The following is a 225494-nucleotide window of genomic DNA, read 5'->3' as shown; positions in this document are numbered from 1 at the left end:
CGCGGGCGAGCTGGGCACGTCCAAGGGCAAGGACGGTGACGTCACGGTCAAGGGCACCGCGGTCGACGGCCAGTACGTCATCGTCTGGTTCACCTCGGTGTCGCAGGTCGGTGACGGCCGGTTCCGCGCGACCCTCGCCGAGGTCACGGTCCGCTGAGCCGCGTGCGGCGGACCACCACCTCCCATGGCCACCACCTCGCTGCGCGACCTGGACGACCGGGAGCTGCTGCGCCGGCACGTCGACGGGGACCCCGACGCGTTCGGTGAGCTGTTCCGACGGCACCGCGACCGCATGTGGGCGGTGGCCCTGCGCACGACCCGCAACCCCGAGCTCGCCGCCGACTGCGTCCAGGACGCCTTCATCTCGGCGTTCCGCCGCGCCGGGTCCTACCGCGGTGACGCCGCGGTGACCACCTGGCTCCACCGCATCGTCGTCAACGCGTGCCTCGACCGCCTGCGCCGCGACAAGCCCACGTCACCGCTGCCCGAGCACGACCTCGCCGACAAGCGTGACGCCCAAGCCTCGGTCGACACCCGGCTCGACGTCCGCGAGGCCCTCGAACGCCTGCCCGAGGGCCAACGGCTGGCCCTGGTCCTCGTCGACATGCACGGCTTGTCGGTGCTCGAGGCGGCCGCCGTCCTCGAGGTCGCCGAGGGCACCGTGAAGTCCCGCTGCAGCCGTGGCCGGGAGGCCATGGCGGCCATGCTGCGGGAACGATCGGGGCAGCCGTGACGTCGTACCCATGGAGCCGTCGTGCCTGCATCGCGGGCGCCGCCCCACCCCGCCGACCTTCACACCCCCTACGCCGCGTCGTCGCGGCCCGACCCGACCGGAGGAGATCGTGGTGACCACCCCGCCCGTGCCCCCGGGACGACCGGAGGACCACGACGACCCGACCGGCGTCCGCGCGCTGCTGGCCGGGCTGGGCGACCCGGGGCCGATGCCCGCCGACCTCGTGGACCGCATCAACGCCTCGATCGCCGCCGAGCAGCTGTCCCGCTCGGAGGCCGCGTCCGGGCCGGGCTCCGAGGGCGACCGCGACGGTGCGGGCCGGGTCGTCCCGCTCCGTCGTCAGCGGTCGTGGCCATCCGGGCCGTCGTGGCCCAAGATCGGCCTGGCTGCCGCCGCCGTGGCTGCCGTGGCCCTCGGGGTCCCCGCCGTGCTCGGCACCGGCCCGGGTGGCGTGGTCGCCTCCCTGAGCAGCAGCGACAACAACGCATCCAATGCCGACACCGCCGCAGGATCCAAGGCCGAGGTGGCCCCGGACAGCGGCAACCGGGCGGCCAGCGGCACCGGCCGTGTCCAGGTCGCCCACAGCGGCACCGCCTACACCTCTACGAAGCTCACCACGCAGGCTCGCGGCACCCTCGACCGGGCGTACGGCGCCGGCGCAGGCACCGACAGCTCGGCCGGTCCAGCCGCGACCACCGAGAAGGGGCTGCGCGAGTGCCTCACCGCGCTGGGCGTGGCCACGTGGATGCCCGTCACCGGTGACGTCGGCACCTACGACGGAACCCCCGCGGTGGTCGCCGTGGTGAGCAGCGACACGGGCCAGAGCGTGTATGCCGTGGCACCCGACTGCGACGCCACCCACGCCGCGATCATGGCCGGCCCCCTCCCGCTGGGCTGAGCAGCGCCTCCATGGCCCGAATCCCCTCGCCCGCGCGGCCTGCCGCGTCCCGGTGCGGAACATTCAGGCCCTACGATCGGTTGCAGACATCAGCACCGTATGTAGCGGTGAACCTCCTTCCCGACCACAAGGGGCTGTACTCGCGTGAGCACGACCGCACCTGACGCCATCCGTAGTCTGATCATCATCGGCTCCGGCCCGGCGGGCTACACCGCCGCCGTCTACGCCGCCCGCGCCAACCTCGCCCCGCTGCTCTTCGAGGGCGCCGTCACCGCAGGTGGCGCGCTGATGAACACCACCGAGGTGGAGAACTTCCCCGGGTTCCGCGACGGCATCATGGGCCCCGACCTCATGGAGAACATGCGGGCCCAGGCCGAGCGCTTCGGTGCCGAGATCATCACCGACGACGTCGAGTCCCTGGACCTCGAGGGTGAGGTCAAGACCGTCGTCGACGCCGAGGGCAACACCTACCGAGCGCACGCGGTGATCCTCGCCATGGGCTCCGCCTACCGCGAGCTCGGCCTGCCCGACGAGAAGCGCCTGTCCGGCCACGGCGTCTCGTGGTGCGCGACCTGCGACGGGTTCTTCTTCCGCGACCAGGACATCGCCGTCGTCGGCGGTGGCGACTCCGCCGTCGAGGAGGCCACCTTCCTCACCAAGTTCGCCAGGTCGGTGACGATCGTGCACCGTCGCGACGAGCTTCGCGCCTCCAAGATCATGGCCGAGCGCGCGCTGTCCAACGACAAGATCAAGTTCGCCTGGAACTCCGCGGTCGACGCGATCCACGGTGACGCCAAGCTCACCGGCGTCACCCTGCGCGACACCGAGACCGGGGAGACCCGTGAGCTGCCCGTGACCGGGCTGTTCGTCGCCATCGGCCACGACCCGCGCAACGAGCTGGTCAAGGACGTCGTCGAGCTCGACGACGAGGGCTACGTGCTGGTCCAGGGCCGTACCACCCTCACCAACCTGCCCGGTGTCTTCGCTGCCGGCGACCTCGTCGACCACACCTACCGCCAGGCCATCACCGCAGCCGGCTCCGGCTGTGCCGCGGCGCTGGACGCCGAGCGCTTCCTGGCCGACCGCGACCACGCCGGCGCCCCTGACGCGGACGCGGCCCTCATCGAGCAGCCCGCGCTCACCCACTGACCGACCGCACGACCCCTCCCCCAACCGCAGCACCACCGAAAGGAGCCCCCGAGTGGGAGCCATCAAGGACACCACGGACGCCACCTTCGAGGCAGACGTCCTCCAGAACGACAAGCCGGTCCTGGTGGACTTCTGGGCGCCCTGGTGCGGCCCGTGCCGCGCCGTCGCCCCGGTCCTCGAGGAGCTGGCCGTCGCGCACGCCGACAAGATCGACATCGTCAAGCTCAACACCGACGAGAACCTCGCGGTGAGCAGCCGCTACGGCATCACCGGCATCCCGACGCTCAACGTCTACGTCAACGGTGAGGTCGTCAAGACCCTCGTCGGCGCCATGCCCAAGCCCAAGCTCGTCCGCGAGCTCGCCGACTACCTCGGCTGAGTCGACCACCTGAGTCGTCATGGTGTCGGCCTGCCCCTGACGGGGCCGGCCGGCACCGGCGTTCCCGGCGGCAGTTCCGGCCGTTTCGGTTGGATCGAGCCCCCCGGCTCACCTAGAGTCGGTCCCTGCACCACCGACCCAGGGTCCTGGCCCCCAAGCGCCACGAGCGCCCCGGTCACCAACGCTCCACCCCGTCCCGCCGGCTGCGGCAGGACATCGCGCCTGCCTCGGCAGACCACTCCTGACCTGCACCGATGCTGACCTCGTCGAGGTCCTGAACCCCTCTGCGAGGAGGCTGCGTGTCCGACAGCAAGTACGGCCTGCTGGGCCTCGGGAGCCGCGGTCCCGCGGTGCTCGACGTGCGCACCCGGCTCGCCTCCCTCGCCTCGGACGACCTCCCCGAGCTCACCTCACTCCTCGCGGACGCCGCCGACCCCGAGGTGTATGACGAGGGGCTGCTCCGCGCCGTGCGCGCCTTCCAGCAGCACAAGGGCCTCATCGTCGACGGTGTCGTCGGCGTGGAGACGTTCGGCGCCATCGACGGGGCTCGCTGGTCCCTCGGGGACCGCATCCTCGTCCACACGCCCGGCCACCTGCAGCGCGGCGAGGACGTCGTCGCCCTCCAGGAGCGCCTCAACACCCTCGGCTTCGCCTCCGGACGCGTCGACGGCCGCTTCGGGCCCGAGACGGAGCGTGCCGTGCGCAGCTTCCAGCGGGCCTACGGCCTGCCGGGGGACGGATCGGTGGGTCCGGAGACGCTGCGGGCGTTCGACGACCTGCGCCGATCGGTCTCCGGCGGCTCGGCCAACGTGCTGCGCGAGCGTGAGCGCGTCCGTCGCTCCGGGCACAACCTCAGCGGCCGTACCGTGGTCCTCGACCCCGGTCATGGCGGTGACAACACCGGTGCCGCGGCCAACGGGCTCGTCGAGTCCGACCTCGTCATGGACCTGGCCCGACGCATCGAGGGTCGCCTGACCGCGATCGGTGTGTCCGTCGTCTACACGCGCACCGAGCACACCTGCCCCACCGAGGAGGAGCGGGCCGCCATCGCCAACACCGCCGGCGCCGACCTGCTGCTCTCGCTGCACGCCGACTCCCACGATGCTGCCGACGCCAGCGGGGTGGCCACCTTCTTCTTCGGCCGTGACCGCACGACCTCGTGGTCCGCGATCGGTGAGCACCTCGCCGATCTCGTGCTGCGCGAGATCGTCGCACGCACGGGTCTGGCCAACTGCCGTTCGCACGGTCGCTCGTGGAGCCTGCTCCAGCAGACCACCATGCCCGCGGTCCGCATCGAGGCCGGGTACCTTTCGCACCCGGACGACGCGGCCCGGCTCGCCGACCCTGCCTTCCGCGACACCCTCGCCGAGGCCGTGCTCGTCAGCCTGCAGCGCCTCTACCTGGGCGACGACGACACCGCCAAGACCGGCGTGCTGCACCTCGGGGACCTGCGGGCCTACCTCGCCGCGCACCGCTGAGACGGCTCGTCCCAGCAACTCCGAGAACGACGAATCCCCTTGCAGAGCAAGGGGATTCGTCGTTTCATGTCTGGTCTGTGCACAGCGCGGTCGACGGGATGTTTCCCGTGAAACCACGCGAGACGCCCCTCAGGCGCGGCGGTCGACGCCCAACATGTCGACGATGCGGTTGAGGTCCTCGACCGACGCGAACTCCACCGTGAGCTTGCCCTTGCGCTGACCCAGCGCGATGTTGACCCGCGTGTCGAACCGGTCGGACAGTCGAGCCGCCAGGTCGTCGAGCTGGGGGTGGCGGGCACCGGCGCGGGGACGGCGCGGCTTGGTCCGCTCCTGGTCCCCGCCGAGCGCGACGATCTCCTCGACGCTGCGGACGGAGAGCCCCTCGGCCACGATGCGCTGGGCGAGGCGCTCCATGCTGGCGCCGTCGTCGAGCGAGAGCAGCGCCCGGGCGTGGCCGGCCGACAGCACGCCGGCGGCGACGCGGCGAGCGACCAGCGGCGGGAGCTTGAGCAGCCGCAGGGTGTTGGAGATCTGGGGGCGGGAGCGGCCGATCCGCCCGGCGAGCTCGTCGTGGGTGCACCCGAAGTCCTCAAGGAGCTGCTGGTAGGCCGCCGCCTCCTCCAGGGCGTTGAGCTGACTTCGGTGCAGGTTCTCCAGCAGGGCGTCGCGCAGCAGGTCGTCGTCGTCGGTCTCCTTGACGATGGCCGGCACGGTGGCCTTGCCTGCCTCCTGCGACGCCCTCCAGCGACGCTCACCCATGATGAGCTCGTAGATGACGCCCTCTGGAGCGTTGTCGAGGTCGTCAGGCCCCTGACCTGCGGGAATGGGCCGCACGACGATGGGCTGGAGCACGCCGATCTCGCTGATCGAGTGGACCAGCTCGGCCATGTCGTCCTCGTCGAACACCGAGCGGGGCTGCTTGGGGTTCGGGCGGATCGAGCCCACCGGCAGGTCGCCGTAGGACGCCCCCGGCACCGGAGCCAGGCCACGGCCGTCTTTGACCTCGGCGGGGACCGCGGCGGCCACGGGCTCTGCCGTTGCGTCCGTTGCGTTCGCGTCCGTCGCGTTCGAGTCCGTCGCAGCAGAGTCGCTCCCGGTGGCATCATGCTCACCGGTGGCGTCCCGACCCTCCTGGCCGCCCTGCTGGTCGCCGACCCGGTCGGAACCCGACCCGTGGTCATCGGTGCCTACGTTGTCCTGCTGCTCCCCAGAGGCCGGCTCCCCACCGGTGCCGGGGGCGGCCTCCTCCTGGGTGCGGTCCTGGGCGCGGTCCAGCACCTGGGTCGGCCGCTGGTCCTGGAAGAACACATCGACCGGGCGGCTCGAGGCCGGCGACGTCGGGGCGTTGGGGATGAGGGCACCCAGGCCCCGGCCGAGGGCGCGACGCTTCTCGCTCATGTGGAGGTTCCTTGTCAGTTCTGCGCAGGGGTGGACGGGGAGTCGGGGCCGGCAGCCCCGCGGTCGGCGAGCTCGGCTGCCGCACCGAGGTAGGACAGCGCCCCGCTGGAGTTGGGGTCGTAGGTCATCACGGTCTGCCCGTGGCTCGGGGCCTCGGAGATCCGGACCGACCGTGGCACGGTGTTGCGCAGGACCTGCTCGGGGAAGTGGCTGCGCACCTCTTCGGCCACCTGCGCCGACAAGCGGGTGCGTCCGTCATACATGGTGAGCAAGATGGTCGACACGTGCAGGGTGGGGTTGAGGTGGTTCCGGATGAGCTCGATGTTCTTGAGCAGCTGCGACAACCCCTCGAGCGCGTAGTACTCGCACTGGATCGGGATGAAGACTTCTTGGGCAGCCACGAACGCGTTGACGGTGAGGAGCCCCAGGCTCGGGGGGCAGTCGATGAGCACGTAGTCCGGGGCGGGGCGGTCCTGCGTGCTCACCGTCGTCAGGTAGGCGGCGATCGCGCGCTGCAGCCGCGTCTCGCGTGCCACCAGCGACACCAGCTCGATCTCGGCACCGGCGAGGTCGATGGTCGCAGGGGCGCACCAGAGGCCCGGGATGTCCGGGCACTCCTGGACGACGTCAGCCATCGGCGTCCCCTCGACGAGCACGTCGTAGATGCTCGGCACCTCGGCGTGGTGGTCGATCCCCAGCGCAGTGCTCGCATTGCCCTGCGGGTCGATGTCGATGACGAGGACAGTGAGACCAGCCTGCGCCAGGGCGGCGGCGATGTTCACGGTCGTCGTGGTCTTGCCGACACCACCCTTCTGGTTCGCCACGGTGAGCACCCGGGTTGCGGTCGGCTTGGGGAACACCCGACCAGTCAGCGCGATCCGCTTGCGGGCGTCGTCCGCGACGGCGCGGGCCAAGGGCGTGTCGTGATCCGCCTGCGGCAAGGACGACGCGATCTCTTCCCGCTGCTCAGTTTCACGTGAAACGACGGCCGCCAACGCTTCCTCGGCAGCAGCAGCATCGCCCACGTGACCCGTGGCGGCTTCAGGCTCCTCATCGGAGGGGACGTCATCTGGCACCGAGGTTTCCCGTGAAACATCGTGCTCAAACGCACTCGCACCACCTTGAGTGCCCGGCGCCGCAATCACCGAAGCCTCAGCGCCCGAGGTCTGCGTTTCACGTGAAACAGCTGCCTCGTCTTCGTCGCGGGGGGCGTCGAGAGCTTGAGCTCCCGCGTCGGCCTCGGCCGTGAAGGGCCATCCCACCGCGCCCGTGGGTCCCGCCTGACGTTGGGGCCACCCCAGTCCCCGGTTCAGCTGCAACGCTGCTGTGGTCACGCGGTCACCTCATTGGCCATGGGCATCATCCAACCCTACGCGGGGCCACCGTCACAAACGCGTGCCGCACGACTGCCGACAGCACGGGGCCGACTCACGTTGCCGGGTGGCGTGACCGTCACGAGCGTGCGCTGCCACCACTCCCTGTGCCCTTCGTGCGCGCCTTGGCCGCGCGCTTCGCCTTCGCCTTCGCCGGCACCGGACGCGGGCGGATGGTCAGCTGCATCGTCACGGTCGGGACCTCGAGGATCTCCGCACCGTAGGTCACCACCTCGGAGGCGGTCATCCCGAGCTTGCGCAGTGTGGGGGCAGTCGCATCAAGCTCGTCCTGGGCGCTGCGGCCCTTGAGGGCGACCAGGGTCCCGCCCTCGGCCAGCAGGGGGAAGGTCCACCGCGCCAGCTTGTCGATCCGGGCCACCGCACGGGCCGTGGCCCACTCCACGCTGAGCACGCCGTCGAACTCCTCGGCCCTGCCGCGGTGGACCGTGGCGTTGGTCAGCCCCAGGACGCCGATCGTGTCGGTCAACCAGGTCGTGCGTCGCAGCATCGGTTCGACGAGGTGCAGGTGCAGGTCGGGTCGCGCGATCGCCAGGGCAAGGCCGGGGAGGCCGGCGCCCGAGCCGACGTCGACGATCTCGGCGTCCTCGGGGAACGCCTCGTGCGCCACCGCACAGTTGAGGATGTGGCGCTCCCAGAGGATCGGCACCTCCCGTGGGCCGATCAGGCCGTGCGAGACCCCGGTGTCCGCCAGCACCGTGGCGAACGTGGTCGCCATCGACATCCGCTCACCGAACACCGCAGCGGCCGTCTCCGGCGCCGCGGGAGGCAGCAGGGGCGCCTCGGATCCTGGGGTCGGGCTCTGGTCGGACATCATCACCTCGAGTCGGGTCGACCGCACCGCGCAGCCGCTCGCGGACCAGCGTAGATGGACCGCTGTGCCCGCGGGAAATGCACGACGGGCGCAGGTCCGGTGTCCCGGTCCTGCGCCCGTCGGGGTGGCACCTCACGGTGCCGTTTCACGTGAAACGCGACTGCTCTCAGCCGGGGAGCACCACGACGAACCGTCGCGGCTCCACGCCGTCGGACTCGGAGACGAGTCCGGCAGCAAGCACCTCGTCGTGGACGACCTTGCGCTCGAAGGCGCTCATGGGGTCCAGCGACGCCTGCTGCCCGCTCGCCCTGACCTCGGCGATGGCCTGCTGGGCGATGGTCACGAGCGCGGCGCGGCGCTCGGCCCGGTGGCCGGCCACGTCGAGCATCAGTCGGCTGCGCTCACCCGTGGCGGACTGCACAGCGAGGCGGGTGAGCTCTTGGAGGGCGTCGAGCACCTTGCCGTCCGTCCCCACCAGGCGACGCGGCACCCGACCCTCGTCCGAGTCGACGATGCTCACGGCGGCGCGGTCTCCGTCGACGTCCACGTCGATGTCCCCGTCGAGGTCGGCGATGTCGAGCAGCGTCTCGAGGAAGTCCGCGGCCACCTCGCCCTCACGCTCGAGGTCGGCGGTCTTCGCCGGACGGCGACGGGCGCCTGCGCCTGCGGCACCGGCGGCGTCAGCGTCGCTGCTGCCCTCGGCGTCGGTCTCCGACGCTGCCTCCACGGCGCCGTCGGTGGCGGCGTCGGACGCCGGTGCCTGGGTGGTGGCCTCGGCCTCGCCACCACCTGTGACCTGCGGCGATGCCGGGTCGGCGGCGGTCTGGGCGGTCTCGTCGGCGACGGTGTCGTGCTGCTCAGTCATGGTCATCGCTCTCAGTTGTCGGTCTGGGGCTTGGTTTCCTGCACGGGCGAGCTCGCGGCAGCCGGCTTGGCCGTGCCTGCGGCGCTCGTCTTCTTCTTCTTCTTGTTCCGGGACGGCTGCTGGCGCTGCCCACCGGTGGGCTTGGGAGCCTCCTCGGGCTTGTCCAAGCCCTTGACCGTGAACTCCTCGACGGGCTTTCCACGCTTGGCGCGACGCTCCTGCATGGCCTTCTCCGCCGGCGATCCGGGGGCGGGCATCTTGCGGATGACGTAGAACTGCTGGCACATCGACCAGACGTTGGTGGTGAGCCAGTAGAGCAGCACACCGATCGGGAAGTTCACACCGGAGATGGCGAAGAAGATCGGCATCAGGTAGAGCAGCATCTTCTGCTGCTTCGCGAAGGGGTTGTCCAGCGCCGAGGCCGGCATGTTCTTCATCATCAGCTGACGCTGGGTGGTGAACGTCGAGGCCGACATGAGGATGATCAGGATGATCGTGACGATCTGGACGGTCAGGTCACCCGAGCCGAGGAACTTGTCGGAGAGCTGGGCGCCGAAGAGCGTCGACTGCTCGGCCTGCGAGGCGAGCTGCTGCGAGATCGGGCCGATCGGCTTGGTGCGACCCTCGGCAATTCCCTCGAGGCCGTTGAGGACACGGAACAACCCGAAGAAGAACGGCGACTGGAGCAGGATCGGCAGGCACGAGCTGAACGGGTTGGTCCCGGTCCGCTTGTACAGGTCCATCGTCTCCTGCGTCATGGCCTGACGGGAGTCGGGGTCGGTCTTGCCCTTGTACTTGGCCTGGATCTTCTGCATCTCGGGCTGGATGAGCTGCATCCGGCGCGAGGCGTGGATCTGCTTGACGAACAGCGGGATCATCGCTGCACGCATGACCACGACGAGGCCGATGATCGACATCACCCAGGCGAAGCCGGAGTCCGGCGGGATGCCGATGGCGTCGAAGAGGGAGTGCCACCCGTAGAGGATCCACGCCACGATCCATTCGAACGGGTAGATCAGATCACTGAAGCTCATGGTGTCCTCAATCTGGTGGTAGCCCGTCGGGATGACGTGCCACCGGTGGAACCGGTCGTGCGTTGCGTATGCCGCGCGGCCGGCAGGTCTGGTGCCCTACCGCTGGGGTGCGGGCTGGGCGGGTCGTGCAGGCTGCTCGGACCGTTCGGGCACGTGGTCGACACCCCCGGCCGACCAGGGGTGACACCTGCCCAACCGCTTCAGCGCGAGCCAGGTTCCCTTCAGGGGTCCGTGTCGCTGGAGGGCGGTGACGGCATAGGCCGAGCAGGAGGGGTAGTACCGGCAGGTCTGCGGTCGCATCGGGGAGACGAACCGCTGGTAGAGGACGATGAGTCCGACCAGCGGTGCGGTGACGAGTCTGCCGACGGTCCTCACCGGCGCCTCGCCCCCACCCGAGCGAGGACCTTCGGCAGGACCCGATCGAGCTCGGCGCCCAGTTGAGCCGAATCAGCCTGCGCTGCAACGGGATTCGCGCGGACGACGAGGTCGGTGCCGTTCGGGATGGTGCCGACCCGGGCTGCCATGAGGGCACGGAGGCGTCGCTTGGTCCGGTTGCGGACGACGGCGCCACCGACGGCCTTGGAGACGACAAAACCGACCCGCGGCGGTTGTCCCGCTCGCGTGTCGGTCTGTCCTGCGTGGACCACGATCAGCGTGGAGCCGACTCGGGCTCCCCTGGGGCCCCTGAGTGCTGCCGTGAAGTCCGAGCTCGTGCGGAGCCGGTGCCCCGCGGGCAGCACAGGGACCGCCTCAGGCGGAGAGCTCGGTGCGGCCCTTGGCGCGGCGGGCCGACAGGATGGCGCGACCCGCACGGGTGCGCATCCGGAGGCGGAAGCCGTGGGTCTTGGCCCGGCGACGGTTGTTCGGCTGGAAAGTACGCTTGCTCACGAGGTTCTCCGTTACTGGTCAGGCCCGGTTGGCCTGCTGAGTGCTGGTGGGCGGCAGGACGGCCGCAATCGGAAACCCGCGCCGCCACCAGCTCCTGGAGGGAGCAGCGACGGGGTGTCACGGGCATGCGAAAACGGCCGACAGGCCTGCTCCAAGGTACGCGAGCGCCAACCGCAGGGTCAAACCAGCCCGGCCCCGGCGGCACACGGGATGAACCACCCCGCTCTAGCACCGCTGGGCAGACCCCGCCATGTGGACACGCCGCGCGATTGACTGATTTTGTCTGGGATCGGCAAAATTTCCGGAGAGCGGCTTGCTCCGCGGGCCTTGACCTTGTTAGCGTCCGTCCTCGTCCCACCGCCATACCCACAGGTTGTGGATATCTCTGTGGACGAGGCACCATGACCCTGCGACAGGGCAGCGACCGCGGACACCGTCGAAAGGGATGTGGGATCAGTGAGTGACGCCGATCTGGACTTTGCTCAGATCTGGCAGAACACCATCGCCACCCTCGACGCCGACGGGCTCCCCGCCCGTGAACGTGCCTTCCTGACCCTGGCCCGGCTCTCGGGCCTGCTGGACGGGACCGCCCTGGTCAAGGTGCCGAACGACTACACCAAGGACGTCGTCGAGCAGCGGGTCCGAGACGCGGTGACCCGCGCGCTGTCCTCCCAGCTCGGCACCCAGGTGCACCTGGCCGTGACGGTCGACCCGTCCCTGGACGAGGACCACTACGTCGAGGACACCGTTGGCCTGCCCGAGCAGCACGGTGACCAGCACCGTGATGGTCGTGACGGCCGGGGCGACCACCGCGGCGACGCGCGGGGGACGACCTACGGCGGCGGCTACGGCGAGGCACCGGCCAACTTCCGCGACCCCGGCTTCGGGGAGTCGACCGCCCCCGCGAACTTCCGTGACCCGGGGTACCTCGAGAGCAACGGGTGGGCCCCGAGCCAGCGCGAGCCGCAGCACCAGCCGGCGCACCGGGTCGACCCCGACGAGCGCCCCGACCCCTCGGGCGAGCAGGCGGCCCAGGCTCCGGCCGCCGCCCAGCGCCGTCCCCGCGACGAGGTCCCGAGCATCACCGACGAGTCGGCGACCCGGCTCAACCCGAAGTACACCTTCGACACCTTCGTCATCGGCGCGAGCAACCGGTTCGCCCACGCGGCAGCGGTCGCGGTCGCCGAGGCGCCGGCCAAGGCGTACAACCCGCTGTTCGTCTACGGCGAGTCCGGGCTGGGCAAGACCCACCTGCTGCACGCGATCGGGCACTACGCGCGCAACCTCTACCCGCACGTCAAGGTGCGCTACGTGAACTCCGAGGAGTTCACCAACGACTTCATCAACAGCATCCGCGACGACAAGGCGAGCAACTTCCAGCGCCGGTACCGCGACGTCGACGTGCTGCTCATCGACGACATCCAGTTCCTGCAGGGCAAGGTGCAGACGCAGGAGGAGTTCTTCCACACGTTCAACACCCTGCACAACGCGAACAAGCAGGTCGTCATCACCAGTGACCTGCCTCCCAAGCTGCTGAGCGGCTTCGAGGAGCGGATGCGCAGCAGATTCGAGTGGGGTCTGCTCACCGACGTCCAGCCGCCCGACCTCGAGACCCGCATCGCCATCCTGCGCAAGAAGGCCATCCAGGAACGGATGAGCGCCCCCGACGAGGTGCTCGAGTTCATCGCCAGCCGGATCTCGACCAACATCCGCGAGCTCGAGGGCGCCCTCATCCGCGTCACCGCGTTCGCCAGCCTCAACCGGCAGAGCGTCGACATGGGCCTGGCCGAGATCGTCCTCAAGGACCTCATCCCCAACGAGCAGGGCTCCCAGATCACGAGCGCGACGATCATGGCGCAGACGGCTGCCTACTTCGGCCTGACCATCGAGGACCTGTGCGGCACCTCCCGCTCCCGGGTCCTGGTGACGGCCCGCCAGATCGCGATGTACCTGTGCCGCGAGCTGACGGACCTCTCCCTGCCCAAGATCGGCCAGCAGTTCGGCGGCCGCGACCACACCACGGTCATGCACGCCGACAAGAAGATCCGCCAGCTCATGGCCGAGCGCCGGGCGATCTACAACCAGGTCACCGAGCTCACCAACCGCATCAAGCAGCAGTCGCGCTGATCCCGCTCCCGGCGGCGCCGGGGACGGCAGCCGGGTCCTGCACGGAGGCCACGGTGTCGGCGAGGGTCTGCTCCCACGGGGTGGGCGCCATGCCGAACACCCGCTCGGTCTCGCTCGAGTCGAGCACGAACGGCCGGTCGAACTGGTGCCGAGTCTCGGCCAGCTCCCGCAGGAACGGCACGGCCAGGCCCATCGCCGTCACGACCGGAGCCGGTATGGCGCGGACGGCGGGCGCGCCGCGCCCCACCAGGGCCGCGACCTCGGCGGCCACCTGCCGCATCGACCGCGCCGGGGCGCTCGGCACGTGCCACGCCCGTCCCCAGGACCGCTCGTCCTGGGCGAGGACGGCCGCGAGTCGGCCGGTGTCGCGGACGTCGGTCCAGCTGTGGGGGGCGTCCGGGTCCCCGACGAGCAGCCACACCGGGCGGCGCTTGACCACGGGGGTGACGACGAGCTCCTGGAGCATGCTCGTGCGGCCACCGATGCCCGGACCGGTGTAGTCGGAGGCGCGCAGCTCGGTCACGCGGACGCGTCCGGCGTCCTGTGCCGCGAGGGCCTCCTGCCACATCCGCACCCGCAGGGCTCCCTTGTGCCCGTTCGGGTGCAGCGCGGTCTGCTCGGTCATCGGGCCGTCGACCCGTCCGTACCCGTAGAGGTTGCCCACGACGACCAGTCCGGCGCCGGTGCGCTCGGCCGCCCCGAGCAGCGCCGCGGCGAGCGGGGGCCAGTCGCGCTCCCACGCGGAGTAGTCCGGCGGGTTGAGCGCATTCACCAGGGCCTGCGCCCCGCGGGTCAGCTCGGTCACGCGGTCCACGTCGGTCGCGTCGGCAGCGACCGCCTCGACCCCCGGGAGGTGACCGCCCCGTCCGGAGCGGGACACCAGCCGCACCTCGTGGCCGACTGCGACCAGCTCCTTCGCGGTGTTCTGCCCGACCGCCCCTGCTCCCATGACCACGTACCTCGCCACGACCACCAACTCCTTCGACTCAAGTGTGAGCACTGCTCTCTGTTCCACCAGTAGACCTCGCAGTGGGCAGTGAAGTCAAGAGCACTGCTCACATTCGTGACAACTGCTCGCAGATTTGAGAGGATGGGTCTGTGACCAGCGACGACGCCACCGCCACCGCGGCACCGCAGGGGATCCGCGCACGCAACCGGGCCGCCCTGGAGGAGGAGATCCTCGAGGCAGGACGCCGCCACCTGGCCCGCGACGGCGCCGCAGCGCTGTCCCTGCGGGCCATCGCCCGCGACCTGGGGATGGTCTCCTCGGCGCTCTACCGCTACGTCGCCAACCGCGACGACCTGCTCACCCTGCTCATCGTTGCCGCGTACACCTCCCTCGGTGACGCGGTCGAGCAGGCCCACGGCGCCATACCGAAGGACGACCTGGTGGGGCGCTGGGACGCCATCGCGCACGGGATGCGGGCCTGGGCGCTGGCCCACCCGCACGAGTACGCCCTCGTCTACGGGTCCCCGGTCCCGGACTACGCGGCGCCGGCCGAGCGCACCACCGAGCCGGGCACGCGGGTGCAGGTGCTCCTGGTCCGGCTGCTCGCCGATGCGACCCGCACGGGGCGGCTCGCACCCGCGGACCCGGACGGTCGGGACACCGCCCTGGCCGAGCAGGCGGTGGGACCGATGGTCCGTGGAGAGTTCTTCGACGGCAGCGGGGTCGACGCGCGCACCCTGATGGCTGGGTTGGGGGCGTGGTCGCTCGTGATGGGAGCCCTGTCCACCGAGCTGTTCGAGCAGCTCGGGCCCGATGCGGTGTCCGATCGCGAGGCGTGGTTCACGTCGATGGTGACCATGGCCAGAGGGCTCGTCCTTGCCCCCTGACGGACGTCGTCCACGGGCCGTCCTCAGGTTGTCCCCAGTTGTCCACAGGGCCCTCCACAGCTGTGCGTGCCCGTTCACGCGCTGGACACGTACGCCGCCACCGGCGCTCCTGAGCACGGTTGAGTCCGGTCGCCCGCACGGGAAAGCCGACAATCGGGTCGCAGACCCCGTGGTCCACACCTGTGGACAAGTCTGTGGGTATGTGTGGCGAGCGCCCGTGCCTCATCTGTTCGGATGAGCCTTCTGCACACCGGTGGACAACCTGTGGACAACCGGTGCACGACACTCCGACGAGCTGGGGACAGCCCGGGAGTGTCGTGTGGACGCCGTGTGAACGACAGATCGGCCTCCACAACCGGACGGTGTCGGTCCGGTGCTGCGTCCACCCGCCGTGCACAGCCCGATCAGCCTTGTGACCTGCGGCGATGGCGTCCGTCCACAGAGTGCACACCCCCTACAACGATGACGAGATCCCTCAACTTGGAGATCCAGCCCCGAGGACCAACCTTGCCCCGACCACCCTCAGGGAGGGACGACAACCAGGCATCGAATGACAACCTCGCGAATGTCCGATCCGGGTTGGCCCACCGCAGCGCGAGCACTAGGGTCAGTCCGCAATCACATTCTTGGTGTTTAGGCGGCGGGGCCGCACGTGAAGGGCAGGTAGCGACGGTGAAGTTCCGGGTCGAACGTGAGGTCCTCGCCGACGCCGTGACCTGGGTGGCCCGAGGGCTGCCCGCTCGTCCCCCGGTGCCGGTCCTGGCTGGAGTGCTCATCGAGGCCAACGACGAGGGCACCCTGACGCTGTCGGCCTTCGACTACGAGGTCTCCGCGAAGATCACCGTCGCGGCCGACGTCGCCGAGAGCGGCACGGTCCTGGTCCTCGGCCGTCTGCTCGCCGACATCTCGCGCAACCTGCCGTCCAAGCCGGTCGATGTCGCCACCGACGGCAACAAGGTCGCCGTGACCTGCGGATCCTCCCGGTTCAGCCTCATGCAGATGCCGGCCGATGACTACCCGACGCTGCCCATCTCACCCACCGCCAGCGGTCACATCGACGGCAGCGTCTTCACGCAGGCCGTGGCCCAGGTCGCCATCGCGGCCGACCGCGGTGACACCCTGCCGATCCTCACCGGGGTCCGGGTGGAGATCGACGGCGACAAGATGACGCTGCTCGCCACCGACCGCTACCGCCTCGCGATGCGTGAGCTCACCTGGAACCCCGAGGCCACCGACGCCCAGCACCTGGCGCTGGTCCCGGCCCGCACGCTGTCCGAGACGGCCAAGGCGCTCGGTGCCTCCGGGTCGATCGAGGTGGCGCTCGGCTCCTCCGCCGGTGGCGACGGACTCGTCGGCTTCGAGGCCGGCCAGCGCCGCACGACCACCCGGCTGCTCGACGGCGAGTACCCCAAGGTCACCTCGATCTTCCCCTCGAGCGTCGACACCGAGGCGGTCATCAAGACCTCGGAGCTCGTCGAGGCGGTCAAGCGCGTGGCCCTGGTCGCCGAGCGCAACACCCCCGTGCGCCTGCGCTTCACCGACGGGCAGGTCGCGATCGAGGCCGGCACCGGCGACGACGCCCAGGCGTCCGAAGCGGTCGAGTCGACGCTGACCGGTCCCGAGATCGAGATCGCGTTCAACCCGCAGTTCCTGCTCGACGGCCTCGGCGCGGTGGGCACGGACTACTCCCGCTTGTCGTTCACCCAGCCCTCGCGGCCCGCGGTGCTCTCGGGCCAGGACGAGGTCGACGGCGAGGCCGACACGTCCTACCGCTACGTCCTCATGCCCGTCCGCTTCGCGAGCTGACCTCGCCCGGGCGTAGCCTGACGTCCGCACTCGGGATCCACTGATGAAAGGCGTCGTCACATGCAGCTCGGTCTGATCGGCCTCGGCAAGATGGGCGGCAACATGCGCGAGCGCATCCGCCGCGCGGGCCACGAGGTGGTCGGCTTCGACCACAACCCGGCTGTCTCCGACGTCAAGACGCTGGCGGCCCTGGTCAAGAAGCTCGAGGCCCCCCGCACGGTGTGGGTCATGGTGCCTGCCGGTGCGCCCACTCGGGAGACGATCGCCAAGCTCGGCGACCTGCTCGACAAGGGCGACATGGTCATCGACGGTGGCAACAGCCGCTTCACCGACGACTTCGAGAACGAGAAGCTGCTCAAGGCCAAGGGCATCGGGTACGTCGACTGTGGCGTCAGCGGCGGCATCTGGGGCCTGGACAACGGGTACGGCCTCATGGTCGGTGGCACCGCGGCCAACGTGAAGAAGGCCATGCCGATCTTCGACGCGCTCCGTCCGGAGGGCCCCCGCGAGGAGGGCTTCGTCCACGCCGGCAAGGTCGGCGCCGGTCACTACACGAAGATGGTCCACAACGGCATCGAGTACGGCCTGATGGCCGCGTATGCCGAGGGCTACGAGCTGCTCGAGGCCAAGGACATCGTCACCGACGTCCCCGGCGCCTTCAAGGCGTGGACCCGCGGCACCGTCGTACGGTCCTGGCTGCTCGACCTGCTCGTCGACGCCCTGGAGAAGAACCCGCACCTCGACGACGTCTCCGGTTACACCGCCGACTCGGGTGAGGGCCGCTGGACCGTCGAGGAGGCCATCGCCAACTCGGTGCCCATGCCCGTCATCTCGGCCTCGCTGTTCTCCCGGTTCGCCTCGCGCCAGCAGGAGTCCCCCACGATGCAGGCGGTCGCCGCGCTGCGCGGTGGCTTCGGAGGGCACCAGGTGATGACGGTCGCCGAGGGCGAGAAGCTGCGCGCCGACGGTGCTCCCAAGCACGAGAAGGCAGTGGCGGCGAAGGTCGCTCCCAAGGAGAAGCCGTCGGCGAGCGCGGCCAAGGCCGCTGCCAAGGGGCGCAAGGCCGCTGCGGCCGGACCCTCCTCCGGCACCGGCTCGACCCGCACCGGTGCGGCCGGTTCGACCCGCAAGCGCGCGGCGAAGAAGTCGAGCTGACCCACCCCGAGCACCTGATCGGCCGATCGTGCACGTCCGGCACCTGACCGTCTCCGACTTCCGCAGCTACGCGACCGCCGAGCTGCCGCTCGAGCCGGGAGTGACGACGCTGGTCGGGCTGAACGGCCAGGGCAAGACCAACCTCGTCGAGGCGGTCGGCTACCTCGCGACGCTGTCGAGCCACCGGGTCGCCACCGACCAGCCGCTGGTGCGGTTCGGGGCCGAGCAGGCGGTCATCCGAGGTGCGGTGGTCCGCGACGGGCGCGAGACCATGGTCGAGCTCGAGCTCAACCCGGGTCGCGCCAACCGGGCGCGGCTCGGTCGTTCCCCGGCCGGCCGGCCGCGCGACGTGCTGGGCACCCTGCGCACGGTGCTCTTCGCGCCCGAGGACCTCGCCCTGGTCAAGGGCGACCCGTCCGAGCGCCGCAAGTTCCTCGACGACCTGCTCGTGGCCCGGCAACCGCGGTGGGCCAGCGTCCGGGGCGACTACGACAAGATCCTCAAGCAGCGCAACGCCCTGCTGAAGTCTGCCGCGCCGGTGCTGCGTCGTGGACAGCGCCGGCCGCCGCCCCGGCCCACGGACGAGCCGGTCGAGGACGCCCGCGCCTCGGCGCTGCACACCCTCGACATCTGGAACGACCACCTGGCCACTGTCGGGTCCCAGCTCCTCTACGCCCGGCTTCGCCTGCTGCGTGACCTCGGGCCCTACCTCACCAAGGCCTACGACGAGGTGAGCGCGGGCCAGTCCGACGCCCGGGTCTCCTACAAGAGCTCGCTGCGCGACGCCGCCTCGGCATCGCTCGCCGCGGGCGAGGTCCCCGAGATCGACCAGCTCCGCACCGAGATCCTCGAGACCCTGACCGAGCTGCGCGACCGCGAGATCGAACGCGGGATGTCACTGGCCGGCCCCCACCGCGACGACCTCGTCCTGTCGCTCGGCGAGCTCCCCGCGAAGGGGTACGCCAGCCACGGCGAGAGCTGGTCGTTCGCGCTGGGACTGAAGCTGGCGGCATACCAGCTGCTGCGGCACGACCTCGGCGACGACCCGGTGCTCATCCTCGACGACGTCTTCGCCGAGCTGGACTCGGGCCGCCGTGAGCGGCTGGCCGCGATGGTGGCCGACTGCGAGCAGGTGCTCATCACCGCGGCGGTGGACGCCGACGTGCCGAGCACGTTGACCGGGCGGACGTATGCCGTGAGCCTGGGTGAGGTGAGCCTGCGTGAGTGAGGACCCGGGCCGGGACATCCCCGACGGCCTCCCTGAGGGCGCCACCGTCGAGGCGGCACCGGGGGACGCGCTCCCCCTGGGTGGTCCCGAGGGTGAGGCGACCGAGTCCGGCGAGGCGGCGGGCTCGGTGGAGGACGCTGCGGCCGCGGCCCTGCAGCGAGCGCGGGCGTCGGCGCGGGACAAGGGACTTCGCCCGGGGCTCAAACCGATGCGCCGGCGTCAGGTCGGGGTGCCGAACAAGACGCCGCGGGACGGCCGCGACCCCCTGCTGCTCGGTGACCAGATGGACCGGTTGCTGTCCGACCGGGGCTGGAAGGTCGATGTGGCGGTGGGTTCGGTGATGGGGCGCTGGCCGCAGATCGTCGGTGAGGAGGTGGCCCAGCACTGCATCCCGGTGACGTTCGAGCTCGGCGTCCTGACCGTGCGGGCCGACTCGACCGCGTGGACCACGCAGCTGAAGCTGCTCGAGTCCGCGATCATGGGCCGGCTGGAGGGTGAGGTGGGCAAGGGCACGGTCGCCGCGCTGAAGATCGTCGGACCGAGCGCACCGTCCTGGTCGAAGGGTCCCCGCCGCAGCACCGGACCGGGGCCACGCGACACCTACGGCTGAGCCACCCGGGGCCGACCGGGGCCGGTCAGGTGGGGTCGGCCGGTATCGGTCGACGGCGGTCGCCCGGCGGTCGCCCGGTGGTCGCCCGGTGGTCGCCCGGTGGTCGCCCGGTGGTCGCCCGGTGGTCGCCCGGCGGCCACCCGGACCGCTGCCTAGGATCGGGGCATGACGGCCGACGCTGACCGCCCTGCCACCGAGGGCTCCGCCCCGGGGCAGGACCCGCGCACGTTGACCCGGGCGCACTTCGACCACGTGGTCGCTGCGACGACCCGGTGGTCCGACAACGACATGTACGGCCACCTCAACAACGCGGTCTACTACGAGCTGTTCGACTCGGCGATCAACGGCTGGCTCATCACCGGTGCCGGGATCGACGTCATGGCGCTGCCCGAGCTCGGGGTCGTCGCCGAGTCGGGATGCCGCTACTTCCGCGAGCTGGAGTACCCGCGTCCCCTCGAGGTCGGCGTGCGCGTCGAGCGGGTGGGGCGCAGCAGCATCACCTACGCCCTGGGGTTGTTCGACGCCGAGGCCACCGAACCCGCGGCGCTGGGTCACTGGGTCCACGTCTACATCGACCGGTCCTCCCGCACCAGCGTGCCCATCCCCGCCGTGGTCCGCGACCTGCTCGACGACGCGGTCCTGGCGCGCGCATGAGTGGGTTCCCCGACCTGACGCGAGCAGCATGAGGATCACCGGTGCCGTGCTCGAGGAGGTCGGGCGGCCCGGGCCGTGGGCGCAGACCAGGCCGTTGACGGTCGGGGACCTCGAGCTCGACTCCCCCGGTGCCGGCGAGGTGCTCGTCGAGATGGAGGCCGCGGGGGTCTGCCACTCCGACCTGTCCGTCGTCGAAGGCAACCGCAGCCGCCCCGTCCCGATGCTGCTCGGCCACGAGGGTGCGGGTCGGGTGCGTGCGCTCGGGGCGAAGGTCACGGACCTGGCGGTGGGCCAGCGCGTGGTCATGACCTTCCTGCCCCGGTGCGGCGAGTGCCCCGGCTGCGCCACTGATGGTCGGATGCCGTGCGGTCCGGGTTCGGTGAGCAACGGCGCCGGCGAGCTGCTCGGTGGTGGCCGCCGGCTGTCGCGCGACGGCTCCCCCGTCCACCACCACCTCGGCGTCTCTGCCTTCGCGACCCACGCCGTGGTCGACACCCGCTCGGTGGTCGCCGTCGAGGACGACGTGCCACCCGACGTCGCCGCCGTGCTCGGCTGCGCCGTGCTCACCGGCGGTGGGGCCCTGCTCAACGCCGCACCTCCCGAGCCCGGCCAGTCCGTGCTCGTGGTCGGCCTCGGCGGAGTCGGTATGGCGTCGCTGCTCACCGCGGTCGCGCTGGGCACCGAAGAGGTCATCGCCGTCGACGGGGTGGCGGCCAAGCGCGAGCAGGCCCTCGAGCTCGGGGCCTCCCGGGTGCTGGACCCGGCCGAGCTGGCGTCCAGCGGGGTCCGCGCCGACGTCGTGGTGGAGGCGGCCGGCAACGCCAGGGCGTTCGAAGCTGCCCTCGCCGCCACGGCTCCCGGTGGTCGCACCGTCACCGTCGGCCTCCCGCACCCCGAGGCCCGGGCCAGCGTCTCGCCGCTCCAGCTCGTGGCCGAGGCGAGGACCGTCATCGGCAGCTACCTCGGGTCGGCCGTGCCCAGCCGCGACATCCCGGTGTTCGCCCGGTGGTGGCGGGAGGGACGGCTCCCGGTGGAGGCGCTGGTCTCGTCGACGATCGCCCTGGACCAGGTGAACGAGGCGATGGACGAGCTCGCGGCAGCACGCGCCATACGGCAGGTCATCCGCTTCTGACGTCGATCCTCGTCCCTCTGGCGGATGTCGGTGAGTCCGAGCACCATGGGTCCATGAGCGAAATGTCCGGATCAGCGCGCTGCGGCATCGTCCCGCCCTACCTCCTGCAGGCCCTCGCCGGCGCCGACGGCCACGCGGCCGCCTGCGCCGAGCGCACCCTGCGCCGCGACGTCGAGCACCGCGCCCGACGACAGGGACGGGCCTCGGCTACGCCCCCCGTGGGCACAGGGGCCTCCCCGGCAGAGGCCCCGCCGGCTCCGGACGACGGCACCGGTCCGCAGCGGGTCATCGGCGACGCCGGTGGACAGGAGACGCTGCCGGGCGCGACGGTCCGCCACGAGGGTAAGCCGGCCACCGGCGACGCCGCCGCCGACGAGGCGTACGACGGCCTGGGCCAGACCTGGTCGCTGTACTCCGAGGCCTACGGCCGCGACTCGCTCGACGGTCGGGGGCTCCCCCTGCTCGCGACGGTGCACTACGGCAAGGACTACGACAACGCCTTCTGGGACGGCACCCAGATGGTCTTCGGCGACGGCGACGGGGAGGTGTTCAACCGGTTCACCCTCAGCGTCGACGTCATCGGCCACGAGCTGACCCACGGCGTCACCGAGCTCACCGCGGGCCTGACCTACCAGGGCCAGTCCGGTGCGCTGAACGAGAGCGTGTCCGACGTGTTCGGGTCGTTGGTGCGGCAGCGGGCGGCCGGCCAGACCGCCGACCAGGCGGACTGGCTCATCGGGGCCGGCTTGTTCACCGAGGCGGTCAACGGCGTGGCGCTGCGCTCGATGAAGGCGCCGGGCACCGCGTACGACGACCCGAAGCTGGGCAAGGACCCCCAGCCCGCGACGATGGCCGACTACGTCGACACCACCGACGACAACGGCGGGGTCCACATCAACTCCGGCATCCCCAACCACGCCTTCTACCTCGCGGCCACCGCGATCGGTGGCAACGCCTGGGAGGCACCGGGCCAGATCTGGTTCGACACCCTCACCGGCGACGGCATCGCCGCCGACTGCGACTTCGCGACCTTCGCCGGCCTCACGGTCGCCGCAGCCACGGCCCGGTATGGCGCCGACTCCAGCGAGGTGGCCGCCGTCCAGCAGGCCTGGGCGCAGGTGGGCGTGCAGGTTTCTGGCGCGCCCACGACACCGACGCCGCCGCCCGAGGACGGGTCACCGGTGCCTGCACCTGCTCCGGCACCTGCCCCCCAACCCGACCCGGCACCGACCCCTTCACCCGCTCCGTCGGGGGGTGACGAGCTCGTCCAGGTGCGCCGCACGGGTGGCCTCGCCGGGATGCGGCAGGCGCGCACCGTCGCGCTCTCCGAGCTGCCCGAGCCGGATGCCACCGAGTGGCGTGGGCTGCTGGCCGACGACGGGTTGCACGCCCTCGCCGCGGGCCCGACCGGACGCACCATCCCCGACGCGTTCACCTACCACGTGGCGTGCCCACCGGATGGTGAGGAGGTCGCGTTGCCCGAGCACGGCATACCGGATCCGGTCCGGGAGCTGTTCCGGCGGACCCTCGGCGAGTAGGAGGCGGACGGGTGTCGGGAAACGGCGAAATCCGGCTCTCAGGGACCGGGTGACGTACCGGGACTCCAACACAGCCTCTTTTTTTGGTCAGATCACGGCTCACGGGCCTCCTGACGCCCTGCGTGACCCTGCCGACAGGTAGACTGACGGGTGAAATCGCGGCCAGCTGGTCCTCCAGACTGGTCGCGTGTCATGAGCAGGGCGCAGCGACGTGCCGGGGCGACCCCCGAGCGAGCTGGCCCACCGGAGAAGGAGCACCGTGTCCGAGTCTGACCAGACGCCGCACGAGAGCACGCCGAACGACATCCCCGCCACCTCCCCCAACTCGGAGCCGACCGAGAGCCTCACCGCCGCCGAGGCGGAGGCAGCCCGCCTCGAGGCCGAGGCCGAGCTCGCAGGGGTGCCGGCCGGAGCGGACTACGACGCCAGCGCGATCACCGTCCTCGAGGGCCTCGAGGCGGTGCGCAAGCGCCCCGGCATGTACATCGGCTCGACCGGGGAGCGAGGACTGCACCACCTGGTCTGGGAGATCGTCGACAACGCGGTGGACGAGGCGCTCGCCGGGTACGCCGACACCATCGACGTCACCCTGCTGGCCGACGGCGGGGTCCGCGTCGCCGACAACGGCCGTGGCATCCCCACCGGCAACAACGACCAGTACGGCATGTCGACGGTCGAGCTGGTCCTGACCCAGCTGCACGCCGGCGGCAAGTTCGGCGGCGGCGGCTACAAGGTGTCCGGTGGCCTGCACGGCGTCGGCTCCTCCGTGGTCAACGCCCTGTCGACCCGCCTCGACGCCGAGGTCCACCAGCTCGGCCACGTCTTCCGGGTCTCCTTCGACCACGGTGAGGCGACCGCGCCCCTGGAGAAGATGGAGGCCTCGGACCGCACGGGCACGACCATCACCTACTGGGCCGACGGCGACATCTTCGAGACGACGACCTACGACTTCGAGACGATCCGCGCCCGCTTCCAGCAGATGGCCTTCCTCAACAAGGGTCTGACCATCAACCTCACCGACGAGCGCGTGCCCGAGTCGGCCGAGGACGTCGAGGACGCCGATGTGGTCGACGCCGTGGAGAAGAAGCCGCGCAAGATCAGCTACAAGTACGACAACGGGCTGGTCGACTACGTCACCCACCTCGTCTCGTCCAAGAAGTCCGAGCCGGTCCACAACGAGATCATCTCGATCGAGTCCGAGGACAAGGACCGGCAGCTCTCGCTCGAGCTGGCGATGCAGTGGACGACCGCGTACTCCGAGTCGGTCCACACCTACGCCAACACGATCAACACCCACGAGGGCGGCACCCACGAGGAGGGCTTCCGCGCGGCGATGACCAAGCTCATCAACGACTTCGCGCGCAAGCAGAACCTCCTCAAGGACAAGGACGAGAACCTCACCGGCGACGACATCCGCGAGGGCCTGACCGCCGTCGTGTCGGTCAAGCTCGGCGAACCGCAGTTCGAGGGCCAGACCAAGACCAAGCTCGGCAACTCCGAGGTCAAGGGGTTCGTCCAGCGGGCCATGACCGACGAGTTCGGCCACTGGCTCGGCGCCCACCCGAACGAGGGCAAGGACATCGTCCGCAAGTCGATCCAGGCCGCGGCCGCCCGCATGGCGGCGCGCAAGGCCCGCGAGGCGACCCGGCGCAAGGGCCTGCTCGAGTCCGGCGGCCTGCCCGGCAAGCTGCGTGACTGCCAGAGCAAGGACCCCTCGATCTCCGAGGTCTTCATCGTCGAGGGTGACTCGGCCGGTGGCTCGGCGGTGCGTGGTCGCAACCCGCACAACCAGGCGATCCTGCCGATCCGAGGCAAGATCCTCAACGTCGAGAAGGCCCGCATCGACAAGGTGCTCGCCAACAACGAGGTCCAGGCGCTGATCTCGGCGTTCGGCACCGGCATCGGCGAGGACTTCGACAAGACCAAGGCTCGGTACCACAAGATCGTGCTGATGGCCGACGCCGATGTCGACGGCCTGCACATCCGGACCCTGCTGCTGACGTTGCTCTTCCGGTTCATGCGCCCGCTGATCGAGGAGGGCTACGTCTACCTCGCGCAGCCGCCGCTCTACCGCCTCAAGTGGAGCAACCACGCCCACGAGTTCGCCTACTCCGACCGTGAGCGCGACGCCATGGTCAAGGCTGGGCTCTCCCAGGGCTGGCGCCTGCCGAAGGACGCGGGCATCCAGCGCTACAAGGGTCTGGGCGAGATGGACTACCAGGAGCTGTGGGAGACCACGATGGATCCCGACCACCGCGTGCTGCTCCAGGTGACGCTCGACGACGCGGCCGCGGCCGACGAGATCTTCGCGATCCTCATGGGTGAGGACGTCGAGAGCCGCCGCGGCTTCATCCAGCGCAACGCCCGCGACGTCCGGTTCCTGGACATCTGATGGGTATGGCGCCTGCTCACCTCCGCGGTTCCCGGCTGGGAATCCATGGCCGGCGCGATCCATCCGCAGCTCGCGCGCTGCGCGCACTCCCTGCTCCTGCCAGACCCAGCCAGCGCCGGCCACGGACCCAGCCGCTCGCCGCTTCCCTCTGAACGTCACCTGTTCTCGTTGATACGCAAGGATCTTCATGACTGACGGCACGCCCCCGATCGAGTACGACCGCACCGAGGCCGTTGACCTCAACGCCGAGATGCAGCGCAGCTACATCGACTACGCGATGACGGTTATCGTCAGCCGCGCGCTGCCCGACGTGCGTGACGGGCTCAAGCCCGTGCACCGTCGCGTGGTCTACGCCATGTACGACGGTGGCTACCGGCCCGACCGCGGCTACAACAAGTGCAGCCGCGTCGTCGGTGAGGTTATGGGTCAGTACCACCCGCACGGTGACTCCTCGATCTACGACGCCCTCGTGCGTCTCGTGCAGGACTGGTCGCTGCGCTACCCGCTCGTCGACGGCCAGGGCAACTTCGGCTCGCCGGGTGACGACCCGGCCGCTGCTCCGCGGTACACCGAGTGCCGGATGGCGCCGCTGGCCCTGGAGATGGTCCGCGACATCCACGAGGAGACCGTCGACTTCCGCGACAACTACGACGGCAAGACGCAGGAGCCGACCGTCCTGCCGAGCCGGTTCCCCAACCTGCTCGTCAACGGCAGCTCCGGCATCGCCGTCGGCATGGCCACGAACATCCCGCCGCACAACCTGCGCGAGGTGGCCGACGCCGCCCAGTGGATCCTGGCCAACCCCGAGGCCGACCGTGAGGCCGTGCAGGCGGCCGTCGTCTCGAAGATCAGTGGTCCCGACTTCCCCACGGGCGCGCTGATCCTGGGCCGCAAGGGGATCGAGGAGGCCTACCGCACGGGCCGTGGCTCGATCATCATGCGCGCCGTCGTCGAGGTCGAGGAGATCCAGGGCCGCCAGTGCCTCGTGGTCACCGAGCTGCCCTACCAGGTGAACCCCGACACGCTCGCGCAGAAGATCGCCGAGCTCACCAAGGAGGGCCGACTCTCCGGCATCGCGGACATCCGCGACGAGACCTCCGGCCGCACCGGACAGCGCCTGGTCGTCGTGCTCAAACGCGACGCCGTCGCCAAGGTCGTGCTCAACAACCTCTACAAGCACACCCAGCTCCAGACGAACTTCGGCGCCAACATGCTCGCGCTCGTCGACGGGGTGCCGCGCACGCTGCCGATCGACGCGTTCATCCGGCACTGGGTCGACCACCAGATCGAGGTCATCCAGCGGCGGACGGCGTTCCGCCTGCGCAAGGCCGAGAACGAGATCCACATCCTGCGGGGTCTGCTCAAGGCGCTCGACGCCCTCGACGAGGTCATCGCCCTCATCCGGCGCTCGCAGACCGTCGAGGCGGCCCGCGACGGCCTGATCGCGCTGCTCGAGATCGACGAGATCCAGGCTCGCGCCATCCTCGAGATGCAGCTGCGCCGCCTGGCCGCCCTCGAGCGCCAGAAGATCATCGACGAGCACGACCGTCTCGAGGCCCTCATCCTCGACTTCCAGGACATCCTCGCCAAGCCCGAGCGCCAGCGGACGATCGTGTCCGAGGAGCTCGCCGAGATCGTCGACAAGTACGGCGACGACCGCCGCACCCGGATCGAGTTCTTCGACGGCGACATGTCGATGGAGGACCTCATCCCCGAGGAGGACGTGGTCGTCACCATCACGCGCGGCGGCTACGCCAAGCGGACCCGCGTCGACGCCTACCGCTCGCAGGGTCGCGGCGGCAAGGGAGTCCGCGGTGCCTCGCTGCGCGGCGACGACATGGTGCAGCACTTCTTCACCACCACCTCGCACCACTGGCTCTTGTTCTTCACCAACCTCGGCCGGGTCTACCGCGTCAAGGCCTACGAGCTGCCCGACTCCGGTCGGGACGCCAAGGGCCAGCACGTGGCGAACCTGCTGGCGTTCCAGCCGGACGAGAAGATCGCGCAGGTCCTCGACGTGCGCGACTACGCCCAGCAGCCCTACCTCGTGCTCGCCACGAAGAACGGCCTGGTCAAGAAGACCCGCCTCGGCGACTACGACTCCCCCCGCAGCGGTGGCCTCATCGCCATCAACCTCAAGGACGGCGACGAGCTGGTCGCGGCCGACCTCGCCTCGCAGACCGACGACCTGCTCCTCGTGTCGCGCAAGGCCCAGTCGGTGCGGTTCCACGCCACCGACGAGAACCTGCGCCCGATGGGTCGCGCGACCAGCGGTGTGACCGGTATGCGGTTCCGTGGCGACGACTCGCTGCTGTCCCTCAGCGTCATCCACGAGGGCGAGGACCCCGATGTGTTCGTGGTGTTCGAGAACGGCATGGCCAAGCGCAGCCCGTCCTCGGACTGGAACGCCAAGGGTCGCGGCGGCCTCGGTGTCGCCGTCGCCAAGATCACCGAGCGCAACGGCGACCTCGTCGGCGCGCTCACGGTGAGCGAGGAGGACGAGGTCCTGGTCATCATGGGCAAGGGCAACATCGTGCGTATGCCGGTGGGCCCGGTCACGCGGCGTGGCCGCAACACCCAGGGCATGACCTTCGCCCGCCCGGGCAACGGTGACTCCGTCGTGGCCGTGGCGCGCAACCCCGAGCGGACGGCTGACGAGGTCGAGGCCGAGCTGGGTGCCGAGCAAGGCGTCGAGCAGGGTGCCGATCTGGTCACGCCTGGCGCGGAAGGCGACTCGCCGGCCACCGATGCCGTACCGTCGTCGGAGAACGAGACGGACGCCAGCGGAGGTAACGAGTGAGCACGGCAGGTCAGACGAGCACCTCCCGCCCCGGTGGGCAGGAGTCCGGTCCGATGAGTCGCAGCGCGGACGCCCCGTCCTCACGGACCGGGGCACCCACGCGGTCCGGGGCGACGACGGCAGCCACGGCAGCCCGCGCCCGCCGGGTCAAGCTCACCGTCTCGCGCGTCGACCCGTGGTCGGCGATGAAGATGTCGTTCCTCATCTCGGTCGCCCTCGGCATCGCCGGCGTCGTCATGGTGGCCGTGCTGTGGATGATCCTCTCGGGCATGGGCGTCTTCTCCGAGGTCAACCGCCTGGTCGGGACGATCTTCAACGACACCGAGAACCCGTTCGACATCATGGACTTCCTCGGCTTCGGCCGGGTGCTGTCCCTGTCGATCGTCGTCGGGGTCATCGACGTCATCCTGCTGACCGCGCTGAGCACCCTCGGGGCGTTCCTGTACAACATCTGCTCGGCCCTCGTGGGTGGCCTCCAGCTCACCCTCACCGACGACTGAGAGCCGGCCCCGCGCCATACGAAAACCGCCCATCCTCCGGTCCCGGAGGGTGGGCGGTATCCGTTTTGGTGGGCGGGTCACCTGTCATGTAACCTCGTGCCTCGCGCCACCCTCCGTGGCGCAGCGGAGATTGGGCTCACGGGCCTATAGCTCAGACGGTTAGAGCGCTTCCCTGATAAGGAAGAGGCCACAGGTTCAAGTCCTGTTAGGCCCACCAATCCCGATCCCCGCGGGTTCCTCTGCGAGGGAAGGCGGACCGCCGATGAAGAAGATCCTGCTCCTCATTGCGACCGCCGTCGGGGCTGCCGCGGTGCAGAAGAAGCTCAAGGACCAGCAGGCCGAGAAGGACCTCTGGGCCGAGGCGACCGACTCACCCTCGTAGTCGCAGCCCGCACGTCGGGGCCATGGCGCAATTGGTAGCGCACCTGCTTTGCAAGCAGGGGGTTAGGGGTTCGAGTCCCCTTGGCTCCACCACAGGTCAGAGGCGCTTTTCGCTCAGCGGGGAGCGCCTCTTTCGTGCCCGTACTGCTGAGAAGTACTGCAGTGGTGGTGACCCGCGTGCCTCCCTCGAACCGCCCGATGCCTCCCTTGCGACGGTGGAGGAGTGAGGGCGCAACTGTCATGCATGACGGCGACGCAGTGGGGTCGGACGATCACGCTCCATGAACCGGCGCGTTTGGGGTGTGCCAATCTGCCCGAGGCTTGGGCCGGGGCGCACACTGGCCAGTCGAGACCCCTACGAGAACTCGAGAATGTCGATCGTGTAGGTCTTGTCGTGGCGCTGCGTGACTGAGTGAACGACCGCATGGCCGCGATACGTGACCCACCGGAGCCACACGAAGACGACGCACGACCAGACGCCAGCGACTATCCAGAGCCACGCGAGAGGCGTGCACTTCAGGCCAAATACGAAGCCCGCTGCTGCTGCCAACGAGACGACTCCGGTGAATGCCACCACCAGCCGAGGAACTCGGAGGAGGTCTCCCAAGATCTGATGGTCTCCCTCACGTGAGATATAGGCCAGGAGCAAAGTTGGTATGACAAGTAGCAGCGCCACTGTTGGCTCCGTCGCGTTCGAACTCGCACTCAACGTCCGCCACCGCTCCTCCGCTAGTCCGCCCGCAACCAGGACGATCGCGGTCAGGAAGATCAGGTACTGCGACCGACGGATGAAGCCGGCTGGGTTAACGCGCATGCTCACGGCGGCGTAGTAGCTGCCGCGAGGTGGCTTCGACGTGTAGATGACAGCACGATCCAGCGATACGCGGCGTTCGAACGTTCGCTTACCTTGCGCGGCGACAGGAGCTTGGCGAACGTCGGGGTCGTCCCTCATGTCGAAGAGGTCGACGTCTTCGATCAGCATTCCGGCCGGCCCTTCGACCCGCAAATGCTCCCGCGATGCCGCGCCAACGCCCGGAGCTGCCAAGAGAGTGCCGTACGAGACCAGGTTGAGCCGCTCCCGAAGGAGCATGTTGGCCGGCTCTTGCGTCTCGACGTACCTGAACTTCAGCATCCAAGGCGCACTCTTCAGTGATACCTCCGTCATGAGCATGAAATCGAGAGTGAAAGCCGTGAGCCACTCGGTGAACTCCCCTCCGGCCCCAATGAGTTCGTCCCACGGGCGAGTCCCACCGTCTTCGGGTGCGAGATTCTGCTGGAGTCGCCAGAGCTCCACCTCGTTCGGCTCGTTGAGCACCAGAGTCTCGACATCCTCCTGTGAGGGCATCCCACGCGCCGCGGACAGGATCGTCTCGGCCACGGCTCGGCTCACGGACGCGCTCGGCACGCCATCGCGTACGAGAGCATCCAAGACGACCCCTTGCGCGGCCACGGAGTCCTGGTCGCTTCTGGCAACTTGGGCCGGGGTCCCATCACCGTAGTGGAGGTCCAGATCGAGTAACAGGTTCTTGCGCAGCTTCACGAGCGGCAGAAGCAGGGGTGCGTCAACCGGATGCCCGGCTTGGTGGGCGAGACGCGCCAATCTAAGAGTGTCCAAGTCGAAAGAAACGTTTCGCTCGATAGTGCTCGCCGTCAGGTACCGAACCGTCTCCACTCGACGGGACACCCAACTGCGATCTGAGAGCAACGCTCTCGTGACAGCACCTACTCGGCGGAGCTCGTCGGCTTCCGCGGACTCCCCCCAGGCCACGTATCGCTCAGGATGCTCGGCGCTCGCCGGATGGCGGCCGGGCATCCCCGGTCTTGTATGGCGCGAGGCTTGTCTCAGCGGAGCGAAGTCGCCGGAAGCCCTTGCCGCCTCGCGTGCTCATGATCCTGATCATGTGCTTCTGAGCCTTGGTACGGTTGGCTGTGAGGTCTGGCGCCGGCTCTTTGCCTTGACGCTTGGCTGCTGCGGTGTCACTGGGCGCCACGTTTTGCCTCTTCTTGGGACCAGGGGAAGACGCGAACGGTAACACTTCGGACCCCTCTCTAGGAATGACACGTTTGTCATTACCTGGATGGCGATATTCTTACTTCTCTCTTGCTTCCCAAGGGTTCGACACGCTGTAAGAGAAAGAGAAAGTTTCTTCGTTGGGAGGTGTGATGCCCAAGTCCGTCCTGGACTCGGATGTGGTTGAGGTGCGACTGGCTGCCCACGCTCTGGGCGTCACTTCGGTCCGTGTTCGCCAGAGGCTGGACGACCCTGAAGATGTTCTGTGCGGGCCGGCCTCACGTGGTCGAGGACACCCCAGGTGGGTGTACAGCTCAGCGCTGGAGGCGGCGCTCGCCCTGCAGATAGGTCGGCGAACGCGAAGGCGCCCTGTTCGATCAACCCCATGGAGGTACGACGTCGACCGGCGGCTCGTCAATGTGGAGCGAACGCTTACGGCTCGCCCAGAGCCCGCGGCGCAGGACGAGGGATCCACGCTGCGGCAAGAGCTCTTAGACGTCCGCCATGCGCTGCTGAGAGTTAACATGGCGGCGGAGGCTCTGCGAGAGGCCTTCAAACAGGAGCAACTTGCGCAGGACTTTCTCTTGAAGGCTTTCGAATCGCAACGGGCTGCAAACGCCTCTCTACGCAGGGCCGAATCTCTGCGAGAGGAAGCGATGGGCCCGTTCATCGTCGACCCTGAGGCCGGCTTGGCACACTGAGGAGTTTCGGCCGCGGTGTGGCCGCCGACCCTGTGGGTGGAGAACCCCAAGGCAAACGCGTACCGGAGCGACATGGGCGCGGCCGGTGCTGCACGGTTGCGTCCAACGCCGACCGCCGGTTGACCCCGAGGGTATGGCCATAGCGGTCATGCGGTGTCGGCTCTGAGCAGGCACTCGTGAGAATTGCGATCCCCTGGCATAGGACGCTCGCGGTGGTCATCCGAAGGCTTCTCCCAACCGCTTGAGGGCCTCCCTGGTCGTGGCGGACGAGACCTGGGAGTAGATGTCCATCGTCACCGCGATCTTGCTGTGACGGAGGATGGCCATGGCCACCCGCGGGTGAACGTCGAGCGCGACCAGCAGGCTCGCGCAGGTGTGGCGGGTGGCGTGGACGGGCATGACGGGAACGCCGGCCTTGGCGGCCCGTGTCTTGAAGGCGCGGTGGAAGTTCCGAGGATCCAGGGCATCGCCCAAGCGCGTAGTGAGGACGAGGCCGGTGCCCGCCCATGCCCCACCCGCGGCGAGCCGCAGCCGCGCCTCGGTCCGACGGCGGTCCTCGAGCGCGCGGACGCAGAGGTCCGGGGCGGACAAGCAGGCCACCTTCACCCGGGCCAACCTGCTCGCCGAGACCAGTCGGCAGCTGGCCGGAGTCCGGTTCGCCACCGCCCCCGACCGGGTCTCCGTGACCGAGCACGTGGCCACTCTCGCGACGGAGAGGTCGGTGATGCTCACGCCGGCTGTGCCGGACCTGTTGCCCGAGCATCTGCGGCGCCAGGACGGCACCTCACCTTTGCGGGCCCGCAACAGCGAGCGCGATGGCTATGGTCCGGGCCGCGTGGGACGCCCACTACGGACGCGGGTCTGTGGTCGGGCTCGCACCGTCCGCAGCGGCGGCGGCGGTGCTCGCCGATGCGGTCGAGGTACGCTCGCCAGGTCGGGGCGAAGGTGCTGCTCGTCGGCGACTGGGCCCAGCTGTCGCCGGTGCAGGCCGGAGGCGCGTTCAAGCTCCTGGCCGACGACCGCAGCCCCGACGCCCCGACCTTGCACGAGGTGCACCGGTTCACCCACGACTGGGAACGCGACGCTTCCTTGCAGCTGCGCCTCGGGAACGCCGACGTGGCCGACACCTACCTGGTCCACGGCAGGGTGGAGTCCGGTGACCGGGAGGACCTACTCGACCTTCTCTTCGACGCCTGGCGAACCGATACCGAAGGCGGCCGGGCCTCGCTCATGCTTTCCGCCGACGCCCAAACCGTTAGCGACCTCAACGGCCGAGCTCAGGCCCACCGCATCCGCAGCGGCGAGGTGACCCCAGACGGAGTGCGTCTTGAGAACGGAACCATTGTCGGAGTCGGCGACCGGATCGTGACGAGGCAGAACCTGCGCGCCCTTGCCACCGGCCGCGGTTGGGTGCAGAACGGTGACGACTGGATCGTCACCGACACCAACCCCGACGGTTCCCTGACGGTGACCCGGCTAGGTGGGGGCGTGGGTCTGGTGCTGCCAGCCGAGTACGTGCTTGAGCATGTCGAGCTGGGATACGCCTCCACCGCCTACCGCGCCCAAGGGCGCACAGTGGACACCGCCCACGCGTACGTCACCGCCAGCACCCAGCGGGAGCCGCTGTACGTCATGGCCACCCGTGGGCGCGACTCCAACCGGCTCTACGTCGATACAGCCTACGACCGCGACCAGCGCACCGACCACCAAGCAGTCACCTCTTCAGACCCAACCGAAGTCCTCGCCACCGTCATCGCCACCACCGGCGCAGACCTCGCCGCCCATGAGACTCGTCGCCAGGAACAAACGCGTGCGCTCCAACGCGCTGTGGGTGAGCCTCGACCGTCACACCTTGTTGCATCAGAGAAGACGTTCGGACCGAGACTTGACCTTTGGACCCTGTGAGGCTGAGGCATCGTGTCATTCCCAGCGCGACTCGGTCGCACGGCGCATGGTGCGCCACCGGACATGTGGTCAGCCGTTGGACGGCAACTGGTAGGAGCGTCCCAAAGTCCAGTTGTGCCATCGGATGTCCTTGGGTCGCCGTCTTCCAGCAACGCCTGAAGTGGTGTCCGAGCTACTCAGGAGCCCTGGACCGATCGCCGCCGGTTGAGCGACTGGCCTAGCGCGCTCCGCGTGCCGAGCCCAGCGCCGGCAAGGCGAGCCGCAGGTTGGAGTCGGAGCGGGGTCGACTACTGCCGCCAGCGCGAGAGCCGGCTCCGCTTAGGCCGGCTGCCTCGGGAGTCGGCACTCGGAGGATGAAGCGCGACGATCGACCTGCCGGCTTGGCACGATCGACGTTATCCCGGTCACTTCTTGCGGTCATTGGTCCGCCTCCCTTCTTGCGTTTGCTCATAATGCCACCCTCCACCGACAAACGCGTCACCATGCGAAGATTCCGCACGCCAGCAATACTGCCGCGACAACGGCGCTCGCGCGGAGGGCCGGGGTCCGTGCACGGCCCAGTAGTCCCTCGAGTTCGGCCGAGCACAAGGCTGCGGTTGCAAAGCCCGATGCCACGGCGCCAACGCTCCACAGGATCGTCCGCCACGGCTCATGTAGCACCCCGACGATGCTGCCCGCGCAGGCCAGCAACATCAACGCACATGACATGACGACCAGGCGTAGGGGGCCGAGTAGGACTGACTCAATGGCGCTCTCCGGTCTCCCGGCCGCGAAGGCCACGGCGACCGCAGGTATGGCGAGCAGCAGGGCGGCAGCGCCGTCTGCGGCGTCAATCAGCGCCTCCTGACCCCCTGGGAGCACCAGACCGAGAAACGTGATTGCGAAGGTCACCATGGTCACGAGCCAGGTAGTGGCGCGCATACCTGACCACGGCACGACGAACTCCGCCTCGGCCGGCTCGCCCGGGTCCTGCACGTAGGGAGCCGCGACGTGGACGACTCCTGCGCCCGCAGCATCGCTTGTGTTTCTGTCTTGGCGATCCCCAGGCAGCGTCAGGGAGGCGCACCGTAGGGCGTTGGGTACGGTCACTTGGAGGTGGTGAGAGGCCGACCCGACTGGGTGACTCAACCCGAAGCCCACGCGGAGGGGCTCCAATCCCGCTGCGCCCCGCCACCGCTTTTTCCAGCCCAACGGCTCGACCTCTTGTGGATCAAGGTGCGCGTACTTGATGACGACGCGTCTCCGCGCGTACTCAGCGGGTAAGAGAGCGATGAGAACGTACGCCGATGAAAGGCTGGAAAGGAGGGCGGCCGCGAATGGGCTGATGCGGCTCGCGTCGAGGACACGGACCCCACCCATGCCAATGCCCTTGTCAACGAGCAGTGCACAAGTTTTTGCCGCCGCACCTGGGTCCTCGTCCAACACCACATTAAGGGCATCCTTGAGCGCCGCGGGGTCGCTACCGGGCACGATGGCGTTCTCGATCTGGTAAGACAGAACGCCGATCATGAGGTCGGAGTACTCCGAGCGACCGATCACCGGTAGGGGCTCATCGGCCGGTCCGCGCATATCGAACTGTCGTAGCGCACCCTTCTGCATGAAGGTCACCGGGACAAGAATTGGTTCGTCCACGGTGTGCTCAGAACTCTCAAAGGAGTATCTGAGCCCAGGAAGGTCTTGCGCCACGCAGTCGATGGAGACCCTCGCAACGGTGTAGCCGCCCTCCTTGAACTCGTGACTTTGCACCTTCCGTAGCTGCCAGTCCTGTTGCGCGTACAACAGCAGGGCGAATGCCTCAGATCGCGCTGCCGTCGCCTCCCGATCCCGGTGCTGGGCAGCCGTGTTCGTGCCGGGGGAAACCGAGCCATTGAGAGTTGGTGGGACAGAACAGCCAGCGCGCCTGCTTGCAAGCGCGCGCAGCCACCTCACGTCCAGTGCCCGGCGTCGGAGAGGCCGGCGAGCTCAGGCACCCACGCGCGACCCCTGTCATGCGCGCGCGCCGCACATCGGTGTGTCCGGGTCATGGACCCTTCCTCCATATAAGTGACTGGGGACCGAAGGGCATGGCTGGAGGCTACCGATGTACGACGCCGGAACGTCCGCATCAGACGGAATTTGCTCGGTCCGGCTCCGACAGCACCTGTCGGGCCAGCGAAGTCTGACTTCTGACAGTCAGGGTCGGGCCCTCCACCAGTCTGCAGCCTGAAGCTTCCCGACACGCTGGCAGCTCGAATGTTAGTTCGAACTGAAGTTGCTAAGCTTCTGGCATGACCCCACCAGCCTTCCGGTTCATCGACCTGTTCGCCGGCGTAGGTGGATTCCACGCGGCGCTCAAGGCTTATGGCGGAGAGTGCGTCTACGCCGTGGAGATTGACCATGCGGCCGCCGCAAGCTATCGCCGCAACTGGGCCCACGACCCGCTCGGCGACATCACCGAGGACGCCAACGATGAGCGCGTGGTCGTGCCTGCGCACGAGATCCTTGCGGCTGGCTTTCCCTGCCAGCCGTTCTCCAAGTCCGGCTATCAGCAAGGCATGGACGAGACGCGGGGCACTCTCTACTGGAACATCCTGAAGATCATCGAGAGGCGCAAGCCAAAGGTCGTGCTGCTCGAGAACGTCAGGAATCTAGCCGGACCCCGTCACCTGCACGAGTGGCAGGTGATCATCGAGACGCTCCAGGAGCAGGGCTACCGGGTCGCTGAGCAGCCTGCGATTTTTTCCCCGCATCTGCTGCCACCCGAGCGAGGCGGCCGCCCCCAGGTCCGCGAGCGGGTCTTCATCACAGCCACGCACAACCCCAGCGGTATCGGCGACGACCTCGAGGTGGAACCGGTGGCTCTGCCCAGCGACCGGATCGACGGGTTCGACCCCAAGGCCGAGTGGCACCTCGAGGACCTACTGGACGACACGCACAACATCCCGGGCTGCAACCTCACCGACTCTGAGCGCGCATGGATCGAGGCCTGGGACGAGTGGGTCCAGACCTGGTACGAGATGACCGATGGCCGCAAGCCTCCAGGATTCCCGATCTGGGCCGACTCCTGGCTCGACTTCAAGCAGGTTGTGGGCGACTTCAAGGCTGTGCCGGTCTACCGCGACCTCATGGATGCCGACCCAGCGCTGCCGAAGTGGAAGGCCGGACACTTGGCCAAGAACTATGCGCTCTACGCCGAGCACAGAACGTGGATCGACCGCTGGGCCCAGAAGCACAAGGTGTACACCGCTCTTTTCCCGGCCTCGCGCCGCAAGCTCGAGTGGCAGGCCCAGGACACCCCGCGGCTGTGGGATACGGTCATGCACTTCCGCCCGTCCGGCATCCGGGCCAAACGGCCCACGTACCTCCCCGCGCTGGTGGCGATCACGCAGACGTCGATCGTTGGGTCGCGTGAGCGCCGGCTGTCTCCCCGGGAGACAGCTCGCTTGCAGGGCCTTCCGGACTGGTTCAACTTCGACCATCAGCCTCCAGCAGCTACCTACAGACAGATGGGCAACGGCGTTAACGTCGGCGCGGTCTGGCACGTTCTCCGCGAGCATGTGAGGCGCGACGAGGACATCCTCAAGCGCACCAAAGCCGGGCAGTCGATCCTCGACGCGGTGCTGACCGCCCCGCTGTCTCCGGACGAGACGCTCGCGCAGATTGGTCCGGAGAAGGGCTAATCGACGCTCGCCGAGAAGATTAGGAAGTTGTCTATGTTCCGCTTGGTGATCATGACCTTCAGTGCCCTGGCGGCCCCGTCGGGCTGTCTGCCCTGATTAAAGTCCCCGAGAACCACATGAAAGTTAGCCTCGTTGACCTCGAGAATCATCATTCTCTCAAACCGAACGGCCGACTTGAAGCGCCTGGCATACGAGAGAGGGTCATAGGCCTTCCGCCCCACATGCCCGACCGAACGCCGCCACTCATTCCAGTCGATTACTGGCAGATCACCATCGTCGCGGCTGTGCCACGTCTCGTGCTCGTAGATGATGTACCAAAACCGCCCGTACTCAGCGACGCAGCGCCTAATGTCATCGGCCGCGTTACCGGGTGACTCGTGCTCGGCCATGTTCGACGCCTTCAGATCGCCGTAGTGGGCCACCTTCAGGCGGTCATTGAACACCAAGTCATAGTCGAGCTGGCCACGGCGCTTTGCCTTCTGGAACGCGACCAACTGGTGCGCACCGCTGCGCCTCAGGAACTCGTCAAGTCGGTACTCGAGGTAGAAGCCCGCCCACTCCCCTTGCATAGTGTCCGGCCACGCGGCGGCATGCATCTCACGGACAGCGTCCAGCGCCTCGAGTCGCCCGTCGGTGAGGAACTCGGCGTTGAAGTCCGCCAACACGTCGAGATACGGGTTCGCCTCCCGAACCCTGTCGAGCAGGTAGTCAGCCAGCAGGTCGAACCGGACGCTCGTGAGCGCGTTGCCTCTCCCGTCGACGCGAGAGAACAACCCAGACGTCTGGGCCTGGTAGAGGTCGTTCGTCGACACGTGTGCGGCCGAGTTGTTCGCTTTGCGTAGGACGTATGTGCTCGGGTCAAAGTCCACGAAGATCGTGACGTCGCGGTAGTGGTAGATCCCTACGAACCGTGGCGTAAGGCCGTCCTCGAGCGCCTGACGATGCACCTCCAGCCACTTCTTCGGAATCTGGATACGCTTCTTGAACGGCTCCCACGGAATGCCGAGGTAGGTGACCTGCTTCCTCATGATCACCTGGTCGTGGAAGAGCACCACCTGTTCGCCCCCGTAAATCCCGACCGTGGCTCCGGGCAGGGCTGCGAGCAGCAAATCGTTCTTTTGGCGGCTCGTGAGGGTGGTGTCGAAGTCTTCCAGCAGGGTGCCCTCGGACCCGATCTGATCTACGACCACGCTGCCCACATGGAGTTCTTACCAGTTTGGCCGAGGACTCGTGTCTGTTTCGGTCGGGATCCTGACATCTTGACCGTAATCTGCAGCCATGGTTTCTACGAACGCGGCGACGCACATCACGCTGACGGTGGGCCAGTTGGTCAACGCCACTCAGGAGAACCCGCCGGGGTCAAGCAGCATCCGCATCGAGATCCCTCGGTTCCAGCGGTCGCTCGTGTGGAGCGACGAGCAGCGCAGCAATCTCATCGAGTCGATCCATCGCGGGTATCCCATTGGATCGCTCCTGCTCTACAAGCGTGCGAATCCGAAAGGAGATGAGGAGCTCTTCCAAGTCGTGGATGGTCTGCAGCGAACGAGCACCCTCGTCGCCTATGCCAAGAAGCCTCTGGTGTTCGCTCCCATCACGCTCTTCCCGAGCGACGTAATCGAGTCAGTCTCAAGCACATTGCACACTGACGAGTCGCACGTTCAGCGAGTTGTTGCCGACTGGATGAAGGCGACCGCGGAACTCACAAGCGTCGCTGGCTTCACCTCGAAGCGGCTCGCGACGCGCCTGCTCGCGCAATTTGAGAAGGATGATGACTCCGAGCTTCAGGATCAGATCGAGGAACTTCTCGACCATGGTCTCGACGCCCTGCGCTCCGAAGTAGACATCACTGGCGTCCCAGTCGCCGTCGTCACGTATACCGGCGATGAGTCCGACCTGCCCGACATCTTCGAGCGCATCAATCAGCGTGGCACAAAGTTGAACAAGTACGAGGTCTTCGCTGCAACTTGGCTGAACAGTGAGACGAATATCAACTCGTCCGAGATTCGCGCGGCGATTAACAGCAAGTACAACTCGCTCTTGAGCGAGGGCTACTCGATCAACGGTCTCGAGCGTGACAAGACCATCCAGGACTTCAACTTGTTCGAGTACCTCTTCGGGTTCGGCAAGGTCCTGGTGAAGTCACATCCGCTGCTCTTCAGGGAACCCGCCAATCCCGACCCAACCACGACTGAACCTGCGGCCTTCTCCCTAAGCTGTGTTGTGCGCGGTCAGCAGCTCAGCGAGATGAAACGGCTTCACAAGTTCATGCCGAAGGACGCCGATGACCTCATCGACCCGGCCAAGATGGAAGCGGCGCTACTCAAGGCAGCGGCAGCCGTGCAGTCCTGGCTTCGACCCTTCACTGGGCTCAAGCTGAACAGTCAGAGCTCGTCGGTGGATCTAGCGCACGGAGAACTTCAGATTGTGTCGATGATCGCGCGTGCCGCAGTTGGGCGATGGGACACCCGAGGTGACTGGTCCGAACTGCCAGACTGGGAGAAGGACTGGGACGACCTCAAGACCGCCCTGCGTCAGCACTACCTCATGGACTTGCTTGAGGAGACCTGGCGCGGGCCGATCTACAGCACCGTGTTCAACCGCGTCTGGGACTCCATCGAGGAGTCGTCCGAGATCGCTGGCCCTTCACCGCACTACGCGCGCTCGATCGCCCACGCAACGTGGGATAACGCACTCAACGCCTGGTTCGACAAGCAGGTCGCTCGCGAGCAGCGCACGCGGCAGTACGTCCGGGCGCTGGATCGGGTGTTCCTTCGGTACGTGTACACGGGCACTGTGACGCACCTGGACGATGAGGACGTCACATTCGAGCTCGAGCACCTCTTCCCGGTGTCCCGCCTGAAGGACGAGATCCCGGCGGACTCTCCTGGATGGCCGATCAGTTGCGTGGCGAACCTAGCGCTCTTCACCAAGGCACTGAACCGCGAGAAGACGAGCCAGACTATCTCGGAGTACCTGAAGGAGAACACGCTCTCCGAAGCCGAGAAGAAGAGGCTGGACAAATACCTGTTATGCGAGGTGGACGCGGTTGACATTCGATCCTCAGGTCTCTCTCGTGACGAGTACGTCGAGTTCCTTCGCACTCGCTGGGCGACCATGAAGAACGACCTCTACGCGAACCTCGGGGTTAGCGTCGAGCCCTAGCTCCACGTCTCCACAGGCGAGCAGCGGCCACGAGGTCGGCTGGCAGGGCTTCGATCACGCAGGTCTGCCCGGTACTGGCGTGTCCATGGACCACGACCGGGCGTGCGGATTGTTGGGCGTTGCGCGAGTTCCTGATGTACTAGATGCACCGAAATCGGACCGGTCAGCAGTTGCTGGGCCCCTCTAGCACGCGAGCGGCCATCAGGTTTGGGTTGCGGAGCACCTGGCATTCCCAGACTCGAACAACGATCCATCCGAGTTCTTCGGCGAGGCGCGTCGATCGAAGGTCGCTCTCCGCGTTGCGGCGCATCTTCTCCTCCCACAGCTGAGCGTTCGGGCCGGTCCACGGCGTCCTCCGCCCGTGCTCGGGGCAGTTGTGCCAAAAGCATCCGTCCACGAACACCGCGATCCTGCGTCGCGGAAGGACGAAGTCAGGGGTGCACCCTTTGGCCAGCCGACGTGTAACCGAAAGCGTGCTCCAGTGGCGTGTACGGCCCGACGGAGAAGCAGTTCGGGAGCCGTGCTCTCCTTTCGGCGACCCGACAGGTGGCCGCCAGCCGCGGTCCGCACCCACCTCTGCGACATGGCTAACAAGGTATCTCGGCAAATAGGGGATCGGACGAGTGACATGGTCGTACGGTGGCACCGCAAGAGATCCGGTACGTACGACGAGGGGGGCCGGGACCGATGATTCCCGTGTTCGATGTAGGCGAGTTTCCTCCCTTCGAGTTGGAGGGCAATGGCTCAGTGCCTGAAGAGGCATGGATCGACGACGGATCCCCGGATCCGGCGAATGAAGAGTACTTCGGGTGGGTAGATGTCAGCGGATCCGAGTTTGATCAGCTGCTCGCATGGGAGGCCCAGGAGCTTCAACGGCTCGACTTCGAGGAGTCAACGGCGGAAGGTTTCGAGCGGGCCGCCGCGGCGATGAATGAGGGCCGGGATGACGGTGACTTTGACTGGGACGTGACGGAGTTGTCCGCGATTCTGGACTTCGGAATCGTGAGTTGCGTAGCGGCGCTGCACCACCTCGGAGTTCCGACCACGTCCTCGTGCCGCGGCCACTTCGGCAGGCGCGATGGGCGCGACGTGCCATACGTACGCTTCGTCGGTGACCAGATCGACGCGGACACCTGGGCGCTCATCCAATCGTGCGCCAAGACGAGCAACTGTCATCTGTTCGCCTGCGGGAGCGGGCTCGTCGAGTTGATCGGAAGTAGTTGTGCTGACATGGTCGGCTTCGCTCGTGGTGTACGAGAAACTCGACTGTCGTGATGGAACCAGTACTGCAGCGAGGTACTGCAATGGGTGGTCGAACGGGCACCTGCAACTGGCGGTTCCCGTCTCGCGCCACGCAGGAACGGCCAGCCCCGACGACGTCGCGCCCACTTTGCAAGCAGGGGGTTAGGGGTTCGAGTCCCCTCGGCTCCACCAGAGTTGAGAGGCCTTTCCCGTATGGCGGGGAGGGCCTCTTCCCGTTCCCGGGTCTTGGAGCGTGAGCCGTTGCCGGGGTGGTGGTGCGGGGTTACGTTGGCACGGGCGCCGCCGACGTCGCCCACCGTGCTGGCGCGACCCGCCGACCCGGACGTTGACGAACATCGGAGTTCTTGATGCGCCGCACCACGAGTGTCCTCGCCACCACGTTGCTGGCCGCCGCTGCCGGCCTCGGCGCCGCAGTGCCGGCCGTCGCGAAGGTCAGCCCACCGTCGGCGAACCCGCACTCGATCAAGACCTCTCCGTATGTCGCCCTGGGCGACAGCTATGCGTCGGCGGCCGGAGTGGCACCGTTCGTCGTCGGGTCACCGCCTGCCTGCAGCCGCTCGACGCTGAACTTCGCGCACGACCTGGCCGCAGAGCTCGAGCCGACCTCCTTCACCGATGTCACGTGCAGCGGTGCCGACACGTCCGACTTCTACGCGTCGCAGAGCCCCGGGGTGGCCCCGCAGCTCGACGCGGTCACGTCGAAGACCCGCCTCGTGACGATGACCATCGGCGGCAACGACGAGGGGGTCTTCACCAACTCGTTCTTCGGCTGCGCGACCATCTCGGCGACCGACGTCCTGGGCAACCCGTGCGAGCGGAAGTACGGCACGACCTTCACCGACGCCATCAGGACCAAGACCTACCCGAACGTCGTGAAGGCGCTCAAGGCCGTCAAGGCCAAGGCGCCCGCGGCCACCGTGGTCATCGTCGGCTACCCCGAGATCCTTCCCGAGGTCGGCCGGCTCTCGTGCTACGCCTCGATGCCGATCAGCATGGGTGACGTGCCGTGGCTGAACCACGAGCAGGACGTGCTCAACGAGGTCATCGCCAAGGCGGCGAAGCAGACCGGCGCACGGTTCATCGACATGGCGCCCAGCTCGGCGGGCCACGACGCCTGTGCACCGGTGGGCACGCGGTGGATCGAGCCGGCCCTGGGTCCGATCAACGCTTTCCCCGTCCATCCCAACGCGACGGGTGAGGCAGCGATGGCCGAGCAGACCCTGCTGCAGCTCGGCCTCTGACGCGAGCCAGCCACCTGCAACCGTGAGTCTTTGAGGGATCCGACGTGTCCTGGCACGTCGGATCCCTCAAAGACCCCGGTCGCGGCAGGGTGCTCGGGCTGTGGCGGGGCGCTCGGGCGGCGGCGGGCTGGGCTGTCAGGGGGCGAGCAGGACCACGGGCACCCGGCAGTTGACGCCGACGTCGTTCAACCGCTCGACGAGCGGGCGGCCGTCGACGACCGGCAGCTTCAGCGGCTTGGGCTTCCCGGTGGCCAGCGACCGGGCGTAGGCGTCCCGGGCCGCCACCAGCCGCTCCCAGTCCTCGATCCACTGCGCGGCGGGTTGGTCCTCGTCCAACACCGTCGGCCCCAGGGACCGGAGCCGGGTCAGCATGTCGACGACGGCGTCGTTCTGGGCCTTGACCGCACCGACGCGCTGCGCCAGGGGTGCCGACGTGGGGAGGGCTTCCGAGGTGACGACTCCGCGCATCGTCGCGCAGGCGACCCCGGCGGTGCGCGAGATCGCCGAGCTCTCGATGAGTTCGGGGTCGTCGGTGTTCGCGAAGTCCCAAAGCTCCATGAGGGCGACCGCCACTACGACACCGGCCACCACCACGGCGATCCGAGCCGCCCAGGCACGCCAACGCGCGTCCTCCGCCATCAACCCTCCCCCTTGACCACGCCGATGTCACCGCGTGGCGCGGGCCTCGGCCATCGTCTTGAGCTTGGTCATCGCATCCATCGTCTGCTTCGGCAGGTCACGCTTGATCAACGGCGTGAACACCTTGCCGAACCCCTTGGTGCCGATGTCGATCGAGTGCGTCAGCGTCGTCCCCACGCCGTCGGACGCGGCCACGAAGTCCACCGTCACGTCCATCATCTTGTCGGTGAACTTCATCGCGAAGTGCCGGTCGGGCTCACGGGCGATGACCTCGCCGTCCATCGAGCCGGTGCGGCGTCCGTCGGCGTAGTGGTACTTCAGCTGGGTGCCCACGTCATTGACGCCGGCATCGAGCTTCTCGATCCCGGTGCAGCGTGAGAGCCACTGCGGCGTCAGGGTGAAGTCGTCGACGATCGCGAAGATGACGGACGGCGGCGCGCTGACGGACAGGGTGTGCGCGAAGCGGGGCATGGGGGATCTCCGGACACGTCGAAGGGGGTCGTGCGGGTGCCGTCACCGTACTGCTCCGAGGAGGTCCCCGGGTCCGTCGCGCGGATGAGTTTCCACCGCCGCCGAAGCGTCAGGTGATGCGCAGCCGTGGGGCTCCGGCGACGGTGTGGCCGATCACCGGCGCACCGGGGACCTCGCCGACCACGAGCAGGCCGCCGCTGGTCTGCGCGTCGGCGAGCATGAGCAGCACCTCCTCTGAGACGTCCGCCTCCAGGTGGGGACGCACCCAGTCGAGGTTGCGCCGGGTGCCGCCGCTGACGAACCCGTCCCGCAGCGACTCCCACGCACCGTCGAGCACCGGCACCGCGGTCGAGTCGAGCACCGCCCCCACCCCGGAGGCCCGCAGCAGCTTCCACAGGTGCCCGAGCAGTCCGAACCCTGTCACGTCCGTCGCCGCCTTCGCCCCGGCCGCGACAGCCGCGGCCGAGGCGACGTCGTTGAGCGCGACCATCGACGCCACTGCGTGGGGGAACACCTCACCGGTGGACTTGTGGCGGTTGTTCAGGACCCCGACCCCGATCGGCTTGGTCAGGCTGATCGGGAGCCCGGCAACCGCAGCGTCGTTGCGCAGCAACAGGGCCGGGTCGGCCAGGCCGGTGACGGCCATCCCGTACTTCGGCTCGGGGTCGTCGATGCTGTGCCCCCCGGCGACGGCGCACCCGGCGGCGCCGGCGACGTCGAGCCCACCCCGCAGCACCTCGCGGAGCAGCTCCAGCGGGAGGACGGACCGGGGCCAGCCGACGAGGTTCACCGCCAGCACGGGTCGCCCACCCATGGCGTAGACGTCGGAGAGCGCGTTCGCCGCGACGATGCGGCCGAAGTCGTAGGCGTCGTCGACGACCGGCGTGAAGAAGTCGGCCGTGCTGATGACGGCGGTGCGGCCGTCGACCCGCAGCACCGCCGCGTCGTCACCGTCGTCGAGCCCCACGAGCAGGTCGCCGTGGTCGGAGGGCGCGGAACCCACCAGCCCACGTACCACCTCCTCGAGCTCGCCCGGCGGGATCTTGCAGGCGCAGCCCCCACCGGAGGCATGCTGCGTCAGCCGGACGGGAGTCCCCGCGGTCGCGTCGATGGTGCTCACCGCTCCTACGCTAGCCTCGCCAGCGGAGGCGTACAGGTGCCTGGTGGCCCTCCCGGTCTTCAAAACCGGTGAAGCCGAGCAGCTCGGCTTGGCGGGTTCGATTCCCGTCCGCCTCCGCCATGACGGGCGCCTGACAGGAGGACGTATGCCGCAGCCGCACCCGGGCGACGTGCGTCGCCTCGTGCCACGCACCGATGCCGTTCTCGCGGATCCCGCTGTGGCGCAGGCCATCTCACGGCTCGGTCGTGACCGTGTCCGGGCCGCCGTGCACGTCGCCCAGGAGCAGGTGCGCGACGGTGACCTGCGCCCCGACGAGGTGGTCAGGTCGGTCCTGGTCTCCCTGCCGACCCGGGCGACCACCCTCACCCCGGTGCTCAACGCCACCGGGGTCGTCGTCCACACCAACCTCGGCCGGGCGCCGCTGTCCACCGCCGCCGTCGAGGCCATCGCCGCCGCCGCAGGCGCCGTCGACGTCGAGCTCGACCTGGCCACCGGGGCCCGCTCCACGAGGGGCCGGGGCACCCTGGCCGCGCTGCTCGAGGCCGTGCCCGAGGCAGGGGCCGCCCTGGTCGTCAACAACGGTGCAGCGGCGCTCGTCCTGGCGACCACGGCGCTCGCGGCCGGGCGTGAGGTCGTCGTCAGCCGGGGGCAGATGGTCGAGATCGGCGACGGGTTCCGGCTGCCCGACCTCATCGAGAGCACCGGCGCCAGGCTGCGCGAGGTCGGCACGACCAACCGCACGACCCTGGCCGACTACGAGGGCGCCGTGGGCCCGGACACCGGGTGCATCCTCATCGTGCACCCGAGCAACTTCCGGGTCGAGGGGTTCACGGCCTCGGTCCCCGTGCGCGAGCTCGCCGCCCTCGGCGTCCCGGTCGTCCACGACACGGGCAGCGGGCTGCTCCGCCCCCACCCCCTCCTGCCCGACGAGCCCGACGCCGCCACCTCGCTGGCCGACGGTGCCGCGGTCGTCACCTGCAGCGGCGACAAGCTCCTCGGCGGCCCCCAGTCCGGGCTGGTGCTCGGCCGGGCGGAGGTCGTCGAACACCTGCGCCGCCACCCCCTCGCCCGCGCCGTCCGCGCCGACAAGACCACCCTCGCCGGACTGGAGGCCACCCTGCGCGGACCCCGCACCCCCGTCCGGGAGGCCCTCGAGGCCGACCCCGTCGAGCTGCGCGCCCGCAGCGAACGCCTCGCCGACGCCATACGCCACGGGGTGGTCGAGCACGGCGCAGGGCATGTGGTCGAGGTCGTGCCCGCGGACGGGGTCGTGGGTGGCGGGGGAGCTCCCGGTCGGCCCCTGCCCGGCTGGGCCGTCACCCTTCCCGAGGCGTATGCCGCCGCGCTGCGCGGGCTGGCCCGTCCGCTCCTCGCCCGCCTGGACCACGGACGCTGCCTGGTCGACCTGAGGTGCATCGCCGCGGACCGCGACGACGACGTGGCCGAGGCGATCGACCTCGCCGGAGCGCAGCTGGCGGCTGCGCAGCCGACCGCGTAGATGGCGGTCGTCGCCACCGCCGGCCACGTGGACCACGGCAAGTCCACCCTCGTCCGGCTGCTCACCGGCACCGAGCCGGACCGGTGGGCGCAGGAGCGCGAGCGTGGGCTGACGATCGACCTCGGGTATGCGTGGACCGATCTCGACGGGGTGCACCTGTCCCTCGTCGACGTGCCCGGACACGAGCGGTTCGCGGCCAACATGCTGGCCGGGCTGGGGCCGGTGGCAGGGGTGATGTTCGTCGTTGCGGCTGACGCCGGCTGGGCGCGGCAGTCCGAGGAGCATGCGCGAGCCATCGCCGCCCTGGGGCTCGGCGAGGTCCTGCTCGTCGTCACCCGGAGCGACCTCGTCGACGGTGCCGCCGCAGCCGATGTCGCCCGTGATGCCGAGGCGCACCTGGCGGAGCTGGGCGAGCCTCCTCGGGAGACCGTCCTCGTCTCGGGGCGGACCGGCGCCGGGGTGGACGACCTGCGCCGGGCCCTGCGTCGGCTGGCGGTCGCGGTCGGCACCCCAGCCCCGACGGTGCCGGTGCGACTGTGGATCGACCGGGCTTTCACGGTCCGTGGCGCCGGCACCGTCGTCACGGGCACGTTGGGCGCGGGGACGATGCGCCTCGAGGACGAGCTGGTGCTGCGGGGTGCCGCTGTCCGGGTCCGCGGTCTGCACACCAGCGACGCCCCGGTCGCCGAGGTGGTCGGCCCGGCCCGGGTCGCCGTGAACCTGCGAGGAGTCGACCTCGACGAGGTGGCCCGCGGCGACGTCCTGCTCGATCCTCGGCTGCCGGACGCCGCGGCCGTGGTCGACGTGACCACCCACGCGCCCTGGCTGGTCGTCGGCCCGCGTACGCCGTTGCCGCGACAGCTGGTGCTGCACCTCGGTACCGCGGCGGTCGGGGTGCACGTCCACGAGCTGTCCGACGGTCGGGTCCGGCTCCGCGCGAAGCGCCCGCTCCACATCGCCGTCGGGGACCGCGGGGTGCTGCGTGACCCCGGGCTGCACGAGGTGCGCGCCGGCGTCGAGGTGGTCGCGGTCGATCCACCCCGCAGGCACGGGCCGCGTCGTGCGGTTACAGGAGGAGGGTCAGCGCGAACCCGGCCCTCGGCGGATGCGCGCCCAGCCGGTGCGGCTGCGGCGGGAGATGCCGAGAAGTCCTTGGCGCCGCTGCTCGGGCACCTTGCCACAGTGCCGCTGACCCCACCCACCCGCGCGCAGCTCGAGGAGTGGGGCGTCACGCCGCACCTGCTCGCAGGCGCTGAGCGAGCTGGTCAGGTCACCCGAGTCGGTGGCCTCGTCCTCGAAGGTGACGCGCTCGCCCGCGCAGCGGACGCAGCCGCGGGGCTGGTCCAGCCGTTCGGCCCACGCGAATTGGCCGTCGCCCTCGACACGTCACGGCGCGTCGTCATCGCACTGCTCGAGCGACTCGACACGACCATGGTCACCCGCCGGCTGCCCGACGGCACCCGGGTGCTGCGGGAGGACGGCGGTCCCCACACACGCAGGGGTCGTCCCTAGGCCGTGATCGTCCCGCCCTCGAAGGTGCAGGTGAGTCGCCCGTCGGCGAGCTGTCGGGTGTCGGACAGCGGGTAGCCCCACTGGCCGGTCGCCCCGCCGTCCGCCTTCCAGCGAGCAAGCACCGAGCCGAGCACGCGACGGCCCGGACCGCTCCCGAGCGCCCAGACCTCGCCGCCCTGGAAGGCCTGGTAGATCCCGCGGGCAGCGTTGCTCCTCGGCCCGGTCGGGTAGTGCAGCCAACCGGTCTCACGTCCACCTGCGACCCAGGCGGCGTGGATGACCCCGCTGATGGCCTGGGTGGTCGTCCTCGCCGAGTCGATGACGACGCCGCGCTGGAACTCCTGGCGCCAGCCGCTGTCGGTCATGCCGGAGTAGCGGTTGCTCAGCGGGTAGCCGAGCTGACCGGTCTCGCGCCCGGTGGCCTTCCACGCGGTGTAGGCCGTGCCGTAGATGATCTTGGTCGGCGTGGAGGCGGAGTCGATGATGACCCCGCGCTGGAACTCCTGGCGCCAGCCGCTGTCGGTCATGCCGGAGTAACGGTTGCTGATCGGGTACCCGAGGACGCCTGCCTCGCGACCGGTGCCCTTCCAGGCGGTGTCGGCCTCGCCGTAGACGATCTTGGTCGGGGTGCTCGGGGAGTCGGCGATGGCGCCGCGCTCGAACGTCTGCAGCCACCCACCCTGCGTCTTGTTCGTCAGCCAGTCGCTCGTGGGGTACCCGAGCAGGCCGTTGATGCCCTCGACCTGGGTCCAGACGTTCTTCACGACGTTGGGGACGGCCCGGGTGCCGGTCGAGGAGGTCGTGTAGATCGAGCCGCCCTGGAAGTCGATGCGGGTGCCACGGTTGTCGCCGTTGGCCTTGATCGGCCCCAGGGACGCCTTGAGGTAGGACCCCTGGGCACCCATCGCCTTGTCCTTGGCGGCGAGGACGCCCCACTTCGGCAGGCAGGGGGCGCTGTGCTCGCTCGTGCGGTTGTCCTGCAGCGACGTCGTCGTGCAGTTGGCCCACTGGTAGGGCGCCACGCAGCTCACGACGCGGCAGTGCACGCCTCCGCTGCACTTCACCTGGGTGTTGCACTGGCCGTAGCGGAAGGCGTTGCAGCAGACCCTGCGCTGGTCGCAGGACGCGCTCGAGCCGGTGCCGCAGGAGCAGCTCCAGCACTTGTTGTCACAGATGCCGTCGGTGCAGCCGGTCGAGCACTTCGAGCAGGACGCGTTGCAGTCGACGATGTAGCGGTAGCCGGAGCCGCACCAGGACGAGTCGGCGGCCTTCCACCAGCCGGCGGCGAAGCTGCCGGGCGGACAGGCGTTGACACCCTTGTTGATGGTGCAGCAGAACACCGTCCAGCCGCTGCTGGCGGTGTTGCCGGGCCCGCAGATCGTGGCGTAGGCCGGCTGCGGGCGCAGGACGTAGTCCTTGGGGCGGGTCGCCAGCGCCGAACCGGCGACGGCGGCACCGATGAACACGTCGCGCCGCGACACCGGACGCATTCGCCGGGACAGCGAGCTGACGAACCCGGCGATGCCGCCGGGTCCTGCGTTGAGGTCGTCGAGCGTGCTCACGGGTGGCCTCCCTGGCGGGCCAGCGTGGCCCGGTCGGTGATCTGCACGGAGTTGACGAGGGCGACGGCTCGCGGCACCGACGCCATCCGGCGGGCGTGGCTGCCGATCACGGTGAACAGGCAGAAGGCCCGACCGCCGGAGCTGAAGAAGTGCTGCGAGGCGCTCAGCCCGGGCAGCGGCCGCTGGAGGCGGTTGGGGGCGAACTGCGAGGGCGCGAGGCGCGGCATCCCCTGCTTCTCGAAGAGGCCCTGGTCGGCGACCTCGGTGCCGTAGTCGACGAGGGCGACGAAGATGTCGTCCGGACCGAGCAGGTCGACGACCCCGGTCCCGAAGTCACCGCGGGCCGTCGGCATCGCGCGGGTGCAGGCGTGCAGCACCGGGCGCGTGACGTCCTGCGGCTCGAAGGCTGCCCGCGCGCCGGGGGTCGCTGCCGTGTCGGTCGCGCCCGGCCTGCGGGTCACGGCGACGTGCCACCCCCGCGGCGCGTCTGCGGCCAGTCCGTATGCGTCTGCCATCGTTCAGCTCCCTACTGCGGCGACCAGCAGTGCGGCGGCCGCTCCTCCCAGCGCCACCCTAGCCATGATTCGTGCCGGTTTGGCGCCTCGCTCGACACGGGTGAAGACGAGGTGCAGGGCCGACCGGTCCCGGACCCGACCCATGAGCAGCGACGGCAGGGCGCGGACCAGCCCGAACACCGCACCGATCGCCAGCCCCGCGCCGAGGTCGCCGGACAGCGCGGCCAGCAGCACGACGCCATACGTCGTCGCGCTCGTGATGATCGTGACCAGGCCGAAGCCGAGCTGGACCCCGAAGCCCAGACCCATCACCCAGCCGCGGTACTCGTCGAGCCAGTTGACGTCCACCTGCCGCTTCCACGAGGGGACCATCTGGCTGCCCGGCGCGCTGTCGTACGCCAGGCCGACGAGCAGCAGCAGGGCGACGGCTCCGAGGACCCAGGACGAGGCACGGACGTCCTCGGGCAGGGCGGAGCCGAGCAGCGCCGCAAGCCCGCCGAGAGCGAGACCGCCGACCAACGACCCGACGAGGTATGCCGCGGTGGTCAACCACCAGCGGGAGTTCCTGGCCCGCTCACCGAGCGGGCTGATGCTCGAGAGCATCGACTCACCTCAAGGGGACCACGTGGCGCGCACCGCGGCGACCGCGGCCATGGGCAGGCCCAGCGCGAGGGCCAGGACGGTGACGGACACGGGTCAGTGCTCGTGCCGGCCGGTCGCCGCGTGCTCGTGCGAGTGGTGGTCGTGCGCGTGCCCGCTGTGGTCGTGGGTGTGGTCATGCTCGTGGTGGTCGTGCCCGGCGTGGTCACCGTGGTCGTGCCCGCCGTGGTCGTGCGAGTGGTCGTGCCCCGCGTGCTCGTGCCCCACGTGCTCGTGCCCCACGTGCTCGTCGAGGGTGATCTCGTCGGGGTCGGGTGACTCGTAGAGGCTGGGGTGGCCCGGCGCGATACCGGCTGCGCGGAGCTCGCCGTCCATCCGGGGCAGGCTGTCGCGCTCGCCACGCCCGAGCCCCTCGCCCACGAGGGCGCCGGGGCCGGTGCGGCCGGCGGCCGCTCGCGCGTCCTTGCTGTCGGCGACCCCCTGCGCCATCAGGTCGCGGACCTGCGGCCAGGTCGTCGCCGAGCCCTCGCCGGTGACACGACCACCCTCGACGTAGACGAAGTAAGGCGAGCCGGGGATGTCGTAGTCGACCCAGGCCGACGTCGACTGGATGACCGGGAGCTCGCCCGCCAGCGAGCGCAGGCTGGGGATCGACTCCTCCTCCGGCCCCTTGGCGATGACCCGCAGGTCACCGTCACCGGGGACGTCGACCTCGTGCTGGAACTCGTCCCAGAAGGTCTGGCACACGCTGCACCCGCTGGTGAGGAACGCCAGCAGGGTGCGCTGCCCCGGGGTGGTGACGGCGAGGTCGACCGAGGCCCGCTCGAGGTCGGTGCCGACGATGTCGTGGGCCGTGGTCGAGTCCTGCCGGGTGGCGGGCACGACCCCGGTCTCCAGCTCGACCGGCACCGGACCGGGCTTGCCGCCCGTGGTGGCGGTGGTGACCCCGGTGCCGGCGTCCTTCTCCAGCTCGAGGCCGGCGCCGAGCTCGTGCAGCGCCTTGAGGATGAGCGCATGGCTGCGCAGGAGACCGAGGACGAGGATGCCGAGCAGGACGACGGCGACCCCTTCGGCGATGACGACGGCAAGCATGGGTCAGCCCTTCGTGCGGGTCGGGTTGGCGCTGCGGACGGCGGCGGCGGTGGTCGTCGGCAGGACGGCCATGACCATCCAGGCCAGACCGGCGATGAGGACGGCGAGGCCCACGGTGGTGACGAGGGCGGGGCCCGTGGGACCGCCGGATGTCGCGACAGAACCGGCGGCCGACCAGACCGCGGAGGGCGGGTCCGTGGCGAGGGCGGCGGCGACGAGCGCCGCCACCGCGGTGAGGCCGAGGTGGGTGCGGGTGGCCGGGGTGTCGGGCTTGCCGAAGCAGCCGCACGACCCCAGCACCCCGCCGCGCGTCAGCACGCGCGCGACGAACAGGGTGAAGACGAGGTATGCCGCGGCGACCAGGGCCGCGTTCAGGCGGCCGGGGGCGATGATCGCCCAGGTCCCGATGGCGACCTCGGCGACGGCGAAGGCGCGCACGAGGGCCGACCCGAGGGCCGGACGCAGCGGGAACCCGGCCGAGCGCAGGGCGCGGACGAGGGGCAGCGGGTCGACCACCTTGGGCAGGCCGGCCACCACGAGCAGCCCCGCCACGGCGAGGAACGGTCCGGCCAGTGCGTCCCACATGACGCCCACGCTACCCGGCGGGTCCGACGGAGCCGGCCGCGCGACATACCGAACCGTCGCTCGAGGGGGCGGTGGCAAACCGGGACAAACACCGCGGGGTGCCACCCCGTCGAGTCGACGGTGCGGCACCCCGGACGGTGCACCCTGCGGGCAGGGCGGTGGAGCTGAGGTCAGTCGACCTTGTTCTTGGCCTCATCGGCCTTGTCGGCGACGGTCTCGGCGGCGTCCTTCGTGGCGTCGGCAGCCGAACCGGCGGCGTGCTTGCCCTGGGAGGTCACCTTGTCCTTGGCGTCGGCGGCGGCACCGGCAGCCTTGTCCTTGGCCTCGCTGGCCTTGTCCTTGACGGTGTCGGCGGCAGCGCCGGCCTTCTCCTTGGCCGCGTCGGCGAGGTTCGAGACCTTCTCCGACGTGGAGGCGCGACCGCTGGTGGGCGCGGTGTACGGGTCGTCGAGCGGCGTGGCCCACGGGTCCTCGCGGGGCGCGGACTTGCGGAAGGCGGCGAACGCGGCACCCGCGGCGGCGAGCAGGCCCAAGGCGATGAACACCTTGCCCTTGCGGCCGCTGCGCTTGGCGACGGCGTCACCCTTGAGCACGTGGAAGGCGCCGCTGGAGCGGTCGGCGGTCTCGCCGGCCACGTCGGTCGCGGTGTTCTTGGCGGCAGCCGAGGCGGCGGCGACGGCCGCGATGGCCTCGGCGACCTTCGGGAGCAGGCTGTCGACGATGGTGTCGCGCGCGGTGTCCACCTTGGGCGCGAGGCCCTCGACGGCACCCTGGAGCTTGGGGGCGGCGACCTCGATGCCGTGGTCCACGTGCGGCTTGGCCCAGTCACGGGCGGCCTCGACGTGCGGCTTGCTCCAGTCCTTGGCCTGGCCGGCGCGGTCCTTGGCGACCTCGGCAGCCGGGGCCACGCGGTCCTTGAGGGTCGATGCGTAGTCCGCCGCGGTGTGGGCCGTGGAGCTCACTGCGTCTGCGGCCTGCTCGGTCTTGCTCTTGGTGCGGAACACCTGTGCCTCCCTGGTGGTGCGGACATGGACGGCTCCCCGGAGGAGGGCCTCTCCCGTCCCATCCTGCCTTGTTTCGGCTGGTGGGCAACCCAGCGGGTGTCCCGCGGACGGCGTGCTGACGTGCTCCGTGGAAGGATGAGCGGCATGGACGTCACCCTCAAGACCAACCACGGCGACATCAACGTCACCCTCTTCCCCGACCACGCTCCCAAGACGGTCGCGAACTTCGTCGGCCTCGCCAAGGGCGAGCAGGAGTACCGCGACGACGCGGGCCGCACCAACCCCACGCCGTTCTACGACGGACTGGTCTTCCACCGCATCATCCCCGGCTTCATGATCCAGGGCGGTTGCCCGGTCGGCCAGGGCTTCGGTGGCCCCGGCTACACCTTCGACGACGAAATCAGCCCGGACAAGAACTTCAACCAGCCCTACATGCTCGCCATGGCCAACGCCGGCAAGCGGATGGGCAAGGGCACCAACGGTTCGCAGTTCTTCATCACCGTCGGTGACACCTCGTGGCTGCAGGGCAAGCACACCATCTTCGGCGAGGTCGCCGACGGCCCGAGCCGCGAGGTCGTGGACAAGATCGCCAATGTCCGCACCGGCGCGAACGACAAGCCCGTCGAGGACGTTGTCATCGAGTCGGTCGTCGTCAACGACTGACCTGTTGTCCCCGGCCGAGGTATTCGCCTACCCCGATCCGGTAGGCGAATACCTCGAACCGCAAAGGTGTCACCCATGAGCGATCCCACCGCACCCCCGCAGCAGCAGGCGTCCCCGGTCTGCCCCCGGCACCCCGACCGGGTGTCGTACGTGCGGTGCCAGCGCTGCAGCCGTCCGGTGTGCCCGGACTGCCAGCGGCCGGCGGCCGTGGGGGTCCAGTGCGTCGACTGCGTGCGCGAGCAGGCCAAGACGATGCGCTCGGCCACGACCATCTTCGGCGGACGCGTCACCGACACCCCCACGGTGTCCTACGTGATCATCGGGATCTGCGTGCTGGTCTACGTGCTGCAGACCATGTCGCCGCGGCTGACGAGCGAGATCTCGTTCGTGCCCGTGCTGGGGGAGTCCGAGCCGTGGCGCTTCCTCACGTCGGCGTTCGCCCACGGGAACGTCACCCACATCTTGTTCAACATGCTCGCCCTGTGGATGGTCGGGGCGCAGTACCTCGAGCGACTGCTCGGTGCGGCCCGGTATGCAGCGGTGTACCTCATCAGCGCCATCGGCGGCTCTGTCGTGTACCTGCTCATGTCCAGCCCGCCCACCGACGTCGCCACCCGGAGCATGTGGCTCACCCCGGCTGTCGGTGCCTCGGGTGCCGTCTTCGGGTTGTTCGGGGCGCTGCTCGTCCTCAACCGCCACCTCGGCCGGTCCTCGGGCGGCATGTACGCGACCATCGCGATCAACGCGGTCCTCGGGTTCGTCCTGCCCAACGTCGCCTGGCAGGCCCACCTCGGTGGCCTCCTCACCGGAGCTGCGCTCGCCGCGGTCATCTCGTGGACGACGCCGCGTGAACGCCGTCGCTGGCAGTGGCCCGGTGTCGTGGCGGTGCTGGCCGTCCTCGTCGTGCTGGCCGTGGTGAAGTACGCGGTCTCGGCCGACCTCGTCCTCCTCGGCTGAGCCGGGCGGATTACACGGCTGTCATTTGTCCCCAGCTGTGCACAAACCTGTGGACAACTTCCTGTGGACAACCATGGGGACGAGCGGGACAGGTGTGTGGACAACGGTGGGGACACCGGGGAACCGACCACCGGCCCGACCTGCCGCACGGTTCGCCGGTCCCTCCTCGTCCTGATGGTGGAGGACGCCGACCCACATCAGGCCGATCCTGCGCGGGGCCGGCCCTGCCACTCTCCTCGTAGGGCGCTCCAGCCCTGGTCCACCGCCCCTGAGGGAGTCCCCATGACCACGCTTCTCACCAAGATCCAGCACCTCACACGCCCGGAGCGTGGCGCCACGGCCGTCGAGTACGGCTTGATGGTCGGGCTCATCGCCATCGTCATCATCGTGGCGGTGGCCCTGCTCGGGACCAACCTCCGCGACATCTTCAACACGTCGGCCACGAGCATCTGACCCCTGCTCCCCGGGTGTCCCCCACCGGCTGAGACGAGAGCGCACCCCGGCCGGGCCGGGGTGCGCTCTCGTGTGCTGCGTGGACGGAGGCGGGAGGACCTCGTCGTCCGGGGACGGGGCTTGCTCGGTCAGCGCCAGCGGGTCGTCATCGCGAAGCCGGTCAGCATGAGCCCGAACCCGACACCGAGGTTCCAGCGGCCGATCGACTCGATCGGGAAGCGCTGGCTGGTGATGTAGAAGACGACGATCCACAGCAGGCCCAGCACCATGAGGGTGAGCATGACCGGGACGAACCACGGCGGGTTGCCGACCTTGGCCTTCGCGGGCTTGCTGGGCGGGGTGTAGGCGCGCTTGGCGCGACCCTTGGACTCCGGCACGGGAAAACTCTCCTCGCAGGTCGGACGGCATCGAGCCGCCGGGACGTTTGGCATAGCGTAGTGCCATGGCGGACCAGCGACTGACGTGGCTGACGCGTCGGCCCACGCTGTGGTCGGCCGTCGTCCCCCTCGTCGCGCTCGGTGCCGGGGTGATGTTCGCGCTCAGTGCCGCGACCGCCAAGGGCACCGATCTGCGCTCCTCCGGGGGCGACGTCCCGGGCCTCATCCGCGAGCAGACCCGCCAGAACGCCATCGCCGCGCAACAGGTCGGTTCGCTGCGCGCCGAGGTCGACCGGCTCTCCGCCCAGCAGGCCCCGGGCGACCTCAGGGTCACCCAGCTGACCGACGCCGCCGACGCCCTGCGCCTGGCTGCAGGTACCGAGCCGGTCGCCGGGCCCGCGGTCCGGGTCACCATGACCGACGCCGAGTCCGTCCCGGACGTCCTGCCCGAGGGCTTCTCGGTCGACGACTACGTCGTGCACCAGCAGGACGTCCAGGCGGTGGTCAACGCCCTATGGCAGGGCGGGGCCGAGGCGATGACGCTGATGGACCAGCGGGTCATCTCCACCAGCGCTGTCCGCTGCGTCGGCAACACGCTCATCCTCCAGGGCCGGGTCTACTCCCCTCCCTACGTCATCACCGCGATCGGCGACCAGGACCGGCTCCAGGCCGCGCTCGAGTCCAGCCCGACGATCGGCATCTACCGCCAGTGGGTCGACGCGGCGGGCCTGGGCTACGACGTGAGGACCCTGCGGGAGGCGACCTTCCCTGCCTACGCCGGCTCCCTCAACCTGCGGGACGCCCAGGCGGCTCGATGACCTCCGGTGCTGCCCGGGCCGGTCGCTGGGTCCTCGGGCTGACCGGCGACCTCTTCGTCACCGCGGGCCTGGTCCTGCTCCTGTTCGTCGGGTGGCAGCTGTGGTGGACCGACGTCACGGCCAACCGTGCGCAGGACGACACGGTCAACTCCCTCAGCCGGGAGTTCGCCGCGGGGCCCGGACCGGTGTCCGCCGCCAACCAGCGACCTGCCGCCGTGCCGTTCGGTGAGGCGTTCGCCATCGTCCGCATCCCCCGCCTCGGCGCCGACTACGCCAGACCGGTGCTCGAGGGGACCAGCCGCGACATCCTGATGGACGGTGTGGGTCACTACACCGGGACGGCCGGGCCCGGCGCGGTCGGCAACTTCGCGATCGCCGGTCACCGCACCACCTACGGCCGCCCGTTCCACGACATCGACCGGTTGCGTTCGGGGGACCGCATCGTCATCGAGACCAGGACGCAGTTCCACGTGTATGCCGTGCGGCGGCACGTCATCGTCGCGCCCAGCGAGGTGGACGTCATCGCCCCGGTGCCGGAGAAGGTCGGGGTGAAGCCGACCGGGCGCTGGCTGACCATGACGGCCTGCCACCCGAAGTACAGCGCGGCGCAGCGCTACGTCGTGTTCGCCGAGCTGGAGAAGTCCTACCCGCGCGCGAAGGGTCTGCCCGCAGACGTGCTCGCCGCGCCGAAGGGAGGCTGAGCGATGATCTACGCAGCGATCTGGCGGGCCCTGCCCGGACCCTTCCCGGTGCGGGTGCTGCTCGCGGTGGTGCTGGCCCTTGCCGTGGTGGCGTTCTGCTTCCTGTGGCTCTTCCCCCGCATCGCCCCGCTCATGCCGTTCAACGACAACACGGTCGACCCGTCCGCCGGCCGTCCCCCCGCGATCCACGCCCCCCAGCCCGAGGCCCACTCATGACCCGCATCCTCGTCGTCGACAACTACGACAGCTTCGTCTTCACCATCGTCGGCTACCTCCAGCAGCTCGGTGCCGACTGCGAGGTCGTGCGCAACGATGCCGTCAGCGCGGCCGACGGCGCCGACTTCGACGGTGTGCTCGTCTCGCCCGGCCCCGGTACGCCGGAGCAGGCCGGCGTGTCGATGGCGATGATCGAGGCCTGCGCGGAGCGCGCCCAGCCGATGCTCGGGGTGTGCCTGGGCCACCAGGCCCTCGGGGTGGTCAGCGGGGCGACCGTGGGGCGGGCCCCCGAGCTGCTCCACGGCAAGACCTCCCGCGTGCTGCACGACGACACCGGTGTCCTCGAAGGGCTCGGCAGCCCCTTCACGGCCACGCGCTACCACTCGCTGACGATCGACCCCCCGACCCTGCCGGGCTCCTTGCTGGCGAACGGCCACACCGAGTCGGGCATCATCATGGCCGTCCGTCACAGGGACCTGCCGCTGCACGGGGTGCAGTTCCACCCCGAGAGCGTGCTCACCGAGGGTGGGCACCGGATCCTGGCCAACTGGCTGAGCGTCTGCGGACTCGCCGATGCGGTGGAGCGCTCGGCCGGGCTCAGCCCGCTGGTGCGGGACGCCGAGGGCGTGGCCCGGGCGGTCGCCGCCTCCTGACGAGGCGCCTGCGGCCCAGCAGGTCAGGGGGTCTGGACCGGTGCCGGCGGGGTCGCCGTCGCCGTGGCGGTCTCGCTCGGCGGGGTGGTCGGGGCCGTGGTGCCCGTCGTGGTGGTCGGCGGAGCCGTGGTCGTCGTGGTGGTGGGAGGGGCGGTCGTGGTCTGGGTGGGCCGCGGCGGCTGGGCGACGGTGAGGACGATCTGGGTGCCGTCGTCGACCTTCTGCCCCTCCTTGATGCTCTGCTTGGTGACCGAGTCCTCGGTCTCCGAGCTCTCGACGTACTCGGTCTTGATGCGGAAGCCCAGGTCTCCGAGGATCTGGGCCGCCTCGCTGCGCGACTTGCCGACGACGTCGGGCGCGGTGATCTTCCCGGAGGAGACGGTCAGGCTGACCTCGCTGCCGACCGGCACGGACTCCCCGGCCCCGGGGGTGGTGGAGACGACCTGGCCCTTGTCGAGGCCCGAGTCGTCCACGGGCGTGATCGGCCCGACCTTGAGGTTGAGATTGCCCAGGGCGGTGCGCGCCTCGTCCTGGCTGTAGTCCTTGAGGTCGGGCAGGTCGACGGTGTCCGGACCGGCCGAGATGCTGAGCTGGACGCGCGAGTTGCGCTCGGCCATCTCGCCTCCGCCCGGGCTCTGCTCGACGACGTCGCCGACCTCCTTGGTGCTGGCCACCTGGGTCGACTCCGGGACCAGGCCCGCAGCCCTGATCTCGGCCTCGGCGGTCTCGACCGGCTTGTCGACCACCGACGGGACGGCGACCTGGGCCGGGGTCTCCGGTGGGCGGTCGAGGTAGGACTTGCCGGCCAGCGCGAGCAGCACGAGGGCGCCCACGACAGCCAGCACGAGCAGCGCGTAGGCCAGCCCCCGGCGTCGTCGGGGTTCGTCGTCCGGGTCGTGCCCGATCGCGGGCAGGCTCGCGGTGTTGCCGGCGCGGGGGTCTCCCGGGCCACCGGCGACGGACGCACCGGAGGGGAGCACGGTCGTCGCGGCGGCGGCCGCCCCGAGGGCGCCGATCGCCACGGTGGCCTCCGGCGCCGTACCGGCCGTGCCCCGGGCCGCGTCGCTGATGGGACGACCGAGGCGGGCGGCCTGGAGGTCGATGCGGAAGGCGGTGGCGTCCTGGTAGCGGGCCTCACGGTCCTTGGCCAGGGAGTGCAGGACCACGGCGTCCAGGGCCGGGCTGACCGAGGGGTTGAGCGTGGACGGTCGCGGCGGCGGCTGCCCCACGTGCTGGTAGGCGATCGCGACGGGCGAGTCGGCCTGGAACGGGGGCCGGCCGGTGAGCAGCTCGAAGAGCAGGCAACCGGTGGAGTAGAGGTCGGAGCGCGCGTCGACGTGGTGGCCCTGGGCCTGCTCGGGCGAGAGGTACTGCGCCGTGCCGATGACGGCCTGGGTCTGGGTCATCGTGGCGTTGGCGTCGGCGACGGCGCGGGCGATGCCGAAGTCCATGACCTTGATGTCGCCCCGGGCGCCGATCATCACGTTGGCGGGCTTGATGTCGCGGTGCACGATGCCCATGCGGTGGCTGTAGGCCAGCGCGTCGAGGACGCCCTCGGTGATCCGGGCCGCCTCGGCGGGTTCGAGCCGGGTGCGGTCGTTCAGCAGCTCGCGCAGCGTCTGGCCCTCGACGTACTCCATGACGATGTACGGCACGGGGACGGTGGCGCCACCGGACTCGACGAGGCGGTCCTCGCCGGAGTCGTAGACCGCGACGATGCTCGCGTGGTTGAGCCCCGCGGCCGACTGGGCCTCGCGGCGGAACCGGTTGAGGAACGAGGTGTCGCGCGCGAGGTCGGACCTCAGCAGCTTGATGGCCACCGGCCGCGACAGGCGGGCGTCGTGGCCGAGGTGGACCTCCGCCATACCTCCGCGCCCGAGCAGCTCGCCCACCTCGTAGCGGCCCCCGAGGAGCTGTGGTGCGCTCACGGCTTCTTGCCCCCCTTGCCCTTGCCGTCACCCTTGGCCTTGCCCGGGTGAGCCGGACCGGCGGCGGGCTGGGCCGGGGCGGCGGGGGCGGGGGCGCTGGACGCGACCTTGGGACTGCTCGACGCGGGAGCCGAGGACGAACTCGTGGACCGCGTGGCCGTGGACGAGGTGGCGGGCGTCGTGGAAGGGCTGGTCGTGGTCTTCGGGGTGGTCGTCACGGCGGCCGGCGGCGTCACCGACGGGGCGGGGCTGGTGCTGGCCGGGCTTCGGGTCGTCATCGACACGATCAGGGCGACGGCGAGCAGCACGGCGGCACCGGCTGCGACGGGGAGGGCCCACGCGGGACGACGCGTGTCGTGGACGGCTGCGTCGTCACCCCCGGAGTCCGGGGAGGACGAGGCGTCCACCGGGCCGGGGGCGAGGAAGACCGAGGTCGGGAGGGTGTCGTCGCCACTGAGGCCCTCCGGGGCCCCGGCGATGACGGGGGTGACTGCTGAGGCGGCACCGGCCCGCAGGTGCTCGGGCACCTCGCCGGAGGGGAGCTGCAGGGCTGCCGCGAACTCGGCCGCGCTCGACGGACGGTGCGAGGGGTCCTTGGCCAGCGCGGCCATGACCGTGGTGCGCAGCGGCTCCTCGACCTCGTCGGAGAGCTGGGGCGCGGGCTGGCTGAGGTGGGCCAGCGCGGTGGTGACCATGGACTCGCCGTTGAACGGGCGTCGCCCCGTGAGCATCTCGTAGCCGACGACCGCGAGGGCGTAGACGTCGCTCAGCGGGCCGGCGGGCTTGCCGGCAGCCTGCTCGGGCGCGAGGTAGTGGGGGGTGCCGAGCACCTCGCCGGTCTGGGTCATCGGCGCCTCGCTGAGCGCCCGGGCGATCCCGAAGTCGGTGAGCTTGGCGTACCCGTCTGGGTCGACGACGATGTTGGCCGGCTTCACGTCACGGTGGACCACCCCGGCGTCGTGGGCGGCCTGGAGCGCCAGCGCCGCCTGGACCAGGATGTCGCGGACCTCCGGCTGGGGCATCGGGGCGCGGTCCTTGATCAGGGCCGAGAGGGGTTCGCCGACGAGCAGCTCCATGACGAGGTAGGCCGTGCCGTGGTCCTCGCCGAAGTCATGGACCGTGCCGATGTTGGGGTGGCTCAGGCCGCCGGAGTGGCGGGCCTCGGCCCGGAAGCGCTCCGCGAACGCGTCGTCCTGGGCGCTGTCGGTGCGCAGCACCTTGACGGCGACGTCACGGTCGAGGGTCACGTCGTGGGCGCGCCAGACCTCGCCCATGCCGCCCATGGCGATGGACTCCTCGAGGCGGTACCGGTCGGCGAGCACGTCGCCCTGGGTCGGGGTCACTTGCCGAGCACCGCCTGCATGACGGCCTTGGCGATGGGGGCCGCGACCCGGCCACCGGCGGCCTCGTTGCCCGCGTTGCCGCCGTCCTCGACGACGACCGCCACCGCGACCTTGGAGTCGACGGCGGGGGCGAACCCGGTGAACCACGCGTGCGGCGGCTTGCCGATCTCGTGCTGGGCGGTGCCGGTCTTGCCGGCCACGTCGACGCCGTCGATCTGCGCGGCGGTGCCGGTGCCGTCCTCGACGACGCCCTGCATCATCCGGGTCAGGGCGCTCGCGGTGTCGGGGGTGACCGCCTGCGAGAGCTGCTCCGGCGGCGGCTCGTCGAGGACCTCGAGGTCGGAGGACGTCACCTTCTTGACGAGGTGCGGCTTCATGACGATGCCGCGGTTGGCCACGGCGGCGGAGATCATCGCGACCTGGAGTGGGGTGACCCGAACGTCGTACTGGCCGATCGCCGACTGCGCCAGCTGCGGCTCGTTGAGCTCGGCCGGGACGCTGCTGGGAGTGACCGTCATCGGGATGGTCAACCGGTCGCCGATGCCGAACTTGGCCGCCTGCGAACGGAAGTCGTCGGCGCCGAGCTCCATGCCGAGCCAGCCGAACGCCGTGTTGCACGAGATCTCGAGAGCGCGCTTGAGGGTGACCTTGTTGTCCGGCCCGCACGGCTGGCGGTCGTCGTTGGGCAGCGGGTCCGACGTCTGCGGCAGGTCCAGGGTGGCTGGGCCGGGGATCTGCGACTCCTCGGTGAACTTGCCGGACTCCAGGGCCGCGGCCGACGTGACGATCTTGAACGTCGAGCCCGGCGGGTAGAGGTTGCCGGCGATGGCGCGGTCGACCATCGGCCGGGTCGGGTCGGCGTTGAGGTCCTTCCACGCCTTGACGACGGCGTCGGTGTCGTGGCTGCTCAGGACCGAGGGGTCGTATGACGGGTGGCTGACCAGCGCGAGCACCTCACCGGTGCTGGGGTCCAGGGCGACCACCGCTCCGCGCTGGTCGCCGAGCGCCTTCTCCGCCGCGGCCTGCGCCTTGGCGTTGATGGTCAGCTCGAGGCTCGCCCCGGTCTGGTCCTTGCCGGTCAGGATGTCGCTGACGCGACGGTAGAACAGCTTGTCGGAGGAGCCGGAGAGCAGTGCGTTCTCCGCGCCCTCGATGCCGCCCCCCGCGCCATACGTGAAGGAGTAGTAGCCGGTGAGGTGGGCGTAGAGCTCGCCCTTGGGGTAGGTGCGCAACCACTTCAGCTCGTCGTCGGAGGCGACGGACTTGGCGACGGGGGTGCCCCCGACGAGGATCTGGCCGCGCTCGCGGGCGTAGTTGGCCAGCAGCGTGCGGCGGTTCTCGGGCCGCTCCTGCAGCGACTTCGCCTGCACGAACTGGATGAACGTCGATGAGACCAGCAGGGCGCTGAACAGCAGCGCCACCACCATGGAGAGTCGACGGAGGGGGGCGTTCATCGGACGGCCACCACCTCGGTCTTGGCCTCACCGGCGGGGGACGGCCCGATGGGGATCTCGGTGATCGGCCGGCGGGCCTGGTCGCTGATGCGCAGGAGGAGGGCCACCAGGGACCAGTTGGCCAGCAGGGACGAGCCTCCGTAGGACAGGAACGGCATCGTCAGGCCGGTGAGCGGGATGACGCGGGTGACGCCACCGACGACGACGAAGCACTGCAGGGCCACCGAGAACGCCAGGCCCCCGGCGAGCAGCTTGCCGAACCCGTCGCGCACGCCGAGCGCCGTGCGCAGGCCACGCTCGACGAGCAGGACGTAGAGCATGAGGAGGGCGAACAGGCCGATCAGCCCGATCTCCTCGCCGAAGCTGGGGATGATGAAGTCGGACTCGGCGAAGTAGGTCAGGTCGGGGCGACCGCGACCCAGGCCGGTGCCGAGGAGGCCACCGGCCGCCATACCCATGAGCCCCTTGGCGACCTGGTCGGACTGGCCGCTCGCGAACGGGTCGAGCCAGAGGTTGACGCGGGCCTGGACGTGGGAGAAGAGCAGGAAGGCGAGGTAGGCGCCACCGCAGAACAGGGCCAGGCCGATGGCGATCCAGGACACCCGCTCGGTGGCGACGTAGAGCATCGCGACGAACAGGCCGAACAGCAGCAGCGACGAGCCGAGGTCTTTCTCGAAGACGAGGACGAGCAGGCTGAGGATCCAGGCGACGAGGATCGGGCCGAGGTCGCGACCGCGCGGGAAGGTGAACCCGAGGACCTTGCGGCCGGCCAGCGACAGGGCGTCACGGGTCTGCACGAGGTAGCCCGCGAAGAAGATCGCGAGCACGATCTTGGCGATCTCACCGGGCTGGAACGTGAACGGCCCCAGGCCGATCCAGATCCGCGAGCCGTTGACGGTGCGGCCGATGCCGGGCAGCAGCGGCAGGACCAGCAGCCCGAACCCGACCACGGCCGCGGTGAACGTGTAGCGGCGCAGCGTGCGGTGGTCGCGCAGGAACCACAGCACCACGGCGGCGATCGCGACGGCCAGGGCGCTCCACGTGAGCTGGCGCAGCGCCAGGCCCTCGCTGATGTCACGGCCCTCGGCGATGTCGAGGCGGTGGATCATCACCAGGCCCAGGCCGTTGAGCAGGGTGACGATCGGCAGCAGCAGCGGGTCGGCGTAGGACGCCTTCCAGCGCAGCAGCAGGTGGAAGGCCAGCGAGATGACGAGCAGCCCGGTGCCGTGGGTGATCAGCCCGGGCGGGAACTCGCCGGCGACGGACAGGCCGACGTTGACGTAGGCCAGCACGACGATGCCGACGGCGAGCAGCAGCAACGCCAGCTCGACGTTGCGGCGGGTGCGTGGAGCGAAGCTCGAGACGGTCGTCATGGCGCGCTCAACGGGTGGTCGTCGACGGGGTACCGGTCGTCGTCGACGAGGTCGTCGTGGTGGACGGGGTGGTGGTCGTGCTGCTGGGGCTCGTGGTCGAGCCCGGGGTCGGCGTGAGCTCGTCGGTGGAGCAGGCGCCACCGGTAGCACGGCTCACCGCGCACTTGGACGCCTCGATGCGCAGCTCCTCGACGAGGGCCTCGGCGTCCTCGAGGGTGTCCTTGGAGATGGAGGCCTGCACCTTGGCACGGTAGAAGTCGGGCAGGTTGCTCACCAGCACGTCGGACGGCTCCTCGACGTGGGACAGCGCGATCGGCCCGAGGTCCTGGGAGACACCCTGGAAGATGGCGACCTTCCCGTCGTGCGCTCCCACGAAGTACTGGCCCTGCGACCAGTCGTACGCGGCATACGCGCCTCCCCCGAGGACCACGAGGATGACGGCGAGGACCGCGGCGCGGCGGAACCACCGCCCTGGGCCGACCGGCCCCTCCTCGGCGAGGGTCACCTCGTCGTCGTCCCCGCCTGTGGCCTCGCGGGTGAGCGCTGCGGCCTTGGCCGCCGGCGTGACGGGTATGGCGCGGGTGCTCTTGGTGCGGGTGGAGGCGGCGCCGACGATCTGCGGCTGCGTGGGCGGGGCGTCGACCTTGGTCAGGTCGACGACGTCCCCGATGACGATGGTGACGTTGTCCGGGGCACCTGCCTTGAGGGCGAGGTCGACGAGCCGGTCGGCGGTGGGCCCCGGGGCCTCGCCGGCGGTGACGATGTCGGCGATGGTGTCGCCGGCGACGTAGTCGGTGAGCCCGTCGGAGGCGATGAGGTAGCGGTCGCCCATCCGGGCCTCGCGCACCGTCATGTCCGGTTCGTCGTCGACCTGGCCGGTGAGGACGCGGGTGACGAGCGACCGCTGCGGGTGGCCGATCGCCTCGTCCGCGGTGATCCGGCCCTCGTCGACGAGCGACTGGACGAAGGAGTGGTCCTTGGTGATCTGGGTGAGCTGCCCGTCACGGGCGAGGAACGCCCGCGAGTCGCCGATGTGCGCCAGCACGAGCTTGTTGTTCGAGCGCAGGATCGCGATGAGGGTGGTGCCCATGCCGTGCAGGCTCGGGTCGGACTTCACCATCTCGGCGAGCTCGTCGTTGGCCGACGTGATCCGCTGGAGCAGGGCCTTGCTGGCCTCCGCGCTCCCCAGCGCCTCGTCGTCCAGGTCGGCGAGCGCGCCGATGACGACGGACGAGGCGATGTCACCGCCGGCGTGGCCACCCATGCCGTCGGCCATCGCCAGCAGGCGCGGGCCGGCGTAGCCGGAATCCTGGTTCTCCGAACGCACCATCCCGACGTCGGAACGTGCGGCGTAGCTGAACGCGAAGGGCATCTGGTCGCGTCCTACTTCCGCAGCTCGATGACGGTCTTGCCGATGCGCAGGGTCGTGCCGACCTCGACCCGGACGGGACCGGTGAGGCGCTCGGCGCCGAGGAAGGTGCCGTTGGTGGAGCCGAGGTCCTCGACGAACCACGCACCGTCGCGGTGGAAGATCTTGGCGTGCCGGCCGCTGGCGAAGTCGTCGTCGAGCACGAGGGCGCACTCAGGGTTGCGGCCGATGACCGTTCCGGACTCGCGCAGCGGGAGGCTCGTCCCCGTGAGGGCGCCCTGGGTCACGACGAGGGTGCGCGGGGTCGACGACTGCTGGCGGCGCGGGGTCTTCGACTTCGCTGCCGGTTCCGCCTCTGGGGCCGGCGTGGCGCGGGCCGCGGGCTGGCGCTTGGCCGGTGCAGGCTTGCGCGGGGTGCGGCTGACGACGCGGGTGCCGTAGATGTCGCCGCGCAGGACGCCGACCACGCTGAACACGAAGATCCACAGGAGGACGAGCAGACCGAGGCGGATGATCGTCAGGGTGAGTTCACTCATGCGTCCACGTCACCGCCGCCCGGCGCGGTAGACGACGGAGGTGCGGCCCACCGTGATCCGGTCCCCGTCGGACAGGCGCTGGCTGGAGATGCGCTCGCTGTTGACGAACGTGCCGTTCGTCGAGCCGAGGTCACGGATGCTGGCGACGAGGTGCGGTCCGTCGTTGGTCACGCGGATCTCGCTGTGCCGCCGGGAGATGCCGGGGTCGTCGAGGATGATGTCGGCGGCGTCGTCACGGCCGAGCACGGTGATCGCCCCCATCAGCGGGTAGCGCTCGCCGTCGACATCGAGCCACGGTCGGTCGGCCGGGTTGACCCGACGCGGGGGTGCCGGCGGAGCGACCGGCACCTGGGCCTGGGTGGCCTCGAGCCCGTCGTCGGCGACCTGCCGCTCGGGGCGGTCAGCGGGGCGGGCGGCGTGCGCAGGCGGGTTGGCTGCTGCTGCGGCACCGGCCGCGGCTCCTGCGCCTGTGGCTCCCACTCCGCCGGAACGGGGGGAGGGGCTGGGAGCCGGCTCGGCGCCATACCCGCTCCTGCGGCGGCCGGGGGCGTCACCGGGGCGGCGGGCGGTGGAGGTGCGCAGGCGGAAGACGCCCGTCTCGAGGTCGTTCGAGCTGGCGAAGCTCACCTGGAGCGGGCCGCCGGGCTGGTAGCGCTGGGACTCCGCGTGCTCCTGGGCGGCGGCGATCAGCTCGTTCTCGAGCTCCTCGTCGTACCCGCCGAGGCGGTCGTAGTCGGTGTCGGAGAGCTCGACGGTGTAGAGGTTCGGCACGATCGTGCGGCCGGGGCCGAGGATCGCGGCGCGGTCGTCCATGGCCCGGCGGATCGCGCTGGCGATCTCGACAGGCTGCACCTCCGACTTGAAGGCGCGCGCAAAGGCACCGTTGACGGCACGCTCGAGGCGTTGCTCGACCCGGTCGAACAGTCCCACCGCTCGGCCTCCTTCGCTGACTGGCCCTTGATCGTAACCGGCTCGGCTGGCCCCGGCTCCCACCGCGCCGCGCCGCGCCGTGCCACGTCGCGCTGGTGGGCGCGTGGGGCGGTAGCCACCCGACCGCCACCCCACGCAAAACGCCGGTTGCACGGCAAAACGACGGTTGGCGACTCGAGTTCTGCCGTGCACCCCTCGTTTTGTCGTGTCGGAGTGTCGCCGGGTCGGGCGTGGGTGGTGCTGGGCGAGCGGCCGGTTTGGAGTTCCGGGTGCCGATACAGCACACTGTTCACCGCGCGCGAGTGGCGGAACGGCAGACGCGCTGCGTTCAGGTCGCAGTGTCCGAAAGGGCGTGGGGGTTCAAATCCCCCCTCGCGCACACAAACAACGAAGGACCCCCATGCTTTTCGGGGGTCCTTCGTTGTTTGTGTTGGACCAGCAGGTGGATTTGGGAGGAGCCGGAGCGAAGCGGAGGCGACGGTGTCCCCCCTCGCGCACAGAAACAACGAAGGACCCCATGCTTTTCGGGGGTCCTTCGTTGTTTATATGGGGGTCGGTCGGCTGCGCGGGGTCGGTATGGGGTGCGCGGAGTGCGCGGAGTGCTGTCAGACGCGGCGGGGAGGGGTGCCGCCGTCGGTCCCTGCCGGCGTGTGCGGCGTCTTGAACCCGACCCACAGGTAGGTCGGGACGATCGGCATCAGCACGCGGAAGGACGCCTGCGGCAGACGGGCGGCGATCCCGGGGACGATGTCACCGCCGCTGTACCTCTGGGGATCGGCGAGCACCGGCACCGTGTAGTCCCAGAGGTCGAAGGCGCGCAGCAGCTTCTTCAGGGACGGGCGGGTGCGCAGCCGCTCGTAGTAGTGGTCGCCCTTGCGGGTCAGGCGGACGTACGCGTCGCCGCCCCTCGGCGGGAGCCAGGACAGGAACGGCAGCCTGTGGTGCGGCTCGATGACACCGAGGCGGTTGGCCAGCCCGAAGTAGGCGACGCCGTCGGGTGAGAGCACCCGGTGGATCTCGGCGACCACGGCGGCCGGGTCGACGACGTGCTCGTAGATGTGGTTGAGCACGACGACATCGATGCTGCCGTCCTCGAAGGGCAGGTGCTCCCCGTCGCCGAGGTGGAACGTGACGTTGGCACCGAACCGTTCCTTCGCGCGAGCCACGCCGCCTTCGTCGATGTCGATCCCGTGGGTCGTGGCCCCGGCCCCGGCGAGCTCGTCCGCGATGTACCCGGCCGAGCACCCGACGTCGAGCGCGGTCAGGCCGCGCAGGTCCGGGCGCCCGAGCGCGTGGCGCAGCACCGCGAGGATCTTGGCCGCCTTCTGGCGTCGCTTCTCCTCGTCGAGCATCGCCGCCATCTGAGCGGAGTAGTCGAGCTGGGGCTTGCGCTCCGCCATGGCGGTGTCTCCCGTCGTGGGCCGGATGTCGCCGGCCAACCTACCGTCGCCCGATTGGGTACGTATCTGGCAAAGAGCCTTGACACGTCAGAATTCGCACCTCTAAGTTCCCCACTAAATTTAGTACCAAACTAAGTGCAGGGACGACGATGTCCCGGATCCGGCCTCCCCCCGGCCAGAAGGAGCTCGACGATGAGTCCCACCCACTCCCGCCGGCGGTTGCGCTGGTCCCTGCCGATCGCGGCGATCCTCGCGATGGTCGGCGCGCTGGTGATCCCGCAGCAGGCCGCCTTCGCCGGCACCCTCTCCGGGGTGTTTCACAGCCCCTACGGCGCGGACGAGCTGTATGGCGCGCAGCCCACCGAGCGCGCGCCCCGCGACCCCATGGCCGGGGAGTCCGTCGTGGTCAAGGCGACGACCTGGCCGGTCTCCCCCGGCCAGACCGTGTGGGTGACGTGGAAGAAGAACGGCGTCGACCAGACCCCCATCGGCGCGGCCTTCGACTACAACAACGGAAACAACTCCTACTGGAAGATCGCCCTCGGCTCCTTCGCCCGAGGTGACCAGATCCAGTACTGGGTCAACGCCGACGTCGACGGAGCCGGCGCCAGGCAGGTCGGCCCCTACAGCTTCACCGCGACGTCGTGGAGCGGGACCGGCAACGTCACCGGCTACGTGAACAACAGCTCGTCGGTCGACGTCACGACGACCGACACCGGGGGTGGCTCGTTCACCCCCAAGGTGCGCTTCACCTTCCCGGCCGCCGACCGGTTCCACGTACAGATCGCCCCGAAGGGCACCGGGCTCAACATCACCGGAACGACCGGGTACACCGTCACCGACAGCGCCGGCACCCTCACCCTGGCGACGTCGAAGATGCAGGTGAAGATCCAGAAGACGCCCTACCGTGTCTCGGTCTACAAGGCGGACGGCACGACGCTGATCTCCCGCCAGTACGACCCCGCGACCTTCCGCAACCTCGGCTGGGCCAGTGACGGCTCGACCACCGTCTCCAAGATCGAGGACCACTGGCTGACCCCCGCCGGTGAGCGGATCGAGGGTCTCGGCGAGCGCTACGACCAGACCAACCAGCGTGGCAACGACGTCCACAACTACGTCTACAACCAGTACCAGGACCAGGGGCCGACCAAGCGCACCTACCTGTCGGTGCCGTTCTTCACCAACTCCGCCGGCTACGGCATCTACGTCCCCAGCACCCGCTACTCCCAGTTCAACCTCGGCACGACCCGCAGCGACATGGCCGGCTTCACCGTCGACACCGGCGGGGCCGCGGCGTCGACGATGGACTACTACTTCTTCACCGGCACCCCGGCCGAGATCCTCGACGCCTACACCGCGACGACCGCCCGCCCGAAGCTGCCGCCGAAGTGGGCGTTCGGCCTGTGGATGTCGGCCAACGAGTGGAACACCCAGGCCGAGGTCAACGCCGAGCTCGCCAACGTCACCAGCTCCGGCATACCGCACAGCGCGATGGTGCTCGAGCAGTGGAGCGACGAGGCCACCTTCTACCTGTGGCACGGCGCGACGTACACGCCCAAGCCGGGCAGCGGCGCCCTCACCTACGCGGACCTGACCTTCCCTCCGGGCAGCGCGTGGAGCGACCCGAAGGCGATGGTCACCGCCGCCCACAACCAGGGCATCAAGATGGTGCTCTGGCAGATCCCGGTGCTCAAGGAGAACTTCGACACCAACCCCGCCACCGCGCCGCAGCAGCACCTCAACGACCGTTCGTATGCCGCCGCGCAGGGTTATCTCGTCGGCGACGGTTCGGGGGCGCCGTACCGGATCCCCACGGGCCAGTGGTTCGGGGACAGCACGGTCCCCGACTTCACGAACACCGCCGCAACGAACTGGTGGATGAGCAAGCGGTCCTACCTGTTCGACGACATCGGCATCGACGGCCTCAAGACCGATGGCAGCGAGGCGCTCTTCGGGCGCAACCTCACCGTCAGCGACGGCCGCAAGGGCGACGAGATGCACAACGCCTACCCGAACGAGTACACCCGGGCCTACTCGAACTTCGTCCAGACGAAGACCGGTGGCACGGGCGCGCTGTTCAGCCGCGCCGGCACCTCGGGCGCCCAGGCGAACTCGATCTTCTGGGCCGGCGACCAGGCGTCGACGTTCTCGGCGTTCCAGCAGGCCGTCAAGGCCGGCATCTCCTCGGGCCAGTCGGGCATCCCGTTCTGGGCGTGGGACATGGCCGGGTTCACCGGCACGTTCCCGTCGAGCGAGCTGTACCTGCGCTCCGCGGCCCAGGCGACGTTCTCGCCGATCATGCAGTACCACTCGGAGAAGTCGAACCCCTCGACGTCCGAGGCGCGCACCCCGTGGAACGTCCAGGCGCGCACCGGTGACACCTCGGTGCTCCCGACCTTCAAGAAGTTCGCCAACGTCCGCATGAACCTCGTGCCGTACCTCTACACCGAGGCCAAGCAGGCCGCGGACACTGGGCTGCCGATGATGCAGGCCATGGGCATCCAGTACCCGGCGGACGCCACGGCCGGGGCACAGGACCAGCAGTACATGTTCGGCCGGCAGCTCCTCGTCGCGCCGATCACCACGCAGGGTGCGACGTCCAAGAGCGTCTACCTCCCGGCAGGCGAGTGGTACGACTTCTGGAACGGTGGCCGCGCCATCGGTGCCGGGACGAAGACCTACAACGCTGGCACGGACTCGATCCCGGTGTTCGCCAAGGCGGGCGCGATCATCCCGCTCAACCTCAACGCGAACTACGAGCTCGGCGGCACGATCGGCAACAGCGTCTCGTCGTACTCGAACCTCGTGTTCCGGGTCTACCCGTCCGGCACGTCGTCCTACGACTACTCCGACGACGCCGCCGGCCTGAAGCGGACCATCACGTCGACCGAGAACTGGGCAGCGCACCAGGCCACCGTCAGCGTCCCGGCGCTGACGACCAAGAGCACGCTTCAGGTCTCGAGCACCGCCCCCACCGGGGTGACCGCGGCCGGAACCGCACTGACGGCGTACTCCAGCATCAGCGCCCTCGCGGCAGCCACCACCGGCTACTACTGGGACCCGGTGCAGCAGCTGACCCACGTCAAGCTCGCCAGCAGCGCCAGCGCCCGCTCGGTCGTCCTCAGCGGCGTCGACAAGGCGGGGTACGAGGCCGAGTTCGGCACGGCGACCGGCACGACGACGAACACCGACCACACCGGGTACACCGGCACCGGTTTCGTCGACGGCTTCGAGACGGTCGGTGACTCGGTGACGTCAGACGTGTCCGTCGCGGTCGCCGGCACGCACGCCCTGAAGTTCCGCTACTCCAACGGGTCCGGCACGTCCGCGACCCGCACGGTCCAGGTCGACGGGGTCACGGTGGGCACGCTCACGCTGCCGCCGACGGCCAACTGGGACACCTGGGGCACGGCCACGCTCAGCACCAGCCTCACGGCCGGCAAGCGCACGGTGAAGCTCTCCTACGCCAGCGGCAACGCCACCGGCATCAACTACGACAACCTGGTGGTGGCGCGGCCGTGACGATCTCGACAACCCTCAAGCGGCGGCTCGGCCTCGGTGTCGCCGCCCTCGTCGCCACGAGCGGCATGGTGCTGGCTGGTTCGCCGGCGGCCCAGGCCGCGGTCCAGCGGGTGCAGTTCCAGGCGGGGGGCAACTACCTCGTGGTGGAGTTCCTCGACAACGACCTGGTCCACTTCGAGCTCGGTGCCGGCTCAGGTCCGGGCACGGGGTCGGACCTGTTCGCCACCGAGCAGGTGTCCAAGCGCAACTACCCCGGGCCGACCAGCCTGAGCCAGAACGGCGGCACCCTGACGACGCCCGGCCTCCAGGTCGTCGTCAACACGTCCACCCTCTGCGCAACGACGTACGACACGACGCGCTCGCCGTCGCTCCTGCTCAACACGACCTGCCCGCGCAACCTGGCCCAGGCGTGGAAGGGCCTGTCGATCACGAAGTCGTCGATGCAGAACGCCTACGGCCTGGGCGAGCAGTTCTACCTCGGCGGCAGCGCCGACGGCGACCTCGTCGGCCGGACCCGCACCCCGGGCGGCAACTACGGCAACGCGATGGTCTACGACACCGACAACGGCCCGGTGGGCAACACCCAGATCCCGGTGCTCTTCGCGGTCGGTGCCAACTACGCCAACTACGGGATGCTCCTGGACCAGGTCTACAAGCAGCAGTGGGACCTGACGGGTGACCCGTGGACCGTGGACACGTTCGGCGACCAGCTGCGCTGGTACGTCATGAGTGGTCCTGACCTGCCCGACCTGCGGCAGGACTACATGGAGCTCACCGGTCGGCCGCCGGTGCCGCCGAAAAAGGTCTTCGGCCTGTGGAACTCCGAGTTCGGGTACGACAACTGGGCCGAGCTCGACAGCACCCTCGCGAGCCTGCGGGCGTCGAAGTTCCCGCTCGACGGGATGATGCTCGACGTCAACTGGTTCGGCGGGGTGACCGCCGGGTCGGACAACACCAAGATGGGCACGCTCGCCTTCGACGGCACCAACTTCCCGAACGCCACGAGCAAGATCGCCAGCCTCGCCTCGACCGACGGCGTCGGCGTCATCCCGATCGAGGAGTCCTACGTCGGGAAGGGCCTGGCCGAGCACACCGACCTCGCGGGCCGCGGCTACCTCGTGCGGTCCGGCTGCTCCACGTGCGCGCCCGTCTACCTCACGAGCAACGACTGGTGGGGTCGCGGCGGGATGATCGACTGGACCCAGCCGGCCGCCGGCTCCTACTGGCACACCCAGAAGCGCCAGCCGCTCGTCAACGCTGGCGTGACCGGCCACTGGCTGGACCTCGGCGAGCCCGAGATGTACGACGCCAACGACTGGGTCGCCGGCGTGCTGCCGGGCAAGAACGCCCACGCGGACTACCACAACATGTACAACCTGCGGTGGGCCGCCAGTGTCGCCAAGGGGTATGCCGACGCAGGCAGCACCCAGCGCCCGTTCATGCTCGCGCGCTCCGGCGCCGCAGGCATCCAGCGCACCGGCACCGCGATGTGGTCCGGTGACATCGGCAGCAAGCTCACCGCCCTCGCGCAGCAGCAGAACGTGCAGATGCACATGTCGATGTCGGGCATCGACTACTTCGGCTCGGACATCGGCGGCTTCCGCCGGGAGATGCTCAACTCCGACCTGAACGAGCTCTACACGCAGTGGTTCGCCAACTCCTCGTGGTTCGACGTGCCGGTGCGCCCGCACACCGAGAACCTCTGCAACTGCGCCAAGACGGCGCCGAACCAGATCGGCGACGTCGCCAGCAACCTGGCCAACATCCGCCAGCGCTACGAGCTCACGCCCTACTACTACTCGCTCGCGCACCGGGCCAACACCACGGGCGAGCCGCTCGTCCCGCCGTTGGTCTACTACTTCCAGAACGACCCCAACGTCCGCGAGATGGCGCACCAGAAGATGATCGGCAAGGACCTGCTCGTCGGGGTCGTCGCCGGTGCCGGTGAGCGCAAGCGCAACATGTACCTGCCGGCCGGTACGTGGTTCGACTACCGGACCAACCAGAAGACGGTCAGCACCGGCCAATGGGTCAACGACGTGCCGCTGTGGGTCAACGGGGCCTTCCAGCTCCCTGCCTACGCCAGGGCCGGGGCGATCCTGCCCAAGATGTTCGTCGACGACAAGACGATGAACGCGGTCGGCAAGCGGACCGACGGCTCGACCCGGGGTGAGCTCATGGCACGGGTCTACTCCGACCCCACGGCCAGCTCGTTCAACCTGGCGGAGGACGACGGCACCTCGACGGGGTACCAGACCGGCGCCAAGCGGACCACGCTGCTCAGCCAGAGCCGCAGCGGCAACACCGCAACGGTCACGGTCGCCGCGTCCTCGGGCACCTACCCGGGCGCCCCGACCAGCCGGGCCAACGTCGTCGAGCTGGTCACCGACACGCAGGCCTCGGGCGTCACGCTCAACGGCAGCGCCCTGCCGCAGCTGGCGAACAAGGCGGCGTTCGACGCGGCCGGCAGTGGTTGGTACAACGCCGGTGGCAACCTCGTCGTGGCGAAGTCCGCGTCCCTCGCGGTCACCTCCGCGAAGACGTTCGCCTTCACCCTCGGGCAGGCCGTGGTCACCCAGACGTTCACCTGCACCAACGGGACCACCACCGCTGGGCAGTCCGTGTATGCCGTCGGCAGCGCACCGCAGCTCGGTGCCTGGTCCGTGGCCAGCGCGGTCAAGCTCACCGCGTCGAGCTACCCGACGTGGACCGGCACGGTCTCCGGACTGCCGCCGGCCACGGCGATCGAGTGGAAGTGCATCAAGCGCCAGGAGGCCAACTTCCCGGACACCGCCGACGCCTGGCAACCCGGGGCGAACTCGGCGTTCACCACGCCGGCGACCGGTCCGGGGTCAGGGACGAGCGGCGCGTTCTGAGACCCCACGGCTGCCGCGCCGTGACGTGACCGAGGCCCCCCGGCTCCTGACGGGGGGCCTCTCGCGTGCCCGGATCGTTCCTCTGTGGACCGCTGAAAGCAGTTGCAGCACAGCATGATTCGCCGCGTCTGCTGCTGATCAACTACGACGTCATCCCACCGCTGACGGCGAAGGTCACGGTCCGGGATCGGTCTCGAGGCAATTCACCGAAAGTCCTTGACGCGGCTCTAGAGGGGGCTTATGTTCCTCCTAAATTTAGTACCAAACAAAGGGATGAGTCGACGATGTCTCAGAACGGGCAGGTGACCACACGTGGCGACCTCGTGCGCGCCGCGGTGCTGGGCCTCCTGGGCACCCGGGGGCCGAGCTCCCGGGCCGAGATCGCCCGCTCGCTCGGCGTCAGCCCGGCCACGGTGACGCAGACGACCAAGGAGCTGCTGGCCCGCGAGCTCGTCACCGAGCTCGAGTCGGTGCCCAGCCAGGGCGGCCGCCCGGCACGGCTGCTCGGCCTGGTCCGCACCGCCGGCGGCGCCATCGGTGCCAAGGTCACCGCTGACCACGTCGCCCTCGTCTCGGTCGACCTCGACGGCACTGTCCGCTCGTCGCGCACGGTGCCCTTCGACCCCGCCCACCCTTCGGCGCTCGACGCGCTGTGCGACATCCTCCGCGCCGCGGTCGACGCCCACGACGGCCACCTGCTCGGGGTCGGCGTCGGCCTCCCGGGTGCCGTCGACTCCCAGGCGTCCGGCGTCGTCGACGCCCCGACCCTCGGTTGGGACCGGGCCCCCGTGGGCCCCCGCCTGCGGGACGCCCTCGGCGTGCCGGTGCTGGTCGACAACGACGTCAACACCCTCGCCGCCGCCGAGAGCGTCTACGGCATCGGCCGGCGCCACTCGTCCTACCTCGTGGTCACCATCGGCCGCGGCATCGGCTGCGGCATCGTCACCCAGGGCTCGGTCAGCCGCGGTGCACACGGTGGCGCCGGCGAGATCGGGCACATCCCGGTCACCGTCGACGGACCCGTCTGCGGCTGCGGCAACACCGGCTGCCTCGAGGCGCACATCGGCGAGAGCGGACTGCTGGCCGCCGCTCGCGCCACCGGTGTCGTCGGCCCGGACGCCGGCATGACCGAGCTCGCCGCCGCCGCCCACGCGGGTGAGGAGCGTGCTCAGGCCGTGTATGCCGAGGCCGGCCGCCTGCTCGGCCGCGGACTCTCCGGCGTGGTCCACATCCTCGACCCCGAGCTGATCGTCCTCATGGGCGAGGGCATGACGGAGTGGACCTTCTGGCAGGGCGGGTTCGAGGAGTCGTTCCGCCGTCACCTCATGCCGGCCCGGCGCGGCGTCCCCTACGTCACCGAGTCCTGGACCGAGAGCCAGTGGGCCGTCGGCGCCGCGTGCCTCGTGCTCGCCTCGTCGTTCGACGCCGACACCGCCGGGGAGCAGGGTGAGCTCGTCCGCGCCCGTCTCCAGGACGTCGCCACGGCAGGTGCCCGATGACCGCCGCGCAGCTCACCGGCCGGGCCAAGCCCGCGACCTCGGCGTCGAGCAGCCCGCGGCCCCGGCGCTCCGGGCTGCGCAAGCTCGGCTGGGTGCTGTTCTTCCTCGCCCCCAGCGCCGTGCCGCTCGTGCTGTTCACGGCCGTGCCGATGATCTCCTCGGTCTGGGTGAGCCTGCACTCGTGGAACCTCATCTCCCCGATGGAGTGGGTGGGCCTGGACAACTACCGCACCCTGCTCACCGACCCCAGCACCCGCACGGTCTTCCTGCACACGCTCATCTACTGCGCCGGATACCTGCCCCTCGTCTTCGCCGGTGGGCTCGGGCTGGCGATGGCGCTCAACCAGAAGCTCGCCGGACGCTCCTTCTTCCGGGCCGCCTACTTCCTCCCGGTCGTCACGAGCTGGGTCGTCGTGGCGCTGGTGTGGAAGTGGCTGCTCAACCCCACCAACGGCCTGGTCAACACCCTCCTCGGTGCGGTGGGGCTGCCCCAGCCGGGCTGGTGGACCGACCCCAACTGGGCCCTGCCCGCCGTCATCCTCTCCTCGGCGTGGAAGGACCTGGGCTTCGTCATGGTCATCATGCTCGCCGGGCTCCAGGCCATCCCGCAGGACGTCCTCGAGGCCGCGTGGGCCGACGGCGCGAACGGCTGGCAGCGGTTCTGGCGGATCACGCTCCCGCTGCTGTCGCCCTCGACGTTCTTCGTCATCGTCATCTCGCTGATCAACGGCTTCCAGGTCTTCGACCAGGTCTACGTCATGACCGGCGGCGGGCCGTCCGGCTCCAGCCAGGTCGTGGTCGGCCAGATCTACGACCTCACCTTCCGCTACGGCCGCGCCGGCGAGGCCAGCGCCCTCTCGTGGATCCTCTTCGCCGTCATCCTGCTCATCACCGCGGTGCAGATCCGCGGCCAACGCCGGTGGGTGCACTATGCCTGAGCTGCTGACTCCCGAAGCCCCGATCGCCGTCGGATCGCCCACTGCGGCAACGGTTCCTGCCACCGGTGGGGCGCCCGAACCCGTGGAACGCAACCGCCGCCCGCTGCGCCCCCTGGGCCTGCTCCGGTATGCCGCGGTGCTCGCCGGTGCGGTCGTGATGCTCTTCCCGTTCCTCTGGACGGTCATCACGTCGATCACCCCCGAGGGAAGCCTCGCCGGCGGACCGACGCTCATCGTCGAGAACCCGACCCTGGCTGCATACCGGACGCTGCTCGAAACGCTCCCGATGTGGCGGATCGTCGTGAACTCCCTGTGGGTCGCGGTCGCGTCCACCCTCCTGCAGCTCGTCACGGGGTCGATGGCGGCGTACGGGTTCGCCCGGCTGCCGTTCAAGGGCAAGAACGTCGTGTTCGCGCTGTACCTCGCGACGCTGATGGTGCCGATGCAGGTGCTGGTCGTCCCGCTGTTCATCGAGATGAAGGCGCTGAACCTCCAGGACACCTACATGGCACTGCTGGCCCCGTCGATCGCCTCGGCGTTCGGGGTGTTCCTGCTGCGCCAGGCGGTCGAGTCGGTGCCCAAGGAGCTCGACGAGGCCGCGACCATCGACGGCGCCGGCCACCTGCGGATCTTCGCGACCATCATCCTGCCGCTGATCAAGCCGGCCCTGGCCACCGTCGCGGTGTTCGCGTTCATGGGCAGCTGGAACAGCTTCCTGTGGCCGCTGGTCGTCATCCGCTCCCCCGAGTTCATGACCCTGCCGCTGGGGCTCGCCACGCTCCAGGGCCAGTTCACCACCGAGTGGGACGTCGTCATGGCCGGGTCGGTGTTCTCGATCCTGCCGATCGCGATCGTCTACCTCCTCGCGCAGCGACACATCATCGCCGGCGTCGCCCACACCGGCATCAAGTAGCCGGCACCCGAACCCCAGTCCACTCCATACACAGCACCACCACCCGACCGTGCGCCACCCGGAACGCGGCAGGCCCCTGAAAGGAACACCATGATCAACCTCGCCAGGCGCAGCGTCGCGCCTGCCCTCGTCGCCGGTCTGGCGCTGGCGCTCGGCGCCTGCGCGCAGGGGTCCGCGACCAAGTCCGTCGACGCTGCGTCGTCGGGTGGCAAGACCACGATCCGCTACATGAACTTCTCCGCCAACGGTGGCCACGAGCAGGACCTCGACGCGATCAAGTCGGCGTTCGAGAAGGCCAACCCGGACGTCACGGTCCAGATCGAGACCACGCCGTACGACGACTACTTCACCAAGCTCCAGACGGCCGTCGCCGGTGGCACCGCGGGTGACGCGTTCGAGCTCAACTACGAGAACTTCGTGACCTACGCCTCCAACGGCTCGCTCGCCGAGCTCAAGGACGTCGAGGGCTCGAAGTACAAGCCGTCGCTGCTCGAGGCGTTCTCCGCCGACGGCAAGCAGTACGGCCTGCCCGAGTCGTTCTCCAACGTCGTCCTGTTCTACAACAAGGACCTCTTCAAGGCCGCCGGCGTCGCCGAGCCCACCGCCGACTGGACCTGGAAGGACGAGCAGGCCGCCGCGGCCAAGCTGACCGACAAGTCGAAGAAGGTCTGGGGCGACTACCAGCCCATCTCGTTCTTCGAGTTCTACAAGGCCCTGGGCCAGTCCGGCGGCGAGTTCCTCAGCGCCGACAAGAAGACCGCGACGTTCAACTCCGACGCCGGTCGTGCCGCCGCCGAGTTCCTCGTCTCCAAGGCCGGCAAGACCATGCCGACCGAGGCCGATGGTGCGGGCACGCCCGACTTCGACAGCAAGCTGTTCAAGAGCGGCAAGCTCGCCATGTGGCACACCGGCATCTGGATGTTCTCGGGCATGGCCGACGCCAAGTTCGACTGGGACATCGCCGTCGAGCCGGGCAACACCAAGAAGGCCTCGGCGATGTTCACCAACGGTGCCGTCGTCTCCGCGCAGAGCAAGAACCAGGCCGCCGCGCAGAAGTGGATCACCTTCCTGACGTCCTCGGACGAGATGGCCCAGAAGCGTCTCGAGACCAGCTGGGAGCTGCCGCCGGTCGCCGACGAGGCCAAGCTCGCCTCCTACCTCGACGCGGGCAAGCCGGCCAACCGCCAGGCCGTGTTCGACTCGCTCGACGCCACCGTGCTCCCGCCGGTGATCGAGCGCCAGCAGGAGATGCAGGACGCCGTGGGCAAGGAGCTCAGCGCCGCCGCTGCCGGTCGCAAGACCGTCGCCGCCGCCATGGCCGATGCAGAGAAGGCGGTCAACGCGCTCCTCAAGTAGCGCGCACCGCTGACCCCTGAGGCGGTCCGGTCGCCCCCCGGCGACCGAACCACCCCGGGTGGTCGCCGGCCACCGCCGGTCGCACCACCCACCCCCGCGGCGGCTGCCGGGTCGAACCCCTGGTCGATCCGGCAGCCGCTCTCCACCCGCCACCCCACCGGACTGGACGACATGACCTCCCTCCCCGAGACCGCACCGGCGGTCCCCCTCAACGATGCGCTGCTGGAGCTCGCCCACCGCAGTCACGCGGTGATCACCGAGCACCAGCACGAGGGTGGGGCGTACCCCGCCTCCCCGACGTTCTCGGCGTACCGCGGGTACGCGTGGCTGCGCGACGGGTCGTTCACCGCCGAGGGGATCTCGCGGTACGGCGACACCGCGTCCGCCGATCGCTACCACGACTGGGTGAGCCGGGTCCTGGGCGCACGACGCGAGCAGGTCGACGGCCTCGTGGCCGACGCTGCCCGTGGTGTCGAGGTGCCGCTGGCCCGCATGCTCCCCACCCGCTTCACCTTCGATGGCCTCGACGGCTCCGACCCGTGGTGGGACTTCCAGACCGACGGCTACGGCACCTGGCTGTGGTCGCTCGTCGCCCACGCTCAGCGCCACGGCGGCGACCTCACCCGGTGGCTGCCGGGCATCGAGGTCGCGGTCGACTTCCTCTCCGCGTTCTGGGACCTCGCCTGCTACGACTGGTGGGAGGAGCACGTGGAGCACCGTCACGTGTCGACCCTGGGCGCCGTCGCCGGCGGGCTGCGTGACATCGCCGACTCCGGCGTCCTCGACGAAGGACGCTCCAACCGTGCCAGGGCGGCGTCGCAGGGTGCCGCCGCCTTGGCGCTCAGCCAGGGTGTGACCTCCGGCCACGATCCGGCCGCTGGGACGGGCCCCGCGGACGCCCACTTCGTGAAGTGGCTCGGGACCACCGCGGTCGACGGCTCGCTGCCGTCCTGCGTCGTGCCGTTCCGCCTCGCCGAGCCCGGCAGCCCGCTGGCCGCGGGCACGCTCGCCAAGGTCGCCGCCGACCTCGACGTGGACGGCGGCGTGCACCGCTTCCGCGCCGACGTCTTCTACGGCGGTGGTCAGTGGCTGCTCCTGTCGGCGCTCCTGGGCTGGAACCTCGCCGTCGCCGGTGACCGGGACGGGGCCCTGCGGCACCTGCACTGGATCGCCGCCCACGCGACCGTGGCCGGCGAGATGCCGGAGCAGGTGCCCGACCACCTCCTGCACCCCGAGTCCCGCGCCGAGTGGATCGAGCGCTGGGGTGAGGTTGCGACACCGCTGCTGTGGTCGCACGGCATGTACCTGATCCTCGCCGACGAGCTCGGCCTGCTCGACCCCTCCCGCACCACCGAAGGACCTCCGCTGTGATCTCCCCCGCGCTGCTCGTCCACCGTCCCCACGGCATCGAGCACCCGTACGCCACCTCCCTCGACCAGCGGATCCCCGTGCAGCCGCTGACCGGCGAGTCCGTCCACCTCGGCGTCCAGGCGCTGGCCGACCTCGAGTCGGTCACCTGCGAGTGGGTGCCCGCGACCGGTGCTGCGACGACGTTCGCGCTCGCTCCCCACGAGGCGGACGCGGCCGATGCTGCGGCGCTCGCCGGTGGGGAGGGCCACCTCGCTGCTGCGCAGGCCGCCTCGCTCGGCGGCGACGGCGGGTGGGCCGGGCAGTCCCCGTCCGTGGAGGACGGCGCCGGCTACCGCTACCGCTTCCACGCGACCGCTCGCGACGGGGCGACGCAGACCACCGACTGGTATGCCGTGGCCCCGGCCCGGTGGGTCGCCGACCTCCCTGCCGGGCTGGCGGCGACCCTCACCGGCGCGGACGCGCGGTTGGTCGCTGGCTCGGTCGAGTGGCTCGTGACGGACACGTCCGTGCAGCGGGTGCGGTTCGCCCTGGCGCTCTCCGAGGGCGACCACGTCGTCGGGTTCGGCGAGCGGTTCGACCACCTCGACCAGGCCGGGCGCCGCCTCGACGTGGTGGTCTTCGAGCAGTACAAGTCGCAGGGCGCCCACGGCCGTACCTACCTGCCCATGCCGTTCGCCCACGTGGTCGGTGCCGACGGCTCGACCTGGGGGTTCCACCTCCGCACGACTCGACGTTCCTGGTACGACGTCGGTGTCTCGACGCCGGACCGCCTCGTCGTCGAGGTCGCCCTCGGCGGCAGCGCGTCCGAGTCGCTGGACGTCGGCCTCTACGACGGCGACCCCACCGCCGTCCTGCGGTCGTTCCTCGACGAAGCGGGGCGTGCCGAGGAGCTGCCGTCGTGGGTGTTCCGGCTCTGGGCCTCCGGCAACGAGTGGAACACCCAGGACCTCGTCACCGCGCGGATGGACACCCACCGCGAGCTCGACATCCCCGTCGGCGCCATCGTCATCGAGGCGTGGAGCGACGAGGAGGGCATCATGCTCTTCCGCGACGCGTCCTACACCTCTCGTCCTGACGGATCTCCTTTCTCCGCAGACGATTTCACGTTCGCTTCCGACGGTGCGTGGCCCGATCCCAAGGCCATGGTCGACGACCTGCACTCCCGCGGGATCAAGGTGATCCTCTGGCAGATCCCGCTGCTGAAGACCGCGCAGTCCGAGGACGGGTTGCACGAGCAGGTCCTGGCCGAGGGGGAGGCGATGGTCCGCGAGGACCACGCGGTCCGCGAAGCCGACGGCGCGGCATACCTCAACCGCGGGTGGTGGTTCCCGAAGTCCCTCATGCCAGACCTCTCGGTGCAGCGGACCCGTGACTGGTGGACCGCGAAGCGCGACTACCTCGTGCGGGACCTCGGCATCGACGGGTTCAAGACCGACGGCGGCGAGCACGCGTGGGGCCACGACCTCCGGTACGCCGACGGCCGCAAGGGCGACGAGGGCAACAACCTCTACCCCGTGCACTACGCGCGGGCGTTCGGCGACCTGCTCAAGAAGCACGGCAAGGCGCCGATCACGTTCTCCCGCAGCGGTTTCACCGGCTCGCAGGCGCACGGCGTCTTCTGGGCCGGCGACGAGGACTCGACGTGGGAGGCCTACCGCAACAGCGTCACGGCCGGGCTCACGGCGGCGTCGTGCGGCATCGTCTACTGGGGCTGGGACATCGCCGGGTTCTCCGGTCCGGTGCCCGACCCCGAGCTCTACCTGCGTGCCGTCGGGGCATCGGCCTTCATGCCGGTCATGCAGTACCACTCGGAGTTCAACCACCACCAGCTCCCGCTGCGCGACCGCACGCCGTGGCACGTGGCCGAGCAGACCGGCGACGAGCGCGTCGTACCGGTGTTCCGCGAGTTCGCCCACCTGCGTGAGCGGCTCGTCGACTACCTCACCGAGCAGGCCGCGGTGACGGTCAGCACCGACCGACCGCTCATGCGCGCGCTGTTCTTCGACCACCCGGGCGACGCCGCGGTGTGGGAGCACCCGCGCCAGTGGATGCTCGGGGCCGACCTGCTGGTCAACCCCGTGACGTCCGAGGGCGCTGTCGAGTGGGCGACCTACCTCCCGGCCGGCCAGTGGGTCGACGTCTGGACCGGCGAGGTGCACGAGGGTGGCCGGGTCGTCGAGCGCAAGGTCCCGATCGACGAGGTGCCCGTCTACTGCCGCGCCGAGGCCTGGGACTCCCGCGCCGCGATCTTCGCGGGCCGGTGACCCGCCCCCGCGGCCGGGTGTGGCGCCCGCCCACCCCGGGCGAGCGCCATACCCACGCGTGACTCCCGCGGGTGCCCACCCCGCGCCCTGACTCTCGAGTCTTTGAGCGCCTGACCACGCCTGGACGTGGTCAGGCGCTCAAAGTCTCCGGGGAGGAGAGGGTTGCGAGGGGTCGACCAGGTCAGGTGGTCGCGTCGGCGTTGAGCGCCTTGAGCTCGTCGTCGCTCAGCTCCAGGTCGGCAGCCTTGACCGAGTCGGTGATCGACTCGGGGCGGGAGGCGCCGGGGATCGGGATGACGACGTCGGCCAGGGAGAGCTCCCACGCGAGGGCGACCTGCTGCGGGCTCACGTCGTGGGCCTTGGCGACCTCGGCGAACGCGGAGTGGTTGGACCCGAGCTCGGAGGCGTCCGAGATGCCGCCGAGCGGGCTCCACGGCAGGAACGCGATCCCGAGCTTCGCGCAGTGGTCGAGCTCGCCACGGCTGGACAGGAACTTCGGCGAGAACTGGTTCTGCACCGACACGAGCCGTCCGCCGAGGATGTCCTGGCTGAGGTCGATCTGCTCGATGTTCGCGTTGGAGATGCCGGCCTGCTGGATCACGCCCTCGTCGAGCAGGTCGCGGATCGCGCCGACCGACTCGGCGTAGTCGACCTCGGGGTCGGGACGGTGGAACTGGTACAGCCCGATCGCGTCGACACCGAGCCGCCGCGCAGACTCCTTGACCGCCTTCTTGAGGTAGTCCGGGCGACCGTTCAGCGTCCACGAGCCGTCGCCGGGGCGCAGGTGTCCGCCCTTGGTGGCGACGAGGACCGACGAGCTGTCGCCGCCCCACGACTTCAGGGCCTTGGCGATGAGCGACTCGTTGTGGCCGACCTCGTCGGCGTCGCGGTGGTACGCGTCCGCGGTGTCGATCAGGGTCACGCCGGCGTCGAGCGCGGCGTGGATGGTGCGGATCGAGCGCTCCTCGTCGGGGCGGCCCTCGATCGACATGGGCATCCCGCCGAGACCGATGGCGCTGACCTGGGTGTCGCCGATGGTGCGCTGCTGCATGGGGGTCCTTCCGTGGGGTTCTGGGGGGCCTGTCCACGCTAGGTCGGTATGCCGCGCGGTGCCCACTCGAGCGCCGTTCCGGACCGTCGGGTGCGCTCGGAGTGCGAGCGACCAGCGGTGAACGTATGTTCGAACCATGAGCGACCACGACACGCAGCCCACCACCGACGAGCCGGAGATGCTCGGAGCGACCGAACCCGTCGACGACCCGGCCCTCGAGAAGGACCCGTCCGACTGGGTCAGCGGCGACGACCCCATCACCGAGAGCCAGAAGAGCTACCTCGACACCTTGGCCCGCCAGGCCGGCGAGGAGATCCCCGCGTCGATCACCAAGGCCGAGGCGTCCGAGCACATCGACCGGTTGCGCACCAACCTCGACCGCAAGGGCGGTGACGGCGCGTAGGTCGCGCCGCGCGGTCGCCGGGCAGGGTCGACCGCGTGAGCGCGGGACGCCGGTGCCCGGCACCACCGACCGGTCAGCCGGGCCGGACGCCCGGGATGCCGCGCCCGGCGGCGAGGTCGTGGCGAGCCCCCGCGCTGAGCCGGTCGAACGGCATACAGTCACGTCCATGGTCGATGCGCAGCGGACGACGTACGTGCTGGTGGACGGCGAGAACATCGACGCCACCCTCGGCACCTCGATCTTGTCGCGCCGCCCCCAGCCCGACGAGCGCCCCCGCTGGGACCGGCTGAAGAACTTCGCCGAGGAGGAGTGGGACCAGCCCGTCAAGGGCCTGTTCTTCCTCGCGGCCAACGGTGACCTGCCGATGGGCTTCATCCAGGCGCTGCTGGCGATGGAGTACCGCCCGGTCCCGCTGTCGGGTCGACCGCACGAGAAGGTCGTCGACATCGCCATCCAGCGGACCATCGACGCGCTCGCCGACCGCGCCGCCGACGTGATGCTCGTCAGCCACGACAGCGACTTCGTGCCCCAGCTCGGCAAGCTCTGCGACGGCCGCAAGGTCGGCCTCGTCGGCTTCCTCGAGTTCCGCAGCAAGGCGTTCGTCGAGCTCGAGTCACGCGGCCTGGAGTTCTTCGACCTCGAGTACGACGTCGACGCCTTCACCGCGCGACTGCCCCGCGTCCGCGTCATCCCGATCGACGAGTTCGACCCCTTCGAGTTCCTCTGAGGGCTCCTGCTCAGGAGGTATGCCGCGCGGCCGCCTCGTGCAGCGCGCGCACCTCGTCCTCGAGCGAGGGAGCGGGCCCGGCGACGACGACGCCGGGCGCGACGTCCTGCACGGCCAACGGGCTCACCGGGGCCGCCGGCAGGCCCCACCCGCGGTGCCAGCCCACGAGCTGGGCGGTCGACGCGGCATACGCGATGCGCCCGAGGCCGACCCACGCGTGGGCGGCCGAGCACATCGGGCAGTGCTCGCCGGAGGTGTAGACGGTGGCGGTGGCGCGCTCGTCCGGGGTGAGCGCGGTCGCGGCGAGGCGGGCCAGCTCGAACTCCGGGTGGCGCGTGTCGTCGCCCGTGGAGTGCTCACGGTTGCGGTCCTCACCGACGACGCGGCCCTCGGCGGTGACCAGGACGGAGCCGAACGGCCCGTCCCCGGCGTCGAGGGCCTCGCGGGCCAGCTCCACGCAGCGACGCAGGTGGCGCAGGTCGTCCTCGGTCAGGTCGGTGCCCAGCGTGCCGTCGGTCGTGGTCATGAGACCACTGTGGCCGACGGCCGCGCCCCCGACAACGGTCAGGGGGCGGTCAACGAGGGTCAGATGCGGCCGGTCATGATCCAGGCGCAGGCGCGGTGCACGGCATCCCACGGGTCGGTGCCGAGCTCGACGCTGAAGCGCTGGACGTGGGACTGGGGGTCGGAGAAGACCGCGGTCCAGGCGTGGCCCCGGGAGCCGATGCTGATGGTGGCGCGACGCAGGAGGGTGCAGGAGGTGATGTCGACCGTCATGGCGCCACCGTTGCCGAGCTCGCGGCGGATGGAGAACGCGTGGCCGTCGACGATGTCGGTGCAGCGGGCGGCCTCGGCGGCGCGGGAGCGGGCGCGGTCGTACTCGGCCTGGGTGACGTTGCCCAAGGACAGGGCGAGGGCGGAGCGGGCGGCGGTCGGGCCGGAGACGGTGCGGGCGCGGCCGGCGTCCTCCCGGGCGGCCTCGCAGGCCATCCAGGTGCGGGTCACGTCGGCGGCGAGGGCCTCGCGCATCCCGGGGGTTGCATGGGCGACGTACCAGGCGTTGTCGTAGATGCGTTCGATGACCGTCATGACGAGTCCTCCTCCACCGAGACGATGGCTTGTGCGGGTGCCGGCGGTGGTGCCTGGGGGGAGCGTTCCGGCAAGGACAATCGTCGTCGCACGACCTCGTCCACACATCCGTCGCGGGGTGGCGGACGTTCTCCACCGCACGTCGTAGCCGAGAACCGGGTTGTCCTCGGTTTGCTCGTGATCGCTTTCGTACGATGCGAATTCGCCCTCATCCAAAAGACGTCCCGGCCAGCTGCACGTCCAGTTCCGGGTGCCCGAAGGTGGACGACGTCCTCCGGCGGTCGGTCGAGATATCCAACCGAACGGACGAGACGTCCCGCGAAGCGGTCTGCATCTGGCGCCCGGCGGCACAGGGAGCGCATAGTGAGGGGCACCCGCGGGGCAGGCCCGCCGGGCAGCCGCCAGTCTTCCGCCACGGAGGCGCCATGAAGGCCACCACGCCAGCCGTCTTCCTCCCCGACGTCGTCCCGGTGCTGTCCTCCGGGAAGCACCGGAACCCGCGCAAGGGCGCGTGCTTCATGGAGATGGCGTCCTACCTCGCAGGCGAACGCTGGAGCGACCACCCCTCCTGCACCCACCCGCTGCTGGCCTCGCTCGCCCGGCTGGTCAACGACTCGCTGCCCGACGCCGACCGACCCCGCATCGTCGGGCTCATCCCGGACGTCGTCGGCATCACGGGCACCGACCTCGAGCTCGACGTGGCGATCGCCGCCCGGGCCGGCGCTGCCGCCCTGCCGATCGCGCCGCTCATCCGCCAGAACGCCTTGGCGGTCGGCCTGCTCACCTGCCGCCGGTTGGCGTCCGAGCTGCCGACCGACCGCGGTGCCGACCTGGTCGCGCTCTGCGACGCGGCCCTGGAGGCCACCCCCGACGCCCACGCATGGGCGTTGCGGTTCGGCAAGGACGGCCAGGTCAGTGAGCGCACCTTCCGCCGCCAGACCGCGCCGCACCTCGTCGCCTACGCCGTGGAGGGCATCGCCGTCGCGTGCGTCGACGACGTCCCGGCCCGGCTCGTCGCCCTCCTCTCGGCGACCATCCACGACACGGCCCGCCGCGCCGACCGCCCGGTCGCCGGTGCCCCGATCGCCGGGAAGGCCACGGCTCCCCGGGTCGCAGCTCCCCGAGGCTTCGAGCGGGTCCGCTCGCTGGTGAGGTGACCCGGGGGCCGGGCGACCCCTAGTCGTCCCCAAGTGGTGCTCAAGTGCTCCGTCGCACGCTTCTCCGCACAAGCCACAGCGGAACCAGGAGCCAAGCACCATGACCATCGAGACCATCGACACCACCCTCAGCGACCTGCGCGCAGCCTCCCTGCGAGGCGCGTGCGGCAGCACGATCCACCTGCCCGGCGACGCCGCCTACGACGCGGCGCGCGTCCCGTGGAACGTCGCCATCGACCAGCGCCCTGCTGCCGTCGCCGTGCCGCGCGACGTCGCCGAGGTGCAGCGGGTCGTCCGCGCAGCCGTCGCGGCGGACCTGCGCATCGCGCCGCAGAGCACCGGCCACAACGCCGGTCCGCTGGTGGCTCAGGGACTCGACGACGTCGTCGTCCTGCGCACCTCGGCCATGACCGACGTCCAGGTCGACCCCGTTCGCCGGGTGGCCCGGGTCGAGGGAGGGGCACTGTGGGTGCACGCCACCGAGGCCGCCGGCGACCACGGTCTCGCGGCGCTGCACGGCAGCTCGCCCGACGTCGGCATCGCCGGCTACTCCCTCGGGGGTGGCATCGGCTGGTACGCCCGCAAGCTCGGCCTGGCCACCAACAGCCTGCTGGCGGTCGAGCTCGTGACCGCGGACGGTGAGCACGTCCGCGCCGACGACACCAGGAACCGCGAGCTCTTCTGGGCCCTGCGCGGGGGTGGTGGCAGCTTCGGCGTCGTCACGGCCCTGGAGTTCCGGCTCTACGACATCCCGACCGCCCACGCAGGGATGCTCGTCTGGGACCTCGCCCTGGCCGAACCGGTGCTGCGGCGTTGGGTCGACTGGACGGCAGGTGCACCCGACGAGGTCACGACGTCCTTCCGCGTGCTCAACCTGCCGCCCCTGCCGGACATCCCGGCCCCGTTGCGCGGCCGGTCCGTGGTCGTCGTCGACGGCGCGGTCCTCGACACCGACTCGCGCGCCGAGGAGGTCTTGGCCGACCTGCGGTCCGTGACGCCCGAGATCGACACCTTCGCCCGCGTGCCGGCACGGTCACTGGTGCGGCTGCACATGGACCCCGAGGGCCCGACCCCGACGGTGTCCGACTCGACCGTGCTGACCGAGCTGCCGGACGACGGGATCGAGGCGTTCCTCTCGGAGGTCGGTCCGGGCTCGTCGTCGTCGCTGCTCCTGGCCGAGCTGCGCCAGCTCGGCGGGGCGCTCGGGCGCGACCACGAGGGGGGTGGGGCGCTGAAGCGACTCGACGGCGCCTTCGTCGCCTTCGGTGCCGCCATCGCCGCCGGTCCGGAGCTGGCGGCCCAGGGCCAGCACGACGCCCACCGCCTCACCAAGGTGCTGTCGCCGTGGCGGAACGGCCGCAGCTACCTCAACTTCGCCGAGACCGTGGTGGACCCGAGGTCGGGGTACGACGAGCGGGCCTGGTTGCAGCTGAAGGGGATCCGTTCGGCCGTCGACCCGCACGGCACCTTCGTCGGCAACCACCGGATCCCGCGCCTCGTGGAGAACCTCAGGGTCACCGACTGAGCCGGGAACGGCCGGTATGGCGCCTGCCCGGGCGGGCGGGCGCCATACCGCTGCCCGGCCCGGGCCGGCAGGCCCGTGACCTGCGCAAAAAAGCCGAGTGTCCCTGCCGGGTCGGCCCCTATCCTCGGTCGCGTGAGAGTGGGTGTCCTCGGCACTGCGGAAGCTCGGCTCGATGGCGTGCCCGTGGACCTCGGGACGCGCAAGCAGCGAGCCCTCGTCGCGGCGCTCGCCCTGAACCACGGCCGGCCGGTGTCCGTGGACGCCCTCGTCGACCTCCTCTGGCCGGCGGGCGCACCCCCGGGGGTCAACGGCACCCTGCAGGCGTACGTCGCAGGGCTGCGCCGCTCGCTGGAGCCGGACCGGGCAGCCCGGGCACCGTCCACGGTGCTGGTCACGGTCGCCCCCGGGTACGCGTTGCGCGTCGGGGACGACGACCTCGACGCGGCGCGGTTCGACACGGCCGTGGGGCGGGCGCACCGGCGCCTCGGGCACGCCGGACGCGTGCAGGACCGGCGCGGCCTGACCGCCGAGGAGCTGGCAGGGATCGTCGCGGACCTCGACTCGGCGCTCGCGCAGTGGCGGGGGCAGCCCTACGTCGACCTCGAGGACGCGCCCTCCGCCGTCGCCGAGCGGGCCCGCCTCGAGGAGCTGCGGCTCGCCGCCCTCGAGGACCGTGCCGTCGCCTCGCTGGAGCTCGGCCAGCACGCGACCGTCGCCGGCGAGCTGGAGGCGCTGACCTCCGCGCACCCGCTGCGTGAACGGCTCTGGGGGTTGCGGGCGCTCGCCCTGACGCGTTCGGGTCGTCAGGCCGAGGCACTGGACGCCCTGCGCGAGGTCAGGGAGGTCCTGGCCGACGAGCTCGGTCTCGAGCCGGGCCCGGACCTGCGCGACCTGCAGGCGGCGATCCTGCGGCAGGACCCGAGCCTGCAGTGGCGGCCCCCCTCGGCTCCGTCCGACGCCCAGGCTCTGACCCGGACCGGTCGGCAGGCCGGTGCCGGGGCCGGGCGGTCGTCGGTGAGACTGGGCGAGATCGAGTCCGTCGTCCCCACCCTGCCGCCGTGGCCCATGGTGGGTCGCGAGGCGCAGCTCGCCGCCGTCGTCGAGCAGCTCGAGCGTGCTGACGCCGGTACGTCGTCCTTCGTGGCGCTGGTGGGTGAGCCGGGCATCGGCAAGAGCCGGTTGGCGGCTGAGCTGGCCTCGGCCGCGGGCGCTCGCGGGGCAGCGGTGCTCCTCGGCCGTTGCTCGCAGGACGACGGCGCACCACCGCTGTGGTCCTGGCAGCAGGTCCTGCGGGGGATGGGGCGCGACCTGCCCGAGCTGCCCGACGACGGCAGCGCGCCCTTCCGGGTGTGGGAGGAGATCGTCGCGGATGTCGTCGAGGCCGCCCGGGGGCGCACGGTCGTCATCATCCTGGACGACCTGCACTGGGCCGACGTCGCCTCGCTGCGGGTGCTGCGCCTGCTCGTCGAGAGCGTTGCCGCGGCGCGGCTGCTCGTCGTCGGCACGTGGCGCAGCCGACCCGAACCCGACGGAGCCCTCGCCGACGTCGCCGAGGCGCTGGCCCGGCGGCACGCCCTGCGCGTCGACCTGCACGGGCTCGCGCCCGGAGAGGTCAGCCGCGTGGTCGAGACGATCGCCGGCTCGCTGCCCACGTCCGCGCAGGCGCAGGAGCTCGCGCACCGCACCGACGGCAACCCGTTCTTCCTCGTCGAGTACGCCCGCCTCGCGCGCGACGGCGGTGGCCTGGTCGCCCTCGAGGGCGAGGCAAACCCGCCCTCGGCCGTCAACGACGTGCTGACCCGCCGGCTCCAGCGGCTCCCGGAGGCGGCGCTGGCCGCCCTGCGCTGGGCGGCGGTGCTGGGCCGGCAGTTCGACCTGGCCACGCTCGCCGAGGTGGCGCAGACCGACGAGGACGACCTGCTGGACAGCCTCGACCCGGCCCTCGAGGCGGGCCTGCTGCGGGAGGACGGGATCGGCCTGTACCTGTTCGGCCACGCCCTCGTCCGGGACACCATCTACAACTCCCTGTCGGCGACCCGTCGTGCCCGGGCGCACGCCCGCGTCGCGTCGACGCTGCAAGGTCGTGCGGGCCGCGAGACCGAGCTGGCGCGGCACTGGCTCGGAGCCGGTCCCGCATATGCCGCCCGCGCCTGGCTCGCAGCGGTGTCGGCGGCGGCGGTGGCCAGGCGCCTGCACGCCTACGACGAGGCGGTGCAGCTGCTCGTGTCCGCCCTGGACACCCTTCCGCAGGACCAGGACGGCACGCTGCACGAGCGCTTCGACCTGCTCTGCGACCTGGCCGACGCCCGGCGTTGGGCGGGTGACTGGTCAGGGCTCGTCGCGGCCGTCGAGGAAGCCATCGGTGTCGCGGACCAGATCGGGGACATCGAGCTCCTGGCTCGGGCGGCCACGATGACGGCGGTGGGGGCGCTGTGGCAGTCCGGTCCCCACGGCAGCGTCAACGAGGTCGTCGTCACCGCCCTGCGTCGCGCGCTGGCCGCGCTCCCCGCCGAGGACGGCGCGCTGCGCTGCCGGGTCATGCTCAGCCTGGCCCTCGAGACCTACTACGGAACAGGCTTCGAGGAGCGCAGCGCCCTCGTCGACGAGGGGCTGGCCATGGCCGAGCGCATCGGCGACCCCGCGCTGAGCCTGGACGGCTACCAGCTGGCGTTCGTCGCCCTCTGGTGCCCTCGCACGGCCGTCCAGCGCCGGCTCTGGGTCAGCGAAGCCATGCGTCTGGCCCACCAGCTCGGGGACGACAGGGCCTACGTCGTCACGACCACCTTGCGGGCGGTGGTGTCCGGCGAGCTCGGCCTCCCCGCAGAGATGTGGGAGCACGCCGCCGTGGCGCGGGACGCCGCAGAGCGCCAGCGGCTGCCCTACGGGATCATCGTGCTCGACAGCACCGAGCTCCCGTGGCTGGCCATGGCGGGCAGGTTCGAGGAGTGCGAGCAGAAGATGGCGAACATCCAGCTGCTCGACCAGCGGATGTCGCTGCACCAGACCGATGACGCGACCCTCGGTGCGCTGATGGCCCTGCGCGTCTGGCAGGGCCGGTCCGCCGAGGTGACGGATGGACTCATGGCTGCCGACGCGCACAGCGTCCTGCCACTGTCCGCCGTCACGGCCATGTTCCTCCTGCGCGCCGGTCAGGAGCAGATGGCGCGGGAGTACGTCGCGACCCACACCCTCGACCTCGAGCCGGACGACTGGTTCTCCATGCTCACCTGGTGCTCGTGCGCCCACGTGGCCCTCGAGCTCGAGGACCGGGAGCTGGCCGCACGCTCCTACGAACGCCTCGCTCCGTACGAGGGGTTCTCGTGCTGTGCAGGATCCGGTGTGGCGCTCGGTCCGGTGGATGCGTTCCTGGCCTTCGCGGCAGCGGCGGCCGGTGAGGTCGCCGTCGCGGGCCGGCACGCCGATCGTGCGCTCGATCTCTGTGAGGACTGGCAGGTCCCGCTGGCCGCGCAGTGGGTGCGCGACCAGCGGGACCGCTTCGGCTTCTGAGCCCCGGGAGCACCCGGGCGTCGCCGTCCGCCGCTCCGTCGCCGTCAGGAACGGTCGACGTAGGCGAAGGCGACCGCCTCGCGCCGGGCGAAACCGCGGCGGGTGAGCAGCCACATGACGTGGTAGGCCCGGCCGGTCACGCCGAAGACGCTGCGGCGCAACGGTGCCGGCACGCCGTGCATCGCCCACGGCACGACGGCCAGGACCTCGCCCAGGGACAGCCCGGCCCGGAAGTGCTCCTCCTCGAGCTGCTCCCAGTCCTGCGCCGTCAGCACGTGCTGGATGATGGCGATCGCCTCGGTCTCCTCGTGCTCGAGGTGTCGCCCGAGGTTGACCCGGGCAGCGGTCAGCCGGATGGTGAGGGCGGCCCTGGCGTCTCTGTCCGCGTGCTGCGCGAGCCGCGCGAACCCCGCCGCGCACGCCGTGAGCACCGGGTCGATGTCCGCGTGCTCGGCCTCCATCGCCTCCAGGGTGACCCTGCCCTGGTCATCGGTCCGGTCCAGCAGGATGGGCCACAGGCCGGCGTCCTCACCCGAGTGGTGGTGGTGCAGCGCCGCGGCGAAGACCTCCCAGCGGGCGGCGAGGGCTCGCCAGGTCGTGCGAGCCTCCACGGGCGTCGCCGCGGCGGCGGCGGCAAAAGCCGCCAGGTCGCGTCGGAACGCGTGGTGCATCACGTACATCATCGTCATGTCGACGGGTCCCGGGTGCGCTGCCGCCTGTCCGGGGAAGCGCAATTGCTCGGGCCAGCTCGGTGCGGTGGTGGTGGTCATGGTCGTGCCTCTCAACGGGCGCCGACGGGCTGGCGCTCGCCGTCGCGATCGGTGGTGTGGTGGATGGTGCGATCGGTGGTGTGCTGGGCGGCCAGGGCGCCGGCCGGGAGGGAGGGGCGTGCCGAGGAGACCGGTGTGGCCGACAGGTCCGGGTCGTGGTCCTCGACGCGGACGGTGGGCAGCACCCGGTCGAGCCAGCGCGGCACCCACCAGTTGAGGTCGCCGAGCAGCGACATGGTGGCCGGGACGAGCACCATCCGGATGACGGTGGCGTCGAGCAGGATCGCCGAGGCCATGCCGACGCCGAGCATCTTGACGACGGCATCCACCTCGGTGGCGAAGCCCAGGAAGACGGCGACCATGATCGCGGCGGCGCTGGAGATGACCCGCCCGGTGGCGGACAGGCCGCGGACGACCGCGCCGTGGGAGTCGCCGGTGCGCAACCAGTCCTCGCGGACCCGCGACAGCAGGAACACCTCGTAGTCCATCGAGAGCCCGAAAAGGATGGCGAACATCAGGATCGGGACCCAGCTGGAGACGGCCATGGGGTGGTCCAGCCCGAGGAGGGAGGCACCCCAGCCCCACTGGAAGACCGCGGTCAGCACGCCGTACGCGGCCCCGATGCTCAGCAGGTTCATGACGGCCGCCTTGAGCGGCACCACGACCGAGCGGAACACCATGGCGAGCAGCAGCACGGACACCAGCACCACGAAGGCGATGACGACCCAGAGCCGGTCGGCCAGCATCTCGGCGATGTCCGAGAAGAACGCGGTCGTGCCGGTGAGCTCGACCCCGGCCGGCAGCTCGTCCCGCAGCCCGGTGACGAGGTCGCCGGTGCGCTCGTCGGTGGGGGCGAAGGTGGGGATCGCGTCGAACACCGCGATCGCCCCGTCGGGCGAGATGGTCGTGGGCAGGACGCGGGCGATGTCCTCGTGACCCCGCACCGTCGCGGTGAGCTCGGCGAGCTGGGCGGAGCCCACCACCGAGCGGTCGACGACGAACGTGAGGGGCCCGTTGGCCCCGGCGCCGTACTCGGCGGTGACGAGGTCGTACGCGCGGCGGGTGGTCAGGTCGGTGGCCCCGCTGCTCGCGTCCTGCGGCCACGTCCGCATGTCCAGCGCAGGGATGGCCAGCGTGAGCATGAGCACGGTGGCGGCAGCCGCCCACGGGAGCGGGTGACGTCCGACGCGAGCAGCCCAGCGAGCCGTGAGCGGTGTCCGTGCGGGCTGGATGGCCGACGGCGCCGGCGAGCCGGTGGTCAGTGACTTGCGGGCCCGACGCGTCCTGCGGGGCAGGAGTCGCAGCCCGGCGAACCGCGCCAGCACCGGCACCAGGGTCAGCGAGGCGAGGGCAACGGCCACGACGGCGATCGCGGTCGCGAAGCCGAAGGAGCTGTAGACCGGCAGGCCTGCGAGCCGAAGGCCCATGAGGGAGACGAGGACGGTGCTGGCTGCGAAGACGATCGACCGTCCGGCGGTGGCGCACGCCCGGCCCGCGGCCTCGGCGACAGGCAGTCCCTGCTCGAGGTACTCGACGTGTCGGGTGACGAGCAGCAGTGCGTAGTCGATGCCGACGCCGAGGCCGACCATGGTGGCGACCATCGGGGCGGCCGTGCTGACGTCGGTGGCCGCCGCGAGGAGCGTGATGCCGGCACTGCCGACGCCCAGGCCCACCAGCGCGGTGCCGATCGGCAGCCCCGCACCGGTGACCGACCCGAACGCGAAGACCAGGATGACGAGCGCGGCGACGATGCCGATGATCTCGCCGCGGCCCTCCATCGGCGCCACCGCGCTCTCGGGCAGCTCGCCCCCCAGCTCGACCTGCAGACCGGTGGCGCGGGTCGGCGCAACGGCCTGCTCGAGGGGCTCGAGCTTGCCCATGAGGTCGGTGTCGGTGACCGGGGCGTCGTACCCGACCGTGAGCACGGCGGTGTCGCCGTCGGCGGAGACCTCCGGCGGCAGCACGGCGACGACGTGGGGCATCGCCTGCAGCCGGCCGGTCAGGGCGGTGATGGCGGTCGCGTCGGGCGCGCCGCCGGTCCGGTCGTGCACGACGACGCGGGCCGAGGTGTTCCCGGCTCCCGGCAGGTGCGCCCGGAGCTGTTCGATGCCGGCCTGGGCGCGGGCACCGGGGACGTTGTAGTCGTCGTGCGGTGTGCCGCCGAACGTGGCGGCGAGGCCGGCGACGGCCGCGGCCACGACGAGCCAGACGGAGAGCGTCCGCCAGGGGTGGAGCGCAGCGCCTCTGCCGAGACGGTGGAGCAAGCGAGACATGGTGTTCGTCCTTCGAGTGGGGTGGTGCTCGGTCGACAGACAGCCTGCGACCGGGCACTTGCACCCCACTTGGGACGGACTTGGGGTCCCCCCTAGGGCACGTCGACCTCCACGAGCAGCGCGGCGTGATCGGACGCCGGCGACGCGATGACGCGCGCCCCGAGTGCACGGACCCCGCCGCCGACCCAGACGTAGTCGATCCGCCGCGGCGGCAGCTCGGCGTCGAACGTGATCCCCTCGCCCTCCCCGACCGTTGCCCAGGCGTCGTCGAGCCGGGTCGTGAGGTGGGTGTGGGTCGGCGACCCCGGCGTGGTGTTCAGGTCACCGAGCAGCAGGGTGGGCCGGTCGTCCAGCACCGCCGTGATGGCCCGGGCCTGGACGAGCCGCTCGTCCTCGCTGTCCCACTGGAGGTGGGTGCCGAGCACCCGCAGGACCGTGCCGCCCACCTCGACGGTGGCCTCGAGCAGGCCGCGCTGCTCGCTGCCGGGGAAGCACGGCAACAAGCTGGTGGCGATGTCCCGCAGCGGGCGGGTGCTGAGCAACGCCGTCCCGTACTGCGCCCTCGGCGCACCCGGGTGGGCCGGCTCCTCGTCCAGGCACGCTGCATACGCGAGATGCATCCCGAGCCTCTGCGCGAGGTGACCCGGCTGGTCGGCGAACGTGCTCTGCTCGCGGCGGTGCCGGTCCACCTCCTGGAGGGCGACGAGCTCGGCGCCGCTGGCCGCGATGACGTCCGCCAGACGGTCGAGGTCGAGGACGCCGTCGATGCCGACGCCGCTGTGGATGTTGTAGGTCAGGACGGGGAGCTGCACGGTCCCAGCCTGCCGGATCAGCGAGGCGCGCGGCGCAGGAGTGGCGGGAGGTATGCCGCGCCGGGAGCGTCCTCGGTGGCCGCCGCCTTGTCGGCGGGGTTGGAGATGCCGCACTGCTTGAGCGACAGGCAGCCGCAGCCGATGCAGGAGTCGAGCTTGTCGCGCAGGGCCTCGAGCGCCTCGAGCTGCTCGTCGAGGCGGGTGCGCCAGTGGCCGGAGATGCGGTGCCAGTCGGACTTGGTGGGGGTGCGGCCCTTCGGGAGGCCAGCGAGCTCGGTGCGGATCTCCTCCAGCGACAGGCCGACGTTGCTCGCGGCGCGGATGAAGGCGAGGCGGCGCAGGACGCTGCGCTCGTACCGGCGCTGCCCACCCGAGGTGCGCGACGCGTCGATCAGCCCCTGCTTCTCGTAGTACCGCAGCGCCGACGCCGCGAACCCGCTGCGCTCGGCCACCTCCGACACCGTGAGCACGTCCGTCGGCTCCATACCGCCCCATCCCTCAAGTGCGCTTCAGGTTCGAAGTCTCGCCGCCCAGCCGGCTGGAGGCAAGCGACGGAATAGGGGACCGTCGGGGCGGGGTTGTCCCTGTTCGTGACGCAAACCACGGAGACCCCGGAGACCAGGAGCGGTGTCGGCCTGCGCAGCGAGCGTGGTCCTGTGCTGCTCGCGGTGATGATGTGCACCGCGCTGGTGGCGATCGACTCGACCATCCTCGCGGCCGCGGTCCCGGCGGTGGTCAGCGACCTCGGCGGGTTCTCGCAGTTCCCGTGGCTGTTCTCGATCTACCTGCTGGCCCAGGCCGTCTCGGTCCCGATCTACGGCAAGCTCGCCGACGGCATCGGCCGCAAGCCGGTCATGCTCATCGGCATCGCGCTCTTCCTCATCGGGTCCATCCTCTGCGGAGCCGCGTGGTCGATGCCGCTGCTCATCGCCGCCCGCGTCATCCAGGGCCTCGGTGCCGGCTCGGTGCTCCCGATGTCCATCACGATCATCGGCGACATCTACTCCGTCGAGGAGCGGGCCCGGGTCCAGGGCTTCATCGCGAGCGTATGGGGCGTGGCCGCCCTCGTCGGTCCGACCCTGGGCGGCGTCTTCTCCGAGTACGTCTCGTGGCGCTGGATCTTCTTCGTCAACCTGCCGATCGGGGCGCTGGCCACCGTGCTGCTGCTGCGCGGGTTCCACGAGAACATCGAGCGCGTCCGGCACCGCATCGACTGGGCCGGCGCGATCCTGCTCACGACGGGGGTCTCGCTGCTCATCCTCGCGCTGCTCGAGGGCGGGCACTCGTGGGAGTGGCTGTCGCCGGCGGGGATCGGCATCGTGGTGGCTTCGGTCGTGCTGCTCGTGGCATTCGTGTTCGTCGAGCGCCGGGCGGCCGAACCGATCCTGCCGCTGTGGGTGTTCACCCGTCGCGTGCTCATCGGCGCCAACCTCGCCTCGCTCGTCATCGGTGCCGTGCTCATCGGCCTGACGTCCTACGTCCCGACCTTCGCCCAGGGTGTCCTCGGCTACGGCGCGCTGCTCTCGGGTCTGGCCCTCGGGGCGATGACCATCGGCTGGCCGATCGCGGCGGCCAGCGCCGGGAAGATCTACATGCGGTTCGGGTTCCGCAACACCTCGATCCTCGGTGTCGTGTTCGTCGTCCTCGGCAGCGCGCTGCTGCTGCTCGTCGACGAGCGGACCAGCCTGTGGGCGATCGCCGCGTACACGTTCGTCGTCGGCGTGGGCCTCGGGTACGCCTCGGTCCCCACCCTCGTGGCCGTCCAGTCGTCGGTCGACTGGGACCGCCGGGGCGTCGTCACCGCCACCAACCTGTTCTTCCGCTCGCTCGGCAGCGCGGTCGGTGTCGCCGTGTTCGGGGCGATCGCCAACGCAACGCTGGCGCGGGACTTCCAGACCCCGCCGGCCGGGGCGACCGGCACCCTGCCGAAGACCGCGGACGACGCCGCCGTGGTGCTCGGCGACCAGTCCGGCGTCACGGCTGTGGTCCGCGACTTCGTGCGTGAGTCGTTGACCAGTGCGACCCACCAGGTGTTCATCGGCGTGCTGGTGCTGGCAGCGACGATGATCATCGCCGTCCTCGTCATGCCCCGCCGCAGCGAACCCCTCGTCTTCGACTGACCCACGGTCCGAGCAGTGTCGGGACGCCAGACGTAGGGTCGAAACCATGACTCCTGCCGAGCTGCTCGTCGACGGTTTCACCCGGATCCAGGAGGGCGTGCACAGCGCGGTCGAGGGCCTCACGCCCGACCAGCTGGCGCACCAGCCCGGCGAGGGCGCCAACTCGATCGGCTGGCTCGTCTGGCACCTCACCCGCGTGCAGGACGACCACGTCGCCGACGCCGCCGGGCTCGACCAGGTGTGGACCAGCCAGGGTTTCGAGCGCGACTTCGGCCTCCCCTTCGAGGAGACCGAGACCGGGTATGGCGCGTCGCCCGAGGAGGTCGCGCAGGTCAAGGACCTGACGGCGGACCAGCTCACCGGCTACCTCGACGCGGTCCACGCGCAGACCGTCCGCTGGGTGAAGGGGCTCGCCCCCGACGAGCTCGACCGCGTGGTCGATGAGCGCTGGGACCCGCCGGTGACGCTCGGCGTGCGGCTGGTCAGCGTGGTCAACGACGACCAGCAGCACGTGGGCCAGGCCGCCTACGTCCGTGGACTGCTCCCCTGACAAGCGGGGGGAGGCGGTGGCGGTGACGCGTCAGCGGTAGCGCTTGGCGAGGTCGATGGTGCGCTGGGCGTAGTCGCCGCCGAAGAGGACGGCGTGCACCATCAGCGGGTGCAGCTGGTGCAGGGCCACGCGCGCCTGCCATTGGGCGTCGAGCCGATGCTGGTCGAGGTACCCGCCGACGACGAAGTCCCAGTGCGGGCAGCCGAACAGCGCCAGCATCGCCAGGTCCGTCTCCCGGTGGCCGCCGTGCGCAGCGGGGTCGATCAGCACCCCACCGGACGCCGTCCAGGCGATGTTGCCTGACCACAGGTCGCCGTGGATCCGGGCCGGGGCCGACCCGTCGTCGAACTCGCCGCGCGCCACGCGACGGGCCACCGCCTCGAGCACGGCCACGTCACCCCGGTGCCAGAGCCCGCGGTCCCGCCCGAGCGGCAACATGGCGAGGATGCGCTGCTCGGCCCAGAACTCGCCCCACGAGGAGGTCGGCCGCAGCGGCAGCGGCAGCAGCTCGGTCGCCGGACCGAGGAACCCGTCCCCCGACCACCCGGGCGGCGCGCTGCCGAACGCAGGTGCCCCCGCGTCGTGGGTCCGCGCCAGCCGCGCCCCGAACTGCTCGGCCATCGCCGGGTCGGGGTTGACGAACGACAGCCGCCGCAGGTCCAGGTGGTCGTCGCCGACCTCGACGACCTCGACCACCGGCACCCCGCGGGGGGCGTCCGCCAGCCACGCCAGACCCGCGGCCTCCCACCGGAAGTAGCCGTCGGGAGCCGAGGTGCTGCCCTTGCGGAAGACCGGATCGGCACTCACCCGGCCATCTTCGCCCACGTGCACCGGGAAGGGGCACACGCGGCATACCGGAAATTTGCCAAGCCCGTCCCGCTCCCATAACCGGCGTTCGCCCGCTGTATGCCGTGCTGCTGGCAGGTTGCGTCCATGCCACAGCAGCTCACCATCCGAGTGCGCCCACGCCTTGCACTCGTCGCCGTCCTCCTCCTCGTCGCGTTCGTCGCGACCACGGCGCGCACCGCCACCGCGGCCGCGCCCCTCACCGTCAGCCAGGCGATCGCCACCCAGAACAACTCGGTGCAGACGGTCCGCGGCTACATCGTCGGGGAGCCGGTGGCGACGACCACCGTCAACCGCAGCGGGTTCACCGACGACCTGGCCATCGCGCTCGCGGACACGGCGGGTGAGACCAGCACCTCGAAGATGGTCTACGTCCAGCTGACGTCCCAGTGGCGCTCGACCTGGGGGCTGAGGACGAACCCGTCCAAGATGGGCACGCAGGTCGACGTCACCGGCACGCTGACCGCCTACTTCTCGCACGCCGGCCTGAAGTCGCCGACGGCCATCAGCGCGGTCGGCTCGACGCCGAACCCGACGACGACCACGACGACCCCCACCTCGACGACCTCGACCACCAGCCCGAACCCCACCGGCACCACCGGCCCGTACGACGGCACCTACTACGCCCCGGCGATCGGCAAGACCGGCAGCGCCCTCCGCAGCAGTCTGCACACCATCATCAAGAGCCAGACCGTGCTGACCTACGACCAGGTCTGGAACGCCCTCAAGGACTCCGACCAGGACCCGAACAACACGAACAACGTCATCGAGATCTACTCGGGGCGCTCGATCTCCAAGGCCGACAACGGTGGCGGCGTCGACCAGTGGAACCGCGAGCACGTCTGGGCCAAGAGCCACGGCGACTTCGGCACGGTGAACGGCCCCGGCACCGACGTCCACCACCTGCGCCCCGAGGACGTCACGGTCAACAGCGACCGCGGCAACCTCGACTTCGACAACGGTGGCACGGCGGTCAGCCAGTGCTCGGACTGCTGGCGCGACGCCGACTCCTTCGAGCCCCGCGACTCGGTCAAGGGCGACGTCGCCCGGATGATCTTCTACATGGCCGTCCGCTACGAGGGCGACGACGGCTGGCCCAACCTCGAGCCCAACGAGTCGGTCAACAACGGCACAGCGCCGTACATCGGCAAGCTCTCGGTCCTCAAGGCGTGGAGCGCGGGCGACCCGCCGGACGCGTTCGAGAAGCGCCGCAACCAGGTCATCTACGACACCTGGCAGCACAACAGGAACCCGTTCATCGACCACCCCGAGTGGGTCTCCTCGATCTGGCCCTGAGCGGATCGGTGCCGGTCCGGCGTCCCACCAGGCGCCGGCCCGACGCACCACCGGAGCCGGTCCGGTGGGCAGGAACCCGAACGCGCAGGTCAGGCCATGGATAGAGCCTGACCTGCGCGTTCGGTGCGGGTATCTTGTGGTTGACCCCGCAGGACCGTCCCGCCCAGGAGCACGCATGGCCGACCAGGTCACCGACCAGAACATCCCCACGGCACCCCTCGTGGCGACCCGCCCGTCCGAGGTCGCCGAGGCGCAGGAGCTGGTCGACCAGGCGGGCGAGCGCAGCCTCGATCAGGCCGAGCAGATCATGACCGAGCTGGCCGGCAACCTCGACGGCGTCGACGACCTCACGCCCTACCTCGAGCGCCTCGTCCAGGCGGTCAACGCCAACATCGACGGGTGCGACGCGGTGGGCGTCACGGTGGTCATGGAGGACCGGCCGCGCACCGCGGCATACACGACCGCGGGCACGCTCGAGATCGACGCGGTGCAGTACGCCGTCGGCGACGGCCCGTGCCTCGACGCCTTCCGCAACGGGCGCGAGAACCTCGTCGACTTCACCGGCGGCGAGGAGCGCTGGCCGGCCTTCATGCAGGGATGCCAGCCGGGGGCGGTGCAGACGTTGCTGGCGCTTCCGCTCGTCTCGGGCGGCCGCCGGTACGGCGCGCTCAACCTCTATGGCAACGAGCGGCACGCGTTCGACCACACCGAGCTGCGGCTCGCCCGCCTGGCAGCCAGCCGCGCGGCCGATGCGCTGGCGGCCGCCGTGATGCTCGCCGGTGCGCGTGAGGTCGCGGGTCAGATGGAGCAGGCGATGGCGAGTCGCGCCGTGATCGAGCAGGCCAAGGGGGTCCTCATGGGTCGGCACAGCATCGACGAGATGGTCGCGTTCGAGCTCATGCGGCGCCAGTCCCAGGAGCAGAACCTCAAGCTGCGGACCCTGGCCGCACAGATCGTCGGAGAGGTCCGTTCTTCCCGTTCCGAGGCGATGTGAGCTAGTCTGCACAACACCTGAAGCAACCGGGTTTGGCCGATCGGCCATCCGGTTGCTTTTTTTGTTGCCCTGGAAGGGGTGCAGATGAGAGGTCCACACCGCGCCTGCAGTCACGGCGCCACCGGTCGTAGGTCACGTACGGCCCACCCGACCAACCTCGCGTCGTGGTGCAGCCCCCAGGTCCCGGGCAGCGCACGGTCGATGCACGTCGTCGGTCCCCGCACCGGGCGCATCGGCACCAGCTTCGTCCGTCCCTCGCGGCCGGCCACGTCCGACGCGAGCACCCTGCTGCTCTACGTCATGGACGTCTACGACCCGTGGTCGTACGCCTACCTCCCGTCCGTGAGCGCGGTGCTCAGTGCCGCCTGCTCGCTCGTCGACGTGGAGATCGTGCACGCGGGCCGGTATTCAGCCCAGCCCACCTCTGCGCTCGCGGCCAGCGTCGCCGAGGTCCGGGCCCGCACCGATGCCCACTTCGGGGCGGCGTTCCTCACGTCACTGCGGTCCGGGACGCTGGAGCTCGACGCCGAGGGCGCCGCGGCAGGCATGATCGCGCTGCTCGCCAGCGGTGAGATGCCGGTGTCGACGGTGCTCGGCGCGGTCCAGCACGAGTTCTTCGTGGGCGGCAGCCCGCTCGAGGCGCCGGGAGTGCTGACTCGCGTGGCGACCCGGCTCGGGCTCGACGCCCCCGCCATCGAGGTGTTCGCGGCGTCGGCGCGGGCTCGTGAGCTCGCTGTCGAGGACTTCGCCGTGGCCAAGGAGCTCGACATCGACGGTGGGCCGCTGCTGCTGGCCAGCCACGGCGACCGGTTGTTCGAGTTCGACGGCCTCGGCGCGACGGGTGAGCGGCTGGTCGACCAGTTCCGCACCGTCCTCGCCAAGCCGTAGGTCCCGCTCAGGGCAAGTCAGTACCAGGGCGAGGCAGTACCAGGGCTCCGGGCCGGGTCGCGAGGCTGAGCGACCCGACCCGGCTGGTCCCGTCGAGGATGTCGGGTTCCGGCTCCCTCAGGCGCCGGGCTCCCAGTCGACCAGCCGGTCGAGCACCTTTGCGTCCCCGTCGAGGGTGAGGCGGTCGAGAGGCACCCGGGCGTAGAACGACAGCACGAGGTCGCTGGCGGTCGCGCGGCCGACGAGGTCGGCGCCGGTGTGCTCGTCGGGCCACCGGTCCACGTCGGCGCCGGCGCCGTCGAAGCGCATCCGCCAGCTCGGACCCTCGGTCACGACGTAGTCGAGGACGGCCGGTTCGTGCGGCCAGGCGTAGGTCGTGGCAACGCAGGTGAAGAGGAACTCCTCGACGCCGTCGACGGCCACCTCCGACGGGAGCGGCTCGGGTGCGCCGATGGTGAGCTGGGCGTCGTAGGTGTGGACGGCGATCTCCTGCACCTGGTGGCGGGCGACGGCGCGACAGGTCGACGGCGACTGCGAGTCGGTCCACGGGGCCCAGCAGCCCCGCTCGGGGTCGACGCCCTCGAGCGCGTCGAGCAGCGACTGCGCCGCGGCAGCCAGCCAGGCGACCAGCTCCTCGCGGTCCCGCGGCATCTCGGGGACGTCGTCGGGGACGACCTTCCCCGTGGCCCCGGGACCGGCGGCGACGGTCGCGCCCCAGGCGAAGCGCCCCATACCGATGTGCTGCGCGAGGTCGCGCAACGTCCAGTCCGGGCAGGTGGGGACCTGGGCGTCCAGGTCGGGGGCGGCGGCGATCGCCGCCCGGAAGGCCACCGACCGCTCATCGATGAGACGGAGCAGGTCGGGGAATTCCAGAGTGGTCACCCGCGCTGTCTACCAGTGCAGGCGGCTCGTCCGACAGCGATTTACCCAGCTGACGGCGCCCCGGTGGGTCACCCCACCCCGCCCACCACGACCTCACCCCCGACCCCGAGGAGCTCTCGATGACGTCCACCGACCACGCAGCAGGCAGCGCCAACATCGGGGTCGTCGGGCTCGCCGTCATGGGCTCGAACCTCGCCCGCAACCTCGCCAGCCGCGAGGGCAACACGGTCGCGGTCTTCAACCGCTCGCCCGAGAAGACGGACACGCTGCTCGAGGAGCACGGCGACCTCGGCTTCGTGGCGAGCAAGAGCATCGAGGACTTCGTGGCGTCGTTGGCCACGCCCCGTACAGCCATCGTCATGGTGCAGGCGGGCAAGGGCACCGACGCGGTCATCGACCAGCTCGCCGACCTGTTCGAGGAGGGCGACATCATCCTCGACGGCGGCAACGCCAACTTCCAGGACACCCGCCGCCGGGAGCGCGACCTCGCCGAGAAGGGCATCAACTTCGTCGGCGTCGGCATCTCCGGTGGTGAGGAGGGCGCCCTCAAGGGTCCGTCGATCATGCCGGGTGGCTCGGCCAAGGCCTACGAGACGATCGGGCCCATCCTCGCGTCGATCGCCGCGGTCGCCGAGGGCGAGCCGTGCGTGACGCACGTCGGTGAGGACGGCGCCGGGCACTTCGTGAAGATGATCCACAACGGCATCGAGTACGCCGACATGCAGCTCATCGCCGAGTCCTATGACCTGCTGCGCCGCATCGGTGGCCACGAGCCGGCCCAGATCGCCGACGTCTTCGCCGAGTGGAACTCCGGCGAGCTCGAGTCGTACCTCATCGAGATCACCGCAGAGGTGTTGCGCCAGGTCGACGCCAAGACCGGCGGGCCCCTCGTCGACTCGATCCTCGACCAGGCCGGGTCCAAGGGCACCGGCGTCTGGACCGTGCAGAACGCCGTCGGCCTGGGGGTGCCGGTCAGCGGCATCGCCGAGGCGGTCTTCGCCCGCGCGGTCTCCTCCAAGCCCGACCAGCGGGCAGCGGTCCGCGCGACCCTCCAGGGACGGCCCGAGGTGCAGGAGCGCACCGACTCCTTCGAGGACGACGTGCGCAAGGCGCTTTACGCGTCCAAGGTCGTCGCCTACGCGCAGGGGTTCGACGCGATCGTCGCCGGTGCGGCCGAGTACGACTGGGACATCGACAAGAGCGCGATCGCCAAGATCTGGCGCGGCGGCTGCATCATCCGCGCACAGTTCCTCAACCGCATCGTCGACGCGTACGCCAAGGACGCCGGGATCACCACGCTGCTCGAGGACGACTTCTTCGCCGCGGCCATCCGTGACGGCGAGGACGCGTGGCGTCGGATCGTGGCCACGGCCGCCCTGTCGGGCATCCCGGTGCCGGGGTTCGCGTCGGCGCTGAGCTACTACGACTCGCTCGCCTCGGAGCGGCTGCCGGCCGCCCTGGTGCAGGGTCAGCGCGACTTCTTCGGCGCCCACACCTACCAGCGCGTCGACGGCGAGGGCACCTTCCACACGCTGTGGTCGGGCGACCGTTCCGAGGTCACCACCGACTGACCTGCTCGGCTCGGTGCTGGTGTCCGGCAGGCCATAGGGTCGTCGCATGGCTCGCCCCCACGCTGCATCCATCGTCGAGGACGCCTGGCACCGCCGGGTGGACTCCTTCCTGCGCGGGCGCGGGTGGGGCACCCGGGTGCTCGGGCACACGGGGTACGGGTCGCAGGAGTTCGTGCGCGTGCTGGGTCGGGTGCTGCTCACCCGTCGTCCGGAGGACCACCCCCGCGCCGACGCCGGTGCCGGTGGCTCGGAGCTGCGGCGGGCCGACGACGAGCGCCGTGGATGGCGGGCGTTCATCACCGCCCCCGCGATGAACGTGCCGGTCACGGTCACCATCGGGGACCGTGTCGTGGAGACCTCGAGCGACCGCAGCGGGTACATCGACGTCCGGATCCCCGACCCGGGCCTGCCCGCCGGCTGGCACGAGGTCACCCTCGCGGCCGTGGGTGCGGAGAGCATCGAGGCGTCGGTGGTCATCGTCGGTGCCGACGAGAAGATCGGCCTCATCTCCGACATCGACGACACGGTGATCTCGACGTCGCTGCCGCGACCGATGATCGCCGCGTGGAACACCTTCGTGAAGAGCGAGAACGCCCGTCACGTCGTGCCCGGGATGGCGACGATGTACCGCGCGCTGCTCGAGGAGCACCCCGGTGCCCCGATGGTCTACGTCTCCACGGGCGCCTGGAACACGGCGCCGACGCTGACCCGCTTCCTGCGCCGGCACGGCTACCCCGCCGGTCCCCTGCTGCTCACCGACTGGGGCCCGACGAACACGGGGTGGTTCCGCTCCGGCCAGGACCACAAGATGTCCTGCCTGCACCGGCTGGCCAACGAGTTCCCCGACATCCGCTGGGTGCTCATCGGCGACGACGGCCAGCACGACCCGAAGATCTACGGTGAGTTCTCCGACCAGCGCCCGGACCGTGTTGCAGCAGTGGCGATCCGCGAGCTCACCCCTCAGGAGCAGGTGCTCTCGCACGGCATCCCGGTGTCGCTGGAGGAGTTCGAGCCGCTGCGCAAGCGCCAGGAGGTGCCGGTCTGCCGTGCCGGCGACGGCTACGGCCTGCGCCCCCAGGTGGAGCACGTGCTCGAGGTGCTCGCCGAGGCCGACGACCAGCTCGCGAACGACGGGACCGGCGAAGCCGTCATCGAGCCGTGAGGTCGAGGTGCGGCTGGGCGGCGCACGGCGCCTCCCGCTTCGCCAGGCCCACCGCGGTGACCACCGCTCCCAGCGCGACGAGCCCGGCGCTGACGAGCATCGCCGCCCGGTACGCGGGGGCCAGCAGGGCCGGATCGGCGTATGCCGCGCCGCCCAGTCCCACGAGCGGCGGCAGGGCAGCGACGGCGATGAGTCCGGCGGTGCGGGACACCGCGTTGTTGACGCCGCTGGCGGTCCCCGCGAGCTCGTCTGGGGCGGCGGCGAGGACGGTGCCGGTCAGCGGTGCGACGGTCATGGACAGCCCGAGGCCGACCAGCGTCATGCCGGGCAGGACGTGGAGCACGAAGGATGGGTCGCGCGGGGCGAACCCGAGCAGCACGAATCCCGTTGCGGCGACGAGCGTTCCGCCGACCATGTAGCGGCGCGGGCCGTGGGCGGTCGCGAGGGCGCCGAACCGGCTGGCCAGCAGCAGCATCGCCACCGACAGCGGGAGCGTCGCCGCCCCGGCGGCCAGGGCCGACCAGCCGGCGACGACCTGGAGGAACAGCACGACGAAGAGCAGCGCCGACGACAGGCCGGCGTAGACGAGCAGCGTGACGATGTTGATCGCGGTGAAGACGCGGTCGGCGAAGAGGCGGGGCGGCACGAGCGGGTGGGTGGAGCCGCGCTCGGCCAGGGCGAAGACGACCAGCGCCAGGACCCCGACGACGCCGGCGCCGAGCGAGACCGCCCCGGGATTCTCGGGGGCGACGGTCAGGGCGTAGGTGATCCCCGCCAGCCCGACGACGGCCAGGACCACGCCGCGCACGTCGAACTGGTGGCTCGCGTGCTCGTTGCGCGACTCCGGCACGAACCGCCACGTGAAGAAGACGACGAGGGCGCACAGCGGCACGTTGAGCCAGAACGCCCAGCGCCAGTCGAGGTCGACGAGGTAGCCGCCGACGATCGGTCCCGAGGCCGAGGCGACGCCGAGCAGCCCGGTCCACGAGCCGATCGCCGCCATCCGGTCCTCCCGGCGGAACGACGCCTGCAGGATCGCCAGGCTGCCGGGCACCAGGAGCGCCGCACCGATGCCCTGGATGCCGCGGGCGAGGATGAGCAGCTCGACGGTCGGGGCGAGGGCGCACGCGATCGACGCGGCACCGAAGGCGGCCACGCCGACGGCATACACGCGCCGCCGACCGAACCGGTCGCCCAGGGAACCGCCGAGCAGGATCAGGGCGGCGAGGCTGAGGGCGTAGGCGTTGACGACCCACTGGAGGCCAGCGAGGTCGGCGTCGAGCTCGCGGCCGATGGTCGGGAGGGCAACGTTGACGACGGTGCCGTCGAGCAGGGCGATGCCGCTGCCGAGGATGGTCGTGGCGAGCACGAGCCGGCCGCGGTGGGTGCCCATGTGCAGCAGGTCGTCGGTCTTCTCGCTGGTCATCGCGCTGTCACCGGGACATCGTCGCACCGCTGGGACACAATGGGCGCGTGCCGGAGCTGCCCGAGGTCCAGGCGCTCGTCGACTTCCTCGCCGAGCGGACCGCCGGGCTGGCCGTGACCAGCATGGAGCTGGGGTCGTTCTCGGTGCTCAAGACGTTCGACCCGCCGCCTCAAGCGCTGTCGGGAGTGCCGGTGGACGCGGTGTCGCGGCACGGGAAGTTCACCGACCTCGACTGCGACGGCGTGCACCTGGTCTTCCACCTCGCCAGGGCGGGGTGGCTGCGCTGGTACGACGCCGTGCCGAACACCGTCCTGAGGCCCGGCAAGTCGCCGATCGCGGTGCGGGTGAAGTTCTCCGACGACTCCGGCTTCGACCTGACCGAGGCGGGGACGAAGAAACGGCTCGCGGCGTACCTCGTGCGCGACCCCGCGGACGTACCGGGGATCGCGTCGCTCGGACCGGACCCGTTGGCCGACGAGTTCACGAGAGAGGCCTTCGGCGAGCTGCTGGACGGACGGCGCTCGCAGATCAAGGGGCTGCTGCGCGACCAGGGCTTCATCGCCGGCATCGGCAACGCCTACTCCGACGAGATCCTGCACGTCGCGAAGATGTCGCCGTTCGCGATGGCCGCCAAGCTCTCACCGAAGGACGTGGACCACCTGTATGCCGCGTTGCGCGACACGCTCGCCGGTGCCGTCGCCGCCGCGTCGGGCAAGCCCGCGAAGGACCTCAAGGACGCCAAGCGGGCGGGGATGCGGGTCCACGGCCGGACGGGGCTCGAGTGCCCCGTGTGCGGTGACGAGGTGCGCGAGGTGTCGTTCGCGGACTCGTCGCTGCAGTACTGCGCCACCTGCCAGACCGGCGGCAAGCCCCTGGCCGACCGCCGCATGTCCCGCCTGCTGAAGTGAGCCGTCCCGTCGGACGCTGACCGATGCACGTGACGACCCTTCCGCGGGCGAAGGGCTCGCCCGGGTCAGGTCCGGGCCGCCGTGACCGTGCCGGTCTCGAAAAGGCTGGTCAGTCCCGCCACCGCCGCTGGCCTGGCCCGGTAGTAGACCCAGGTTCCGCGCTTCTCCCTGTCGAGCAGTCCTGCCTGGAACAGGGTCTTGAGGTGGTGGCTGATCGTGGGCTGGGACAGGTCGAAGGCGTCGTTGAGGTCGCAGACGCAGGCCTCACCACCTTCGTGGGACAAGATCATCGACATCAGACGCAGGCGCACCGGGTCGGCGATGGCCTTGAGCAGACCGGAGACCTGCTCGGCCTGCGCGGCGGTGAGGGGTTCGCGCGCGAGTGGGGCACAGCAGACCAGTGGGCTGTCGCGCTCGAGCAGCGGCAGCTCGCGAGAAGAATTAGACACTCATCTATATTGACAGACGCCGATGGCGAGGACAAGGATCCACCACATAGACATTCATCTATCTAGTGGAGGCATCATGTCCCGCATCCAGCTGGCGCTTCGCGTCGCCGACCTCGACGGCTCGATCGAGTTCTACTCCCGCCTGTTCGACACCACGCCGGCCAAGCGTCGCCCCGGGTACGCGAACTTCGCCATCACCGAGCCCCCGCTCAAGCTGGTCCTGCTCGAGGGCCGGCCCGGCGAGGACACCCGGATGGACCACCTCGGGGTCGAGGTCGAGTCCACCGACCTAGTCGCGTCCGCGACCAACCGGCTCGCCGACGCCGGGTTGGCCACCAGGACCGAGGACGAGACCACCTGTTGCTACGCAGTCCAGGACAAGGTGTGGGTCACCGGGCCCGGCAGCGAGCCCTGGGAGGTCTACACCGTCAAGCGTGATGCCCGACCCGACCTCGAGGGCAGGACCAGCCTCGACCTGTCCGAGGTGTCGGGCGGCGGCGCCTGCTGCCAGGCCTGATCGACCGCACGGAGGGCGCGCACCACCTCGGGTGGTTCGCGCCCGTCGGTGCTCGCAGCGACTCCCGCCGGGTGAATGGCTAGCATTCGTTGCTCGCACCGACTGGGCGACCAGTGCTCACCGGTGGACGCACTTCGCCCAGAAGGATCAGCTCTGTGCCCACTCGACGTGGACGGTCACCCGTGATCCCTTCAACCGTGGGTCGTCCCTCGACATGACGACCCGGCTGTTGTTGATCGCAGACACGCACCTGCCCAAGCGGGCCAAGGACCTTCCCGCTGTCGTGTGGGCTGCCGTCGATGACGCCTACCTCGTCCTGCACGCCGGGGACTGGGTCGATGTCGCTGCACTGGACGCGTTGGAGGCCCGGGCGACGAGGCTGGTCGCGGTCGTCGGCAACAACGACCACGGGATGCTGCGGGAGCGGCTGCCGGAGTTCGCGACCATGACCGTGGAAGGGCTGCGCCTCGGCGTCGTGCACGAGACCGGACAAGCGACCGGCCGCGAGAGCCGCTGCGACGCGGCATACCCCGACCTCGACGTGCTCGTCTTCGGCCACAGCCACATCCCGTGGGACACCACCACTCCCCGCGGTCTGCGCCTGCTCAACCCGGGGTCGCCGACCGACCGCCGCCGCCAGCCGTTCTGCACGTACATGACCGCCGTGGTCGAGGACGGCGAGCTCGCCTCGGTGGACCTGCACCAGATCGCGCGCCCGACCGGAGGCCAGGCATGACCGCCACGAAGCCACTCCCCCTCTACCGCCGACCGGAGGAGCTTGGCCGACGTGCCGTCGGCGTCGTGGTCGAGTTCGGGGCCAAGGCGTATGCCGCCGCGGCCGCCCTGAGCGTCGCCCTCAGCGACTCCGAGACGGTGGGCGGCAAGGTCAACGACGCCGTCCACGCCGTACCCAACCTCCAGGAGCGGTACCGCGAGGCGATGTACGTCGTGGACCACCGCGAGCAGATCCAGACGACGCTCGACTACGTCAACGCCAACGCGCTGAGCGCCGCCGAGCTCGAGACGGCCGCGAGGGAGAGCTCCCAAACCGTCGGGCGCATCAGCACGACGTACGGCGAGGTCAACCAGGCGTGGGACTCGTTCAAGAGCATCAGGCCGACCAACATCCTCGACACCGTGCCCGAGGCCAAGGGCCACCTCGAGACGGCGTGGTCGCAGAAGCCTCCGCTCGACTCGATCCAACGGCTCGCCGACGAGGCCGACAAGGTCGCGCCGCTGCTTCGCCAGCTCGATGGCCTCGACGTCGACTTCGCGCGGTTTTACACCGGCCTGCTCAGCGTGCTGGACAACTTCGCCAGCGACGAGATCGTGGGGACGCTGTCGGTGATGGCGCTGGCGTTCGGGGTGGCGTGGGTCGTTGGTCTGGCCGCTGGCTTCTGGGGTCGACGCGGTCGGCCCGGCATCGTCAGCGGGACGCTGCTGCGGTTGGGGACTCTCCGATATGGACGGTGGTACGCCCGCAACCTCGAGTACGCGCTCGGCTCCCCCGTGTACGCCGTCGCTCGCCGACGTATCCAGGCCGACATCGTCGCGGACCCGGCGAAAGCCCTGGACCCCGACGCGCTCCGCGAGCTCGAGAGCTGGTTCGCGCGTCGGGGCCCAGGGCCGGACAAGGCCAAAGGCCCCGGATCAGGCAGGGCCGAAGGTCTGGCCAAGGGCGTCAGCCGACCCTGACGTCCGCTCGGGCGATGAGCAGCTCGTGGTCGGAGTCGGTGGAGATGGTCTGGATCCCCTTCGCGTCCCCGAAGCCGGTGCGGTTCCGCGAGAAGAACACGTAGTCGATCTTGCGGTGGTTGCCATCCTTGCTGGTGGCGGTCCAGTCGCCGGCGCGCGCGGTCGCAGTCTGGTCGCCCTCGGTGAACCGACCTCGACCGTTGAGGGCGTACATCGAGTCCATCTCGGGCTTGCCCGGGCTGGCGTTGAAGTCACCGGCGACGACCACGGCGTGGTTGTTGGTGATCCAGCCCGAGGTGATGCTGGCGATGCGGGCGGTCTGCTTCGCGCGGACGTTCTCGGTGTCCTTGGACACCAGGTGGGCCGAGCAGATGTGGCGGACCGGGCTGGAGCCGTACTTCACACAGGTGAGCCGCGGGTTGCGGGTGCCGTCCTTCGGCAGGTCGTAGCTCTCCTTGGCGCCGTTCGCGCCGCCGGTCCAGATGGCCACGGTGCCGACGTCGTTGTTGGTCCCGCAGCCGTCGGCCTTGCTGAGCTTGTAGTTGATCGTCCACGCAGGGTTCTGCGCGATCAGGGTGTTCTTGTCCGACTGGCACACCTCCCGCAGCGTGATGCCCTGGGCGCCGATCGTCTTCGCCTGCTGGACGGCCAGGGCGATGGGGGCCCACTTCTTCTCGACGTTGTGCTGGACGATCTTGACCCGCTGCTCGGCTGCCTGGGCTGGCGCAGCGACCGAGGCGGTGAGGCCTGCGGCGGCGATCAGGCCGGCAGCGAGACCGGCGGCGGTGCGGCGTGCGGACATGGCTGTGCTCATGGAAAAGACTTCCCCTCGGTGGTTTCCCCTCGCCGCAGCAGAACGCCACGGCGAACCTGTCGACGACATGTCGTCGGACAGCGAGCTCGCCACGTTAACGACGCTTCGCGCCGTGCACAGTCCGTGCAGATGCTTAGTTCTGCGTGTGGTTGGGGTCCTCTTGGGAGTCCGTGAGCGAGCCCACGCCCTCGTCGGCGGGCTCGGTCGCCTCGTCGGTCTGCTGCGACTCGAGCGCGGCCTTCTCCTGCTCGGGAGTCATCTTGATGCTGTCCTGGCCGGGGGTGGTGTCGCTCATCGGTGCTCCAGTGTCGGGTGGTCTCGTGGCGTGCGGGGTATGGCGCCTGCGAAGGTCTGGCGTCCGTCCACCAGTCTGGGCGGGCATGGCCGGCGGCGCCCGTCAGGGAGCGTTCGTGGACGTCCGGGAAGTTTTCGTGACCCCGTGTCGAAGAACTGGTTCGCTGTTCGACGTATGCGTGACAGAGCAGTGACCCACACATCGGAAGGACCAGTGACATGCCGCGCTTCATGGGATTCGTCAGGATGGAAGAAGGCATCGGGCAGCCGCCGCAGGCGTTGTTCGACGCGATGGACCGCTACATCGGCGAGCAGGCCGGGAAGGGCGTCTTCCTCGACGGGGGTGGCCTGTACGGCACCGAGGACGCCGTGAACTTCGTCGTCCGCCAGGGCGAGACCTCCCGCGTCGACGGGCCCTACGCCGAGTCCAAGGAGGTCGTCGGAGGCTGGTCGATCCTGCAGTACGACAGCCTCGAGGAGGCCGTCGCCGGCCAGCAGGAGTTCGCCGAGCTGCACGCGAAGTACTGGCCTGAGTGCTCGATGGTCGCGACGCTGCGGCAGATCTCCGACGCCCCGCCGGAGGCGGCCGACGCCTGACCCGCCTGGTGGGACCGGGTGCCGCGGCCTTCGCGGCGTCCGGTACCGCCAGTGCCACATGCATGTGGCAGGCGGACCGTAGTCTCGGCACGTGCCAGTCGAGACGGCGACCACCGAGGCCATCACCACCGCGTGGCGGGCGGAGTCGGCGCGGCTCGTCGGAGCCCTCACCCGGATGACGCGCGACGTCGAGCTCGCCGAGGACCTCGCGCAGGACGCCCTCGTCGCTGCCCTCGAGCAGTGGCCCGCGAGCGGGGTGCCGGACAACCCGGCCGCCTGGCTGATGACGACGGCCAAGCGCCGCGGTGTCGACCACTTCCGCCGCGCCGACACCTTGCGCCGCAAGACCGAGGAACTCGGCCACGCCCGTGGAGAGGAGGAGCAGGTGCCCGACCTCGACGCGCAGGTCGACCACATCGAGGACGACGTCCTGCGCCTGATCTTCCTGTCCTGCCACCCGGCCCTCACGCCGGAGTCGCGCGCCGCGCTCACCCTGCGCCTCGTCGGCGGCCTCACCACGACAGAGATCGCCCGTGGCTTCCTCGTCGCCGAGACGACGATGGGGCAACGGATCTCGCGGGCGAAGAAGACGCTGTCCGAGGCGCGCGCTGAGTTCGACCTACCCACCGGCGCGGAGCGGGTGGAGCGCCTCGACGACGTGATGGCCGTGATCTACCTGATCTTCAACGAGGGGTATGCCGCCGCGGCCGGCGAGCACTGGATGCGCCCGGCGCTGGCGGACGAGGGCATCCGGCTGGCCAGGATGCTCGCGGCGCTCGCCCCCACCGAGCCCGAGACCCTGGGGCTGCAGTCGTTGTTGGAGATCCAGGGCTCCCGGTCGTTGGCTCGCGTGGACGACGCCGGGGTGCCGGTGCTGCTCGAGGCCCAGGACCGCACCCGGTGGGACCAAGAGCTGATCCGCCGTGGGCTGGCCGCCCTCGCCGGGGCCCGGGCGCTCGCTGCCCGTGGGAGACCGGTCGGCAAGTACTTCCTCCAGGCCTCGATCGCCGCGCAGCACGCCCGTGCCCGGCGTGCCGAGGACACCGACTGGCGCCAGATCGCGCGGCTCTACGACGTGCTCGCGCAGGCTGCGCCGGGCCCGGTCGTCGAGGTGAACCGGGCCGTGGCCCACGGCCGGGCGTTCGGTGCACCGGCGGGGCTGGCCGTCCTCGACGCCATACCGGCCGATGCGCTGGGCGAATCCCCGCTCGTCCCGAGCGTGCGCGGTGACCTGCTGGAGCGGCACGGTCAGCACGCCCTCGCGGCGCTCGCGTTCGACGAGGCAGCGGCGCGGTCGCGCAACGATGCCGAGCGCACGGTGCTGGAGCGACGCGCCGAGGAGAACCGGTCGCAGATGTCGAGATCCGGCTGACCCGTTCGACGTACGGTCACAGCCCTCAGTCAGGAGAGATCATGAGCACCGTGACAGCCACCACGAGCACCCGCTTCGTCACGTCCGCGGACGGGACCCGCATCGCCTACGACGTGACCGGCACCGGGCCGGTCGTCGTCATCGTCGAGGGTGCCCTCTGCCAGCGGTCCATGGGCACCGCGAAAGCCCTGATCCCGTCGCTGTCGCAGGACCACGCGGTCGTCGCCTACGACCGACGGGGCCGAGGCGAGAGTGGACCCGGCTCCGCGCCATACGAGGTGGAGCGGGAGGTGGAGGACCTGCGGGCGGTGCTGTCGGCGGTTGGTGACGATGCCCTGGTCGTTGGTGCGTCGTCCGGCGCCGTGCTGGTGCTCGAGGCTCTGCGGGCGGGCGTGCCGACGGGGAAGGTGGCGCTGTACGAGGCGCCGCTGATCGTCGACGGCAGCCACGCCCCGAACGACCCCGCTCTCGGTGACCGGACCCAGGCGCTGGTCGCCGCGGGAAAGCGCGGCGACGCCGTCTCGTTGTTCATGCGGACGGTCGGCGTGCCGGCGTTCGGGCTGATGATGATGCGCCTGATGCCGGTGTGGAAGAAGCTCTGCGGGGTCGCGCACACGCTCCCCCACGACTACGCGCTCGTGCTGAAGCACCAGCAGGGCGAGCCGCTGCCGGCGGACTGGTTGTCAGGCGTGACCGTCCCGGTCCTGGTGATCGTGGGCGGGAAGAGCCCGACGTACATGAAGAACGGGCAGGCGGCGCTCGCGACCGCGCTGCCGAATGCGACCCTGCGCGAGCTGCCCGGTGAGCAGCACATGGTGCGAGGCAAGGCGACCGTGCCGGCCTTGCGGGAGTTCTGGGCGAGCTGACTCCCGACCATGGCGCAGGGTGACGGTCTGTCACCCGTCATTGACAGGACCAGGCGGGCGCCCAGACCCTGAACGGTGGGGCACGCGGGGTCAGGAGGTGCTCCTCGTCTGGAGAGGAATGCCATGCCAGCCTTTTCGGGGATCAACCACGTCGCCTTCAGCGTCACCGACCTCGACGTGAGCGAACGGTTCTACACCGACGTGCTCGGCTTCCTCACCGTCCTGGACACCGGGCCGGCCAGGGTCTGCATGGACACGGGCACCGGCTTCACGATCGCGCTGATCAAGCAGCCGCAAGGCCGCTCGGGCGGCTTCGACGCGGCGAACACCGGGTTGGACCACCTCGGGCTGGCGGCCGACAGTCGCGAGGAGCTGGTCGAGTGGCAGCAACGGTTCGAGGAGCTCGGCGTGCAGCACAGCCCGATCCAGGACATGCCGCTGGGCCACCACCTGAACTTCCGCGACCCCGACGGGATCGCCCTCGAGCTCCAGGCACCGAGCGAGATGTATGCCGCGGCGCTGGATCGGATGCGCACCCAGCGACTGTCCAAAGAAGAGGTCCTGGCGGCGGCCGAGCAGATGCTGGGCTCGGAGATGGTCGCTCGCGGGCGCGGCTGAGGTCGTCCGAAGTCGCCTTCCCGCCATGGCGTTGAGGCCGACGAAAGATTTCTTGTGGCAGGTTGTCGTATCGACGTGTGCCCGTTCGTGGTGAGGGTGAGAGGCGGCCACAGGGACCGCCCCGAAACGAGGAGATCGACATGACGCACTACCTGCTTTCAGTCCACGGCCCGGCCGAGCGCAACGAGTTCGGCGAGTACGGCTCCAAGGAGGCCATGGAGGAGGCGTTCGCCGCGACCGGCGCCTTCAACGACAAGCTCCAGGCCGACGGCTACTGGGTGTTCGCCGGTGGGCTCAAGGAGGCGACGACGGCGACCGTCGTCGACGGCACGGGCGAGGCCCCGGTCATCACCGACGGGCCGTACCTCGAGTCCAAGGAGTACATCGGCGGGTTCTGGGTGATCGACGCCCCCGACCTCGACGTGGCGCTCAAGCTCGCGGCCGACGGTTCCAAGGCCTGCCGCGGCAAGGTCGAGGTCCGTCCGTTCGAGGGCATGGCCTGAGCTAGTCCTGACGTGACGGATCCGGGTATGACGCAGGACGGCACGGTTGACCACGGAGGCTCTGGCCACGTGGCCGACCGGCCGTCCGGGGGCGACGGGGCGGCTGTCGAGCGGGTCTTCCGCGAGGAGTACGGCCGCCTCATCGCCTCGCTCGTCCGCCGGTTCGGGGACATCGACCTCGCCGAGGACGCAGCGGGCGAGGCCCTCGTGGTGGCGTTGGAGAAGTGGCCGTCGGACGGCGTGCCACCCAACCCCGGCGGCTGGCTCACCACCACCGCCGCGAACCGCGCGATCGACCGGATCCGCCGCGAAGGCCAGCGCGACGCCAAGCACCAGGCGGCCCTGATGACGTACGACGACACCTCGCACTCACCCGTTGGAGTGGTCGAGGACGACCGGCTCCGGCTGCTCTTCACCTGCTGCCACCCGGCGCTCGCGCCGGAGGCCCGGATCGCCCTGACCCTGCGACTGCTCGGTGGCCTGACCGTCGCCGAGATCGGGCAGGCGTTCCTCGTCCCCGAGACGACGATGGCGCAGCGGATCACCCGCGCCAAGAAGAAGATCGCGGCGGCGAACGTGCCCTACCGCGTGCCCTCGGCCTCGGATCTGCCCACGCGGTTGGGTGGAGTGCTGACCGTGCTGTTCCTCGTGTTCAACGAGGGGTACCTCGCCAGCGGTGACGGCTCACCCGTGCGTTCGGAGCTGACGTCTGAGGCCATCCGGCTGACGCGGGTGCTCCAGGTGTTGCTGCCCTCCGAGCCCGAGGTGACCGGGCTGCTGGCGCTGATGCTGCTCACCGAAGCCCGGCACTCGGCCCGCGTGCGCTCCGGCGTGCTGGTGCCGCTGGACGAGCAGGACCGCTCTGGCTGGGACCGGTCGTTGATCGCGGAGGGGCACGCGCTGGTGCGCTCGTGCCTGGCGATCAACCGGCCGGGTCGGTACCAGCTGCTCGCCGCGATCAACGCCGTCCACACGTCTGCTGTCTCTGCCTCGGACACCGACTGGTCCCAGGTGGTCGCTCTCTATGACCAGTTGCTTCTTGTGGATCCGTCGCCGATCGTCGCCCTCAACCGGGCCGTCGCCGTCGCCGAGCTGGACGGACCCTCGGTCGCTCTGGCGCTGGTGGACCGGCTGCCGCTCGAGGGCTACCACCCGTGGCACGCCGTGCGCGCCGACCTCCTGCGCCGCCTCGGCCGCAGCACCGAAGCCAAGGACGCGTATGGCGCCGCCATCAACTCCACGGCGAACGTCGCCGAGCGCGCCTACCTCGCGAGAAAGTCCGGCGAACTGGTCTGACTCGCGCGTATCGCCACCACAGCGCGATCACCGGCTGCATACTGCGGGGCATGGCATGGGTACCTGCCGAGGATGACGGCACGACATGGGGATACAGCCTTCTGAATCGGCAGGACTGGGTCTATCCGGAGGAAGGCGCGACGCAGGGCGAATGCCAGATGGTCGCCGCCGACGGAAGGGTGTTCGAGGTCCACTACTTCAGCGGCGACGATGTCAAGATCGAGCTGTCCGAGGAGGCGTTCGCTGCACTCGGCCAGTTCCCGCGGTACCTGCGCTCCTTGGGCTTGGGGCGGCTCCGCAAGGACCACAGCCTGGGTTTGATGCCTCCGGCAGACCGCATCTGGATCCAGTCGGTCCACGACAACGCGACCCTGGTGGTCCGTCCGGCCGGGGCCGAGCCTGGCTTCTTCATCCTCGGTCCCTTGGGGCTTGGAGCCCTGCGCATGGCTCGTGCCGGAATGGTCTCTGTCCTGTTCTTTGTCGGCACGGACGTCCTGCCCGCCCCCAGCATGAGGAAGGAGGCGCGGGCTGCTACGAAGGGTCGAGCCTGGGGTGGCGTCGTTGCCTGCACGGACGCGGCTCCGGATGCATCGCCTACCAGGGGAACGGCGTGGGACCACCACGGGGCCGGCGGCCCCAGGGTCCTGCTCGAGGGCGTTGACGCCGCACGGGTTGCGCTCGAGCAGTCTCGCCAACAGCGGTCACCCGACTGATCCGCCGCAGCGCGGCCGCCGGTGATGGGTACCGTCCTGCGTGACGACCACGGCGGCATGCAGATTGATAGACGGGCGCCCAATCGCGGCGGAATGCAGCAGGTCCACGACCTGCGGGCCGCGGTCCCGTCCACATAGGTGTGATCATTGGCGGGTGGTGCATGTGACGCGCTTGGTGACGTCGGTAGAGGTCGACGACGCGGTCGCTGACCCTCGCCGGCTGTCCGTGTCAGCGATTCATGAGGCCGTCCTTTCGAACGGCGACCGAGTGCTCCTCCTGAATGATCGCGGCTGGAGTATCTCCGGACCTCCAGATGTCTGGTCCTCCATGTCTGTCGCGGAGATCGCGAACACAGCACGAATGGTCGTCGGGCCCGACGAGGCGTTCGACGGGTACTCGCAGGAAGACATGAAGGCGAGTCACTGGGCCTTCCTCGCCGCTGTCCTTCGACGCCAGAGTGCCGCCGATATCGAAGGGCCAGCGCTCAGGGAACTTCCGCACGACGTGGTGCTGGGGAAACGGCTACTTGCCCGCTTGAGCGCCAGCGCAGGATGATTCCGGAGGACGGTTCGCAGCGGTGTGACGCAGACACACCAGCTAGTGCGCCTGCAGGTGACCCTCAAGGCTTCTCGAGTGTCACGTCATCCGCAATGTCCTCCACTGAGATCTCCACGTTGACCATGACTTGTCGTGCTTGGGCAGCCTTGATCTCGTCACGCAAGACGTCGGGGATGTCGACGACTACCAGCTCGATGTCGAACTGCTCGGCCGCCGAACGGATCCAGCCGGTGATGGAATCGCGTGCCTCTTCGCTGGCGAAGACGGCTATGGCTCGTGAATCACGCATTCGCGGGTCACGCTTCAAGAGAGCCAATTTGAGGATGTCCTGGCTGATCTTCTTGATTTGTGCACCTTTGAGTTTGCCCTGCCTTGCATAGGCTTCGACAAGGATGCTGTCGTCATCTGAGCAAGCATCCAGTTGGACGAAACCGCCACCGAGCACAGCCACTCGCTTTGGCTTCAATGCCCCCTCGAACCCGATTTGTGTTGAGAGGGCTTCGACGATCGCGCCCTCTGCGTTCCTCTGAACTGCCGAATCACTCAGATGCTCACTCGTCATCAGCCGACCCTACGACGAGCTGCTCATCCGGTGCTCGAACTGCCGACTGCGACAGCGATGAGTCGCGACCTCGTCACCGATTTGTGGCGCCGCTTCGCGGCGGAATGATGCGGCCTCCTGCCGAACGATCAGGGCGGTGGAATCGCTACCGGGCATTGGACTCACCGAGGCGGATCTCCCCCTTGATGTCACGGGATGCCGACGCGTGAACTTCAATTCTACCGAGTCGGTCGTGTACTGACTCCTGGCGCGCGTGAGGTCCAAGTCACGCACGAGTGCTGCCACTAGGTCTCGTAAGTTCGGCGGACCTATGTCAGCTCCGAGGCGGGAATCAGCCAAATGGCCCGATAACCCGAATGTCCACCCGCGATTGCAACCATGCGCGCACCCGATCACGCTCCGGTCCAACCCAAGTTCGCGACCTGGCACCGCTGATCAAGAAGCGGCTGATGGCAGTCGCCTCCTCATCTGCCGCTTGCAGTTCCCGATGCTGCGCTGAGGCGACTCTAGGCTTAATGAAGTTGGCGCGATCCCCATCCGGGGACGAGTAGAACATACTAGAGGTTTGAATGTACCCGTCAGGGATTGACTCAAATCCAGCGGAGCTCGCCAGCATAAACTCAGGCAGAACATGTGCGCCAACTTGGCTCTTGTCCCAATACTCAATTGGGTCGTAGAGGCTCGACGGATTCTCGGCGAACCTAGCAGCCACGCTTTTTCGTGTTTCAAGGTGCGCAATCAAGCCGAGCATGAAGGGATTCAATGATTCAATGTCTTGTAGGCCATGCATAAGCCGCTTCTCCCAGAATTCGATGTCTGCGGATAACGACTCGAGGACGCTCTCCCCATAGAGGTCGAGGCAAGCATCATTTACGATATCCCATGCTAAATCAGGATCATCGAGGTCGCGCACTCGCTTTTGATGCGCATAGTTGAGAATCGCGTGAAGGCGACCGGCAGGCATAATTTCCCCGAACAACTTTGGTTCCGCGTTAAGTTCCTTTGCGAACAGGCGGGAAAACTTTCCCATCATAGCTGCCAAGAGGAAAGGCCCCCAGATGCGCGTGCTCACCGCTTGGTGATCTTCGCCAATTTTGATTACATCGCGGATTCCGAGAGCCGCAAGTACGTCACCGAACCAGGTATATTGACGCTGCCATGTAGCTTGATCCCTTGGCATTGTCATGAGCGCATTTGCCACCAAGGGGCCACGCGCGAAGTGTTCCGCAGGGCCAACTTCGAAGACCGTGGCCAGGGCCTCCATTTGAGAAGGGCCGTTGAAGGCACGGGCCCAAGACTCCGAAATCAAGTAATCCCGTTCGACTCGTAGGGCATGGTTGCTTGCAATTCGAACGGCCATTCCTGCCGGCGTGGTCAGGTCTGGCCGGTCCAAGCCGAGCGCCCGAACGATGGTGTCGTCGTCAAAGTATGTGACGGGAACCGGTATTCTTCCGCCGCGTACCAGGAGGTCTGGAACGCCTTGCTTGAACTGGTCCCAGAAACGTGACAACCAGCTCCCGTAATTGGTGAGGTGATAGTCAATGTAGTGGCGATGCTCATGCGCAATGACGACCTCGCCCTGAAGTTCCCTCACGTCGCGCTTATTCTTGATGTATCGTGAATCGGAAAAGCTTCCATTTAGGTTGTGGTGTACGAGCGCCCCGTTGTCCTGGAGAATATCGGCTGGAAAGAGAGGCGACTCGGGCACCACGATCCTCATCAAGCTAGGATCGAATCGAGACATGGTACGCCTACCGCGTCTGTCGCCCATTCAGACGTTCACGAATCTCTTGGATGGCCGCATCGTCGAGGAGTCTGCCGACGTATAGCGTCTCGCCGGTACTGATGTCAGTAACCATAATTGGTTCCGGCAGCATCTTGTCGTCGCTGTCTTGCTTCCTACGCTTAGCCCATGTGGCAAGTAGGTCAAGAGCGACCTTGGCGCTGGCAAAAGTTGCAGCGAGCACCTTTAGAGATTCGGCTACCATCTCCGCGTCTAAAGGGAAGGCCAAGCCGTCGCCGGCATTGTCAACTCCGCGTTCCTGACCGAGCGAGGAGCCTTCCACCTCCCGACTAAGTTTAGAAAGATGCTGCAGGTCGGCCCCGTTGGCCGTAATGCTTAGGTAGACCGCTGTCATTGTTACCTCTTCGTTAACGACGTGCCTGACGCGGCACGAGACCACAATAGGGGTTGCCTCAGCGTCGAACCCGCCTCTGCAGTCAAAGTGTCTCGTGCAGGACCCATGTTGAGGTCTCATCTCCGCAGAGAAACTTGCCAGCGACGGTTGCGGTGCGCAGCGTCGGACGTCTTTGCGTTATGAACCGGCGCCACGTAGTGCCCCGCATCTGGGCGGCCAGGCTGCCCTGCTCGCGGCGGATGGACGCACGCTGGATCCGCGGAGGACGCGTGACCTCAGAAGGCGGCTTTCCACAGGGCGCCGACGCCACCGACAACAGCGGCAACGGTCACACCCACCAGCACCCCCGCAAGTACTTGACCAAGGACGCCCGCGCCAAAGGCGAGCTTTCTAAGCTCGGGGTGCTCAAGAGCAACCGCAGCACGCACGCGAGCGGGGAAACCAACGAAGGCCGCGATCCTTCCCGCTAGCGTTCCTTCGATGGCTGTTGCCTCGGCTGCCTTGGCTTCGAGCGAACCGATGATTGCCTCTCAGCAATCCAAGACCATCTTCACAGGCAAAGTCTGTGGGTCATCTAACGAGTGCTGCCATGCGGGGATAGGAGCGAACTCTCGTGTCTGACCGAACTGCGTGACGGAGATCCGACGCGATTGGTCGCCCGCGGCAGTGCCGGCCTTTCCGGCCGCGCGAGCAACACGGGGAAACAGATCCGAGACCGCGAGTTCTTTGCCGGCCTTCGGCTGCAACTCCGTCATCGTCAGGGTGCCGGGTCTTGCTGCCAACTCCATAAGCCCCACGAGTTCGACGTACACGTCGCGGAACTCAGCAACTAGAAGCGCCCTTTGACGCAACCGCACACTCGCACGCACTTCGCCCTCCCCTTGTCGGTCCGTGGAACGAACGGTAGGTGAAGGTGGCGACATTTCCGTTGCACCGTGAGTCTTGGACATCAACCCAGCCGGCGGCACATGCAGGTCGCGCGCCACCGCCGGCTACTCAGGCTGTGTGTGCTTGCGACTCACCGCGTCCGGTCACTTGTGGGCCCATCATTCAAGCTCGACGACGGACTCGGTTGGGCTGCACCTCGGACGCTAGAAGGAGAATCAATACGACGGCCGCGATACCCATTCGTGCACCGATGTGCTCAAGCTGCAGCCACAGCCACGAGAGGAGGCCGCCGCCACCAACGGCATTGACACCTGCCCACACCAGGCTCCATGGACCCGCCTCAGGCCATCCTTCCCAATGACTTCGCGCAAACCGCTTCAGAAGTCGCCAGGCGTTCAGAATGAGCATGCTGCCAATCAACAACAAGCCTGCCATTCCGCCAAGTTCGGCCAAGGATGGGGCACCCTCCATCCATCGAAGCGGTCCCTGGTAAAGCGGATTCGGAGGTTGGTTCATGGCTGGACGCTAGCCAGGGGGACTGACATGGCATCCACAGGAGGCTTACGAGAACTCGCGGCGGAAGGACGCCAGCTGGAACGGTTTGGCAACTGCGGCGCCGCCTCGCCTCGGCCCGGTCCAGACGCGCCTGGGCCGCAACTGACGGAGACACCTCCCGCTAGAGAAGATGTGAGGCCCACGGGCGCGCCCCCACCGATTGCCACAACGTCGTAGCCTCGGGACCATGCGCGAGGTTGTGGATGAGGCCAACGTCGGACGATGGAAGGAGATCGCCACAAGCACGCGCTGGACCTTGCGGGTCTTGTCACAAGTCGGCGATCCAGTCGACAGCTCCCCATTTACAACGCTCAACGCGGTGTACCCAGAGAAGGCATCAGACTGGTGTCGTGGATTTCTCGAGGCGTCCGCCGAACATATGCGTCACTGGGCGGACTTCGCAGCACCCTTGAAATGGCACCCCGACCACGTCGTCACTCATACCTTTAGACCCGCGCAGACCTTGGCCCGGGCCGCAATGGAATCTGCATCGCAGGCGGTTTGGATCATGTCCCCCAACGAGGCAGAGGAGTGCGCCCGGAGACACCTCTGTTTGGTCCGTTGGGACTACGCCGAATACCGAAAGAGCTTGGCCCAGGACGAGAAACACCTAGCGCGAGAGCTAGACCAACGCCTGCTGGCGGCCGTCCAAGAACACTTCCCAGAAGAGGCCTTGCGCATGCCCAACTACCTGACCGTGCTACGAGAAACAGCCGGCGTGGTTGGTCGCGACCCCAACGAGGTCGAATCGATCTGGCGCGCCTCGAGTGGATCAGCTCACGGAAAGAGGTGGCCCGCACTAACGCTTCAGCGATCGACTCCGGGGCGAGAGTACGAGCCAGGACAGTTCCGAACTACGATCATGCCCGACCCGGATGCCATGACCCGCGCTCTCGAGCTCGCCGACGCTCTATTGAGCTATGGCGCCATGAGGTTCCTTCAACTGTCCGGCATCGACTTCATGTCCGCTCACCAAGACGCCATCACCTGGGTTGAGTCCCTCTTGCCGAGGGTCGATGGCGTCGACTAGTCCTCGGGCCTTGCGCCGGGCGGTTACGTGCGCGGAATCACCGACTCCAAGAGCTCACGCGAGCGCCCCCGAAGGACCGCCATCGGCACAAGGCTGACGTCGACGCCATCTCCAAGCCCCTGGGTGTTCCACGCCTCCTCAATCCCCAAGTCCTTCGCGGCCAGTTCTGCTCGGAGAGCGTCAAGCGAGCTTGCCTGCCGCATCTCACGCCATTGCAGCGCTTCGACGGTGTCGAGGACCACGAGGTTCGCCAACCTCGTCACAACCGTCGAACTCTTATCGCCATCAGCGCGGAGTTCCTCCTGCGAGAAGAGTGCACCGTGGACCCAGCCACCGAAGTCGATTGCTTTGCCAGAGATCAGCGAGTGCGCTTGACGCCTCCGAAGCAGCAAATCGAACCCAACTGTGACCGCGGACCCGGAACGGCGGGCACGCAGTGCAAACACATCAGGATCAACTGGTTTCCGTACTTCGAATGCTGAGTCAATATCGCCGTCCCGGACCAGGGCAAGAAGGCGATTCGTGTACGACTCCGGCTTTCCTTGATGTTCTTCAGAGAACGTTGTCCGCCAGAACCAGTCGTCAATCCGCGACAAGTCAGTGGCCGGATGATGCAAGAGCATGGCAAAGATGAACAGGCGCTGAATTTCATAAGGTACGTCGCGGAAGCGCGCCGCACCCAACCGCCGCAAATAATCCGCCACGAGGTCAAGGACAGCCTCCATCCTGTCAACCTCGCCTGCGAGACCGCCCTTTCGGCTTGAGAGTTCCTTCAGCTGCACAACCTCGCGGCTCCCGACCGGAACGTTCGCCGTGATCGCGAGGCATCGAATCACATAGTCTTCGGTGATGCCTTCGAGCGGAGTGCCCTGATAGCGCGCGACGAAACGGTCGAACGTCTCCTCCAAATCAAACTCGGACTGCCACGTAAGCGCGCGCACGAAGTCGACAGATGACAGCGGGGTGCCGCTGCTGTTGATTCGCCTGAACACTTCGACGACGTCTTCAAGTACAGCGTTGGACAGTCCAATAATCGGGATCTGATAGTCCTGGAAGGTCGAATAGAGATCGAGTGCGCTCGGAAGGAGTTCGGCGGAATCTTCCAATTCCTCAATCGACGCTTGCGAAGCCAAGAAGGCCCGGCTATCGAAGAGCGCGTCCATCTTAATACGCCACGGCTCGATGTCCTTTGAGAAGTCAGCGTGCGCGAATTCGGCTTTGCGGAGATCGTAGACGACCTGGTATACCGGGCTCGCCTGCGAGTGCCGCAGGCACCCGTACAGCGTTGAGAGACGTTGAGCGCCATCAAGGACGACTTCGAAGTTCGATACGGCAGGGTCCGCGTTCGGAAAGGTCTCGGTTCGATAACCCGCGAAGTAGTTGTCCGAAGCCTCCACCTTCCATGTAAGGACACTCCCGATTGGATAGCCCTTCTGGATGCTCCCTAACAGCTCGAGGACGTCGCGCTCATCCCAGACGAAGTGACGTTGAAACCTAGGGATCCTAAACGCAGTTCGCGCAATCTGACGGAGAACGACGTTTAGGTACTGCGAGCGCGGCTCTGGGTTATCCATACTATTCCGCCTCCATTTCCATCAGTTCACTCTTCAAAATTACCAATTGCGCTTCGATAAAGTGCGCACTGTGGCCAACGTATGAGGCCAAGAAGTCGGGGGAATCGATCATCCATGCCAGTTTTCGCTTCTTCTCGGAAGGAATTCGGCCAGTGCGTTTCGCCTCGTACAGGAGGTGCGTGAGTTCTCCAAGAGTGTCCTGTAGTTTGGTCAACACCTTAATTTCCAGCGCCACCGTACGCGACCCGCCTCCCGCGGCAGGTACTTCTAGAAGACAGTAAAGATGTCTTGCGTGATAGCCGGAGTCCTTCGCGTGGTATTTCACGTATCGGGGAAGGGATTCAGCGTAGATCAACTCCTTGATCTTGTCGCTTACTTGGATCACGCCGTCTACGAACGGAACAACAAACTTGGTTCGCACCAGATCATCTGCGAATTCGCTGACGTTGGACGGAGTGATCCATTGTTGGCTTTTTGAGTACGACGCGCCTGCAACTCGCTCATGCAAGTTGGGAAGGAACGGCGGGTTGGGGGCCAGTTCGTTCTCTTCGATGTTCAGGCGATAGAGCTTGTCTACGACCGAGGGCCACGACTTTGAAACAATGCGGAAATTGGTACTTCCGTCCGCCCACGAATCGATCGATCCAATTGTCCCAAGAATTCGCGAGCTGCGAAGCCCTTCGTGCAACTCGAATAGCGCGTCCGCGAGACGGGTCTCTAAAATCGACGACTCTGCGGCGGCAGCGAAACTGCTGTACTCAGCCTGTTGAGCCGCGAAGTCGACGCCGGTCAGATCGCGCAGCTCCCTGAGCATTCCTGGCAGATTCGTCGAATCCGTCGCGCCACCCAATTCGCCCGTGTCGCCCCCGCCACCCGTCACACGCTTAGCCTTGCACAAGTCCGCGCTAATTCGCTGCGAGTCCGTCAAACGGCGGCGGGCGGCGAACGCGTTTCTTGGAGGACGGTGGTCACGACAGCCGCGCCGCTGCCGGCCAAGGAGTCGCGCAATCTCGGCGGTGCCTACGCCCACAGTGGGCGGTGTGGGGAACCTGCTGATCGGCGGGCTTTCGGGCTGACGGCTAGCGTCGAGGCATGCGCGTAGTCGTCATCGGCGGGACTGGACACATCGGCACCTACTTGGCTCCCAGCCTGGTCGAGGCGGGTCATGAGACCGTGGTGATTAGCCGGGGAACGCAGAAGGCGTACCGCGACGACGACCGTTGGCAGGACGTCGAGATGGTCGTCTGCGACCGCGAGGCCTCCGAGCGTGACGGCACCTTTGGAACGACCGTCGCTGGCCTGAAGCCCGACGCCGTCATGGACCTCACCTGTTTCACCCCCGATCAGGCCCGCCAACTAGTCGAAGCCTTGGACGGCCAGCACCTCATTCACACCGGCACCGTCTGGTCGTACGGCGCGAGCGCCCTGGTCCCGACGAGGGAAGACGCCCCCAAGCACCCCTACGGCGAGTACGGCGTCAACAAGCTCGCCGTCGAGCAGTACCTCATGACCCAGGACCGGGTCCGCGCCAGCGTCGTGCACCCCGGCCACATCTCCGGCCCGGGCTGGATGGCGATCAACCCGCAGGGCAACCTCGACCCCGGCGTCATCGACCGCCTGCGCGAGGACGGCTCCTGCCTGCTGCCCGACCGTGGCGGCGAGACGATCCACCACGTCCACGCCGAGGACGTCGCAGGCCTGCACCAGGCCTGCCTCGACAACTCGGACCAGGCCGTGGGCGAGAGCTTCAACAGCGTCTGCACCGAGGCGCTCACCCTGCGCGGGTACGCCGAGCTCGTCGCCCGGCACTTCGGCCACGAGCCCAAGCTCGAGTTCGCGCCGTGGGCCGAGTTCGAGCAGCGCGTCGACCCCGAGGCAGCCCAGGCCACGATGGAGCACATCGGCCGAGCGCCCATGTTCTCGATGGCCAAGGCCAAGGACCTCCTCGGCTTCGAGCCGAAGCACAGCGTCGTTGACACGGTGCTGGAGTCGCTCGATGCGTGGGTCGCCACCAACCGCCCCTGACAGGCTGGTCAACCGCTGAAGCGACCACAGAGACCAAGGACTTCCCCGACGGCTCGCCCCTCCTCGCCGCGGCACTTACCCGCGGCGACGGAGCCAGGCGTGGCTCTTGGGCGTGGGCGAGGGCGACGACGCGACGCTCTTCGGGGGGCCCTCAGAGTTGCAGGATCCTCAGGACATTCTCGTAGGCCAGGGCGGCGCCTGCGGGGTCGTGAAGGCCGTCGGGCTCGTCGGTGGCGGCGTAGAACAGGGTCAACAGGGCGGTCGTCACGTCCGCATCGCTGAGCGCGATGCACAGCCCGGCGATGACGATGTCGGCGTCATGGTCGTCGAGGTGGTCGAGAGCGATCCCGTTGTGCAGCAGAGTCGCCGCTTCCTCGAAGATCTCCTTGATCATCGTCGGATCCGCCTCAGGCCGTGCCTGCACCACCGCGACGGCGGTCTGGTCGAACCGGTCGAAGAGCGTCCGGGCGGTGCTGCTGGCCATTGAGCGAGGGTGTCAGTGCCGTCGGTGGGTGGGCAACCGAATTGTGGTCGCGGCTCTGTCCAGGGTCCCTCCGGGACTGCGCCCCTGGCCGGATGCCCGCTCTTCTTGCTGTCCTCGGGCTGGGTAGGGCGGTGTGCGTCACCCTCCTCGCCCTCTCTCACCGGCGCGACCTACGGGGCTCGTGCCCCGGCGGGACGCTCGTCCCCACCATCCAGCCGCCGCCTCAACATCTGAGGAGCGCAAAAGCGGTAGCTCTCGGTCACGAGCTCGGCGACCTCGTCCCAGTCGGAGTCCTCGTCGAGCACCATGCCGATGACGGTGGGTGACCACGGGGGCTTGTAGAACGGCGGTCCGGCGTGGGCCAGGGCTGACAGCTCGTCACCGGACGACTGGAAGGTCAGCACGGTGGTCGGCGCGGTCACTCCCGTTAGATCGCGGTAGGCCGAGGTGTAGCCCTCCTGGGCGACGAGGATGTGCGCGAAGGTCTTGCTCCGGACGCGCCACCTCACGCCGGTCCAGGCGTCCTCCTCGTAGGCCTCGGGCAGCGCCAGCGCCGTGGCGGCCACGCGGGCGACCAAGTCACCGGAAGGCTCGATGCGCGGCGAGCGGGGCATGCCCCGAGTCTGTCAGCGACCGCCGACTGCCGAGCCGACTGCGGACCTGGTCGTCCCGCCTAGCCGTCGAGGTGCAGGACGAAGTGCGCGAAGACGTGGCGGCCGCGACGATCGCCGGCCTCCGCCAGCGCCCGAGCCACGTCACGGAGCTGGTCGACGGTCATCTCCAGCGGCGGCTCGTCCGGCTGGAAGGTGGTGCGGATCGGGTAGTCCACGCCCGGGGTGGTGCTCATCTCGATGTGGCAGCCGAGCACGTGGGTCACTGGGTGGGTGTCCGCGAACGCCACGAGCCGGTCGATGGTCTGCGCGAAGGCGACCCGGTCCTCGACGTAGAGCCGCCCCGGGTAGACCGTGTCGCCGGCGAGGAGGAACCCGGTCCGGTCGTCGAAGTACGTCACCGCCGCCGCGTCGTGGCCCGGGCTCGCGATGCAGTCCACCACTCGCCCACCGAGGTCGAGCCGGGCCGGGCGGTCCAGGTCCGATGTGAGCCCGAGGAAGCCGTGGATCGACTTGTGGCCGGCGTCGACCACCGTGGTGTCGGGGCGGTCGGCGAACTGTCCGTCCCTGGCGACGTGGTCACCGTGCGAGTGGGTGTGCAGGACCAGCAGCTCGTACCCGGGACGCGGATGGCGTTGCAACCACTGGTCGACGAGCGCGTCGACGGTGTCGCGCAGCGGAAGCAGCGCAGGATCCGCCATTGCCCCCGTGTCCAGCAGCAGGGCGCGCTCGTCACCGAACAGCAGGAAAAGGAACGGCGCCTCGTAGTTGATGGCCTTGTTCTGCCGCAGGATCACCGTGGCGTCGTCGTGCCAGTGGACCTGCAGGTCCGGGTCGGTGTTCTGCCTGGCCGACTCCGACCCGTGGATCCACCGGACCTGCAACGGCTGCGGGTGACCCACGGGTGGAACAGTCAGGAGTACGTCGGGCGGTTGTCCGAGTCGGGGTCGGCGGCGTCGGGGACGGCCGGGCGGTGAGCCGCGGCGGTCGCGTCCTCCTCGCCATACAGGAGCTGGTCCTTGTCGGTGATGATCGACAGCGGGGCGCCGCTGGACTCGGTGAGCTGCTCGCCGAGGCGGTCGTACGACGTGGGCGGGAGCTGCACGCCACCACTTTCGAGGGCGTCCTTGAGGCGCTCGGCGAGGTCCGACGGGGAGGTGCCGTCGTTGGCCGACTCGCCCATCGCGACGACCGTGCGGACGTAGTGGTCGAGCTGCTCGGGGCTCAGCGACTCCACGAACGGCGTGCTCAGGGTGATCGTGAGACCGCGGTCCGGGGTGTGGCCGACAGGCACCTGTTCAGTCATGGGTTCGACCCTAGTCGCGGGCGGGGTGACATGCCTCGGCGAGCGGCACCCCGCGGTGGCAGGATGGCGGCCATGAACATCCCCCAGGTGTCCGTGTCCGAAGTCGCCGACGACGCCGTCATGCTCGACGTGCGCGAACAGGACGAGTGGGATGCCGGCCACGCCCCCGGCGCGGTGCACATCCCGTTGGGTGATCTGCCCGCGCGCCTCGACGAGCTCCCTGACACCGACTCCGGCACGCTCGCGGTCACCTGCCGCGCCGGTGGCCGTTCGGCCCGCGCGGTGGCGTGGCTGTCGCAGCAGGGCTTCGACGTGGCGAACGTCGACGGCGGCATGAAGGCCTGGGAGGCCGCGGGCAAGCCGCTGGCCGCCGACTCCGGCACCGCGTCGGTCAAGTAGCCGACGATGGCCTGGTTCGGTCGCCGCAAGGACTCGGACACCGAGCCGGAGCCCGTCGAGGAGCTCGAGCTCGCGTCGGCCGGTGACCAGCTCGTCGACGACGGCGAGTCGCTGCGCCCGATCGTCAAGGGCCTTGGCGCCGACGAGAAGGCGCGCATCGACGCCGCCCTGAGAGCCCTCGAGGCGGAGGGTGTGGACGTCGACGACCTCGCCTCCCTGAGTGAGGGCCTCGACAAGGCTTATGCCGCGTGGGCGGCGGGCGACGAGGACAGTCGGCCCGACCACGCAGCGATCGTCGAGCGGTACGCCATCGGCATCGGCACCCACCTCGACCGCACCACCGACCTCGACTGGCAGGTGGTGACCGATGTGTTCGGCACCGACCTGTCGCTGACCGAGGGCTTCAAGGGCTCGTTCGTCGTCGTGCCGCACAACCTCGTCGCCGGACGGTGGATGCGCGGCGAGACCGGCTGGATCCCCGCGGTGGTCGGCCACATCGTCCGCCGCCGCACCCGCCGCTGATCACAGCGGAAGGTACGTCAGTCCTCGTCAGACCCGGCTTCGTCCCTGCCGCGTCGACGCAGTGAGCGCTCGCCGATGCGACCGGACAACTTGCCGGACGCAGACTTGGCGCGGCCGAGTGATTCGGTGCCAACGCGTAGCGAGTCCGTGCCGAGTCGGCGGGCGACGTCGGCACCGCCAGCACCTCGTTCGATGGCGCGGTCCTTCGCGTCGGCTGCCGCATGAGTCCACCGCCGGGCCTCGAGAGACTGCCGTCCACCTTCCAGTCCGAGCCTGCTCTGCAGATCAGTGACGGCGGTCGCGACGTGGTTGCTCGCGCGTACGACATCACGCGAACCCGTCGGGTGCAGTAGCACCTTGTCGTTCGCAGTACTGGCTGCCGCCTCCAAGCGCGACATGAGGTTCTCGGTCGTCTGCCCGATCGCGTCGAGCCGGTTCGCCCGGGCGATGCGGAGACCCACACGGTGCTGCTCGAGCTCGTCAGGTGCCGCGTCAAGCATCCGGTCCAGCTCGAGCACCGCGATGGCGTCTTGGAGCTGGAAGCACCGGGCCAGGACAGCGAGCCACTCACGACTCTTGGTGTCAGCCTCCTTGGACTTGTCCACCAAGTCGCTGATCTTGCGCTGGCTTTCGACGTTCTTGGCGAGGGCATCGAGCTCACCCAAGGCGTACGCCTGGGTGCGCGCGACAGTCCAGGTCGTGCCCTGAACCTTGGACCAGGTGATGTCCGAGACTCGTCCGACCGTGTCCCGGATGGTCATGGCCTCCTCGATGACGAGCTGAACACCGATCATGTCGGCGATCACGGAGTCCTTCTGGGTGCGGAGGATGTCGTCGACCTTGGCGTCGATGACCTCGAGGTACTGCGTGATCTCGTCCATGGCCTGCTGCATGGCCAGTTGGGCCATGAGTCCGGCTGCTCCGGCCAAGAGAGCTGGATTCGTCAGCCCCTTCGCCCCGGTGCCTTTGGCGAAGGTGAGGATGCCCTTGATCTGCCCCTTGTCGTTCCTGACGACCCCGGAGTGGACATTCTTCGCGGTCTCGCTCAACCCGTACTTGTTCACCAGCTCGGCTGACTGCTTGGTCAGCTTCACCCACTGCCCGGAGTTCGCAGCGACTTCGGACCCAGCCGTGGCAACAGACGACCCAGCTCGCAGGGCCTTGCTCAACCGGGGGAGCCCGAGATCCTTCGACTCCAGACCCTCCGACGCGAGGAACCGCTCGACTGCACCGCGTTCTCCGATGACGGCCAGCCCTTCGCCATCGCTGATCAGCTGGATCTCATCGTCCATGGGGCTTCTCCTGGGTCGGCTGGGTGCGCGGCCGACGCTACCTGCGAACCGGACCGTGTGACCCCATACCGGACAAAGTCCCGAACCCACCGCTGATCACAGTGGCAGGCGCGGGCTGACGCGGGCGGCATACCGATCACTGTGATGCCGTCGCGCTGTCCGAACCCGTATGGGACGACAGCAACGCATCACAGTGACCGGTGAGCGACCGCCGGCTCAGGCCTTGAAGCGGGAGAACACGCGGTACATGAACTCCGTGCCCTTCTCCAGGGACTCGGTGAAGATGCGCTCGTCGTTGCCGTGCATGCCGATCAGCTGCTCGTTGCTGATGACGTAGGGGTAGACGCCGTAGCCGGGGATCCCCTTCTTGCGCCACGGCCCCAGGCTCGTGCCCGCCTCGAACAGCGCCGGCGAGAAGCGCGCCCCCGGGTACGTCTGTACCGACGACTGCTTGATCGCCTTGTAGAGCGGGGTGTTGAGGTCCGCGGGCTTGCCGGCCCACGTCTCGTCGAGCATCGCGAGCTGCTCCTCCTCCGAAACCCCTTCTGGCGCAACGACTCTCACCTCGATGTCACGGCCCTTGAGCCGCTTGCGCAGGTCCGCGACGAAGTCACGCGGCTTCTGCCCACCGGGGATCCCGCGACAGTTGACGCGCACGTGCGCCTCGGACGGGATGACGTTCTCCTTGTACCCGGCGTCCTCGATGACGTACGCCGCGGTCGTCCTCAGCAGGGCACTGTGCAGGTAGGGGTAGTCCGACCCCTTCACCACGAGCGCCGCGGCACGCTCCAGCGACCGCTGGCTGCGCGCCTTGAGCATCATCCCCGTATGGCGCGCTCCCACCGGCGGTCGTCGGTCGCGTCCGCGAGGGCCTCGAAGTACTCCCGGGTCACCTTCGTCAGGTGGACGGGCGCGAGGTCGTCGCCGATCGCGGCCACGGCCCTCGACAGGCTGACGATCGCGTTGTCGGGGATGGGCTTGGAGGAGTGGGTCGCGGTGCCGTCGGCGTAGAGGTCGAGGTTGAAGTAGACCTTGTCCTGCCGGGTGACGCTGATGAGCATCGGCGTGGTCTTGTCGGACTGCGCGATGAACCAGCCGCCCTCGGTGAGCACCATCCCGGCATCGAGCTTGTCCCAGTGGTTCTCGGCGAGCCAGCCGGAGCCGTAGCTGCCGGCCTCCTCGTCGCAGTCGGTGAGGATGATGATGTCGCGCTCGAACTTGGCGCCCTCGGCTACGTGGCGCAGCAGCGCGCTGATCGAGGCAGCGTTCGCCCCCTTCATGTCGAGGGCGCCGCGGCCGTAGATCTCGCCCTTCTTCACGGTCCCCGCGAACGGGTCGACGCTCCAGTTCTCGCGCTCCACCGGCACGACGTCGGAGTGCCCGAGCAGCAGCAGCGGCTTGGCGGTTGTCGACGTGCCCTTGATGCGGGCGATGAGGTGGACGTTGTCCGGCTGCGGGGTCGGGATGATCTCGGCCGGGACGCCCGCGGCGTCCCAGACGCTCTTGAGCCACTCGGCGTGGGCGCGCGTCTTGCCGCCTTGGCCGAAGTTCTGGGTGTCGAACGACAGCATCTTCTTCAGCATGCCGACGGGATCGTCGCCGGCGTTCGCGGCCGCGGTGCGGCGGGCTGCCGCCGGAGCGCCGGCCGGTGAGGCGGTCGCCGGGGCGCTGCTGCGGGCCAGGGCGGTCGTGCCGACGCCTGCCGCGGTGAGCGCGGCGACGCCGGTCACGAACGTGCGGCGGTTGACGGCGGGGGCGGGGTCGGTGGTCGGAGCAGGGGTGTGGTCTTGCGTCATGGGGGAGTTCCTCGATTCACGACGGTGTGATGCGTGGACATTTGCCACCTTTCTCCCGTATGTCGTGAATTTCCTCCCCTGCGCTACGTCCGGTCGGTGAGCGGTAGGGCAGGCGGTGCGAACGGCGCTTCTGTCCCGGCGCTCGGATACCCTGACCAGCACGATCGCGGGGTATCGGTGAGTATCGGGATGAGGCTAGACAGCGCCATACGAGGCCATCGACCGCGACACGATCGGTGCGTATCCGCGCCTCTCGGGATATCGCTAGACAGACCCATACCCTGCGATCGTGGACCCGATCCGTAACCCCTATGCCCCCGGCGCAGGCCAGCGCCCACCCGAGCTGGCGGGGCGCGACGAGCAGCTCCAGGCGTTCGACATCGTGCTCGAGCGCATCGCCCGCGGTCGCCCCGAACGCTCCATCGTGCTCACCGGGCTGCGCGGGGTCGGCAAGACCGTGCTGCTCAACGCGCTGCGCTCGGCCGCGGTCCGCGCGCACTGGGGGACCGGCAAGCTCGAGGCGCGCCCCGACCAGGGCCTGCGCCGCCCGCTGTCGGCCGCGCTGCACGTAGCGGTCCGCGAGCTCGGCCACCCGCAGGGCGACGACGTCGACCACGTGCTCGGCGTGATCAAGGCGTTCGCCCAGCGCGACTCCGCCCCCGGCGCCAAGCTGCGCGAGAAGTGGAACCCCGGCATCGACGCCCCCGCCGTCACCGGCCGCGCCGACTCCGGCGACATCGAGATCGACCTCGTCGAGCTGCTCACCGACGTGGGCGGTCTTGCGGCCGACGTCGGCAAGGGCGTGGCGATCTTCGTCGACGAGATGCAGGACCTCACCGCCGAGGACGTCTCCGCGGTGTGCGCCGCCTGCCACGAGATCTCGCAGTCGGGACTGCCCGTCATCGTCGTCGGTGCCGGCCTGCCGCACCTGCCCGCGGTGCTGTCCGCGTCGAAGTCCTACTCCGAGCGCCTCTTCCGGTACCAGCGCATCGACCGGCTCGACCGCAGTGCCGCCGACCTCGCGCTCGTCGCCCCCGCCGAGGACGAGGGTGCCGAGTTCACGTCCGAGGCCCTCGAGGCGATGTATGCCGCGACCGCCGGCTACCCGTACTTCGTCCAGGCCTACGGCAAGGTCGCCTGGGACGTCGCCCCGCGGACACCCATCACCGCCGAGGACATCACCGTCGCGGCACCGGAGGCCGAGGCCGAGCTGGCCGTCGGGTTCTTCGGGTCGCGGTTCGAGCGGGCGACGCCGGCCGAGCGCGAGTACCTGCGGGCCATGGCCGACGCGGCGCTCGCGATGGTCGAGGCCGGCGAGGATGTCGACGAGACCGAGTCGGTGCCGACGTCGGCGGTGGCCACGCTGCTCGACCGCAAGCCGCAGTCGCTGTCACCGGCGCGTGACGCCCTGCTGAAGAAGGGGCTCATCTACTCGGGGGAGCGCGGGCGGATCGCGTTCACGGTCCCGCACTTCGGCCGCTACCTGCGCGCCACCGGCTGACGTGCTGCAGACGGCGCGCCTGCGTTTGCGGCCTCTGCTGCCGGCCGAGGCCGACGTGCTCCATGCCCTGTGGTCCGAGCGCGACGACCCCCGGCTGCCGCCGCACCGTCGCCTGGACGCGTCGGGTCGTCCTACGGCGGCGGAGCTCGCCGAGTCGATCCGTACCGACTCGGTGTGGTCAGCCGGCCCTGATGGCGTCGGCCTGCTTGCGGTCGAGCGACGGGCCGAGGGCGACGTCATCGGCTACTGCGGACTCGTCGCCAGCGGTCGAGGCGAGGAGGGCGAGCCGGAGATCGCGTTCGAGCTGCTGCGTCGGGTCCACGGCCAGGGGTACGCGACCGAGGCGGCACTCGCCGTGGTCGAGCATGCCCGCGCCAGCGGCCACGGACGGCTCTGGGCCACGGTCTGGGACTGGAATGCGCCGTCCCGACGGGTGCTGGCCAAGCTCGGCTTCACCGAGACCGACCGGACCGAGACTGTCCCGGGACGCGGCACCACGATCTGGACCGTCCTCGACCTGTGAGAGGTCGCCCGGCGCTCGGTGACGACGCCTCAGGGACGGGAGGTGCGGGCCAGGTCGGCGACGCCGGGGCCGTGAAGCCGCTCCGCAGCTGCTGCGGTCCGACCGGTGACGAGCAGCAGCAGGTCCTGGACGCGGCCCTCGACCGCGACGCCCTCGCCGACGTCGACCGGGCCGTCTGTCGCGACGAGCCGGAAGCCGCGCAGGCGACGACGGGCATGGAAGGGCCAGCCCATGCGCCATACCCGCTCGAAGCCGGCGAGCGCGGCGGGAACCGGCATCGTGCGCTCGATCCCGAGCGGCACGGCGATGTCCTGGCCGTGGACGAGGGCGTCCATGAGGATGTTGCGGGCGTTGGTGAGGAAGGGCATCGTGCGGGCGGCGGCGTCGCGGTCGAGCTCGGCGACGATCTGAGCGACCGGGCGGCGCGCGTGCTCCCGCGCGACGTCGCGGCCGAAGCCCCACAGGTCACCGCGGGCCTTCGCCAGGCCGACCACGATGGTGCCCGCGGTCGGACCGTTCGGGGTCATCGCGACGTGGGCGGCGACGTCGCGGACCCGCCACTCCGAGCAGAGTGACGGGGCGTCCCACTGCTGGGGTGTCAGTTCGGAGAGGAGCTCGGCCAGGCTCCGCCGCTCGGCCTCGATGGCCGCCCACCGCTCCTCGACCTCCATGGCGACCTCCGCGTCGTACAAGCCATTTGGTCAGATAACTTGACTATAGTGCTCCCGTGACCACGACAGCGCAAGACCCGAGCGCGCCCCGAGCGAAGACGTGAGCCGAGACGTCGGTCGAGACGTGAGCCGATCCCGGGCGCCCCGACGGGCGCGGCCGCTCCTGCCGCAGGACCCGAACCTCGGCGTCCTGCTGTTCATCCCCTCCCGCTCCATGGAGGTGCGGATCCTGGCCGCCGTGAACGAGGCGGGCCACGACGTGACGATGGCGCAGAGCAAGGTGTTCCAGCGGATCGGCCCCGACGGGTCGCGGCTGACGGACCTCGCCGCGGCGGCCGAGGTGACCAAGCAGAGTGCCGCGTTCATCGTCGACCAGCTGGTGGCCAAGGGGTACGTCGAGCGGGTGCCCGACCCGTCCGACGCCCGCGCGCGGCTCATCCGCCTCACCGCTCTCGGCCATGAGGTGGTGGAGGTCGCCCGTCCCGTGCAGCAGCAGATCGAGGCGGAGTGGGTCGAGCACCTCGGGGCGCAGCGGGCGCGGGAGCTCTACGAGACGCTGGTGGAGCTGAGGAAGATCACCGACCCGTTCGCGTGAGCACCCGGTGCTCGGCGACGACGTCGCGCAGGATGCGCAGGTTGGTCACCTCACGTCCCTCGAGGTCCACCGCCGACTTCCACACGGCCCAGCCGCGTGCCCGCGCCCACGTGTCGACATCGAGTCCCACCGCGGAACGGAAGACCTCCCGTGCCGCTCCCTCGAGGAACGTCCACGCGAAGACGAGGTCGCAGGCCGGGTCGCCGATCCCGCACGTCCCGAAGTCGATGACCGCCGCGAGACGTCCGTCGCGCACGAGCAGGTTGCCGGTGGCGACGTCGCCGTGGAACCACACCGGCTCACCACCCCACTGCGAGGTCAGGGCGGTCTCGAACACGTCGAGCGCCCCCGCGCCCAGGTCCGGCTCGAGGGAGCCGAAGGCCTCGCGGGCCTCCTCGCCGTACACCCCGAGGTCGCCCCCGCGGTGGAAACAGTGCTCTCCCGCGACCGGACCGCCGTTCGCCGGGGCCGCGCGCAGCGCGCCGAGGAAGTCGGCCAGGTCGAGGGCGAGCTGCTGCGCTTCGTCGTCGCCCACCGTCGCCGCCGACACGGTCGCGCCCCCGACCCAGCGGCGCACCGACCACGGGTGCGGGTATCCCTCGCCCGGCTTGCCGCTCGCCACCACCTCCGGCACCGGAACGGGCAGGTATGGCGCGAGCACGGGGAGCCAGCGGGCCTCCTTCTCGACGGCCGCGACATACCGGTCGTGGGTGGGGAGACGGACGGACAGGTCGTCGCCGAGCCGGTAGGTGCGGTTGTCCCAGCCGTCGACGGCGACGGGCCGCACGGGCAGCCCCGCCCACTGAGGGAACTCGTCGGCGACCAGTCGGCGGACCAGGGCCGTGTCGATGCCGGCGCGGCCGTCGGGGCCCGGCTGGGCCTCGTGGCCCGGTGGGTCGGTGGGGGAGGGCGTCACGCGGTCGATCCTCAGGCACGCGACGGCAGCCACTCAAGTGGGTTTCGTCCCGATTGGTCACTGTTTCTTCACCGAGCCGTCCGGTCCGCGTCGGCCGGAGTCCGCCGGCGGTGGGCGAGGTTGGGACCCATGGAGACCACCACCCGCCGCACCGTGATCAAGGCCGGGCTGTTCACCGGCGCCGTCGCCCTCACCCCGGCCGCCGTCGTCCTCGACAGCCGCCCCAGCGCCGCGGCGGTCCCGCCGCGCACCGACCCCTTCACCCTCGGCGTCGCCAGCGGCGACCCGTGGCCGGACGGGTTCGTGATCTGGACCCGCCTCGCGACCGACCCCGTCGCCGCCGACGGACGCGGCGGCATACCGGCCTCGACGTATGCCGTGAACTGGCAGGTCGCGACCGACGACCGGTTCGCGAACGTGGTCAAGGCGGGGAGCGCCAAGGCGACCCCGGACGGCGGGCACTCGGTGCACGTCGAGGTGCGGGGTCTGGAGGCAGGTCGCGAGTACTGGTACCGGTTCCGGCTCGGGCGCCACGTGTCGCGGGCGGGTCGGGCCCTGACCACCCCGGCCCTCGGGTCGAACCCCGCGTCACTGGCGATGGCGTTCACGTCGTGCGCGAACTTCCCCGCGGGGTACTTCACCGCCTACCGCCACCTGGCCGACGAGCAGCCCGACCTCGTCCTGCACCTCGGGGACTACCTCTACGAGGGTGCCGGCACCGGGGTCGGCCGCCAGCACGCAGGTCTGCAGACGACGACGCTGGCGGGCTACCGGCAGCGGCACGCGCAGTACAAGACCGACCTCGACCTGCAGGAGGCGCACGCCGCCGCGCCGTGGCTCGTCGTCTGGGACGACCACGAGGTCGACAACAACTACGCCGACGACATCGCCGAGAACGCCTCGGAGCAGCCGGGATTCCTCACCCGCCGGGCTGCCGCCTACCAGGCGTACTACGAGAACATGCCGCTGCGCCGCTCGTCCGTGCCTGCTGGACCCGACATGCAGCTCTACCGCCGCGTGCCGTGGGGCAACCTCGCGAACTTCCACATGCTCGACACCCGGCAGTACCGCTCCGACCAGGCCTGCGGCGACGGCTACAAGGACTGCGCCGACGCCGACGATCCGCAGCGCTCGCTGCCCGGCACCGAGCAGGAAGCATGGCTGCTCGACGGGTTCCGGCGTTCGACCGCCCGCTGGGACGTCCTGGGCCAGCAGGTGTTCTTCGGCCGCCGCGACAACGACCCCACCGCGAAGACGACCGTCTCGATGGACGCCTGGGACGGCTACCGCGCCTCCCGCGAACGGGTCACCCGTGGCTGGATCGATGCCGGGGTGCGCAACCCGGTCGTCCTCACCGGTGACGTGCACGCGCACTGGGCCAGCGACCTGTACCTCGACTACGACGAGCCGACCACGCCCGTCGGCAGCGAGCTCATCACGTCGTCGATCACCAGTGGTGGCAACGGCTACGACGACCCGGACGGCCGTCACCCGTGGGCCGACTGGAACCCGAACCTGCAATTCTGGACCAACCTGCGCGGCTACGTCAGCACCCGCATCACGCCGACCGAGATGACGGCCGACTTCCGGTGCGTTCCGTTCGTGACGACCCCGGGTGCCGAGGTGTTCACGCGAGCCACGCTCGTCATCGAGGACGGCCGACCCGGCATCGCCGAGGTGAACGCTCCGTCCGCAGCGGCCCTGCGCAGGCAGTCGAGCGAGGGCGGTGCCGGCGCCCCCGCGGCTGCACCCAGCGACGCCCAGGTCATCGCCGACACCATCGCCCAGGAGACGCACGACGCGTCGACGGTGCCCGTCGGGTGAGCCGTCCGGCGAGGTGAGGTCGCGGGGCTCCTCGACGCGGTTACGTTGAGCGTGACCGACTCGAGGAGCCCTGATGATCCAGCACGTGTCCGCAGTCCTGACCGACACCCTGGCCGCCGCGCCTGCGGGGATCGGTGGTGACCTGTTCGACCTGCAGATGCCGGTGCTGGAGAAGGTGATCCGCACCGTCGTCATCTACCTCGGCATCGCCCTGGTGATCCGCGTCGCGGGCAAACGCCTGATGGCACAGATGAACTCGCTCGACCTCGTCGTCGTCCTGCTCCTGAGCAACGTCGTCCAGAACGCCATCATCGGCGAGGACAACTCCCTGCTCGGCGGTCTCATCGGTGCTGCCGTCCTCGTCTCGTTCAACGCCGTGCTCGACCACTGGTCGATGCGGAGCCCTCGCCTCGCGTGGCTGCTCAGCGGCAGGTCGACCGAGGTGCTCACCGACGGGGTGCTCGACCGTAAGGCGCTGCACCACCTAGGCATGACCGAGGAAGAGCTCACCAACGCCGTCCAGCAGCAGGGCGCGACCACGCTGTCCCAGGTGCGGCGGGTGGCCCTCGAGCCCGGCGGGTCCGTCACCGTCGAGCTGCGGCCCGACGCCCATGCGGCCACCATCGCCGACCTGCGCCGGGCCGTGGACGCCTTGACCGAGCAGCTCCGGCAGACCCCGCCGGCAGCCACCGGATCCTGAGCCAGATCGCCTGGAACGACACGCTTTTCCCTGTTTGCGTGCGCCTGGGGCTTCTCACGGCCACCTGGCGCTGAATGACCGCATCGACGTATCACCGGGCGCTCACCATCGCTCCTTCTCCTGTCGGCCGTCCGGTCGGCACGGGGGAAGGAACACACATGACTGACATCAGGTTCGACGGGGACTGGATCCTGCTGGAGGGGGCCGTCACCAAGTCGGCGACCAGCGACTTCATGCTCGACACCGCCGGCCGTCGTGCGACCAACACGCCGTACCGGCGCGCACTGGTCCACGACTTCACCGACGGGCTGACGCTCAACTGGGACCGGGACTACCCGGGTGGGGTCACCATCAACGACACCAAGACGCTCAAGGGCGCCTCGAACGGTGACTGGCTGGTCGTGGCCTCGCGGGTCACCCAGCACCTGGGCACCGACATCATGCTCGACGGGGGAGCCGAGCGTCGGCGCACGACGACGATCTTCCGGCCGCGCGGCACGCCGAGCAGCCCGTACCGGCGGGCCCTCGTGCACGCGTGGGAGGACACGCTCGTCCTCAACTTCAACCGCGACTACCGCGGCGGCGTGCTCATCGACGGCTCCGTCTCGATGCCGGGATCGCTCGCGGTGGCGGGCCAGGACGTCGCGACCGTGTTCGCCTCGCTCCAGAGCCAGGTCACGGCGATGACCGCGCAGGTCACGGCGCTCACCGCCCAGGTCGCCGCGTTGACGGACCGCGTCACCGCGCTCGAGACGCCGGTCGTGCCATGACCGTCCTCTCGGTCCGCCAGGCGATGGCCGCGATGGGTCTCGGGGGCACCGGCAACCTGTCGGTGATGCGCGAGGTGCTCGGGTTCTGGCAGGGAAAGGCGCCGACCGACCCGAGCACGAACACGCCCGTGGTGGTCAGCCTCGGGCAGGCCTTCACCGGCCTGAGCGGCAAGCACATCAACGTCAACATCATCAAGGTCGGCTTCGACGTGCTGTCCGCGGGAGCGCTCACCGTGGAGGAGGCGGCTGTCGACTACGGCATCCACCGGACCCGCCAGATCTACAGCGGCATCGGCCTGGGAGTCGGTCGCGTCGGCTACTACTGGATCACCGCCGCCGCCTCCAACGGCCGCGACGACCTCGGCAGCGACTCCGAGTCGGACACCCTGTCCGACGAGTGGAGCGTGCCGAACGACGGTCTCGACGTCTTCTGCGTCCGCTCCATCACCTACGACAACGTCCTGGGCGTCTCGCCGAGACCCGGCGACTGCAGCAAGGGCGGCAAGAGCGACGGCATGATCGGCGGCGAGACCGGCCGGGGCGACCCGGACGGCTGGTCGCGCACCCTGGCCCACGAGATGGGGCACTACCTCGACCTGCCGCACAACCACGGCGACACCTGCCCGACGGCGACCACCGCCCGGGAGAACCTGATGGCCCAGACCCGCTGCTGCGTCTCGACCCGTTCCTCGGTGCTGCTCACCAGCGGCCAGGGATCGACGATGCGCGGCCGTTGCCAGGTCCGAGCCGGGAGCTAGGAGCACACCATGCCCACCTACACACCCGTCGACCAACGCACCGACGCCGAGCTCGGCCGGCTGGCTCGCGCCACGCGGCCCGATCTCGCCAAGCAGAGCCTCGCGGTCCTCGCGCTGCGCGAGTCCTCGACCCTGCCCGGCCTGTCCCGGGACCTCGTGCTCGAGTCCCCGGACGACCGCGTCCGCGCACTCTCGGCCGTCATCCTCGGCAGGCTTCCCGGGGCCGGCACCCAGGAGGCCCTCCTGACCGCACTGCGGGACCCGACGCCCACCGTCCAGCGCCGCGTCGCCCAGGCACTCGGCCGGGTCGGCCACGCCGCGGCCCTCGAGGCCCTCGCCGGCATCCAGCCGGCCGAGGACACCCCGGTCGGGAGGGACGTCCGTATGGCGCGTGTCCTCCTGAGCCACCGGCTCGGGATCGCGGACAGCCTCGTCCAACCCGTGGAGATGAGCACCTTCACCCGGGCCCGCGGCGTGCCGATCGCGTGGTCCACGCGAGCCCGGATGGGCAAGGCCGCCGTGGTGGCCTCCGCCCAGCTCGAGCTCCCGGGCACGACCCTGACGACCAGGAGCGTGCAGACGTTCACGTGCGGGGAGACCCCCGGCGCGTTGGCCGTCGACGCGGGGCTGCGAGGTGCCGGGCCGGAGGCACTGGCGACACCACGGCTCGTCGGGGCGCTGCTGCGCGAGCGGGCCTGCTCCGAGCGCTACACGCTCGACGGCTACCTGCTCACCGACGACCGCGACGGGACCGGCGGCACCGACGTGCGCGTCTGGGTCGTCCGGCCGGACGGAACCGTCGTCCACGAGGGCAGGGCCACCGTCGACGGCACCTCGGTGCGGTTCGCGGTCAACCAGTCGCAGGCGCCGTACGGGAGCCCGGTCCGCGTCAGTGGGACGTACGACCTGGCGACCGGGGCGCTCTCGGTCGACGAGGCGATCGTCGGGGTGCCGAACGTGCGGGCAGCCCAGGCCGCGGCACCACCGACGCAGCCGCTGCCGAACTGACCGCTCCCGACCGCCGGCCACCCCGTCGCCCTACGCGGCGGGGTGGCCGGCCTCGAGGTCGAGGAGGAAGCGCTTGGCAGCCAGCCCACCGGCATACCCGGTCAGCGCGCCGGACGACGCGACCACCCGGTGGCACGGCAGGACGACGCACAACGGGTTCGCGCCCAGCGCGGCGCCGACGGCACGGGCAGCCTTGGGGCGGTCTACGCGGGCTGCCAGCTCGCCATACGTCGCACGGGTGCCGTAGCCGACCGAGGAGGCGAGGCGCGGCAGCACGACCCGCTGGAAGTCCGAGGCCAGGGCGAGGTCGGTATGCAGCGTGAAGCCCTTCGTGCGCCCGGTCAGGAAGTCCTCGAGCTGGCGCCGCGCCTCGTCGAGCTCACGCGGCTGGCGCAGCACCCGCGGCGAGACCTTGGCGGCAATCCGCGTCAGGGCGACGTCCTCATCCTCTGGGGCGACGAGGAACGTGGAGGCGATGAGGGCGCCGGAGGCGTTGCGGGCCAACAGCATGCGGCCGATGGCGGTGTCCTCGATGACGTACGACACGTCGCTGGGGGCGAGCACCGGTGGGCGGATCGACGGCGACCAGGCGGCGAGCGCGTCCGCAGCCGGGTCCGGCTGACCGGTCGACGACGGCGTGGGGGTGGTGTTCACGGCAGGTCCTTTCGCAGGGTCGCGAGTGCGTCGCTGACGAGGCGGCGGCTCATCGCGGGCGAACAGCCCAGCGCGGTCGCGATCGTGGGGTGGTCGAGGTCGGCGACGTACTTGAGGACGACGGCCTCGCGCTGCCGGACCGGCAGGGCGTCGACCGCCGACCACAGCGGGCCGTCGGGGAGGTGGGCGTCGGCAGCCGGGCCCGCAGGCTCGCGAAGGACCAGCGACGCGGGGTCGTCGTGCGGGACGGCACGGCGACCGCGCCCGCGGTGGGTGTCCATCGCGCAGTGGTGGGTGATGGTCAGCAGCCAGCTGCGCAGGTTGGTGGCCGAGCGCAGCGACGGGTAGGCGGCCAATGCCTGGGTCCACGCCTGCTGGGCCACGTCGTCACCGTCGACCGGGCCGGCGAGGGCGTGGGCGAGGCGGGCGACGTCACGCCAGTGCGCATCGACGAGGGCCTGGAAGGCGGGGAGGTTCACAGCCATGGAACGCAGCACCCTCCCTCCGTGTGAGCCGACCACCCGGACGGTGTCCGATATGGAACCATGGTGACGTGCTCGACGACGCCGTCACCGCGCGGCCTGAAGCCCTGTCCCGGCCCGGTCCGCTGGTGATCGCCCACCGTGGGTCCAGCCTCGCGGAGCCGGAGCACACCCTCTCGGCGTACCGCCGCGCGATCGAGGAGGGCGCCGATGCCCTCGAGTGCGACGTCAGGCTCACGGCCGACTCCCACCTCGTCTGCGTCCACGACCGGCGGGTCAACCGCACCTCGAACGGTCGGGGCAGCGTCTCCACGCTGGAGCTGGCCGAGCTCGAAGGGCTCGACTGGGGCTCGTGGAAGGAGGAGCACGGTGGCGACCTCGAGCTCCCCGACCGCGACCGCAACGTGCTGCTCACCCTGCGCGCCCTCCTGACGATGGTGACCGCCAGCGACCGGCCGATCGGCCTGGTCATCGAGACCAAGCACCCGACGCGGTACGCCGGGCTCGTCGAGCGCCAGCTGGCGAAGGTCCTCAAGGAGTTCGGGCTGGACGGGCCTCGGCGGCCGGGCGAGCACTGGGTGCGCGTGATGTCGTTCTCCCAGCTCGCGGTGCAGCGGATGCGCCAGCTGTGCCCCGACGTCCCCGCGGTGCTCCTCGTCGAGGAGTCGGTCCCGCTGCGCTTCCGCGACGGCTCCCTCCCGCGGGGGGTCCACACGGTCGGCCTCGACATCAAGATCGTCCGTCGCTGGCCCCGCACCGTCCTGCGCCAGCAGCGCCACGGGCACGAGGTCTACGTCTGGACGGTCGACGACCCCGCCGACGTGCAGCTCTGCCTCGACCTCGGGGTGGACGCGATCATCAGCAACCACCCCGCTGCGGTGCTCGACGCTGTGCGTGCGACTCGATAGTCTCCGTCCACAATCGCCCGCAAACGATGGGATCTGGGCACCTCATGAGCGCAGCACCCCACCCCGACCGCCCCGTGCGGGCCGTGCCCGCGCGCAAGAACGCGGCCACCGACTCCTCACGGACCGTGCGCGTCGCCTGGCGGGCCACGAGCGTCTCCCAGGTGCGGCGGACGCTGGTCGAGGACCTCGCGTCGCGCGACGTCGAGCCGGCCGTGGTGGACGAGGCCGAGATCGTCATCTCCGAGCTGCTCTCCAACGCCGTGCGGCACGCCCGCCCGCTGTCCGACGGCAACCTCCGGGTGCACTGGAAGGTCAAGGCCGGCGTGGTCGAGGTCGAGGTCACCGACGGTGGTGGCGACAGCACTCCCCGCCCGGCGCCGCGCACCATCTGGGCGCCGTCCGGCCGCGGGCTGCGCATCGTGCGTTCGCTCGCCCACGAGTGGGGCGTCACCGAGGACCGCAACGGGTGCACCGTCTGGGCCTCGGTCGGCGGGCCCTCGCGCCGCCGCAGCCGCTGACGCGGCACCCCCGGTCGAGGACCCGCGGCTCCCACTAGGGTTTGCGCCATGGGTAAGGCATCGCGGCGCCGCAAGCACGGCGCAGACCAGGGTTCCGCCGAGGCAGCACGCACGAAGGTCGCTCCGGCACCGTTCGTCTCGCGGCCCTTCGAGGGCCTGCCGAACGAGACCGACTGGGTCGCCATGCGCGAGATCCTGCCCGCCGCGACGGCCACCGTGACCTTCGCGAAGGGACAGGCGCCGGAGGGTTCGCCGTCCGACGTGACCGTGGCGACCGTGCTGCCGATGGCGTGGCCGGGCCTGCACCGCGCCGACGGCACCGTCTTCTTCGGCACGCAGTCCGGCTCGGTCTCCGGTGACGCCTCCCGCGACCTGGCCCTGTGCCTGCTCGCCGCCGGGGCCGCCGAGAAGGGCACCCCGATCACCAGCACGCCGGCCGCCACGGCCGAGAGCCCGCGCCTGCAGGACCTGATCGACACCACGGCGCCCTTCGAGGTCACCGTCCACGAGGGCTTCGACTTCTGGGTCGGCGACAGCGAGCTCGACGACGACGCCAAGTCCTCCCTCGAGCGCGCCAACGAGTCGGTCATCCCCACCGTCAAGATGGACGCCGCTGCGTCGGCCTACTGGTGCCGCATCGGCGAGCGCACCCACATCCGCCTGGTCCTGCCCGAGGACGAGGACACCGCGACGGACGCCCTGGCCCGCCTCCACGCGGCCGGCGAGAGCGGCCTCGGTGGACCCACCCGACTGCTGGGCGCCTTCCGCGCCTGCGGCCTGCTCGTGCCGGTCTGGGACCTCGAGCCCGAGAAGACCTCGGCCGACTACGAGGGCCCGCTGGGCGAGTTCATGACCCGCTACGCCGAGGCCGTCGCGTCGACCGACTCCCTCACCGCGGACGAGCGTCGGGCCAAGTCCGGCCTGCTCAGCCGCCAGGTCACCCTCCGCTGACGGGACGGCACCCTGACATGACGACCCCCGACCCGGCGCCCGCTGCGACGGGTGTCGCCGCCATCGTCCCGGCCAAGGACGAGGCGGACCGGATCGCGGCCACGGTCGCCGCAGTCCGCGCCATACCGGGGGTCGACCTCGTCGTGGTCGTCGACGACGGCAGCAGCGACGCCACGGCCGAGCTGGCCCGCGAGGCCGGCGCCGAGGTGGCGCGGCACGCGCGCAACCGCGGCAAGGCTGCCGCCATGACGACCGGTGCGGCATACGTCGCCCGCCACGAGGGGGTCGAGGGGGGCTCGCCGCGCCCGCTGCTCTTCGTCGACGGCGACCTCGAGGCCTCGGCCGCGAACCTCGGCGTGCTCGTCCCGCCCGTCCTCGAGGGCCGGGCCGACATGACCATCGCCACCCTGCCGCCGCAGAAGACCGCCGGCGGCGGGCGAGGGTTCGTGGTCCGCCTGGCACGCAAGGGGATCGAGGACCTCACCGGCTTCTCCGCGGTCCAGCCGCTGTCGGGTATGCGGTGCATCTCCCGTCCCGCGTTCGACGCGGCCACCCCGCTCGCACGCGGGTGGGGCGTCGAGGTCGGGCTGACCGTCGACGTCCTGCTCGCGGGGCTGCGGGTCGAGGAGGTGCCCTGTGAGCTGCACCACCGGGTCAGCGGCAAGGACTGGCGCGGTCAGGTGCACCGCGCCAGGCAGTACCGCGACGTGGCGCTCGCGCTGGCGCGTCGTCGGGCTCGGCGCGGGCTGCGCTGAACCACACTGCACCTCATGGTGAACTCGGGGCGCGCGCGGGTCGGCACGGCTGCCGTCGTCCTGTCCTTGGCCCTGCTGCTCCTCGTCGGTGTCGCCGGACCCAGTGCCGCGAAGCCGGGGCTCGGTCCGCGCGGGTGGGCCCCGGGCGACCTGCCGTGGGCGCCGTCCTCGGCGCTGGTCACCGCCCTGCTGTGGGCGGCATACCTGCTCGGCGCGGGCGGGGTCCTGCTGCGGCTCCTCGCGGCGGGACGGGACGCGGTTGCCTCCGCGGATCGCGCGCGCACGGCGGCCGCGCGGCTCGCCACGCGCTGGTCGACGTGGCGCTGGCCGCTCCTGCTGGGGGTCGGCGCGCTGCTCACCGGGCCGTTCGGGTCGGCCGACCACACCAACTACGCGGCTTACGGGCGCATCGCCTCCCTGGGCGGCGACCCCTACCTCACCGCCCCTGACGCCTGGCCGGCCTCCGACCCGGTGACCAGCGCGGTCGAGCCGCCGTGGACGGGGACGGTGAGCATCTACGGCCCGTTCGCCACCGCGATGCAGGCGGTCACGTCCCTCGTCGGGGGCGACAACCTGCGCCAGACCGTCTGGGTGTGGCAGCTGCTGGTCGTCCTCGCCTGGCTGCTCGTGCGCTGGCTGCTGCTGAGAGCCGGGTCCGACCGGCGCCGGACCGACACGCTCTGGACCCTCAACCCGCTCGTCTTCGGCATCGGTGTCCTCGGGGTCCACGTCGACCTGCTCGCCGCGGCGCTAGCCCTGGCGGCGCTCCTGCTCGCCTCGCGGCGCCCGTGGCTCGGCGGACTCGTCGGCGGCCTGGCCGTCTCGACCAAGGTCACCTTCGGGATCGCCGGCGTCGCCCTGCTGCTCGCGTGGTGGGTGCACGAGCGGAGCGGGTTCACCCGTCGTACGGGCGCCCTCGTGGTCGGCGCCCTGGTCGTCGTCGTGCCGCTGCACCTGTGGGCCGGCCCGCACGTCTTCGACCAGCTCGACCGGGCGCGTCGCTCGATCTCGCTGGCCACCCCGTGGCGGCTGCTGTTCGAGCTGCTGGCCGGGGGACCGATGGCCGCGAGCACCGCCCGCAACGTCATCTCCGTCGCCTCGGTCGTCCTGGCCGTGGTTTTCGTGGTCCTCCTCGCGCGCCTGACCCGGGGCCTGGCCCCGGCGACGGTGGTGGGCACCGCCGCCCGCTGGGTCGTCGTCCTCAGCGCCGCCTACACGCTCGCCGCCCCCTACTCCCTGCCGTGGTACGACCTGCTCGTCTGGGTCGCGCTGCCGCTGCTCGCCCCCAGCGTCCTCGACCTGGTGCTGCTGGGGCGACTGACCGCGATGGCCGTGGCCTACGTCCCCGGCCGCGTCGTGGGCATGAGCGAGACCGTCGAACGCGTCAGCCTCGCGGTGCGCCGCCGCGTGGTCCCGTATGCCGTGCTGGCCGTGTGGGGGTGGCTCATCCTCGCCGCTGGGCGCGGGTCGTCGCGAGCGAACGCGCCTCGTCCTCCAGCACCCTGACGCTCACCGCGATGATGAGCGGCACGGCGATGAACGCGCCGTTGGCCGGGATGGCCACGCCGGAGTCGTTGATCGCGAACCCGATGGTCAGCATGACGAGCAGCGCGATGAGCCCCGGCCGCAGCGTCGGACAGGCCTCGTAGGAGCGCTGCAGCGCCCGAGACCCCCAGGACGTCGGGCGGGCCAGGATGTAGATGACGAAGACGAGCGCGATGGGGACGAGCAGCGCGAGCCGGTAGTTGCCGAAGAGGATCGCGAGGTTCTGGTCGAGCTTGCGGCTGACGATGTCCCACGCCCCGCCGGTGAACAGCGAGTCGAAGAACCGGCCGAGGTGTGACTGGTTGTCGGGCGCCCTCAGGGAGTCGAGGAAGCCGACGAGCAGGAACAGGCCGGCCGTGACGCCCGCGATGATCGCGCCGCGCTTCCACGTCATCCGGATGCCCAGGATGGCCAGCACGAGGTAGGCCAGGCCCGGCAGCAGCGCGGGTGGGCCACCACCGTCGGCGCCCCACCCGGGGTAGCCGTCGACGACCACGGCGGCGAGGCCGATCGCCAGCGTCGCCAGGGCCGCCCGTCGCCGCTGGCCGCGCTTGACGAAGTAGCTCGAGACGGCGATGCAGAGCAGGAGGGCCGAGGTGGCGAAGAGGGCGAAGGTGACGTTGCCCATCCCGTAGAAGCGGCCGCCGACGACCGGCTGCAGGCCCATCAGCGAGGAGATCTGCAGGCGTCCGCCCAGCATGACGTCACCACCGAGGACGAGCAGCGTCACGAGGGAGACGACCGCCAGCGGACCGGTGAGCCGTCGCCCCCACGGTCCGAGGAACGCGATCGCCGAGATGATCGTGACGAACAGGCCGACCGAGGCCACGATGGCCAGCAGCGGCACCGGGAACCGCCACCACGGGATGAGGTTCGCGAGGAACGTCGACGCAGGGATGGTCGACGCCACGATGGCGACGCGACGCGTGATCCGCAGCAGCCGCAGGCGCAGGGCGGTCGAGCCGAAGTCGCGGCGCCACACCACCGCGGTGAGGAGGTAGATCGCGAGCTGGGTGTAGACGACCCCGTTGAAGAACGTCGGTACGAGCGGGTGCACCTCGTGGCTGGCCTGGTCGAAGTCGATCAGGCCCCGCAGCCGGTCCCGGGCCGCGGACTCGGAGTTCGCGTCGGCGGTGCCGCGGGTGAGTGACTTGCCGCCTAGGCTCGACGGCACCGGGACGCCGGCGGACTCGAGCAGCGTGACCGTGAGGTCGGCGGACTGCACGAGGCCGGTCTGCCGGGTGGACTTCGAGGTGAGCGTGCCCGGGCCGTAGTGCGGGCCCTTGGCCGCCACGAGCCGCAGCCGTTCGCTCTGGCCGGCATCGGAGAGGCTGGCGACGACGACGTCCGAGCCGCTCGGAGCGGCGGCGAGGACCTCGCCGATCCGCTTGTCGATGGCGGCGGCCTGTGCCGCGCGGTCACCGGCGCCCTCGGGAGCGGCTTCACCCCGGGGGAGGTCGTCCGGGTCACGCAGCGAGCCGACGTCGACCAGGGTCACCCGGCAGGCGGAGAGCAGCCCGGTCAGCTTCGTCGCGTCGTACGGCGCGTAGCGCGGCACCGCGCCCGAGGAGTATGCAGCGCCGACACCGGCGCCCGGACCGACGGCCTGGATGCACTGGTTGTTGGAGGCGAGCGTCTCGCCGAGGGTGCCGAGGGTGGAGTCGAACTTCTTCGCGTCGGCCGACCTCACGTAGTCGTTCCACCCCGGGACGACGCCCGAGTCGACCACCGGAACGGGGTCGCAGGGATCGGTGGTGCGGCGGGCGCCGCTGCGCCCGGGCCCGTCGGCGCCGGCGCGGTTGCCGGCCGACAGGCTGAGCCAGCCGTCGATGGGGCACGTGTTGGTGAAGACCGAACGCACCGACAGGGCCGCGGTCGAGCCGTCGCGCAGCAGCGACCACAGGGCCGGGGTGCCCTTCTCGTCGACGTCGCTCCACGTCAGCCCACCGGTGCCGACGAAGATGACCGGGTTGGTCGCCGCGGCGGCGGGGACGGCGGCATACCCACCGCTCGGGGGGCTGGCCGGGCTCGCGGCACTGCTGGCGGCGACGGGGACGAGCACCGCCGCCACGGTCGCGAGCAGGCCGGCGAGGCAGAGCAGGGCGCGGCGGGTCACCGGTACAGGCTACGGGTCCGGACACGCGCAAGAATGGGGGCGTGACCACCACGACCCGCCCTGCGGCACCCCCCGGCAGCCGCACGGCACGGTGGTGGTCGGCGGCCGCGCGGGTCGGGCGCCGGTACGGCTCAGGCTTCGCGGCGCGGTTCGGGCGGCTGCCGTCACCGGCACGCTGGTCGGTCGCCGTCCTCGTCATCGCGCTCGCCGCGTCATTGCCGGTGCTGCGCTACCTCGTGTTCTGGCCGATGGACCAGTGGCAGGTCGACGTCGAGGTCTACCGCGAGGCGGGCGTGTCGATCCTCACCGGGCGACCGATCTACTCGGCGATGACCGAGGCGCCGCAGCTGTTGCCGTTCACCTACCCGCCGTTCGCGGCGATCCTCGCGATCCCGTTGGCTTTCCTGCCGTTCGGCGTCATCGGGTGGCTGTGGACGCTCGCGCAGGTCGCGGCCACGACGGCGATCGTCTGGTACGCCGGGTGGCGGCTGATCCACCGCACCGGGACCCTCGCGCCCCTGACCCTGGCCCTGCTCACCGCTCCCATGCTGTGGCTGCACCCGGTGTCCGACGGCCTGCGGTTCGGCCAGGTCAACGCCTTCATGGTGCTGGCCTGCCTCATGGACCTGCGCCGTCCGCGCCCGGGAGTGCTGCGCCGCATACCTCCCGGCGTCCTCGTCGGGATCGCGATGTCGATCAAGCTCACCCCCGGCGTCTTCGTCATCCACTACCTCGTGAACCGGCGGTGGAAGGAGGCGGCGACCGCGGTCGGCACGGCCGTCGGCGTCACGGTCGGCTCCTGGCTGCTGCTGCCGGAGGCGTCGTTCGCGTTCTGGGGCGGGGCGCTGCAGGACCCGGCGCGGCTCGGGCCGAACGCGGGCACGTCCAACCAGAGCATCCGCGGGTTCCTGCTGCGCGTCGGGCCCGACGGCCTCGCCGGCAACATCCTGTGGCTCGTCCTCGTCGTGGTCGTCGGCGTCATCGGGTACTCCCTGGCCCGTCGGGCGTTCCGCGCCGGCGACTCGATCAGCGAGGTCGCCGCCGTCGGGCTCATGGCCGTGCTGCTGTCGCCGGTCGCATGGATCCACCACCTGCACTGGATGGTCGTCGTCGTGTTCGCCGTCCTCGGGGCTGCGCCGTGGCAGGACCGGCGCAGGCTGTGGGCCGCGGGGGCGATCACCGTCTTCTTCCTCTGCCGGATGCCGTGGTGGGGCATCTCGTGGCTCAACCAGCCGTCCTGGCCGGAGTTCCCGGGGCGGGTGCTGCAGAACGCCGACACCTTCGGCTCGCTGCTCGCCCTCGGCCTGCTCTGGTGGGCGCTGCACCGGCCCGACCCGGTACGGCGCGAGGTCACCGACCGCACGACCGTGGAGGCCAGATGAGGATCGCCGTGCTCGACGACTACCAGTCCGCCTTCGACCAGCTCGCGGCCGCGCGCCGGCTGAGGGGGGACGACGCGGTGGCGGGCCACGAGGTGGTGACCTTCACCGACTCGGTCACGGGCTCTGCGCTCGTGGAGCGGTTGAGCGGGTTCGACGCGGTGGTCCTGCTCCAGCAGCGGACCCCCTTCCCGCGGTCGGTGGTCGAAGGGCTCGACACCCTGCGCCTGGTCAGCCAGACCGGCCGCAACACCGGCCACCTCGACCTCGAGGCGTTCGCCGAGTGCGGCATCACCGTCTGTGCGGGCGGCGCCGGCTCGGCCGCGACGACGGCCGAGCTCACGTGGGGGCTGGTCCTCGCGTCGTTGCGCCACCTCCCGGAGGAGGTCGCCCGGCTGCGCGCCGGCCAGTGGCAGGGGTCTGTCGGCACCTCGGTTGAGGGCAAGACCCTCGGCGTCTGGGCCTACGGCCGGATCGGCAGCCGGGTCGCCGAGGTCGGGAGGGCGTTCGGCATGGACGTCGTCTGCTGGGGGCGAGCTGGTTCGCTGGCCCGGGCTGCAGACGCGGGGTTCGCCGTCGCCGGGAGCAAGGAGGAGTTCTTCTCCTCCGCGGACGTGCTGACGCTGCACCTGCCGCTGAACGACGGGACGAGCGGCATCGTCACCGCAGGCGACCTCGCCCTGATGAAGCCCAGCGCCCTGCTCGTGAACACCTCCCGCGCCGGCATCGTCGAGCCCGGAGCACTCGCCGCAGCCGTGTCGGCCGGTCGCCCGGGTCGGGCGGCAGTCGACGTGTTCGAGGACGAGCCGGTCCTGGGTGCCGCCGACCCGCTCATCGGCCTGCCCGGAATCACCGCCACCCCGCACCTGGGCTACGTCGAGTGGGACGTCCTCGAGAGCCTGTACTCCGCCGCCGTCGACCAGGTCCTCGCCTTCGCCGCCGGCACCCCGATCAACCTCGCCACCCCCTGACCGGACCGGCGCAGCTCGTGGCCGGGTCAGCCGCCGAAGACCCCGGCGATCTCGAGGACCGTGACAGCGGCGAGCAGCAGGCAGACGCCACCACCGATGCGGCGGATCGTCGCGAGCTTCACGCGGGCCAGCAGCACCCGGCCGAGGATCGTGGCGAGGCCGGAGATGGTGACGAGCGCGAGGAACGCACCGACGAACACCGAGAGCGGCTCGTGGTACCGCAGCACCAGGGTCGCCGTGAGGATCTGCGAAAGGTCGCCCCACTCGGCGAGGAACAGCACGCCGAACGACACCCCGATGGCCCGGAGCCCGACCGCGGTGGCCGCCCCCTTGTGCGAGAACTCCTCCTCGGCCTCCTTCTCCTCCTCGTCGGCCTTGGACGCCCCCCGCAGCAGCAGCACCCCGCCGATGAGGAACATCGCCGCCGCGAAGATCTCCACCGGCGTGCGCGGCAGCTGGGCCAGCAGCCCACCCACCGAGACGGCGACGAGGGTCTGGACGAGGAACGCCAGCGACACCCCGATCCACACGAACAGCGGCCGGAACCGCGTGGCCAGCACCAACGTGGCGATGAAGGTCTTGTCCGGGAGCTCCACGAGGAAGATCGCGCCGAAGACGATGGCAGCGGTGACGAGGGTGAATTCCATATCGCGTCGACTGTATCCGCGCGACGCCAATACGCTTCCGGGGTGTCCGACTCCGCCCTGACCCTCACCGCGCTCGTCGTCGCCGTGCTCGCCCTGGCGGTGGCCGCGCTCGCGGTCGTGCAGGCCGGCCGTGCCCGCGCGCAGGTCCGTGCCCTGGAGTCCCAGCGCCCGGTGGGGTCCGGTGACCTGGCCGCCCTGCGAGCGGACATCGCCCAGGCCCTGCGCCACGTGGCGGTCGTCCGGTACGACGCGTTCGGCGACATGGGTGGGCGGCTGTCGTTCAGCGCCGCCGTGGTCGACGACCGCGGCGACGGCCTGGTCTTCTCGGCCATCCACGCCCGCGGCGAGTCCCGCACCTACGCCAAGGGGGTCGTCGGCGGTGGCTCCGACGCGACCCTCACCCCCGAGGAGCAGCAGGCGCTCGCCGCTGCCCGCACCGGATCGCAGAAGGCCTGACGCATGACGAGCACCAGCGACCGCGCCCCACGCACCTACGCCTACCTCGGCCCCGAGGGCACCTTCACCCAGATGGCGCTCGACGCCTGGGCCCCGTCCGCGGGGGCGACCCACCGCCCGTGCGGCTCGGTCGACGCAGCCCTCGCGCTGCTGCGGGCCGGCGAGGTCGACGGCGCCATGGTGCCGATCGAGAACTCCGTCGAGGGCGGCGTCAGCGCCACCCTCGACGCCCTCGCCAGCGGCGACCCGCTCGTCGTGGTCGCCGAGGTCCTCGTCCCCATCACCTTCGTCCTCGCCGCCCGACCCGGTATGGCGCGTGCCGACGTCCGCGCGGTCGGCACACACTCCCATGCCTGGGCGCAGGTCCGCGGCTGGATGGACGCCAACCTCCCCGAGGCGACCTACGTCCCGACGCTCTCGACCGCCGCCGCGGCGGCGGGGCTGGCCGGTGGCGACGGTGAGCAGGCGGCATACCAGGCAGCTGTTTGCGCACCTGTGGCCGCGAGCAACCACGGGCTCGAGGTGCTCGCCGAGGACATCGGTGACAACGCCGCGGCGGTGACGCGGTTCGTCCTCGTCGCGCGCCCGGGCGACCTCCCGGAACGCACCGGGGCCGACAAGACGACGCTGGTGCTGTTCCAGCGCGACGACCACGCGGGTGGCCTGCTCGAGCTGCTGGAGCAGTTCGCCGTGCGCGGGATCAACATGTCGCGGCTGGAGTCACGCCCGACCAAGGCGTCGATGGGCAGCTACTGCTTCTCGATCGACATCGAGGGCCACGTCCTCGACGAGCGCGTCGGCGAGGCGCTGCTCGGGCTCAAGCGGGTGTGCGCGGAGGTGCGCTTCCTCGGCAGCTACCCCGCTGCGCACGGCACTGCGGTGCGGGTGACGCCCCACACGACCGACGAGGCGTTCGGCGAGGCACGGGCCTGGCTCCACTCCCTGCGCGCCTGAGGGCTACTTCTCGCGCCAGGCGCGTTCGAAGGGCAGCCGCCATGCGTGCGGGGCGATGAGCTGGTGGATGGCGTTCGGGCCCCAGGTGCCGGGCGGGTAGGACTTCACCTCGGGCGGGTTCTCCAGCAGCGGCGCCGACCGCTCCCACAGCGACTCGATGCCCTCGGCCGTCGTGAAGAGGGTGTGGTCACCCCGCATGGCGTCGAGGATGAGCCGCTCGTACGCCTCGAGGACGTCGCCGGCGCGCTCGGTCTCCTGGGTGGAGAACTGCATCGACAGCTTCTCCAGGCGCATGCCCGGTCCGGGACGCTTGCCGTAGAACGACAGCGACACCTTGGACTCGTCGGCGAGGTCGAAGGTCAGGTGGTCCGGTCCGGCGTTCCCGACCCCGGAGTGCGCGGGGAACATCGACCGCGGCGCCTCCTTGAACGCGATCGAGATGATGCGCGCGCCCTCGGCCATCTTCTTGCCGGTGCGCAGGTAGAACGGCACGCCGGCCCAGCGCCAGTTGTCCAGGCCGCACTTGAGGGCGATGAACGTCTCGGTGTCGGAGTCGCGAGGAACCCCGTCGAGGGCGGTGTACCCGGCGAACTGGCCACGCACGACGTCGGACGGCTCGATCGGCAGCAACGACCGGAAGACCTTGTTCTTCTCCTCGGAAATGGCCCGCGGTTCGAGCGCGGTCGGCGGCTCCATCGCGACGAACGCCATGACCTGGAACAGGTGCGTGACGACCATGTCCTTGTAGGCGCCGGTCGCCTCGTAGAAGTTGGCGCGCTGGTCCAGGCCGAGCGTCTCGGGGATGTCGATCTGGATGTGGTCGATGAAGTTGCGGTTCCAGATCGGCTCGAACAGGCCGTTGGCGAACCGGAAGGCGAGGATGTTCTGGGCCGCCTCCTTGCCGAGGAAGTGGTCGATCCGGAAGACCTGGCGCTCGTCGAACGTCTCGTGCACCTGGTCGTTGAGGGCGATGGCGCTCGCGAGGTCGGTGCCGAACGGCTTCTCCATCACCACGCGTGACCGGTCGACGAGGTCGGCCTCGCGCAGCATCTTGATGACGGCGATCGCTGCCTTGGGCGGCACCGACAGGTAGTGCAGCCGCAGGGCGTCCGGCCCGAGGCTCTCCTCCGCCGCGGCGACGGCAGCGGCGAGGGGCTCGGGACCGGCGGACTGCGGGACGTAGACGAGGAAGTCGTCGAACTTGTCCCACTGCTCGGGCGTGAGCCGGTGGCTGCCGAACTCCTCGACCGCCTTCCGCGCGAACTCTCGGAACTCCGCGTCGCTCATCTCCTCCAGCGAGGTGCCCACGACCCGGATCGCCGGGGCCAGCTCCGAGGCCGCCAGGTGGGCCAGGCCGGGCAGCAGCTTGCGCCGGGCCAGGTCGCCGGTCGCCCCGAAGAGGACGACGACGTGCGGGTCGGCCTTCTCCAGCGCCCCACGCGAGGACCGCGCGTCGGAGGCGGGGTAGGAGATCGTCTGCGCGCTGCGGGGCGTGGGCTCGGACACCCGCCGATACTCCCACCGCAGGTGGGGCTGTGCACAACGTGACCGCGTGGGGCCACCGCACGGACTGGCACTCGACGCCTCACGACGCCCGGCCACCGGTCACGACTTGACGGGGAGTCTTAGGGAAGGCTTACCTTAGTCCTAATACGCAACATTGCCGTGTCGAAATCAGGTCGCCGTGCTCATCAGCAACGCCCTCATCGGACTCAGGGAGGGCCTCGAGGCCGCCCTCGTCGTCGTCATCCTCGTGGCGTTCCTCGTCAAGACCGATCGCCGCTGGGCCCTCAAGCACGTCTGGGCCGGGGTCGCGGTCGCCGTCGCCCTGTCGATCGGGCTGGGAGCCCTGCTCACGTATGGCACGCGCCAGCTCTCGTTCGAGGCCCAGGAGCTCATCGGCGGCACCGCGTCGATCATCGCGGTCGGCTTCGTGACGGCCATGGTGTTCTGGATGCGGACCGCGGCCCGCACGATCTCCGGTGAGCTCAAGGGCCGCCTCGACCAGGCGCTGTCGGTCGGCGGCTGGGCGGTCGCGCTCGTCGGCTTCCTCGGGGTCGGGCGCGAGGGGCTGGAGACCGCGCTGTTCTTCTACGCCAGCGTGCAGACCGCCGGCGCCAGCACGACGCAGCCGCTGGTCGGGTTCGTCGTCGGCCTGGCCGTCGCGGTCGCCCTCGGGGTGCTGATCTACCGCGGGGCGGTGCGGATCAACCTGTCGGTGTTCTTCCGGTGGACCGGGATCGCGCTCGTCGTCGTGGCCGCCGGGATCTTGTCCTACGGCATCCACGACCTCCAGGAAGCCGCCTTCCTGCCCGGCCTGAACAGCCTCGCCTTCGACGTCAGCGGCGCAGTCCCCCCGGACTCCTGGTACGGCGTCCTGCTCAAGGGCACCGTCAACTTCACCCCCGACACCACGTGGCTGCAGGCCGTGGCCTGGACCGTCTACACGGTCACGGTCCTCACGCTGTTCCTGCGCCCGCAGCGACCGGCTGCCGGGGCTCGTCCCCGGCCGGCCGTCGCCACGCCCGTCGCCACCGGCTGAGCCGGCCCGCACCCGAACCCGGCCACGCGCCATACCCACTCCCCACCGCAGACCAGGAGCACCATCCACCATGCGCACCCACACCCTTGCCGTCGCACTGACGGCTGCAGTCCTCGCCACGACGGTCGCCTGCAGCTCGGGCGACGCCTCGAGCACGAGTGCTGACGGCACGGGCCCGATCACGGTCGACGCCACCGACACCACCTGCACCGTCGCCCGCACCGAAGCTGCCGCGGGGACCATCGAGTTCACGGTCCGCAACACGGGGTCCAAGGTCAACGAGTTCTACGTCTACGGCGAGGGTGACCAGATCATCGGCGAGGTCGAGAACATCACCCCCGGCCTGACCCGTACCTTCCACGTCGAGGTGGCCAACCCCGGCACCTACGAGACCGCGTGCAAGCCCGGGATGAAGGGCACCGGCATCCGCGGCGACTTCACCGTCACGGGGGCGACGTCGAGCCAGGCGCCTGATGCCGCGATGACCGCCGCGGTGGCGGACTACCGGACGTTCGTGTCCGCACAGGCCGACGAGCTGCTCGTGCGGACCACGGAGTTCGTCGACCTGGTGAAGGCGGGCAAGGTCGAGGAGGCCAAGAAGGCGTTCCCGGTCGCCCGCGGCCCCTGGGAGCGCATCGAGCCCGTCGCGGAGTCCTTCGGCGACCTCGACCCGATGATCGACGGGCGCGAGGACGTCGTCGAGGAGGGCATGGAGTTCACCGGCTTCCACCGCCTCGAGAAGGACCTGTGGGTCAGCGGCCTGCAGCCCGACACCTCCGCCATCGCCGACAAGCTGCTCGTCGACGTCAAGGAGATCGTCGCGAAGGCCAAGGCCGTCGAGCTCAACCCGCTCCAGCTCGCCAACGGCTCCAAGGCCCTGCTCGACGAGGTCGCCACCGGCAAGATCACCGGCGAGGAGGACCGCTACAGCCACACCGACCTCTACGACTTCGACGAGAACGTCAAGGGCTCCAAGGCGGCCATCGACGCGCTCCGACCTGTGCTCAAGGCCCGTGACGCGGCCCTGCTGACGACGATCGACGCGCGGTTCGCCAGCCTCGACACCGCCCTCGACGCGCACCGCACCGACGCAGGGTTCGAGTCCTACACCGCGCTCACCCAGGCCGAGGTCAAGGCGCTCGCCGTGGCCCTCGATGCGGTGAGCGAGCCGATCTCCAAGGTCTCCGGCGTGGTGGCCGGGAAGTGACCCAGCCCCCCACACCTCCTGCGCCGCCCACTCCCGGCGCGGGTTCCCCGCCCGTCACGGCCCCGTCAGGGGGCGGGGCCGTGACGCGGCGCAGGCTGCTCGGCGTGGGTGCCGGAGCCGCCGCCCTCGGTGCGGTCGCCGGCGTCGGCGGGGCGTATGCAGCCCAGCGCGGTCCTGCCGCCCTTGCCGCGGGCGTCGTGCCCGACGACCAGGTGGTGGCCTTCCGGGGTGAGCACCAGGCCGGGATCACCACCCCTGCCCAGGACCGGATGCACTTCGTCGCCCTCGACGTGACGACCAAGGACCCGGCCGAGCTCCGCGACCTCCTGAAGGCCTGGACCCGGGCGGCGGAGCGGATGACCGCCGGCGCCGAGGCCGCCCCGGGTGGGGTCGTCGGCGGTGGCCCGTACGGCGTGCCCGAGGACACCGGCGAGGCCTACGACCTCGACGCCGCCGACCTCACGATCACCATCGGCTACGGCCCCTCGCTCTTCGACGACCGCTTCGGCCTCGCGGACAAGCGACCCGAGGGCCTGCGAGACCTCCCGGCGTTCGTCGGCGACGACCTCGACCCCGCCCGCAGCGGCGGCGACCTGTGCATCCAGGCCTGCGCGAACGACCCGCAGGTCGCGGTGCACGCGGTGCGGAACCTCGTCCGCCTCGGGTTCGGGGTGGTGTCGGTGCGCTGGAGCCAGCTGGGCTTCGGCCGGACGTCGTCGACCTCGCGGAGCCAGACCACCCCGCGCAACCTGTTCGGGTTCAAGGACGGCACCAACAACGTGAAGTCCGAGGACGGCGCCGCCCTCGACGAGCACGTCTGGGTGCAGCCCTCCGACGTGACCGGTGGGGCCTCGTGGCTTGCCGGCGGTTCGTACCTCGTGGCCCGGCGGATCCGGATGCACATCGAGGTCTGGGACCGGACGACCCTCCAGGAGCAGGAGCAGGTCATCGGGCGCACCAAGGGCGAGGGCGCCCCGCTGGGGCAGAAGGCAGAGTTCGACACCCTCGACCTCGACAAGCCCGGCGCCGACGGCAAGCCCGCGATCCCGGTCGACGCCCACGTGGCGCTCGCGCACGAGAGCCGGCTGAACGGCATACGCCTCCTGCGCCGTGGGTACAACTTCACCGATGGTTCCGACGGGCTCGGGCACCTCGACGCCGGCCTGTTCTTCATCGCGTTCATGCGTGACGCGCAGCGGCAGTTCGTCCCGATGCAGAAGGCGTTGGCGGCCGAGGACACCCTCAACGAGTACATCGAGCACACCGGGTCCGCGGTGTTCGCGTGCCCGCCGGGAATCGGGCCCGACGAGCACTGGGGTCAGGCGCTGTTCAGCTGACCGCAGCCTCGGCCCGCTGGTCGACCGAGCTCCTGCGGCGGGCGCTCCAGCGCCACCACCCCCAGGCGAGCAGGGCGCACGCGATGCCGTTGAGCAGGCCGACCGTCACGTCGGTGACGTGGTGCATGCCGCGGTAGAGCCGGGCATAGGTCACCAGCAGCGGCAGGGCCAGGCACACGACCGTCGTCAGCACCCGCAGCCAGGTCCGCTCGATGCGCGCCGCGAGCAGCGCGAAGGTGAGGTAGAGCGCAGTCGAGGCGCCGACGTGCCCGCTCGGGTAGCTCGAGGTCGGTGGGGCCGGGTCGAGGTGCGGCACGGTCGGGCGCTGCCGTCCGACGACGAGGGTCGCGAGCACGAAGATGGTGGACTGCAACGAGATCGCGACGACCGGCACGATGCTGAAGACCCAGTCGCGGGTGCGCCACAGCAGGACCAGGCTGACCAGGACGCACACGGCGATGACGTACTCGGTGTTGCCGATGAGCGACCACACCATGGTGACGGTGTTCCAGGTCGGTGTGCGGCCGGCGGCGAGGCTCTCGTTGACCGCCTCCTCGTCCTTGGCCAGGCCGCCGAGCGGTCCGGAGATGAGCAGGCCGATGCCCACGATCGCGGCCCAGACGACGACACCCGGCGCGATGGCACGGGCGACGAGACCGGTGAGGTCCTCGCGGTGGGGGCGCGCCATCAGGCGACGGCGGCCGTCGCGCGTGCCCCCGCGGTGTCCTTCCGGGTGGCCTTCCACCAGTGGTAGGCCAACAGGGCGCAGACGATGCCGTTGAGGAGGCCGGCGACCACGTCGGAGATGTGGTGGGCGCCGCGGTAGAGGCGGGCGAGCCCCACGAGCAGCGGCAGGACGGCGCAGACCCCGACGACGAGGCGGCGCAGGCCGTCCCGTTCGATCCCGGTCGCGGCGAGCAGCAGCAGCGAGACGTAGAGGGCGGTCGAGGCACCCGTGTGGCCGCTCGGGAAGCTCGACGTGGGCGGCGAGGCGTCCATGGGGATCGCCGGGGGCCGCTGGCGGCCGACGGCCATGGTGGCGAACAGGAAGATCGTGGCCTGGAGCGAGATCGAGACCAGCGGGACGACCGACCAGCGCAGGTCACGGGTGCGCCAGTAGAGCAGGCCCACGACGAGCAGGCAGACCCCGATGACGTACTCGGTGTTGCCGACGTGCGAGAAGACCGCGCTGAACGGGTCGAGGAGGTCGTTGCGGAACCGGTTGAAGTCCGCCGAGATCCGGTCCTCCTCGTGGTCGATCACCGCCAGTGGCCCGGTGACGAGCAGGCCGATGCCGACGATCACCCCGAAGAGGACTACGCCGGGGACGACGGTCCGGGTGAGGAGGTCGCGGCCTTCTTGCCAATGAATCCGAGCCATGAGGAGAAGGTAGTGCCCACGCCGAGGACATACCCCGCAATGACGTCGGACGGGAAGTGCGCGCCGAGCATCATCCGGTCCAGACCCACGACGAGCGCCACGACCACCGCCACGACGACCGACGCCTTGCGCGCCACGGGGGTCAGCAGCGGCCAGAGCAGGAAGACCAGCACGGTGACGACGACCGCGATGTTGAACGCGTGGCCCGAGGGGAACGAGTACCCGGGGGAGTGGGAGATCGGGTCGTCGACGACGGGCCGGGCCCGCTGGACGACCGTCTTGGCGAGCAGCCCGATGTTCCAGGCGACCATCATCGTGACGAAGGCCCACAGCGCCCGGCTCCGCAGGCCCTTGCGCAGCCACACCCAGAGGGCGACCAGCGTCGCGACGATGTAGACGAGGAACGGCTGGCTGATCGTCTGGATGACGATGAACAGGTCGGCCAGGCCGTGGTCGCGGGTGAAGCCGGTGGTGGCGTCGATGACGGTCTTGTCGGCGCGGATCAGCGGGTCGAACTGCTGGCGGACGGCGAACCCCAGGAACAGCACGGGCAGGGTGAACAGCACCATCGCGGTGATCCCCCGGACCAGCCGACGGGTGCGGCTCATCCCGTGGGACGTCTCGTCACGGTGCGAGCGCTCGCCTGCCCCGGCCGGCTGGGGTCCTCCGTCACGCACGGTCATCAGTCGGGGGACCCCACGCGGACGACGAGCGCGCCGGGCACGATCTCGGCGTTGATGGCCCGGGCCTTGCCGAGGGTGTCGCCGTCGATCTGGACCTCCTGCGGGCGGTCGGCGCGGATGCGGATCGCCTCGTGGGTGTAGTGGTCGACGCGCCGGTGGCCCTTGCGCCGCTTGGTGGCGATGCGCGCGGCGACCGCAGCCCACCCCGCGACACCCTGCGGCGACAGGATCACGGTGTCGAGCAGGCCGTCGTCGAGCTCGGCCTCCGGCATGAGCACGAGACCGCCGAGCAGCTTGCCGCAGTTGCCGATGACGACGGTGCGGGCGCGGCGGGAGAACTCCTCCTGGTCGTCGATCTTCACCCTGACCTTGAACTGCGGGCCGCGCAGGTTGCGGGCGCCGGAGACGACGTAGGCCGCCGGGCCCACCTTGGCCTTGAGGCCCTCGGGGGCGTCGGCCATGATCGCGGCGTCGAAGCCGAGGCCGGCCATGACGAGGAAGACGTGGGTGGCGGGGCGCTCGTGCTCGCCGGACTGGTCGATGGTGAGGCGGCCGACGTCGACGCGCTTGTTCTGGCCGGTGAGTGCGACCCGCAGGGCGTCGCTCAGGTCGTCGACGGGCAGGTCGAGGTTGCGGGCCAGCAGGTTGCCGGTACCGCCGGGGAGCAGGCCCATCGGGGTGTCGCTGCCGGCGAGGATCTCGGCGACGGCGCGGACCGTGCCGTCACCGCCGAGCGGGCAGACCACATCGACCTGGCGCTCGAGGGCCTCGCGGGCCTGTCCCTGGCCGGTGTCCTCCGCGGTCGTCTCGATGAACAGGGGCTCGGACCAGCCGAGGGCCTTGGACTCCTCGCTGATCTGCTTCTTCACCGAGTCGAGGTCGTCGAACTTGGTGGGGTTGATGATGATCGCTGCGCGACGCGTGGGTGTCTCGGACACGGTGCCCTCCGGGCGGAACTCGTTGCGGTGCGGGCGACGCCCCCACCGGCGTCCTCGGTGGGCACCTCCGGAGCTGCCTCCGCGCATGCCTGCCCACCCGGCGATGCCGAGGGCGAGGAGGATGACGAGGACGATCGCCGCGAAGGCGATCCAGCCGGAGTGTTCGCGGAGCACGGGGCGACGCTACCGCACGGTAGCGCCCGGCTCCCTGCCCGTCCGGGAGGCCGCGACGAGGTCGTCACGAGTTGTCCCGGAAAGGACGTCTGCACTGGTCAGAGGGTCAGGCGGTAGGTCATCAGGTCGACCTCGGGGACAGGCTTCCAGTCGAGCTCCGGGGCGCGCGTGAAGCCCAGCCGCTCGTACAGGCGGTGGGCCGCTGACATGGTCGGCTGGGTCGAGATGGCGAGGGCCGACAGGCCCAGCTCGCGGGCCCGCTCGACGCACCGACGGACCAGCGCCTCACCGACCCCGCGACCCCGGGCCTGCTCGCCGACCGCGAGCATCCGGAACTCCCCCTCTCCCTCGACCGACACCTCGGCATACGAGGAGCCACCGACGGCGAACGTCACCGAGCCCAGGACCGTGCCGTCGGGATCCACGGCCAGCCAGAGCTCGGCCTCCCGGGCGCGGGACGCAGCGTCGGCGAGCCGGCCGGCGTACTCGGCACGGCCGGGGATGTGGCCGCCGTCGACGTACGCGGTGCGGGAGACCACCCCGGCCGCCTCGATCGCGGGACCGTCCGCGGGATCGGCAGGATCTGCTCGGCGGATGGCGAAGGACATGCTGCCCATCGTGTCATCGCGTCCCTACCGTGGCGCCATGGCAGCCACCGGGCGGGAGGGGCACGACACGGTCGACCAGGGCGCGGTCACGCCCGACACCAAGGACTGGACCTGGACGCTCGACCGCCCGTGTCCCGACTGCGGGTTCGAGGCTGCTGCGGTCGCGACGGGCTCCATCGCGGCCCGCACCCTCGAGCTCACCGCACCCTGGCAGGGCGTGCTGGGCCGTGGCGACGCCACCACCCGCCCGCGGCCGGGTGTGTGGTCACCGCTGGAGTACGCCTGCCACGTCCGCGACGTCTGCCGCGTCTTCGGTGGCCGGGTGCGCCTCATGCTCGACGAGGACGACCCGACGTTCCCCGACTGGGACCAGGACGCGACGGCCGTGCAGGACGGGTATGGCGCGCAGCACCCGTCCGTCGTCGGTCCCGAGCTCGCAGCGGCGGCCGGGACGGTGGCTGCGGCGTTCGACGGGGTCCGCGACGACCAGTGGCAGCGAGCGGGGTTGCGCAGCAACGGGTCCGCCTTCACGGTCGAGTCGCTCGGCCGCTATTTCCTGCACGACCTCGCCCACCACCTCGTCGACGTCGGAGCGAGGGACAGCAGCAACCTCTGCTAGCAGAAGTTGCTGCCCGAGGGGCAAGTTGCTCCCTGGGTCCTGGGCAGCAACGTGTGCTGAGTGAACCGGTCAGGCCTTGCTCGGGTGGCCGGTGAGGGCACTCGCCCCGCCCATGACGAGGAAGATCGAGCCCGAGACGTACTTCTGTCGCTCGACGGCCTTGGGGTGACGTCCCAGCCAGCGGCCGATCGAGCCGGCGCTCAGCGCGTAGACGCTGTCGAAGACGGCGCCGATGACGACGAACACCGCCCCGAGCACCAGCACCTGCGACCAGACCGGTCCGGCCTCGCGGTGCAGGAACTGCGGGAAGAACGCGACGAAGAAGACAGCCGTCTTGGGGTTGGAGATGCCGACGAGGAACGCGTCGGCGAACGCCCGCCGGGGGTCGATGACCGGTGCCCGGTCGAGGGCGAAGTGCCCCTTGCTCCGGAACTCCCGCACCGCCAGCCAGACGAGGTAGGCCGCACCGGCGTACTTCACGACGGAGAACGCCAGGACCGAGGAGCTGATGACCGCCGACAACCCGAACGCCGTCGCGACGACCATGAGGGCCGTCGCCGTCTCGATGCCCGCCATGGACGCGACGGCCAGTCGTCGGCTGCCGTGCCCGATGCCCCGCGAGATGAGGAACAGCATCGCCGGACCGGGCAGCAGGATCAGCGCGGTAGCGGCGAGGGCGAAGGCACCCAGGGTGGCGGCGGACGGCATACGGCAAGGATCGAGCCGGGCCGCCCCGGGAGGCAACGGGAAATCGGATGGCGGACGCTCGGTAGGCTGGCGCCGTGATCGACATCAAGCTCCTGCGCGAGGACCCGGACCGCGTCCGCGCCTCGCAGCGCGCCCGTGGTGAGGACGAGGGGATCGTCGACGCGATCCTCGCTGCCGAGCAGACGCACCGCTCCTCCCTGACGGAGTTCGAGCAGCTGCGCGCCCAGCAGAAGTCGATGGGCAAGCAGGTCGCCCAGGCCCAGGGTGAGGAGAAGCAGGCGCTGCTCGCGCAGACCAAGGAGATCTCGGCGCGCGTCAAGCAGCTGCAGACCGACGCGGACACCGCGCAGGCCACCCTCGGCGACCTCATCCGCCAGATCGGCAACATCGTCGAGGACGGCGTCCCCGTCGGCGGGGAGGACGACTACACGCTGCTCGAGACCGTGGGCGAGATCCCGGAGTTCGACTTCGAGCCCAAGGACCACCTCGCCCTCGGGGAGTCGCTCGCGGCCATCGACATGGAGCGCGGCGCCAAGGTCGGCGGCTCGCGGTTCTACTTCCTCACCGGGGTCGGCGCCCGGCTCGAGCTCGCCCTGCTCAACATGGGCATCGCCCAGGCAGTCGAGCACGGCTTCACCCCCATGATCACGCCGACGCTGGTCAAGGCCGACGTCATGGCCGGCGCCGGGTTCATCGACAAGCACGGCGACGAGGTCTACCGCCTCGAGGCCGACGACCTCTACCTCACGGGCACCTCCGAGGTCGCGCTCGCCGGCTACCACGCCGACGAGATCCTCGACCTGTCCGGTGGCCCGAAGCGGTATGCCGGCTGGTCGGCCTGCTACCGCCGCGAGGCCGGGTCGCACGGCAAGGACACCCGCGGCATCATCCGCGTGCACCAGTTCCACAAGGTCGAGATGTTCACCTACTGCCGCGTCGAGGACGCCGCCGCGGAGCACCAGCGGCTGCTCGCGTGGGAGAAGGAGATGCTCGCCAAGATCGAGGTGCCCTACCGCATCATCGACACGGCGGCCGGCGACCTCGGTGGGCCCGCGGCCCGCAAGTTCGACTGCGAGGCCTGGGTCCCGACGCAGGGGCGCTACCGCGAGCTCACCTCGACCTCGAACTGCACGACCTACCAGGCCCGTCGCCTCAACACCCGTGAGCGCGACCCGAACGGCCAGGGCACCCGTGCCGTCGCCACCCTCAACGGCACGCTCGCCACGACCCGCTGGATGGTCGCCATCCTGGAGAACCACCAGCAGGCCGACGGCTCGGTCGTCGTCCCCAAGGCGCTCCAGCCCTTCCTCGGCCTCGAGGTCCTCAAGCCCGTCTGAAACCGGCGTTTTGCGCAGGGGCCGGGTAGCGTCGAGTGATGAGTGATCGACAGCTGCCCAAGTGGTCCGAGCTCAAACCACTCCTTCGACCCAAGCCGATCGAGCTCGACGCGAGGAAGCGCCGGCTCGACGCAGCGCTGACGATCGCCGACCTGCGCCGGGTGGCCAAGCGCCGCACGCCGACGTCGGTGTTCGACTACACCGACGGCGCGGCCGAGGGCGAGATCAGCCTGCGGCGGGCCCGGCAGACCTTCGCGGGGCTGGAGTTCCACCCGGCCATCCTGCAGGACGTCTCCGAGATCGACCTGTCGACGAACTTCCTCGGCGCCCCGTCGAAGCTCCCGTTCTCCTTCGCCCCCACCGGGTTCACCCGGATGATGCAGCACGAGGGCGAGCGCGCGGTGGTCCGCGTGGCCGACCGCATCGGCATCCCCTACGCCCTCTCCACGATGGGCACGACGTCGATCGAGGACGTGGCTGCCGCGGCGCCCAGTGCCCGGAAGTGGTTCCAGCTCTACGTGTGGAAGGACCGCAGCGCCGGCGAGGACCTCATGCGCCGCGCGCAGGAGGCCGGGTATGAAGCGCTCATCCTCACCGTCGACGTCCCCGTCGCGGGTGCGCGGCTCCGTGACGTCCGCAACGGGTTCTCGATCCCGCCGGCCCTGACGGTCAAGACGGTCGCCGACGCCGCACTGCACCCGAGCTGGTGGGGCAACCTGCTCACCACCGAGCCGCTGACCTTCGCGTCGCTGGCGTCCTGGGACGGCACGGTCGCCGAGCTGCTCAACACGTTGTTCGACCCGACGATGACCCTGGCCGACCTCGAGTGGGTGCGCTCGTTCTGGAAGGGCCCGCTCATCATCAAGGGGATCCAGACGGTCCACGACGCGCAGATGGTGGTCGACGCCGGCGTCGACGCGATCGTGCTGTCCAACCACGGTGGCCGCCAGCTCGACCGCGCGCCGGTACCGCTGCGACTCCTGCCCGCCGTGAGGGAAGCGCTGGGTGAGGACGCCGAAATCATGCTCGACACCGGCGTCATGTCCGGCGCCGACGTCGTCGCGGCAGTAGCCCTCGGCGCCAGCAGCGTCATGGTCGGCCGTGCCTACCTCTACGGGCTCATGGCCGGTGGCGAGGCCGGGGTCCAGCGCGCCGCCGACATCCTGGCGACCGAGGCGCGGCGCACCATGGCCCTGCTCGGCGCGCGCCAGATCTCGGACCTCGGGCCGCAGCACGTGCGCCTTCCGTAGGCTCGGACCCATGGTCCACCCCCACCTCGTCGCCCTCGACGTCGACGGCACGACGATCAACCACGCCGGAGTGCTGTCCCCCGAGGTGCGCGACGCCGTGCACGCGGTGGTCGCCGCCGGGCACCACGTGATCATCTCGACGGGCCGCTCCATCCCCGCGACGACGTACATCCTCGAGGAGCTGGGCATCCTGACCGGGCATGCCGTGTGCTCCAACGGCGCGGTGACGCTCGAGCTGGATCCCTCGCACGACAAGGGATTCCAGATCATCGAGGCGGTCACGTTCGACCCGGCGCCGGCGCTGAACCTGCTGCGTCACGAGTGGCCCGATGCCGTGATCGCGGTCGAGGACCTCGGCGTCGGGTTCAAGCTGAGTGCGCCGTTCCCCGACGGCGAGCTCCAGGGCGAGCTCACCGTGGTGCCGTGGGAGGAGCTCGTCGCCGAGCCCGTGACGCGCGTGACCTTCCGGTCGCCGACCGGCACCGCCGAGGACTTCATGGCCCTCACCGAGCGGATCGGCCTGCACGGCGTCAACTACGCGGTCGGCTTCAGCGCGTGGCTCGACCTCAACCCCGAGGGTGTCTCCAAGGGGTCCGCGCTGGAGATCCTGCGCCGCCAGCTCGGGATCGATCCGCAGTTCACGGTCGCCGTCGGTGACCAGCGCAACGACCTGGAGATGCTCCAGTGGGCGGCACGCGGCGTCGCGATGGGCAACGCCCCCGACGAGGTCAAGGCCGCGGCCAACGAGGTCACCGGCCACGTCGACGAGGACGGCCTCGTGCCGATCCTGCGCTCCCTGCTCTGATCCCACCGCGAACGCGCCCACCGCCAACGCGCGCTCCGCGAAGGGGCCCGGTCCCACCGGGGGAGCGGGCTCCCTACGGGACCTCCGACTCGAGGGGGAGGACCGGCGCGCGGCCTCCGACCTAGGGTGGACCGGTGACCGTGCAGACCGCTGCCCCCGCCACCGTGCGATCGCGGTTGGCCGCGTTCTTCGCGGTCGACGACCCGTGGTTCCGCAGCGCCGAGGTGTCGCGCTGGGACCTCGTCGTCGGGGGCGGGACGTTCGCGCTGTCGGCCGTGACGCTGGAGATGTCGCGCAGCTTCGGGGCGCTCGACAGCGTCAGCGCCCCGGTCTGGGTGCAGTACCTCGCCGTCGCGCTCGGCACGCTCCTGCTCGTCGGCCGCCGCCGCTGGCCGTTGTCCGTCGCAGCCCTCGCGGCGCTGCACATGTTCGTGGTCGGCGTGACGATGGCGCCGGTCATGGGCGGGCTGGCCCTGCAGATCGTCTACTTCGTCGCCATCTTCAGCGGGGTCGCGTGGGCCCGCAGCCGTCGCGACATGCTCGTCGTGATGGGCGGCGTCGTGCTGTTCATGTTCGTGTGGCTGGCCTGGACGTTCGCCATCGGCAGCGGCATCGACAGCATCCGCGACAGCCTCGGCGAGGACGCCTCGCGCCGCCCCGGCCTGATCAGCCCGGTCGCCGCGAGCGTCGTCATCACCGGGATCGTCAACGCCCTCTACTTCGGTGGCGCCATCATCGGCGGACAGGTGGCCTGGCGTGGGGCGCGGCAACGGGCGCGGCTCGCCGACCAGGCCCGCACCATCGCCCATCAGAGCGCCGACCGCCAGCAGCGCGCGGTGCTGGGCGAGCGGTTGCGTATCGCGCGTGAGCTGCACGACGTCGTGGCCCACCACGTGTCCGTGATCGGGATCCAGGCAGCGGGCGCGCGGCGCCTGCTCACCCGCGACCCCGACGCCGCGGGCCGCGCGCTGGCTTCCGTCGAGGGGTCGTCGCGCGAGGCCGTGCACCAGATGCGCTCGCTGGTCGGGGCGCTGCGCGAGCCCACCGAGGCAGACGCGACAGGGCCGGGCGACCCGACCCACCGTGCTCCGGAGCCCGGGCTCGCCGACCTCGCCGGCCTGGTCGACGAGGTCGAGACCCCGGGGCTGCGCGTGACGTACCAGCTCGTCGAGTCGCCCGCCGGTGCCGCGGCAGACCTCCCCGCCGCGCTCGGCCTCTCGGTCTTCCGCATCGCCCAGGAGGCGCTGACCAACGTGCGCCGGCACTCCACCGCCACCAACGCCTCGGTCGTGCTGCGGGTCGAGCGCACGGTCGGGTCGCCGTTCGTCGAGGTCGAGGTCACCGACGACGGACGTCCCGTACCGGGCTCGTCGGGGTCCGGCCTGGGACTGCTCGGCGTCCGCGAACGCGCTGCGTCCCGCCGGGCGCAGGTGGACATCGGCCCACGCATCGGTGGGGGCTTCCGCGTGCGGGTGCGCTTCCCGCTGCAGGACCTCGTGGTCGCCGACCCGGGCCTCGACGTGGATGGCGTCGCGGCCGAGCGGGCCAGCGACGCAGAGGCAGGTGCCCGGCGGTGAGCGATCGGTTGCGCGTGCTCATCGTCGACGACCACCAGCTCGTCCGGTCGGGCTTCGCCATGATCTTGTCCGTCGAGGACGACCTCGAGGTCGTCGGTGAGGCGGCCGACGGCGCGGAGGCGGTCGCGCAGGCTCGTGCGCTGCGTCCGGATGTCGTGCTCATGGACGTGCAGATGCCCGGCACCGACGGGATCGAGGCGACCCGCCAGGTCGTCGCCGAGGACCTCGGGCGGGTCATCATCCTCACGACGTTCGACCGCGACGACTACCTCTTCGACGCCCTCGAGGCAGGTGCGAGCGGCTTCCTGCTCAAGAACTCCGACGCCGACACCCTCGTCGAGGCCGTCCGCGCCGCAGCGGGTGGCCACGCGCTGCTCGCCCCTGAGGTCACCCGGCGCGTCATCGAGCGGATGACCGCTGCCTCCACGCCGGCCCCCGTCGCACCGTCAGAGCCGGCTGCCCCTCTACTCGACCCCGGGTACGCGCTGCTCACCGAGCGGGAGCGGGAGGTCGTCGTCCTCGTCGGTGAGGGACTGAGCAACGCCGAGATCGCGACGAGGTTGTTCGTCGGCGAGGCCACCGTGAAGACGCACGTGTCGAACTGCCTGGCCAAGCTGCACCTGCGTGACCGGGTCCAGGCCGTCGTCTGGGCACATCGGGCCGGTCTCATCCCCCAGGGGGAGTGACCCGAGGTCGTCGCCCCGCGGCCGGTGGGCGGCGCGCGGTGGCGGGCCCGCGGCATACCCCGCGCATTTTCCTCCCTCAGAGGGAGGTCCGGCGGGCCGGTCCTGCCTAGCGTGGAGGCATGACAGCACCAGGGGACACGATGCTCGAGACACGGGGACTGACGCGACGGTTCGGGGAGAACACCGCGGTCGACGGGGTGGGTTTCCCGGTGCCGGGCGGCGCGATGACGGGTTTCGTCGGTGGCAACGGCGCAGGGAAGACCACGACCATGCGGATGGTGATGGGGGTCCTCGGCATCCACGAGGGCGAGGTGCGCTGGCAGGGGCGGGCGATCACCGCGGCCGACCGGCGACAGTTCGGCTACATGCCGGAGGAGCGCGGGCTCTACCCGAAGCAGCCGATCGCCGACCAGCTCGTCTACCTCGCCCAGCTGCGGGGGATGAGCGGGCCGGCCGCCCGTGCCGCCGTGGTCGAGCACCTCGAACGGTTCGGGCTCGGCGACCGCCAGGGCGACCCGGTCGAGAAGCTCTCGCTCGGCAACCAGCAGCGCGTGCAGATCATCGCCGCGCTCGTGCCGACGCCGATCGCCCTCGTTCTCGACGAGCCGTTCTCCGGTCTCGACCCGGCCGCGGTCGACTCGATGGCCGACCTGCTGCGCGAGCACACCCGACGGGGGACGCCGGTGCTCTTCTCCTCCCACCAGCTCGACCTCGTCGACCGCCTCTGCGACCGGCTCGTCGTCATGGCGCGGGGCAAGGTCGTGGCCCAGGGCTCGGCCGACGAGCTGCGCTCCGGCGGCCCGGTCCGCTACCGGCTCGTCCTCGGTGGCGACGCCGGGTGGACCCGCGACCAGCGCGGGGTGCACGTCGCCGACGTCGACGGCGGCACGGCCCTGATCGAGGTGCTCGAGCCCGGCGCCGAGCAGCACGTGCTCGGCGAGGCGGCGGCCCGCGGACCGGTCCACGAGTTCCGGCGCGTCGTCCCGAGACTCAGCGAGATCTACCAGGAGGTGACGGCATGAGCACCCGGACCCCCGTCCCGCACCAGGACACAGACCTTGCCCACGACCGCGACCCGTCGCAGCGCGGGCTCGGCGACCGGCACGAGGCTCCCGTGCGCGCCGCCGGGGGGAGTGCCTGGACGCTCGTCGCCCGCCGCGAGGTGATGGTCAAGCTCACCGACAAGTCGTTCCTCATCGGGACCGCAGTGACCCTGGCCCTGATCGTCGGAGCGCTCGCGCTCCAGGTCGTCCTGAGCGGGCACACCAGCACCTCGAAGATCGCCGCCTCCTCCCCGGCCGCGGTGACCATGGTCGAGAAGCTCGCCGACCAGGCACCCGTCCTCGACGACTCGGTCAAGGTGGAGCTCGTCCGCTCGTCCTCGGACACGGCGGCGAAGTCCGCAGTCGAGGACGAGGACGCCGACGCGTGGCTGCGCCAGACGGCGTCCGGCTGGGAGCTGACCACCAGGGAGAGCGCCGACTCCTCCTTGCTCACCGTCGTCCAGCAGGTGGTGCGGGCCGACACGATCGACCGCAACGCCGATGCCGCCGGCACGACGCTGACCGCCCTCGAGCAGGGCAGCCAGGTCGCCACCACGCAGCTGGTCGGCGACGCGAAGAAGTCGCAGCTGAGCGACCTGATGGGCTTCGCCTTCGCCTTCCTCTTCTACATCGCCGCGCTGACCTTCGGCATCGCTCTGGCCAGCAGCGTCGTCGAGGAGAAGCAGTCGCGGATCGTCGAGATCATCGCCGGGGCGATCCCGTTGCGGCAGCTGCTCGCCGGCAAGATCGCGGGAAACACGGTGCTGGCCGTCGGGCAGATGGCGATCTACGTCGGGGTGGCCCTCGTCGGCCTCGCGTTCACCGACTACAGCGGCCTCATCGCCGGGGTGTCGGGGACGGTCGGCTGGTTCCTGGCGTTCTTCCTCGCCGGGTTCGTGGCGCTCTCGTGCCTGTGGGCCGTCGCCGGCGCCCTCGCCTCGCGCACCGAGGACCTGCAGTCCACCCAGACGCCGGTGACGATGCTCGTCATGCTGATGTTCTTCGGCGGCCTGTTCCTCGACGGGACGGTGCGCACCGTGGCGTCGTTCTTCCCACCGGTCTCCGCACTGCTCATGCCGATCCGCATGCTCGACGGCGGTGTCGCGTGGTGGGAGCCGCTGGTGGCGATGGTGCTGCTTGTCGGGTTCGCGGCGGTGCTGGTGCTGGCCGGGGAGCGGATCTACCGCCGGGCGCTGATGCAGACCGGCGGCAAGCTCAGCCTCAAGGAGGCCTGGCGCCTCGAGGAGTGAGCCGAACGACTGTGGCCGCTGGTCCCGGGGGGCGGGACCAGCGGCCGCCGCACGCTCAGCGGGACTGCAGCGCGTCGAGCGCGACCGCCATCGCGAGGCCGACGCGCCAGTCCAGCTGCCAGCCGTTGCTCGCCTGGGGCAGGTGGATGTCGTACCGGTCTCGCAGCGAGCGCCTGCGCTGCGAGGACAGCACGATGCTGCCGTCGGGCGCGGTGAAGTCGAAATGGAACAGGAACGGCAGCGGGATCTCGCCGACGAACGGCACGAACTCCCAGACCCGGCGCACGATGGCGACGTTCTTGTTGCGCTCGGTGCCGAACGCCTCGAGTCCGTCCGGGGTGCCGAGGTGCCACGACGAGCGCAGCAGCGACTTGGCGAAGTCCTTGCGGAACCAGCCGATCGGCGCGCCGCTCGCGTCGAACACGTCATACGTCGCGCCGAGGTCCATCCGCTGACGGGCCTTGAACGAGAACACCGGCTGCTTGCGGTCCTCGTCGGCGTAGAAGGTGACCTGCTCCTTGAACGCCATCCGCTTCTGCTGGGCGACGGCGATGACGCCACCCTCGGTGCCGGAGGCGTCCACCGTCCGGATCTCGTAGCGGTTCACCATCATGGTGATCTTCTGTCGCAGGGCGTAGTGCTCGGTCACGGCAGGCTGGCTCATGGCCGACAGTCTGCCCGACCACCGCGTGCCATCATGGCGCGATGTCCGAACTGCCGGACCCGGAGTACCTCGCCTTCGCGCGCGGACAGGCGGCTGGGTCGTCGCCGACCTACGAGCGGTTGGCGTATGGCGTGGCCTCCGACCCGTGGGCGCAGCAGGCCCTGTCGTCGGTGCCCGCCGCGAAACGGCAGCCCAACCTCCTGTTCGGGGTCGGCCGGCTGCTCGGCGCACCGGTCGGGGACCCGGAGGCCTTCCTGCGCTGGCTGCCCGAGCACTGGGACCGGGTCCGATCCGAGCTGCTGACCCGCTCCACCCAGACGAACGAGGCGGGCCGGTGCGCGACGCTGGTCCCGGCCCTGGCCACGCTGCCGCGACCGCTGGCCCTGCTGGAGGTCGGCGCCAGCGCCGGGTTGTGCCTCTACCCCGACCGCTACCGGTACGACTGGGGTCGCGGCGTGGTCGGCGACGGACCCGGCCCGGTCCTCTCCTGCGCGTGGTCCGGCGAGGCCGCACCCCCGACGACCCTCCCCGAGGTGGTCTGGCGGGCAGGGCTGGACCTGAACCCGCTCGACCTCACCGACCGCGACGACCGGCGCTGGCTGGAGTGCCTCGTCTGGCCTGAGCACGACGAACGTCGTCGCCGGCTGCGGGCTGCGGCCGACGTCGTCGCCGCCGATCCGCCGCTGCTCGTCACCGGCGACCTGGTGACCGACCTGCCGGCGCTGGCGGCCAGGGCACCGGCAGGGGCGACACTCGTGGTCCTGCACTCGGCCGTCCTGGCCTACGTCGGCGCGGCGACGCGACGGGAGTTCGTCGAGGTGGTCAGGTCGATCGGGGCGCACTGGCTCGCCAACGAGCACCCGAGCCTCCTCACTGGACTTGTGGCGGGACTCGGCACAGGACTCGGCGACGCCGTCGTGCCGCCCCGGGTCGAGGGGCCGGAGCCGTTCGCCACCGCCCTCGACGGCAGGCCCGTCGGCTGGTCCGGGCCGCACGGGCAGTCCTACCGAGCGCTCACCCGACCCGGGCCCGACCTGACACACTGAGCGCGCCATGGCTGACCTGAACATCACCTCGCCGTCCAACCCGAGGCTCAAGGCGCTCGCGTCCCTGCGCCGCCGCCGCACCCGTGAGGAGACCGGCCAGACACTCATCGAGGGGTACGAGGAGCTCACGCTGGCGCTGGACGCCGGGGTGCTCCCCGAGGCGCTCTACTACTGCCCCGAGCTCATGCTCGACGCGGCGACGCAGACACGCGTGGTCGACGAGGTGCGCCGCTCCGGCGTGGACACGGTGCTCGTCTCGCGGGCGGCGTTCGAGAAGGCGGCCTACCGCGAGGGCCCCGACGGATTCATCGCCGTCGTGCCCGCCGTCGTCCGCAGCTGCGCCGACCTCGACGTGGGCCCGAAGGCCCTGACGGTCCTGTGCGAGGGCGTCGAGAAGCCCGGCAACCTCGGCGCCATGCTCCGGACCGCCGACGCCGCCGGGGTCGAGGCCGTCATCGCCGCCGATCCCGTCACGGACTGGGGCAACCCCAACCTCGTGCGCGCGTCCAAGGGCACCGTCTTCTCGGTGCGGGTGGCCAGCGACTCGACCGCCGCGACCCTGGCCTGGCTCGACTCCAGGGGCATCGCGCTGGTGGCCACGACCCCCGACACGGACCTCGACTACACCGACGTCGACTACACCGGCCCGGTGGCCGTCGCGGTGGGTGCGGAGAAGTACGGACTCACGGACGAGGTCCTCGCCCACGCGGCCTACAAGGTCCGAATCCCCATGGTGGGCAAGGCAAACTCACTCAACGTGGCGACGTCGGCGGCAATCGTGATCTACGAGGCGGTTCGGCAGCGCGGGGCACTGGAAGCACCGCTGTCCCACTGACCACACCCGTGTCAAGAGCACTCTCCGGGGTGTGTCACGATGTCGGGTATGCGAGTTGACCATGTTTCGTATGCAGCTGAGCACGACGGCCTGCAAGCCACCGCTGCTCGCTTGGCGAAGGTCATCGGGGTGGACGCAGTCGACGGGGGCATCCACCCCCGCTTCGGCACTCGCAACGTGATCCTCCCGCTGGCCCATGACCGGTACGTCGAGGTCGTCGAGGTGCTCGACCACCCCGCCTCTGACAAGGCCCCCTTCGGGCAGGCCGTCCGCGCGCGCTCCGAGGCCGGCGGTGGCTGGCTGGGCTGGGTCGTCGCGGTCGACGACCTCGCGCCGTTCGAGCAGCGCATCGGCCGCGAGGCCGTCGTCGGCAACCGGCACCGCCCCGATGGCGTGGAGCTGCGCTGGCGCCAGCTCGGCGTCAAGGGCCTCATGTCCGACCCGCAGCTGCCGTTCTTCATCAAGTGGGACGACCCCGCGCTGCACCCCTCGACCGCGGCCAACACGCAGGTCACGATCGACGGCTTGCAGATCGCCGGCGACCCGGCCCGTGTCCGCGACTGGCTCGACATGAAGGCCGACGAGACGTCCTCGGTCATCGACTTCACCTTCGTCGCACCGCACGGCACCCCCGGGCTGCTGTCGGTCACCTTCGACACCCCCGAGGGCAAGGTCACCGTCTGACGCTGCCCCTCCTGACGCGGTCCCGTCCCGCGTCGCCGCTCACGCCTCGTCGAAGAACTTCGCGACGAGGCGTTTCGGTGCCCGGGCGGCCCACGCGTCGGTGATGACCTCCTCGAGCTCGCGACGGGTCAGCTTCCCGAGGTCGCGCTCGCGGACCAGGACCGCGTTGTAGCCGTCGAAGTGCGGGGTGGTGAACCACGGCCCGTCCGAGGCGACCAGCGCCTCCTTGTCGTCCTGGTCGGCGACCGTGACGATGATGACGTCGTCCATCCGCTCCCCGGTGTCGGGGTCGACGGCATCGGGGCGAGGCTCGCGGAAGTGCACGAACGACTTCTTCCGCACGACGTAGGCCGGGCGACCCCACGAGGTGCCCTCCTCGACCTCGGGCAGCCCGAGAGCGATGTCACCGATGTCCGCCAGCTTCGCCTTGCGTGCCGTCATGGGACGTCACGCTAGCCCCGCCCACCGACAGGGGGCGGGCCGTCGGGCAGCCCGGGGTCCTCCGACGAGCAGGTCAGTCGAGGTGGTCGACGAGCTCCGGGGCGGCACCGATGTACGTCGCCGGGGTCATCGCCGCGAGCCGGTTGGCGACGTCCTCGGGCAGGCCGAGGCCGTGGACGAACTCGCGCAGGTCGTCACCGGTGATCCGGCGACCGCGGGTGAGCTCCTTGAGCCGCTCGTACGGGTTCTCCATGCCGGCCACGCCCTGGGCGCCGAGCGCACGCATCGCGGACTGCACCGCCTCGCCGAGGACCTCCCAGTTGGCGTCGAGGTCTGCCGCCATCGCCGCGGGGACCGCGTCGAGCCCGGAGAGGCCACGCTCGGCGTTGTCGATGGCGAGCAGCGAGTGGCCGAACGCCGACCCGATGTTGCGCTGCATCGAGGAGTCGGTGAGGTCGCGCTGCAGTCGGCTGTTGACCAGCGTCGAGCCGAGCACGTCGAGGAGGGCGTTGCTCACCTCGAGGTTGGCCTCGGCGTTCTCGAAGCGGATCGGGTTGACCTTGTGCGGCATCGTCGACGAGCCGACGGTGCCCTGGCCGCGGACCTGGGCGAAGTAGCCCATCGAGATGTAGGTCCACACGTCGGTGCAGAGGTTGTGCAGGATCCGGTTGAACCGGGCGACGTCGGCGTAGAGCTCGGCCTGCCAGTCGTGGCTCTCGATCTGGGTGGTGAGCGGGTTCCACTCCAGGCCCAGGGACTCGACGAACCCGCGGCTCAGCGTCGGCCAGTCGGCCTCGGGGACGGCGGCCAGGTGCGCGCCATACGTGCCGGTGGCTCCGTTGAGCTTGCCGAGGTAGTCGGCGCCCTCGATGCGGCGCAGCTGGCGACCGAGGCGGTGGGCGAGGACCGCGAGCTCCTTGCCCATGGTCGTCGGCGTCGCCGGCTGGCCGTGGGTGTGGGCGAGCAGCGGCACGTCACGCAGGTCGGAGGCCATCGTCGCGACGGCCTCGACGAGACGGGTCGCGCGGGGGAGCCATACCTGCTGGACAGCGCCCTGCACCATGAGCGCGTAGGAGAGGTTGTTGATGTCCTCGCTCGTGCAGCAGAAGTGGATCAGCTCGGCGAGGCCGGCGTCCTCCTCGGCGGGGGCGATGGCGGTGAGGCGGCGCTTGAGGAAGTACTCGACCGCCTTGACGTCGTGGAGGGTCTCGCGCTCGATCGTCGCGAGCTCCTCGATCTCGTCGGAGCCGAAGTCCTCGACGACCTGGCGCAGCTGGACCTGCTCGGCCTCGGTGAGGGCCCGCACACCCGGGACGACCTGGTGGGTGGTCAGCCAGATCAGCCACTCGACCTCGACCCGGACCCGGGCCCGGTTGAGGGCCGGCTCGGACAGGTGGTCGACGAGCGGCGCGACGACGCCGCGGTAGCGGCCGTCGAGCGAGCCGAGGGCGATGGACGGGGTCGCGTCAGCAAGCGAAGCCATGGCCTCAGTCTCCCAGAGGATCGGACCCCTCCTGCACACCCGTCCGGGAGCACCGCAGCGAGGGCCGACCTCGACTCGAGCTGGCTGGTTCAGGTGCCGTCGGGCTCGAACTGGCTCGCCGTGAACCGCGCTCCGACGGGGTCGGCGATGAGGGCCTCGAGCGTCCAGTCCGTGTCGCGGGTGCCGATCACGGTGCCGCCGAGCCGCTCGGCCGTCTCGGCCACCGCGTCACGGTCGGCGACGGTGAAGCTCACGTGCCAGTGCGGCGTCTCGTCCGCGTCGAGCTGGACGACCCAGCCGATCGCGTCGGCGAACCCGGGCGGGGCGGAGATCTCGGCCTGTCGCTCGCGGATGGTGGGGTCCGTCGTCGACGCGAGGTGGTCGCCGTACCCGGGTCGGCGGATCAGTCTCGCGAACCCGAGGTCGGCCACCTCCCAGCCGAACACGGCGGAGTAGAACGCTGGAGCACCCTCGGGGTCCGCGGAGTGCAGGTCGCTGAAGTTCCACGCGCCGGGCACGTTGGTCACCTGCGAGCCCAACCGCCGCCTGGCCTGCCACAACCCGAAGCGCACCCCCTCGGGGTCGGCGCACAGGGCGGAGCGCCCGCCCTCGCCCGCGTCGCCGGGGGCGTCGACCACCGAGCCTCCCCTGCTCTCCACGAGGGCGACGGTGGCGTCGGCGTCGTCCACGGCGACATACGTCGTCCACTGCGGCGGACCCTCACGCTCCTTGAGCGGGGTGCCGAGGCCGGCCACGTCCTGCCCGTCGAGCTGGGCGACGAGGTAGCGGAACGGTGCGCTGTCGGGAGTGGCCTGGGTGAAGGTCCAACCGAACAGGCCGCCGTAGAAGTCGCGGGCCGTGTCGAGCTCGGCCACCTCGAGGTCGACCCAGGAGGTGACTCCTGCGGGATAGGTGCGCGGTGCGGGCATGGCATCTCTCCTTCCGGTCCTCCCACCGTACGACGACGGCCCGACACCGCATCCCGGCCGTGACGCTGCTCGGTACCCACCCCCGGTTCCCCACTGCCGAGCGGGCCGGAGCCACGCGACATACGGTGGAACCCATGCGCTACACCACACTCGGATCCAGCGGCACCGTCGTCTCCACCCAGTGCCTCGGCACGATGACCTTCGGGGCGGAGGCCGACGAAGCCACCTCCGGCGACATCATCACGGCCTACGTCGAGGCGGGCGGCACGTTCCTCGACACCGCCGACGTCTACTCGACCGGCGTCTCGGAGGAGATCATCGGGCGCTGGCTCAAGGCCCACCCCGACGACGCCAAGAACCTCGTCATCACCACCAAGGGCCGCTTCGCCATGGGCCAGGGCAACAACGACCAGGGCCTGTCCCGTCGCCACCTGCGCCAGGCCCTCGACGCGTCCCTGACCCGGCTCGACGTCGACCACATCGACCTCTACCAGATGCACGCCTGGGACGCAGTGACCCCGCTCGAGGAGACGCTGCGCTTCCTCGACGACGCCGTGAGCGCAGGCAAGATCTCCTACTACGGCTTCTCGAACTACCTCGGCTACCAGGTCACCAAGGCCGTCCACACCGCGCGCGAGCACGGCTGGACCCCACCGGTCACGCTGCAGCCGCAGTACAACCTGCTGGTCCGCGACATCGAGCACGAGGTCGTCCCGGCGTGCCTCGACGGTGGCCTCGGGATGCTGCCGTGGTCGCCGCTGGCCGGTGGCTGGCTGACCGGCAAGTATCAGCGCGACACCACCCCGACCGGTGAGTCCCGTCTCGGGGAGGACCCGGAGCGCGGCATGGAGGCGTACGGCCCGCGGAACGAGCAGGAGCGCACCTGGGCGGTCATCGACGCCGTCGGCGAGGTCGCGAAGGAGGCCGGGGTCAGCTCGGCGCAGGTCGCGCTGGCGTGGGTCGCCGCGCAGCCCGCGGTCACCTCGGTCATCCTCGGTGCCCGCAACGTCACCCAGCTCACCGACAACCTCGCGGCCGCCGACCTCGACCTGACCACCGAGCAGCTCGACAGGCTCAGCACGGTCAGCGCCCCGCAGGCGGACGACTACCCGTACGGCACCGCCGGCGTCGGCCAGCGCCACCGCTCGATCACCGTCTGATCTTCTCCACGCGACGCGAGACTCCGCGCCATACCTCCCAGGAGGGGTATGGCGCGGAGCCGTGTTCGCGGGGCCCGCTCAGCTGAAGCCGTGGCGGGAGAGGGCGGGGATGAGCTCGCGCTCCTCGTAGGACAGGTGTGAGAGCAGCGTCGCGCTGAGCAGGTCGACGGCCTCGCGCACCACCGAGGTGCCCCGCTCGCCGGAGACCATCTGCACGAGGGCGTGGTCGACCTTCTCCAGGACGTCGTGGATGACGTGGTGCTCCGCCTCGAGCCGGTCGATCACCGGGGCGAGCTGCGGGTCGCTGTGGCGCAGGTGCGGGAACACCGAACGGTCCTCGAGCGTGTGGTGGCCGGTGACGACGCGGCAGTAGGAGGCGCAGTACGCCCCGAGAGTCCAGTTGTTCTGGCGCATCGTGAGCTCGTTGATGATGTTGCGAGCGCGCCCGGCGTCCGTCTCTCCCTGGGCCACCTGCTCGACGACGTCGCGGAGGCGTTCGAGCTCGCCGCGCAGGTGGTCGTGGACGTCGACGAGGTGCTGGCCGGTCGCCTGCTGGCTGGCCGTGAACCGCTCGTCCGGGTCGACGGGCGCACTCGGCCGGGTGGACTCGTCCCAGACGTCGGCGGGCACCTGCGTGCCGGGCGCCGTCGTGGCGCGGACCTCGAGCGGCCGTCCCTGCGAGGACGGCTCCTCGGCGAATCCCCCTGCGGTGCTGGTCGGTTCGGTTCCGGTGAGGCTCTCGTCGGTCGAGCCGTCCTCGTCCGGACGGGTGGCGGCGCGTGCTCGCTCGGCGTCGACGAGCTCTCGGGTCAGCGGCGCCACCTCGGTGGCGAACCGCTCGACGTCGTCGAGGCTGCTCACCGCGAGGATGTACGTGCTCATGCCCTGGTCGAGCGTGATCTCGGCGAGCTGCTCGGCCCAGTCGCGCGGCTGGCCCTCGAGCAGTCCGGCGCCCGACCCGAACCGGCCGTGGATGTTGTAGAGCCGGCGGATGTCGACCGGTGAGCGCCCGGCCTTGACGGCCGCCTCGTCGAGGGTGGCGTTCATCGCCGACAGGGCCTCCGGCGCGGCGTACCCCATGCTCGGGAGCCAGCCGTCGGCGAGCCGACCGGTGACGCGGAGCATCCGCGGCTTGTAGGCACCGAGCCAGATGGCCACGTCGTGGGCCGGGGCCGGACCGGCGTGCAGGCCCTTGACGGGGTAGTGGTCGCCGTCGACGGTGACCGAGCCCCGACCGGACCAGAGGCCGCGGATCACGGCGATCGCCTCCTCGAGGGCTTCGACCGCCTCGCCGGGGGTGCGGCGCGGGCCGCCGGCGGCGACGATCGCGTCCCAGAACGCCCCGGTCCCGAGGCCCAGCTCCACCCGACCGCCGCTCAGCTGGTCCAGCGTCGCGACGCTGCGGGCCAGGACGACCGGCGGGCGCAGCGGCAGGTTGGCGACGTTCGGGGCCACCCGGACCGACGTCGTGCGGGCGGCGATGACCGACAGCAGGGTCCAGGCGTCGAGGTGCTTCGCCTGGTACGGGTGGTCCTGGATCGTCACCAGGTCGAGGCCGCCGACGTCCGCCGCCTCGGCCATCGCGAGGGTCTCGGGGAAGCGGTCGGCATCCGGGCTCGGGAAGATCCCGAACTCCAGCTCGTGTCCGTAGTCGGTCATCGTCGTCCTCTCAGGCGGGGTGGTCCCGGCCGGGGCTCAGGAGACCCGAGCCTCACCGTAGGCGGTGGGGCGCTCGTGGTCACCGAGGACGGCAGCCAGGGTCAGGTGGCGGCGGGCGTCGTCGTGGCGACGCTGGCGCTGCAGGGTGCGGCCGAGCAGCAGGTGCAGGTACCCGTCGTCCGGCGACTCGTCGACCAGCTCGCGCAGCACCGATTCGGCGCGGCCGAGCTGGGCGGAGCCGAAGTAGGCGCGGGCCAACGAGGTGCGCAGCGCGGTGGTGCCGTGCCCGACGTCCTCGCGGGTGGCCTCGTCGACGAGCTCCGCGAAGGCGGCAGCCGCGGACGCGTGGTCACCGCGGTCGGCGAGTCCCTCGGCGAGGGCCAGGCGGAGGCTGAACGGCGTCGTCATGCTGCTCATCGTGGTCATGCCACCGCAACATCGTTTCGTTTTCAACTATTCCGGTCTGCGGCGTAGGGACCCGCGGCGGGCGAAGGTCAGGCGCGGCGGGCGGAGGTCAGGCGCGGCGGGAGGTGAGCTCGCGCCGTACGTGCTCCACGACGCCGTCCGCCGCGGCGGTGATCTCGGCGTAGGTCTGGTCGAAGGAGCTGTCGTCGCCGTACCAGGGGTCGTCCATGTCGAGGTCGTCATCGCCGACCGAGACGGGGTCGAACGAGCGGAACATCCGGATCTTGGCGCGCTGCTCGTCGGTGCGGGCGAGCTTGGTCAGCTCACGGTGGTGGCCGGCGTCGGCCGCGAGGACGAGGTCGACCTCGTCGAACCACGACCGCTCGAACTTGCGCGCCACGTGGTCGCGGCCGCCGAGGTCCTCGTGCCCGTTGCGGGCCAGGACCGCGAGGGTGCGGGGGTCGGCGGGGTTGCCGACCTCCCAGGAGTGGGTGCCGGCCGAGTCGACGACGACCTCGTCCTGCAGCCCGGCGTCGGCGAACCGCTCGCGCAGCAGGAACTCCCCCATGGGGGAGCGGCAGATGTTGCCGGTGCAGACGACGGTCACGCGGTAGGGCTTGGCACTCATGGCGCCATTCAACCCTGCCGCGATTCAGCCCACCGCGACGGCCAGCAGTGTGACGGGGGTTGCCAGCACGACGAGGGCGAACACCAGCATGACGCCCCGCAGGGCCAGCGGGGCGTCGGGCTCGGTGAGGAGCAGCATCCGGTCCCGGGTCGCCGAGCGTGTCCCCGAGCGTGTCCCCGAGCGTGTCCCTGGGGCCGTAGGAAGAGAACGCCCGTCCACGGGATCGTCATCGACCGGGTCGGCGTCGGTCGCGCCCAGCGCCGTGTCCGGGTGCGCACCGCCGGCGAGCGAGACGAGCGCGCGGGCGAGCGGCAGCGGTCCGGCTGCCCGGCGGGCAGCCCGGTCGGCCAGCACCTCGACGAGCAGCCGGACCTCGCGCAGCGCCTCGACCGCCCGGAGCCGGGACGGCACCGCTTCGTGGAGCACGGCGAAGAACTCGAGGACGAGGTCGTGCCGGGCGCGCAGGTGCTCGCGCTCGTGGGCGAGCACGGCAGCGAGTTCCTCGGCCGGCAGTGCCAGCAGGGTGCCCTCGGTGAGGACCACGCGTTGGCGCCGACCGGGCAGGCAGTATGCCGTGGGCGTGGGGTGGGCGAGGACGCGGACCTCGCGGCCGGCCAGGGCTGCCGTCCGGGAGTCGTGGGTGCCGAGCGCGTCGACGAGCTCCCGGTGCCGCCGCCGCTCGCTGCGCAGCCGGGTGCCGACGCGGTGGCCGGACCACAGCACCCGGGCGAGCATCGCGGCACTGAACGCGAGGGCCGCCAGCGTGGCCCACGCCGGGAGGCGAGCGCCGGCGACCGCCGCCGGGGCGACGGCCAGCGCCGACAGGACCCCCGCGAGCGAGACGCACTGCCAGACGACGAGCGCCTCGAACGGCGCCCGCCTGAACCGGGTCAGCCCGGCCATCACCCGTGGCCCGGGCCCGGCGAACAGCCCGGCGGCCACGGCCAGGGCGACCGTGGCAGCGGCAGGAGCGGCGCTGCCGGCCAGGTCAGGACTCCCGGGCCGCGTGCCGCTGCTCGACCTCGGCGAGGGCCGCCTTGAGGTCGGCGATCTCGTCCGGGGAGGCGTCGCCCAGGAAGTGCAGCATCGCCGTCCGGCGGTCCCGGGCGGCCATCCCGCTGAGCTGGTCCCGCATCGAGGTGGCGGTGAGCTCCTCGCGGGAGTCGGCCGCGGCATACAGGTAGGCCCGCCCGCTGCGCTCCTGCGTGAGCAGGCCGGCTTCCGCCAGGCGACCCATCACGGTCATCACGGTCGTGTACGCGAGGTCCCGGCTGCGGCTGAGCTCGTCGTGGACGGCGCGGACCGACAGCGGCGACCGACCCTCGGCACCGGCCTGCCAGACGGCGTCCATGACGGCGCGCTCGAGCTCACCGAGCTTGTTGATCGCCTTGTGCGGCATCCTCATCCCACCTGTCCGACGAGCCCGACCTCCGGGCGCGTCAGGTCCATGATGCCGTCCGCGTCGGTGAGCCCCTCCGGGCGGTGGCTGACCACCACCACGGTCCGCCCTCCGCGGCAGCGCAGGAGGTCGCGCAGGACGGCGACCGCTGTGGGGTGGTCGAGGTGCGCGACGGGTTCGTCGAGGAGCAGCACCGGACGGCCGGACAGCAGGGCGCGGGCGATCGACAGCCGGGCGCGCTCCCCACCGCTGACGCCCTGCCCACCGCTGCCGAGGGCGGTCTGGAGCCCGTCCGACAGGGCGTCGAACCACCCACCGAGACCGGCATCGCGCAGGGCTCGCACGATGGCGGCGTCGTCGGCGTCGGGGCGGGCCAGTCGCAGGTTCTCCCTGAGGCTGGTCGCGAAGACGTGAGGCTCGTCGTCGACGACCGCGACGAGGTCGCGCACTGTCGCAGCCGGCAGGTCACGGACGTCTGTCCCGTCGACGAGGTACCGGCCGTCCGACGGGTCGAGCTGCCGGGCGAGGACGGCCAACAGGGTCGACTTGCCGCAGCCACTGGGACCGACCACGGCCTGGACCGAGCCGGGGTACACGTCGAGGTCGGTCGTGGGGAGGTGGTCGCGCGTGCCGTCCCACGTGGCGCTGACGCCCCGCAGCTCCAGGCGTGGGACGCCCCCGGGCAACAGCCTGCGCCCTTGGGACGTCGCGCTCGGGACGCCGTCAGGAGGGAGGCCGTCAGGAGGGAGGCTGTCGACGACGGCGGGGGAGGCGTCGAGCAGCGACTCGAGGCGGGCGGCGCTGGAGCGGGCGCGGGCCCACGACCGGGCGACGTCCGGCAGCGGCCCGAACACCTCGGCCAGCGCGAACGGTGCCAGCACGAGCAGGGCGAGCACCGGGTCGGAGTGCCCACTCCCGCGGGCCGCGAGGGCACACCCGAGGGTCGCCAGGGCCGTGGCCAGCGGGAGGACCCCTGCGGCGACGGCGCGCCCCCAGGCCTGCCGCCGGGTGCACCGCGCCACGGACCGGTGCGCCACGTCGAGCCGGCCGAGTGCGCTGCCGGTGGCCCCGATGGCGCGCAGCTCGTCGGCCTGTGCGGCGACGAGCTCGCTGACCTGCGTCAGCTCTGCCCGCGCCTCGCCGAGCTCGACCTGGCTGCGCGTCTCGACCCGCCAGGCGAGGGCGGTGACGAGCAGGACCACGCCCAGGAGCGCTGCGACGACAGCACCCGCCCGGGGCTCGACGACCGAGCACAGCGCCACGGTGCCCAGCCCCGTGACGCCGACCGCGACCACCGGCACGGTGACGCGGACCTGGGCCTCGACCCGGTCGGTGACGTCGTCCACCACCCCGTGGAGCACCGCTGCCCGACCGTGGCGCGGCAGGCGCGCCGGGGTCAGCGGCACCAGGGCCGCATACACGTCGGTGCGGGCGTGGGCGAGGTCGTCCAGGGCTGCGTCGTGCGAGCGCAGGCGCTCCCAGTGGCGCAGGAGGGGACGCGCCATGCCGAACGCCCGGACGGCGACGATCGCGGTGAGCAGGGTGAGGATGACGGGACGCTCGGCCGCCCGGACGATCAACCACCCCGAGGTCGCGGTGAGGGCGACGCCCGAGCCGAGGGCCCCGGCGCCGATGACACCGGCGAGGACGGTGCGGGGGGAGGCCAGCCGCAGCCCCGGTCGGCGGCCGGTCATGCCGGCACCCCGACCGGCTGGAGGTGGACGTGCCGGTCGGCGAGGGCCACGAGCTCGGGGCGGTGGGTCACGGCGATCACGCAGCGACGTTCGGCGAGGGCGGCGATGACCTCGTGCGCCAGGGCGGCGCTGGTCGGGTCGAGGTGGGCCGTGGGCTCGTCGAGCAGCAGGACGGTGGCTTCGCTCAACGTGGCACGGGCGAGCACCAGCCGGGCCCGCTGCCCGGCGGACAGACCTCGCCCGTCATCGCCGAGGGGCGAGTCGAGTCCGTCGGGCAGCGCGGCGACGGGGCCGTCGAGCCCGACCTGGCGCAGCGCCGCCCACAGGGCCTCGTTGCCCGTGGCCGGATCGCCCCCGAGGGTGAGGTTGGTGCGGATGCTGTCGGGGGTGAGGAAGGGTCGCTGCGTCACGAGGTGGGCGGCCGGGCTGGTGATGGTCCCGTGGGTCGGGGTGCGCAGTCCGGCGACGAGGGCCAGGAGGGTCGACTTCCCGACCCCCGACGGCCCGGTGACCACGGTCAGGCCGACGCCGGCGGTGAGCTCCAACCCGTGCAGCACCGGGTGGGTCGCCCCGGGGTGGGTGTGACCGAGGCCGTGGACCTCGACCCGAGCGGCCGTGGGGACGGTCTCGAGGAGGGTGCTGGCGGGGACGGCCCGTGCCGAGGCCAGATCGGGGTCGGCCAGGTGCCGGGTGACCTCGAGGAGGGCGGTGGCGCCGTCGGCGGCGCTGTGGAACTCCGCGCCCACCCGCCGCACCGGCCAGTACGCCTCCGGCGCCAGGAGGATCGCCACGAGAGCGGTCCCGAGCTCCATGCCGCCGTGCGACAGCCGCAGCCCCACGATGACCGCGACGATCGCGACGCAGATCGTCGCGAGCAGCTCCAGGGCCGCAGAGCTGAGGAACGCCAGCCGCAGGGTCGCCATGGTCGCGCGACGGTGGCGCTGGCTCACCTCGCCGATGACCGCGGTCTGGCGCTCGGCGCGGCCGTACGCCGCCAGCGTCGGCAGTCCACGCACCACGTCGAGGAAGTGCCCGGAGAGCCCGGCCAGGGCTTGCCAGCGGCGTTGCGTCGCATCCCGCGTCGTCGCACCGATGAGCGCGGCGAAGAGGGGGAGCAGCGGCAGCGTGAGGACGACGACCAGTGCACTCGGCCAGTCGACGAATGCGAGGACCACGACCGCCAGCCCCGGGACGACGGCGGCCGAGACCAGGGCGGGCAGGAAGCGGGCGACGTAGGGCTCGATGCTCGTCGCCCCCTGGTCGGCCAGCACGAGGGCCTGCGCAGGGTCCGGCCGACGCCCGGCAGGCGCTTCGGCCCAGTGCCGCAGCAACCGGGTGCGTGCACCCGCGCTCACCGCCGCGCCGGCCGAGGCAGCCACCCGCTCGCCCGTGAGGGCGAGCACGCCCCGGACCACGAACAGGCCGACGAGGTATGCCGCGGGCTCACCGAGCGGTGTCCCCCTCACCACCGCGACCACGACGGAGGACAGGGCGAAGGCGGTCGCGACGGTCGCGACGCCCTGCGCCACGCCCACGGCCGCCAGGACGGCCAGCGGACGTCGGGCCTCGGGCAGGGCCCGCAGCACCTGGGGGTCGAACGGGCGCATCAGCGGACGCTGGGCTCGGGGGAGGGAGCCGACGGCCCAGTCGACGGGGTGGTCGACGGGGTGGTCGTCGGTGTGGTCGTCGGGGCGTCCGGCGTCGTCGGGGTGGGGCCGGCCGCCGGGATGTGCTGGGTCCCGATGCGCTTGCGGAAGACCCAGTACGTCCACGACTGGTAGAGCAGGACGATCGGGGTGAACACGACGGCCACCCAGGTCATGATCTCCAACGTGTAGGGCGTGCTCGAGGCGTTCGCGGTCGTCAGGGACCAGGCGGTGTCGAGGGTGCTGGGCATGACGTCGGGGAACAGGAGCAGGAAGTAGGTCGCCACCGCCATCGCGATGGTGACGAAGGTGCCGACGAAGGCCCACCCCTCCCGGCCCCGCAGGTTGGCGGTCAGCGCGGCGACGAGGGCCCCGGCAGCGACCACCGTCGTCACCCACGAGCCGGGGTTCCCGTCGGCCGCCCCCAGGATCGCGAGCAGGCCGACGGCGAGCACCGCCGTCACGGCTCCGGTCCTCGTGGCGATGCCGCGCGCATCCGCGCGGATGGGGCCGGTCGTCTTGAGGGCCACGAACAACGCGCCGTGGGTGAGGAACAGCCCCACGGTCACGAGGCCGCCGAGCAGCGACACCGGGTTGAGCAGGGTGAAGAGGTTGCCCGTGAACTCCTTGCTCGCGTCGATCGGCAGTCCACGCACCACGTTGGTCAGGGCGACGCCCCACAAGAGGGCAGAGACCGCCGAGCCGACGATGATCGCCGCGTCCCACCGGGCCCGCCACTGCGCGTCGTCACGCTTGCCGCGGTAGTCGAACCCGAGGTTGCGCACGATGAGGGCGACGAGGATGAGCAGCAGCGGGAGGTAGAAGGCGCTGAACATCGTGGCGTACCAGTGCGGGAACGCCGCGAACGTCGCGCCTCCGGCGGTGAGCACCCACACCTCGTTGCCGTCCCAGACGGGGCCGATGGTGTTGATCATGACCCGGCGGCGCTTCTCGGTCGTCTCGGCGTCCTTGCCCCGCCCGAGGACGGGCAGCAGCATCCCGACACCGAAGTCGAAGCCCTCGAGGACGAAGTAGCCGGTCCACAGGACGGCGATGATGATGAACCACACGGTGCTGAGTTCCATTGCGGTGCAATCCTTTTCAGTCAGTCAGTCAGTCAGTCAGTCAGTCAGTCAGTCAGCAGGTCGGTCGGCGGGGGTGGTCAGTAGGCGAAGGCGAGGGGCGCGTCGTCGTCCTGGTCGGCGGCGACCACGGGCTCCTCGAACGGTGGGGCCCCGGCGCGCAGGTACGTCAGGAAGAGCTTCACCTCGATGACCGCGAGCACGCCGTAGAGCAGCGTGTAGACGACCATCGACGTCACGACCTCGCCGGCCGAGACGGACGGGGAGACACCGGTGCTCGTGGACATCACGCCGAAGACGAGCCATGGCTGGCGGCCGGCCTCGGTGAAGATCCACCCGAAGCTGTTGCCGAGGATGGGCAGCAGCGGTGTCGCGAGGATGACCCACTGCCACCAGCGAGCCCGTGGGATGCGGTCGCCGCGCGTCGTCCACAGGACCATGAGGGCGATGAGGCAGGCGGCCATCCCGACGCCGATCATCAGCCGGAAGCTCCAGTAGGACAGCGGGATGTTGGGCGTGTAGGTCGCGTCCACGGTGAGCGGGTTGCCGGTGCCGTACTTCTGGGCGTACTCCGCCTTGAGCTCGTTGATGCCCTGGACGCTGCCGTCGAAGTGGCCGGTCGCGAGGAAGCTCAGCAGCCCGGGGACGGTGACGGCGAACTTCTCCTCGCTGCCGTCGAGCGAGCCGACCGTCAACAGCGAGAGCGGTGCGTTGCCGTCCGAGCTCTCGTACAACGCCTCGGCCGCAGCCATCTTCATGGGCTGGACGTCGGTCATGATCTTGCCCTGGATGTCGCCCGTCACGGCCAGGCCGAGCCCGGCGACGAGGGTGACCACGGCGCCCAGCCGGGTGGCCCGGCGGTACATGCCCTCGTCGCGACCGACGTCCACGCGACGCAGGTGCCACAGCGCGACCGCCATGACGACCGCACCACCGACCAGGTAGGCCGCGGCGACGACGTGGGGGAACGTCACCAGCTGGACCTTGTTGGTGAGGACCGCGACGAAGTCGGTGAGCTCGGCCCGCTGGGTCTCGGGGTTGAGGCGGTACCCCACGGGGTTCTGCATGAACGAGTTGGCGCTGAGGATGAAGTAGGCGGAGAGCAGCGTGCCGACGTGCACGATCCACATGCAGGCGGCGTGCAGCTTCTCCGGGATGCGCCCCCAGCCGAAGATCCACAGGCCGAGGAAGGTCGACTCGAGGAAGAACGCCAGGAGCGCCTCGATCGCCAGCGGCGCCCCGAAGATGTCGCCGACGAAACGGCTGTAGTCGGACCAGTTCATCCCGAACTGGAACTCCTGCACGATCCCGGTGACCAGCCCGAGGGCGAAGTTGATCGTGAAGAGCTTGCCGAAGAACTTGGCGAGCCGCAGGTCGTCCTGGCGGCGGCGCCGTACCCACGACGAGTGGTACCAGGCGACGAGGGCCGACAGGCCGATCGTCACCGGCACGAACAGGAAGTGGTAGACGGTGGTGATGGCGAACTGCCACCTGGCCAGGTCGAGGTTGTCCATCGGGGCTCCGGGGTTCTCTGCACGACTACGGGGCACTACTACGGTACGTAGTACATACTACGCCCCGTCGTAGGCAACTCGGCAGGGGCGAAGGTCCCGACCCGCTGTGAGCCGCATCCCACCCCGGCGGGCCGCTCGTTAGGGTCGTCGGTATGCCGCGTCCGCTCGTCCTCGTGCCCGCTCGCTGGGCGGGGGTGATCGAGGGACGGGAGCGTCCGGGCGTCTTCGCACCGCGCACCCTGGTCGACGCGATCACCCGCGCCGGGGGAGAGCCGCTGCTCGCGTGGCCCGACACCCTCGAGCGAGCCCGGGACCTCGTGGCCCGCGCCGACGCCGTGGTGCTCCAGGGCGGCGACGACCTGGACCTGCGGCCGTTCGGGGTGCCCGACGTCCATCCGCAGGAGTCCCACCCGCCGGCCGAGCAGGACGCCGCCGACGTCGCGGTGACCCGGGCAGCCGTGGAGGCCGGGCTGCCGGTGCTCGCCATCTGCCGCGGCATGCAGGTGCTCAACATCGTGCTCGGCGGGACGATCCACCAGCACTACGACGAGACCACGGTCCCCCACGCGAACAACCCCCACGACGTGGACGTCGTCCCCGGCACCCTGCTCGAGCGCGTCATGGCCACCGATGGTGGGGGGCTACGGCGTGGTGGCTGGTCCAACCACCACCAGGCCTGCGACCGGCTTGCCGAGGGCTACCTGCTGTCGGCCACGACCGAGGACGGCTGTGTCGAGGCGATGGAGTCGGCCGACGGACGGGTGGTCGCCGTGCAGTGGCACCCCGAGGTCGACGCCGCGACCGTGTCCCACCAGCAGGCCCTCTTCGACTGGGTCGTGCGGGCGGCTCAGTCGGGGTAGCCCACCGGGTTGTCGCGCTGCCAGCGCCACTGGTCGGCGCACATGTCCTCGATGGTGCGGGTCGCCTTCCAGCCCAGCTCGTTCTCGGCGCGGGTCGGGTCGGCGTAGGACGCGGCGATGTCGCCGGCCCGACGGCCGACGACCTCGTGCGGGAGCTCGTGGCCGCAGGCCTTCTCGAACGCGTGCAGCACCTCCAGGACGCTCGTCCCGTGGCCGGTGCCGAGGTTCCACGTCGAGACGACCTCGTCGGTGGTGCCGAGCCGGGTGAGTGCGGCGAGGTGCCCCGCGGCGAGGTCCTCGACGTGGATGTAGTCGCGCAGGGCCGTGCCGTCCGGCGTCGGGTAGTCGTCGCCGAACACGTTGAGCTTCTCGCGCGTCCCGACCGCGACCTGGGCGATGAACGGCATGAGGTTGTTGGGGATGCCCTGCGGGTCCTCGCCGATCGTGCCGGAGGAGTGCGCGCCGACGGGGTTGAAGTAGCGCAGCAGCGCGATCCGCCAACGGTCGTCGGTGCGGGCGACGTCGCGCAGCACCTGCTCGATCATCACCTTGGTCCAGCCGTACGGATTGGTGGCCGACGTGGGCAGGTCCTCGGTGAACGGCGGCTCGGCGCTGTCGCCGTACACGGTCGCCGACGAGGAGAAGACGAGCTTGTGGCAGCCGTGGCGCTGCATCGCGCGCACCAGCGCGAAGGTCGAGTCGAGGTTGTTCTGGTAGTACTCCAGCGGGACCTCGACGCTCTCGCCGACGGCCTTGAGCCCGGCGAAGTGGATCACCGCGTCGAACTTGCGCTCGGCGAACAGGTTCTCGGTCTTGTCGCGGTCGGTCAGGTCGAACGCGTGGACCTCGAGCGGTCCACCGATGAGCGACTCGAGCCGCGGCACGACCGTGGGCTTGGAGTTGGCGAAGCTGTCGATGACGACGACCTCGTGCCCGGCCGCCGCCAGCTGGACGACGGTGTGGGACCCGATGAACCCGGCACCGCCGGTGACCAAGACGCGCATGACCTCACCGTATTGCGTGCCACCGGCTCCCAGCCACGCCCACCCGAGGGGCGGGCCGCGTGGCCCCCGGGGCGAGGACGCGAGGCGTGGCTGGGGAACCGGCGGCGGACGTCGGGCTCACCGACCGTGCGGACCACCGTGGCCGCTGAACCGGGCGCGCTCGATCTCGGTGCGCAGGGCCGGGATCCCGTCCTCCGGTGTGCCCTCGGTGCCGGGGTCGATGCCACCGGCGGCGATCCGGTCGAGGACCTTCATCCCCTCCTCACTGACGTGGCCGAACACCGTGTAGTCGGGGCGCAGCCGGGAGTCGCGGTAGACGAGGAAGAACTGGCTGCCGTTGGTGTCTGGCCCGGCGTTGGCCATGGCGAGGGTGCCCCGCGGGTAGACCTTGCGGCTGCCGTCGGGGAAGCCGGGCCAGTTCTCCAGCGCTCGGGCGGAGTCGAGCTCGTCCTTGAAGGAGTAGCCCGGGTCGCCCCAGCCGGTGCCGAGCGGGTCGCCGCACTGCAGGACCGACAGGGCTGCGGGCGGGGTCGTGTAGGAGGTCAGCCGGTGGCAGATGGTGTCGTCGAAGTACTTCGCCCGGGTGAGGAACGCGAAGCTCTGCACGGTGCAGGGCGCCGCGGCCTTGTCGAGCACGAGGGGGATGTCGCCCCGGTTGGTCCGCAGGGTGACGCCCGTGGTGCCGCGGTCCGGCGTGTGGCGCGGGTCCTGCGGCAGGCCGACGAAGGTCGAGTACGTCGTGTCCTCCATCGGCGTGTACGCGCACGGCCCCTTGGTGGGCGCGGTCGGCGCGGTCGGTGCGGTCGGTGCGGTCGGGGCAGCGGTGGGCGCCTGCGCGCTGGCCGAGGTGGACGGCACGAGGGCGACGGCTGCGGTGACCGCCACGGCGGCGGCGAGGGTTCTCAGTGGGCGCATGGATCCTCCGGTGGTCGGGGCGCGGCACGGTCGGTGTCGGCCTGCCCGGACCCTAGGGACAAATCGGACGCCACGCTCGTCGAGATCTGCCAGCCGCTACGACCTCGCCGGTACCAGGTCCACTCGGGGCTCGGCAGGTCGTAGCCGTACCTCGCGGTGACCACGTCGTCGAGCTTGAGACGCCCCGGGTCCGACTCGAGCCGGGCGACGGTGCTCTTGCTCAGGCCCGTCGCCTCGGCGCGGTCGCGCTGGCTTGCCCCGGACGTCGCCCGCCCGTCGCGCAACGCCATCACGATGGACTCGCCGAGAGTGAGGGCGGCGCGCGCCTCCCCGAGCTCACGGTCCCACCGGGCGAGCTTGTCCTCGCGACTCTCGTACGCCATCACGACACCCTGGCCCGCGGTCACGACGTCGTGGTGAGGCGTCCAACCGGCCTGGGGACAACGTTCGCGGACGAGAGGCGCTGTGGACGAGCCGCTACGCAATCGGGCCGGCCAGGTCGATGTGGGGGAGTCGCGACGCTATGTACTGCCCCATCCTCAGGGGCACTGCATAGCGTCGCGCACACCTCACTGCCGCTCCCGCTCTGGGCGCCCCACCACCGGGTCAGCAGGTCAGAGTCGGCGGGCGGTTCGAGGTCACCGGGGCGGCAGGCTCCTCGAGCGGCCGCGGAATTCGGCCACCACCGCGCCGTCAGACTCGCGCGTCACCGTCACATCGGTCAGCCCGCTGCGACCGAACGTCCGACGCTGGTGCGCCTCGGCGACGAGCACGTCCCCGAGACGACCTGCCGTGACGAACGTGATGTCGGCCCCGGCGGCCACTGTCAGCGTCCCGCCGCTGTTGCACGCGAGGGCGAACGCCGAGTCGGCCAGCGTGAAGACGAACCCGCCGTGGGCGATCGCGTGGCCGTTCACCATGGCCGGCGTGACCTCCATCCGGACGACGGCGTGGTCGAGCTCCACGACGACCGCCTCCATGCCGAGTCCGCGGGAGGCCTCGTCGTCCGCCCACATCCGCCGTACGTGCGCCAAGTCAATCTCGTCGTCCACCTCGTCGTCGCCCATCGCCCCATCATCGCTGGTCGGTCGCCGAGGGAGCCGCGCCTACGATGACGCCATGACCCAGGCAACGGCGCCCACGCAGTCCACCGAGTCCCACGAAGGCTCCGGCAGCACCCACCCCCTCGTCGCGAAGCACGCGGACGTCCTCGAGCAGGCCACCGCCGCGCTCGCCGCCCGCTCGTACTTCTCCCGCTACCCCGAGTCCCCCTCGCCCCGTGTCTACGGTGAGTCGGCCGCAGCCGACGGCCAGGCGGCATACGAGTCCTTGCTGGACAAGGCGTTCGGCGCCCTCGGCACGGTGGCCACGGACGGTGCGTGGGTCGGCGAGGAGACCTCGCCCTACGGCCCCGCGCTGGGGATCACCTATCCCCACCTCGACCTCGACGCCGCGGTGGCGGCAGCCGAGGAGGCGATGCCGGTATGGCGCGACGCCGGCGCCCGCACGCGGGCGGCGGTCTGCGTGGAGATCATCGAGGGGATCAACCGCCGCTCGTTCGAGATCGCGCACTCGGTCATGCACACGACCGGGCAGCCGTTCGTCATGGCGTTCCAGGCAGCCGGGCCGCACGCCCAGGACCGCGCCCTCGAGGCGGTCGTCGCCGGCCTCGTCGAGCAGGAGCGCGTCCCGGCCTCCGTCGTCTGGGAGAAGCCGGGCAAGGACCGCCAGGGCAACCCGGCGCTCCTGCGGATGCAGAAGGACTACCGGATCGTGCCGCGCGGGCTCGCGCTCGTCATCGGCTGCAACACCTTCCCGACGTGGAACGCCTACCCCGGGATCTTCGCCTCGCTGGTCACCGGCAACCCCGTCATCGTCAAGCCGCACCCGCACGCGATCCTGCCGCTGGCGATCTCGGTCGCCGTGGCCCGTGAGGTGCTGGCCGCCGCAGGCTTCAGCCCCGACCTCGTGCAGCTCGCCCCCGAGGCCGACGGCGAGGGCCTGGCCAAGGTGCTCGCGGAGCGGGACGAGGTGCGGATCATCGACTACACCGGTGGCCCGGCGTTCGGCGCGTGGCTCGAGGAGGCCGGTGCGGCCAGCGGCAAGCTCGTCTACACCGAGAAGGCCGGCGTGAACTCGATCGTCGTCGACTCGACCGACAACCTGCGCGGCGTCCTGGGCAACCTCGCGTTCTCGCTGACGCTCTACTCCGGCCAGATGTGCACCACCCCGCAGAACATCTACGTCCCGCGCGAGGGCATCAGCACCGACGAGGGACCGGTGTCCTTCGAGGAGTTCGGCGAGAAGCTCGCGGCTGCGGTCGGCAAGCTCACCGGCGACGACGCCAAGGCCGTCGAGCTCCTCGGTGCGACGGTCAACGACGGCGTGCGTGCCAACGCCGGTGGCCTCGCCGACCTCGCCGAGGAGGCGGACGGCACGGTCGTCCTCGACTCCCGGGCGGTCGCCCACCCGACCTGGCCTGATGCCGTGGTCCGTGCCCCGGGGCTGGTCAGCCTCGACGCGAGCCGCGAGGACATCTACACGCAGGAGTGCTTCGGTCCGGTCACCTTCCTCATCGCCACCTCGGGGACCGACCAGTCGCTGGCGCAGTTCCGCGACACCGTCCGCGAGCACGGCGCAATGACAGCAGCGGTCTACTCGACCGACGAGGACGTCCTCGACGCGGCCCGTGACGCCGCTGCCGACGCCGGGGTCGCGCTGTCGGAGAACCTCACCGGCCAGGTCTTCGTCAACCAGACCGCAGCCTTCTCCGACTTCCACGGGACCGGCGCCAACCCGGCCGCCAACGCCGCATACACGGACGCCGCGTTCGTGGCCAGCCGCTTCCGGGTCGTCACGTCCCGGCGCCACGTGGAGTGATCTGGGAGGATCGAGCCATGAACTTCCTCATCAAGGTCGCGGTCAACGCGGTCGCCCTCTGGGTGGCGGCGTGGCTGCTCCCCGGCATCGGCTTCGGCGACGGCAAGTTCGGGTCGAAGTTCGCGACGGTGCTGCTCGTGGCCGTCGTCTTCGGCATCGTCAACGCCGTCGTCAAGCCCATCGCCAAGCTCCTGAGCTTCCCGTTCATCATCCTGACGCTCGGGCTGTTCACCTTCATCGTCAACGCGTTCATGCTCCAGCTCACCGAGTGGATCTCCGAGCCGCTCGGCCTGAGCTTCACCATCGACGAGTTCTTCTGGGACGCCGTCCTCGGTGCCCTGGTCGTCACCATCGTCTCGATGGTCCTCAACTGGGTCCTGCCCGACGGGGACGACGACTGACACACCCCCGCTCGCACGACGAGGCCGCACCCCGGTGGGGGGTGCGGCCTCGCGGCGTTTGCGGACCCGCCACCTGCCCCTGCACGAAGTGGTCTGCGGGTCCTGCGGCGACATCCGTCCCCCCGGTGGAAGTCGCCGACGGATACTGTGACAGCACGAAGGCCCCGAGGTCGAGGGAACGCACCCGGGTTGCGTGAACACGCAAGTCCGGGGTCGCGCCGGACCTCAGACCCGCCCGCGGCCCCGTCGGAGGGCCAGAACGGCGTCGACCCGACTGGTGGCACCGAGCTTGGAGACGAGCTGGGCCACGTCGGACACGACCGTGCGGACCGACACCCCCAGCTCGCGGGCCATGCTGGCGTCCTTGGCCCCGCGGGCCATGAGGATGGCGACCCGGACCTGGCGTGGGGTGAACGGGGCTTGTTCGTCCTCGGCGAGGACGGGCGCGGACGACGCGAAGATGAGGTCCCACAGCTCCAGGGACGGCTCGAGCACAGAGGGGTTCACGGCGGTGAAGAGCGTGGGGGCGCCGTCCGCGGTGAGGGGGCCGGGGAGCACGACGCGGGCCCGGTCGACCACCCACATGGTGATGACGGCGTGGCCGATCCGGACGCTGGGGTCCATCGAGGACAGGAGCGGGTTCACCGTGAGGCTGCGCCGGCTGTAGACCGACAGGATCTCGATGCCCCGGCGTCGGGAGCGCTCGTCGAGGGTGGGGCCGGGCCCCCACGGGTCGAACGGCAGGACCGGCATCACGCTGGCGAGCTGACGCGTGCAGGACGCCTCGAGGGCGATGAAGCCGGCGTCGGTCTGCTCCAGGCCGGCTCCGAGGAGCCGGAAACCGTCAGTCGTCCGGCCCTGGAGGTGGTCCAGCGCGAGGGCGTTGACGTCTGCGGTCAGCTGGGTGGCGCGACGCAGGAGGTCGAACAGCTCGGCCTCGCCCGGTCGCCCGTCCCCCATGGTCCACCTCCCCCGATACCGCTGACACCACTGGCGCACCCTCCTGCGCGCCCCGAATCCTCACACAACTGCGGCACCCCCGCGCCCGGTGGGGTGCGGGGTCGGTCGTCCGGATGACCCGTTCGGAGGCGGCCACCTAGGGTGGTGACCATGAGTGACACGGCCCGCGACTCCGACGTCCAGCTGCGCAGCGCCCTCGACCAGGTGCCCGCCTACGTGCCGGGGAAGCCGGCCTCGGCACCCGAGGGTGTCGCGGCATACAAGGTCTCCTCCAACGAGAACCCGTTCCCCCCGCTGCCCTCGGTCCTCGAGGTGATCCGCGAGGCGGCCGGCAGCGTCAACCGCTACCCCGACATGGCGGTCACCGCGCTCACGGACGCGCTCGCGCAGAGCCTGGGCGTCCCGGCCGAGCACATCGCGACGGGCACCGGCTCGGTCGGCGTCCTCGGACAGGTCATCGCGGCCACGTGCGACGCGGGTGACGAGGTCGTCCACGCCTGGCGGTCCTTCGAGGCCTACCCCATCGTCACCGCGCTGGCGGGGGCGACCTCGGTCAAGGTCGGTCTCGACGACCACGAGCGCCACCGCCTCGACGCCATGCGCGCGGCGATCACCGACCGCACCAAGGTCGTCATCGTCTGCACCCCCAACAACCCCACCGGTCCGATGGTCACCCACACCGAGCTCGAGCGGTTCCTCGAGCAGGTGCCCTCGCGCGTGCTCGTGGTGATCGACGAGGCGTACGTCGAGTTCGTCACCGGCGAGGACGCCCCCCGGTCCCTGGAGCTCTACCGCGACCGCCCGAACGTCATGGTGCTGCGCACCTTCTCCAAGGCCTACGGCCTGGCCGGCCTGCGGGTCGGGTATGCCGTGGCGCACCCCGAGGTCGCCGGTGCCCTCCGCAAGACGGCCACGCCGTTCGGGGTGAACTCGATCGCGCAGGCTGCCGCGATCGCCTCGCTCGAGGCCTTCGACGAGCTCAAGGAGCGGGTCGACCAGCTCGTCGCCGAGCGCGCCCGCGTCGTCGAGGCGCTGCGCGGCCAGGGCTGGTTCATCGCCGACACCGAGGCCAACTTCGTGTGGTTCGGCCTCGGGGACCGCTCGGGCGCGTTCGCCGCCGCCGCCCAGGAAGCCGGTCTGACGCTGCGCCAGTACGGCGACGACGGTGTCCGCGCGACGATCGGCGAGACCGAGGCGAACGACGTCCTCATCAAGGTCGCGGGCGACTTCCTGACCGAGCACCCGGCCACCGTCCCCGCCGTCTGAGCCGGCGTCCACAGGTCAACTTGTCAGCAAACGCCCGCAAACGTCCGTTCGTGGGCTCCTGACCGGCAGACTTGGGAGAACCTTTACCTTTCGGCCGGGCCCAACCCTGTGCGTCTCGGGTGAGACTGACCCGGATCGCCCGCCACAAGGGGGCATCGGAGACAAGGGGATATCCACGTGACCGCACGACGCACGACGCGCCGCGGACTCACGATGGTTGCCGGGATGGCTGTGGCGGGGGTGGTCGCAGCAACAGTTGCGCCCGTCGCGTCGGCCGAACCCGGTGGCACCGTGAGCAAGGCGCCCTCGGCGAAGGCCGAGAAGGACCAGGTCAAGAAGGCCCAGAAGAAGGACAAGCTGGGCCAGCACGACCGCGAGCTGCTCAACACGGCGCAGCAGAAGGGGACCAAGCGTGTCACCCTGATGCTCGCGACCGAGAAGGGCGCCACCAAGGACGTCGTCAAGGCCGTCAAGGCCCAGGGCGGCTGGACGAGCACCGTCAACGACCGGATCGGCTACGTCCGCGCCAGCGTCCCGACCACGAAGGTCGACAAGGTCGCCGGCATCCTCAAGGTGATCGCCGTCGACCTCGACGAGTCGATCCCGCTGCCCAACCCGGCTGTCGAGCGCGGCTCCAAGGCTGCGGCTGCAACGGTCAGCGCACCCGGCAAGAGCACCCCCGACTCCAACCCCTACATGCCGACGCGTGACCAGGGCTCGGTCGACTTCAAGAAGAAGAACCCCGCCTGGGACGGTCGCGGCGTGACCATCGGTGTCATCGACTCCGGTGTCGACCTGGACCACCCGGCCCTCAAGACCACCTCGACGGGTGAGCGCAAGATCGTCGACTGGGTCACGGCCACGGACCCGATCTTCGACGCGGACGCCAGCTGGCGCGCCATGCTCACCGACGCCACCGGTCCGCGGGCTGCCTACCTGGGGAGCACCTACACGCTGCCGACCAGCGGCACCTACAAGATCAGCCGCTTCAGCGAGGCCATCACGGCGGCGAGCGAGCCCGGCGGCGACGTCAACCGCGACGGTGACACCACCGACCGGTTCGGCGTGCTGTACGACACGGCGACCAACGACATCTGGGTCGACGCGAACCAGAACCTCACCTTCGAGGCGTCCGAGAAGATGCGCCCCTACAAGGAGAAGTACGACGTCCGGTACTTCGGCACCGACAACCCCAAGACCTCGATCGTCGAGCGCATGCCGTTCACGGTCGAGTTCCGCCAGGACGTCAGCCTCGCGCCCTACCAGGACCCGACGCTCCCGGCCACGGCCGACTTCGTCAACATCGGCATCGTCGAGGACGCCCACGGCTCCCACGTCGCCGGCATCGCGGCAGGCCACAGCCTGTTCGGTGGGCAGATGGACGGCGAGGCCCCCGGCGCCAAGATCGTCTCCTCGCGCGCCTGCACCTGGGGCGGTGGCTGCACCGCGGCCGCGCTGACCGACGGCATGGTCGACCTCGTCGCCAACCGTGGCGTCGACGTCGTCAACATGTCGATCGGTGGCCTCCCGGCCCTCAACGACGGCAACAACGCCCGCGCAGCCCTCTACGACCGGCTCATCGACGAGTACGGCGTGCAGCTGTTCATCTCGGCCGGCAACAGCGGCCCGGGCATCAACACGATCGGTGACCCGTCCGTGGCCACCGACGTCGTGAGCGTGGCCTCCTCGATCACCAAGGAGACCTGGCTGTCCAACTACGGCTCGGTCGTCTCGACCCCGCTGACCCTGCACAACTACTCCTCGCGCGGTCCGCGTGAGGACGGCGGGTTCAAGCCGAACATCATGGCTGCGGGCTCGGCGATCTCCACGGTGCCGCAGTGGCTCAAGCAGCCCGACGTCGCCGAGACCGGCTACACGCTGCCTGTCGGCTACGCCATGTTCAACGGCACGTCGATGGCCTCCCCGCAGGCCGCCGGTGGCGCTGCGCTGCTGCTCTCCGCCGCCTTCGCGACGGGCACCGACACCACGCCGGCGCAGCTGCGCAACTCGATCTACTCCTCGGCGAAGTTCGTCAAGGGACTCGAGGCCATCGGTCAGGGCACCGGGCAGATGAACGTGCCCGGCGCCTGGACGCTGCTCAGGAAGCGCCCCGCCACGCAGGCCTACACGGTCTCCGCCCCGGTCTGCACCCCGATCTCGGACTTCCTCGCGACGCCCGACAAGGGCACCGGCGTCTACAACCGGTGTGGCAGCAAGGAGGGTGGCCAGGTCTCCGGCGTCGCCAAGACCTACACCGTCTCGGCGACCCGCACGACCGGTCGCTCCGGCCCGGCGCTGCACCAGCTCCGCCTGGTCGGCAACGACGGCACCTTCAAGCTGGGCGTGACCAAGGCGCAGATGCGCAAGGGCACCATGGTCAACATCCCGGTCACGGCGAAGACGACTGCACAGGGCGCCCACTCGGCGATCCTCGAGATCGACGACCCGATGACCTCCGTGGTCGACCACCGCGTGCTCCTCACGGTCGTCCTGGCCAAGGAGCTCACCAAGCCGTCCTACTCGGCGACGCTGAGCGACTCGGTGGGGCGCAACCTCACCAAGAAGCTCTTCGTCAACGTCCCGGCGGGCACCAAGGCGCTCCAGGTCAACCTCGGTGGCATCGCCACCAAGAGCCAGGTCCGCTTCATCGGGATCAACCCGTACGGCGTCCCGGTCGAGTCGACGTCCTCGCTCGCCTGCTTCACGAACTTCAGTGACGTGAACGCCTGCAAGCCGACCTCGCGCAACTACGCCAACCCGCTGCCCGGCATCTGGGAGTTCGAGGTCGAGGCCCGGCGCACGTCGCCGTTCCTGGACAACCCGTTCCGCCTGACCGCCGCTGCACAGGGTGTCGTCGTGGACCCGGAGACGCAGACCCTCCCGTCGGTGACGGCAGGTGAGCCGACCCCGGTCAGCTGGAAGGTGACCAACACCTTCGGTGCGGTCACGGTCACGCCGAAGGGTGGCTCGCTGGGCAGCTCCTCGTCCGACCGCAAGACCATCGCCAACGGCGCGGTCCAGACGTTCGACGTGGTGGTGCCCACGGGCGCCGAGCGCCTCGACGTCGCGATCGGCAACACGTCCGACCTGGGCGCCGACCTCGACCTGTACGTCTACGACGAGGACGGCAACGAGGTGGGTTCGTCGGCTGACGGCGACTCCGAGGAGTCGACCAGCATCCCGAACCCGGAGGCCGGCACGTACACGGTCGAGGTCGACGGCTACGCGGTGCCGGCCGGCACCACGCAGTACGACTACCTCGACGTGTTCTTCGCCTCGGGCCTCGGCTCGCTCGACGTGCCCAGCACGTCGATCACCCTCCCGGCCGGTGGGTCGGCGACGGTGACCTGCTCGGTCACCGCCGAGGAGGCCCCGGCCGAGGGCCGCAAGCTGTTCGGCGAGATGAACGTCGTCTCCTCCGAGGGCGCGGTGCTCGGCACCGGGTCCGTGGTGATCGGCGCCGTCACGCAGTAACCAGCACCAGCAGTGGACAGGACCCCGCAGGCTTCGTGCCTGCGGGGTCCTGTGCGTGCTGCCCGTCAGCTCTTGACGACGGCCTGCACGTCGAAGGGCAGGCCCTGCTGGCACGTCGTGGCGACGGTGTCGACGCGGGCGCCGCGGACCGTGACCTTCTGGCCCGCCTTGATGCCGGCGGTGTTCCCGATGAGCTGCCACGGCCCGTCGGGGCTGGCCGGGTCGGTGGTCAGCATCAGGCAGCCGTTCTCGACGCCGTCGGTGACCGTGCCGGTGACCGTGACGAGCTTGCCGCGGCCGTCGGACGGCAGCGTCGGGTCAGCCGGGTCACCCGTGCCGGTCGTCGCCGGCGGGGTGGCGCTCGCCCCCGGCGTGGCGCCGGTGGTGGCGCCGGTCGTGGCCCCCGCCGTGGCACCGCCCGTGCTGGTCCCGCCGCCATCGGTGCCTGTCCCGCAGGCCGCCACGAGGGCGACGGCGGACAGGGCCAGAACGGGGCGAAGGGGTCTCATCCACCCATCCTCACCCCGCCGGGGTGGGAGGGCAACGGGCGATGGTCCCGCGCCGTACCCCGCTGGTCGTCGGGGGCGGCCCACGACAGACTGGGGGCATGGTCGACACCTGGCTCCCCGCCTACCTCCCCAGCCCTGACCGCTACGGCCCCATGCCCTACCGCAAGGTGGGCCAGAGCGGCCTGCACCTGCCCGCCGTCTCCCTCGGGATGTGGCACAACTTCGGCGACGACAAGCCGTTCGACGTGCAGCGCAAGATCCTGCGCCGCGCCTTCGACATCGGCATCACCCACTTCGACCTCGCCAACAACTACGGCCCGCCCTACGGCTCCGCCGAGAAGAACTTCGGCCGTCACTTCGCCGCCGACTTCAAGCCCTACCGCGACGAGCTCGTCATCAGCTCCAAGGCCGGCTACGACATGTGGCCCGGGCCGTACGGCATCGGCGGCTCGCGCAAGTACCTGCTGGCCAGCCTCGACCAGAGCCTGGAGCGGATGGGCCTGGACTACGTCGACATCTTCTACAGCCACTGCCCCGACGAGGACACCCCGCTCGAGGAGACCATGGGCGCGCTCGCGACCGCGGTCAAGCAGGGCAAGGCGCTGTATGCCGGCATCTCCAGCTACTCCCCGGAGCGCACCGAGCGTGCGGCCGAGGTCCTCGCCGACATGGGCGTCCCGCTGCTCATCCACCAGCCGAGCTACTCGATGCTCAACCGCTGGGTCGAGGGTGGCCTGCTCGACACCCTCGGCGAGAAGGGGATCGGCTGCATCGCCTTCAGCCCGCTGGCCCAGGGGATGCTCACCAACAAGTACCTCGGTGGTGTCCCGGAGGGCTCGCGGGCCTCGCAGGGCAAGTCCCTGTCGCCCGACCTGCTCACCGACGAGTCGCTGACGCACATCCGCAAGCTCAACGACCTGGCCTCCGAGCGCGGCCAGTCGCTGGCCCAGATGGCGCTCGCCTGGGCGCTGCGCGACGAGCGGGTCACCTCGGTGCTCATCGGGGCGTCCTCGGTCGAGCAACTCGAGGACTCCGCCGCCGCCGTGGCCAACCTGCGGTTCAGCGACAAGGAGCTCGCCGAGATCGACGCCGACGCCGTCGAGGCCGGGATCGACCTCTGGCGCGGCAAGTCCGAGATCTCCTGACCCCACCCCGACCCCACCCCTCGACTTCGTACCCGCCAACCCGCCCACGCGGCACCCCAACCGCCTGTTGAGCGGAACTGCGGGCACGAAGTCGAGGGGTGGCGGGGGGCTGCTGCGGGGGTGGGGAAGTCCGGATTCTGAGATTTCCCGGGGTCCGGTTATCTTTGGCGTCAGCAAGGCCCTATGTGAGCGCCGCCACAACCGGTGCAACCAGCCTGCCGCGCAACGCCAGCAGCGGTGACCCCGCGGGGGTTGCCGTGGCCCGAGCCGAAGGTCCCGCCAACCGCGGTCCCGAGGAAGAAGGAGTGCCTGTGAGCGACAACGCTGTCGCCAGTACCGGTGAGAAGGCCGGCGCCACCCCCCACGAGGAGGAGGTGCTCGCCGAGCTGACCGCCCCCGTCCCGGAGGTGGGTGACGGTGGACCCGAGATGGTCCAGCTGCTCACCCCCGAGGGGCAGCGCATCGAGAACGTCGAGTACGACGAGTACGTCAAGGACCTGAGCGACGAGGACCTGCGCGGCTTCTACCGCGACCTGGTGCTCATCCGCCGGGTCGATGCCGAGGCCACCGCCCTCCAGCGCCAGGGTGAGCTCGGCATCTGGGCCAGCCTGCTCGGCCAGGAGGCGGCGCAGGTCGGTTCCGGTCGCGCGATGCGCCCGCAGGACTACGCCTTCCCGACCTACCGCGAGCACGGAGTCGCCTGGTGCCGCGGGGTCGACCCGCTCAACCTGCTGGGCCTGTTCCGTGGGGTCAACCACGGTGGCTGGGACCCGAACGAGAAGAACTTCCACCTCTACACGATCGTCATCGGCGCCCAGACGCTGCACGCGACCGGGTACGCCATGGGCATCCAGCGCGACGGCGACGTGGGCACCGGTGACGAGGACCGCGACGCGGCCGTCATCGCCTACTTCGGCGACGGCGCGACCGCCCAGGGTGACGTCAACGAGTCCTTCGTCTACGCCGCGGTCAACAACGCCCCGGTGGTGTTCTTCTGCCAGAACAACCAGTGGGCGATCTCCGAGCCCAACGAGCGCCAGACCCGTATCCCGCTCTACCAGCGGGCGCGCGGCTTCGGCTTCCCCGGTGTGCGCGTCGACGGCAACGACGTCCTCGCGGTCTACGCCGTGACGCAGCAGGCCCTCAACGCGGCCCGCAGCGGCAACGGCCCGACCTTCATCGAGGCCTACACGTACCGCATGGGCGCGCACACGACCTCGGACGACCCCACCAAGTACCGCGTCTCCGCCGAGGTCGAGGTGTGGAAGCACCGCGACCCGATCGAGCGCCTCAAGTCCTACCTCGTGCACACGCAGAAGGCCGACCAGGACTTCTTCGACGCTGTCGAGGCCGAGGGCGACGAGCTCGCCGTCACCGTCCGTGAGGGCTGCCTGAACATGCCCGACCCGACCCCGGACTCGATGTTCGACCACATCTACGTCGAGGAGCACCCGGTCGTCGAGGCCGAGCGCAAGGAGTTCGCCGCCTACCACGCCGGCTTCACCACGGAGGGTGGTCACTGATGGGCACCATGACGATCGCCAAGGGCATCAACAACGGCCTGCGCGCCGCCATGGAGCGCGACCCGAAGGTCGTCCTCATGGGTGAGGACATCGGCAAGCTCGGTGGCGTCTTCCGCGTCACCGACGGCCTCCAGAAGGACTTCGGCGAGGACCGCGTCATCGACACCCCGCTCGCCGAGGCCGGCATCGTCGGCACCGCGATCGGTATGGCGCTGCGCGGCTACCGCCCGGTCGTCGAGATCCAGTTCGACGGCTTCATCTACCCGGCGTTCGACCACATCGTCAGCCAGGTCGCCAAGATGCGGGCCCGCTCGCTGGGCAAGATCAAGCTGCCCATGGTCATCCGCATCCCCGTCGGCGGTGGTATCGGCGCGGTCGAGCACCACTCGGAGTCCAACGAGGCCTACTTCGCGCACACCGCGGGGCTCAAGGTCGTCTGCTGCTCCAACGCCGAGGACGCCTACTGGATGATCCAGCAGGCCATCGAGTCCGACGACCCGGTGCTGTTCTACGAACCCAAGCGCCGCTACTGGGACAAGGGCGAGGTGGACGAGACCGCTGCGTCCCGCCCGCTGCTCGAGGCCCAGGTTGTCCGCGAGGGCACCGACGCGACGCTGGTCGCTTACGGCCCCATGGTCAAGACCTGCCTGCAGGCCGCCGAGGCTGCAGCAGCCGAGGGCAAGAACCTCGAGGTCATCGACCTGCGCACGCTGAGCCCGCTCGACCTCGACACCGTCGCGGCGTCGGTCGAGAAGACCGGCCGCACCGTCGTGGTCCACGAGGCGTCGACGTTCCTCGGCATGGGTGCCGAGATCGCCGCCGCCCTGCAGCAGCGGTGCTTCTACCACCTCGAGGCCCCCGTGCTCCGGGTCGGTGGCTACAACCTGCCCTACCCGCCGAGCAAGCTCGAGGAAGAGTTCCTTCCCGACCTGGACCGCGTCCTCGACGCCGTCGACCGCTCGCTGGCCTTCTGAGAGGGGCGCGAAACACCATGGCAGTCAAGGAGTTCAAGCTTCCCGACCCCGGTGAGGGTCTGACCGAGGCCGACATCGTCACCTGGAACGTCAAGGTCGGCGACACGGTCAAGGTCAACGACATCGTCGTCGAGATCGAGACGGCGAAGTCGCTCGTCGAGCTGCCCGTGCCGTTCGCCGGCACGGTCACCGCGCTGCACGTCGCCGAGGGTGACACGGTCGAGGTCGGCACGCCGATCATCTCCGTCGACACCGTCGGCGGGGCCGCGCCCGTGCAGGACGCCCCGACGGCGGGTGCCGTCGAGCCCGGCATCGAGGGGTCACCGGCACCGAAGATGGCCGCCGCGGCGGCTGCCGCCGAGGCGGACGAGGAGGTCATCGAGGAGGGCAAGATCGGTGGCACCACGTCCACCGGTCGCACCGCCGTCCTCGTCGGCTACGGCGTCAAGCAGACCGAGGCGGTCCGTCGCCCCCGCAAGGGCGGTGCGACTGCGGTCGCCCCGGCCGTGCAGGCCAAGTTCACCCCGGCCGCCCAGGAGTCACGGGTGGCCCCGGCCGCACCGTCCTGCGCCCCGGCCCCCGCTGCACCGGTCCGTGAGGGTGGCGCCCGGGCGCTGGCCAAGCCGCCGGTGCGCAAGTACGCCAAGGACCTCGGGGTCGACCTCAACGCCGTCTCGGGCTCGGGCGAGGGCGGCATCATCAGCCGCGCCGATGTCGACGCCCACGCCGCGAACGGGTCGGCGCCCACCGAGGCAGCCGCCCCGGCGACGGCCCAGCCGTCCGCCGCCATGGGTGCCCCCGCGGCATACCAGGCACCCGTCTTCACGCGCGGCGAGCGCGAGACGCGCGTCCCCATCAAGGGCGTCCGCAAGATGACGGCCCAGGCGATGGTCGGCAGTGCGTTCACCGCGCCGCACGTCACCGAGTGGGTCACCATCGACGCGACCGCCACCATGGAGCTCGTCGACCGGCTGAAGAAGGACCGTGAGTTCAAGGACGTCAAGGTCACGCCGCTGCTCGTGCTGGCCAAGGCGATGGCGGTCGCGATCCGGCGCCACCCCGAGATCAACGCGACGTGGGACGAGGCCGCCCAGGAGATCGTGGTCAAGCACTACGTCAACCTCGGCATCGCCGCCGCCACCCCGCGTGGCCTGATCGTCCCGAACATCAAGGACGCCGACCAGATGTCGATGCTCCAGCTCGCCGAGGCCATCGGCGCGCTGACGGCCACGGCCCGCGAGGGTCGCACGCAGCCGGCCGACATGTCCGGCGGCACGATCACCATCACCAACGTCGGCGTCTTCGGCGTCGACACCGGCACCCCGATCATCAACCCCGGCGAGTCGGCGATCATGGCGTTCGGTGCGATCCGCCGCCAACCGTGGGTGGTCACCGCCGCCGACGGCACCGAGACGATCGAGCCGCGCTGGGTCACCCAGCTCGCGTTGTCGTTCGACCACCGCCTGGTCGACGGCGAGCTCGGTAGCAAGTTCATCGCCGACGTCGGTGCGATCCTCGCCGACCCGGCGCGCGGCCTCGTCTGGGGCTGACGACCGACCGGCTGACGGCGCGCACCTCGCGCCCACCACGACGACTCCGCGCACCTCTCGGGTGCGCGGAGTCGTCGTATGGCGTGGGAGGTGCGGCTACTCGTCGCCGCGGAGCGTGAACGACCGCAGCCGGTCCCCGGTGAACCACACCGATCCCGCGGTGACGAGCACGGCGGCCACCACGGCATACGTGAGACCGACCTCTGGTGAGGGCACCCGGTCGCTGACCGCGGCGGCGACCTCCCTGCCCCACGGGCCGATCGCGAGCCAGCGGATGCCGTCGAGGAGGTTGCCTAGCACCCCCTCCCAGAGCAGCGCGAAGAGCAGCCCGACCACGACCGCGTGCCGGGTGAACGCCGCGAGGGCGAGGAACAAGGCGGTGTATGCCGTGCCGGCCACCGCTGCCCCGACGCCCCAGGCGAGCGCCTGGCGCAGGTCGCCCACGTCGAGGACCAGCCCCGCCACCAGGACGGGCAGCGCCCCGAGCACCATCGTCGCGGCCCAGGCGATGACGAACTTGCTCACGGCGACGACGTGGCGGCTCACCGGCTTGGACAACAGGTAGACGATCGACCCGTCGTCGACCTCGGGGCCGAGGACCGCGGTCGCGGCGAGCAGCGCCACGAGCGGCAGGGCCAGGGTGAAGCCGAGGCTGGTCACCGCGTCGTACCCCACGGCGACGTCGTCGGTGAGCAGCCCCACGATGACGGCCAGCAGGAGGAGCACGGCCGGGATCAGGACCAGGACGACACCGCGTCGGCGGCCGAGCAGGGCCTGGGAGGAGAGGCGGGCGATCGTGGGGTTCATCGGTCTGCTCCGACCAGGTAGGCGAAGACGCTCTCGAGCGACTCGTCGGACGGGGTGAGCTCGAGGACCCTGATGCCACGCTGTCGGGCGACCAGGGGCAGCCGGAGCGTGAAGGAGCCGAAGTCCGACACCGACACGTCCAGGCCGCCGGCTCGCCGCAGAGCCACGGAGACGACGGAGGGTTCGGCGATCAGGGCGCTGGCGAGGCCGCGGTCGTCGTCGGCGACCACGACGTACTGGACGGGGCGGTCGGTCATCAGCCGCCGGATCTGCCCGAAGTCGCCCGACGCCGCGTGCCGGCCGGAGACGACGACCTCGATCTGCCGCGCCACCTGCTCGACCTCCTCGAGGATGTGTGAGCTGAACAGCACCGTCCGACCCTCGGCGCCCATCCGCCGCAGCAGGCTCATGAGGTGCAGCCGTTGGCGTGGGTCCACCCCGTTGAAGGGCTCGTCGAGCAGCAGGACCGACGGGTCGTGGACGAGGGCGGAGGCGAGCTTGACCCGCTGCCGCATGCCCTTGGAGTACGTGCCGATCCGGCGGGCGGCCGGCTCGGTCATCTCGACGACCTCGAGGGCCCGCTCCGCGGCGGCGCCGGGGTCGGCGAGCCCGTGCAGCTCGGCGTTGGCGAGGACGAACTGGCGGCCCGTCAGGTAGCCGAAGCTCAGCTCCCGCTCCGGCACCAGGCCGATGGTCCGGTAGGCGTCGGTGTGCCGCCAGATCGGCTCGCCGTCGAGGGTGACGGTGCCGGCCGACGGGGCGAGGAACCCCGACATCAGGGCGATGAGCGTGGTCTTGCCTGCTCCGTTCGGGCCGAGCAGGCCGGTGACGCCGGGCCGGACGGTCATGGAGATGCCGTTGACGGCCACGACGTTGCCGTACCAGCGCGAGGTCTTGTCGAGGGTCAGGACGCTCATGCCGTGGCCACCTTCTGGTAGCGGCGGACCAGCGCGACGACGCACACGACGGACACCCCGATCAGGACGGCGAGGTAGGCGAGCTGCATCGGGGTTCCCGTCGGTGGGGTCGGGGCGGACTCGTCGGCCCAGGTGGCCATCAGCCCCCGGTAGAGCGAGTACGGCGAAAAGAGTCCGGCGACCTCGCCCACGCGGGGCTGGTCCTCCTCGAGCGCGATCGCCTGGATGGCGGTGACGATCCCGTTGCCGATGAGCAGCAGGGCGATGGTGGCCACGACGGCGAACCCGCGCCGTGTCGACCAGGACGCGATCAGCCCGGCCAGCCCGGTCAGGGCGAGGGCGAGCAGCAGGGCCAGGCCCACGGCGACGGCGGCGTCGGCCGTCTGGTCGGACACGTCCAGCTCACCGAGCAGCGCCACGGCATACAGGAGCAGGATCGGCAGGAGGAGGAACACCAAGGTGGCCGCGAGCAGCGAGGCCCAGCGGGCGACGGCATAGGTGGACGACGGCAGCGGGCGGGCGAGGTAGAGCGAGATGGTGCCGTGCCGCAGGTCGCGGGAGAACAGCACGGGCGCCTGCGAGGCGACGAAGATGCCGAGCAGCACCTGCGTCTGCGAGGCGTACTCCGCGTAGCCGATCGGCAGCTCCTTGAGCCCGATGAAGACCATCACCCCGCCGACGATCAGCGCCGGCAGCAGGTTGAGGGCGAGCAGGACGAAGGGCAGCACCTTCGAGCGCCCGGACCGGCCGAGCCCGAAGGCGTTGCGGAACCCGGTGACGACCAGGGCCCGCGCGATCGCCCCGGAGCCGAGGCGTGGCCCGGTGTACGGGCGGTAGCCCAGGTCGTGGATGACGCTGCCGCCTGCCGGGGTCGCGGCGGTGGGGTCGGTCGACGGCTGCTCAGCCACGGGACACCTCCTCGGTGGACGCGCGGTCGTCGGCGAAGACGTCCTCGATGCGGCGGTGGTCGACCTGGAGCCGGACCAGGCCGAGCCCGAGGTCGCCGGCGGTGTCGCGGATCAGGTCGTGCACGTCGGGTGAGCCCGCTGGGCCAGCAGCGGCGTCGACGGTCAGCAGGGCTCCGCGGGACGTCGTGGCGACCCCGGCTCGGCCGAGCGCCTCGGCCATCCGGGCCTGCCCGTCCTCGCCGAGCACCTCGACGAGCAGGACGCCGGTGGCGTCGAGGAACTCGTCGGTCCGCGACGCGCGCAGCAGCCGCCCTCCGTCGAGGACGACCACGTGGTCGCTGACCCGCTCCAGCTCCCCGAGCAGGTGCGAGGTCACGATCACGGCGATCCCGAAGTCGCGCCCGATCCGCTGGACCAGGCCCAGCATCTCCTCGCGAGCGGCCGGGTCGAGGCCGTTGGTCGGCTCGTCGAGCAGGACGAGCCGGGGGTCGTGGGCCAGCGCCTGCGCGAGCTTGGCCTTCTGCTTCATGCCGGTCGAGTAGCCACCCATCGGGCGGTACCGCTCCTCGGCGAGCCCGACGTGCCGCAGCACCTCGGCCGCGCGCTCGCGGGCCGCGACCCGGGGCAGCCCCGACATCATCGCCAGGTGCACGACGAAGTCGCTGGCGCTCACGTCGGGTGGCAGGCAGTCGTGCTCCGGCAGGTAGCCGACCAAGGAACGGATCGCCGGTCCCTCCGTGGCGATGTCGTGGCCGAGGACCTGCGCCACACCGCCGGTGGCCGGCACCAGCCCGAGGAGGATCTTGAGGAGCGTCGACTTGCCGGCGCCGTTCGCGCCGACGAGGCCCGTGATCCCGGGCCCGATGCCGAGGTCGAGGGAGTCGAGGGCGAGGACCGGACCGTAGTCCTTGGTCAGCCCTTGGGTCTGCACGACGGTGTCCACGCTCTGCACAGTAACCACGAACCCCGGGCGAGCCGAGGGGCTCACCCGGGGTTCAGGGGTGCGTTCAGGGGCGACTCAGGGTCGACCCCCACGTTCCCCCACATGGGGCGAGGTATGCCGCGTGGCCGGGCCACGCGCCATACCTCGCCGCGCTCAGTGGCTGACCGCGGGCGGGGCCGCGGCTGCCTCTTCGTCCGCCTTCTCGGCAGCGCCGCGCTCGGAGTAGGCGGAGCCGCCACGGAGCTCGACGTGCGGCAGGAACAGCATGACGAGGAAGCCGATCACCATGACCGCGCCACCGACGAGGAACACGGTGTCCATCGCCTCGGAGAAGCCCTCGAGCAGCGGCCTGGCCAGGCGGGGGTCGAGCTTCTCGATGATGGAGCTGTCCTTGAGGACGTTGCCGATCGGTCCGGGGTCGCCGCCCTGCGCGGCGGACTGCAGACCCTTGGCGAAGTCGGCGTTGGCGGGGTTCGCCAGCACGGCCGGGTCCTTGAGCGCCGTCTGGAACTCGGTGCTGCCCTGCGCCTTGGCCAGCGAGGAGGTGATCTTGTCCGGGACGGTCGAGAAGAGGATGGACAGGAACACCGCGGTGCCGAGCGTTCCACCGATCTGGCGGGTGAAGGTCGCCGACGAGGTCGCGACCCCGATGAGCTTGGGCGACACGGCGTTCTGCACCGCGAGGGTCAGCGGCTGGAAGTTGAAGCCCAGGCCGAGGCCGAAGAAGACCATGACGACCATCGTCTGCCACAGCGGCGTCTCGGCACCGACGAAGTGGAAGACGAACAACGACACCGCGAGCAGCGCCGAGCCGACGATGGGGAACAGGCGGTACCTCCCCGTGCGGCTGATGATCTGGCCGGAGACGATCGAGCCGGTCATGATGCCGAGCGTCAGGGGCAGAAGCTGCAGGCCGGCCTCGGTGGGCGAGGCGCCCTTGACGATCTGGAGGTAGAGCGGCAGCGACGCGAGCCCACCGAACATCGCCATGCCGATGAGGACGGACGCGCCCGAGGCGACGCCGACCGTGCGGTTCTGGAACAGCGTGAGGGGGAGCAGGGCCTCCTCCTTCATGGCGCGCTCGACGAGCAGGAAGGCGACGACCCCGATCCCGCCGATGACGAAGCAGGCGAGCGAACGGCCTGAGCCCCAGCCCCACTCACGACCCTGCTCGGCGACGAGCAGCAGCGGCACGAGGCCGAGGGTCAGGGTGGCGGCGCCCCACCAGTCGATGCGGTGGTCGAGGCGGGTGTGGTGCAGGTGCAGCGTGCGCGAGACCACGAGCAGCGCGGCGAAGCCGATCGGCACGTTGACGAGGAACACCCAGCGCCAGCCGTCGATGCCGAGCAGCGTGCTCTGGCCGGCGAAGAAGCCGCCGATGACCGGGCCGAGGACGCTCGAGGTGCCGAACACCGCGAGGAAGTAGCCCTGGTACTTGGCGCGCTCCCGCGGGGGCACGATGTCACCGATGATGGCCAGCGCCAACGAGAACAGGCCACCGGCGCCGAGGCCCTGGACGGCGCGGTAGAACGCGAGCTGGAGCATCGACTCCGAGAAGGTGCACAGGACCGAGCCGATGATGAAGATCGTGATCGCGGTCGAGAAGAACCGCTTGCGGCCGTAGATGTCCGAGAGCTTGCCGTAGAGCGGCGTGACGATCGTCGAGGTGATGAGGTAGGCCGTCGTCGCCCAGGCCTGCTGGTCCAGGCCCTTGAGGTCGTCGGCGATGGTGCGGATCGAGGTGGCCACGATCGTCTGGTCGAGGGCGGCGAGGAACATCCCCATCATCAGGCCGATCAGGATCGTGACGATCTGTCGGTGGGTGAGGGGGCCGTCGGGCCGCGCGGGTGCGGTGGCTGCCATGTCAGTTCTCCGGGGTGTTCGGTGGGGTGAGGGGTGCGCGGCGGCGCAGGAGCCTCTCGCGGTTGGTCTCCAGGGCGGAGCCGAAGCGTTCGAGGTGGGCGGCGAAGTCACTCGCCTGGTCGGGGGTCCAGTCGTCCATCAGCTCGCGGAACCACTCGTTGCGCTGCTGCTGGATCGCCGACAGCAGGGCGTGCCCCTCGTCGCTGAGGCGGACCAGCTGGGCCCGGCCGTCCTCCGGGTCGCTGATCTTCTCCAGGAGGCCGTGGCCGACCAGGGTGCTGACCTGGCGGCTGACCGTGGAGATGTCGGAGTGGATGACCTCCGCGAGGACCGAGACCCGGCGGGGTTCGGCGAGGAGGGTGAACAGGAGGGGGTACGCCGTGGCGTCGACCGCGGGGTGCAGCCGGGGGGCGTGGAGCTTCATCGACTGGAGGAGCTTCATGAGCCGGACGAGGCCCAGGCTCACCCGGTCGGCGGTCTCCCGGTCGAGGTGGGAGTGGTCAGGCATGGAGGACCTAGGGGCTGGAAGGTTGCTTGCGGCATACAAGTATCACGAGATAGTTGTACCGCGCAATCAGTTCTGACGCCACGAAGAGTGGCCCGGGCTCGCGTGAGCACGAACCGAGCCCGAGCAGGCCCGTGAAATGGCCCGTTCGGGCCAGGTGGAGGGCGCCGCGCCTACGGCACGAGGACGAGGTGCTCCAGCACGCGGTGGGCGACGGACTCGTCGCCGACCACGGTGAAGTGGATGTCCTCGATCCCGCCGCGACCGGCGGCGCGACGGGTCAGGCAGTCCGTCGAGAGCGTGATCGTGGTGAAGACGTCGTCCGGGTCACCGTCATGGGCGATGCCCGAGAACAGCGGTATGCCGCGGGCCTTGCCCTCGTCGCCGGGCTCCACCCAGACCCCCGCGCGCCCCATCACGGGCCCGGTGGAGTCGATGATCACGACGTTGCCGGGCTCGATACCAGCCTCACGGGCGACCAGCCGCGGCAGCGCCGCGAACAAGACGTCCATGAACACGGCAGCGCCGCCGGAGTCGAGGTTGCCGGGACGGCCGAGCGCGTGGCGCAGGTCCTGCTCGTGGGTCCAGATGTCGAGGATCCGGCGCTGGAGCGTCTCGCCGACGGGAGCCGGGCCCCACGGTCCGCGGACCACCGTCTCGAGGGTCACCCCGGGGGCGGAGAACTCCGCGATGCGCCGGGCCGCCACCGTCTCGAGCTCGTCGACGATCTTCTGGCCGACCATGCGGCGGCGCAGCTCGACAGACTTCTCGATGAACTGCCCGGCCTCGTTGCGGATGTGGCCGTACGCCGGGACGTCGACACGGGGGACCTCGCCGGTGTGCAGCCAGGACTCCAGGCCGACGACGTGGGAGATCTGGTCCTTGACGGTCCAGCCGGGGCAGGCGGTCTCCTTGGCGAAGTCCGCGTCGCTGCACGAGCGGCCGAGGTCGACGATCGCCTGGGTCGTCGCCTGGTAGGCCGAGACGAGTCCGGCCAGGTCTTCGGGTGCTGCCGGATGCAGGGGCATGGCCCCACCCTACTTAGGCTGGGGCCATGACCTCACCTGCTGCGGTGTCCGTGAGACCGCAGGCGGCTGCCCCGGCAAGGCTCCCGGGGGTCGCCCTCGTCGTGGCGGTCCTGCTCGCCCTGCCGCTCGCGGCCCTGGTCGGCAAGGCCGCCACCGCTCCCGTCGTCGGTGACCCCGGCTCGGTCGTCCGCTGGGGCGTCCTCTACGCCCGCGTGCTGCACGACGCGGCCGCCTCGGTCACCGTCGGCCTGCTCGTGCTCGCCGCCTTCCTCGTCCCGGAGACCACCCGCACCCGTCGCCGGATCACCGCGACCCGGCTGGCCGGTGTCGCCGCCGGGGTCTGGACCGTGGCCGGAGCGGTCGGTGCCGTCTTCGGCATGGCCGCACTGATCGGCATACCCGTCTCGGACCCGGGCTTCGCCCAGCAGTTCACGACGTTCGCGTGGGAGGTGCTGCCGATCCGCGAGGTGCTCATCACCACCGCGGTGGCGGCGCTCGTCTGCGTCGGCGCCCTGGTCGCCACGACTCGGGCGGCGATGGCCTGGCTCGCCGCCCTGTCCGTCGTCGCGCTGCTCCCGCTCGCGCTCGCCGGCCACGCCGCCGGGGCGACCGACCACGGCACCGCCGTCAACGCGCTCGCGCTGCACCTCGTCGCCGTGACCGTCTGGGTCGGCGGCCTGCTGGCGCTCGCGGCACTGCGCCCGATGCTGACCGGCGGCGACCTCGCCGCCACCGCTGCCCGCTTCTCGACGCTGGCCCTCTGGTGCTTCGTCGGGGTCGCGGTGTCGGGTGTGCAGAGCGCGTTCCTGCGGGTCGGCACCTGGTCCAACCTCGGCACGAGCTACGGCGCGCTCGTCATCGTCAAGACCCTGGCCCTGGTGCTGCTCGGCGTCGCCGGCTACCTGCACCGGCGTAGCCTGCTCGCCCGCCTGCGCGGCGACACCCCGGGGTCCGCCTTCACCCGTCTCGTCGTCGCCGAGCTCGTCATCATGGGCATCGCGATGGGCACCGCCGTCGCGATGGCCCGCAGCGCCCCGCCGATCTCCGACGCCCCCGTCGCCGACGCGACACCGGCCTACAACCTCACCGGCTACCCCGAGCCCCCGCCGCTGACGAGCGGCGGCTGGTTCACGACGTGGACCACGGACTGGTTCTGGGTCGCGACCGCGCTGGTCGCCATCGGCCTCTACGTCGCCGGCGTCGTGCGGCTGCGCCGCCGTGGCGACAGCTGGCCGGTCCACCGCACCATCGTGTGGGTGCTCGGCTGGGCGGTCCTGCTGTATGCCGTGTGCGGCGCCCCCGGCGTGTACGGCCGCGTGCTGTTCTCGATGCACATGGTCATGCACATGGCCGTCGCGATGCTCGTCCCGCTGCTGCTCGTCCCGGCCGCGCCGATCCTGCTGGCCCTGCGGACGCTGCCGTCGCGCCCCGACAAGACGTGGGGGCCGCGCGAGGTCATCCTCCAGGTCGTGCACTCGCGGGTGTTCCAGGCCTTCGCCAACCCCGTGGTCGCCGCGGCGCTGTTCTTCTTCAGCCTCGCCGCGTTCTACTACTCGCCGTTGTTCGAGCTGGCGCTGCGCACCCACACCGGGCACATGCTGATGATGTTCCACTTCCTGCTCAGCGGGTACCTCTTCGTCTGGGTGCTCGTCGGCATCGACCCCGGCCCGAAGAAGTGGCCGCCACTGATGCTGCTCGTCATCCTCTTCGCGACGATGAGCTTCCACGCGTTCTTCGGCGTCGTCATGACGGGCAGCACGACGCTGCTGGCCCCCGACTTCTTCGAGGTCGTGAAGCTGCCGTGGATGACCGACCCGCTCCAGGACCAGAAGGAGGCCGGGGCCTTCGCCTGGGGCATCGGTGAGGCGCCCACCGTGGCGCTGACGCTGATGGTCGCGATCGCCTGGGTCCGCTCGGACCGTATCGAGACCAGGCGCAAGGACCGGCAGGCCGACCGCGACGGCGATGCCGAGCTCGCCGCCTACAACGAGCACCTGAAGAACCTCCGCGAACGAGGAGACCGACGATGAAGCTCGCCGTGCTGCAGGTCGCCTACGGCGACGACGAACCCATGGACGAGCGGGTCGAGCGGGTCGCCGCCCTCGTCCGGGAGCAGCGCGGCCACGACCTCGTCGTGCTCCCGGAGCTGTGGGCACCGGGCGGGTTCGCCTACCGCGAGTGGGTCGACCGGGCCCAGCCCGTCGACGGGGCGATCGGCACGGCCATGTCCGCCGCCGCGCGCGACGCCGGGGTGATGCTCCACGCCGGCTCGATCGTCGAACGGCCTGCCGACGGCGAGACCGGCCCCGAGGGTCGCGGCCTCTGGAACACCTCCCTGGTCTACGGCCCCGACGGCAGCCTCGTCGCGACCTACCGCAAGATCCACCGGTTCGGCTTCGGGGCCGGCGAGCCGAAGCTCATGGACGCGGGTGAGGACGTGGTCCTCGTCGACCTCCCCGGCGGCGAGGGACGCGCAGGGCTGTCCACCTGCTACGACCTGCGCTTCCCCGAGCTCTACCGCCGCCAGCTCGACGCCGGCGCCACCGCGTTCCTCGTCCCTGCCGCGTGGCCGGCCGCCCGCGTGCGGCACTGGACGCTGCTCGCGCACGCCCGGGCGATCGAGGACCAGTGCGTCGTCATCGCCTGCAACACCGCCGGCACCCACGCCCGCACCGAGATGGGCGGGCACTCCCAGGTCATCTCCGCCTCCGGCGAGGCGCTCGCCATGGCCGGGACTAGCGAGGAGGTGCTCAGTGTTGAGGTCGACATGGATGCCGTGACGACCTGGCGTGAGCAGTTCCCCGTGCTCCGGGACCGCCGGCTGTGAAAGGCGTTTCGCGACTCCGCGCCCCTGAGCTCAGGGGCCGCGGCTGGCTCAACACCGGCGGCGTCGACCTCTCGCTCGCCGAGTTGCGCGGCCGGATCGTCGTCCTCGACTTCTGGACGTTCTGCTGCGTCAACTGCCTGCACGTCCTCGATGAGCTGCGCCCGCTGGAGGAGAGGTACGCCGACTCCCTCGTCCTCATCGGGGTGCACTCCCCGAAGTTCGAGCACGAGGCCGACCCTGATGCCCTCGCCGCCGCCGTGGAGCGGTACGCAGTGCACCACCCCGTCCTCGACGACCCCGACCTCATCACCTGGCAGGCCTACACGGCCCGCGCCTGGCCGACCCTGGTCGTCATCGACCCCGAGGGCTACATCGTCGCCTCGATGTCGGGCGAGGGTCACGCCCACGGGCTGTCCGTCCTCGTCGAAGAGCTCATCGCCGAGCACACCGCCAAGGGCACGCTGCGCCAAGGAGACTCACCGTATGCAGCGCCGGAGCCTGCCGAGACCGCGCTGCGGTTCCCCGGCAAGGTCACCGCACTGCCGGACGGCTCGTTCGTCGTCTCCGACACCACGCACCACGAGATCGTGTGGCTCGAGCCTGATCTGGTGACCGAGCGCGGCCGCTTCGGGGCGGACCACCTCGCAGAACCCCAAGGTGTGCTCGCCCTCCCCGCGTCGGCGGCCGAGCGCGTGGGCTACGACGTGGTCGTGGCCGACTCGGTCCACCACCAGGTCAAGGGGCTGCGTCTCGCCGACGGCACCTGGACCGTCCTCGCCGGCACCGGTGAGCAGCTGCGCGAACGCTCCGGCAGCGGCCCCGCCCTCAAGCAGGCCTTGTCGACCCCGTGGGACGTCGCGTGGTTCATCGACCGGGTCGTCATCGCGATGGCCGGCGTCCACCAGCTCTGGGCCCTGCACCTGGCCACCGACCCCGCCGACAACACCGTCGCCGTCCTCGGCGGGACCTCGGCGGAAGGCCTGCGCGACGGCGCGGCCGACGAGGCGTGGTTCGCCCAGCCGTCCGGTCTGGCCGTCTCCGCGGACGGGACTCGCTTGTGGGTCGCCGACTCCGAGACCTCTGCCCTACGCTCGCTCGACGTCACCGACGAGGGCTTCGTCGTCACGACCCACGTCGGCCAGGGCCTGTTCGACTTCGGTCACCGCGACGGTGCCGCCGACCAAGCGCTGCTCCAGCACCCGATCGGTGTCACGGTGCTGCCCGACGGCTCGGTGGCGATCTCCGACACCTACAACGGTGCCATCCGCCGGTTCGACCCGGTCACGCGTGAGGTCAGCACCCTCGCCAGCGGCCTGCGCGAGCCGTCCGACGCCGTGGTCGAGACCTCCGGTCCCTCTGGAGAGGACCGCACCGGATCGTCGTCGACCCAGCTCGTCGTCGTGGAGTCCGCGGCCCACCAGCTCGTGCGGGTGCCCCTGCCCGACCGGGCGACCCGGGTCGACGGGCTCGCCCGCCAGACGCAGCGGCCCCGGACCAGCATCGCGGCGGGCGAGGTACGGCTCGAGGTCACCTTCTTCCCGCCGACGGGCCAGAAGCTCGACCACCGCTGGGGCGACCCGACACGGCTCATGGTCTCGGCGACTCCTGAGCACCTGCTGCGCTCCGGCGGCGGCAGTGCCCAAGGCCTGACCCGCATCCTGGACCTCGACCCCTCGGTCGGCGACGGCGTCCTGCACATCTCGGTGCAGGCAGCCTCCTGCGACGGCGACCCCGTCACCGGCGAGGTGCCCGAGCATGCTGCCTGCCACCTCTACCAGCAGGACTGGGGCATCCCTGTCGTCCTCGTCGACGACGCCCCCGCCGAGCTCACCCTCGACCTCCGCGGCACCTGAACACCGCCCAGCTACGTGCGCCGGGTGTAGGTGACGGTCTTCTTCCCGGTCGGTGTGGTGTCGATGTGGTGGGTGAAGGTCGGGTCGTGGGCTCGTCGGTGGTGGTATACGCACAACGGGACCGCGTCGGCCAGGTCGGTGCGCCCTCCCTTGGACCACGGGTCCTGGTGGTGCGCTCGGACCAGGCATAGGGCCGGTCGCACCCGGTCGCGGCGCAGGTGTCGTAGGTCGTGGCCAGGGCGGTGCGTTGGGCCCCGGTGAAGAACCGTTCCTGTCGTCCGAGGTCCAACGGCACCGACCGGCCGCCCAGGACGGCGGGCACGATCCCGGCGTTGCACGCCAACCTGCGCGCTTGTCCGGCGGACAGGTCGTGGCCGGTGTCGAGGTGGGCTGCGCCGACCCCGGCCCGGAGCTGGTCCAGGTCCATCGTGACGACCACGGTCGCGGCGACCTTGCCGGACAGGGTGTCGGTGGGCAGGTGCTCGAGCAGCTCGACGAACGCGGCACCGTACCGGTGGGCCCAGTCCCCGTCCGCGGCCCGGAACGCCTCCCACGTCGCCTCTCGAACACCACAAGCCGCGGCACCCGAGGCGCTGCTGCCGCCGACCGGTCCCGCCACGCCAACCGAGGTCGCGGCGCCCATGGCGCCGCCCGCGGTCTTGGCGGCGGTGGCTGCTCGGTGGGCGAACCGTCGGGGTGGGGCGATCTGCTGCACGGCCTTGGCCAGGATTGAGGCCGCCAACGTCAGGACCGTGAAGTGACCCGTCGTGGTGCCATCACCGTTGTGGTGCCACGTCAACCGCGTCCTGGCCAACGCGGCGTCCTCCTCGGACCGCAGCACCGTGTCCTCGTGCGCGTCGACCTCGGCGCGGGTCCGCTGCGCGATGGCCAGCGCCCGGCGTCCTTCGCGGCGCAATGTCCCGGGGTCGACCAGCCGGGCTCGGCGCACCAACTGTGTCTCGATGAGCGCACGGTCGGACCAGGACACATCCGCCGGCAATGCCGCAGTGGCCGTGGCGATGACCTGCGCGTGCTCGGTCGAGAGGTCACCGGCTGCCAACGCCTCCCGTGTCGCGGGCAACCCGTCGTCCAGGGCCGTGGCCAACCGCACGTCCCGCGCCGCCTGGCCACCCTCACGCCTGGTCCTGGCCGCCAACCACGCCGACGTCCCCGTCAACCCCGCGCCCACCGCAACCTGGGACCGGTCCGCCTCGGCCAGCAACGCCAACCGCACCGCCTGCAACCGCGCGATCACCCGGTCCACTTCACCCAGCGCCACGCCCGCCGCGGCACCACCGACCACGTCCCCGGTCTGCACTCGATCCACCAGTGCGCCGATCTCACGCAGCACCTGAACCGTCCCCACCGGGACGATCCCAAGAGCAGCGTCTGCGACCATGCCCTATTCTATTCGAACGGGTGTTCGAACGACAAGGGTTGAACAGGGGGAATCCGATTGGCCTGACTGCGGCGGGAGAGGCCTACTCTCGAGGTGGAGGCCCCGGTCGGTGCCTGCGCCCAAGCTGGAGAGAGGTGTAGCGATGCTGAAGCTCATCGTGCTGCTGGTGATCGTGATCGCGGTGCTCGCGTACCTGATGAACCGCCGGGGAGCGTCGTTCGGGAAGAAGGGCGGCAACACCTACGAGGGGCGTTCTGCTGAGGAGCACCGGATCCCCGGCGGTGGCGGTGGCACATCCGGAGGCTTCGGCGGCTCTTGACGGGATCGGGCGTTCGGCTGTTCCTGCGCGCCATTCCTGCAGGTCAACTGCACCGGGTCTACAGTCGTGCCACCGGGTCAGCCTGCACCCGCGACCTCTCCAGGAGTGAGCATGTACATCGGACTGGGCATCTTCCTCATCGTCGTCGGCGCCGTCCTGACGTTCGCCCTCAATGCCTCCGTCGACGCCGTCAACCTCGGCATGATCGGGTGGATCTGCATGGCTGCCGGCGTTCTCGCCATCCTGCTGTCCCTCGTCGTCACGCGCCGCACCACGACTGGTGGCGGCTACTCCGCCCGTCGCGTCAGCCACACCGACCCCGCCACGGGAACCCGCGTCGACGAGGTGGATGTCGACCGCGACCGCTGAGAGCGCGGCGCCACCACAGCGCCACTGCAGCACCACTACGACGACTGAGGGCGGCCCGACGCGGGCCGCCCTCAGTCGTGTCCGCCCCGGCCCCTCATCACCGGCCCTCAGAAAGTGTGCGCACCGACCAATCCGGTCCGCCTCGGGCGCCGAATCCATGTTCAGAGGCTGTGGTTGCCTGCACATGGGGGTCGCAACCACGGTCGTGGGGACGACGAAGGGCTGGCATCCGCAGGGGGAGGCCAGCCCTTCGTGCGCGCCGGGAGCGGGCGGCATACCCGTCCGCTCCCGGTGGGGCCCTCTCGGGGCCCGTCGGTCAGAAGGCCGACTCGGGCACGTCCATGAGGGCGTTGTCGGTCGCCTCGGCGATCGCCCGCTCGGCGGCGATCTTCGGCAGGATCGTGCGGGCGAAGAAGGAGGCCGCCGCGATCTTGCCCTGGTAGAAGTCGACGTCCTTGGCCGACGCGGTCCCGGACTCGAGCGCCTTCTGCGCGACCTCGGCCTGGCGGAGGAGGAGCCAGCCGATGACTAGGTCGCCGGCGGCGAGGAGCAGGCGCGAGGTGTTCTGGCCCACCTTGTAGAGGTTGGTGAGCTCACCGCCGTCCTGGCGCGGGTCGGACTTCATCAGCTCGCCGACCATGAACCCGAGGATGCCCTGGACGTCCTCGAGGCCCTTGCCCAGCAGCTCACGCTCGCGGTCGAGGGTGCCGCCGGTGCTCCCGAGGTCCTTGGCGAACTCCTGGATCTGCATCGACAGGTGCGTCAGGGCCTGCGCCTTGTCCTTGATGATCTTGCGGAAGAAGAAGTCGAGGCCCTGGATCGCCGTCGTGCCCTCGTAGAGGGTGTCGATCTTCGCGTCCCGGATGTACTGCTCGATCGGGTAGTCCTGGAGGAAGCCGGACCCGCCGAGGGTCTGCAGCGACTCGGTGCCGAGCAGCACCCAGGCGCGCTCCGACCCGACGCCCTTGACGATCGGCAGCAGCAGGTCGTTCACCCGGCTCGCGAGATCCGCCGGCGAACCGGGGGTGATCTCCTCCGAACCACTCTCGAGGAACGCCTGGTCGACGATGTCCTGCTGGGTGGAGGTGTAGACGACCAGCGCGCGCAGGCCCTCGGCATACGCCTTCTGCGTCATGAGCGAGCGGCGCACGTCCGGGTGGTGGGTGATCGTCACGCGCGGCGCGGTCTTGTCGGCCTGCTGGGTGAGGTCAGCGCCCTGGACGCGCTGCTTGGCGTAGTCGAGGGCGTTGAGGTAGGCCGTCGAGAGCGTGGAGATCGCCTTGGTGCCGACCATCATCCGGGCGTGCTCGATGACGCGGAACATCTGGGCGATGCCGTCGTGGATGTCGCCGGTGAGGGTGCCGACCGCCGGCTCCTTCTCGCCGAAGGTGACCTCGCACGTGGTGGAGACCTTGAGGCCCATCTTGTGCTCGAGGTTGGTGACGTAGGCGCCGTTGCGCTCGCCGAGCTCGCCGGTCTCGAGGTCGACGTGGAACTTGGGGACGATGAACAGGCTCAGGCCCTTGGTGCCGGGGCCGGCGCCCTCGGGGCGGGCGAGGACGAAGTGGATGACGTTGTCGACCATGTCGGACTCGGCCGAAGTGATGAAGCGCTTGACGCCGGTGACGTTCCACGTGCCGTCGCCGTTGTCGGTGGCCTTGGTGCGACCGGCGCCCACGTCGGAGCCGGCGTCGGGCTCGGTCAGCACCATCGTGCAGTGCCAGCCCTTCTCGACGATCCACTTCGCGAGCTTCTTCTGCTCGTCGTTGCCGAGGATGTAGAGGAGCTTGGCGAAGGAGTACGAGGCGGCGAACATCGCGATCGCCGGGTTGGCGCCGAGCACCATCTCGTTCATCGCCCACTTGAGCGACGGCGGGGCGACGGTGCCGTCGAGCTCGCCGGGCACGTCGACGGCCCAGAAGCCGGACTCGGTGTATGCGGCGTAGGACTTCTTGAAGCTCTCGGGCATGGTCACCGAGAAGGTCTTCGGGTCGTAGACCGGCGGGGTGCGGTCCGCGTCGGCGAAGGAGGCGGCGAGCTCGTTCTCCGACAGGCGGGAGACCTCCTTGAGCATCTCGCGCGCGGTGTCCTCGTCGACCTCGGCGTACGGACCGTGGCCCAGCACGTCCTGACGGCCGAAGACCTCGAAGAGGTTGAACTCCAGGTCTCGCAGGTTGCTCTTGTAGTGGCCCATCGCGGGCACCTCCGCACG

Annotated in this window: 214 protein-coding genes and 4 tRNA genes (1 of these 218 running past the window's edge); 120 read left to right on the top strand and 98 right to left on the bottom strand. The window is 70.4% G+C overall.

Annotated features, from left to right (window positions below; genetic code table 11):
- From ABD286_RS11040 to ABD286_RS11015, 6 genes are all read left to right on the top strand, one after another.
- Positions 1-157, top strand: partial view of a hypothetical protein gene (locus ABD286_RS11040; RefSeq protein ID WP_344193121.1) — the end only. Its footprint begins 1853 nt before the window's first position; only the last 157 of its 2010 coding nucleotides appear in the window; the start codon falls outside the window, past its left edge; its stop codon occupies positions 155-157.
- A 27-nt stretch (positions 158-184) separates the two neighbouring features.
- Positions 185-733 carry an RNA polymerase sigma factor SigM gene (gene sigM / locus ABD286_RS11035; protein WP_344193119.1) on the top strand — a complete coding sequence of 183 codons (549 nt, stop codon included), beginning with the start codon at positions 185-187 and terminating at the stop codon, positions 731-733.
- A gap of 112 nt (positions 734-845) precedes the next feature.
- The gene (locus tag ABD286_RS11030; RefSeq protein ID WP_344193117.1) at positions 846-1631 is read left to right on the top strand and encodes a hypothetical protein; all 786 of its coding nucleotides are present in this window, start codon (positions 846-848) and stop codon (positions 1629-1631) included.
- Positions 1632-1775: 144 nt separating this feature from the next.
- Complete coding sequence (gene trxB, locus ABD286_RS11025; protein WP_344193115.1) at positions 1776-2780, top strand: thioredoxin-disulfide reductase; 1005 nt, start codon at positions 1776-1778, stop codon at positions 2778-2780.
- Positions 2781-2832: 52 nt separating this feature from the next.
- Entirely contained in the window at positions 2833-3159 is a 327-nt protein-coding gene (gene trxA, locus ABD286_RS11020) for a thioredoxin (RefSeq protein WP_344193113.1), read from the top strand.
- Between the two features lie 299 nt (positions 3160-3458).
- Positions 3459-4637: an N-acetylmuramoyl-L-alanine amidase gene (locus tag ABD286_RS11015; protein WP_344193111.1), complete on the top strand. Its 1179-nt coding sequence runs from the start codon at positions 3459-3461 to the stop codon at positions 4635-4637.
- Between the two features lie 129 nt (positions 4638-4766).
- Here the strand turns inward: ABD286_RS11015 and ABD286_RS11010 are convergent, their stop codons facing one another.
- The 8 genes from ABD286_RS11010 to rpmH all read right to left on the bottom strand — a co-directional run bounded on the left by ABD286_RS11010 (position 4767) and on the right by rpmH (position 11027).
- Positions 4767-6035 (bottom strand): ParB/RepB/Spo0J family partition protein, encoded by a 1269-nt coding sequence (locus ABD286_RS11010; RefSeq protein ID WP_344193109.1) that lies wholly within the window; start codon positions 6033-6035, stop codon positions 4767-4769.
- 14 nt (positions 6036-6049) lie between these two features.
- Complete coding sequence (locus ABD286_RS11005) at positions 6050-6949, bottom strand: ParA family protein (RefSeq protein WP_425565342.1); 900 nt, start codon at positions 6947-6949, stop codon at positions 6050-6052.
- 538 nt (positions 6950-7487) lie between these two features.
- A complete protein-coding gene (gene rsmG / locus ABD286_RS11000; RefSeq protein ID WP_344193107.1) occupies positions 7488-8267 on the bottom strand; it encodes a 16S rRNA (guanine(527)-N(7))-methyltransferase RsmG in 780 nt (259 codons plus the stop codon).
- Between the two features lie 139 nt (positions 8268-8406).
- Positions 8407-9105: a Jag family protein gene (locus ABD286_RS10995; protein WP_344193105.1), complete on the bottom strand. Its 699-nt coding sequence runs from the start codon at positions 9103-9105 to the stop codon at positions 8407-8409.
- Between the two features lie 11 nt (positions 9106-9116).
- Positions 9117-10139, bottom strand: coding sequence for a membrane protein insertase YidC (yidC, locus tag ABD286_RS10990; protein WP_344193102.1), 1023 nt, complete (start codon positions 10137-10139; stop codon positions 9117-9119).
- Between the two features lie 96 nt (positions 10140-10235).
- Positions 10236-10439: a membrane protein insertion efficiency factor YidD gene (yidD, locus tag ABD286_RS10985; RefSeq protein ID WP_425565363.1), complete on the bottom strand. Its 204-nt coding sequence runs from the start codon at positions 10437-10439 to the stop codon at positions 10236-10238.
- A 71-nt stretch (positions 10440-10510) separates the two neighbouring features.
- Complete coding sequence (gene rnpA / locus ABD286_RS10980; RefSeq protein WP_344193098.1) at positions 10511-10879, bottom strand: ribonuclease P protein component; 369 nt, start codon at positions 10877-10879, stop codon at positions 10511-10513.
- A 10-nt stretch (positions 10880-10889) separates the two neighbouring features.
- Positions 10890-11027 carry a 50S ribosomal protein L34 gene (rpmH, locus tag ABD286_RS10975; protein ID WP_140739978.1) on the bottom strand — a complete coding sequence of 46 codons (138 nt, stop codon included), beginning with the start codon at positions 11025-11027 and terminating at the stop codon, positions 10890-10892.
- Between the two features lie 456 nt (positions 11028-11483).
- On the opposite strand from rpmH, the gene dnaA reads away from it, so the two are divergent.
- Positions 11484-13154: a chromosomal replication initiator protein DnaA gene (dnaA, locus tag ABD286_RS10970; protein ID WP_344193094.1), complete on the top strand. Its 1671-nt coding sequence runs from the start codon at positions 11484-11486 to the stop codon at positions 13152-13154.
- On the opposite strand, the gene ABD286_RS10965 is transcribed toward dnaA, so the two are convergent.
- Entirely contained in the window at positions 13135-14121 is a 987-nt protein-coding gene (locus tag ABD286_RS10965) for an NAD-dependent epimerase/dehydratase family protein (RefSeq protein ID WP_344193092.1), read from the bottom strand. The genes dnaA and ABD286_RS10965 overlap by 20 nt on opposite strands.
- A 131-nt stretch (positions 14122-14252) precedes the next feature.
- Here ABD286_RS10965 and ABD286_RS10960 point away from each other — a divergent pair, with 131 nt between their 5' ends.
- The 14 genes from ABD286_RS10960 (at position 14253) to ABD286_RS10895 (ending at position 29279) form a co-directional block, all read left to right on the top strand.
- Positions 14253-14990 (top strand): TetR/AcrR family transcriptional regulator, encoded by a 738-nt coding sequence (locus tag ABD286_RS10960; protein ID WP_344193090.1) that lies wholly within the window; start codon positions 14253-14255, stop codon positions 14988-14990.
- Between the two features lie 672 nt (positions 14991-15662).
- Positions 15663-16796, top strand: a complete 1134-nt coding sequence (gene dnaN / locus ABD286_RS10955) for a DNA polymerase III subunit beta (RefSeq protein ID WP_344193088.1) — start codon at positions 15663-15665, stop codon at positions 16794-16796.
- A 60-nt stretch (positions 16797-16856) separates the two neighbouring features.
- Complete coding sequence (gnd, locus tag ABD286_RS10950) at positions 16857-17951, top strand: phosphogluconate dehydrogenase (NAD(+)-dependent, decarboxylating) (protein WP_344193086.1); 1095 nt, start codon at positions 16857-16859, stop codon at positions 17949-17951.
- A 28-nt stretch (positions 17952-17979) separates the two neighbouring features.
- Complete coding sequence (gene recF, locus ABD286_RS10945; protein WP_344193084.1) at positions 17980-19179, top strand: DNA replication/repair protein RecF; 1200 nt, start codon at positions 17980-17982, stop codon at positions 19177-19179.
- Positions 19172-19789: a DciA family protein gene (locus ABD286_RS10940; protein WP_425565339.1), complete on the top strand. Its 618-nt coding sequence runs from the start codon at positions 19172-19174 to the stop codon at positions 19787-19789. Before recF ends, ABD286_RS10940 begins: the two co-directional genes overlap by 8 nt.
- 165 nt (positions 19790-19954) lie before the next feature.
- The gene (locus ABD286_RS10935) at positions 19955-20443 is read left to right on the top strand and encodes an acyl-CoA thioesterase (protein ID WP_344193082.1); all 489 of its coding nucleotides are present in this window, start codon (positions 19955-19957) and stop codon (positions 20441-20443) included.
- A gap of 28 nt (positions 20444-20471) precedes the next feature.
- Positions 20472-21575, top strand: a complete 1104-nt coding sequence (locus ABD286_RS10930; RefSeq protein WP_344193080.1) for an alcohol dehydrogenase catalytic domain-containing protein — start codon at positions 20472-20474, stop codon at positions 21573-21575.
- 53 nt (positions 21576-21628) lie between these two features.
- On the top strand, positions 21629-23113 hold the full coding sequence (locus ABD286_RS10925) for a protealysin inhibitor emfourin (RefSeq protein ID WP_344193078.1): 1485 nt from the start codon (positions 21629-21631) through the stop codon (positions 23111-23113).
- 259 nt (positions 23114-23372) lie between these two features.
- Positions 23373-25505, top strand: a complete 2133-nt coding sequence (gene gyrB / locus ABD286_RS10920; RefSeq protein WP_425565338.1) for a DNA topoisomerase (ATP-hydrolyzing) subunit B — start codon at positions 23373-23375, stop codon at positions 25503-25505.
- A gap of 187 nt (positions 25506-25692) precedes the next feature.
- Positions 25693-28305: a DNA gyrase subunit A gene (gene gyrA / locus ABD286_RS10915; RefSeq protein ID WP_344193076.1), complete on the top strand. Its 2613-nt coding sequence runs from the start codon at positions 25693-25695 to the stop codon at positions 28303-28305.
- 53 nt (positions 28306-28358) lie between these two features.
- Positions 28359-28805: a DUF3566 domain-containing protein gene (locus ABD286_RS10910; protein WP_344193074.1), complete on the top strand. Its 447-nt coding sequence runs from the start codon at positions 28359-28361 to the stop codon at positions 28803-28805.
- Positions 28806-28945: 140 nt separating this feature from the next.
- Positions 28946-29022: transfer RNA gene (locus ABD286_RS10905), tRNA-Ile, on the top strand.
- Between the two features lie 45 nt (positions 29023-29067).
- Positions 29068-29187 carry a DLW-39 family protein gene (locus tag ABD286_RS10900; protein WP_344193072.1) on the top strand — a complete coding sequence of 40 codons (120 nt, stop codon included), beginning with the start codon at positions 29068-29070 and terminating at the stop codon, positions 29185-29187.
- Positions 29188-29203: 16 nt separating this feature from the next.
- Positions 29204-29279, top strand: a tRNA-Ala gene (locus ABD286_RS10895).
- Positions 29280-29541: 262 nt separating this feature from the next.
- Here ABD286_RS10895 and ABD286_RS10890 read toward each other — a convergent pair.
- Together ABD286_RS10890 and ABD286_RS10885 are read right to left on the bottom strand one after the other, a co-directional pair.
- The gene (locus tag ABD286_RS10890) at positions 29542-30564 is read right to left on the bottom strand and encodes a hypothetical protein (protein WP_344193070.1); all 1023 of its coding nucleotides are present in this window, start codon (positions 30562-30564) and stop codon (positions 29542-29544) included.
- A gap of 1550 nt (positions 30565-32114) precedes the next feature.
- Positions 32115-32489, bottom strand: a complete 375-nt coding sequence (locus ABD286_RS10885) for a tyrosine-type recombinase/integrase (protein WP_344193068.1) — start codon at positions 32487-32489, stop codon at positions 32115-32117.
- Positions 32490-32843: 354 nt separating this feature from the next.
- Here ABD286_RS10885 and ABD286_RS10880 point away from each other — a divergent pair, with 354 nt between their 5' ends.
- On the top strand, positions 32844-33803 hold the full coding sequence (locus ABD286_RS10880) for an ATP-dependent DNA helicase (RefSeq protein ID WP_344193066.1): 960 nt from the start codon (positions 32844-32846) through the stop codon (positions 33801-33803).
- Between the two features lie 477 nt (positions 33804-34280).
- Here the strand turns inward: ABD286_RS10880 and ABD286_RS10875 are convergent, their stop codons facing one another.
- On the bottom strand, positions 34281-35732 hold the full coding sequence (locus ABD286_RS10875; RefSeq protein ID WP_344193064.1) for a hypothetical protein: 1452 nt from the start codon (positions 35730-35732) through the stop codon (positions 34281-34283).
- Positions 35733-36070: 338 nt separating this feature from the next.
- Here ABD286_RS10875 and ABD286_RS10870 point away from each other — a divergent pair, with 338 nt between their 5' ends.
- Positions 36071-37462: a DNA cytosine methyltransferase gene (locus tag ABD286_RS10870; RefSeq protein ID WP_344193062.1), complete on the top strand. Its 1392-nt coding sequence runs from the start codon at positions 36071-36073 to the stop codon at positions 37460-37462.
- Here ABD286_RS10870 and ABD286_RS10865 read toward each other — a convergent pair.
- Entirely contained in the window at positions 37459-38661 is a 1203-nt protein-coding gene (locus ABD286_RS10865; protein WP_344193060.1) for a hypothetical protein, read from the bottom strand. The genes ABD286_RS10870 and ABD286_RS10865 overlap by 4 nt on opposite strands.
- A gap of 79 nt (positions 38662-38740) precedes the next feature.
- On the opposite strand from ABD286_RS10865, the gene ABD286_RS10860 reads away from it, so the two are divergent.
- Positions 38741-40624, top strand: a complete 1884-nt coding sequence (locus tag ABD286_RS10860) for a DUF262 domain-containing protein (protein WP_344193057.1) — start codon at positions 38741-38743, stop codon at positions 40622-40624.
- Positions 40625-40787: 163 nt separating this feature from the next.
- Here ABD286_RS10860 and ABD286_RS18905 read toward each other — a convergent pair whose 3' ends face one another.
- Complete coding sequence (locus ABD286_RS18905) at positions 40788-41387, bottom strand: PDDEXK family nuclease (RefSeq protein WP_425565337.1); 600 nt, start codon at positions 41385-41387, stop codon at positions 40788-40790.
- Between ABD286_RS18905 and ABD286_RS10855 the strand changes: the two genes are divergently transcribed.
- Complete coding sequence (locus tag ABD286_RS10855) at positions 41312-41899, top strand: hypothetical protein (protein WP_344193055.1); 588 nt, start codon at positions 41312-41314, stop codon at positions 41897-41899. The genes ABD286_RS18905 and ABD286_RS10855 overlap by 76 nt on opposite strands.
- A 335-nt stretch (positions 41900-42234) precedes the next feature.
- Positions 42235-43128 (top strand): SGNH/GDSL hydrolase family protein, encoded by an 894-nt coding sequence (locus tag ABD286_RS10850; RefSeq protein ID WP_344193053.1) that lies wholly within the window; start codon positions 42235-42237, stop codon positions 43126-43128.
- Between the two features lie 135 nt (positions 43129-43263).
- Here ABD286_RS10850 and ABD286_RS10845 read toward each other — a convergent pair whose 3' ends face one another.
- The 3 genes from ABD286_RS10845 to selD form a co-directional block, all read right to left on the bottom strand.
- On the bottom strand, positions 43264-43767 hold the full coding sequence (locus ABD286_RS10845; RefSeq protein ID WP_344193051.1) for a hypothetical protein: 504 nt from the start codon (positions 43765-43767) through the stop codon (positions 43264-43266).
- 27 nt (positions 43768-43794) lie between these two features.
- The gene (locus tag ABD286_RS10840) at positions 43795-44238 is read right to left on the bottom strand and encodes an SRPBCC family protein (protein ID WP_344193049.1); all 444 of its coding nucleotides are present in this window, start codon (positions 44236-44238) and stop codon (positions 43795-43797) included.
- A gap of 109 nt (positions 44239-44347) precedes the next feature.
- On the bottom strand, positions 44348-45349 hold the full coding sequence (selD, locus tag ABD286_RS10835) for a selenide, water dikinase SelD (protein WP_425565362.1): 1002 nt from the start codon (positions 45347-45349) through the stop codon (positions 44348-44350).
- 33 nt (positions 45350-45382) lie between these two features.
- Between selD and ABD286_RS10830 the strand changes: the two genes are divergently transcribed.
- The 3 genes from ABD286_RS10830 to selB all read left to right on the top strand — a co-directional run bounded on the left by ABD286_RS10830 (position 45383) and on the right by selB (position 48368).
- Positions 45383-45478 (top strand) — tRNA-Sec (locus ABD286_RS10830).
- A 25-nt stretch (positions 45479-45503) separates the two neighbouring features.
- On the top strand, positions 45504-46856 hold the full coding sequence (gene selA, locus ABD286_RS10825) for an L-seryl-tRNA(Sec) selenium transferase (protein WP_344193045.1): 1353 nt from the start codon (positions 45504-45506) through the stop codon (positions 46854-46856).
- Positions 46857-48368: a selenocysteine-specific translation elongation factor gene (gene selB, locus ABD286_RS10820; RefSeq protein ID WP_344193043.1), complete on the top strand. Its 1512-nt coding sequence runs from the start codon at positions 46857-46859 to the stop codon at positions 48366-48368.
- Here the strand turns inward: selB and ABD286_RS10815 are convergent.
- From ABD286_RS10815 to ABD286_RS10790, 6 genes are all read right to left on the bottom strand, one after another.
- Complete coding sequence (locus ABD286_RS10815) at positions 48365-49930, bottom strand: LGFP repeat-containing protein (protein WP_344193041.1); 1566 nt, start codon at positions 49928-49930, stop codon at positions 48365-48367. The two genes, selB and ABD286_RS10815, sit on opposite strands and share 4 nt — an antisense overlap.
- Positions 49927-50445: a hypothetical protein gene (locus tag ABD286_RS10810; RefSeq protein ID WP_344193039.1), complete on the bottom strand. Its 519-nt coding sequence runs from the start codon at positions 50443-50445 to the stop codon at positions 49927-49929. Before ABD286_RS10810 ends, ABD286_RS10815 begins: the two co-directional genes overlap by 4 nt.
- A 3-nt stretch (positions 50446-50448) precedes the next feature.
- Entirely contained in the window at positions 50449-51048 is a 600-nt protein-coding gene (locus tag ABD286_RS10805) for a hypothetical protein (RefSeq protein ID WP_344193037.1), read from the bottom strand.
- 93 nt (positions 51049-51141) lie between these two features.
- Positions 51142-52137: a hypothetical protein gene (locus ABD286_RS10800; protein ID WP_344193035.1), complete on the bottom strand. Its 996-nt coding sequence runs from the start codon at positions 52135-52137 to the stop codon at positions 51142-51144.
- Positions 52138-52140: 3 nt separating this feature from the next.
- Positions 52141-52722 carry a MauE/DoxX family redox-associated membrane protein gene (locus tag ABD286_RS10795; RefSeq protein ID WP_344193033.1) on the bottom strand — a complete coding sequence of 194 codons (582 nt, stop codon included), beginning with the start codon at positions 52720-52722 and terminating at the stop codon, positions 52141-52143.
- A gap of 170 nt (positions 52723-52892) precedes the next feature.
- Positions 52893-53726 carry a hypothetical protein gene (locus ABD286_RS10790; protein ID WP_344193031.1) on the bottom strand — a complete coding sequence of 278 codons (834 nt, stop codon included), beginning with the start codon at positions 53724-53726 and terminating at the stop codon, positions 52893-52895.
- A gap of 144 nt (positions 53727-53870) precedes the next feature.
- On the opposite strand from ABD286_RS10790, the gene ABD286_RS10785 reads away from it, so the two are divergent.
- The 3 genes from ABD286_RS10785 (at position 53871) to ABD286_RS10775 (ending at position 55799) form a co-directional block, all read left to right on the top strand.
- Positions 53871-54389: a peptidylprolyl isomerase gene (locus ABD286_RS10785; protein ID WP_056916063.1), complete on the top strand. Its 519-nt coding sequence runs from the start codon at positions 53871-53873 to the stop codon at positions 54387-54389.
- Positions 54390-54464: 75 nt separating this feature from the next.
- Complete coding sequence (locus ABD286_RS10780) at positions 54465-55346, top strand: rhomboid family intramembrane serine protease (protein ID WP_344193028.1); 882 nt, start codon at positions 54465-54467, stop codon at positions 55344-55346.
- 282 nt (positions 55347-55628) lie between these two features.
- Complete coding sequence (locus tag ABD286_RS10775; RefSeq protein ID WP_344193026.1) at positions 55629-55799, top strand: Flp family type IVb pilin; 171 nt, start codon at positions 55629-55631, stop codon at positions 55797-55799.
- 128 nt (positions 55800-55927) lie between these two features.
- Here ABD286_RS10775 and ABD286_RS10770 read toward each other — a convergent pair whose 3' ends face one another.
- Positions 55928-56176 (bottom strand): cell division protein CrgA, encoded by a 249-nt coding sequence (locus tag ABD286_RS10770; protein WP_344193024.1) that lies wholly within the window; start codon positions 56174-56176, stop codon positions 55928-55930.
- A gap of 65 nt (positions 56177-56241) precedes the next feature.
- On the opposite strand from ABD286_RS10770, the gene ABD286_RS10765 reads away from it, so the two are divergent.
- The 4 genes from ABD286_RS10765 to ABD286_RS10750 are packed head-to-tail and all read left to right on the top strand — an operon-like array spanning position 56242 to position 58564.
- On the top strand, positions 56242-56994 hold the full coding sequence (locus ABD286_RS10765) for a DUF881 domain-containing protein (protein ID WP_344193022.1): 753 nt from the start codon (positions 56242-56244) through the stop codon (positions 56992-56994).
- On the top strand, positions 56991-57695 hold the full coding sequence (locus tag ABD286_RS10760; RefSeq protein WP_344193019.1) for a class E sortase: 705 nt from the start codon (positions 56991-56993) through the stop codon (positions 57693-57695). Before ABD286_RS10765 ends, ABD286_RS10760 begins: the two co-directional genes overlap by 4 nt.
- Positions 57696-57698: 3 nt before the next feature.
- Positions 57699-57911 carry a hypothetical protein gene (locus ABD286_RS10755; protein WP_344193017.1) on the top strand — a complete coding sequence of 71 codons (213 nt, stop codon included), beginning with the start codon at positions 57699-57701 and terminating at the stop codon, positions 57909-57911.
- The gene (locus ABD286_RS10750) at positions 57908-58564 is read left to right on the top strand and encodes an aminodeoxychorismate/anthranilate synthase component II (protein WP_344193015.1); all 657 of its coding nucleotides are present in this window, start codon (positions 57908-57910) and stop codon (positions 58562-58564) included. Before ABD286_RS10755 ends, ABD286_RS10750 begins: the two co-directional genes overlap by 4 nt.
- A gap of 23 nt (positions 58565-58587) precedes the next feature.
- Here ABD286_RS10750 and pknB read toward each other — a convergent pair whose 3' ends face one another.
- Genes pknB through ABD286_RS10715 form a run of 7 tightly spaced genes read right to left on the bottom strand, consistent with a single transcriptional unit; the run spans position 58588 to position 67497 of the window.
- The gene (pknB, locus tag ABD286_RS10745; protein WP_344193013.1) at positions 58588-60492 is read right to left on the bottom strand and encodes a Stk1 family PASTA domain-containing Ser/Thr kinase; all 1905 of its coding nucleotides are present in this window, start codon (positions 60490-60492) and stop codon (positions 58588-58590) included.
- A complete protein-coding gene (locus tag ABD286_RS10740) occupies positions 60489-61835 on the bottom strand; it encodes a serine/threonine-protein kinase (RefSeq protein WP_344193009.1) in 1347 nt (448 codons plus the stop codon). Before ABD286_RS10740 ends, pknB begins: the two co-directional genes overlap by 4 nt.
- Positions 61832-63289, bottom strand: coding sequence for a peptidoglycan D,D-transpeptidase FtsI family protein (locus ABD286_RS10735; RefSeq protein WP_344193007.1), 1458 nt, complete (start codon positions 63287-63289; stop codon positions 61832-61834). Before ABD286_RS10735 ends, ABD286_RS10740 begins: the two co-directional genes overlap by 4 nt.
- Positions 63286-64662 carry an FtsW/RodA/SpoVE family cell cycle protein gene (locus tag ABD286_RS10730; protein WP_344193004.1) on the bottom strand — a complete coding sequence of 459 codons (1377 nt, stop codon included), beginning with the start codon at positions 64660-64662 and terminating at the stop codon, positions 63286-63288. The genes ABD286_RS10735 and ABD286_RS10730 overlap by 4 nt, the downstream gene beginning before the upstream one ends.
- A 7-nt stretch (positions 64663-64669) precedes the next feature.
- Complete coding sequence (locus ABD286_RS10725) at positions 64670-66034, bottom strand: PP2C family protein-serine/threonine phosphatase (protein WP_344193002.1); 1365 nt, start codon at positions 66032-66034, stop codon at positions 64670-64672.
- Between the two features lie 11 nt (positions 66035-66045).
- Positions 66046-66567 carry an FHA domain-containing protein FhaB/FipA gene (locus tag ABD286_RS10720; protein WP_344193000.1) on the bottom strand — a complete coding sequence of 174 codons (522 nt, stop codon included), beginning with the start codon at positions 66565-66567 and terminating at the stop codon, positions 66046-66048.
- Positions 66568-66576: 9 nt separating this feature from the next.
- Entirely contained in the window at positions 66577-67497 is a 921-nt protein-coding gene (locus tag ABD286_RS10715) for an FHA domain-containing protein (RefSeq protein WP_344192998.1), read from the bottom strand.
- 296 nt (positions 67498-67793) lie between these two features.
- On the opposite strand from ABD286_RS10715, the gene ABD286_RS10710 reads away from it, so the two are divergent.
- A tRNA-Leu gene (locus ABD286_RS10710) sits at positions 67794-67876 on the top strand.
- 226 nt (positions 67877-68102) lie between these two features.
- On the opposite strand, the gene ABD286_RS10705 is transcribed toward ABD286_RS10710, so the two are convergent.
- On the bottom strand, positions 68103-68897 hold the full coding sequence (locus ABD286_RS10705; RefSeq protein WP_344192996.1) for a class I SAM-dependent methyltransferase: 795 nt from the start codon (positions 68895-68897) through the stop codon (positions 68103-68105).
- Between the two features lie 192 nt (positions 68898-69089).
- Between ABD286_RS10705 and ABD286_RS10700 the strand changes: the two genes are divergently transcribed.
- From ABD286_RS10700 to ABD286_RS10665, 8 genes are all read left to right on the top strand, one after another.
- Positions 69090-72419, top strand: a complete 3330-nt coding sequence (locus ABD286_RS10700; protein WP_344192994.1) for a TIM-barrel domain-containing protein — start codon at positions 69090-69092, stop codon at positions 72417-72419.
- Positions 72416-75295 carry a TIM-barrel domain-containing protein gene (locus tag ABD286_RS10695; RefSeq protein WP_344192992.1) on the top strand — a complete coding sequence of 960 codons (2880 nt, stop codon included), beginning with the start codon at positions 72416-72418 and terminating at the stop codon, positions 75293-75295. The genes ABD286_RS10700 and ABD286_RS10695 overlap by 4 nt, the downstream gene beginning before the upstream one ends.
- A 302-nt stretch (positions 75296-75597) precedes the next feature.
- Positions 75598-76794 carry an ROK family transcriptional regulator gene (locus ABD286_RS10690; protein ID WP_344192990.1) on the top strand — a complete coding sequence of 399 codons (1197 nt, stop codon included), beginning with the start codon at positions 75598-75600 and terminating at the stop codon, positions 76792-76794.
- Positions 76791-77732, top strand: a complete 942-nt coding sequence (locus ABD286_RS10685) for a carbohydrate ABC transporter permease (protein ID WP_344192988.1) — start codon at positions 76791-76793, stop codon at positions 77730-77732. Before ABD286_RS10690 ends, ABD286_RS10685 begins: the two co-directional genes overlap by 4 nt.
- The gene (locus ABD286_RS10680; RefSeq protein WP_344192986.1) at positions 77725-78645 is read left to right on the top strand and encodes a carbohydrate ABC transporter permease; all 921 of its coding nucleotides are present in this window, start codon (positions 77725-77727) and stop codon (positions 78643-78645) included. Before ABD286_RS10685 ends, ABD286_RS10680 begins: the two co-directional genes overlap by 8 nt.
- 90 nt (positions 78646-78735) lie before the next feature.
- A complete protein-coding gene (locus ABD286_RS10675; RefSeq protein WP_344192984.1) occupies positions 78736-80001 on the top strand; it encodes an ABC transporter substrate-binding protein in 1266 nt (421 codons plus the stop codon).
- A gap of 171 nt (positions 80002-80172) precedes the next feature.
- Entirely contained in the window at positions 80173-81372 is a 1200-nt protein-coding gene (locus ABD286_RS10670) for a glycoside hydrolase family 15 protein (RefSeq protein WP_344192982.1), read from the top strand.
- Complete coding sequence (locus tag ABD286_RS10665; RefSeq protein WP_344192981.1) at positions 81369-83636, top strand: glycoside hydrolase family 31 protein; 2268 nt, start codon at positions 81369-81371, stop codon at positions 83634-83636. Before ABD286_RS10670 ends, ABD286_RS10665 begins: the two co-directional genes overlap by 4 nt.
- 181 nt (positions 83637-83817) lie before the next feature.
- Here the strand turns inward: ABD286_RS10665 and ABD286_RS10660 are convergent, their stop codons facing one another.
- The gene (locus ABD286_RS10660) at positions 83818-84687 is read right to left on the bottom strand and encodes an aldo/keto reductase (RefSeq protein ID WP_344192979.1); all 870 of its coding nucleotides are present in this window, start codon (positions 84685-84687) and stop codon (positions 83818-83820) included.
- A 136-nt stretch (positions 84688-84823) separates the two neighbouring features.
- On the opposite strand from ABD286_RS10660, the gene ABD286_RS10655 reads away from it, so the two are divergent.
- Both ABD286_RS10655 and ABD286_RS10650 read left to right on the top strand, forming a co-directional pair.
- Complete coding sequence (locus tag ABD286_RS10655) at positions 84824-85090, top strand: DUF3072 domain-containing protein (protein ID WP_425565336.1); 267 nt, start codon at positions 84824-84826, stop codon at positions 85088-85090.
- Positions 85091-85256: 166 nt separating this feature from the next.
- Complete coding sequence (locus tag ABD286_RS10650) at positions 85257-85817, top strand: NYN domain-containing protein (RefSeq protein ID WP_344192977.1); 561 nt, start codon at positions 85257-85259, stop codon at positions 85815-85817.
- Positions 85818-85827: 10 nt separating this feature from the next.
- On the opposite strand, the gene ABD286_RS10645 is transcribed toward ABD286_RS10650, so the two are convergent.
- Both ABD286_RS10645 and ABD286_RS10640 read right to left on the bottom strand, forming a co-directional pair.
- Positions 85828-86343, bottom strand: coding sequence for a nucleoside deaminase (locus ABD286_RS10645; protein WP_344192975.1), 516 nt, complete (start codon positions 86341-86343; stop codon positions 85828-85830).
- Between the two features lie 59 nt (positions 86344-86402).
- Positions 86403-86906: a hypothetical protein gene (locus ABD286_RS10640; protein WP_344192973.1), complete on the bottom strand. Its 504-nt coding sequence runs from the start codon at positions 86904-86906 to the stop codon at positions 86403-86405.
- A gap of 425 nt (positions 86907-87331) precedes the next feature.
- Between ABD286_RS10640 and ABD286_RS10635 the strand changes: the two genes are divergently transcribed.
- The 3 genes from ABD286_RS10635 (at position 87332) to ABD286_RS10625 (ending at position 93095) form a co-directional block, all read left to right on the top strand.
- Positions 87332-88063: a hypothetical protein gene (locus ABD286_RS10635; RefSeq protein WP_344192971.1), complete on the top strand. Its 732-nt coding sequence runs from the start codon at positions 87332-87334 to the stop codon at positions 88061-88063.
- A gap of 100 nt (positions 88064-88163) precedes the next feature.
- Entirely contained in the window at positions 88164-89588 is a 1425-nt protein-coding gene (locus ABD286_RS10630) for an FAD-binding oxidoreductase (RefSeq protein WP_344192969.1), read from the top strand.
- 132 nt (positions 89589-89720) lie between these two features.
- A complete protein-coding gene (locus ABD286_RS10625; RefSeq protein ID WP_344192967.1) occupies positions 89721-93095 on the top strand; it encodes an ATP-binding protein in 3375 nt (1124 codons plus the stop codon).
- A 44-nt stretch (positions 93096-93139) separates the two neighbouring features.
- Here the strand turns inward: ABD286_RS10625 and ABD286_RS10620 are convergent, their stop codons facing one another.
- The 4 genes from ABD286_RS10620 to soxR all read right to left on the bottom strand — a co-directional run bounded on the left by ABD286_RS10620 (position 93140) and on the right by soxR (position 97435).
- Positions 93140-93865, bottom strand: a complete 726-nt coding sequence (locus ABD286_RS10620; protein ID WP_344192965.1) for a hemerythrin domain-containing protein — start codon at positions 93863-93865, stop codon at positions 93140-93142.
- Positions 93866-93876: 11 nt separating this feature from the next.
- On the bottom strand, positions 93877-96138 hold the full coding sequence (locus ABD286_RS10615) for an MMPL family transporter (RefSeq protein ID WP_344192963.1): 2262 nt from the start codon (positions 96136-96138) through the stop codon (positions 93877-93879).
- A gap of 92 nt (positions 96139-96230) precedes the next feature.
- Positions 96231-96950 carry an endonuclease/exonuclease/phosphatase family protein gene (locus ABD286_RS10610; RefSeq protein WP_344192961.1) on the bottom strand — a complete coding sequence of 240 codons (720 nt, stop codon included), beginning with the start codon at positions 96948-96950 and terminating at the stop codon, positions 96231-96233.
- A gap of 17 nt (positions 96951-96967) precedes the next feature.
- The gene (gene soxR, locus ABD286_RS10605) at positions 96968-97435 is read right to left on the bottom strand and encodes a redox-sensitive transcriptional activator SoxR (RefSeq protein WP_344192959.1); all 468 of its coding nucleotides are present in this window, start codon (positions 97433-97435) and stop codon (positions 96968-96970) included.
- 105 nt (positions 97436-97540) lie between these two features.
- Here soxR and ABD286_RS10600 point away from each other — a divergent pair, with 105 nt between their 5' ends.
- Positions 97541-99070 (top strand): MDR family MFS transporter, encoded by a 1530-nt coding sequence (locus tag ABD286_RS10600; RefSeq protein WP_344192957.1) that lies wholly within the window; start codon positions 97541-97543, stop codon positions 99068-99070.
- 46 nt (positions 99071-99116) lie between these two features.
- Positions 99117-99620 carry a mycothiol transferase gene (locus ABD286_RS10595; protein WP_344192955.1) on the top strand — a complete coding sequence of 168 codons (504 nt, stop codon included), beginning with the start codon at positions 99117-99119 and terminating at the stop codon, positions 99618-99620.
- Positions 99621-99650: 30 nt separating this feature from the next.
- Here ABD286_RS10595 and ABD286_RS10590 read toward each other — a convergent pair whose 3' ends face one another.
- Entirely contained in the window at positions 99651-100427 is a 777-nt protein-coding gene (locus tag ABD286_RS10590) for a fructosamine kinase family protein (protein WP_344192952.1), read from the bottom strand.
- A 126-nt stretch (positions 100428-100553) separates the two neighbouring features.
- On the opposite strand from ABD286_RS10590, the gene ABD286_RS10585 reads away from it, so the two are divergent.
- From ABD286_RS10585 to ABD286_RS10575, 3 genes are all read left to right on the top strand, one after another.
- Positions 100554-101762, top strand: a complete 1209-nt coding sequence (locus ABD286_RS10585; protein ID WP_344192950.1) for an endonuclease — start codon at positions 100554-100556, stop codon at positions 101760-101762.
- Positions 101763-101937: 175 nt separating this feature from the next.
- Entirely contained in the window at positions 101938-102756 is an 819-nt protein-coding gene (locus ABD286_RS10580) for a GAF and ANTAR domain-containing protein (protein WP_344192948.1), read from the top strand.
- Between the two features lie 201 nt (positions 102757-102957).
- On the top strand, positions 102958-103644 hold the full coding sequence (locus ABD286_RS10575) for a DsbA family protein (protein WP_344192946.1): 687 nt from the start codon (positions 102958-102960) through the stop codon (positions 103642-103644).
- Positions 103645-103761: 117 nt separating this feature from the next.
- On the opposite strand, the gene ABD286_RS10570 is transcribed toward ABD286_RS10575, so the two are convergent.
- Positions 103762-104526: a maleylpyruvate isomerase N-terminal domain-containing protein gene (locus tag ABD286_RS10570; RefSeq protein WP_344192944.1), complete on the bottom strand. Its 765-nt coding sequence runs from the start codon at positions 104524-104526 to the stop codon at positions 103762-103764.
- Between the two features lie 119 nt (positions 104527-104645).
- Here ABD286_RS10570 and gndA point away from each other — a divergent pair, with 119 nt between their 5' ends.
- Positions 104646-106097 (top strand): NADP-dependent phosphogluconate dehydrogenase, encoded by a 1452-nt coding sequence (gene gndA, locus ABD286_RS10565; RefSeq protein ID WP_344192942.1) that lies wholly within the window; start codon positions 104646-104648, stop codon positions 106095-106097.
- A gap of 46 nt (positions 106098-106143) precedes the next feature.
- The gene (locus ABD286_RS10560; RefSeq protein WP_344192940.1) at positions 106144-107259 is read left to right on the top strand and encodes an App1 family protein phosphatidate phosphatase; all 1116 of its coding nucleotides are present in this window, start codon (positions 106144-106146) and stop codon (positions 107257-107259) included.
- Here ABD286_RS10560 and ABD286_RS10555 read toward each other — a convergent pair.
- Positions 107246-108685: an MFS transporter gene (locus ABD286_RS10555; protein WP_344192938.1), complete on the bottom strand. Its 1440-nt coding sequence runs from the start codon at positions 108683-108685 to the stop codon at positions 107246-107248. The genes ABD286_RS10560 and ABD286_RS10555 overlap by 14 nt on opposite strands.
- Positions 108686-108732: 47 nt before the next feature.
- On the opposite strand from ABD286_RS10555, the gene ABD286_RS10550 reads away from it, so the two are divergent.
- The gene (locus tag ABD286_RS10550) at positions 108733-109593 is read left to right on the top strand and encodes an Fpg/Nei family DNA glycosylase (RefSeq protein WP_344192936.1); all 861 of its coding nucleotides are present in this window, start codon (positions 108733-108735) and stop codon (positions 109591-109593) included.
- Positions 109594-109658: 65 nt separating this feature from the next.
- Here ABD286_RS10550 and ABD286_RS10545 read toward each other — a convergent pair whose 3' ends face one another.
- Entirely contained in the window at positions 109659-110042 is a 384-nt protein-coding gene (locus ABD286_RS10545) for a metalloregulator ArsR/SmtB family transcription factor (RefSeq protein WP_344192934.1), read from the bottom strand.
- Positions 110043-110118: 76 nt separating this feature from the next.
- On the opposite strand from ABD286_RS10545, the gene ABD286_RS10540 reads away from it, so the two are divergent.
- From ABD286_RS10540 to ABD286_RS10530, 3 genes are all read left to right on the top strand, one after another.
- Positions 110119-110559, top strand: coding sequence for an ArsI/CadI family heavy metal resistance metalloenzyme (locus ABD286_RS10540; protein ID WP_344192932.1), 441 nt, complete (start codon positions 110119-110121; stop codon positions 110557-110559).
- 214 nt (positions 110560-110773) lie between these two features.
- Positions 110774-111295: a metallophosphoesterase family protein gene (locus ABD286_RS10535; protein ID WP_344192930.1), complete on the top strand. Its 522-nt coding sequence runs from the start codon at positions 110774-110776 to the stop codon at positions 111293-111295.
- Entirely contained in the window at positions 111292-112254 is a 963-nt protein-coding gene (locus ABD286_RS10530; RefSeq protein WP_344192928.1) for a hypothetical protein, read from the top strand. Before ABD286_RS10535 ends, ABD286_RS10530 begins: the two co-directional genes overlap by 4 nt.
- On the opposite strand, the gene ABD286_RS10525 is transcribed toward ABD286_RS10530, so the two are convergent.
- The gene (locus ABD286_RS10525; RefSeq protein WP_344192926.1) at positions 112241-113056 is read right to left on the bottom strand and encodes an endonuclease/exonuclease/phosphatase family protein; all 816 of its coding nucleotides are present in this window, start codon (positions 113054-113056) and stop codon (positions 112241-112243) included. The genes ABD286_RS10530 and ABD286_RS10525 overlap by 14 nt on opposite strands.
- Positions 113057-113201: 145 nt before the next feature.
- Positions 113202-113363, bottom strand: coding sequence for a hypothetical protein (locus ABD286_RS10520; protein ID WP_344192924.1), 162 nt, complete (start codon positions 113361-113363; stop codon positions 113202-113204).
- Positions 113364-113608: 245 nt separating this feature from the next.
- Between ABD286_RS10520 and ABD286_RS10515 the strand changes: the two genes are divergently transcribed.
- The 8 genes from ABD286_RS10515 (at position 113609) to ABD286_RS10480 (ending at position 119883) form a co-directional block, all read left to right on the top strand.
- On the top strand, positions 113609-113959 hold the full coding sequence (locus ABD286_RS10515; RefSeq protein WP_344192922.1) for a YciI family protein: 351 nt from the start codon (positions 113609-113611) through the stop codon (positions 113957-113959).
- A gap of 91 nt (positions 113960-114050) precedes the next feature.
- Complete coding sequence (locus ABD286_RS10510) at positions 114051-115331, top strand: RNA polymerase sigma factor (protein WP_344192919.1); 1281 nt, start codon at positions 114051-114053, stop codon at positions 115329-115331.
- 41 nt (positions 115332-115372) lie between these two features.
- The gene (locus ABD286_RS10505) at positions 115373-116197 is read left to right on the top strand and encodes an alpha/beta fold hydrolase (protein ID WP_344192917.1); all 825 of its coding nucleotides are present in this window, start codon (positions 115373-115375) and stop codon (positions 116195-116197) included.
- 123 nt (positions 116198-116320) lie between these two features.
- Entirely contained in the window at positions 116321-116815 is a 495-nt protein-coding gene (locus tag ABD286_RS10500) for a VOC family protein (RefSeq protein WP_344192915.1), read from the top strand.
- Between the two features lie 140 nt (positions 116816-116955).
- Complete coding sequence (locus ABD286_RS10495) at positions 116956-117318, top strand: YciI family protein (protein WP_425565335.1); 363 nt, start codon at positions 116956-116958, stop codon at positions 117316-117318.
- 69 nt (positions 117319-117387) lie between these two features.
- Positions 117388-118614 carry an RNA polymerase sigma factor gene (locus ABD286_RS10490; protein ID WP_344192913.1) on the top strand — a complete coding sequence of 409 codons (1227 nt, stop codon included), beginning with the start codon at positions 117388-117390 and terminating at the stop codon, positions 118612-118614.
- Positions 118615-118664: 50 nt separating this feature from the next.
- Entirely contained in the window at positions 118665-119327 is a 663-nt protein-coding gene (locus tag ABD286_RS10485) for a hypothetical protein (RefSeq protein WP_344192911.1), read from the top strand.
- Positions 119328-119481: 154 nt separating this feature from the next.
- On the top strand, positions 119482-119883 hold the full coding sequence (locus ABD286_RS10480) for a hypothetical protein (RefSeq protein ID WP_344192909.1): 402 nt from the start codon (positions 119482-119484) through the stop codon (positions 119881-119883).
- Positions 119884-119947: 64 nt separating this feature from the next.
- On the opposite strand, the gene ABD286_RS10475 is transcribed toward ABD286_RS10480, so the two are convergent.
- The 3 genes from ABD286_RS10475 to ABD286_RS10465 all read right to left on the bottom strand — a co-directional run bounded on the left by ABD286_RS10475 (position 119948) and on the right by ABD286_RS10465 (position 122586).
- The gene (locus ABD286_RS10475) at positions 119948-120448 is read right to left on the bottom strand and encodes a hypothetical protein (RefSeq protein WP_344192907.1); all 501 of its coding nucleotides are present in this window, start codon (positions 120446-120448) and stop codon (positions 119948-119950) included.
- A 331-nt stretch (positions 120449-120779) separates the two neighbouring features.
- Positions 120780-122168: a hypothetical protein gene (locus ABD286_RS10470; RefSeq protein WP_344192905.1), complete on the bottom strand. Its 1389-nt coding sequence runs from the start codon at positions 122166-122168 to the stop codon at positions 120780-120782.
- A 31-nt stretch (positions 122169-122199) separates the two neighbouring features.
- Positions 122200-122586, bottom strand: a complete 387-nt coding sequence (locus ABD286_RS10465) for a hypothetical protein (RefSeq protein ID WP_344192902.1) — start codon at positions 122584-122586, stop codon at positions 122200-122202.
- A gap of 269 nt (positions 122587-122855) precedes the next feature.
- On the opposite strand from ABD286_RS10465, the gene ABD286_RS10460 reads away from it, so the two are divergent.
- Together ABD286_RS10460 and ABD286_RS10455 are read left to right on the top strand one after the other, a co-directional pair.
- Positions 122856-123056 (top strand): hypothetical protein, encoded by a 201-nt coding sequence (locus tag ABD286_RS10460; protein ID WP_344192900.1) that lies wholly within the window; start codon positions 122856-122858, stop codon positions 123054-123056.
- Positions 123057-124216: 1160 nt separating this feature from the next.
- Positions 124217-125059, top strand: a complete 843-nt coding sequence (locus ABD286_RS10455; protein ID WP_344192898.1) for a hypothetical protein — start codon at positions 124217-124219, stop codon at positions 125057-125059.
- A gap of 23 nt (positions 125060-125082) precedes the next feature.
- On the opposite strand, the gene ABD286_RS10450 is transcribed toward ABD286_RS10455, so the two are convergent.
- Both ABD286_RS10450 and ABD286_RS10445 read right to left on the bottom strand, forming a co-directional pair.
- Positions 125083-126633: a DUF262 domain-containing protein gene (locus ABD286_RS10450; RefSeq protein WP_344192896.1), complete on the bottom strand. Its 1551-nt coding sequence runs from the start codon at positions 126631-126633 to the stop codon at positions 125083-125085.
- A 1-nt stretch (position 126634) separates the two neighbouring features.
- The gene (locus ABD286_RS10445) at positions 126635-127513 is read right to left on the bottom strand and encodes a hypothetical protein (protein WP_344192894.1); all 879 of its coding nucleotides are present in this window, start codon (positions 127511-127513) and stop codon (positions 126635-126637) included.
- Between the two features lie 212 nt (positions 127514-127725).
- Here ABD286_RS10445 and ABD286_RS10440 point away from each other — a divergent pair, with 212 nt between their 5' ends.
- Positions 127726-128658 (top strand): NAD-dependent epimerase/dehydratase family protein, encoded by a 933-nt coding sequence (locus tag ABD286_RS10440; protein ID WP_344192892.1) that lies wholly within the window; start codon positions 127726-127728, stop codon positions 128656-128658.
- Between the two features lie 151 nt (positions 128659-128809).
- Here the strand turns inward: ABD286_RS10440 and ABD286_RS10435 are convergent, their stop codons facing one another.
- The 4 genes from ABD286_RS10435 to ABD286_RS10420 form a co-directional block, all read right to left on the bottom strand.
- Positions 128810-129142 (bottom strand): hypothetical protein, encoded by a 333-nt coding sequence (locus tag ABD286_RS10435; RefSeq protein ID WP_344192890.1) that lies wholly within the window; start codon positions 129140-129142, stop codon positions 128810-128812.
- Between the two features lie 170 nt (positions 129143-129312).
- Positions 129313-129756, bottom strand: a complete 444-nt coding sequence (locus tag ABD286_RS10430) for an MmcQ/YjbR family DNA-binding protein (RefSeq protein WP_344192888.1) — start codon at positions 129754-129756, stop codon at positions 129313-129315.
- A gap of 59 nt (positions 129757-129815) precedes the next feature.
- Complete coding sequence (locus tag ABD286_RS10425; protein ID WP_344192886.1) at positions 129816-130655, bottom strand: MBL fold metallo-hydrolase; 840 nt, start codon at positions 130653-130655, stop codon at positions 129816-129818.
- A gap of 11 nt (positions 130656-130666) precedes the next feature.
- On the bottom strand, positions 130667-131059 hold the full coding sequence (locus ABD286_RS10420; protein ID WP_344192884.1) for a hypothetical protein: 393 nt from the start codon (positions 131057-131059) through the stop codon (positions 130667-130669).
- A gap of 63 nt (positions 131060-131122) precedes the next feature.
- Here ABD286_RS10420 and ABD286_RS10415 point away from each other — a divergent pair, with 63 nt between their 5' ends.
- Both ABD286_RS10415 and ABD286_RS10410 read left to right on the top strand, forming a co-directional pair.
- The gene (locus ABD286_RS10415; protein WP_425565334.1) at positions 131123-131458 is read left to right on the top strand and encodes a rhodanese-like domain-containing protein; all 336 of its coding nucleotides are present in this window, start codon (positions 131123-131125) and stop codon (positions 131456-131458) included.
- A gap of 6 nt (positions 131459-131464) precedes the next feature.
- Positions 131465-131980, top strand: a complete 516-nt coding sequence (locus tag ABD286_RS10410) for a hypothetical protein (protein ID WP_344192879.1) — start codon at positions 131465-131467, stop codon at positions 131978-131980.
- Positions 131981-131997: 17 nt separating this feature from the next.
- Here ABD286_RS10410 and ABD286_RS10405 read toward each other — a convergent pair whose 3' ends face one another.
- From ABD286_RS10405 to ABD286_RS10395, 3 genes are all read right to left on the bottom strand, one after another.
- Positions 131998-133272 (bottom strand): hypothetical protein, encoded by a 1275-nt coding sequence (locus ABD286_RS10405; RefSeq protein ID WP_344192877.1) that lies wholly within the window; start codon positions 133270-133272, stop codon positions 131998-132000.
- 216 nt (positions 133273-133488) lie between these two features.
- Positions 133489-134115, bottom strand: a complete 627-nt coding sequence (locus tag ABD286_RS10400) for a peptidase dimerization domain-containing protein (protein ID WP_344192875.1) — start codon at positions 134113-134115, stop codon at positions 133489-133491.
- The gene (locus tag ABD286_RS10395) at positions 134091-135068 is read right to left on the bottom strand and encodes a M20/M25/M40 family metallo-hydrolase (RefSeq protein WP_344192873.1); all 978 of its coding nucleotides are present in this window, start codon (positions 135066-135068) and stop codon (positions 134091-134093) included. The genes ABD286_RS10400 and ABD286_RS10395 overlap by 25 nt, the downstream gene beginning before the upstream one ends.
- A gap of 289 nt (positions 135069-135357) precedes the next feature.
- Between ABD286_RS10395 and ABD286_RS10390 the strand changes: the two genes are divergently transcribed.
- Entirely contained in the window at positions 135358-136569 is a 1212-nt protein-coding gene (locus ABD286_RS10390) for an ATP-binding protein (protein WP_344192871.1), read from the top strand.
- A 1-nt stretch (position 136570) separates the two neighbouring features.
- Entirely contained in the window at positions 136571-137092 is a 522-nt protein-coding gene (locus tag ABD286_RS10385) for a GNAT family N-acetyltransferase (protein WP_344192869.1), read from the top strand.
- Between the two features lie 29 nt (positions 137093-137121).
- Here ABD286_RS10385 and ABD286_RS10380 read toward each other — a convergent pair whose 3' ends face one another.
- Complete coding sequence (locus tag ABD286_RS10380; RefSeq protein WP_344192867.1) at positions 137122-137763, bottom strand: maleylpyruvate isomerase family mycothiol-dependent enzyme; 642 nt, start codon at positions 137761-137763, stop codon at positions 137122-137124.
- Between the two features lie 124 nt (positions 137764-137887).
- Between ABD286_RS10380 and ABD286_RS10375 the strand changes: the two genes are divergently transcribed.
- The gene (locus tag ABD286_RS10375; RefSeq protein WP_344192865.1) at positions 137888-138358 is read left to right on the top strand and encodes a MarR family winged helix-turn-helix transcriptional regulator; all 471 of its coding nucleotides are present in this window, start codon (positions 137888-137890) and stop codon (positions 138356-138358) included.
- Here the strand turns inward: ABD286_RS10375 and ABD286_RS10370 are convergent.
- Positions 138339-139274, bottom strand: coding sequence for an aminoglycoside phosphotransferase family protein (locus ABD286_RS10370; protein WP_344192863.1), 936 nt, complete (start codon positions 139272-139274; stop codon positions 138339-138341). The genes ABD286_RS10375 and ABD286_RS10370 overlap by 20 nt on opposite strands.
- A gap of 129 nt (positions 139275-139403) precedes the next feature.
- On the opposite strand from ABD286_RS10370, the gene ABD286_RS10365 reads away from it, so the two are divergent.
- The 5 genes from ABD286_RS10365 (at position 139404) to ABD286_RS10345 (ending at position 144334) form a co-directional block, all read left to right on the top strand.
- A complete protein-coding gene (locus tag ABD286_RS10365) occupies positions 139404-141098 on the top strand; it encodes an alkaline phosphatase D family protein (protein ID WP_344192861.1) in 1695 nt (564 codons plus the stop codon).
- A 73-nt stretch (positions 141099-141171) separates the two neighbouring features.
- The gene (locus tag ABD286_RS10360; protein ID WP_344192859.1) at positions 141172-141798 is read left to right on the top strand and encodes a DUF421 domain-containing protein; all 627 of its coding nucleotides are present in this window, start codon (positions 141172-141174) and stop codon (positions 141796-141798) included.
- A gap of 158 nt (positions 141799-141956) precedes the next feature.
- On the top strand, positions 141957-142568 hold the full coding sequence (locus ABD286_RS10355) for a hypothetical protein (RefSeq protein ID WP_344192857.1): 612 nt from the start codon (positions 141957-141959) through the stop codon (positions 142566-142568).
- Complete coding sequence (locus ABD286_RS10350) at positions 142565-143326, top strand: zinc metalloprotease (RefSeq protein WP_344192855.1); 762 nt, start codon at positions 142565-142567, stop codon at positions 143324-143326. The genes ABD286_RS10355 and ABD286_RS10350 overlap by 4 nt, the downstream gene beginning before the upstream one ends.
- 9 nt (positions 143327-143335) lie before the next feature.
- Complete coding sequence (locus ABD286_RS10345; protein ID WP_344192853.1) at positions 143336-144334, top strand: HEAT repeat domain-containing protein; 999 nt, start codon at positions 143336-143338, stop codon at positions 144332-144334.
- 30 nt (positions 144335-144364) lie between these two features.
- Here ABD286_RS10345 and ABD286_RS10340 read toward each other — a convergent pair whose 3' ends face one another.
- Together ABD286_RS10340 and ABD286_RS10335 are read right to left on the bottom strand one after the other, a co-directional pair.
- Complete coding sequence (locus ABD286_RS10340; protein WP_344192851.1) at positions 144365-144988, bottom strand: methylated-DNA--[protein]-cysteine S-methyltransferase; 624 nt, start codon at positions 144986-144988, stop codon at positions 144365-144367.
- Positions 144985-145473, bottom strand: a complete 489-nt coding sequence (locus ABD286_RS10335; protein WP_344192849.1) for an RNA polymerase sigma factor — start codon at positions 145471-145473, stop codon at positions 144985-144987. Before ABD286_RS10335 ends, ABD286_RS10340 begins: the two co-directional genes overlap by 4 nt.
- Positions 145474-145541: 68 nt before the next feature.
- Between ABD286_RS10335 and ABD286_RS10330 the strand changes: the two genes are divergently transcribed.
- The 5 genes from ABD286_RS10330 to ABD286_RS10310 are packed head-to-tail and all read left to right on the top strand — an operon-like array spanning position 145542 to position 150108.
- Complete coding sequence (locus ABD286_RS10330; protein WP_344192847.1) at positions 145542-146378, top strand: glycerophosphodiester phosphodiesterase; 837 nt, start codon at positions 145542-145544, stop codon at positions 146376-146378.
- 44 nt (positions 146379-146422) lie between these two features.
- The gene (locus tag ABD286_RS10325) at positions 146423-146896 is read left to right on the top strand and encodes an ATP-binding protein (RefSeq protein WP_344192845.1); all 474 of its coding nucleotides are present in this window, start codon (positions 146423-146425) and stop codon (positions 146894-146896) included.
- A gap of 48 nt (positions 146897-146944) precedes the next feature.
- Complete coding sequence (locus tag ABD286_RS10320; RefSeq protein WP_344192843.1) at positions 146945-147847, top strand: DUF5926 family protein; 903 nt, start codon at positions 146945-146947, stop codon at positions 147845-147847.
- Between the two features lie 17 nt (positions 147848-147864).
- On the top strand, positions 147865-148602 hold the full coding sequence (locus ABD286_RS10315) for a glycosyltransferase (RefSeq protein ID WP_344192841.1): 738 nt from the start codon (positions 147865-147867) through the stop codon (positions 148600-148602).
- 15 nt (positions 148603-148617) lie between these two features.
- The gene (locus ABD286_RS10310) at positions 148618-150108 is read left to right on the top strand and encodes an MptA/MptB family glycosyltransferase (protein ID WP_344192839.1); all 1491 of its coding nucleotides are present in this window, start codon (positions 148618-148620) and stop codon (positions 150106-150108) included.
- Here the strand turns inward: ABD286_RS10310 and ABD286_RS10305 are convergent.
- Entirely contained in the window at positions 150047-152263 is a 2217-nt protein-coding gene (locus ABD286_RS10305) for an alkaline phosphatase family protein (RefSeq protein ID WP_344192837.1), read from the bottom strand. The genes ABD286_RS10310 and ABD286_RS10305 overlap by 62 nt on opposite strands.
- Positions 152264-152304: 41 nt before the next feature.
- Here ABD286_RS10305 and ABD286_RS10300 point away from each other — a divergent pair, with 41 nt between their 5' ends.
- Both ABD286_RS10300 and ABD286_RS10295 read left to right on the top strand, forming a co-directional pair.
- Positions 152305-153645, top strand: a complete 1341-nt coding sequence (locus ABD286_RS10300) for a glycosyltransferase 87 family protein (protein WP_344192835.1) — start codon at positions 152305-152307, stop codon at positions 153643-153645.
- The gene (locus tag ABD286_RS10295; protein WP_344192834.1) at positions 153642-154613 is read left to right on the top strand and encodes a D-2-hydroxyacid dehydrogenase family protein; all 972 of its coding nucleotides are present in this window, start codon (positions 153642-153644) and stop codon (positions 154611-154613) included. The genes ABD286_RS10300 and ABD286_RS10295 overlap by 4 nt, the downstream gene beginning before the upstream one ends.
- 26 nt (positions 154614-154639) lie before the next feature.
- Here ABD286_RS10295 and ABD286_RS10290 read toward each other — a convergent pair whose 3' ends face one another.
- A complete protein-coding gene (locus ABD286_RS10290) occupies positions 154640-155260 on the bottom strand; it encodes a TMEM165/GDT1 family protein (RefSeq protein WP_344192833.1) in 621 nt (206 codons plus the stop codon).
- A 42-nt stretch (positions 155261-155302) separates the two neighbouring features.
- Between ABD286_RS10290 and ABD286_RS10285 the strand changes: the two genes are divergently transcribed.
- Together ABD286_RS10285 and pheA are read left to right on the top strand one after the other, a co-directional pair.
- Positions 155303-155716, top strand: coding sequence for a DUF4446 family protein (locus ABD286_RS10285; RefSeq protein ID WP_344192831.1), 414 nt, complete (start codon positions 155303-155305; stop codon positions 155714-155716).
- 3 nt (positions 155717-155719) lie between these two features.
- Positions 155720-156670 carry a prephenate dehydratase gene (gene pheA, locus ABD286_RS10280; RefSeq protein ID WP_344192829.1) on the top strand — a complete coding sequence of 317 codons (951 nt, stop codon included), beginning with the start codon at positions 155720-155722 and terminating at the stop codon, positions 156668-156670.
- A gap of 3 nt (positions 156671-156673) precedes the next feature.
- On the opposite strand, the gene zwf is transcribed toward pheA, so the two are convergent.
- The gene (zwf, locus tag ABD286_RS10275) at positions 156674-158101 is read right to left on the bottom strand and encodes a glucose-6-phosphate dehydrogenase (RefSeq protein WP_344193347.1); all 1428 of its coding nucleotides are present in this window, start codon (positions 158099-158101) and stop codon (positions 156674-156676) included.
- A gap of 253 nt (positions 158102-158354) precedes the next feature.
- Here zwf and efeU point away from each other — a divergent pair, with 253 nt between their 5' ends.
- The 3 genes from efeU (at position 158355) to efeB (ending at position 161756) form a co-directional block, all read left to right on the top strand.
- Entirely contained in the window at positions 158355-159212 is an 858-nt protein-coding gene (gene efeU / locus ABD286_RS10270; protein WP_344192827.1) for an iron uptake transporter permease EfeU, read from the top strand.
- Positions 159213-159282: 70 nt separating this feature from the next.
- On the top strand, positions 159283-160419 hold the full coding sequence (gene efeO / locus ABD286_RS10265) for an iron uptake system protein EfeO (protein WP_344192825.1): 1137 nt from the start codon (positions 159283-159285) through the stop codon (positions 160417-160419).
- Between the two features lie 80 nt (positions 160420-160499).
- Positions 160500-161756 carry an iron uptake transporter deferrochelatase/peroxidase subunit gene (gene efeB, locus ABD286_RS10260; protein WP_344192823.1) on the top strand — a complete coding sequence of 419 codons (1257 nt, stop codon included), beginning with the start codon at positions 160500-160502 and terminating at the stop codon, positions 161754-161756.
- Here the strand turns inward: efeB and ABD286_RS10255 are convergent.
- The 5 genes from ABD286_RS10255 to ABD286_RS10235 form a co-directional block, all read right to left on the bottom strand.
- Positions 161749-162444, bottom strand: coding sequence for a phosphatase PAP2 family protein (locus ABD286_RS10255; protein ID WP_344192821.1), 696 nt, complete (start codon positions 162442-162444; stop codon positions 161749-161751). The genes efeB and ABD286_RS10255 overlap by 8 nt on opposite strands.
- Positions 162444-163136 (bottom strand): phosphatase PAP2 family protein, encoded by a 693-nt coding sequence (locus ABD286_RS10250; RefSeq protein ID WP_344192819.1) that lies wholly within the window; start codon positions 163134-163136, stop codon positions 162444-162446. Before ABD286_RS10250 ends, ABD286_RS10255 begins: the two co-directional genes overlap by 1 nt.
- Positions 163073-163744: a phosphatase PAP2 family protein gene (locus ABD286_RS10245; RefSeq protein ID WP_344192817.1), complete on the bottom strand. Its 672-nt coding sequence runs from the start codon at positions 163742-163744 to the stop codon at positions 163073-163075. The genes ABD286_RS10250 and ABD286_RS10245 overlap by 64 nt, the downstream gene beginning before the upstream one ends.
- Before the next feature lie 74 nt (positions 163745-163818).
- Positions 163819-164931 (bottom strand): diacylglycerol/lipid kinase family protein, encoded by a 1113-nt coding sequence (locus ABD286_RS10240; RefSeq protein ID WP_344192815.1) that lies wholly within the window; start codon positions 164929-164931, stop codon positions 163819-163821.
- A gap of 98 nt (positions 164932-165029) precedes the next feature.
- Positions 165030-165539 (bottom strand): GNAT family N-acetyltransferase, encoded by a 510-nt coding sequence (locus tag ABD286_RS10235; protein WP_344192813.1) that lies wholly within the window; start codon positions 165537-165539, stop codon positions 165030-165032.
- Between the two features lie 37 nt (positions 165540-165576).
- On the opposite strand from ABD286_RS10235, the gene ABD286_RS10230 reads away from it, so the two are divergent.
- The gene (locus ABD286_RS10230; RefSeq protein ID WP_344192811.1) at positions 165577-166158 is read left to right on the top strand and encodes a DinB family protein; all 582 of its coding nucleotides are present in this window, start codon (positions 165577-165579) and stop codon (positions 166156-166158) included.
- Positions 166159-166227: 69 nt separating this feature from the next.
- Here the strand turns inward: ABD286_RS10230 and ABD286_RS10225 are convergent, their stop codons facing one another.
- A complete protein-coding gene (locus ABD286_RS10225) occupies positions 166228-166866 on the bottom strand; it encodes a LysE family translocator (RefSeq protein WP_344192809.1) in 639 nt (212 codons plus the stop codon).
- Positions 166867-166940: 74 nt separating this feature from the next.
- Between ABD286_RS10225 and serS the strand changes: the two genes are divergently transcribed.
- The 7 genes from serS (at position 166941) to ABD286_RS10190 (ending at position 174814) form a co-directional block, all read left to right on the top strand.
- Positions 166941-168203, top strand: a complete 1263-nt coding sequence (gene serS / locus ABD286_RS10220; protein WP_344192807.1) for a serine--tRNA ligase — start codon at positions 166941-166943, stop codon at positions 168201-168203.
- Positions 168204-168241: 38 nt separating this feature from the next.
- On the top strand, positions 168242-169453 hold the full coding sequence (locus ABD286_RS10215) for an alpha-hydroxy acid oxidase (RefSeq protein ID WP_344192805.1): 1212 nt from the start codon (positions 168242-168244) through the stop codon (positions 169451-169453).
- A 10-nt stretch (positions 169454-169463) separates the two neighbouring features.
- Positions 169464-170258, top strand: coding sequence for an HAD family hydrolase (locus ABD286_RS10210; protein ID WP_344192803.1), 795 nt, complete (start codon positions 169464-169466; stop codon positions 170256-170258).
- Positions 170259-170392: 134 nt separating this feature from the next.
- Positions 170393-171835 carry a sensor histidine kinase gene (locus tag ABD286_RS10205; protein ID WP_344192801.1) on the top strand — a complete coding sequence of 481 codons (1443 nt, stop codon included), beginning with the start codon at positions 170393-170395 and terminating at the stop codon, positions 171833-171835.
- Positions 171832-172521: a response regulator gene (locus ABD286_RS10200; RefSeq protein WP_344192799.1), complete on the top strand. Its 690-nt coding sequence runs from the start codon at positions 171832-171834 to the stop codon at positions 172519-172521. Before ABD286_RS10205 ends, ABD286_RS10200 begins: the two co-directional genes overlap by 4 nt.
- A gap of 119 nt (positions 172522-172640) precedes the next feature.
- Positions 172641-173543 carry an ABC transporter ATP-binding protein gene (locus tag ABD286_RS10195; RefSeq protein ID WP_425565333.1) on the top strand — a complete coding sequence of 301 codons (903 nt, stop codon included), beginning with the start codon at positions 172641-172643 and terminating at the stop codon, positions 173541-173543.
- Positions 173540-174814: an ABC transporter permease gene (locus ABD286_RS10190; protein WP_344192797.1), complete on the top strand. Its 1275-nt coding sequence runs from the start codon at positions 173540-173542 to the stop codon at positions 174812-174814. The genes ABD286_RS10195 and ABD286_RS10190 overlap by 4 nt, the downstream gene beginning before the upstream one ends.
- Positions 174815-174869: 55 nt before the next feature.
- On the opposite strand, the gene ABD286_RS10185 is transcribed toward ABD286_RS10190, so the two are convergent.
- Complete coding sequence (locus ABD286_RS10185; RefSeq protein WP_344192795.1) at positions 174870-175478, bottom strand: LURP-one-related family protein; 609 nt, start codon at positions 175476-175478, stop codon at positions 174870-174872.
- A 41-nt stretch (positions 175479-175519) separates the two neighbouring features.
- Between ABD286_RS10185 and ABD286_RS10180 the strand changes: the two genes are divergently transcribed.
- From ABD286_RS10180 to ABD286_RS10170, 3 genes are read left to right on the top strand one after another with little or no spacing between them, the layout of a single operon-like run.
- Complete coding sequence (locus ABD286_RS10180) at positions 175520-176524, top strand: DUF2332 domain-containing protein (RefSeq protein WP_344192793.1); 1005 nt, start codon at positions 175520-175522, stop codon at positions 176522-176524.
- 7 nt (positions 176525-176531) lie between these two features.
- A complete protein-coding gene (locus ABD286_RS10175; RefSeq protein WP_344192791.1) occupies positions 176532-177359 on the top strand; it encodes a TrmH family RNA methyltransferase in 828 nt (275 codons plus the stop codon).
- Between the two features lie 48 nt (positions 177360-177407).
- Positions 177408-178043 (top strand): VOC family protein, encoded by a 636-nt coding sequence (locus tag ABD286_RS10170; protein WP_344192789.1) that lies wholly within the window; start codon positions 177408-177410, stop codon positions 178041-178043.
- Between the two features lie 39 nt (positions 178044-178082).
- Here the strand turns inward: ABD286_RS10170 and ABD286_RS10165 are convergent, their stop codons facing one another.
- From ABD286_RS10165 to ABD286_RS10155, 3 genes are all read right to left on the bottom strand, one after another.
- On the bottom strand, positions 178083-178484 hold the full coding sequence (locus ABD286_RS10165; protein WP_344192787.1) for an MmcQ/YjbR family DNA-binding protein: 402 nt from the start codon (positions 178482-178484) through the stop codon (positions 178083-178085).
- Between the two features lie 73 nt (positions 178485-178557).
- Positions 178558-179967, bottom strand: a complete 1410-nt coding sequence (gene purB, locus ABD286_RS10160; protein ID WP_344192785.1) for an adenylosuccinate lyase — start codon at positions 179965-179967, stop codon at positions 178558-178560.
- A gap of 89 nt (positions 179968-180056) precedes the next feature.
- Positions 180057-180896, bottom strand: coding sequence for a VOC family protein (locus ABD286_RS10155; protein ID WP_344192783.1), 840 nt, complete (start codon positions 180894-180896; stop codon positions 180057-180059).
- Positions 180897-181030: 134 nt separating this feature from the next.
- On the opposite strand from ABD286_RS10155, the gene ABD286_RS10150 reads away from it, so the two are divergent.
- Entirely contained in the window at positions 181031-182056 is a 1026-nt protein-coding gene (locus tag ABD286_RS10150; protein WP_344192781.1) for an aldo/keto reductase, read from the top strand.
- Positions 182057-182134: 78 nt separating this feature from the next.
- Here ABD286_RS10150 and ABD286_RS10145 read toward each other — a convergent pair whose 3' ends face one another.
- The 9 genes from ABD286_RS10145 to ABD286_RS10105 all read right to left on the bottom strand — a co-directional run bounded on the left by ABD286_RS10145 (position 182135) and on the right by ABD286_RS10105 (position 192083).
- The gene (locus tag ABD286_RS10145; protein WP_344192779.1) at positions 182135-183715 is read right to left on the bottom strand and encodes an LLM class flavin-dependent oxidoreductase; all 1581 of its coding nucleotides are present in this window, start codon (positions 183713-183715) and stop codon (positions 182135-182137) included.
- A gap of 36 nt (positions 183716-183751) precedes the next feature.
- Positions 183752-184141, bottom strand: a complete 390-nt coding sequence (locus ABD286_RS10140; protein WP_344192777.1) for a tetratricopeptide repeat protein — start codon at positions 184139-184141, stop codon at positions 183752-183754.
- Between the two features lie 88 nt (positions 184142-184229).
- A complete protein-coding gene (locus ABD286_RS10135) occupies positions 184230-184748 on the bottom strand; it encodes a low molecular weight protein-tyrosine-phosphatase (RefSeq protein ID WP_344192775.1) in 519 nt (172 codons plus the stop codon).
- Positions 184749-184772: 24 nt separating this feature from the next.
- Positions 184773-185690, bottom strand: a complete 918-nt coding sequence (locus tag ABD286_RS10130; protein WP_344192773.1) for a M56 family metallopeptidase — start codon at positions 185688-185690, stop codon at positions 184773-184775.
- A gap of 46 nt (positions 185691-185736) precedes the next feature.
- Entirely contained in the window at positions 185737-186153 is a 417-nt protein-coding gene (locus tag ABD286_RS10125) for a BlaI/MecI/CopY family transcriptional regulator (RefSeq protein ID WP_344192771.1), read from the bottom strand.
- Entirely contained in the window at positions 186150-187841 is a 1692-nt protein-coding gene (gene cydC, locus ABD286_RS10120; RefSeq protein ID WP_344192769.1) for a thiol reductant ABC exporter subunit CydC, read from the bottom strand. The genes ABD286_RS10125 and cydC overlap by 4 nt, the downstream gene beginning before the upstream one ends.
- The gene (gene cydD, locus ABD286_RS10115) at positions 187838-189448 is read right to left on the bottom strand and encodes a thiol reductant ABC exporter subunit CydD (protein WP_344192767.1); all 1611 of its coding nucleotides are present in this window, start codon (positions 189446-189448) and stop codon (positions 187838-187840) included. The genes cydC and cydD overlap by 4 nt, the downstream gene beginning before the upstream one ends.
- Positions 189448-190572, bottom strand: a complete 1125-nt coding sequence (gene cydB, locus ABD286_RS10110) for a cytochrome d ubiquinol oxidase subunit II (protein WP_344192765.1) — start codon at positions 190570-190572, stop codon at positions 189448-189450. The genes cydD and cydB overlap by 1 nt, the downstream gene beginning before the upstream one ends.
- 77 nt (positions 190573-190649) lie before the next feature.
- Positions 190650-192083 (bottom strand): cytochrome ubiquinol oxidase subunit I, encoded by a 1434-nt coding sequence (locus ABD286_RS10105; RefSeq protein ID WP_344192763.1) that lies wholly within the window; start codon positions 192081-192083, stop codon positions 190650-190652.
- A 152-nt stretch (positions 192084-192235) separates the two neighbouring features.
- Here ABD286_RS10105 and ABD286_RS10100 point away from each other — a divergent pair, with 152 nt between their 5' ends.
- Positions 192236-192943, top strand: a complete 708-nt coding sequence (locus tag ABD286_RS10100; RefSeq protein ID WP_344192761.1) for a gamma-glutamyl-gamma-aminobutyrate hydrolase family protein — start codon at positions 192236-192238, stop codon at positions 192941-192943.
- Here the strand turns inward: ABD286_RS10100 and galE are convergent.
- The 4 genes from galE to paaI form a co-directional block, all read right to left on the bottom strand.
- Positions 192931-193947, bottom strand: a complete 1017-nt coding sequence (galE, locus tag ABD286_RS10095; protein WP_344192759.1) for a UDP-glucose 4-epimerase GalE — start codon at positions 193945-193947, stop codon at positions 192931-192933. The two genes, ABD286_RS10100 and galE, sit on opposite strands and share 13 nt — an antisense overlap.
- Before the next feature lie 117 nt (positions 193948-194064).
- A complete protein-coding gene (locus ABD286_RS10090) occupies positions 194065-194862 on the bottom strand; it encodes a peptidylprolyl isomerase (RefSeq protein ID WP_344192757.1) in 798 nt (265 codons plus the stop codon).
- Positions 194850-195245: a helix-turn-helix domain-containing protein gene (locus tag ABD286_RS10085; protein ID WP_344192755.1), complete on the bottom strand. Its 396-nt coding sequence runs from the start codon at positions 195243-195245 to the stop codon at positions 194850-194852. The genes ABD286_RS10090 and ABD286_RS10085 overlap by 13 nt, the downstream gene beginning before the upstream one ends.
- A 255-nt stretch (positions 195246-195500) precedes the next feature.
- A complete protein-coding gene (gene paaI, locus ABD286_RS10080; protein ID WP_344192753.1) occupies positions 195501-195929 on the bottom strand; it encodes a hydroxyphenylacetyl-CoA thioesterase PaaI in 429 nt (142 codons plus the stop codon).
- Between the two features lie 52 nt (positions 195930-195981).
- Here paaI and paaN point away from each other — a divergent pair, with 52 nt between their 5' ends.
- Both paaN and ABD286_RS10070 read left to right on the top strand, forming a co-directional pair.
- The gene (gene paaN / locus ABD286_RS10075) at positions 195982-197742 is read left to right on the top strand and encodes a phenylacetic acid degradation protein PaaN (protein ID WP_344192751.1); all 1761 of its coding nucleotides are present in this window, start codon (positions 195982-195984) and stop codon (positions 197740-197742) included.
- 17 nt (positions 197743-197759) lie between these two features.
- Positions 197760-198143 carry a phage holin family protein gene (locus tag ABD286_RS10070; RefSeq protein ID WP_344192749.1) on the top strand — a complete coding sequence of 128 codons (384 nt, stop codon included), beginning with the start codon at positions 197760-197762 and terminating at the stop codon, positions 198141-198143.
- Positions 198144-198368: 225 nt separating this feature from the next.
- Here the strand turns inward: ABD286_RS10070 and ABD286_RS10065 are convergent, their stop codons facing one another.
- A complete protein-coding gene (locus ABD286_RS10065) occupies positions 198369-199103 on the bottom strand; it encodes a helix-turn-helix transcriptional regulator (protein ID WP_344192747.1) in 735 nt (244 codons plus the stop codon).
- A 150-nt stretch (positions 199104-199253) separates the two neighbouring features.
- Here ABD286_RS10065 and hisC point away from each other — a divergent pair, with 150 nt between their 5' ends.
- Positions 199254-200369, top strand: a complete 1116-nt coding sequence (gene hisC, locus ABD286_RS10060; RefSeq protein ID WP_344192745.1) for a histidinol-phosphate transaminase — start codon at positions 199254-199256, stop codon at positions 200367-200369.
- Between the two features lie 177 nt (positions 200370-200546).
- On the top strand, positions 200547-203843 hold the full coding sequence (locus ABD286_RS10055) for a S8 family serine peptidase (protein ID WP_344192743.1): 3297 nt from the start codon (positions 200547-200549) through the stop codon (positions 203841-203843).
- Between the two features lie 65 nt (positions 203844-203908).
- Here ABD286_RS10055 and ABD286_RS10050 read toward each other — a convergent pair whose 3' ends face one another.
- Positions 203909-204352, bottom strand: a complete 444-nt coding sequence (locus ABD286_RS10050) for a hypothetical protein (protein ID WP_344192741.1) — start codon at positions 204350-204352, stop codon at positions 203909-203911.
- 98 nt (positions 204353-204450) lie between these two features.
- Between ABD286_RS10050 and mgrA the strand changes: the two genes are divergently transcribed.
- The 4 genes from mgrA to ABD286_RS10030 all read left to right on the top strand — a co-directional run bounded on the left by mgrA (position 204451) and on the right by ABD286_RS10030 (position 209544).
- On the top strand, positions 204451-205497 hold the full coding sequence (gene mgrA, locus ABD286_RS10045) for an L-glyceraldehyde 3-phosphate reductase (protein WP_344192739.1): 1047 nt from the start codon (positions 204451-204453) through the stop codon (positions 205495-205497).
- Between the two features lie 311 nt (positions 205498-205808).
- Positions 205809-207020 (top strand): pyruvate dehydrogenase (acetyl-transferring) E1 component subunit alpha, encoded by a 1212-nt coding sequence (gene pdhA, locus ABD286_RS10040; protein ID WP_425565332.1) that lies wholly within the window; start codon positions 205809-205811, stop codon positions 207018-207020.
- Positions 207020-207994 carry an alpha-ketoacid dehydrogenase subunit beta gene (locus tag ABD286_RS10035; protein WP_344192737.1) on the top strand — a complete coding sequence of 325 codons (975 nt, stop codon included), beginning with the start codon at positions 207020-207022 and terminating at the stop codon, positions 207992-207994. The genes pdhA and ABD286_RS10035 overlap by 1 nt, the downstream gene beginning before the upstream one ends.
- 17 nt (positions 207995-208011) lie before the next feature.
- Positions 208012-209544, top strand: a complete 1533-nt coding sequence (locus tag ABD286_RS10030; protein ID WP_344192736.1) for a dihydrolipoamide acetyltransferase family protein — start codon at positions 208012-208014, stop codon at positions 209542-209544.
- A 96-nt stretch (positions 209545-209640) separates the two neighbouring features.
- Here ABD286_RS10030 and ABD286_RS10025 read toward each other — a convergent pair whose 3' ends face one another.
- The 7 genes from ABD286_RS10025 to ABD286_RS09995 all read right to left on the bottom strand — a co-directional run bounded on the left by ABD286_RS10025 (position 209641) and on the right by ABD286_RS09995 (position 216515).
- On the bottom strand, positions 209641-210351 hold the full coding sequence (locus ABD286_RS10025; protein ID WP_344192734.1) for an ABC transporter permease subunit: 711 nt from the start codon (positions 210349-210351) through the stop codon (positions 209641-209643).
- Positions 210348-211268: an ABC transporter ATP-binding protein gene (locus ABD286_RS10020; protein WP_344192732.1), complete on the bottom strand. Its 921-nt coding sequence runs from the start codon at positions 211266-211268 to the stop codon at positions 210348-210350. Before ABD286_RS10020 ends, ABD286_RS10025 begins: the two co-directional genes overlap by 4 nt.
- The gene (locus ABD286_RS10015; RefSeq protein WP_344192730.1) at positions 211265-212176 is read right to left on the bottom strand and encodes an ABC transporter permease; all 912 of its coding nucleotides are present in this window, start codon (positions 212174-212176) and stop codon (positions 211265-211267) included. Before ABD286_RS10015 ends, ABD286_RS10020 begins: the two co-directional genes overlap by 4 nt.
- On the bottom strand, positions 212169-213119 hold the full coding sequence (locus tag ABD286_RS10010) for an ABC transporter ATP-binding protein (protein ID WP_344192728.1): 951 nt from the start codon (positions 213117-213119) through the stop codon (positions 212169-212171). The genes ABD286_RS10015 and ABD286_RS10010 overlap by 8 nt, the downstream gene beginning before the upstream one ends.
- Positions 213120-213272: 153 nt before the next feature.
- Positions 213273-214982, bottom strand: coding sequence for an MDR family MFS transporter (locus ABD286_RS10005; protein WP_344192726.1), 1710 nt, complete (start codon positions 214980-214982; stop codon positions 213273-213275).
- A 1-nt stretch (position 214983) separates the two neighbouring features.
- On the bottom strand, positions 214984-215490 hold the full coding sequence (locus tag ABD286_RS10000) for a MarR family winged helix-turn-helix transcriptional regulator (RefSeq protein ID WP_344192724.1): 507 nt from the start codon (positions 215488-215490) through the stop codon (positions 214984-214986).
- A 170-nt stretch (positions 215491-215660) separates the two neighbouring features.
- On the bottom strand, positions 215661-216515 hold the full coding sequence (locus tag ABD286_RS09995) for a maleylpyruvate isomerase family mycothiol-dependent enzyme (protein WP_344192722.1): 855 nt from the start codon (positions 216513-216515) through the stop codon (positions 215661-215663).
- Positions 216516-216541: 26 nt separating this feature from the next.
- Between ABD286_RS09995 and ABD286_RS09990 the strand changes: the two genes are divergently transcribed.
- The 3 genes from ABD286_RS09990 to ABD286_RS09980 are packed head-to-tail and all read left to right on the top strand — an operon-like array spanning position 216542 to position 221195.
- Positions 216542-218545: a bifunctional copper resistance protein CopD/cytochrome c oxidase assembly protein gene (locus ABD286_RS09990; protein ID WP_344192720.1), complete on the top strand. Its 2004-nt coding sequence runs from the start codon at positions 216542-216544 to the stop codon at positions 218543-218545.
- Entirely contained in the window at positions 218542-219342 is an 801-nt protein-coding gene (locus ABD286_RS09985; protein WP_344192718.1) for a carbon-nitrogen family hydrolase, read from the top strand. Before ABD286_RS09990 ends, ABD286_RS09985 begins: the two co-directional genes overlap by 4 nt.
- Positions 219339-221195 carry an NHL domain-containing thioredoxin family protein gene (locus ABD286_RS09980; protein ID WP_344192716.1) on the top strand — a complete coding sequence of 619 codons (1857 nt, stop codon included), beginning with the start codon at positions 219339-219341 and terminating at the stop codon, positions 221193-221195. The genes ABD286_RS09985 and ABD286_RS09980 overlap by 4 nt, the downstream gene beginning before the upstream one ends.
- Here ABD286_RS09980 and ABD286_RS09975 read toward each other — a convergent pair.
- Complete coding sequence (locus ABD286_RS09975; RefSeq protein ID WP_344192714.1) at positions 221170-222594, bottom strand: DUF222 domain-containing protein; 1425 nt, start codon at positions 222592-222594, stop codon at positions 221170-221172. The genes ABD286_RS09980 and ABD286_RS09975 overlap by 26 nt on opposite strands.
- A 142-nt stretch (positions 222595-222736) precedes the next feature.
- Between ABD286_RS09975 and ABD286_RS09970 the strand changes: the two genes are divergently transcribed.
- Together ABD286_RS09970 and ABD286_RS09965 are read left to right on the top strand one after the other, a co-directional pair.
- Complete coding sequence (locus ABD286_RS09970; protein ID WP_344192712.1) at positions 222737-222913, top strand: hypothetical protein; 177 nt, start codon at positions 222737-222739, stop codon at positions 222911-222913.
- A 111-nt stretch (positions 222914-223024) separates the two neighbouring features.
- Positions 223025-223282 (top strand): DUF6458 family protein, encoded by a 258-nt coding sequence (locus tag ABD286_RS09965; RefSeq protein ID WP_344192710.1) that lies wholly within the window; start codon positions 223025-223027, stop codon positions 223280-223282.
- Positions 223283-223598: 316 nt separating this feature from the next.
- Here the strand turns inward: ABD286_RS09965 and ABD286_RS09960 are convergent, their stop codons facing one another.
- The gene (locus ABD286_RS09960; protein WP_344192708.1) at positions 223599-225476 is read right to left on the bottom strand and encodes an acyl-CoA dehydrogenase; all 1878 of its coding nucleotides are present in this window, start codon (positions 225474-225476) and stop codon (positions 223599-223601) included.
- Positions 225477-225494 lie beyond the last annotated feature (18 nt).

Source organism: Pedococcus aerophilus, from assembly GCF_039532215.1.
GTDB classification, from domain to species: domain Bacteria; phylum Actinomycetota; class Actinomycetes; order Actinomycetales; family Dermatophilaceae; genus Pedococcus; species Pedococcus aerophilus.
Note: the sequence above shows the minus strand (reverse complement) of the source record. Positions and strands in the feature narration are given on the sequence as shown.

What these genes read in the sequence shown, in the direction of transcription:
- yidD (WP_425565363.1), bottom strand. Translation starts at nt 10,439, where the DNA reads ATGCGACCGCAGACCTGCCGGTACTACCCCTCCTGCTCGGCCTATGCC.
- ABD286_RS10155 (WP_344192783.1), bottom strand. Translation starts at nt 180,896, where the DNA reads ATGCCCGCACCGCGCACCTATCCCGCAGGAGTCACCTCCTGGGTCGAC.
- galE (WP_344192759.1), bottom strand. Translation starts at nt 193,947, where the DNA reads ATGCGCGTCTTGGTCACCGGCGGTGCCGGGTTCATCGGGTCCCACACC.
- cydD (WP_344192767.1), bottom strand. Translation starts at nt 189,448, where the DNA reads ATGCGCCCGTTCGACCCCCAGGTGCTGCGGGCCCTGCCCGAGGCCCGA.
- ABD286_RS10785 (WP_056916063.1), top strand. Translation starts at nt 53,871, where the DNA reads ATGGACGTCACCCTCAAGACCAACCACGGCGACATCAACGTCACCCTC.
- ABD286_RS10405 (WP_344192877.1), bottom strand. Translation starts at nt 133,272, where the DNA reads ATGGACGATGAGATCCAGCTGATCAGCGATGGCGAAGGGCTGGCCGTC.
- ABD286_RS10180 (WP_344192793.1), top strand. Translation starts at nt 175,520, where the DNA reads ATGTCCGAACTGCCGGACCCGGAGTACCTCGCCTTCGCGCGCGGACAG.
- ABD286_RS10475 (WP_344192907.1), bottom strand. Translation starts at nt 120,448, where the DNA reads ATGACGAGTGAGCATCTGAGTGATTCGGCAGTTCAGAGGAACGCAGAG.
- ABD286_RS10555 (WP_344192938.1), bottom strand. Translation starts at nt 108,685, where the DNA reads ATGACCAGCGAGAAGACCGACGACCTGCTGCACATGGGCACCCACCGC.
- ABD286_RS10750 (WP_344193015.1), top strand. Translation starts at nt 57,908, where the DNA reads ATGACCCGCATCCTCGTCGTCGACAACTACGACAGCTTCGTCTTCACC.
- ABD286_RS10175 (WP_344192791.1), top strand. Translation starts at nt 176,532, where the DNA reads ATGGCTGACCTGAACATCACCTCGCCGTCCAACCCGAGGCTCAAGGCG.
- ABD286_RS10190 (WP_344192797.1), top strand. Translation starts at nt 173,540, where the DNA reads ATGAGCACCCGGACCCCCGTCCCGCACCAGGACACAGACCTTGCCCAC.
- ABD286_RS10185 (WP_344192795.1), bottom strand. Translation starts at nt 175,478, where the DNA reads ATGAGCCAGCCTGCCGTGACCGAGCACTACGCCCTGCGACAGAAGATC.
- ABD286_RS10145 (WP_344192779.1), bottom strand. Translation starts at nt 183,715, where the DNA reads ATGACCGACTACGGACACGAGCTGGAGTTCGGGATCTTCCCGAGCCCG.
- ABD286_RS10525 (WP_344192926.1), bottom strand. Translation starts at nt 113,056, where the DNA reads ATGTCCGCACGCCGCACCGCCGCCGGTCTCGCTGCCGGCCTGATCGCC.
- soxR (WP_344192959.1), bottom strand. Translation starts at nt 97,435, where the DNA reads ATGGAGCCGACGGACGTGCTCACGGTGTCGGAGGTGGCCGAGCGCAGC.
- selB (WP_344193043.1), top strand. Translation starts at nt 46,857, where the DNA reads ATGGCGGTCGTCGCCACCGCCGGCCACGTGGACCACGGCAAGTCCACC.
- ABD286_RS10650 (WP_344192977.1), top strand. Translation starts at nt 85,257, where the DNA reads ATGGTCGATGCGCAGCGGACGACGTACGTGCTGGTGGACGGCGAGAAC.
- ABD286_RS10135 (WP_344192775.1), bottom strand. Translation starts at nt 184,748, where the DNA reads ATGAGTGCCAAGCCCTACCGCGTGACCGTCGTCTGCACCGGCAACATC.
- ABD286_RS10535 (WP_344192930.1), top strand. Translation starts at nt 110,774, where the DNA reads ATGACGACCCGGCTGTTGTTGATCGCAGACACGCACCTGCCCAAGCGG.
- ABD286_RS10540 (WP_344192932.1), top strand. Translation starts at nt 110,119, where the DNA reads ATGTCCCGCATCCAGCTGGCGCTTCGCGTCGCCGACCTCGACGGCTCG.
- ABD286_RS10415 (WP_425565334.1), top strand. Translation starts at nt 131,123, where the DNA reads ATGGCGGCCATGAACATCCCCCAGGTGTCCGTGTCCGAAGTCGCCGAC.
- ABD286_RS10435 (WP_344192890.1), bottom strand. Translation starts at nt 129,142, where the DNA reads ATGGCCAGCAGCACCGCCCGGACGCTCTTCGACCGGTTCGACCAGACC.
- ABD286_RS09995 (WP_344192722.1), bottom strand. Translation starts at nt 216,515, where the DNA reads ATGCCCCTGCATCCGGCAGCACCCGAAGACCTGGCCGGACTCGTCTCG.
- ABD286_RS10645 (WP_344192975.1), bottom strand. Translation starts at nt 86,343, where the DNA reads ATGACCACGACCGACGGCACGCTGGGCACCGACCTGACCGAGGACGAC.
- ABD286_RS10170 (WP_344192789.1), top strand. Translation starts at nt 177,408, where the DNA reads ATGCGAGTTGACCATGTTTCGTATGCAGCTGAGCACGACGGCCTGCAA.
- ABD286_RS10395 (WP_344192873.1), bottom strand. Translation starts at nt 135,068, where the DNA reads ATGACGCAAGACCACACCCCTGCTCCGACCACCGACCCCGCCCCCGCC.
- ABD286_RS18905 (WP_425565337.1), bottom strand. Translation starts at nt 41,387, where the DNA reads ATGCCTCTTCAGGCACTGAGCCATTGCCCTCCAACTCGAAGGGAGGAA.
- ABD286_RS10730 (WP_344193004.1), bottom strand. Translation starts at nt 64,662, where the DNA reads ATGACGACCGTCTCGAGCTTCGCTCCACGCACCCGCCGCAACGTCGAG.
- ABD286_RS10560 (WP_344192940.1), top strand. Translation starts at nt 106,144, where the DNA reads ATGGCTCGCCCCCACGCTGCATCCATCGTCGAGGACGCCTGGCACCGC.
- ABD286_RS10440 (WP_344192892.1), top strand. Translation starts at nt 127,726, where the DNA reads ATGCGCGTAGTCGTCATCGGCGGGACTGGACACATCGGCACCTACTTG.
- ABD286_RS10070 (WP_344192749.1), top strand. Translation starts at nt 197,760, where the DNA reads ATGAACTTCCTCATCAAGGTCGCGGTCAACGCGGTCGCCCTCTGGGTG.
- ABD286_RS10290 (WP_344192833.1), bottom strand. Translation starts at nt 155,260, where the DNA reads ATGGAATTCACCCTCGTCACCGCTGCCATCGTCTTCGGCGCGATCTTC.
- ABD286_RS10870 (WP_344193062.1), top strand. Translation starts at nt 36,071, where the DNA reads ATGACCCCACCAGCCTTCCGGTTCATCGACCTGTTCGCCGGCGTAGGT.
- ABD286_RS10210 (WP_344192803.1), top strand. Translation starts at nt 169,464, where the DNA reads ATGGTCCACCCCCACCTCGTCGCCCTCGACGTCGACGGCACGACGATC.
- ABD286_RS10660 (WP_344192979.1), bottom strand. Translation starts at nt 84,687, where the DNA reads ATGCAGCAGCGCACCATCGGCGACACCCAGGTCAGCGCCATCGGTCTC.
- ABD286_RS10595 (WP_344192955.1), top strand. Translation starts at nt 99,117, where the DNA reads ATGACTCCTGCCGAGCTGCTCGTCGACGGTTTCACCCGGATCCAGGAG.
- ABD286_RS09965 (WP_344192710.1), top strand. Translation starts at nt 223,025, where the DNA reads ATGTACATCGGACTGGGCATCTTCCTCATCGTCGTCGGCGCCGTCCTG.
- ABD286_RS10705 (WP_344192996.1), bottom strand. Translation starts at nt 68,897, where the DNA reads ATGGCGGAGCGCAAGCCCCAGCTCGACTACTCCGCTCAGATGGCGGCG.
- ABD286_RS10780 (WP_344193028.1), top strand. Translation starts at nt 54,465, where the DNA reads ATGAGCGATCCCACCGCACCCCCGCAGCAGCAGGCGTCCCCGGTCTGC.
- ABD286_RS10585 (WP_344192950.1), top strand. Translation starts at nt 100,554, where the DNA reads ATGCCACAGCAGCTCACCATCCGAGTGCGCCCACGCCTTGCACTCGTC.
- ABD286_RS10505 (WP_344192917.1), top strand. Translation starts at nt 115,373, where the DNA reads ATGAGCACCGTGACAGCCACCACGAGCACCCGCTTCGTCACGTCCGCG.
- ABD286_RS10520 (WP_344192924.1), bottom strand. Translation starts at nt 113,363, where the DNA reads ATGAGCGACACCACCCCCGGCCAGGACAGCATCAAGATGACTCCCGAG.
- ABD286_RS10035 (WP_344192737.1), top strand. Translation starts at nt 207,020, where the DNA reads ATGGGCACCATGACGATCGCCAAGGGCATCAACAACGGCCTGCGCGCC.
- ABD286_RS10360 (WP_344192859.1), top strand. Translation starts at nt 141,172, where the DNA reads ATGATCCAGCACGTGTCCGCAGTCCTGACCGACACCCTGGCCGCCGCG.
- ABD286_RS10350 (WP_344192855.1), top strand. Translation starts at nt 142,565, where the DNA reads ATGACCGTCCTCTCGGTCCGCCAGGCGATGGCCGCGATGGGTCTCGGG.
- ABD286_RS10850 (WP_344193053.1), top strand. Translation starts at nt 42,235, where the DNA reads ATGCGCCGCACCACGAGTGTCCTCGCCACCACGTTGCTGGCCGCCGCT.
- ABD286_RS10345 (WP_344192853.1), top strand. Translation starts at nt 143,336, where the DNA reads ATGCCCACCTACACACCCGTCGACCAACGCACCGACGCCGAGCTCGGC.
- ABD286_RS10805 (WP_344193037.1), bottom strand. Translation starts at nt 51,048, where the DNA reads ATGCTCTCGAGCATCAGCCCGCTCGGTGAGCGGGCCAGGAACTCCCGC.
- ABD286_RS10430 (WP_344192888.1), bottom strand. Translation starts at nt 129,756, where the DNA reads ATGCCCCGCTCGCCGCGCATCGAGCCTTCCGGTGACTTGGTCGCCCGC.
- ABD286_RS10700 (WP_344192994.1), top strand. Translation starts at nt 69,090, where the DNA reads ATGAGTCCCACCCACTCCCGCCGGCGGTTGCGCTGGTCCCTGCCGATC.
- ABD286_RS10365 (WP_344192861.1), top strand. Translation starts at nt 139,404, where the DNA reads ATGGAGACCACCACCCGCCGCACCGTGATCAAGGCCGGGCTGTTCACC.
- ABD286_RS10100 (WP_344192761.1), top strand. Translation starts at nt 192,236, where the DNA reads ATGCCGCGTCCGCTCGTCCTCGTGCCCGCTCGCTGGGCGGGGGTGATC.
- gnd (WP_344193086.1), top strand. Translation starts at nt 16,857, where the DNA reads ATGCAGCTCGGTCTGATCGGCCTCGGCAAGATGGGCGGCAACATGCGC.
- ABD286_RS10455 (WP_344192898.1), top strand. Translation starts at nt 124,217, where the DNA reads ATGCGCGAGGTTGTGGATGAGGCCAACGTCGGACGATGGAAGGAGATC.
- ABD286_RS10995 (WP_344193105.1), bottom strand. Translation starts at nt 9,105, where the DNA reads ATGACTGAGCAGCACGACACCGTCGCCGACGAGACCGCCCAGACCGCC.
- ABD286_RS10900 (WP_344193072.1), top strand. Translation starts at nt 29,068, where the DNA reads ATGAAGAAGATCCTGCTCCTCATTGCGACCGCCGTCGGGGCTGCCGCG.
- ABD286_RS10840 (WP_344193049.1), bottom strand. Translation starts at nt 44,238, where the DNA reads ATGCCCCGCTTCGCGCACACCCTGTCCGTCAGCGCGCCGCCGTCCGTC.
- ABD286_RS10860 (WP_344193057.1), top strand. Translation starts at nt 38,741, where the DNA reads ATGGTTTCTACGAACGCGGCGACGCACATCACGCTGACGGTGGGCCAG.
- ABD286_RS10930 (WP_344193080.1), top strand. Translation starts at nt 20,472, where the DNA reads ATGAGGATCACCGGTGCCGTGCTCGAGGAGGTCGGGCGGCCCGGGCCG.
- cydB (WP_344192765.1), bottom strand. Translation starts at nt 190,572, where the DNA reads ATGGAACTCAGCACCGTGTGGTTCATCATCATCGCCGTCCTGTGGACC.
- ABD286_RS10515 (WP_344192922.1), top strand. Translation starts at nt 113,609, where the DNA reads ATGGAAGAAGGCATCGGGCAGCCGCCGCAGGCGTTGTTCGACGCGATG.
- ABD286_RS10215 (WP_344192805.1), top strand. Translation starts at nt 168,242, where the DNA reads ATGAGTGATCGACAGCTGCCCAAGTGGTCCGAGCTCAAACCACTCCTT.
- gndA (WP_344192942.1), top strand. Translation starts at nt 104,646, where the DNA reads ATGACGTCCACCGACCACGCAGCAGGCAGCGCCAACATCGGGGTCGTC.
- cydC (WP_344192769.1), bottom strand. Translation starts at nt 187,841, where the DNA reads ATGACCGGCCGCCGACCGGGGCTGCGGCTGGCCTCCCCCCGCACCGTC.
- ABD286_RS10140 (WP_344192777.1), bottom strand. Translation starts at nt 184,141, where the DNA reads ATGACCACGATGAGCAGCATGACGACGCCGTTCAGCCTCCGCCTGGCC.
- ABD286_RS10230 (WP_344192811.1), top strand. Translation starts at nt 165,577, where the DNA reads ATGGCAGCCACCGGGCGGGAGGGGCACGACACGGTCGACCAGGGCGCG.
- ABD286_RS10310 (WP_344192839.1), top strand. Translation starts at nt 148,618, where the DNA reads ATGGTGAACTCGGGGCGCGCGCGGGTCGGCACGGCTGCCGTCGTCCTG.
- ABD286_RS10465 (WP_344192902.1), bottom strand. Translation starts at nt 122,586, where the DNA reads ATGACAGCGGTCTACCTAAGCATTACGGCCAACGGGGCCGACCTGCAG.
- ABD286_RS10000 (WP_344192724.1), bottom strand. Translation starts at nt 215,490, where the DNA reads ATGCCTGACCACTCCCACCTCGACCGGGAGACCGCCGACCGGGTGAGC.
- sigM (WP_344193119.1), top strand. Translation starts at nt 185, where the DNA reads ATGGCCACCACCTCGCTGCGCGACCTGGACGACCGGGAGCTGCTGCGC.
- ABD286_RS10255 (WP_344192821.1), bottom strand. Translation starts at nt 162,444, where the DNA reads ATGGCGCGCCCCCACCGCGAGGACCTCACCGGTCTCGTCGCCCGTGCC.
- ABD286_RS10680 (WP_344192986.1), top strand. Translation starts at nt 77,725, where the DNA reads ATGCCTGAGCTGCTGACTCCCGAAGCCCCGATCGCCGTCGGATCGCCC.
- ABD286_RS10065 (WP_344192747.1), bottom strand. Translation starts at nt 199,103, where the DNA reads ATGGGGGACGGGCGACCGGGCGAGGCCGAGCTGTTCGACCTCCTGCGT.
- paaI (WP_344192753.1), bottom strand. Translation starts at nt 195,929, where the DNA reads ATGGGCGACGACGAGGTGGACGACGAGATTGACTTGGCGCACGTACGG.
- ABD286_RS10025 (WP_344192734.1), bottom strand. Translation starts at nt 210,351, where the DNA reads ATGAACCCCACGATCGCCCGCCTCTCCTCCCAGGCCCTGCTCGGCCGC.
- ABD286_RS10635 (WP_344192971.1), top strand. Translation starts at nt 87,332, where the DNA reads ATGAAGGCCACCACGCCAGCCGTCTTCCTCCCCGACGTCGTCCCGGTG.
- paaN (WP_344192751.1), top strand. Translation starts at nt 195,982, where the DNA reads ATGACCCAGGCAACGGCGCCCACGCAGTCCACCGAGTCCCACGAAGGC.
- ABD286_RS10675 (WP_344192984.1), top strand. Translation starts at nt 78,736, where the DNA reads ATGATCAACCTCGCCAGGCGCAGCGTCGCGCCTGCCCTCGTCGCCGGT.
- ABD286_RS10640 (WP_344192973.1), bottom strand. Translation starts at nt 86,906, where the DNA reads ATGACGGTCATCGAACGCATCTACGACAACGCCTGGTACGTCGCCCAT.
- ABD286_RS10775 (WP_344193026.1), top strand. Translation starts at nt 55,629, where the DNA reads ATGACCACGCTTCTCACCAAGATCCAGCACCTCACACGCCCGGAGCGT.
- ABD286_RS10575 (WP_344192946.1), top strand. Translation starts at nt 102,958, where the DNA reads ATGCACGTCGTCGGTCCCCGCACCGGGCGCATCGGCACCAGCTTCGTC.
- ABD286_RS10800 (WP_344193035.1), bottom strand. Translation starts at nt 52,137, where the DNA reads ATGCTTGCCGTCGTCATCGCCGAAGGGGTCGCCGTCGTCCTGCTCGGC.
- ABD286_RS10755 (WP_344193017.1), top strand. Translation starts at nt 57,699, where the DNA reads ATGATCTACGCAGCGATCTGGCGGGCCCTGCCCGGACCCTTCCCGGTG.
- ABD286_RS09985 (WP_344192718.1), top strand. Translation starts at nt 218,542, where the DNA reads ATGAAGCTCGCCGTGCTGCAGGTCGCCTACGGCGACGACGAACCCATG.
- ABD286_RS10050 (WP_344192741.1), bottom strand. Translation starts at nt 204,352, where the DNA reads ATGAGACCCCTTCGCCCCGTTCTGGCCCTGTCCGCCGTCGCCCTCGTG.
- ABD286_RS10725 (WP_344193002.1), bottom strand. Translation starts at nt 66,034, where the DNA reads ATGCCCTTCGCGTTCAGCTACGCCGCACGTTCCGACGTCGGGATGGTG.
- ABD286_RS10320 (WP_344192843.1), top strand. Translation starts at nt 146,945, where the DNA reads ATGGGTAAGGCATCGCGGCGCCGCAAGCACGGCGCAGACCAGGGTTCC.
- ABD286_RS10150 (WP_344192781.1), top strand. Translation starts at nt 181,031, where the DNA reads ATGCGCTACACCACACTCGGATCCAGCGGCACCGTCGTCTCCACCCAG.
- ABD286_RS10685 (WP_344192988.1), top strand. Translation starts at nt 76,791, where the DNA reads ATGACCGCCGCGCAGCTCACCGGCCGGGCCAAGCCCGCGACCTCGGCG.
- ABD286_RS10195 (WP_425565333.1), top strand. Translation starts at nt 172,641, where the DNA reads ATGACAGCACCAGGGGACACGATGCTCGAGACACGGGGACTGACGCGA.
- ABD286_RS10225 (WP_344192809.1), bottom strand. Translation starts at nt 166,866, where the DNA reads ATGCCGTCCGCCGCCACCCTGGGTGCCTTCGCCCTCGCCGCTACCGCG.
- gyrA (WP_344193076.1), top strand. Translation starts at nt 25,693, where the DNA reads ATGACTGACGGCACGCCCCCGATCGAGTACGACCGCACCGAGGCCGTT.
- ABD286_RS10720 (WP_344193000.1), bottom strand. Translation starts at nt 66,567, where the DNA reads ATGAGTGAACTCACCCTGACGATCATCCGCCTCGGTCTGCTCGTCCTC.
- ABD286_RS10910 (WP_344193074.1), top strand. Translation starts at nt 28,359, where the DNA reads ATGAGTCGCAGCGCGGACGCCCCGTCCTCACGGACCGGGGCACCCACG.
- ABD286_RS10795 (WP_344193033.1), bottom strand. Translation starts at nt 52,722, where the DNA reads ATGTGGGACGCACTGGCCGGACCGTTCCTCGCCGTGGCGGGGCTGCTC.
- ABD286_RS10615 (WP_344192963.1), bottom strand. Translation starts at nt 96,138, where the DNA reads ATGTCTCGCTTGCTCCACCGTCTCGGCAGAGGCGCTGCGCTCCACCCC.
- ABD286_RS10030 (WP_344192736.1), top strand. Translation starts at nt 208,012, where the DNA reads ATGGCAGTCAAGGAGTTCAAGCTTCCCGACCCCGGTGAGGGTCTGACC.
- ABD286_RS09975 (WP_344192714.1), bottom strand. Translation starts at nt 222,594, where the DNA reads ATGGTCGCAGACGCTGCTCTTGGGATCGTCCCGGTGGGGACGGTTCAG.
- selA (WP_344193045.1), top strand. Translation starts at nt 45,504, where the DNA reads ATGCCGCAGCCGCACCCGGGCGACGTGCGTCGCCTCGTGCCACGCACC.
- ABD286_RS10500 (WP_344192915.1), top strand. Translation starts at nt 116,321, where the DNA reads ATGCCAGCCTTTTCGGGGATCAACCACGTCGCCTTCAGCGTCACCGAC.
- ABD286_RS10005 (WP_344192726.1), bottom strand. Translation starts at nt 214,982, where the DNA reads ATGGCAGCCACCGCACCCGCGCGGCCCGACGGCCCCCTCACCCACCGA.
- ABD286_RS10495 (WP_425565335.1), top strand. Translation starts at nt 116,956, where the DNA reads ATGACGCACTACCTGCTTTCAGTCCACGGCCCGGCCGAGCGCAACGAG.
- ABD286_RS10485 (WP_344192911.1), top strand. Translation starts at nt 118,665, where the DNA reads ATGGCATGGGTACCTGCCGAGGATGACGGCACGACATGGGGATACAGC.
- ABD286_RS10655 (WP_425565336.1), top strand. Translation starts at nt 84,824, where the DNA reads ATGAGCGACCACGACACGCAGCCCACCACCGACGAGCCGGAGATGCTC.
- ABD286_RS09960 (WP_344192708.1), bottom strand. Translation starts at nt 225,476, where the DNA reads ATGGGCCACTACAAGAGCAACCTGCGAGACCTGGAGTTCAACCTCTTC.
- ABD286_RS10315 (WP_344192841.1), top strand. Translation starts at nt 147,865, where the DNA reads ATGACGACCCCCGACCCGGCGCCCGCTGCGACGGGTGTCGCCGCCATC.
- ABD286_RS10620 (WP_344192965.1), bottom strand. Translation starts at nt 93,865, where the DNA reads ATGACCACCACCACCGCACCGAGCTGGCCCGAGCAATTGCGCTTCCCC.
- ABD286_RS10125 (WP_344192771.1), bottom strand. Translation starts at nt 186,153, where the DNA reads ATGAGGATGCCGCACAAGGCGATCAACAAGCTCGGTGAGCTCGAGCGC.
- purB (WP_344192785.1), bottom strand. Translation starts at nt 179,967, where the DNA reads ATGGCTTCGCTTGCTGACGCGACCCCGTCCATCGCCCTCGGCTCGCTC.
- ABD286_RS10020 (WP_344192732.1), bottom strand. Translation starts at nt 211,268, where the DNA reads ATGAGCGTCCTGACCCTCGACAAGACCTCGCGCTGGTACGGCAACGTC.
- ABD286_RS10925 (WP_344193078.1), top strand. Translation starts at nt 21,629, where the DNA reads ATGAGCGAAATGTCCGGATCAGCGCGCTGCGGCATCGTCCCGCCCTAC.
- ABD286_RS10410 (WP_344192879.1), top strand. Translation starts at nt 131,465, where the DNA reads ATGGCCTGGTTCGGTCGCCGCAAGGACTCGGACACCGAGCCGGAGCCC.
- ABD286_RS10250 (WP_344192819.1), bottom strand. Translation starts at nt 163,136, where the DNA reads ATGGCTCGGATTCATTGGCAAGAAGGCCGCGACCTCCTCACCCGGACC.
- yidC (WP_344193102.1), bottom strand. Translation starts at nt 10,139, where the DNA reads ATGAGCTTCAGTGATCTGATCTACCCGTTCGAATGGATCGTGGCGTGG.
- ABD286_RS10105 (WP_344192763.1), bottom strand. Translation starts at nt 192,083, where the DNA reads ATGGACAACCTCGACCTGGCCAGGTGGCAGTTCGCCATCACCACCGTC.
- ABD286_RS10670 (WP_344192982.1), top strand. Translation starts at nt 80,173, where the DNA reads ATGACCTCCCTCCCCGAGACCGCACCGGCGGTCCCCCTCAACGATGCG.
- efeO (WP_344192825.1), top strand. Translation starts at nt 159,283, where the DNA reads ATGCGCACCCACACCCTTGCCGTCGCACTGACGGCTGCAGTCCTCGCC.
- ABD286_RS10090 (WP_344192757.1), bottom strand. Translation starts at nt 194,862, where the DNA reads ATGCGCCCACTGAGAACCCTCGCCGCCGCCGTGGCGGTCACCGCAGCC.
- ABD286_RS11010 (WP_344193109.1), bottom strand. Translation starts at nt 6,035, where the DNA reads ATGAGCGAGAAGCGTCGCGCCCTCGGCCGGGGCCTGGGTGCCCTCATC.
- mgrA (WP_344192739.1), top strand. Translation starts at nt 204,451, where the DNA reads ATGGTCGACACCTGGCTCCCCGCCTACCTCCCCAGCCCTGACCGCTAC.
- pheA (WP_344192829.1), top strand. Translation starts at nt 155,720, where the DNA reads ATGACGAGCACCAGCGACCGCGCCCCACGCACCTACGCCTACCTCGGC.
- ABD286_RS10325 (WP_344192845.1), top strand. Translation starts at nt 146,423, where the DNA reads ATGAGCGCAGCACCCCACCCCGACCGCCCCGTGCGGGCCGTGCCCGCG.
- hisC (WP_344192745.1), top strand. Translation starts at nt 199,254, where the DNA reads ATGAGTGACACGGCCCGCGACTCCGACGTCCAGCTGCGCAGCGCCCTC.
- ABD286_RS10355 (WP_344192857.1), top strand. Translation starts at nt 141,957, where the DNA reads ATGACTGACATCAGGTTCGACGGGGACTGGATCCTGCTGGAGGGGGCC.
- ABD286_RS10845 (WP_344193051.1), bottom strand. Translation starts at nt 43,767, where the DNA reads ATGGCGGAGGACGCGCGTTGGCGTGCCTGGGCGGCTCGGATCGCCGTG.
- ABD286_RS10760 (WP_344193019.1), top strand. Translation starts at nt 56,991, where the DNA reads ATGACCTCCGGTGCTGCCCGGGCCGGTCGCTGGGTCCTCGGGCTGACC.
- ABD286_RS10855 (WP_344193055.1), top strand. Translation starts at nt 41,312, where the DNA reads ATGATTCCCGTGTTCGATGTAGGCGAGTTTCCTCCCTTCGAGTTGGAG.
- ABD286_RS10735 (WP_344193007.1), bottom strand. Translation starts at nt 63,289, where the DNA reads ATGAACGCCCCCCTCCGTCGACTCTCCATGGTGGTGGCGCTGCTGTTC.
- ABD286_RS09970 (WP_344192712.1), top strand. Translation starts at nt 222,737, where the DNA reads ATGCTGAAGCTCATCGTGCTGCTGGTGATCGTGATCGCGGTGCTCGCG.
- ABD286_RS10470 (WP_344192905.1), bottom strand. Translation starts at nt 122,168, where the DNA reads ATGAGGATCGTGGTGCCCGAGTCGCCTCTCTTTCCAGCCGATATTCTC.
- ABD286_RS10295 (WP_344192834.1), top strand. Translation starts at nt 153,642, where the DNA reads ATGAGGATCGCCGTGCTCGACGACTACCAGTCCGCCTTCGACCAGCTC.
- ABD286_RS10530 (WP_344192928.1), top strand. Translation starts at nt 111,292, where the DNA reads ATGACCGCCACGAAGCCACTCCCCCTCTACCGCCGACCGGAGGAGCTT.
- ABD286_RS10235 (WP_344192813.1), bottom strand. Translation starts at nt 165,539, where the DNA reads ATGTCCTTCGCCATCCGCCGAGCAGATCCTGCCGATCCCGCGGACGGT.
- ABD286_RS10380 (WP_344192867.1), bottom strand. Translation starts at nt 137,763, where the DNA reads ATGGAGGTCGAGGAGCGGTGGGCGGCCATCGAGGCCGAGCGGCGGAGC.
- ABD286_RS10165 (WP_344192787.1), bottom strand. Translation starts at nt 178,484, where the DNA reads ATGACGGCACGCAAGGCGAAGCTGGCGGACATCGGTGACATCGCTCTC.
- ABD286_RS10085 (WP_344192755.1), bottom strand. Translation starts at nt 195,245, where the DNA reads ATGGCGTACGAGAGTCGCGAGGACAAGCTCGCCCGGTGGGACCGTGAG.
- ABD286_RS10580 (WP_344192948.1), top strand. Translation starts at nt 101,938, where the DNA reads ATGGCCGACCAGGTCACCGACCAGAACATCCCCACGGCACCCCTCGTG.
- ABD286_RS10245 (WP_344192817.1), bottom strand. Translation starts at nt 163,744, where the DNA reads ATGAGCCGCACCCGTCGGCTGGTCCGGGGGATCACCGCGATGGTGCTG.
- ABD286_RS10810 (WP_344193039.1), bottom strand. Translation starts at nt 50,445, where the DNA reads ATGGCAGACGCATACGGACTGGCCGCAGACGCGCCGCGGGGGTGGCAC.
- ABD286_RS10335 (WP_344192849.1), bottom strand. Translation starts at nt 145,473, where the DNA reads ATGGCTGTGAACCTCCCCGCCTTCCAGGCCCTCGTCGATGCGCACTGG.
- ABD286_RS10935 (WP_344193082.1), top strand. Translation starts at nt 19,955, where the DNA reads ATGACGGCCGACGCTGACCGCCCTGCCACCGAGGGCTCCGCCCCGGGG.
- ABD286_RS10765 (WP_344193022.1), top strand. Translation starts at nt 56,242, where the DNA reads ATGGCGGACCAGCGACTGACGTGGCTGACGCGTCGGCCCACGCTGTGG.
- ABD286_RS10420 (WP_344192884.1), bottom strand. Translation starts at nt 131,059, where the DNA reads ATGACTGAACAGGTGCCTGTCGGCCACACCCCGGACCGCGGTCTCACG.
- ABD286_RS10450 (WP_344192896.1), bottom strand. Translation starts at nt 126,633, where the DNA reads ATGGATAACCCAGAGCCGCGCTCGCAGTACCTAAACGTCGTTCTCCGT.
- ABD286_RS10630 (WP_344192969.1), top strand. Translation starts at nt 88,164, where the DNA reads ATGACCATCGAGACCATCGACACCACCCTCAGCGACCTGCGCGCAGCC.
- ABD286_RS09990 (WP_344192720.1), top strand. Translation starts at nt 216,542, where the DNA reads ATGACCTCACCTGCTGCGGTGTCCGTGAGACCGCAGGCGGCTGCCCCG.